Here is a 189383-nt window from a genome sequence, read left to right as displayed (position 1 = left end):
GTGGTAACAGAAAAAGATCCATATAGTATCTAAACTAATACTATACGGATCTTCAATTCAAGCTCATATCAACCCTTATCAACAGGATTTGACAAAGAGCCAACTTATCATACCATAGAAACGGTATGCTTTTTTACAATAAGCTTGACCAGATCAAAAAGCGGCCAAGCCTGTTCCTCCTAGAATTAGGATCCTGGCTTCGCCGCTTTTTTTCTCACACACTAATTATATTATCTATTCTTGACTACGTTTTATCAAGTCCGCTGCGTTTTGTTTAGCAGCTTCAGTGACATTGTTGCCAGCCATCATTTGAGCGATCGCTGTAATGGCTTCTTCGGTCGTTAAAGGACCCACTTGCGTAAAGGTTGCCCCATCTTTGACTTCCTTAGCCACCAAATAACGATTATCGCCAGCTGCAGCCACTTGGGGCGAGTGCGTGATGGCAATAACTTGTTTATTTTTACCAATGTTGTGCATCTTTTTGCCAATAGCAGCTGACACCCGTCCGGAAACACCAGTATCAATTTCATCAAAAATCATCGTTCCCACTGGTTCAACCTCACTGAAAATTGCCTTGAGGGCTAAAATCAGGCGTGATTGTTCACCACCGGAGACAATTTTGACTAGGGGCATCAGCGCTTCGCCAGGGTTTGGCGCAATCAAAAAACTTACCTCGTCACACCCTTTTTCGGTAAAGGTTTCAGTTTGGTCGATAGCAATACTAAAACGCGCCTTTTCCATATAAAGATCAGCCAGTTCAACTTTAATCTTAGCTTCCAAATCGCTCGCAACTTTTTCGCGAATTTGGTGCAGCTCGCTAACTTCTTTGGTCAATTTGCTTTCTAGCTTTGCTAGTTCTTTTTGCAATTCATCTTCATCAAGACCGCCAGTTTCAAATTGATCCAATTCACGGTCAACTTTGGCATAAAAATCAAATACCTCTGGCAGACTAGGGCCATATTTCTTTTTTAAGGAATTTAAGGTATCCAGCCGACTGGTAACAAATTGGTAGCGTTCCTCATCAAAATCAAAGGCATCCATTAAATTTGATAATTCGCTACGCGCATCTGTCAAGGCATAGATCCCATCATTGACAGCTTTAGCAAAATCCTTAAATTTATTTCCATATTCTGCCAAAGTTTGGGCGGAATTTTGCGCATCATCAAGCAAAGCACCAATTCCATGTTCATCGTCATCATAGAGCTGCATGAAATAGTTTGCAGTATCCGCAATCTTTTGGTAATTGCTCAGTTCGTTGAATTCTTCTTCAAGCTCGTCATCCTCATGGGGATCAGTCAAATCAGCTGCAGCCAGCTCATCATGTTGAAATTGCAAAATATCGTGCTTTTGAGCTAGCTCCTGCGCATTTTGCCGCAAGGAACGCAGCCGTTTAGAAATTGCAAGCCAGTCTTGGTAATCTGCTTGATAGGTCTTTAAGTGTTCTGCTAGGGCTAATCCGGCATAATTATCAACCAGATCAATTTGCCGGTCAGGATCCATGAGGATCTGGTGGTTATTTTGTCCATGAATATCTACCAAATAACGTCCAAGATCGCGCAAGACATTGATGGTGGTGAGCTGGCCATTGATGCGGACGACGCTGCGCCCTTTTACAGCCAATTCTCGGCTAATAACTAACTGATGATCATCATAAGGAAGCCCATAATCTTCACACAGCTTGCTTACTTGTGCTTCTTGCGTCTCAAGTTCAAACAAGCCAGTAATAACTGCCTTTTTTTCACCGGTCCGGATCATTTCTTTTTGACTCCGTCCCCCCAATAAGAGGGAAACGGCATCAATAATAATTGACTTACCAGCACCGGTTTCTCCAATTAAAACCGTCATCCGATCCTGAAAACGGACTTTAAGCGTTTTAATTATGGCAAAATTTTGAATATCAAGTTCAACCAGCATTCTGCTACCTCAACCTTTACAATTCACTAACAGCCCGCGCTACAACTTCTGCTGGATCTCCATCCCAGAGGCACTGTCCGCCTGAAGCTTCATTTTTGCCTAAATGAATTAAAAATTCAACATTCCCCTTGCCACCTTTAATCGGGGAATAGTCAACTCCTAAAACATTAAAGCCGATCTTCATCGCTTCGGTCATCGTGTGCTGGATAACTTGCCGATGAACTTCATGATCATGAACAATCCCATGTTTGCCGACATTTTCCGGACCAGCCTCAAACTGGGGCTTGATCAAACAAACCGCATCGCATTGATCCTTCAAAATGGCATACATTGGCGGCAAGATGAGGTCCAAGGAAATAAAGGAAACATCCGTCATGGCAAAATCAGGCAAGCCTTGGTCAAAATCGCTTGGCTTGCTGTAGCGGAAATTCTGCTTTTCCATTACCACCACGCGGGGATCATCTCTAAGCTGCCAGGCTAGCTGATTATAGCCAACATCCAGGGCATAGACCAAGCTAGCCCCATTTTGCAAAGCCACATCGGTAAAGCCGCCAGTTGAAGCACCGATATCAAGACAGATTTTATTTTTGAGCTTAATATCAAAAACTTTCAAGGCCTTTTCCAGTTTAAAGCCACCCCGAGAGACGTATTTTTTTCCATCATCTTTGACGTAAAATACCTCATCAGGGGGAAACTTGGTGCCGCTCTTATCAATCCGTTGATGATTGTGGTCTGACACCAAACCAGCCATAATCGCACGTTGTGCTTGGGTTCGGGAATTGAAAATCCCCTGTTTGGTTAAAATCACATCTGCACGTTCTTTTGCCATTAAAGCACCTTCTGATAAATTTCTAAAAAGCCGGCTAATACTGGATCAGAAAAGTCCGTCAAATCCGCTTTAGCCTGGTCAATAAGTTGCTGCAACGCTTTGCGGCTGGCCTCAACGCCCAATGAAGTCAAAGTATTATTTTTTCCTTCCGCTTCATCTTTGTGCGTGGCTTTCCCAGCTTCTTCACTGGATTCAACCACATCAACCAAATCATCATAAATTTGGTAGGCACGACCAAAAGCATGAGCAAAATCAAGCAAATTTGGCTTAGCTTGGGCATCTGCTTGCCCATAAATCGCACCCATTTCAACACTGGCCAGAATCAAGCAGCCCGTTTTCAGCCATTCCATTCGATTTAAATAGTTATCGTCATTTTTAACCGCCGCATTATTGGTCGCATCAATATCTAAATACTGGCCACCAGCCATGCCGTTCGGGCCGATTGCTTGGGCCATAACGGCCGTCATCTCAACATTCTGGCTGCCTTTAGCAATCCACTCGATTCCTAATGGCAACAGGGCATCGCCGGCTAAAATAGCTTGGGCTTCACCCCATTTTTTGTGGCTGGTTAATTTTCCCCGGCGATAATCATCATTATCCATTGCCGGCAGATCATCGTGAATCAAACTATAGGTATGAATCAACTCAATTCCGCAAGCAGTTCTAAGAGCTGATTCATCAATTTCTTTGCCTAAAGTCTCTAGCACTGCTAAAAACAGCAGCGGACGCAATCTTTTGCCGCCAGCCATAACTGAATAAGCCATGATCTGGCCAAAATCGTGATCAGCGATTTCAGTCGCTAATTTATCAGCTAAAAAGCGATCAATTTGGGGCGTCCATTTTTTTCTAAAAGCCGAAAACTCCATCATTATGCCTCTGGTGAACCGCTGTTGGTTGGATCAATCGGTGTTTCGTTACCATCTTTGTCGATCAATTTAGCCACCGTTTCTTCGGCTGCGGTTAATTGCTTGTCTAAGTCTCTAGAAAGCTTAACGCCTGCTTTAAATTGATCAAGGGCATCTGCCAAAGGAACATTGCCGCTTTCCAAGTTGTTAACGATTTTTTCTAAACTTGCTAATTCTTGTTCAAAATTATTTTTCTCTTCTGCCATCTTGATTCCTCCTGATTTCATTTACTACCACTTCAGCTTCGCCGTCTTTAAAGTGCAGAATCAATTTCATTCCCTGGCTTAAGTCGGAACTTGAAGCTATCATCCGGTCATGCTCATCCGTAGTATAAGCAAAACCGCGATCCAAGGTTTTCTGCGGACTGATATCAGCTAAGCGCTGCTTAGCCTTCTCATAATCGTTCCGTTTGTCGGCTAGGTAATGCTGCATTTGGTCAGTCAACATTTTACTTAAATAGGCCCGTTTTTCTAGGTAGCTAGCAACTCGCTTTTCAGGGCTGTTGCCTATTAATTTTTGCAAAGCCAGCTTATAACTAGCCCGACTTTGCTTTAGCTCGTTATCGATAACCCGCGATAAACGATTTTTTAGCAAATCAAGTTTTTGGCTTTGCTGATCATACAGTCTAGTTGGCTCACGCAAGACTACCGAATTAGCAATGCGGTCCAAATATTGTCGCCGAACTCGAATGGCATTCTGCATAGCTGCCAAAAGCCGACTTGCCAGCTGATTCAGATTGGCCAACTCCTCTGGCAGGTTCGGCGTTGCGTATTCAGCTGCTGCCGTTGGCGTGGCGGCCCGCTGATCGGCAACCAAATCGCACAAGGTAGTATCAGTCTCATGTCCGACCGAAGAAATTACCGGAATCGACATCGCATAAACTTGTCGAACTACCTTTTCTTCGTTGAAGGGCCATAAATCTTCAAGCGACCCACCGCCACGACCGATAATCATGACATCATACCGGTCTTGATTGGCCTCAATTTGCTGCATGGCACTAACCAAGGAATCAGCTGCCTTGTCGCCTTGTACCACTGCTGGAAAAATATCGATTTCAGCGTGCGGAAAACGCCGATTGGCAGTAATCATAATATCGTGAACTACGGCTCCAGATGGCGAGGTAACTACTGCAATTCGATCCGGAAAATGCGGCAAGGGCTTTTTATGGGCTTGATCAAACAAGCCTTCCTTTGCCAATTTTTCCTGCAGCTGTCTTAACTGTTCATATAACGCCCCTAAGCCGGCTGGCTCCATGGTTTGAACCACAAAGTTCATGGCCCCGCCAGCTTCATAGATATTTACATAACCGGAAACATAGACTTTCATGCCTTCTTCGGGTTTGAATTTAATTTTTTCAAAAGAGCTTCGGAACATGATACAGTCAATTTTGGCCTTCTCATCTTTAAGGGAAAAATACTGATGAGCGTTGCGCCGCAGGCGAAAGTTGGAAATTTCGCCTTGCAGATAAACCTTGCGCAAGTATGGATCCTGTTTAAACTTTTGACCTAAGTAATAATTTAAGTCGCTGACCGTTAAATATTTACTAGCGTCCATACTGCCTCCTTGTCAATTTGATGACCCCCTCCATCAAAAATTCAACTGTTATTGGGCCAATTCCGCCCGGAACCGGCGTAATCATCTTTACCAGCGGTGAAACTTCATCAAAGGCAACATCCCCGACAAGCTTGCCGTCTACTCGGTTGATCCCCACATCAATGACCACCGCACCCGGCTTAATCATATCTTTAGTGACAAAACCAGCTTGCCCCACTGCCGATACTAGGATATCGGCGGTTTTAGTTAATCTTGCTAAATTTTGAGTTTTAGAGTGCAAAATTGACACCGTCGCATTTTCTTCCAGCATTAAGGCAGCTAACGGTTTGCCTACAATGTTGCTGCGGCCAATAATCACACAATTTTTCCCCGTCAATTCAACGCCATAATGCTTCAGTAAAGCAATTATTCCGGCTGCGGTCGCTGGTTCAACAAAATGGCTCCCTTGCCACAACCGTCCAACATTAGTGGAAGTTAGACCATCAACGTCTTTTTCTGGATCAATTCGGTCAAGGACTTTCTCCGGATCCAAGTGTTTCGGCATGGGCAATTGCACCATGATGCCGTTAATTTCCGGATCCTGATTTAAGCGATCGATTAGCGCAAAGACTTCAGCTTCAGTGGTGCTACTCGGCAACTGAAAAATATCCTGCTGAATTCCTAATTTTTCTGCTTTGCGTTTTTTAGTTCTGACGTATACCGCACTAGCTGGATCGTCCCCAATATTGATAACGCAAAAATGGGGAAAAATTCCCTTTTCTTTTAATTGGTCAATTTCAGCTTGCAGATGTTGACCGTGAAATTTTGCAAATTCTTTTCCATTCAATAATTCCGTCAAAAAAGTCACCTACTAATAAAAATAGCCGGCAGCTTGCCGGCTATTTGCTAATCTTCAACAAAGTTTGCAAGCACGCCATTCACAAATGGTTTCTCTTTAGGATCCGCAAACTCATCGCATAAATTCAAAGCCTCGTTCACAGCTGATTTAGGTTCAATAACTGAGCTGTATTTAATTTCATACAAGGCTACTTCTAAAATTGCAACAGTGATCTGGTTAACCCGATTCAAGCGCCAGCCTTTTTTTAATTTACTCGAAAGATCTTGCTCGAGTTCCATGCGTTTAGCAATCACTCCGGCAATCAATTCTTTGCTGTAAGCTGACAAAGTTTTTAAATCTAGGGCCTTAACCGTATTAGCTTCAACCTCTTCAACCGTCAGTTCAGGCGTTTGGTTTGCACTGTAAATGGCTTGCATAGCCACCTTTCGACTTTCGTGCTGATTCATTAATCTTCCTTATCCTCCGGAAACAGTTCTTCAGTAGCATCTGACTCAGTTAATTCTTCCGGAAAAACTAAACCGACAACATGGACATTGATGTCCGCCAATTCTAAATCGGTCATTTGAACCATTTGGCGCTTCAATGACTTTTGCAAGGCAGCAGCAACACTAGGGACATTTACGCCGCTGTTCAGATAAACGTAAACATCGGCAATTAAGTCGCCATTATCATCTAAGCTGACGCTGACGCCTTTGCCACGGTCTTCTCGGCCCAAAACCTTGCTTAAACTAGATTTTAAGTTGCCACGCATGGCAGCTACGCCATCAACTTTTTCAGCCGCAATAGCCAGAATAACTTCTAAAACCTTAGGATCAATTTGAATCGCTTCTTGCGTTTCGTCACCGCTAAGAAGAATCTTTGAATTATCTGCCATCTGCTTTTACCTCTAAAAACTATTTGTTAGCCCGTGAAACATAAGTACCATCACTAGTGTTGATGGTCAAAACATCCCCAGCCTTAATGAAGAATGGAACGTTGACTACCAAACCAGTTTCCATCGTTGCTGGCTTACCGCCACCACTAGAAGTATCACCCTTGATACCAGGTTCAGTTTCGGCAACTTCCAAATCGACTGTATTTGGCAATTCTACCCCTAAAGTTTCACCTTCATGAGAAATAACCGAAACTACCATATTTTCTTTCAAGAATTTTGATTCATATTCCACTTGTTCATTTGGAATTTCAAGTTGTTCATACGTTTCGGTATCCATGAACACATAATTGCTGCCATCATTGTACAAGTATTGCATCTTCTTGGTTTGGATGTCAGCAGTTTCAACCTTGGCAGTTGACCGGAAAGTAATTTCTTGCACGGCACCATTGCGTAAGCTCTTCAGCTTGGAACGAACAAAGGCACTACCCTTTCCCGGCTTAACGTGTTGGAATTCCACAATGCGCCAAATATCGTTATTGTACTGAATTGTCAGGCCATTGTGAAATTCATTAACAGAAATCATTGTCATAAGTAATTTTCCCTCATTTCTACATTATTATCTTACCAATCTTAGCCTCTTTTTGCTATGAAAACATTAATTAGAGTTCGAGTAATTCTGCTTTGGGCAAAGTTGATAAAGTTTCAGGAGTTTGATCGTGAACCAAAATGTCATCTTCAATCCGCACGCCGCCAACTTCTGGCAGATAAATTCCAGGTTCAACCGTGTGGACCATATTGTTAACCAGAGTTTGTTTGGCAAAAGGCAAAGCAGGTTGGCACAGCTCATGAATTTCTAGACCAATCCCGTGTCCAATGCCATGACCAAAAAATTCGCCATAACCTTTTTCGGTAATATAGCTTCTGGCTGCCTGGTCTACCATTTTTCCCGTGTTTCCTACAACTGCACTGGCAATTCCGCGTCGTTGGGCTTCTAGGACGATGTCATAGATCTCACGCTGTTTGGCATTGGCTTTTCCGACACAGACAGTTCTGGTAATATCGGCGCAATATCCATGGTAAAAACTACCAAAGTCGATTACTACCAAATCCCCTTCAGCAATTTCTTTATCTGAAGCTACGCCATGAGCCCAGCTAGAACGATAACCTGAAGCAACAATGGTATCAAAATCCGGCCCATCGCCGCCATTTGCTTTAAACAAGTAGTCTAATTTAGCAGCTACAGTCCGTTCCTTAACTCCTGGCTTAAGAAGCGGCAGGATGCCCCGATAGCTTTCCATGGAAATATTAATCGCCTGGCGAAGCGCGTTAAGTTCTAACTCATCCTTCACGTTGCGAACCCGTTCGACCAATTCTTCACACATAACAAACTCAACTTGGGGATTAAGCTTGACCAGATTTTGATAGTCGATTGCCGAGATAAATTCGCCTTCTACCAAAACGCGCTTGGGCCGCAGTTCTTGCAAAACGGCTGTGATTTCGGGCAAATCGCCCCGCTTTTTCATAACTACCTGCAGTTCGCCGGGAGCTTGAGCTTTAATTTGACCAGCAAAACGCGAATCTGACAGCAAAACCCGTTCTCCTTTAGCGGTCAAAAGCAGCTGCGCTTCCTCGCCAGTGAAGTTAGTTAAGTAACGATAATTTGCCTGATTGAAAATTAGCAAGGCATCTGCACCCTGCTCCTTAATTAAGGCAGTTACTTGGGCAATTCTACGATTTAATAAACTGAGCAATTTTTGTGTTTCCATGAGGACACCCCTTTCTCTTTTTAATCATTATACAAGATTTTGGACTAAAAAAAGCGAGCCGCAATAGCTGCCCGCTTAATTAATGTCTTTTTATTCAGCTTCGTCTACTGGGTAAACGGAAACTTGCTTCTTGTTCTTGCCAAGACGTTCGAACTTAACAACACCATTTGCCAATGCAAACAAAGTGTCGTCACCACCGATACCAACATTCTTACCTGGGTGGATCTTAGTACCGCGTTGACGGTAAATGATCGTACCTGCGTGGATTTCTTGGCCATCAGCAGCCTTAGCGCCTAAACGACGACCAGCTGAGTTACGACCGTTGGCAGTTGAACCGCCCCCCTTGTGGTGGGCAAGTAACTTAAGACCTAAAATGTTCATATTATTCACCTCGTTAATCTCTAATTATGCTTCGATACTTTCAACAGTAACCTTAGTGTAAGGTTGACGGTGACCATACTTAGAGTGAGAGTGCTTCTTAGGCTTGTACTTGAAAGTTACAACCTTCTTTTCCTTGCCTTGCTTTTCAACTTTAGCAGTGACCTTAGCACCATCAACTAATGGCGTACCAACCTTAACGTCTGAGCCATCAGCTACAAGGATCACTTGGTCAAAAGTAACAGTTTCGCCAGCTTCAACATCAAGCTTTTCAACGTATAAGCTGTCGCCCTTGGCAACTTTGTATTGCTTGCCGCCGGTCTTAATAATTGCGTACATTTGTACACCTCCGAAAAAAATACTTAGACTCGCCAATTGAGGTGCTGCCATTTAGCAGACTTGGGACCTCAAAACGTGCGGTTGCAGATGTGAGGTTTCACAAATACAACTCCTATATTCTACTACCTCCAAAGGCGCTTGACAATGCTTAAATCTGATCTTCTTAAGCTTTTATATAATCAATGCTCTGCGTTCCTTCATATGCCGGCAAGCCTTTTTCTGCCCGATAAAGTGCCCGTTCAAAGCTCTGATAGCCCTTGCTCGAACTAACCGCAAACTTAACGCCGTATTTGCTGGCAAATTCGTTAATATTCCAAGTCGCATCATGAGCCGCAAAGGCCGTAACCAAAATCACCAAGTCGAGCCGCTTAATTTGGTTTTCCATGAGTTTGCGTTTGCCTTCAAAGGCATCAATTGGGATCGGAATACCATGATACCTGGTCACGATACTTTCTAAAAATGACTCGTTTTGATGATCGCCAATCGCAATTCCGACTCTTTGGTAATGCAGATCCAAATCCAATTTTTCTAAAGAATCATTTGTTTCAGTTCTGACTTTCTTAACCTTCTTGGTTTGCGGCCTCTTAGGCTGTTCTGTTTCATAGATCCATCTTACCCGCACCGCATCAGCTGGCTGCTTTTTCAGCCGAATGTCACCGGTGTACCAAGCCAAATCGACAATTGAGCCGTCTTCAAGGGGAACTAAACCGCCCTGATAGTAACTTTCATCCAGCCAAACAGTTGTCGACTTGCCCCTAATTTTTAGGTGTTCGCCGCGAATATTTCGAGTTACTGAAAAACTCTTGCCATTTTTCTGCACAACGCCATAATCAAAGGTTTCTATTGGATCATAATCCCGCGTGCGCAATTTCTTAAAACCAACAATCCGCAAAACTTCGGCTTCATAGTGACTATCAGCAAGCGGCAAGGCTTCGACGACATCGCCGCTTTTTAAATTCAAAGAGTGGATTTGTGCCTCTTTAATGTTAAAAACCACATCCCCGTTTTCATTGACCAAATCGCATCCCGTCAATAAACGAATCACCGTATAGCGTTTCCCCTTGCGATAATCACGTTTGGTTGCTTTCGGTTTAACAGCTTCTTCAAAGATTTTTCGGTTGACTGCTGACTCCGTCGGCTGCGAAGCCTTAATGGCCTGTTCTAAACTACTGAGCAAGTCGCCATATTGTTTGCCTACTCCGGGGACAAAAGTTAAGCGATGAATTGCTTGAACCGCTTTTTCTTGATGGTTGCGGTCGCCTGGCTGGCGAATTAAGCCGGCCGTTGACTTTAGCAGTTGCCTGACATAAGTTTTTTCAGCTTCATTATGGTTTTTTACCGGCTTTTTAGTTGGAGTTTGACTAGGCTTACTTTCCTTATCGCCTTCAGCCATTTGAATAATTGCTTTGATCGCCGCCAAACTATTAGTCAAGCTTTGGTCATCACCAGCGGTCTTATTTAGAATGGTTTTTAAATTATTGCGGTAATCTAGCATTCCATCATCCTTTCACAAAATAAAAAGACGGGTAAATCCCGTCAATCAATGGCTATTTGCGCCATTCTCCGCCTTGGGCTAATTGGTGTGAACCAAGCTGATTGATAATTACGTTGATGTGTTCCTTAGGGGCACCAGTATCTTGATGCACAACTTCAGTTACATCCTTTACTAATTGCGTCAGTTGTTCGTCGCTGCGACCTTCCAATAGTTGAATAGTTACAAATGGCATGTTAATTCCTCCAATCATAAGTCTATAAAATCATTTTACAACTTCTTGTTCAGCAATGGCTACAGGCTTATAATTAAATCGTTTTCATAGTATAAAAAACAGAATTGTGAGGTAACTATTATGGCTGAACCAAAATGGTTAAAAGACATGAATCGTGATGAATACTTAAAGGAAGACTTCGATGCTACCGGTCATTCGCGGTACACCGTCGACGGGATCGACAAAAACGACCCTGATTGGTTGGATAAGGCTGCTAAAAAGGTTCACGCTGCAGAAGGTGATGATTATGTTAAATTGGACAGCGGCTTGCTCACCGTTAACCAAATTAACTGGATGCTGCGGAACACCTTTGGCGAATTGACCTTCGTTGATGACAACAACCAATTCCTGTGGTACAACCGTCCACAAGACCCTAACTACAAGATGAAGGCCAAGCGTGTGCCAGCCCAAGTTGGCGACACAATGGCAGCAATTCACCCAGACGTTCGCGACGTAATTCCTAACGCTAAGAAAGTGGTACATGCTTTGCGGACTAAGGAAGGCGGCCACGATGACGTTTATATGCCAGTGCCAACCGGTAACTTAAAAGAATTGGTATTGCACTACTACAAGCGGGTTGAAGATGAAGATGGCAACTACATGGGAATTTATGAATGGGTTCAAGATTTATACCCATTTGTAAAATACTTCTGTGAAACTACCGGACAAAAGTTAGTGGTTGATCCAGATGCCCAAACAGGTGCTACCTACCGGCGTAATTCTGATCCTGAAGCACAAACTGGTGCATCAACCAAGGCTGAAGCCGAAAAAGTGGAAAAGGCAGCTGAACCAGCTCCAAAGCCGGCTGCTGACACTACTTCAAGTGCTTCTCACCATGAATAATCAGCATAACTAGCGATTTTAAAATTAATCCGAAAAAAGGTTTGACAAGGGCCCCAGAAATTCCATATAATAGTTTTGTTCTGTTTTGGAACTGGTCTGGTAGCTCAGCTGGATAGAGCAACAGTCTTCTAAACTGTGGGTCCTGAGTTCGAATCTCAGCCGGATCATATCAAAAAGACGTCATCATTTGATGACGTCTTTTATTTTGCTTCGCAACCGACAATGTGATCGTTAATCAAACCAATTGCTTCTAAATAAGAATAGACTGTTACCGGTCCTACAAATTTAAAGCCCAACTGCTTTAACTTTTTAGACAAGTCGATACTAATTTGCGTTTTATTGGGCAACTCCTTGAAAGTCTTTGGGTAATTTACAATTATGCCCTTTGTTGCTTCTTGCAAAATCGTTCCTAATTTTTGACCATTTTGATGCAATTTGCACATTGCTTGCGCATCAGCAACGGCTGCCTCAATTTTCCTGCGATTGCGAATAATTCCTGGATCAGCCATCAAAGAAGCAATTTTGGCTTGATCATAATTTGCTACGACTTGATAATCAAATCCAGCAAAGGCTTTGCGAAAGTTTTCGCGTTTATGCAAAATCGTTTTCCATGACAAGCCGCTTTGAAAACTTTCTAAAACCAACATTTCATATAAGTATTGTTCAGCTAAATTCAGCTTCCCCCACTCTTGATCGTGGTACTCCTGGTAAAGTGGATCATTAGGCAGATCTGGCCAATCGCAGCGTTTCATTTAAGCCTCTTTCAAATCAAAATATGCTTCTAGGTAATCAGCTAAGCCGTCATGCTCATTATCAAACCGAGTTACATCATTTGCTCGCTCTTTCAGTTCAGCTCTACCGTTAGCCATCGCCACTCCGCGACCCGCAAAATCCAGCATTTCAAAATCATTTACTTCATCCCCAAAAGCCAGGATGCGCTCTTTAGGAATGCCATAGTAGTCAGCAATCCGAGCCAAGCCCAGGGCTTTATGCGCTTTGGTCTCGATCAATTGCATAATTTGACTATCTCCGCCCCAAACGCGAAATTCTAATTCGCCGCTAGTGACTTCGGAAATTGCGGCAGCTAACTGGTCTTGTTTGGAAATATCAGCTACGCCTACGCTTAGTGATATTGGCGCTACTTGCAAGTTTTCCCGATTCAAGATTTCTTGCGGGCGCAAGCGATCAGGCAAAAACGGCGAAAATTCACGGCATGGTCTATCTGCCCACATATGCCGCTTGCTTTCTGCCAAAATAAATTCCAAACCTAGACGCTGACGCTGGGCCAATAAATGAAAGACAATTTCTGGATCAATCCGCAAAGCATATTCTTCCCGCCACTTATGGTGCGGAATATGAGTTAGCGCCCCATTAAAGTTCACCATCGGAGTGCTGAGCGTGAGTTGATCATAGTAATTAACCGCACGGGTATAAGGACGACCGGTAACGATTACCACATAATGGCCCTCTTGATTCAAGGCTTGGATTACTCGTTTGGTCTTTGGGCTGATTTCTCCCTGGTCATTCAAAGTTGTGCCATCTAAGTCTAAAGCAATTAAATGTGGCAGCATTAACTTTTCCTCCTCAATTTTTAGTCTGTAGAGTTTAAATATACCGCATTTAGCTAGCTATTCCAAAATATAATTTCAATGCCACTTAGTATAGTACGGACAATGCATGGTTTGCGGCACCTGGTTCCACTTTACCGGATAACCGGCACCGTGCTTGCAGAAAACCGAATCGGGCGTGTTGTCTAAGTCTCCTTCGGCATCATAGCCATTATTGGCAACTTCACAGGGACGATTTCCACCTGGCAAGAGCTGCAAAACTCCTTGACCAGAAGTGTAGCTGCGGACCTTAATGCCATATTCGCGCATCTGACTTACTGGCGCATGACCAGTAATCATGGCCAAATTGCCTTTTTGCGTCAATTGACTGTCGCCGCCCATCCGATCAATATCTGACAAAGCATGGCCAACTTGCTCTTGCGGCAAAGTTAGGACGAATTTGTACCAAGGTTCAAGCACTTGAGCGTGGCCTGCTGCTTGCGCCATCATTAAGCCTTGTCGAACCGCTCGCCAGGCAGCTTGGCGCATATCGCCACCAACAGTGTGGACCTGACTGCTTTTTCCGCCAACCAAGCTGATCCGCACATCGGTCAAAGGCATCCCTAAAACGACGCCCTTATGCTTTTTAGCAGCAAGACTGGTCATTATCTGGTGCTGCATGTTTTTGTCTAATACTTCCAAGCTGCATTTATTAGCATATTCGATCCCGCTCCCCGCTGGTAAGGGCTCTAGTAAAAGGTGAACTTCTGCGTAGTGGCGCAAAGGCTCAAAATGGCCGACTCCTTCTATCGGCTTAGTAATAGTTTCATGGTAGAGTATTTGGCCTTCACTAAACTCAACATGCAAATTAAACCGATCCTGCAGTTTAGCTTTTAAAACTTCCACTTGCAGTTCGCCCATCACGGAAACCCGGATTTCTTGCAAAGTTTCAGAAAAGGCAACTTGCAAAAGCGGATCTTCATCAGCTAATTCGTTAAATGCTGTCAAGGCTTCATGCAATTTACTAGGAGCAACAAGAACGGCATACGATAAACTCGGCTGCAGAACCGGGGTCGGCAGATTTTTTTCTTTTCCAAGTCCCTGTCCGACATAGCTAGCAGTTAACCCGGTCAAGGCGGCTACGCCCTGTTTTAATTCGGAGGCAGTTTGGAACTTGCCTCCTTGATATAAGCGAATTTGATTGATCTTCTCACCGGTTGGTAAGACTGTTTTCGGCCGCAATTCTCCACCAGTTAGTTTTACCCAGGTTAAGCGTTCATGTTGATCGTGAGAAATCTTAAAGACCCGAGCCCCAAAATCAGCAGCAAGTTTAGGTTCGATTGTCCATTTAGCCAAACCAGCCAGTAAATCGGCTGTTCCTAAGAGTTTCAAAGCACTGCCAAAGTAGACCGGAAAAACTTTCCGCTCCAAAATTAAATTTTGCAAATCTTCATCAGCCAGCTGACCGTCCGTCAAATATTTTTCCAGTACCGCATCATCTTGCATAGCTGCGTTTTCAATATCGATCTCATCAGAAAAGTTAGTGCAGCCCTCAGACCAAGTCGTTTGCAGGTTTTCCAGAATTTGCGCGCGACTTGGAGTCGGCAGGTCCATCTTATTGACAAAAATAAAAACGGGAACCTGATATTTTGCCAGCAAATCCCAGAGTGCAGTGGGATAACCGGCTAAGGGGTCACTTGCGCTGATCAACAAAACAGCATAATCAAGCACCGATAAACTGGCTTCCATTTGGCTAGCAAAATCGAGGTGGCCGGGAGTATCAATCAGCTGGTAGTGCGCATCGGCCGTTGCTAGCTCTGCTTGATGACTGAAGATCGTCACGCCGCGCGCTTTTTCTAAATTATCCGGGTCAAGCAAGCTAGTCTTTTGATCAACGCGTCCTAGCTGCCGAACGGCTCCGGTTTGATAGAGCCAGGCTTCAGCTAAACTAGTCTTGCCCGAATCAACTTGCGCAATCAAACCGATAGTTAAATGCTTCATGCTTTTGCTCCTAAATCATGACTTTTTCAGCCATAAAATTTATCACTAACTATTTTATAGCAAATACTGGCAAAAAAATAAAACTCCAGTAATCAACTGGAGTTTTTCGCTATTCAAATCGAGCAACTTCATCTAAGCTCAACCGCGAGCAGTATCGGCCATGGCCTTTAGCTTTGCCCATCGAAACAATCAAAACCGGCTTATAACGCTTTTCATCCAAATCAAACAGTTTAGCAGCTGGTTCCTTCTTGAATCCGTCCATTGGGTTGGTGTCATAACCATGGGCTCTGGCCACCAGCATCAACGCCATCTCTACCAAACCACAATCATGCATAATCCATTCTTCCTTTGTCTCTTCACTAAGAGTTGGGAAGTACGATTGCGCAAATTTAGTCAAGAATTCCTGATTTTCTTTTGGAAAGCCACCCATTTCATATGTAGCTTCGTTTATCTTTGCTGCTTGTTCATAAAACTTACGATCGCCAAAAACCATGACAATGCTTGAAGCTGTTTTTACTTTCAAATGATTTGCAGGACCAACAATCTTATCGAGTTTGGCTTTACCTTCATCTGAATCAACAACTACAAATCGCCAAGGCTGCATGTTAAGCGATGAAGGTGCAGTTGTAGCAGCTTCCAAAATATCACGCATTTCATCTCTAGAAATTTTTACATTGGGATCATATTCTGGACAAGAATGACGGGCAAGCAAAATTTTACCAAAATCGTTAGTCTTAAACTTTTTTGCTAAGTCTAAAAGTTCCCGTTCTCTTGCATCAGCTTTTTCATTCTTTTTTGGCTGATTTAAATTAACATCATCAGTTGACATCTTTGAAGTCTTCAAAGCAGCTTCTGCAGCAGTTTCTGCATCCATCTTTTTTTCTGACATAATTAGCTCCTTTCGTTCACTTGAACGATAAAAATCAAAAAAATAAGTTGTACTATTATCCTTAGTCAAAAGCTCTAAAAAGCGCTTTCAACAAGACTCATTATATACTGTTTTGAATTATTTTCAATAGTTGTTACATTTAGCTTATCGATTTCGGGGCTACTTAGTCCCTAAATATTCCCGCTTTTTGCCACTCTAATTGTTATAATTAATTCAATCGAACTAATTGGAGATGAATTTATGAAGCAATCTCAACCCGAAAAAATTATCCATACAGCAAGACAGCTTTTTGCTAAATACGGCTACGCTGCCGTTTCAACCCATCAGATCGCTAAGGTAGCAAAGGTTTCCCAGAGTCAAATTCGCTACTACTTTTCAACCAAAAGTGGACTGCTGTCAGCAGTAATTGACAATTACGCTCAGGATTTTCTCCCAAAATTAAAGCTAGAACTTCATCGAGCAGCAAGTAAGCAAGAAAAAATTCAAGCAATTGTTGCTATCTTTATTAACAACTTGCAGGCCGATCGCGACAACTTCACATTAATGTATGAGTTAGTGCAAATGGCTTTTAGCCAACATCAGCCAGAGATTACGGAATTTTTAAATCAGTGTACCCAGATTGTTAATGATGAGATTTTTCACGAAAAAGTTCCAGCAATGGCCAAACAGTTAACCGGATCGCTGATGGGAACCAGTGCTTGGCTTTTAACAATGCCTGATTGGTACAATCATTTGGATTGGCTTACTGAAGTTGGGGCTAAATATTATAGTTAAGTCCAGCAAGTCATTGTACAATTATCTTAACGACCTATTAGAAAGGACTTTGCAATGATAAAATTTTATGGTTATAAACGTTGTTCCACTTCAAAAAAAGCCCGCAAATGGTTTGACGACCATGATCTCGCCTATGATTATCAAGATCTAGTTGAACAACCGCCTACCAAGGATGAGCTAAAGCGCTGGATTTCCGCCCATCAGGATCGGGGTTTGCGCTATTTCTTTAATACCAGCGGCATGCATTATCGTGAGCAGAATATTAAAGAAAAGATTCCAACCATGACAATTGATGAAGCTAGCGACTTGTTATCCCAAGATGGCAAACTGATAAAACGTCCTTTAGTGGTTGATGGCGATAAATTAACCTGCGGGTTCAAACCTGATATTTACGAAGAAGTTTGGCAGAAAAAATAAAGGAGTGCGCAAATGAAGTACAACCAATATGCTTACCAAAAAACCAGCCTGGACCAAGCTAAAAAAGAGCTGGCCAGCATCAACTTTTTGCCCCAAAACTGGCAGACTTTGCCATTTGGCGAATTATTTGCGGCGTTAGTTGAAAATTCAGTGGCTGAAGCTAAGACTCCCGCTGCTAAAATTGCAAAATTAGCAGAATTTGCAGTTGATCCCCAAACCAGCTTAAAGGACTTTTTGCAAACAGACCCCACTCGGTTAACAAGCGAACAATTCTATGATGTAGCCCTGCAGCTACTGGGCTACCACCCATTTTATGATTATGACTTAGCTGCACCAATTAAGTTCATGAACAAACAGGCTTTGCCAACTGTTCAATCCATCGACAATTCAGATCAGCTGGTGCAGGCTTTTTATCAACTCTTGAATACTCGTGCCAAGAATGGTCAAACCTTAATTGATAATCTGGCTGGCAAAGGCTACTTCACCCAATTCTGGGGTAAGCATGAATTTATGTTTTTCAATGGCAAAAGTTTGCCGGTTTTTGACACCAGCAAAGTAATTCGCGAAGTAGTTTATGTGGCTAGTGATTTAGATACTGATGAAGATGGGCAAAGCGACTTAATGCAGGTTACCATTTTCCGCCCGGCTGAAACCAACTCAGGTCTAAAGGTCCCTGCTCTCTACACAGCTTGTCCATATTTTGGCGGAATTATCGACAATGCTAAAGAAAACCATTCAGTTGACGAAAACTTAACTGATGCTACCGCCTGGACCAACCCGCCGTATGTTGCCAAACCCCAAGTTCCTGCTCCTAAACCGGGAACTGAAAATGCTGAACCAACCGAAGAAGCAGTTCACAAGGCAACCTACCCATTAAACGAATATCTTTTGGCGCGCGGTTTTGCTTCAGTCTTTGCCGGAGCAATTGGGACGCGGGGCAGCGATGGTTTAAGAATCACCGGATCGCCAGAAGAAACCCAAGCTGCAAAAGAAGTTATCGAATGGCTTCACGGCGATCGGATTGCCTACACTGACCGCACTCGTCAACACGAAACCAAGGCCTTCTGGTGCAACCGCAACATCGGCATGACTGGTCGGTCATATTTAGGAACCTTGCAAATTGCCGTAGCCACTACTGGCGTGGCCGGACTCAAGACGGTAGTTTCAGAAGCTGCGATTTCTTCTTGGTATGACTATTATCGTGAACACGGCTTAGTCATTGCTCCTGGGGAATGCCAAGGGGAAGATATGGATAAATTGGCCGAAACCTGTCAATCCAATTTGTGGGATGCCGGCGACCGCATTAAGATTTATCCAAAGTACGCCGCTGAACAAAAACTGCTGCAAACTTGGCAAGATCGTCAGACTGGCCAATATAGCGACTTCTGGGAAGCGCGCAACTATCGCCACCACACTGACGGCATCAAATGTTCTTGGATCAGCGTTCACGGCCTCAATGACTGGAATGTTAAGCCAAAGAATGTCTACAAGATTTGGCAAAAAGTTAAGAACTTGCCAATCAAGCACCACCTCTTCTTGCACCAGGGACCGCACTACAACATGAACAATTTGGTATCAATTGATTTCACCGATTTGATGAACTTATGGTTCTGTCATGAACTATTAGAAGTAGATAATCAAGTTGATGAACTGATGCCGCCGGTTTTAATCCAAGATAATCTTCATGCCGACAAGTGGCATACTGAAGCGGACTGGTCAGACGATTTGGGGCAAAAAGTTGTCTACTACCCTAACGATGATGGCAGCTTAGCCAAAGATGGCAACGGCAAGGCTAAATTAAGTTTCGAAGATGTTGGCGGCAGCGACTTTAAAGCAGCCAAAATCAGCGACTTAGACTGGGAATACAAGTTCATTGCAGGTGATGAAAAATGGGCCAAGCCAAGTCTGCGCTTTGAAAGTGAAGAATTCATCCACCCGGTAACTTTGGTTGGACGACCAGAAATTCATGTTCGCGTTAGCGGCAGCTTGCCTAAGGGGCAATTGTCAGTGGCTTTAGTTGAAAAAGCTGACCGCAAGCGTCTAACCCCAACACCTAAATTCTTGATGCGGGGCGGCCAAGAACTTGCTTATCGCTTTGGCACCGATACCTTGCAGGAATTTGTACCAGATAAAGAAACCAAAGCTAAACTGATTACCAAAGCTCATATGAACTTGCAAAACTATCAAGATATGAAGCGGCCAAGCAAGATCGAAGCTAATGAGTTTTATGATTTGACCTTTAAATTGCAGCCAACCTACTACACCATGCCAGTTGGCAGCAAGCTGGTTTTGATCATCTATTCAACCGACCAGGGAATGACTAAACGGCCGCTTGAACATGAAACCTACACCATTGATTTGGCAAATACTGAATTAACTTTCAGTCAGAAATAAGCAGCAAAAAAGCTCTCCATTTGGAGAGCTTTTCGTTTGCTTAGAAAATAGTTGTCAAAACTGCACCTAATACAATCAGAACCAGGCCGATTGCCGTGTAAATCATGCCTTGCTTGCTCTTGCGTTCATGTAAGAACAGCATCCCGCCTAAAGTCGAAATGACCACTGAAAGCTGCGAGATGACAAAGGCCATATTTACGCCGTTAGCCTTCATCGAAAGGTTGTAAAATAGTGCTCCGAAGGCCCAAGCCATGCCTGGCAAGGCAAATTTGTAACTGATGGCTTCTTTTAAGGCGGAACCTTGTTTAGTTACTAAAACATAGATCAAACCAGCCACAAACATGCCAACTGTTTGACCAACAATAATTGAATAGCCATTGGCTTGAATGCTCTTAGGAATGGTACTTGAAGCAATGTAGCCTAATGAAGTCAAAAGCAAAATCGTCAGCGTGGCCGTTTGATTGCTCTTGCTTCCTTCGCTGGTGCCTTCATCGGTTTTACTGGTTGCTAAAACTCCGATAATCAAGCAGGCGATTCCCAAGAAGCCCCAGATTTTAGCTGAAGTACTTGCCCATTCGCCAAAAATCAAAACACCAATCAAGCTAACGCCAATTAATTGTGCTCCGGTTGAAATTGGCATGGTTTCAGAAACGCCAATCTTGGCATATGAAATAAATTGCCCTGCTTGACCAATCACCCAGCAGGCACCTGCCATAAAGGCCACCCAAAAAGTTTCCCACGACATTGGGGGATGTGCTACTGCCAAGGTTCCCAAACCTAACACTAAAGCACCAGTTACCGTCCCGATAATCTGGTTGTAAACGTTGCCGCCTTTAATCTTACCAACAATCAGGGGCATGATTCCCCAACAGATTGCTGGCAAAAATAAAATCAGAATATTCATATGTACTTTTATCTCCCGAATAAAAACTGTGATAAGTCATTCTATCAGTTTTCCCCGAGAAAATGCAAGCACTTTTATAAAACGCTTTACTTTTTACCCAATGGCACCTTCCATCTGGAAACTGATCAAACGGTTAAGTTCAACCGCATATTCCATCGGGAGTTGCTTGGTAAATGGCTCAACAAAGCCCATGATAATCATCTCGGTCGCCTTGCGTTCGGGGATGCCGCGACTTTCCAAATAGTACAGCTGCTCATCAGAAATCTTGGAAACAGTGGCTTCATGTTCCATCGCAACATTAGAATTTTCAATGGCATTAGTTGGGATCGTATCGGAACTTGATTGATCGTCCATAATGATGGTGTCACATTCAACATGGGACTTGGACCCGCTAGAATTTTTGCCAAAATTGACGGTCCCGCGATAGTCAGTCGACCCGCCACCCTTGGCAATTGACTTAGAGACAATTGAACTTGAAGTATTAGGAGCATTGTGCAGCATCCGGCAACCTGAATCTTGGTGTACCCCGTGGTGAGCGACGGCAATCGACAGCATGGTTCCGCGAGCACCCTCACCATTCAAATAAACAGCTGGATACTTCATCGTAACTTTTGCCCCTAAGTTGCCGTCAACCCATTCCATGGTGGCATTTTTGCCAGCAGCTGCCCGTTTGGTTTCCAAACTATACACGTTATCCGACCAGTTTTGAATCGTCGTGTAGCGCGTGTAGGCATTGTCTAACACATTTACTTCAACAACAGCGGCATGCAGCGAATCTGATGAATAAGTTGGAGCAGTACAGCCTTCAACATAATCAAGGCTTGCTCCTTCGTCCACAATGATCAGGGTCCGTTCAAATTGCCCTGAATTTTCACTGTTTAAGCGGAAATATGCTTGAATTGGCGTGGTTACTTTAACGCCTTTAGGAACATAAATGAAACTGCCGCCCGACCAGACCGCGCCATTTAAGGCCGCAAATTTGTTGGAATGCGGATCAACAATCTTGCCAAAGTATTTTTTAAAGAGCTCCGGATACTTTTGTAAAGCCGTATCAGTATCGGTAAAGATAATGCCTTGCTTATCAAACTCCTGTTTCATATTGTGGTAGACCATTTCCGATTCGTACTGTGCTCCGGAGCCAGCCAAATATTTCCGCTCGGCTTCAGGCACGCCCAAGCGGTCAAAGGTCTCCTTAATTTCAGCGGGCACCTCATCCCAATCACGATATTTTTTCTTGGTAAATTTTTGGTAGTAAAGCATCTCATCCAATTTCAGATCAGCTAAACTTGGACCGTAGCTGGGCATGGGCATTTGTTGATAAATCTCGTAAGACTTCAAGCGATAATCCAGCATCCATTGCGGTTCATTTTTTTCTTTGGAAATTGCCCGAATGACTGCCTCTGATAATCCGCGTCCGGTTGAAAATTCCGGATCAATATCATCGTGGAAACCGAACTGGTAATCCTCATCTTTGACTATATCTTCTGCTTTAGTCATTTGGATGTCCTTTCATTTTGATAATTGCTTCATCTAGCGCCCACCAGCTAATCGTGGCACATTTGATGCGCGCCGGAAACTGCATGACCGTGGTCATAATTGCACTGTCGCCAAGTAAAGCAATGCTTTTTTGGTCAGCTTCTTGGCCGGTTGCTAAGTTGGAAAAAGCTTTAGCCATCGCCAGACATTGCGCCGTGGTTTTGCCAATTACCGCCTCGGTCAACAAACTAGCCGAGGCCTGGCTGATGGTACAGCCGCTTCCCGTAAAGCTGGCAGCAGTAATTTTGTCTTGGTCAATTTGTAAAAATAATTTGATGGTATCGCCGCAGCTAGGATTATGGACAGTGCTAGCAGCATTATAATCGCTTAATTCCCCTTTATGACGAGGATGGGCGGCATGATCCAAAACCACGGCTTGATACAAACTTCGCATATCAGCAAGACTCATTGAAAAACTCCTGTGTCTGTTTAATCGCCTCTAATAACCGATCACAATCTGCCTGATCATTATATATGTAGAAACTGGCTCTAATGCTGGCCGGGATTCCTAACTCCTGCATCAGCGGCAGGGCGCAATGGTGGCCTGCCCGAACTTCAACGCCAAATTGATCAAACAGCGTGGCGGCATCATGGGGATGAATGCCAGCCAAATTGAAGCTGACAACTCCCAGCTTTTGCCCTTGACCATAAATTTTTACGCCTGGGTTGGCAGCAAGTTTTGGCAGCAGATAATTCATTAGTTCTTGGTTATGCTGTTCAATATTTTTAAAACCGATTTTGTTTAAATAATCAATTGCATATCCAAGACCAATTGCACCAACGGTATTGGGAGTACCAGCTTCAAATTTTTCCGGCACGGCTTCCCAAGTAGCTTGTCCGTGATCAAGATAATTGATCATGCCGCCACCAAAGTGAGCTGGCGGCATTTGCTCCAAAAGTGCTTTTTTGCCGTATAAAACGCCGATGCCCGTCGGACCGAGCATTTTATGACCAGAAAAAGCATAAAAATCACAGTCCATCTGGCGCACATCAATTCTTTCATGAGGAATTGCTTGCGCACCGTCGATCACGCAAATTGCCCCGACTTGGTGGGCCATGCTAATTAACTCAGCAACTGGATTTTCGCTGCCTAAAACGTTGGAAACCTGTGCTAAAGCCAGCAATTTAGTTTTTTCATTAAATAAACTCTTGGCTTGAATGAGGTCCAACTCTTCTTGGTCATTTAACTTAATTAGCCGCAATTTGGCACCAACAGCTTGGGCTAACTGCTGCCATGGCAGGAAGTTGGAATGGTGCTCGCTCACGGCTAGCACAATTTCATCACCTTGGTGGATGTTTTCCCTTCCCCAAGATTCAGCGACTAAATTAAGACTGGCAGTTGCTCCTGAAGTAAAAATCACTTCGGCTGGATCCGCATTGATAAATTTAGCCACCTTGCTTCGAGCATGCTCATAGGCATTAGTGGTCTCTAGGCCAAGGGAATTCACGCTGCGGTGAACGCTGGAATAACTCTGGGCGTAAAAGGTCTGCAGTTTTTCACCAATTGCTTGCGGCATGGGCGTAGTAGCAGCACTGTCTAAGTAACACAGCCGCTGGCCGTTTACCGACCGTCTCAGCAAGGGAAAATCAGACTTCGCTAAAGCGTTGACGCTGCCCATGGATCAGCTTCCTTTCTAGGATTGTCAGCATCCGATCACGCACCATGCCCTTTGGCATCCCGCTTAAAACCGCATCGAGAAAGCCATGAATTACCATTCTCTCAGCCTTGGGATATGGGATTCCGCGACTCATTAAGTAATTCATTTGCACCGGATCAACAGGACCGACGCTGGCGGCATGGGCGGCAACCACGTCATTTTCGTCAATCAACAAAAGCGGATTGGCATCCCCGTGAGCATTGTCGGACATCATCAAAACGCGATTCTTTTGGTCAGCCTTGGAGCCTGAGGCGCCATGCACAATTTGCCCGATTCCGTTAAAAATCAACTTAGAGTTATCAAGCAAAACTCCCCTTTGATTAATCAAACCGGTAGTATGGCGGCCGCGGTTGATAACCAAATTGTTAACGGCCATTTGTTCATCCCCGGCAGTAACGGCAATGGCTTTAGAATAACCATAACTCCCTTGTCCAACTAATTCTGAGCAGACATCGCCGATGCTGTCAGCATCATTCATAAAGGCACAATTCCACTCAAGATGGCTGTCAGCATCTAAGTTAGCCCGCCGGTTAAAGTACAAAGTGGTATTTTTGCCAACTTCATCCAAAGATGAAAATTCAATATGACTGTTAGGCCCAGCTACAACTTCCGCAACCAAATTGGCTATTTGGGGCTGCTCGCCGATGGTTGACAAGTGCTGCACAAATTTCAAGGAGCTATTTGCCCCAGCAATTAGCAACAAATGGTGCAGCCACGGCTGTTTGCGCGTTGCATCCCCGACCAGTTCAACTTCAATTGGTTCAGCCAATTCCATCTTAGCTGGGACATAAATCACTAATCCTGCTTCACAAAAAGCAGCATGATAGCTTAAAAGTTTATTTTCATCCGGTTTAATGACCTGGGTCATATAATATTTTTCGATCAGGTCGGGATGCTCTTTTAACGCCGTCTTTAAATCACAAACTATTAAACCAGCCTGGAGCAATTTTTCCGGGACCTGAATTAAAATTGTGCTTTTACCAAACTGCACAATTTTGATTTGCTGCGGATCGGTCTTTAACAAAGCTTGATCAAGCAGACCGCTGTCGCTGGCCAAGGGCTGAGTTTCATCAAAGAGCGTCCAATCTTGATAATGGAACCGCTGGATATATGGCAATTTGCCAGTTTCATAAGCAGCTAAGGCTGCTTGGCGGCGTTTTTCCCAAAAATCGACTTCTGTATTAACCATCACGCCACCTAGTTTTCATCAACTAATTCAATATCAAGGCCCAGTTCATCTCTTAAACCGGCATAGCCTTCATCTTCCAGCTTTTTGGCAAGGTCTGGACCGCCATCCTTAACTACCTTGCCGCCCATCATGACATGAACCACATCAGGGACAATGTAATCCAATAGCCGCTGGTAGTGGGTAATCATTAAAGCGCCAAAATTGTCGCCGCGCATGGCATTAACCCCGCGCGCAACCACTCTTAAGGCATCGATATCAAGACCGGAGTCAATTTCATCCAAAATGCCAAAGCTCGGTTTGATCATCAGCATTTGCAGAATTTCGTTCCGCTTCTTTTCACCGCCAGAAAAGCCTTCATTAAGATAGCGTTCGGTCATCGACTGCTTCATGTCCAATAAATCCATATTCTTGTCCAGCTCTTGCAAAAATTCCCGAATTGGCACGGGATTGTCCTTCGGCCGGCGGGCATTAATGGCAGCACGCAAGAATTCGGTGTTGGTTACCCCAGGCACTTCGGCCGGATATTGCATGGCTAAAAACAACCCCTTGCGCGCCCGTTCATCTACCGGCATGCCAACAATATTCTCACCGTTCAGCAAGATTTGCCCACTCGTTACGTGATATCTAGGATTGCCCATAATCGTTTCTGACAGGGTTGACTTCCCTGTCCCGTTGGGCCCCATGATGGCGTGGATTTCACCGGTTTTAACCGTCAAATTAACGCCTTTTAAAATTTCTTTGCTTATCTTTTTTTCTTGGTCTACGACTTCAACGTGCAGATCTTTAACTTCTAAAACTGCCATGATAGTCCTTTCTGTTTTACTCACCAATGACTTGAGTTCATTGTAGCAAATAAAAACGCTTCCCAAATTAGTTAATTTGCGAAGCGTTAATTTTTCTTAACTTAGGCTAAACTTTCAGTTGCAAATGAACGGTTTTCTAAGGCCTTTAGTAAGGCTTCAGCCGTATCTAAAGCAGTCAACAAAGGAATATTTTGCTGAATAGCCATTTGTCTGATAATGAAGCCATCAGAATTCTTTTCAACATCATGGCCCATGGTATTGATTACCAAATCAATCTTTTCATTGCGCAGGACATGCAAAATATTGTGGTCTCCCTGATCGTGCACCTTGCCTACGGCTTCAACATAGAGGCCGTTGTCCTTCAGATATTCAGCCGTGCCTTTGGTAGCAAACAGGCGGTAGCCGATCCGGGCAAAACGCTTGGCGATTGGCAAGATGGTTGCCTTGTCCCGATCTTCAATAGTTAACAAGACATTGCCGTTTTCAGGCAGGTGCATGTTGCAGCCTTCAAAAGCCTTGTATAAAGCTTTGGCAAAGGTGTGGTCGCTGCCCATCACTTCACCAGTTGATTTCATTTCTGGCCCCAAATAACTGTCGACGTCCGCCAGCTTGCTAAAGCTGAAGACTGGGGCTTTGACTGAGATCATTTCCGGCTCAGGGGCTAAACCATCGCTAAAGCCTTGTGAAGTCAAGCTTTCACCCATGATTACCCGAGTAGCAACCTGGGCCATTTCGATTCCCGTAATCTTTGACAAGAATGGAACCGTCCGGCTGGCCCGCGGGTTAACTTCAATGACATAAACATCCCCGTTGCGCACAATAAACTGAATGTTCATAATGCCGTGGCAGTTCAGCTTCAAAGCTAATTTGCGCGTCACCTCGGTAATTTTTTCCTTGACTTCATCAGAGAAGGTTTGTGGCGGATAAACGGCCATGGAGTCACCAGAGTGAACTCCGGCATGTTCAATGTGTTCCATAATTCCTGGCAAAAGCACCGTTTCGCCATCGCAAATTGCGTCAACATCACATTCCCGGCCGTCCAAATAGTCGTCAACCAAAATCGGGTGGTCGCTGGCAATGGCTACGTGGTCATGGAGGTACTCTTCTAGTTCATCCCGGTTATAAACAATTTCCATGGCTTTGCCGCCGAGGACATAACTTGGGCGAACCAAGACAGGATAACCTAATTCTTCAGCAGCTGCTACAACTCCGTCATGGGTCGTGGCGGTCAAGCCTTTAGGCTGCTTCAAACCAAGCTCTTTGATGATTTGGTCAAACAGTTCCCGGTCTTCTGCCCGGTCAAGGTCTTTGACGCTGGTTCCTAAAATCTTGATGCCGTGGTCAGTCAAGCCTTGCGCCAGGTTAATTGAAGTTTGGCCACCAAATTGGACAATGACGCCTTCTGGCTGTTCCAAGTCGCAAATATTTAAAACATCTTCCAAAGTTAACGGTTCAAAGTACAGCTTGTCAGAGATCGAAAAGTCGGTTGAAACTGTTTCGGGGTTAGAGTTGACGACGATGGCTTCATAACCCATCTTCTGTAAAGCCTTAACACAGTGAACCGTAGCATAGTCAAATTCAACCCCTTGACCAATCCGAATCGGGCCAGAACCAATTACTAAGACAGATTTTTTGCTGTCTTTGGCACTTTCATTTTCAGATTCATAGCTTGAGTAGTAGTAAGGCGTTGAAGAAGCAAATTCGGCTGCACAGGTATCAACCATCTTGTAGACAGGTACGATGCCATTTTCTTTGCGCAAATTGCGGACTTGATCAAAGTCTTGCTGCCACAAATTGGCAATGGTTTGATCACTGAAGCCGTATCGTTTGGCTAGGCGCAAAACATCTGGATCTGAAGGGTTAGCGGCAATTTCGCCTTCCATTTCGACCATATGCTTAACGATATCCAAGAAGTAGAAGTTGATCTTGGTCAATTCATGCAAGTCTTCCATGCTGTAGCCGCGTCTAAAGGCTTCGGCCAAGTAGAACAAGCGGTCATCTTGCGCCTTGACCAATTTTTGTTCAAGCTTGGCGTCGCTAGCTTGGTGCGCTTCTTCAGAGAAAAGATCTTTTTCATCAATTTCCAGTGACCGGACAGCTTTTTGAAAGGCTTCTTCAGCTGTTCTCCCGATCGCCATAACTTCCCCGGTTGCTTTCATCTGCGTTCCCAATTTTCGGTCAGCTTTGGCAAATTTGTCAAATGGCCAGCGTGGGATCTTGCAGACAACATAGTCTAGAGCTGGTTCAAATTCCGCAAAAGTGGTTCCAGTTACGGGGTTCTTGATTTCGTCCAGCGTCAAGCCAACAGCAATTTTCGCAGCCATCTTGGCAATTGGATAGCCCGTTGCCTTACTTGCTAAAGCTGATGACCGGGAAACCCGCGGATTAACTTCGATGACATCATAGTTAAAGCTGTTAGGATCAAGGGCTAGCTGAACGTTGCAGCCACCTTCAATCTTCAAAGCCCGAATCAAGTTCAGAGCACAATCGCGCAGTCTTTCATATTCTTTATCAGACAATGTTTGGTTTGGCGAAAAGACGATCGAATCGCCAGTGTGGATCCCCACGGGATCGAAGTTTTCCATACAGCAGACAATCATGGCATTGTCGTCATGGTCGCGCATTACTTCAAATTCGATTTCTTTATAGCCGGCGATCGATTTTTCAATCAAACATTCAGTAACTGGTGAAAGCTCCAAACCATTTTTGGCAATTCTAGCTAATTCTTCGCGATTGTTGCAGATGCCGCCGCCGGTACCGCCCATGGTAAAGGCAGGCCGCACAATGATCGGATAGCCGATTTCTTCACCAAAGTCCAAGGCATCTTCGACAGTATTAACCGTCTTAGAAGGGGCAACCGGTTCGCCTAAACGTTGACATAATTCCTTGAATTGTTCCCGGTCTTCGGCTTCTTCGATGGATTGCAATTTGGTACCTAAAAGTTCAATGTGCAATTCATCCAAAATTCCGCTCTTAGCTAAAGCTAAGGCCATGTTTAACCCTACTTGACCGCCCAAAGTCGGCAGAATCGCATCTGGATATTCTTGGCGAATAATCCGGGAAATCGACTCAACTGTTAAGGGTTCAAGATAAACCTTATCAGCGATGGTGGTATCAGTCATGATGGTGGCAGGATTGGAATTTACCAGCACAACTTCATACCCTTCTTCTCTTAAGGCCAAACATGCCTGGGTCCCTGAATAGTCAAATTCGGCAGCTTGACCAATAATGATTGGGCCTGATCCAATCACCATAATTTTGTGAATATCAGTTCTTTTAGGCATGACGTTGGTCCTTTCTTTCATCAATCATATGCATAAAGTCATCAAACAGGGAAACTTCATCGTGTGGTCCCGGAGTTGCATCTGGGTGGAACTGGACTGAAAATGCTGGATAGCGGCGATGACGCAACCCTTCAACCGTTCCGTCATTGACTTCAACGTGGGTAACCATTAACTCATCTTTTGGCACGCTGTCGGGATCGACCGCATAACCGTGGTTTTGCGAAGTAAAGCCAATGTTGCCCGTCGCAATTTCTCTAACTGGGTGGTTGAAACCGCGGTGGCCAAACTTCATCTTGTAGGTCTTGGCCCCGTTAGCTAAGGCAAATACTTGGTGGCCCATGCAGATGCCAAATACCGGCACATGTTTTTCAACTTCGCGGACCATTTTAGCAGCTTCGGTCAATTCCATTGGGTCGCCAGGTCCATTTGATAACAGGACGCCATCTGGATCCAAGCCTAAAATTTCTTCAGCGGTTGCAGTATATGGCAAAACAATGGCATTGCAGTCACGTTCAGCCAGTTCGCGCAAAATACTGTGCTTAATGCCAAAATCAACAACTACAATATTGCGTTTAGAACCAGGAACCGGATAGGAGTTTTTGGTTGAAACCCGCTTAACAATGCCGGCCGTGATATTAGTCCGGCTTAAATCGCTGGCAATTTGTTCAGCTGCTTGTTTTGAATCAGTGATGGCACCTCTTAAAGTTCCGTGTTCCCGTAATTTTTTAACCAGCTCACGAGTATCAATCCCGCTTAAGCCCGGAACATCGATCCGCTTTAAAAAGTCAGGCAAAGTTTGCTGCATCCGCCAATTGTCGGGGCGGCGCGCTACTTCATGACAAATTACGCCTTTAATGCCAGGTTCAAGTGATTCCAAGTCCGCTAAGGTAACTCCATAATTACCGATCAAGGGATTAGTGAAAACCAATATCTGATCGGCATATGATTGGTCGGTGATAGCTTCTTGATAACCAGTCATCCCCGTGGTGAAAACTACTTCACCAGTTGTTTCGCGGTCAGAACCAAAGCCCTCACCGGCATAAATTGAACCATCTTCCAAAATCAAGTAGCGCATCTTAATTGCCCCTTTCGTAAACTTTTTGTCCGCTGACCAAGGTCATCCAAGTTGAGCCGTAGACCTCTTGTCCAGTAAATGGCGTATTGACGCCCTTAGATAGATAATCGCTTTCTTTAAGCGTTACGGGATGGTCTAAGTCAAAGATTGCTAAATCAGCTTCAGCTCCAGGCTTGATTTGACCGCAGTTTTCCAAGCCAAAGTTTTCAGCTGGCATAATGGTAAGCCAATCCAATAAATCTTCCAAAGCAAAGATGCCCGGTTTGACAAACTTGGTGTACAGCATGCTGAAGCAGGTTTCGCTGCCTGTAATCCCAAAGGCTGCATCCCGCATGTCGCCAGTTTTTTCCTTTTTAGCATGAGGTGCATGGTCGGTGGCAATCATATCGATTGTTCCGTCTAGCAAACCTTCAACTAAGGCATCAACATCACTCCTTGACCGCAAAGGCGGATTCATCTTGTAGTAAGGATCATTGCCAGGAATTTGGCTGTCACTCAGCAATAAGTGGTGCGGTGCTGCTTCACAAGTCACATTGATCCCGCGAGCCTTAGCCATTCTAACCAAGTCGACGCTGGTTCTGGTTGAAACATGGCAAATGTGATAATGCACTCCGGTCTTTTCAGCCAGCAACAAGTCACGCGCAATTTGGGTCGTTTCGGCTAACTCGCTAATCCCTGGCAGATCAAGCTCGGTAGCTTTTGGTCCCTCATTAATGACGCCGTGATTGAATAAGCTGTCGTCTTGGCAGTGGCTGGCGACAATTAAATCATTGTCTGCTGCCTTTTGCATGGCTAAATACATGGTCCGGGCATTTTGTACGCCGTGACCGTCGTTAGAAAGGGCAACTGCCCCTGCTTTCTTCAAGCCCTTATAGTCCAGGATCTCATCACTGGTTTCGCCGGCGGTAATTGGCGCATATTGCAAAACATGAATGATGCCTTTTTCCCGGTTAGCTTTGACCATTTGCTGCATTAATTCTGGCGTGTCTGGCGTAGGAATGACGTTGGGCATGGCTAAGGTCGTAGTAAAACCGCCCCGGGCTCCAGCTCTTGAACCAGTAGCAATATCTTCCTTATATGTTTGCCCTGGTTCGCGGTAGTGGACATGCACATCAACCAAGCCAGGCGTTACTAATTTTCCTTCAGCGTCAATTACTTGCTCAGCTTCAAAGCCAGTCCCGATTGCCTTAATTTTGTTGTTGTCAATTAAAATATCGGTTTTGGTCAAGTTTCCGTCTAAGTAAACTAGGCCGTTTTTGATCAAAAGCATTACTTCAGCCCTCCTAACTTGCGTCCGCGCAATACTGCTTCCAGCATCGCCATTCTCATAAAGACGCCATTTTGCATTTGCCGGAAGAACATGCTCTTTTTGCTTTCAACCAAGTCGCCGGCTAATTCAACGTCGTGGTTGATCGGACCTGGGTGCATGATAATGGCATCATCCTTCATCCGGTTGTAGCGTTCATGGTTAATACCATATTTTTCATGGTAACGCTGAGCATTGAAAGCTGCCTCGTGGCGATCGCCTTCATGGCGTTCATGCTGCACCCTGAGCAGCATCATGACATCCATCTTGTCAACCAGTTCATCAAGCGGCAGGTACTTGCCGTAGCGGTCGTATTCCTTGGAATACCAGAATTCCGGACCTGAGAAGTAAACTTCGGCGCCTAAGCGCGTCAACAATTCCATGTTGGACTTGGCCACGCGGGAATTGGTGATGTCGCCGACAATTGCTACCTTTAGCCCTTTGAAATGGCCAAAGTGTTCATGAATCGTCATCATATCCAGCATGCATTGTGATGGGTGCTGCCCGCTGCCGTCACCAGCGTTTACGACCCCAATATTTAAGTGCTGAGCTGGTTTTAAGTTGATTAATTGGTCATAGTAATTGTTTTGCCGGTGGCGGATGACTTCGATGTCAACGCCAACGGCGTTCATAATTAAGGAAGTGTCATATAAGGTTTCGCCCTTGTTGACGCTTGAGTGAGCAGGATCAAACGGAATGACGGTCAAGCCTAATTTCCGTTCGGCCATTTCAAAGCTGGTATGAGTCCGGCTTGAATCTTCAAAGAACATGTTGGCTGCATATACCGGATGGGTTAATTTTTCAGGAGCTCCACCCTGCTTAAAATATTCAGCCCGTTCAATCAAGGCGGTAACTTCTGCTTCCGTTAAATTTTCAACACTGACAAAATGCGGTAATTTGACTAACTGCAAATCTTCCATTGTCCTACTCTTTCTGCAAAAAAAGAGCCCGAAGCAGATACTCCGGGCTCAGGTTAAACTGCGGCTGCCACAAAACAGCCGCCAACCCTTTTCGGCCCTCTCTGGAGTCAATTAAAATGGTTGTCTTTTATAATGATTTCAATTCAACGCGATCTTGACCATCAAGTTCAGCTACCTGAACGGCAACTTGTTCATCACTTGAGGTTGGAATGTTTTTACCGACAAAATCGGCACGGATCGGCAATTCACGATGTCCGCGGTCAACCAGGATCGCAACACTGATTGAAGCGGGACGGCCATTATCAACTAAGGCATCCATCGCTGCACGAATGGTCCGGCCGGTGTAAATGACATCATCAACCAGCACCACGTGCTTGCCTTCAACGTCAACACCAACTTCACCATTATTGACCACTGGATCTTGCTTCAAACGCGCATCGTGACGATCATCCCGGTAAAGGGTGATATCCAATTCACCCATCGGAACATCGGCCCCTTCGAGCTTTTTAATGCGGTCATGAATCCGCTGAGCCAAGTAAACGCCACGCGTCTTAATGCCAACCAGAACTAAATTATCAGTCCCCTTGTTGTTTTCAATAATTTCATAAGTGATTCGCGTCAGCGCCCGCTTCATGCCGGCAGCATCCCAAATTTCTTTTGCCATAGTAACCTCCATGAAAAAGCTCCTAGTCCGGGTAGACTAGGAGCAGTGTTAAAGTCAAACTTTAGGTTGCCTTGCTAGCCTCACGGGACTAATTTTAAAGGTCATTGATCATCTACAAGAGTATGAAAAATCTAGGCTCTTGTCAAGGAAAAACACTAATTAAATTTCAGTTGTCCAACTAAGTCGTTAATGTCGCTTACTCCCATCTCATCAAGGACTCGTGGAAGTTCTGCCGCAATATGCGGGATCGCCAAACTATCCTTGAAGTGGGCAGTCCCAACCGCTACGGCACTGGCACCAGCCAACATGAACTTAGCTACGTCTTCAGCGGTAGCAATTCCGCCCATGCCAATAATCGGAAGCTTAACTGCCTGGTAAACCTGGTTAACCATGCGCAAAGCTACCGGTTGCACGCTTTGACCCGATAAACCGCCATAATTATTGCCTAAGACAGGCCGGCAGGTCTTTAAGTCGATCTCCAGGCCTAATATCGTGTTGATTAGCGACACCCCATCAGCCCCGCCATTTTCGGCAGCTTTGGCAATCACCGCAATATCGGTCACGTTGGGGGTTAACTTAACGTAAATCGGAACCTGGCCACTAGCTGCTTTCACCTTGCTGGTTAAGTTTTCAACCACTTCTGGGTCAGTTCCAAAGTGCATCCCGCCATTAGCCACATTCGGGCAGGAAACATTGATTTCTAGGGCACTTACCGCACCAGAATTAGCTAATTTACCAGCCACTTCCACATAGTCGGCAACGCTTGAGCCACCTACACTGGCAACGATTGGCAAATCTGGATACTTGGCCTTGAATGGCAAAATTTTATCGGCAACTACGCTGTCGACGCCTGGATTAGTCAAGCCGACTGAATTCAAAACCCCATCTTCCAAAACTTTGATCTGAGGTTGCGGATTACCGGTCCGGCTGCTGACTGTGGCAGTCTTCATCACCATGGCACCCATTTGATTCAAATCAAACTTGGTGCTGGCTGGCGTATCGCCAAAACCAAAAGTGCCGCTAGCCGGCATCAAAGGGTTCTTCATCGTTAAACCAGGGATCTTAACAGCTATCTTTGTCATATTGTTCCTCCAAAAATGAACGCTCACTGACATTCTTTATTTTTCTCAAACCAAATTTAGCACAATTTCTATTCCAGAAACAAGTGGGAAATTGAGTTTGCAATTTCTCGTAGATGATGCTAGAATCATGGTAAATCAACTTTAAACGGTACAGAGAGACCGCAAGTTAACTGAACATTTTAACTTTGCCTGAGCAAGTCTATGCTTGCTGCCTCTTTGCAGCCGGTATAGGCTTTTTTTCATGCGGAGGAAAAATAATGCGACCAGTATTCGTAGCACTAGATACAGCTAATCCGACACGCCTCAACCAGCTGGTAGGTCAATTGGGAGATCCTCAAGAAGTTTACCTGAAACTGGGGATGGAAATTTTTTATGGTTTAGGAGCTGAGCCTGTCAGAGAACTTAGTCAAAAAGGTTACAAGATATTTTTAGACTTAAAACTGCACGATATTCCCAACACGGTTTATAACGCAGCCAAGCAGATTGCTAAATTAGGAATTGACTATACGACAGTTCACGCTTTAGGCGGCAGCAAGATGATTGAAGCTGCTAAAGCAGGATTAATTGAAGGCAACCCAGCCGGCCACAATCTTCCTAAACTGTTAGCCGTGACTGAATTAACGTCAATTTCAGACCAAGTTTTAGCTGAAGAGCAAAACTGCCGCTTGCCGATGAAAGAGCAAGTAGTCAGCCTAGCTAAAACGGCGAAAGCTGCCGGGGCAGATGGCGTAATTTGCTCGCCGCTAGAAGTTCAAGCCTTGCGGGCCAAGGTGGGCGAAGATTTTCTCTATGTTACTCCCGGTATTCGGCCTAAGACTAGTGCCAGCGACGACCAAAGCCGGATTGCCACGCCTAGCCAAGCTAAAGAATTTGGCTCAAGTGCCCTCGTGGTCGGCCGGCCAATTACTTTAGCCAGTGATCCTCAAGCAGCCTATGAAGCAATAAAAAAGGAGTTTAACTAATGCATACCCAAGCAATCATCGACGAATTGATCAAGGAAAAAATCATTACTATTTCACCAGATAAGCCTTTTACTTATGCTAGTGGCATGAAGTCACCCATCTACACTGATTTGCGGCTAACTATTTCCTACCCGGAACTCTGGGATATGATTACTAGTGACCTGGCAGCCTTAATTAAGGAACGTTTCCCAGAAGCAACGGTCATCGGCGGGGTTGCTACGGCAGGCATTCCGCATGCTGCTTTAGTTGCTTCGAAACTTAAGCTGCCAATGATTTATGTGCGGCCAAAGCCAAAAGATCATGGCAAGGGGCGGCAAATTGAAGGCCGCTTCACCAAGCAAGACAAAATCGTTTTGCTTGATGACCTGATCACCACTGGCGGTTCAGTGCTTGAAGCCGTTCGGGCAACCCAAAAAGAAGGTGGCCAGGTAATCGGGGTAAGTTCAATCTTTACCTATTATTTACCTGATGCTAAGGCCAACTTTGCCAAAAGCGAAGTTGCATATGCCCCCCTGCTTTCCTACCCGGAACTTTTGAAGGCGGAAAAAGCTGGTGGCCATTTATCAAGTGAACAATATGATTTATTGAAACACTGGCATGAGGATCCTTGGGCATGGGGTAAATAATTTTAACAGCTGTGTATTAATAATGACTAACAACTTCTTTTATTGTTAGTCATTATTTTTTATTTAAAAATGCTAATATAATGGGCATCTGATCTTCGTTGATTCTTCTTGCTTTTTTCATATTTTAGACACAAATATATCTTTGATCATTCACACATTTTTCCTAATATTCCTAATGGATTAGTTATTCTATAGGAGTATTGATATGCAAATAGTAAAGAAGATCACGACCTCAGCGGTCATTATTTTAACTGGCAGCCTCTTATTTGGCTGCAGCAATGATGATAATTCTTCATCGAGTTCCCAAACTTCGACTAATAGCACTAGCTATGTCAAAAGTACCGCTAAAAGCGCAAGTCAAAATAATCAACTTGGTAAAAAGTGGAATATTAACAAGCTGATTTCAGATAAAGGGTCCAATGTTAAAACCCTAAATTATTCAGATCTAAACATTTCTAGCGTAGCTGACATCTATAACACCTCAAACCAGCAAGCGATCGCTAAGAAACTGGCGAGTTTAAAATCAGAAAAAAATTATTCATTTAAAAACCCCTTGGTTGTGTCTGACCCGTATCTAACCAATACTACTGGGCTCTACCTCTACTTTAAGACAGATAAGGCCGTTAAAATTTCATACACGGTCAAGGCTAAGGGTTATGCCTCATATTCAAATACGCTTTACAACCCGAATGGGACTTACGCCAAGACGCATGAATATCAACTAATTGGGGCGGTAGCCGGGGTTAAGAACACGATTACGCTAACTGCCACAACCAAGAGTGGCAAGAAGACGACCACCACCTTTACCTACACGCCTAACAAGCTGCAATCAACTGTTGCCAATACCTATAAGGTAAAAACTTATGCAAGTAAGCAAAAGCTTTCAAACGGTTTGTTTGCGGTGATGGGCAATCAAGCTTCAAGCACCATCCGGTCGACTTACTATATCGACAATAACGGCGTTATCCGTGGCGAAGTACCAATCATTGGCTACAACTCAATGCGGTTGAACTTCACTAGCGATCAGCAAATGTATTTAGGTATCAGTCGGGGCGGTTTCGCCAAGATAAACCGTTTAGGTCAAGTCACCCAAGTCATCAATACCGAAAAGCAAGGTTATGATGTCCATCATGACTACGTTTTAGATAGTGACGGCAATATTTGGTCTTTGGCAAGCAAGATCAACAATAAAGAGAATGGCAAATATTACGTTGAAGATCAAATCATTAAGATTAATACCAAGACTGGCAAGATCGTTAAGAAAATCAATATGAGAACCTTGTTGCCGAAGCTCTTCTCCACTGCCACCGGTCTTGATAAACACACTTATAACAAGGGTAAACATGACATTGTCCACTTGAACACGATCCAAGTATATAATGGCAACAGCATTATAGTTTCATCTAGAGAAACTTCCACTATTATTAAAATCAATGGTGTCAACGCAACGCCAAAGATTGACTACATGATTTCTAACCAGAGTCAATGGTCACAAATTGGCTACACTAACCTGCTGCTCAAGCAAACTGGCGGCAACTATCTCAACACCGCTGGGCAACACTCGGTAACCATCGAACGCAGTTCTAAACTGAAGAGTGGCCAATATTACCTCTACATGTTTAATAACAACTACGGTTTGCGTGATTCTTTGACCAGCTTTAAGTGGACTAATTACACTTCAGGCGACAAGAATAATAATTCAATCAACGGCAATTATTCGCTTTACTACAAGTACTTGGTTGATGAAAACAAGGGAACCTACAAGCTGGTTAAGTGGTTCAGAGTTCCAAAATCTAACTTTGTCAGCGATGTCGAAAATATGGCTAACACCATTGTGGTAGCATCCGGACAAGAGAACCAAATCTTGGAATACACAACTAACGGCAAAAAGATCCGTACTTGGACCTTCCGCGGCAAGAGCGCTTTAACTTACCGGACCTACAAATACAGTTTCAAGGGTTACTACTTTAAATAACCAACAAAACACCACGATTATACATGACCGTGGTGTTTTTGTTATGAGCAGGTTGTAGTAAAACTTAATTCTATTTGCAATGATCAGAAGCTTTTCGCTATGCTTATTTGGTAAAGAATGGAGCGAAGATAATTGAAAAAGCACTACCGTCCGATTGCCGTGATCGTATTAATAACCGGGATATTGCTCACCGGAGTTTGGGCTTATCGTCATCGTCAAACTTTAAAACCAGAACTAATCTGGAAAACCACTCCTGTAACCAACCAGACCAAAATTCAAAAGCTGAATTACCAAGGGTTGAAGGTATCTACTACTAGCGCAGTTTTTAATTTAAAAACGCAAAACGCAATTGATCAGCGTTTGACCAAATTGAAAAAAGCTAAAACTTATACCCTCGCTTCCCCACTTTTGATTGCCAATCCATATAAGACTAATACTTCAGGTTTATATGTCTATTTCAAGACCTCACTGCCAACCAAGGTTACCTACCGCGTCAGAGCTAAAGGCTATGAGGATTATAGCGGAACGCTTTATAGCAAAAACGGCTACCAGCGAATTCATGAAAATGAACTAATCGGGGCCGTTGCCGGAGTAAAAAATAAGATCACCTTAACCACTACCGATAAAAGTGGCAATCAGCACTCAACTACTTTTGAGTATATTGCACCCAAGCTAGCAAAAACTGACTATAACAGCTACCGCTTAGTTTATGGCCCCAGTTCCGAGAAACCATCTCAAGGTTTATTTGCCATGATAGGCGACAAGGCTTCAAAAACTCGCAGATCAACCTATTTAATTGATAATAGCGGAACTATAAGAGCTGAATTTCCCATTGAGTCTTATAACTCAATGAGATTAAACTTCCGCAAACATCACATGTATTACGCTATTAGCAGCGGCAAAATCGCCGTGATGAATCATGTAGGCCAAATCACAGCGATCATTAATACTAAAAAGCAAGGCTATGAATTGCATCACGATTATATTATCCAAGGAAATCACCTCTGGGCCTTAGCTACCAGTATCAAAGCTAAGACAAAGGCCAAACGGGTTGAGGATCAGATTATCAAGATCAACATCAAAACTGGTAAAATCACTAAGGTCATTGATCTGAAACAAATCCTGCCGCAACTCTACCGCCAAGCAACTGGCTTAGAAAAACATAGTGCTAACCGCGGTCTGCACGACCCTGTGCACCTGAATACCATCCAGGCCAGCAAAAATTCATTAGTTGTGAGCTCTCGTGAAACTTCGACCATCATGAAACTTGGCAATGTTTCTGGCAAAGTCAAAATTGATTACTTTATTTCAGATAAGAGCGTTTGGCAAGGCGTGGGCAATTATTCAAAATATCTGCTTAAACAAAAAGGCAGTTTTTTAAATAGTGCTGGTCAGCATACGGTCATGATTGAGCACAGTGCCAAACTTAAACACGGTCAATACTACTTGTACATGTTCAATAATAACTATGCTATGATGGATTCTCGCCCTAACTTCAACTGGTCAGCCTACACAGAAATGGATAGGAACAATAATACGGTTAAAGGCAACTACTCCTTGTACTACAAATACCTTGTTGATGAGAACAATAGAACTTACAAACTCATCAAGGAATTCCGGGTTCCTAAGTCAAACTATGTTGCTAGTGCTCAAGATTATCACGGAAAAATAATTATTGATTCTGGCCTTGGTGGCGTCTTTAGTGAATATGACAAAAATGGTAAAGTTATCAGATCGTACTACTATCGTGGCAGCGATCGGCAAACCTACCGGACAATAAAATACGATTTTCAAAATTTCTTTTAACAAGAAAAGCTTCTGCATCTGCAGAAGCTTTTAGTTTATTTTTAGAACAATCCGGTTATTTTACCATCATCAGAAATCGTCATGTTTTCAGCTGCCGGATGTTTAGATAAGCCCGGCATGGTCATGATTGAACCAGATAAAGCAACAATGAAACCGGCGCCTAATTTTGGCACCAATTCACGAATATGGAAGTCAAAATTGCTTGGAGCACCCAATTTAGTTTGATCATCGGAGAAAGAATATTGGGTCTTGGCAATACATACTGGCAAATTGCCCCAACCAGCTTCTTCGAATTGCTTCAATTGCTTGCTGGCCTTTGAACTAAAGACCACATCTTTAGCACCGTAAATCTTAGTAGCAATGGTCGTCAACTTGTTTTCTAAGCTGTCATTGTAATCGTAAAGAGGCGAGAAAGTGAATGGCTGTTCAGTCAGACGGACAACTTCGGCAGCTAATTCCAGTGCACCGTCGCCGCCTTTGGCCCATTCATCTGCCAAAATAGCCTTCACGCCGTATTTGGCAACGCCATCGGCAATTGCTTGATTTTCGGCATCAGTTGAGCTGAAGTGGTTGATCGCAACAACTACGGGCAAGTTGTACCGCTGCAGGTTTTGAATGTGCCGTTCCAAGTTTGGCAAACCGGCTTTAACGGCGTCAACGTCTTCATCATTCAGCTTATCCTTAGCCACTCCGGCATTGTGCTTTAGGGCCCGAGCGGTAGCAACTAAGACCACTGCATCAGGGGTCTTGCCCAAAACCGGCCGCTTAATGTCTAAGAACTTTTCTGCTCCCAAGTCAGCACCAAAGCCGGCTTCCGTAACTGTATAATCAGACAAATCCATGGCCGTTTGGGTGGCTAAGACCGAGTTGCAGCCATGAGCAATATTAGCAAATGGTCCACCATGAACAACGGCAGGCGTCCCGCCTAAACTTTGGACTAGGTTTGGCTTTAAGGCATCCTTTAGCAAGATGGCAATCGCATCAGTAAAGCCTAAATCATCTACGGTGACTGGTTTCTTTTCAAACGAATAGCCTACAATGATGCGCCCGATCCGTTCCTTTAAGTCATGTAAATCACGTGATAAACATAGAATCGCCATTAATTCTGAAGCAGCCGTAATGTCAAACCCCGTCTCCCGCGGAATGCCTTGCATGATTCCGCCAAGGCCGGTGTTAATCTTGCGCAGTGCCCGGTCATTGACATCGTCGCAGCGTTTCCAAATAATCCGCCTTGGATCAAGTCTTGCCTTATTTTCACGCATGATATAGTTGTCGATCAAAGCAGCCAGCGTATTATTGGCACTGGTTAAAGCATGCAGGTCGCCGGTAAAGTGCAAATTAATGTCTTCCATCGGGGCAACTTGGGCTAAACCACCACCAGTAGCTCCCCCTTTGATCCCAAAAACCGGTCCCATGGAAGGTTCACGCATGGCAATCGTAGTTTGGTGGCCAAGCTTGTTCATGGCATCCCCTAAGCCGATTAAAACCGTCGTTTTACCTTCACCAGCTGGCGTCGGATTAACAGCAGTAACCAGTACCAGCTTGCCCTTTTTGCCAGCAGGCTTATGAGCTAGCGGCAAGTTAATCTTAGCTTTATAGTGACCGTATGGTTCTATTTCATCAGCGGAAAGTCCGAGCTTTTCGGCAATTTTTTCGATTGGTTGCAAGGTTGCAGCGTCAGCAATTTCAATATCTGTCGGCATTGGCAAATCCTTTCTAATTAGCAATGGCTAATAAAAACGTGGTTAAGTCCTGTTCCAATTATAACTTTAATCAGTCTGATAACAAACCGCTTAGTGCTCAGCTAAGGCTTTTTTTCCAATATCGTGCCGGTAAAAAACATGATCGCTGGAAACGCCTTTGAGGTAGTTATAAACTGCTTGATAGGCTTTAGGCAAGCTATCTTGGCTGCTGATCACCATCAAAATACGCCCACCGGCAGCGGTTAAATTGCCAGTTTGGCCGGCTACATTAGCATAATCAATAAAGATATTTGGATCAGCTGGCAATCCGGGCAATTTAAACCCCGATTTCGGATTTTGCGGATAGCCTTTAGCGCATAAAACGACGCCCAAAATTGCTTGTTTGTTTTCTTTAACTTCGGGTAAAGCCTGGTTTCTTACCGCACAATCACAAATTTCTGCAAAATCGCTAGCCAAACGCGGCAAAACGACTTGGGTTTCGGGATCGCCCAAACGGACATTATATTCGATGACTTTTGGCCCGTCATTAGTCAGCATCAACCCGATGTAAAGAATGCCGTGATAGTTGTAGTTGCCGCTAGCTAAGCCTGCTACGGTTGGCTTCACCACTTCCTCAACCATCCGCTGGTAGTCGATTTTCGCTAATTGCGGTACGGGACTGTACGAACCCATTCCGCCGGTATTAGGACCCCGGTCGCCATCATAGGCCCGTTTGTGGTCCTGGGCCATCGGCAAAATGCGCAATTTTGTCCAGAAACCACCACAAACATGGAATATTCCGGCCCGGTCAAGAATTCTTCCAAGACGACTGCCTGGCTAAACTTAAATAACTTTGCCAGGGCGTCCTCTGCCTCTTGCTGGTCTTGGGCAATAATTACGCCCTTGCCGCCCGCTAAACCATCAGCTTTAACGACTAGCGGAAAGCCGAAATCTGCGATTCCTGCTTTGGCCGCAGCTTCACTAGTAAAAGTTTCAAACCTGGCAGTAGGAACGTGATATTTCCGCATAAAGCGCAGCGCATAGTCCTTGGAACCTTCCAATTGGGCAGCTCGCTGATTGGGACCAAAAATTAATTGACCGGCCGCCTGAAATTTATCAACAATCCCGGCACACAAGGCGTCTTCTGGCCCCACGAAAGTCCAGTCAATTTGCTTTTCAACCGCAAACTTCAGCAATTGCTCAAAGTCTAGTTCATCAATCGGAACTGTTTTAACATTAATTTCTGCCATGCCGGGATTACCCGGTGCACAATAAACTTCAGCTACCCGCGGACTAGCCAGCAATTGCTTGGCAATCGCAAATTCGCGGCCGCCACGCCCAATTACCAATAAACGCAAATTTTGCTTCATTCTGCTTGCTCCTAGTGTCTAAAGTGCCGAATACCGGTAAAGACCATGGCAATGCCGTATTTATCGGCCATCTTGATTGAATCTTCATCCCTGATTGAACCGCCAGGCTGCACAATCGCCTTAATGCCGGCCTCGCCAGCAGCTTGTACACAGTCATCAAAGGGGAAGAAGGCATCAGATGCCAAAACTGCTCGCTCATCGATCGGATCAGCATGCTTGATGGCAATTTTGGCTGAGTCAATGCGGTTGGGTTGCCCGGCACCGACTCCTAAAGTACGTTCATTATTGGCAACTACGATAGCATTGGACTTGGTGTGTTTGACGGCCTTCCAAGCAAACAACATGGTTTCCAATTGTTCGGCAGTAGGCGTAGTTTTGGTTACAACTTGCCAAGTGGTTGGGTCTTCTGCTAAAACATCTTGTTCTTGGGCCAAAATTCCTCCCATGACTGACACGGTTTCTAAGCGCGGAGCTTCATTTTCATGGTCAAAGTCCAGTTCCAGCAGCCGAATGTTCTTCTTTTTTGCCAACACTTCTAAAGCATCAGGGTCAAAACCTGGAGCAATGACAATTTCTAGAAAAATCTTGTGCATTTTTTCAGCCGTGGCCAAATCAACTGGCCGATTTAAGGCAATTACCCCGCCAAAAATCGAAACCGAATCAGCTTCATAGGCGCGGTCCCAAGCTTCTTCCAGCGTCTTGCCGCGGCCAATGCCGCAAGGGTTCATATGTTTCATGGCAACGACAGTTGGCTGGTCTTGGAATTCCCGAATCGCTCTTAGCGCCTCGTCAGCATCTTTGATGTTGTTATAGGACAGCTTTTTGCCATGCAATTGCTTGGCCGCTAAAATTGAGAAAGCCTTTGGCAAAGCATCCCGATACAGCCAAGCTGCCTGGTGGGAATTTTCGCCATAACGCATTTTTTCATCCAAATCATAAGTCAGGGTTAATTTTTCAGGGTCTTCGACACCCACCTGCTTGGTTAAATATTGCGAAATCAAGCTGTCGTAGCTGGCCGTCAAGCGAAAAGCTTTAGCTGCTAATTGAAAACGCGTTTCTTGGCTGACTTCACCCGCACTAAGTTCTTTGATCACTTGGTCGTAATCAGCCTTATCAGTAACTACCGTAACATCTTGGTAGTTCTTGGAAGCTGCTCGCAGCAAGGATGGACCACCAATATCAATATTTTCAATTGCTTCAGCAAGTTCAACTCCCGGCTTCATGATTGTTTCTTTAAATGGGTACAAGTTGACGCAAACCAGATCAATTGGCGTAATGTGGTGTTCTTTAAGCGTTGCCAAATGTTCTGGATTGCTGCGCTTAGCTAAGAGGCCAGCATGGATATAGGGATTAAGCGTTTTTACCCGGCCATCCAAAATTTCGGGAAAACCAGTAACCTCTTCAACACTAATCGTGTTAATTCCCGCTTCATCAAGGACACGCTTGGTGCCGCCGGTTGAAACAATTTCAAACCCCAAAGAAACTAATTTTTGAACAAATGGTACTAAATTTTCTTTATCACTGACGCTGATTAAAGCTCGTTTCATTTTTGCTTTTCCTTTGCTAATTCTGCTGCTAAAACTTGACTAACTGCTTTGGGAAACAATCGATGTTCCGTCTCATGCACCCGCTCAGTAAGCGTTTCTAAGGTGTCATCGGGATTAATGACGACTTTTTCTTGAGCAATGACCGGACCATGATCTAATTCTTGGTCGATAAAATGGACGGTTACCCCAGTATATTTTTCGCCTGCCCGATAGGCCCGTTCAATTGAATCAAGCCCTGGGTATTTGGGCAATAAAGCCGGATGCAAGTTGATAATTTTTTCAGGATAGGCTGCTAAAATTGCCGGTCCAACGATTCGTAAATATCCTGCTAAGAGGATAAAATCGACCTGATATTTTTTTAAAAGCTTCAGCAACCTCTGCTCATACGCTTCCTTGCTGCCACATTCTTTAACTGTAAAACATTCCGCCGGAACGCCTAACCGCTTAGCGCGGGCTAAAACCGGCGCGTCGTGGTGATTGGCAAACAAAAGCACTTCTTGGCCAGGAATGTTGCCAGCTTGAAAGGCTTTAGTCAAAGCTTCAAAATTGGTCCCATTGCCCGAGGCTAAAATTGCTACTCGTAAAGCCATGCTAATCCTCCTCAAAGACCAAACGCTGGTCACCTGACTGTTGAACCACGCACCCAACTTTATAGTAGTCTTCACCTTGTTCAGCCAGCTTCTGACTAAGCTCGGCCACTTGATCAGGACTGACGGCCAGGACCAAGCCAATCCCCATATTGAAAGTTCCCAAGCAATCTTGCTGGCTTAAGTTTCCCAGCTTTTGCAAATACTTGAAAATCGGGGTCACCGGCCAAGAACCAAGGCGAATTTGGGCAGCTAAGCCGCTAGGCAAAATTCGGGGAAGATTTTCAATCAAGCCGCCGCCAGTAATATGGGCGATTCCATGAACCAGCCCCGCCCTAACTAGTGGCAAAACGGACTTGACATAAATGCGGGTTGGCTTGAGCAGACTTTCGCCGACGGTTTCGCCCCCTAAAATCGCTGGCTTGGCGTCTAAGTCAATTTGATGATCTTTAAACAAAATCTGTCTCACTAAGCTAAAGCCATTTGAGTGAACGCCGCTTGATGGCAGCGCAATTAGCACATCCCCTGCTTGCACCATTTCTGGTTTGAGCAGCTGCGCTTTTTCGCCAACCCCGGTAGTAAAGCCGGCGAGGTCATATTCATCCGGGGCATACATATCAGGCATTTCGGCCGTTTCACCGCCGATTAAAGCACAGCCAGCTTGTCGGCAGCCTGCGGCGACGCCCGCCACTACTTGACTGAGCAAGGCTGGGTCATTGTGGCCGGTCGCAATGTAATCTAGGAAAAACAAGGGTTCAGCCCCCATTGCCAAGACATCGTTAACGCACATGGCCACACAATCGATCCCGATGGTGTCATGTTGCCCCAGCATTTTAGCCAAAATTAGTTTAGTTCCGACGCCATCAGTCCCTGAAACCAAGACGGGATGTTGATAACCCAATTTTTCCAGGTCAAACATGCCGCCAAAACTGCCAATTCCGCCCATCACGCCGCTGCGCTTGGTGCTGGCCACTGAATTTTGAATGCGTTTAACCAGTTCATATCCTGCGTTCACGTCAACGCCGGCTTCTTGGTAGCGATTCATTTTTTACCTTCCTCTCTAGCTGTTTGGGCCTTAAGCGAAGCCAAATACCCAGCCTCATAATCATCAAGTTTAGTTGGATACTTTCCGTTAAAATAGGCAACAGTTAAGCCGCCATTCGGAGCATCCCCCTTATCAGGCAGGTCAATCGCCTTAATTAAACTCGCAACGCTGAGGTAGGATAAGCTATCTGCTCCAATTAGCTCCTTGATTTCGTCAACCGAATAGCGGGCAGCGATCAATTCAGATCTAGTGGAAATATCAATGCCGTAGAAACAAGGGAAACGAAAAGCCGGACTGGCAATGCGAACATGAACTTCACTGGCGCCAGCTTGCTTGAGCATTTTGACAATTTGCTTACTGGTCGTTCCGCGAACAATCGAATCATCCACCACGACCACGCGTTTGCCTTTGACCACGCCGCGGACGGCCGAAAGCTTGAGCTTAACGCCTCGCTCCCGCAAGGCTTGATTAGGCTGGATAAAAGTCCTAGCAACATATTGGTTTTTTACCAAACCCATTTCATAAGGCAAGCCGATTTCTTCTGCATAACCGCTGGCGGCTGACAAAGAAGAATTAGGCACCCCGATGACAATATCTGCTTGGGCGGGTGCTTCTTGAGCTAATAAGCGGCCCATGTTTTTTCGGGCAGTATGGACATTGACGCCATGAATAATCGAATCTGGCCGCGCAAAATAAATAAATTCCATCGAACAAACGGCCAGTTGCGTGTTAGTCGTAAAATGATCGATTTTCATGCCCTGCTGGTCAATAATAATTAATTCGCCTGGTTGAACGTCCCGGACAAATTTTGCCTCAACAATATCTAAAGCTGCTGATTCACTAGCTACGACATAGGCCCCATTAGCCATCCTGCCGATGCATAAGGGTCTAATACCGTTGGGATCCAAGGCAGCAATCAGTTTATCCTTGGTTAAAAGCAAAAAAGCAAAACCGCCATGAACCTGATTCAGACTTTTTTTCAAAGCTGGGATCAAACCCAGGTGCTTATTTTGCCGCAGCAAGTGCATCAAAATTTCTGAATCAGAAGTTGATTGGAAAACAGCACCTGCTTCTTCAAGCTGCCGTCTTAAGCTAACCGCATTTACCAGATTGCCGTTATGGGCCAAGGCAATTTCGCCATCATAAAAATGAAATAAAAATGGTTGGACATTGGCAATTGAATTGTTGCCGGTAGTGGAATAGCGAACATGGCCAATCGCCCGGTCGCCCACCAATTTATCCAAATCTGCTTCATCTGCAAAAACTTTGGAAAGCAGTCCCCGGTCGCGGTGCTGGTAAAGCTTTTTGCCATCACTGGAAACGATACCGGCACCTTCTTGCCCGCGATGCTGCAAATTATGTAATCCTAAATAAGTAATTTGGCTGGCTTCTTGGGCACCAAAGACGCCAAAAACGCCGCACTCTTCGTTTAAGCTTTTGACTTCATTAGGCATGGGATTGCTTCTTTCCAGATTTTCTCTAAATCGTTCATATTTTGGTTTAATACTTGATCGTCTGTTGTAATTTCTAAACGGTGACTGTTAGTAACTTCTCCCAGCAGCCGAGCCTGCGGAACTTGCTTAGTAAAGGAAGCAGCCTTTTCTTTAGCAACAGTAACCAAAAAGCTGCCTGCGGGTTCGCTGAAGAGTTGACTGATTGGACCAGGCACTTGCAGCTTTAGCCCAAAACCAGTTCCGAATAACATTTCACTAGCAGCAGTCGCCAAACCACCCTCGCTAAGATCGTGGCAGCTAGCCACCAGCCCAGTTTGTTCCGCCTTAAGCAGCTGCTCCATGGTGCGGTGCAATTTAGCTAAATCAAGTTGGTCTAAGGCGCCGCTAATTTTGCCAGTCAACAGTTTTTGCAATTCTGACCCCGCAAAGTTATCAGTCAAATCCCCGACCAAGTAAACATAATCGCCCAGATTTTGCGGTTTCATCGGAATGGTGTGGTCATAGTTTTTAATTAAACCAACCATGCCAATCATTGGGGATGGGTAAATTGCTTGGCCATCATTTTCGTTGTATAGGGAAACGTTGCCGGAAACAACCGGCGTTGCTAAAACCTCACAAGCTTTGGCAATCCCCATCACTGAATGATGGAGTTCCCAATAGATTTCTGGATCATTCGGATCGCCATAATTCAAGCAGTCGGTAATCGCCAAGGGGGTCGCCCCGCTAGCCACAATGTTGGCTGCGGCTTCAACGACTGAACGCTGACCGCCAATTTCTGGATCAAGATAAACGTAGCGACTGGCTGTATCAGCACACATGGCAATTGCCTTATGGCTGCCGCGAACTCTCAAGACGCCGCTATCGCTTCCTGGCTTAACCAAAGTGTTAGTCCGCACCTGCGAATCATATTGGCGGGTAATATAGGTTTTATCTGCTAAAGTAGGCTGAGCCAACAATTGGCGCAAAATTGCTCCGGCATCCTTAACTACTGGCTCCCACTTAGCAGCCGGCTGGTTTAAACGGGCCGGCTTTTTTTCTTCACCAGGCTGTTCCAAAACATCGCTGGTTAAACTGGTCACTGGCAGATCACAGACAACTTGACCATCATGATGCAGAATATAGCGCGGCTGGTCAATAATCTTGCCAATCACCGCACAATGCAGCTGATAACGATCAAAAATTTCTTTAACATCAGCTTCATGTCCGGCCTTGACACAAATAACCATCCGCTCTTGCGATTCACTCAGCATGATTTCATAAGCAGACATCCCGCCTTCTCTTTGCGGAACTAGGTCAAGATTAAGCTCCATGCCGGCGCCGCCTTCAGTTGCCATTTCAGCAGTCGATGAAACCAGGCCTGCAGCTCCCATATCTTGGATGCCGACAATCCATTCCCGGTGGTTTTGAATCAATTCCAAACAAGCTTCCAGCAGCAGCTTTTCCATAAAGGGATCGCCAACTTGCACAGCTGAACGTTGGGTTTCATGTTCTTTTGAAAAATCAGCTGAGGCAAAGGTGGCACCATGAATCCCGTCCCGGCCCGTGTCGGCTCCGACGTACATCACGCTGTTGCCTACGCCGCTCGCATTGCCCTGTTCTAGATACTTGGTTTCCATCAAGCCGACGCACATGGCATTCAAGAGGATATTGCCTTGATAACAAGCATCAAAAAAGGTTTCGCCGCCGAGGTTGGGAATTCCCATACAGTTGCCATAGTCGCCCACGCCTTTAACAGTTTCGGCTAATTTATAGCGCATCACCGGGTCAGCCTTAATTTCGCCAAAGTGTTCTGAATCAAGGATTGCTACCGGACGTGCCCCCATACTGAAGACATCCCGCAAAATTCCGCCGACGCCAGTAGCCGCCCCTTGGTATGGTTCAACGGTAGTTGGGTGATTGTGACTTTCGGCCTTAAAAACTACTGCCTGACCATCATCAATATCAACTACCCCAGCTCCTTCACCGGGCCCTTGAATAACTCGTTCGCCTTTAGTAGGAAATAGACGCAAAACCGGCTTCGACTTTTTGTAAGAACAATGTTCTGACCACATCGCCGAAAAGAGCCCGACTTCAGTGTAATTAGGCAGGCGGTGGAGCAACTTTTGACTGATGTAGTCATACTCTTTTTCACTCAAACTCCAATCCAAGTAAGGCTTGCGTTCTTTGATTTCTTCGGGCGTCATCGCTTGCTTCATGCTTGTACCTGCTTTTCTACCATTGACTGGAATAAGCCTAACCCATCGGCTGAACCAAGAATTGCTTCTACAGCCCGCTCTGGGTGCGGCATCATACCTAAAACATTGCCTTCTTCGTTGCAAATGCCAGCAATGTCATTAACTGAACCATTAGGATTATTAACGTAGCGAAAAACAATTTGCTGCTTTCGTTCTAATTCATCCAATAAAGTCTGATCAGCATAATAGCAGCCTTCGCCATGAGCTATTGGAATTGCCAACCGTTGATTGACCTGATATTTATGCGTAAAGGGCGTTTGATCGTTAGCCACTAACAAAGTGCTGGTTTCCGCTACAAATTGCTGACTCTCGTTTTGCTTGAGGGCACCTGGCAAGAGGCCGATTTCTGTCAAAATTTGAAAGCCATTGCAAACTCCCAAGACTAATTTGCCAGCTGCAGCCATCTTTTTAACTGCCGGAATAATCGGTGCAAATCTCGCGATTGCTCCAGCTCTAAGGTAGTCGCCATAAGAAAACCCGCCCGGCAGCATCACCGCATCATAGCCGGCTAGGCTTTCAGCGCGGTAAGAAACGTAGTCTACCTCAACTCCCAAAACGGTATGCAAGGCTTCATACATGTCAATGTCACAATTTGAGCCTGGGAAGACAATTACTGCAAATTTCATTCAGCTTCCTCCAACACTTCATAGCGGTAGGTTTCCATGTTTACATTTACGAGCAGTTTTTCCGCAATCTCTTTGACGCTGGCATCTAAGTTGGCAGCTGGCAGGGTCAAGTCAAAAAATTTTCCGACAGTAACCTGACTAACTTCTTGGTGGCCCAAAGCCGTTTGAATCGTGTCAAGGATCGTTGCTCCTTGTGGATCAAATACTGATGGCTTGTAAGTTACATAAATCCGAACGCGTGACATTAGGCTTCCTCCACGTTTTCTAACCGCTTTAAAACTTCTTCATAAACAGTAGTTAAATCGCCAAGATCCCGCCGATAAACATCTTTATCCAAGTGATCCTTAGTCTTTTTATCCCATAAACGGCAATTATCAGGTGAAAATTCATCAGCTAACACAATTTGTCCATCATGGGTTTTGCCAAATTCAAGTTTGAAGTCGACTAACTGCATCCCGGCGCGATCAAATAAGTCAGATAAGAGCTGGTTAACTTGGCGGGAAATCTTCCAGATGGTTTCATGTTCCTCATGATTTAAAATTCCCAAAGCAATTGCATCGCTTTCGTTCATTAAAGGATCATCCAACTCATCGCTCTTGAAAAATAGTTCTTCAACCGGCGTTGGGAAAACCTTGCCTTCCCCTAAGCCGTAACGCGTTGAAAAGTGGCCGGCTGCAACATTCCGCGTAACCACTTCTAATGGGAACATGTCGCACTTTTTGACAAGACTTTCACGCTCGGAAATGCTCTTGATTAAGTGGTTTGGTACACCGTTTTGGCCAAGGTACTTAAAGATTAAGGTTGAAATGGTGTGATTCAACTCAGCTTTGTGAGCAAAATGATCTTTCTTGGCCCCATTGCCTGCAGTTGCAATATCGGTATATTCAACCCGTAAAACCTCGGGATCAGCGGTTGCCCACATCTTTTTTACCTTACCGGTGTACAATAACTTGTCCATGATTCGCTCCTTTTTAAAATACGAACAATTATAGCACTATCTATTTATATAATTCATATTTAAATGATAACGGGCTAGAACAATCTTGTCAACCGTTCTTCAGATAGTTCGTTTTTTCGACAAATAAAAAGTATTGCTTTAGGCTTTACGCCAATTCAAAGCAATACTTTTCATTTTTAGCAAATACAAACAAAAATCAGTTTCAAGTTAAAAATACGAACATTACTAATTATGCCAAATATGGCTAGCAGAAATTTCGTCTAGGGTTTGGTCAAGGTCCTTGGTTAAAATAGTCACATGACCCATTTTTCGATTGTGGCGACATTCAGCCTTGCCATAATCATGAAAGTGCCAATTTGGATACTTGGCAATCGCCTCCTGCACGCCTTTAACATGTTGGCCTAAGACATTCACCATCACGACCGGTGAGAGCAAGCTGATCTTGGGCAGAGGCCAATTGCAGATGGCCCGATTATGAATGGCAAACTGGCTAAAATTGCAGGCTTCGATTGAATAGTGCCCTGAATTATGCGGTCTTGGCGCCAACTCATTGACCAAAATCTCTCCGTTTGGCATCACAAACAACTCCACGCCCAGAATTCCGCAAAGGTCAATCGCTTCTGCAATTCTTTTGGCAATTGCTTGCGCTTTTTGACAGGTTTCAGGAGCCAGGCGAGCCGGCACGATGCTTAAGTGGAGGATTTCGTCGGCATTATAGTTTTCACTAACCGGGAAGACGCTAATTTCGCCTGCTTGGTTGCGGGCGACCATCACGCTGGCTTCCACTTGATAGTTAGCCCAACCTTCCAGGATGCAATCGCCGCAGGCCAGAATTTCCGCAACCTTAGCTTGCTGCAAGTCCTGCGATTCTTTAAGCACAACCTGACCATGGCCATCATAGCCGCCTTCACAAGTTTTCAGCACCGCCGGCAAATGGATTTGCGCTACGGCTTGCTGCAGGTCTTGCTGGTTTTTAACCGGCAAATATGGAACAGTTTGGCAGCCTGCCTGATGCAAGAAATTCTTTTCCCGCATCCGATGCTTGGTAACATACAGCAAATTAGTTCCTTGCGGCAGCAAAGTTTCGCTGCTGACCGACTCAAGGGCCGTTAGATCAACGTTTTCAAATTCATAAGTCAAAACGTCGCTGGCCTTTGCCAATTGCTGCAAAGCAGCTTGATCACTGTATTCGGCAACGATTTGCCGGTCAGCAGCCTGGCCGGCTGGACAGGCAGGCGTAGGATCCAAAACGATGGTTTTCATGCCGGCGTATTTTGCTGCTAGGGCCATCATTTGACCAAGTTGACCGCCGCCAATAATCCCAATAGTCGATCCGGGTTTAATAAAGTTTTTTCTAGTCAAGGCGAGCACTGCTTTCAGCCGCTTGATCGTGCATTTCCTGGCGATAGTTCTTCAGGGCATCGCGCAATTCCGGACGGCTAATTCCTAGAATTTCCACCGCTAATAAGGCGGCGTTAGCTGCTCCAGCGTTGCCAATTGCCGTGGTGGCTACCGGGATGCCAGTAGGCATTTGCACAATCGACAATAAAGAATCCATTCCACCCAAAGCCTTGGTTTGTCCTGGTACCCCGATCACCGGAATAACCGTATTAGCTGCGGTCATCCCTGGTAAATGTGCGGCCATTCCGGCCCCTGCAATAATTACTTTTAGACCGCGCTGTTCGGCCGCTTGCGCATAGGCAAACATTTCTTGGGGCATGCGATGAGCTGAAATAACCTTTTTCTCGTAATCAATTTGGAATTTTTCCAAAATTGCTGCAGCTTGTTTCATCATTGGCCAGTCACTTTGGCTGCCCATGATTAGACCTACATCAGGCATTATTCTCTCCTTTTTAATTTACGAACAATTATTACCTTACACTGTAGAATTGTATCAGTTTTATTAAGTATTTCAACCAAACAGCCATTGTTTATAATTTATTTTGGTAATTTTGTGAACTTTGCTAATATATTCTCGCTATCTTTGTGGAAAATTATTATCACTATATTTTGTAGCTAGCACTTAATAAGCACTATATATTGTGTTAGAATATAAAACAGTTTTTTAAAACTGAAAGGAAGCAATCAGCGAATGACCAAGAAAGGTTTATTATTAGTCAACCTGGGAACGCCACAGGCGCCAACTCCCAGTGCCTTTAAAACTTATTTGAAGAAATTTTTAAGTGATCAGCGCGTAATTCGCATGAATCCCCTAATTTGGCAACCGATTTTGCGCGGGATGATCTTGCCTCGCCGGGCTGCTCGCTCAGCCCAAAAGTATCAAAAAATTTGGGATTCTCAAAAAGGATCGCCCTTGCTTTATTACACCAAGGAGCAAGCTCTAGCTGTACAAGCAAAACTTCCAGAATATACGGTGCGCTATGCGATGTCTTACAGCACTCCCAGCATCCCGGCCGCTTTAAGCGAGTTTGAACATTCACAAGTGCAGGATTTGACGGTAATCCCCTTATATCCTCACTATTCAACAACCACGGTTGCCTCGGTGCAAGACAGTATTCATCGTTTTTATTTATCTCGCCAAGTAGCTCCCAATTTGCATTTGGTCAGTGATTACTGTGATTATCCGCCCTATATCGAAGCCTTAGCTAAGCTTTTGCAGCGCGACCTAACTAAATACCAGCCAGATTGTCTGGTCTTTTCCTACCACGGGATCCCTCAGAGCTACTCGGATAGCGGCGATCCATATATTTTTCGCTGCCACAAAACCACCCAAGCTTTAGTTGCAAAATTAAAAATCACGCTCCCTTACTTTGAAAGCTATCAGTCGCGCTTTGGCCCTAATGAATGGATCAAACCAGCTACTGATGAAACGATCAAAAGCCTGCCAGCTAAAGGCTATAAAAACGTCCTGGTTCTTGCACCTAGTTTTGTATCGGATTGCTTGGAAACTTTACTAGAACTCAATGAAGAAAATCGCCATTACTTTATGGCAGCTGGCGGGAGCAGCTATCACGTCGTTTCTTGTTTAAATGATGATCCCGACTGGATCTCGGCACTGAGCAAATTAACTTTATCAATGCAATAAAAAAGACGCCTTTTGGCGCCTTTTGCTATCTGGTCCTGTTAATAGTGTGATTGAGTTCTTGACAGCTTGGAACGAAATTGCAGCTGTCATAACGAGTTATTGCTATTTGAAGGTTTTCCGTAACCGGATAAATTAGAAATCTATAATGTGCTTGAACCAATAGCAAGTACATTCTATTTTATTAAGCTTGGGTTATCAATGCGACACATGATTATTTACTAATTCCTTATCTTTGTTGCAAAAACTTTATATTTTACCTATTGCATATATTTAACTTGGTAAATGCAAACTAATTGTGCCTAATATTTGGTGATCGTTAAGAATCCTTCAAGAATATTAATATTAAGTACTTTTGTCTCGTTTTACTGTATTATGAATACTATAGATAATTTATATTGATTTGAAAGGAAGTGTTGACTTGCACTCAGTAATTAAACGCAATCCCTGGTTTCGGAGTTTGCTTTTCCTAATAGGATTGGAACTGATTGCCCTAGCCATCAATTTCTTTTATGCACCAATTGAAATTGCGGCGGGTGGAACGACTGGACTGGCGATTTTGGCAGAAGCCGCTTTCGGCATTAATCGTTCCCTAGCAGTCTTTATTTTGAATGGCTTAATGGTGGGCCTAGCGTGGGCCTTTTTAGGCAAAAAAACCGTCCAAAATATTGCCCTGGGCAGTCTTCTCTTGCCAGTACTGCTGGCCCTGACGCCCTCATTTGCCCTTACCAATAACAAACTGCTGGCAGTAATCTACGGCGGGGCCCTCATGGGAGCGGGCGTAGCCCTCTTGTACCGCATTAATGCCTCTCCCGGCGGCACGACCGTTCCACCATTAATCTTTAAAAAATATTTCTATCTCAATAAAGCCATTGGCTTACTCATTGTTGATTTAATTGTGATCAGTTTGAACCTCTTGGTTGATGGCATGGAGGCCTTTTTACTAGCGGCCTTTTCACAGGTCATTACTACCATCGTCATGCGTTATGCCGAGTCTGGTTGGGACCACAAGTACCAAGTCCAAATCATGAGCAATCAATATCTCCAAGAAATCAAGGAGATGCTCATGGCTGAATATTCAAGCCTGACTTTATACGATGTAATCGGCGGCTACACCAATAGTTCGCGGCAGCAAATATTATTGGTCGTCGATACCCAGGATTACGGCCCGTTAATTAGAAAAATTCATCAAATTGATCCCGATGCCTTTATTATCTCAAGCAACGTAATGAAAGTTCATGGCGGACGCTGGGGTCTATAAGATTTTCATAGCAAAAAATTATAATAAGTAGTATATTGTTAGTAAAATTTAATTTAACGATAAGGAGATTTGCTATGAGTCACGAATTAACTTGGCAGGAAATTCAAAAGTTTCAAGACCAATTCAATCAAAATCCGCAAAATCAGGTTATTGCCCGGGCTGCTTCCCGTAGCGGCATCTATGAAGCTTCTTTCAATGACCGGGTGGCTGGTCGCTTAACTCGCGTTTTTTCTACCGAATTGCCAACGGATCAAGTTACCAACCAAAAACAATCCGGTCGTTGTTGGGAGTTTGCTAGTCTGAACGTCTTGCGCCACTATTTTGGCAAAAAGTATCAAGCTAAGAATTTCACTTTTTCACAAACCTACAATTATTTTTGGGATAAAATCGAGCGCGCTAATATTTTCTACGATGCCATGATTCGGTTGGCTGATCGACCAATTGACGATCGCGAAGTCGCTAGTTACCTTAATTTTGCTGGGACTGATGGTGGTCAATGGGCGATGGCAATTGCCTTAGTTAAAAAATATGGGCTAGTTCCCAGCTATGCGATGCCAGAAAGTTTTAACGCTGAAAATTCTCAGGCCCTAGGTGAAGTTTTACAATTAAAAGAAAAAAAGGATGCCTTGGTTCTGCGGCACTTAGCGCAAACTGGGCAAACGGCCGAGTTGGCCCAAGCTCGTGAGCAATTTTTAAGCGAGGTTTATCATATTGTTGCCACGGCTTTAGGCGAGCCGCCTCATAAATTTGATTTAGAATTTCGTGATGATCAAGGGAAATACCACCTGGAGAAAGATCTTACCCCGCAAACTTTCTTCCAAAAGTATCTGGGTGATTTTAACGCTGATGATTATGTGACTCTAGCCAACTATCCCGACCATGAATATGGGAAACTCTATCACGTTCCCCTAGAAGATAATATTGTGGGCATGAAGCCAATTTTATTTTTAAATGTGCCAATGGACTTTTTAACCCAAGCGGCTGTTAACCAACTCAAGGCTGGCGACAGCGTCATGTTTGGCAACGATGTCTTGCGACAAATGGATCGCAAAACCGGCTACTTAGATCCCGAGCTTTACCAAATGGACCAACTGCTAAATGTTGATTTGAACCTCAGTAAAAAAGATCGCCTAATTTTAGGTGAAGGTCGAGCAACCCATGCCATGACTTTGGTGGGGGTTGACGAAGACCATGGCCAGGTGCGGCAGTGGAAAGTCGAAAATTCTTGGGGCAAGGACCGAGGCGAAAAAGGTTACTTTGTCATGAGCCAGGATTGGTTTGAAAAGTACGTTTACCACGTGGTAGTTAAAAAAGAATATCTGACAGCTGATCAAGTAGCCCTAGCAGAAGGCAGCTGGGTCGATGTTAGTCCGTGGGATTCAATGAATTAAAAAAAGCTTGCAGGCAATGCCTGTAAGCTTTTTTAGCTAGCATTTAAAATTCCACTATCACAACACAATTGCCAAATGACTTTCCCTGGACGGGTAACGTGATGCTTGTTGCCAAGCTCAAAATTTCCAAAACAGCGCAAAACCCCATTGTCGCAGCTGGCATTATAGCCTTGTTCACTCCGAATTGAGTCTTTGACCAGCAGCATGCCATTTTTAACGGTCAAACTAGCTTTTTGGGCAATTAAACTATGACTAACGCGAATGATGCCATCATCCACTTGGGCTTGTATTTTTTCGGTTTGCAGGCCAATCAAGCTAACCACTCCAGCTCCCAGTTCAATCCTGCTCGTACAACAAGTAAAGCCGTTTGCCACAATTGCTCCCAATTTACAGGTTAAGTTGAGATAGGTGCCAATCGGCAAAGAGACCAGTAAATGGGGCGGTTCATTAATGACTCTTAAAGTCATCGCATCGTCGGCCAGTTCTAAATCATGCACTTGTTTGATTTTAAGACTGTCATTAGTTTGGGAAATTTCAAAATCCGTTCTCGCTGCACCGGCACCAAATCTGACGCCAGGCAGACCGTTTACTAACTTGACTCGGACCTTTCCAAGGGAAAATTCTGCTTTCATGTTTTTCTCCTGTAGTATATGAGGCTTATATTAAATATATTACTACAGAATTTTTATTAAATAAAGCAATTATCATATTTTTAATATTTATGAAATATTAACTAAACCATGTTCACAGGTAATATACCAATGCGGCCGTCCCTTGCGGATTAACTGACTATTAATTTGGCTTTGCAATTGATTATAGGCCCGGATCAAGCCATCACCAATTTTGACCGTATAACCCTGCCCTGCTTCAATGCTGCTTTTAATGGCAATTCCGCCATTCTGGGCAGAAATAGCAGCATGATGTGCTACCTTTACTTTGCGCAATTTTACCTCGCCGCGATCCGAATGGAGCTGCAAACGATCGATTCGGCTACATTGAACCCAAATATCCCCTTCCGTCAAATTCACTGCTAATTCTCTAGCGATTAAATCACTAACTAAGAGGTTGCCGCCCAAATTAGACAAACTAATTTCAGCACGGTGAGGCACCGTCAAGTAAATTCTGGGATAATATCCTCGCGCTAGGCGAATATCTCGCCGCTGTTTAACAACCAAGTCAGTAGCGGACTGGCTGATTTCAAAATAATTCGGAGCCAAATGACCAAACTGCATCCCCAGCGGCCCGTTGTGAATGGTCAGCTCCACGTTTCTAAGTTCTAATAAAACTTTCATAAGCCAGTCCTTTCTCAGTTTTCTGCTTCTATAAGCAAGACGTTATACTTCTATTGTAGACTGATTTACTAGGCTTTTAAAGAGCTTATGAAAGCACTTTAATTTACCTGCAAAAAAAAACGTCAAGTTACTTAAACCTTGACGTTTTTTATAAGAAACAAGTAATAAATACCAATATAATCTGAGGTTAGGTCACTCACTAGGTAAACCGCCCCAGTTGCATTATAGCAATCCTTGTAACCGATTTCAATAATTAGTTGTCACGTTCAGGAGCCTTGCCTAATTGAGCTTGAATCATCCATAAACGCTTTTCAATATTAGTCTTGTGCTCAATTAGCATATCTTGAGTACTAAAGTCTTTTTCGTCATCAGTGATTTCAATGCCTTTTTGGTAGAGATCTGCCAAGTATCGATAATCTTGTGACAAGACCGTAAATCTTTCGGTGATTGAGCGATCCCAAGTACTTGGAGTTGATTCAATCTTGGTATGTTTAACCACATCTTCTAAGGTAGCATATGGTGACCCATCAATTGCAATTAATCTTTCAGCAATCTCGTCACGTTGTTCGTTCAAATCGTCCATCCAAGAATCCAACAAAGGATGCAGGGTTAAAAAGCCAGTTCCCCGCATGTACCAGTGGGTTTGACGAACGACCATCTGCATTTGACCTAAATCTGCAACAAGTTGATTAAGCAATTCTTTTGTCTTTGGATACTTCATAAAATTACCTCTTTAATCAAAATACAACTTTGCTTTACGACTATATCTTAGAAGTATTCTAATTTAGACACAAGTTTTTTGCTTACAACTTTTCTCTAGCTGCTTCTAAAATTTTTAAGGCCGTGAGACTTTCGCTAAATAGCCTTTCTGCTTCAGCAACCTGCTTCTGATCAATGATTTGGATAAAATCTAAAAACTCGTTAACCATTCGATGATCATATTCATTATAGTTATAACTAGTCGATGATTGGTCTCTCAAATCCAGTCGGTATTGGGGCAAAGTATTAATTGCCCCTTTAATGACCAAGCTTCCAGCTTCGCCCTCAATCACGCTTTCGCATCTAGCATTAGAATCTTTAGCAGCAATTAAACTGACTAGCTTATCGTCATACTCTAACATGGTAATTCCCGAGGTATCCGTCCCAAATTGATGATTGGCAAAATGAGTAACTTTGTTTGGCTCGCCAAACAGGGCCCCCGCCAGATGGATGGGATAAATGCCTAAATCCATCAGGGCTCCACCACCTTTGGCTGGATCAAAAACCGGCAGCATCTCACCCGCTAGTAAAGCCGGATATCTAGAAGAATATTGCGTGTAGTTTAAATTTACAATATGAATCGGTCCCAGCTTTGGCAAATCTTGCTTGAGGTGGACAAAATTAGGTAAATGAATGTTAGTAATAGCCTCTAGCAAAATTACCCCAGCTTGCTTAGCGGCTTGGTGTAATTTTTGAGCTTCAAGAACGGTATAAACTAGCGGCTTTTCACAAATTACATTTTTCTTGGCCTGGATAGCAGCCAGGGCAATTTCAAAATGCAAACTATTGGGAACGGCCACATAAACAGTGTCTACGCCATCATCTTGCAGTAGTTTACGGTAATCATCATAGGCTCGCTGAATGCCATATTGCTGGGCTAGTGCCTGCCCAACGGCCTTGCTTCTTTTGGTGGTGGCAATCGCAGCTAAACTTAAATTTGGCAATACATTGGTAATCGTCAAAAAGTCTTTGACAATTTTCCCGCTGCCGACAATTCCTAATCTCATCAGCCTACTCCTTGATCTTCAAAATCTGATCCAAATCTTCTCTGACGGCCTGGTAATCATTAAATTTATGTTCAGCCGCTTTTCCCAGGCCAATTCCAATTGCTACTGCCTCATCTTCACCGATATCCATAATCTTGCGGATGCTTTCTGGAAAGCGTACGAACTCATAAGCCTCCATGCTATCAAGTCCTGCTTCTTGAGCCAGCAGCATGATTGTTTGGGCGAAAGCACCTAAATCAAACATTGACCAATTGGGAGACTCTTTGGGAATGGTTAAATATAAAATTGCCGGTGCATGATAGAGTTCGTGCTGCATCTCAGCCCATGCGTCTGCTGCTTGGTTACCAATAAAAGCTGCCCGGTTTTCGGTATGCAGGGCCATATGCCTTCTTGGATATGGCGCCCATTCTTCCCGGTGCCAAGTTGGCCAATCTGAATCAGCTTCACCATTTTGACTATTTGCCAGATGAACCTGGCGAATTTTCTTGAGGGTTGCGCCAGTTGCCAGATAAACTTTCCAAGGCTGAGAATCAACCCAAGACGGCGTTTGCCGGGCCTTATCAATAATTTCAGTAATAGTATTTAGGGGAACTGCCTCATCCTTAAATACCCGAACCGAATGCCGATTTTTAACTGCTTCAGAAACTTCCATACGTCTAGCCTCTTTCTTACTTTTTACAAGCTCTTCTTCCCCTATTCTAGCAAAAAAAGGCGTTTTATAACGCCTTTTTATGATTTTTTAGTAAAACTACGGCAATCCAACTAGAAATTAAAGCTGGCAAAATAAACAGAACCAAGATGGACGGATCCAGTAAATTGCTGGCATTAATCTTGGTGATTTTTTTAATCGCGTCTGAGCCTAACTCTGAAAAAGCAACTTGATATACCGTCACATAGATCAAAGTCCACTGAATGTAATATTCAATAACTGTTAAGGTCGCAATCTGAATCTCATGCAGCCGATCCAAGAACCGTAAAAAATAATATAAAATAATTCCTGCCAAAATTAGGATCAAAGCCAACCATAAAAATTGACCGCCTAATTTCAGATTCAAAGTAACCCCAAAAGTTAAGATATCAATGAGATATAGCAAAACCACACACAGCGTGCTGACCACAATCATGATCAACAACAGCAACAAGGCTTTGACAAAAACTCGTTTATTTTCGACCTTCACTAAAGCGAATAATATTAAAAGGAATAAGCCCAGCGCAACTATTCGGACAATTTCAAACCAAGTCATCTTAGATATTGATAATCCATAAGTAAATCAGGAAAATAATGGCCAAAACATACATCGCCAGCGAAACATCTTTGCCGCGCTTGGAGGCCAGCATCGTAATTGGGTAGGCAATCATGCCTAGAGCCAGACCATCAGAAATTGAATATGTCAGGGGCATCCCCAGTACGATCAAAAAGCTTGGCAAAGCTACTTCAAATTTGTTCCAGTCGATTTTAGCCAAATTGCCAGCCATATAAACGCCAACGATAATTAAGGCTGGTGCCGTAACGGTTGTCGGGATAACTTGCAACAAGGGACTAAAGAACATTGAAATTAAGAATAAAATACCAACAAAGCAAGCAGTCAGACCGGTCCGGCCACCCATAGCAATTCCTGAACTAGATTCGACTACCGTTCCAAGTGGGGAAACTCCGGCGATCGAACTTACAATCATCCCCGTTGAGTCAGCTGCTAGCGCCCGGCCAATTCTAGGGATATTGCCATCTTCATCAGTTAAACCGGCTTGCTGCGTCATTCCGATTAAAGTACCAGCCGTATCAAAGAAAGTTACTAGCAAGAAGGTAATTACCACAATCCATAATTGCACGGAATTAACGTCTTTGATGTGCACCAGGGCTTGCCCAAATGAAGCATTGATGCTTGGCGGAGTTGAGACGATTTGTTGCGGCAAGGCGATTTGACCGATGGCGATGCCAAAAATAGCCGTCAGCACCATCCCAATAAAAATTGACCCGGGAACCCCAAGACAAATCAAAATAACGGTAATCACTAAACCAAATAAGGCAATCCACATGCTGGGATTATGGAAGGATCCCAGTCCCACTAGGGATGATTCTGAATTAACAATGATCTTGCCGTTTTGCAAGCCAATAAACGCAATAAATATTCCAATCCCGCTGGAGATGGCATATTTTAAATCTTGTGGAATTGCATTGATGACAATTTCACGTAATTTAAAAACCGTAATCAGCACAAACAGGATGGAAGCAATCAAAACTGCGGCCAGGGCTGTTTGCCAAGGAATTTTCATGCTTTGACAAACCGTATAGGCAAAAAACGAGGCACTACCTAAAGTTGGCGCCAGAGCAATGGGATAATTCGCCATTAACCCCATCAAAAAACAACCGATTGCTGATGCAATGACCAATGCGGTAAAAACCGTACCCTTTTGCATGCCGCTAGCTGATAAAATATTTGGTACCACGAAAAGCATGTATGACAAACTCACAAAAGTCGTCAAAGCAGCCACAAATTCCCGCTTAACACTGGTTCCAGCCTGATCGAGCTTAAAAATTCGATTCAGAGTTTCCACATTACTCGCTCCTTTTTGATAAAACTTCTTTTCATTTTACCATAAAACCAACTGCTAATGCTGGTTGATCGCATCATTCAAGGATTTATGCCAAATCAAGTAAACTACTAGGGCCAGCGGAATGATTGCTAAATCGACCCAATAAAAATCATTGATCGGCAGCAACGCCGCACTTTCCCCGCCAATCATTGGTCCTAAGGCCATTCCAATATCAAGGCCCAAGTAAAAAGTACTGCTGGCCAGGCCTTGTTCATTGATTGGCGTTAGCAGCAAGGCGGTTGATTGCAAAACAGAATAGATTAAACCATAGCCTACCGCCATGCCGGCAGCTGCGAGGAACATTTGCCAATTATTTTTCATAATCGCAAGCATCGTAATGTAAAAGCCGGTGCTCAAAAGACTGATCCAAAACCAAATGCCAAACCGCACTGTATCAAACAAACGCTTCAACCCCGTTCTAATCAACAAGAGCACAATGGCATAAAGCAAGAAGTAATCGCCAACTGCCACCCCGCGATGAGCTTCTTCGGTATAAGTAACAATATCAGCCTGCGTAGTAAAATATGGGATCGCAAATAAAGCCGTCAAAATTGCTACTGGCAAGGCCTTAGGCGAAATTATTTTTAACTCCCTTAGGCGCATTTTGTTGGTCCTTTTGGCGGGCAAGGCATGATCAGAAACAAATTGGATCACTAAGACCATTAAAATACTAGCTGCTAAAGCAATCATGATGGCTTTGCGATAGCCAATCTGATGGTAAACGTTGATCGCAATCGCTGGTGCAAGCGCCATTGCCAAGGCGTTCATTAATCCATAAAAGCCCAGCGCCTCGCCAACGTGTTCTCTAGGAACCAAGAAGGCTAACCAAGTGGTCATGCAGACGGTGCATAAGACATAGCCACTCCCATTGATTAAGCGAAAAAGCAGCAGCAATTGACTATTGGGCGTAAGCACGTAGCCCAAGATCCCAAGCACAATCAATAGTCCCCCAATAAAAGATAAGCGATATTTTGAAAGATAATCGGTTAAATTGCCTGCAATTGGTCGCAAAAACATGGCAGCAATACTCATAATTCCTACGATTAAACCAGCAAAAGCACTGCTGGCACCAAGTGAGCGAGCATAACCATTGATCAGCGGATTCACAAACATCGTGCCAAACATAAAGAAAAATGAAGCTGCCATTACCAAGATGACATCTTTAGAATAGACACTGGACTGTTTTTTTGTCATTATTTACTACCTCACGCGATTCTTCCTAAAACCTTGTTCTATTGTAGTACAAAATAAAAAAGCGCGATCAGCTGATCACGCTTTTAGTTTTAATTTGCTTAATTTAGTAGCCCATGTACTTGCTGCGTTCCCAGTCAGATACGCTTTGAGTATATTGTGACCATTCAAGTTCCTTGGATTCAATAAAGCTTGCACTTAAGTGTTCGCCCAAGGCGTCCTTGATTACGTCATCAGCCTTAAAGGCCTTGATAGCGTTGTGCAAAGTTGATGGCAATGGCTTGATTCCAAGTTCAGCCCGCTTTGCTTCAGGCATTTCAAAAACATTAGAAGTAATTGGAGCCATTGGTTCTTCACCACGCTTGATGCCTTCAAGACCTGCATTCAAGGCTGCTGCTAACAACAAGTATGGGTTAGCAGTTGGGTCAGCTGAACGCATTTCCAAACGCGTCGTAACTTCATCAGCATCAGGAATCCGAACCAATGGTGAACGGTTCTTCCGAGCCCATGAAATATATACTGGTGCTTCGTATCCTGGGATCAAACGCTTGTATGAATTAACAGTTGGGTTGCCAATTGCCGTAATTGCACGAGCATGCGTTAAAATCCCGTTTAAGAAGTAACGTGCATCTGCTGACAGGTGATATTCGTTATTTGCATCGTAGAATGCATTCTTGCCGTTCTTCATTAATGACATGTTAGTGTGCATCCCGTTACCAGCCTTACCTTCAAGCGGCTTTGGCATAAAGGTTGCAAACAACCCATGCTTTCTAGCAGTCTCGCGAACAATCATCTTGAAAGTTTGGACACGGTCAGCAGTGGTTAAAGCATCATCAAACTTAAAGTCAATTTCTTGTTGACCTTCACCAACTTCGTGGTGAGCAGCTTCAACTTCAAAACCAATTGATTCCAAAGTTTCTACAATATCACGACGGCAACGCGCACCTTCGTCATCAGAAGTCATATCAAAGTATGAAGCATGGTCAGGAACCTTGGTTGTCCAGTCGCCATCTTCGCCCAACTTGAACAAGTGGAATTCAGCTTCAAAACCAATATTGAAAGCTTCAAAGCCCATGTCAGTCATCTTCTTCAAGACGCGCTTCAAGTTGTTTCTTGGGTCACCTTCAAATGGTTCGCCATTAGTCTTATGAACTGAACAAGTCAAGCGGCCAATTCTTGCACCGGTTTCATCAACCCATGGCAAGACCATCCAGGTTGAAAGATCAGGATAAAGAACCATGTCACTTTCTTCGATCCGAACGAAGCCATCAATTGAAGACCCATCAAACCGAATTTCGTTGTCAAGGACCTTGTCCAATTGACTCTTAGGTACTTCGACGTTCTTCAAAGTACCATTAACATCAGTAAAGGCTAAGCGCAAAAAGCGAACGTTCTTGGCTTCTACTTCTTTACGAATACTATCAGCAGTAATTTCTTTACTCATAATTGAATCACCTATAAAAACTCAAACATCTAAGAATTGGTATAGTCCCGGTGAACCCTCGTAACTGAGTTCTAGAACTGTCTAATACAATAGCAGACCAATTTAGCCTTGTCAAATTGGTATAGCGAAAAAAAGCAAGTTTTTTACAAATCTTTACCAAACAAAAAAGATCGGCAGCGCTTCCACTGCCGACCAGTCGCAATTCTTGAAATCCAAATCTTTTTTTAAAAAAGATTTGCTTCTGTTCAGTATATTTTGCTATTAATTATTAATTTTGCAGCCATTCTGCCACTTCGCTTAAAATTTTTTCTTCACAGGCAGGATCCTGCAATGGATCAAACCATTTAACCGGCAAAGAATTATTAAAATAGGTCAGTTGTCGCTTTGCATACCGGCGAGACGCCGTTTTGAGCTTGGTTACGCAAGAGTCTAAATCTGCGGTTCCGGCAAAATATGGGAAGAACTCTTTATAACCGATCGCTTGTCTTACTTGGTGCAAACTTTGCCGATTGTGATAAACAAACTCGGCTTCTTGCAACAGTCCCTGATCCATCATTTGGTCTACTCGCTGATTAATCCGTTCATATAAAATTTCCCGTTCGGTCTTAAGACCAATCAGCAAATAATCATACCGAGGTTTAATTTCCGCCTGCTGCTCGGAAAATTTTTTCCCAGTCCGATCGATCACGCTCAAAGCCCGCATGACGCGACGGGAGTTTTGGACGGGTATTTTTTTAGCAGCAGCAGGATCTTGCTGGGCTAAACAATCCCAAAGCTTGGTCGGTCCATATTTTGTTAGATATTCTTCCCACTTAGCTTCAGTTCCAGTTGGCACTTCCTGCTGCTCACCTAATTGAAGATCAGTGACCAGGGCCCGCACGTATAACCCAGTCCCGCCCACCAGCATGGGCAAATGGTGCTCTTGGCCAATTTTAGCAATGGCCTTGGTCGCATCATCAACAAACATCTTGACAGAGTATTCATCAAAAATAGACTGCGTATCAACCAAATAGTGCTTTACCTGCTTTTGCTCTGCTGGCGTGGCCTTGGCAGTGCCGATGCTTACCTCCCGATAAACCTGCATCGAGTCACCGGAAACAATCTGAGCATCGAGTTTTTGGGCAAGTTTAATTGCTAAAGCCGTTTTCCCAATGGCGGTTGGTCCGACAATTCCTAAAAGTTTTTGCATTGTTTTCCTCAAATAAAAAGCACGCTCATCTCCTGAGCGTGCCATCGTTTTAATACTTTGCCTTCTTGGTCCGGCCATCCCAATTTTCAAAACCGTCTTTTAAGTAAAACAGGTGACCATAGCCTTTTTTCTTTAAAAACCGGGCTGCCCGCAGAGTGATCGTTAGAGAATCGGAATATAAATAAACCGGCAAATCAGGGCGCAATTCTTGATACTTATAGCGTAAAGTTTGATAAGGAAAACTCCGAGCACCATCAATATGCTTACGCTTAAACGGTGCTTCTTCACGCAAATCGACAATCTGCGCCTTTCTCATACCCTCTTTAAAACCTTCGTTGTCAAGTTCGCCGCCGACGCTTTTGGCCATAATTTTAGTATAGAGCCAGTAAATAACCATGGCTGCTATAATGATGATCAAAATGACATCGACGATAATTAAGAATGATGACATGCTCCAAATATTCCCTTCGATATAGTTTACTTAAAATATAATAACGCTAATTCACATTCTTGACTAGATTTTCCCGTCAGACTTTTCCTCAAGATCATGCTCATGTCGCAATACTAATTTTGCGCGCAAATAATCATGTTGGTCCATCACGCCTGCTTTATAAATATTATCTAGCTCGATTTCCATCATATCGATATCCCAAATTCGTTTTCCGAGGTGAACTAGGATTCCGTATTTTTCCAGCAGCTGTTGCACATCATATAGCGTCCGAAGCTTCATTAGAAATTAATCCTCATTCCTAATCTTAAAGTCACGATTACATATACCACTATGCCGATTGCTGACAAAATTTTAAAAGTGCGCCGATATAAGCCGTGATATTGCGTAGTAATGAGACTCATCAGGCAAAAGCCCGTAATAAAGCCGCCAACGTGACCCCAAATATCAATTTCACTAATGAATAAATCGATCACGATGTTTAAAACCGCTAGCGACAAGGCTTGGCGACCTGCATAACCTGTAGCCAGCCGGCGGTCACTAGTAAACAGCAAGGTCGTCAGTGCCCCTAATAGACCAAACAGAGCCGTCGAAGCTCCTGCACTTAGGGCCAAATCTGACCCAAAGGCAAAGCTCATTAAGTTTCCGCCGATCCCTGACAGCAGATACAAGGCAAGAAACCGCCATGACCCCATAAAAGGTTCCATCATTCGTCCCAAATATAAAATGATGATCGCATTTGAGGCAATGTGCAGAATCCCAATATGCAAAAATTGCGCAGTAAAGAGCCGCCAAAATTGATGCTTGATTGCTACTAATGGGTTATACATGGCCCCCATTTTGTATAAAACGGTCGTATTTTCGGAGCCACCCATGAAGGTTTCTACTAAAAAAACCACAAACAATACCACCAAGATGGCATTGGTCATATTGAAATAATCTTTTCGTCGAATTGAAGTCATTTAATCACCTATGATTTCTTCAGTTGTGACCAGATAATTAATTGGCATATCAAATGCTTCAACTGGCCACACAGGCTTTTGGTAAATCATTTTAGAATTAGCTAAGACCAGGCTTTTTACTTGATGCTTAGCCAAAAAGCGATCATAATAGCCGCCACCAAAACCAAGCCGATAGTGGCTTGTGCAGTCATAAGCCAAACCCGGAACAACCAGCACATCCAAATCATTTTCAATTTGTGCCTGGGGATCAGCAACTTCGCTAACGCCAAATTTTGAGACTTTTAGTTTTGTATTATAGTTGTAGGCTAAAAAGTCCATGGTCCGATCAGAATTTGCCCGAGCCAAAAAGACTTCCTTGCCCTGATCCCATAAAGAGGCAATTAACCTGGAAGTATCAACTTCAAAATTCAAACTTGAAGTCACGCCGATCTTTTCTGCGCCTTCAAGCAAGTCGGAATTAAGCAAGCGCTCCAGCAAAAGCTGATCCTCGCGCTTTTTTTCAGCTGTTTCGGCATAAGCTTGCAGTTTAGCAATTTGCTGCTTGCGTAATTCTTTTTTCTCCATCAGTTCCACTCCCTTTAACAAAAAAAGCAGGCTAGACTCGCCTGCAATTTTGGTTCATTACTTAGTTTCACGGTGAAGCGTTACCTGTCTTTCAACTGGGCAATACTTCTTCAAAGCTAAACGTTCCGGATGCTTACGCTTGTTCTTCTTTGATAAGTAACTTCTGTCGCCACATTCGGTGCATTCCAAAATGATGTTATCTGCCATTTCTTTCACCACCTAGTATAAATATTCTGACTTTTACAAGTCTATCATTTTTCTGTGATTAATGCTAGGACTCTTTGCTATTTATTCGGATAAAGTTTGAAATACTTCTGAACCATCGCTTTCGCCATTTGCAAAGTGTACGTCCCTTCTTTTTCAGGATCTAGTCCTGGGAAAATAATCGCAATCGCTAATTTAGCATTATTGGATGGCGCGTAACCCACAAAGGTCGCATTAATCAACTCGATGTTGTAACTCTTATTTGGTTTCTTCGGATTGTAGTAGTAAACCTGCGCCGTACCAGTTTTACCAGAAATTGAAGGCGAAACGCTCTTTAAAGTATGAGCAGTTCCCCAAGCATTGGTTCCGTGAACTACGCGGTAGAACCCTGTACGAACGACGTTAAGTTCGGAACTAGTCCAAGGAATCCGTTGTTGCACATTTGGCTTTTTATTCCAGGTAATCTTAACTTTATTGCCTTTATCCGTGGTTTTGCCAACCGATTGCACAACATATGGCTGCATGCGGTAGCCGCCATTGGCAATGGTTGAAACATATTGCACCATTTGAATCAAAGTATAAGCATCATAGTTACCATAGGCCAAGTCAAGCACGGAACCAGAAAGAATATTGCCGCTCGAATTGTAAGAGTCCCCTTCAATTCCGGAAACTTCTCCTGGCAAGTCGATACCAGTCTTTTGTCCTAAACCAAACATGGCAAAGTTGCGCCGCAAGGTTTGGAAGGCGGTCTTAGGCATGTAAATGTAAGTGTGCGCTTCATATTGCGCCTTTACCCATTTCAAGGCTAGCCGCATCATGTAAATGTTTGATGAAACTTCCAAAGCTGTTTCAGCATCCAAGGATGAGAAGGTCCCTTTTGGATAAATTGACTTCTTGACGGCTGAACCTGGCAGGTAAATTGGCGTATCCGATAAAGTGTTATTAGTTGGCGTGATTACCTTATTGATCAAACCACCACTAACCATTGCCCCTTTAACGGCAGAACCCATTACGAAGGATTGGTTAATTACGCCTAGCGGATTAGCTGTCAATTTTCCGGTTGAAGTGTCCCGGCTAAGACCGGCCATGGCATAGACCGCACCGGTATTAGGGTTCATTGCCACCGCATAAGCCCCATTTGAATAATTTGCCGCACCAGCACTAATCGCCTTTTGGTAAACACTCTTTAAAGCCGATTGAACTTCTTGCTGATATTTGGCATCGATCGTTAAGACCAAACTTGCCCCTGACTCACCCTTGTAAACAGTCTTAGATTGTTTGATCGTGCCGTCACTCTTGGTTGTAACGGTGCTTTCTGATTTTGTCCCCTTTAGCAAGGATTCATACTCTTTTTCCAAATAGGAAGTCCCAACTCGGTCATTCCGCGAATAGCCTTGAGCTAAGTAGTACTTAAGCGAATCACTTGGCAAACCGCTCTTTTCAGTTGAAACGGTCCCAATAATTCCTTGGATTGACGTCCCATTTGGATACGTCCGTTGCCAGTCGGTCCCAATGCTGACCCCTGGCAAGTCTGACAAGTGCTCACCAACCAGAGCAACTTCTTTACTGGTCAAGCCTTTATTCTTAATGTAAATCGTTGACAAACTGTAGGCACCGGAAATTTTATTGTAAATTACAGCAGCCGTCTGTTCCTTAGTGGTTAGTTTAATATTTTCTTTTTCAACTTGGGCCACTAAGTAATTATTTACCTTCGATGAGCTTAGTTCATTTCCATCCGAATCGTATTTTTTGCTCTTAGGAAGCTTCTTATATTCGGCACTTTCGTTGGCTGAATTGGCCAAATAATAATCAGCAATCATCCGTTTAGTCAGACTTTTGCCACTAAGTTTTATATAATTACTTAAGGCATTCGAAATTTTATAGATGTCTGAGCTACTGGTGGATGAACCCTTGGTATAGGTGATAGCATTAGTAGCCTTATTGCCAACCAGCACCCGCCCATGGGAGTCATACATCACGCCCCGCGGTACTTGACCGGAAACCTTATTCGTGTCGGTTGACTTAACCTCAGATTTAAACTGAGCCCCATAGCCCAGTTGCAAATAAGCTAACTGTGCTATTAACATAGAAAATAAAATAAAGATGACGCCAAGAATGATTCTCATTCTCAACGGTGTTGAAGCGGCAGCCTTAGAGCCGGTTCCGCTGTTTTTTCTGAAATATTTCACAACAATCGTCCCTTACTAAACTTGATTGTATTGTATCAAAAAGCAGATTCCAATTCTATCTTGATAGAAAGGCTTAGAATTTTTTTAATCGTATGAACCAACATTCAAAATATCAAAAATACTTGTTTTACTTGTTGTCCTTGTTTGTCCCAGCCGCTATTTTTGCTGGCTATTTTCTCATGCATCACAATAATGTCATGACCGTGGACCTTGGTCAACAGTACGTGGATTTCTTAGCTTTTTTCCGAGCTAAGCTTTTTTCAAATCCTTTAGAACTAATCTATACTTTTCAAAATGGTTTAGGCAACTCATTTATTGGTACCATGACTTATTACCTGATGAGTCCGTTTAATTTGATTTTGTTTTTATTCCCGCAAAAAATGCTGCCCCAAGCAATTTTAGCAGTCATTACTGCCAAAGTCGCCTTTAGTGGCCTAACAAGCTTTTATTACTGGAATAATAAATATCACAATCAGTTTGCAGCCCTAGCTGCTAGTTGTGCTTACGCAATCAGCGGCTATGTAGTAGCCAACTACCTAAACCTCATGTGGTTAGACAGCGTGGTCTTTTTGCCCCTATTAATTAGGGCAATTGATCAATTGATGGCCGGGAAGAAAAACCATTTAATTTTAATAACCTGGGCCTTGTGGGTAACTAATTTCTACACCGGCTATATGGCTTTGTTATTTGGCTTCTTGTATTTTCTCACCCAACAATTCGCCCAAACTTGGAGCTGGCCACAATTTCGGGCCTATCTCTTAAAAAGCTTTTATGGCAGCATGCTGGCAGCTTTTGTTTTAATTCCTTCGGTTATCGAACTGCTGCAAGGAAAAGCTTCAAGCAATACCAAGTGGACCTTTGGCTGGCAATTCATGCCGTTTAAAGCCTTTTTAAAATTAATCGATGGGGCCTACAATTACCATGAAATGGAGGCTGGCTGGCCCAACATTTACCTAACCGTTCCCCTGTTTTTAATGGCCTTAGCCTATTTCTTTAACCAAGCACAAGCTGCTCGCCAACGACTGGCAAATGGGCTGCTGCTTTTATTCATGTTCTGCTCATTATGGTTTACCCCCTTGGTGCTTATTTGGCACATGGGCCAGTTCCCCGTTTGGTACCCAGCTCGCTTTAGTTTTGTCGTAGTCTTTTGGCTGCTGGAATTAGCAGTCAATTTCCTAGCCACCAGTCGTAATTTTAAGTTATGGCAATTTTACATAATTGCGGCCTGTGCCTTTATTTTAGTCAGCTATTGGGCAGCAAGTGCCAAATCGGTAGCGTTTATCAACCAAAACGCGATGCTCTTAGCCAGCATTTGTGCCGTCCTGGCGCTTTTCTTCCTGCTCTTTTTTAAAGAACGAAAGTATGGCTTGGCTTTACTTTACGTCTTAGTTGCTACAGAAGCCGGCTTTAACCTGGTTTGGTCTTTTGACCACATCTCTTTCCAACAAAATAGTGCCTACACTAATTTCACGGAAAATATGCAAAAAGCGACGAATTACGTAAATCAGCGGGATAAGACCTTCTTCCGTTTCGATAAAACCTTTTTCAGAAGCGATGATGATAGCTTTTCCGACAATTACAACGGAATTGCCAACTTTAACTCCATCACCAATCAGCAAACCTTAAACTTGATGAAACAGTTGGGATACTACCATAACAGCAACTCCTACACTAACCATGGCGGCACGCCGATCACCGATGCTATCTTGGGCGTTAAATATTATGCTATCCCTAATTCCAACCGAAGCGGCGTTAAGACGAGCCAGCTGATGAATTATGATAATCGCAATTATCGGATCGATGTTAACAGCAATAAGATTATTAATACCCAAAAACAACTTGTGCTTTACCAAGCAGCCAGCTTGCCTTTGACCTTTATCAGCAATACCAGCAACCAGGTGGCATTTAAGGAGAATTCGCCAATTGTCAACCAGACCAACCTGCTGGGCAATATCTTAGGCAAAAAATTGACGCTTTTCCACTCTTTGGCTTGGCCGACCAAGGTTCAGACGCAAAACGCCAGCAAGTGGCCTGGAAGCTGGCTGCAATATGACAGGAAAAACAGCAAAAATGAGGCCTCGGTCAGCTTCACTTTTACTCCTCAAGACAATGACAGCTATTATCTTGAACTGCCTAGCGGCATGAATAATAATTCCGTGGGCGTTTACCTAAATGGGGTAAAACTTGACAATACAACGCGCGATGACCAATATCAATTGATCAATTTAGCCCGGATGGCCAAAGGGCAAAAATTAACGCTAAAACTAACTTTCAATTCCAATAGCCTGAATTTGAATCAAGCCGTCTTGTGGCATTTCAACCAACAAGATTTACAAAAAATGCTGCAGCGCTTCAATCAAAAACAGCCAACTACCAAGCAAACTGGTGCTTTAAGTCTAAAAACCAGTACTTTTACCACCAGCAAGGCGACCAAATTAAAATCGACTATTCCTTATAGTTCATTCTGGCAGGTCTATGATAATGGCAAACGGCTGACTACTCACTTATTTGCCAAAGCATTTATTTCGGTGAACTTGTCTGCCGGCCGGCACCGAATAACTTATGTCTACGTGCCTTGGCACTTGATTGGCGGAATTTTGATCAGCTTGCTTACTGGCTTGTGGCTTTTGCTTGCTCGCAAATTGTTTAGCGGTAACAAAGAGAAAAAGCCTAGACCAGCCGGCAATAGTTAGCTAAAATTAAAAGCGGTTAAAAACAATTTTATTAACAAAAGTAAATGAAGGGAGTATTTGAATTGACTCTTAAATATCTTATTGGTGTAGATGCGGGCGGTACCCACTCAACTGCCATTGCCTATGATATGGCTGGCAAGGAACTAGGTCGAGCTGAAGGTGGCCCTGGTCAAATTAACGCAGATTATGAAGGTGGCATCAACAACATTGCAGCTGTTGTCAATGAATTATTAGACAAAATTGATGGCGACTGCATGCGCGTCTTAGCCGGAATTGCTGGCTTATCCGTAGTGGGCAATGCGCCAGAAGTCGCAGCCACAATTTCATCACGCATCAACAACTTGCCAACTCGCGCAATTACCGACTCACTCTTAGCACTTTACAGTGGTCTTGAAGGCGATGACGGTGCTTTGGTAATCGCAGGAACTGGTTCGGTATATAACGGTTTGCAAGATGGTCACCTGATTGCTGTCGGTGGCTACGGCAACATTTTAGGCGATGAAGGTTCTGGCTACGCCATTGCACGGGCTGCCATGCAAAGTGCCCTGTTAAGCTGGGATAAGCGTGAAGAAAACGGCTTAATCCCAATGTTCACTGAATTGCTGAAGGTAGAAACCATGGGTGACTGCCCAGCTAAATTCTATCGCATGAACAATTCAGAAGTAGCCGGGATGGCTGTGCACGTTGCCAAATTAGCTGATGCTGGCGACAAGGATGCCGCCCAAGTGATTTCTGAGCAAGCACATTTATTGGCTCGGGATATTTTAATTGGCTTAGACCGGTATGAAGATCCAAAACCAATGAAGATCGCCTTGACTGGTTCTGTTTTGGCTAACAATGCCACGATGCGGGGCTTGATTGAAGATGAAGTCAAGAGCAAGTACCCTGAAGCAACCTTCTCAGTTTCAAACGGTGAAAATGCTCGCGGCGTCATCTTTGACAAGTCTAAGGACTACCGCTACTTCACTAACCACGAAGATCGTTAAAAAACGAATTTCTAAAATAACAAACCCCTCAATTAGGACAAAACCTAATTAAGGGGTTTTTGTTTAGGCAAATTTTTAATCAGCGTACTTTTCTAAGTTATGCTTGATTTTTTCAGCTGAACCAGCCAACTTTTCGCGTTCGCTGCTAGTTAATTGCAGCTTCAGGACCTCTTCAATCCCATCTGATCCAATAATGGCAGGATAACCAACATAGGTCTTATATTCCGGCAAATAAACCGAAACCGGTTCGTACATCCGAGCATTAGTAAAGACAGCTTGGACTAATTTGACCGCACAAGTCGCAATGGCATACGAAGTATAGCCCTTGCCGCGTGCAACCTTAAAGGAATTTTTGTTTGGCTGATCAGATAACTCTTGTTGGGTTTGCTCATCAAATAATTGGGCAGCAATCCGATTGTTAACCCGTAAAGTTGACCAAGCCGTAAATTGACTCGAGCCATGTTCACCAAGCACCCAACCTTCAACATTTTTAGGATTTTCATGCAGCTTTTCGCCTACAATCCGTTGCATGCGGGCTGTGTCCAAAAAGGTCCCAGTTCCAAAAACTTGATCTTTCGATAGACCAGTAACCTTTTGTAATACAGCGCTGACTGCATCACAAGGATTAGAAATATTGATCAAAATACCATTGAAGCCACTAGCTTTAATCTTTGCCCCGACTTCTTTGGCATTCTTCATATTAATTGGCAATTCAGCAAAGCGGTCACCACTTTCAACCGAAGCCTTAATATCGCCAAACGCAGTCACGATAATATCAGCATCCCTTAGATCATCCCACTTGCCAAATTTCAATTTGACATAGTAGTCGTTACGGGCTAAGGTGTCGCTTAAGTCATTATATTCCGCTTCTGCTTTGGCCTCGTTTTTATCTAGTAAAACCAATTCATCAACATAACCATGAGTGAATAAGTCAAAAGCAACGGTTGCCCCAACATGACCCATTCCAATAATTCCTACTTTACGCATAATAATTTCCCTTCCTGAAAAAATAAGAGCCGGAAAACTTGTTCCGACTCTTATTATAGCAACTTATTCAGCTTTGACATCGTTAATAACAACATCAAACTTGCCACCAGGGGTTGAAATAGAAACGGTTTCCCCTTTCTTGTGACCAATTAAAGCCTTGGCAATTGGTGAATCGTTAGAAATCTTCCCGCTCAATGGGTCTGATTCATCACTTCCGACAATTGTGTATGATTCAGAATCACTTTCACCAACCTCAGTAAAGGTAATTGTCTTGCCAATTGAGACTTCATTTGGATCAACACTATCGGCATCAACCACGTCGGCGTATTTTAACATTTCTTCGACTTGCTTGATCCGATCTTCCAAGTGGCTTTGTTCATCTTTAGCAGCGTCATATTCAGAGTTTTCTGATAAGTCGCCAAATGAACGTGCTACTTTAATCCGGTTAATAACTTCCGGACGCTTAACTAATTTAAGTTCCTTTAATTCTGCTTCCAGCTTCTTTTTGCCTTCAGCAGTCATTGGATATGTTTTCTCAGCCATATTTTCGCTCCTACGAATCAAAATTTCTATGCACTGATCAATAATATTGATTTAGCTGCTGAATGTCAACCACTAACGAATGTTTGCGCCTAGTTTTGCAATTAAAGCCTCTGAAATTGTTTCCATTGCCTTGCTTACGACGCTGTCAGTCAAAGTATCGTGGTCATTTCTGAAAGTTAAATTATATGCCAAACTCTTCTTGCCGCTTTCAATATGTTCACCTTGGTAAACATCAATTACCTGTAATTTAGTCAGGTACTTGCCGGCATTTTCGCGGATGACCTTTTCCACATCTTCGTTGGTGAGATTGTCACTGACCAAAATTGACAAGTCCCGCTCAATGGCTGGGAATTTAGGAGCCGGTACAGCCTTGGTGCCTTGGGTTTGATATTTGCTTAAAACGTCTAAGTCAAGCTCGTAGGCGTAAATTTCATGTCCACGCAGAGTTTTATCTAAGAAGGTCAAAGATGGGGCGATCATGCCGATCATGCCTAAATATTCACCATCGAGGTAAATACCGGCCGTTCTGGTTAAATGCATCCCGCTAATTGCTTCAGCCCGATAAGAAACTCCCTTAATTCCTAAGCTAATGAACAATTCTTCCAATTGACCTTTGACAAAGTAGAAATCAACTTCGCGGTCCTCATGTTGCCAATTGTCAGCATAAACATGACCAGAGTAAAGGGCAGCTAAATGTTCATGTTCATGGAACTCCCCACCCTCGCGGTCGTAAGTCCGGCCTTGTTCAAAGAGGAAGAGCTCATTTTCTTTGCGCGCAAAGTTGTAGCTGGCAGCATCAAGCAAACCTTCAAGCAAGTTTTGGCGCATGACTGACCGACTTGAATTAAGCGGCATCTTGATCTTGGCATCGGCTTTTGCTTCCTTGACAAAAGCATGTGCCTTTTCTGGCGAGGTCAGCGAGTAGGAGATTGCTTCCATCAAGCCTTGTCCTTGAACAATAGACTTGACCCGGCGCAATTTGGTTTCAGCTTCGCTGTAGCCGCCGTGAGTTTCAGCCAAAAGCGGTTGGGTTGACTTAATATTGTCATAACCATACAAACGACCTACTTCTTCAACTAGGTCTGCTGGAATTGCCAGATCCCATCTTCTGGCTGGAACATTAACCGTTAATTCGTCGCCGGCAAAGTTGCTCTCAAAGTTCAAGCGATCGAAAATCCGCTTCATTTCGTCAGCGCTGATTTCCGTACCCAGAACCTTGTTAATGTAACTGACAGTGGTTTTAATTACTGTCGGTTCTTTTTGCTGGTCAGCAGCCTTTAAAATGCCTTGAGCAACCGTTGCTCCTGCCTCATTGCGTAAAAGCAATGCTGCCATATTTTCGGCTTTTTCCAAATTGTCCCAGTTGACGCCTTTTTCAAACCGGCTAGAAGCTTCCGTCCGGTTAGCATGGCGCAAGGCAGCTTTCCGGATTAAAGTTGGATCAAAGACCCCAACTTCCAGGTAGACATCCGTGGTATCAGGTTGAATTTCCGAGTTTAATCCGCCCATTACTCCGGCTAAGGCAACTGGTTTAGTGCCATCAGTGATCACGATGTCTTGGGCATCTAATTCAATCTTCTTATCGCTCAACAGGGTGAATTTTTCACCCTTTTCAGCTAAGCGAACGCCAATTTGATGGTCTTTAAAAGTTCGAGCATCATAGGCATGCATTGGCAAGCCGGTTAACAGCATGACGTAGTTAGTAATATCAACGACGTTGTTAATTGGCCGAATACCAGCATTCCACAAACGAGTTTGCATCCACAAAGGACTTGGCTTGACCGTAATGCCGCTAAATTTGCGCAAGTAGTACTTAGGAGCTAGCTTTTGGTCAATTTCAGCACTGAAGCTATCTGTCCATGCAGCGCCGTCTTCTTTTAAAACAACTGGTTCGATTTTAACCGGCTTATCAACAATGGCACCTACTTCATAAGCTGCACCTTCCATTGACAAAGTATCGGCGCGGTTTGGCGTGATATCAAAGTCGAAGATGTAATCATCCATGCCTAAAGCTTCATAAACATCTTCGCCTGGCTTAACATCAGCATCTGCTGGGAAAACATAGATGCCATCAACAAATTCGCTCGGAACAACGCTTTCGTTAAAACCGATTTCCTGCAAGCCACAGATCATGCCGTTTGACTCAATCCCGCGGATCTTGCCCCGCTTGATCTTGTGTCCGCCGGCAATCCGGGCTCCATGCAAGGCCACGATTACCTTTTCACCAGCAGCAACGTTTGGCGCACCGCAGACAATTTGCAATTTTTCATCTTGACCAGCGTCAACTAAAGTCTTGTGCAAGTGGGTACCTTCAATTGCTACACATTCTTCAACATAACCAACGACTAATTTTTTCAGTCCGGCCATTGGGTGGGCAACATCAGCAATTTCAACCCCGGTGCGGGTAATCTTTTCAGCTAAGTCGTTAACATCTAAATCGTCGATATCAACGAATTCTTTTAACCAGTTATATGAAACAAGCATTATTTATCCTCCTTGCGGAATTGTCCTAAAAAGCGGACATCGTTGGTGTAGAAATCACGGATGTCGTCAACGCCGTACTTCAAAATTGCAAACCGGTCAAGACCGACACCAAAGGCAAAACCGCCATAAACAGATGAATCAACCCCGGCATTTTCCAAGACGTTCGGGTGAACCATCCCGGCACCTAAAACTTCAATCCAACCAGTATATTTGCAAATCGGACAACCCTTGCCGTCACAGTTGAAACAAGAAACGTCCATTTCAACTGATGGTTCAGTGAATGGGAAGTAGCTTGGACGCAAACGCGTTGCTCGGTCGGCACCAAAGACGTGCTTGGCGATCATTTCAAGCGTTCCCTTTAAATCGCCCATCGTCACATGTTTGTCTACGACTAAGCCTTCCATTTGCATAAATTGGTGAGAGTGGGTTGCATCATCATCATCACGCCGATAAACCTTACCAGGTCCAACCATCTTTAACGGACCTTTTGCAAAATCATGCTTTTCCAAAACCCGTGCCTGGTCACCGGAAGTTTGGGAACGGAGCAGGTTTTCGCTGTCAATGTAAAAAGTTTCCTGCATGTCACGGGCCGGGTGGTCCTTAGGCAAGTTCATCATTTCGAAGACATAGTGGTCAGTTTCAATTTCTGGCCCTTGCACAACTTGGTAACCCATGCCAATGAACAAGGCTTCCAAATCATCCAAAATCAAATAAATTGGGTGTTTTGAACCAACATGGCCCCGCTTGCCTGGCAGGGTAACGTCAATGCGTTCTTCTTCAAGCTTTTTTTGGGCCAAAGCTTTAAGAATTTCTTCTTTGGTGCCGTCTAACTGTTCATTGAACAGGTCACGCAATTCGTTCACCCGTTGACCAACTTCGCGGCGTTTGTCGGGGGCTACTTCTTTCATTGAGTGCAAAATCTTAGTCAGTTCGCCTTTTTTACCAACTAACTCAACGCGTACTTCGTTAAGCTTCTTTTCATCAGTTGCCTCTTTGATTTTGGCTAAGCCATCTTTACGAAGCTCTACCAGCTTATCAAATAAGTCCATAGTTACTTTCCCTTTCCAAAACAAAAAAGCTTCATCCCAAATAGGGACGAAGCTTCGCGGTACCACCCTAGTTCAGCCTATCCAGCTGCACTTTAAGATTCCTATAACGGCGGATACCGGAATTGATTAGATCCTACTCACAAGATGAAATTCACTGCTGACTTTGGAGCGGCTTTCAGTCATCTGGCTGCTCTCCCTGGACTCAATCATCACAGCTACTAGTCTTGGTCTTCGTAATTACTTATTAGGATACGTCAAAGGGCCAAAGGTTTCAAGCCTTTATATCCCCAGCAATAATAATTATTTCCACAATAATTCATCCCCGTAACGCTTGGTCAAATATTCCTGCATTAATTTCATCATTTTCTTCGGCGCTGGTGCCAGCATTTGGGTTTTGTTGGCTACCAAAGCAATATGCCGTTCATATTTACGGTCAAAATCAAACACGTTAACGTCGCCTTTAATTTTGTTCAAGGCCAATTTTGGCAAAACTCCTAAACCTAAATTTGATTCTACCATGGCTAAAATTGACTGGTCGTCAATTGAGAAAGTCAATGAATTCTGGGTAACTTGATAGTCATCCAACACCTTTTTCGTATCACGATCATAGTCAATCTGCTGCAAAATAAAGTTCTTGCCCGAAATATCTGCTTGCGTAATGGATTTTCTATTTTTAGGTTCAAAATCCTTTGGCGTGATGCAGTAGATTGGATCATTGATCAAAGGGATTACTTTCAGATTTTGGGTAACCGGCAAAGCCGTAAAGCCCAGGTCGATGGCCCCAATTCGGGCTTTTTCGGCGATTTCATTAAATGTTCCCTGCACTATCGTTACCTTGATTTTAGGATAGCGACTCTTAAAATTTCTAATTATTTCGGGCAACCAGTTAATGCAAATACTAGAAAAGGCCCCAATTCTGACTACTCCGGAATTCAAGCCGCGAATGTTATTGGCCTCCTGTTCCAAATTGTGCTCTAAGTTTAAGATTTCTTGCACATAAGGCAAAATTGCGGCCCCATCTTGGGTCAATTCAACGCCTGAACGATTTCTTCGCAAGAGCGGAAAACCTAAATTCTGTTCTAATTGGTTAATCGAGTGGCTGACCGCACTAGGGGTCACTTTTAATTCTTTAGCAGCTTGATAAAAAGTCCCACGCTCGACTACTTTGGCAAAAACCAGGTAATTAAAATGTGCCATGATCTGCTTCCTTTGTTGTTTAGTTGAATAATTTTCACTTTTAATTGAAAATGTTGAGTTTTACTTAATTATGAATTCATTCTAACATACTAGACATAGAGTAAATGAAAAACGAGGCACAAAGATGCAGAAAACAACTGAGAAAAAAGATACAGATTTAAATGACATTATGACCATGGCCGACAATCCTGAAGTAATTGCCTTTTCCGGCGGACTGCCAGATCCCGCCCTTTTCCCAGAAAAAGCCCTAGCCCAGGCCTATCAAAAAGCTATTAGTCAAGATCGGGGAGTTTTTCAATATCATTCAGCACAAGGAAATTTGCAGCTACGTCAGCAACTGGCAAACCGTTGCCAGAAGGATGGCCAAATTAATGCCCAAGCTGAAAACGTATTGATCACGCAAGGCGGCCAGCAAGCCATCACCTTAATTGCTGAAATGGTTCTTTCAAAGGGATGCGGAATCGCCGTTGAATCGCCTACTTACTTGGGAGCGCTCAATGTCTTTGACCAATATCAGCCTAACTATTATCAAATTCCGCTAGATGAAAACGGCATGGAGATTGACAAATTAGCTGAACAATTAGAACTTCACCCTGAGATTAAATTGATCTATACGGTTCCGGACTTTCAAAATCCTACCGGCACCAGCATGAGCCTTACCCGGCGCAAGCAACTAGCAGACCTAGCCGCCAAATACCAAGTATATGTGCTGGAAGACAGTCCTTATCGCGACTTGACCTACACCGGAAGCCAGCTGCCAACAATTAAGAGTTTCGATCAAACGGGTCATGTCATCTTTATTTCGAGTTTTTCCAAAATTCTCTCCCCGGCGCTCAGAACCGGTTGGGTCATCGCTGCGAGCGACGTTATTGGTAAACTTACTGAATTAAAGGCAGCGAGCGACTTATGCTCACCAGAAATAACGCAACGTTCAATCTGTTGCTATTTGACGGATAATTCTTTGGATCAACACATTGCGCAGCTTTGCCAAAACTATCAAAAAAAGCAAAAGGTAATGCTAGGAGCGATTAAGGACTACTTCCCATCCTGGGCTAAAGCAACTAGTCCGAAGGGCGGATTCTTTATTTGGGTGGAACTGCCAGAGAAGCTTGATGCTGGAAAGCTCTTAATTGAGTCAGTCTTGCCCAAGTATCAAGTATGCTATGTTCCAGCAAGTGCAGTTTATGCCGGTGCTTCAAAGAAAAATGGCTTCCGCTTAAGCTACGTCGGCAATTCTCCAGACAAAATAGTTGAAGGAATTAAACGCTTAGGGACATGCCTAAAACATGTCTAGACCTTTTTAACGCAAAAGAAAAACTTCGAAAGCAAGTTGTACTTGAATTCGAAGTTTTTTTATTATGAAGTTTTAGATAAATATCTTGGACCTAAACCCATTTGTCAGCCCAAGTATGAACTTGGTCAAAAACCGGTTTCAAATCCGCTCCTTTTGGCGTCAAACCATAAGAAATAATTCCCGTCTCTTGGTCTACTTCGCGCTTGACAATGCCTTCGTCTTCCAGCTCACGCAAGCGAGCAACCAAAACGCGATCGGAACAGGCAGAAATACATTTTGCCAATTCTTTAAAACGCATATAATGAGTGTCACATAAGGAACTGATAATCAGGCCATTCCATTTCTTGCCAATTATTTGAAAGGCATTAATAAAATGATCGCATAATTCGTAATCTTCCTTACAGCCACTGGTTTTTGCAGCTTCAGCCATTAGCTTCCCTCCTCTTCTTAATAAACTCCAGCTATTCTTGGTTTTACTTACATTATAGCTTTATTTACTTACTAAATACAAGTAATAAAACCTAAGCAAAGTGATAAATCATGATCCCGGCAGCCACGGCAGCATTCAAAGATTCAGCTTGCCCATAAATTGGAATGTACAATTTTTCATCACTTAATTGTGCAATTTGGGGACTAACGCCATGCGCTTCGTTGCCGATGACGAGGCCCAGACCAGCTACTGGTTCAAACTCCTCCAGCTTTTTAGCATTGCGATCAAGCATGCTGGCATAAACCGGAAGGTTGCTGTTTTGCAGCTCGGCAATGGTTTCTGGTAAGTCCCTAACTAGTAAATCTATATGAAACTGACTCCCTTGCATGGACCGCTGTACTTTAGGATTATACAAATCAACGCTTTCAGGCGACAGCACCACTCCATTAAAGCCAGCTGCATCTGCCGTTCGAATAATGGTTCCAACGTTACCAGGATCGCTTAAATTATCCAGCAACACCCACTTGCCATAATTAAACGAAAAACTTTTTGGCTGGCTGATTTTTAAGACCATGAAGATGCCTTGGGGAGTCTTGGCAGCCGTCAAATGCCGACAAATTGCTTGATTAATTTGGATTGCCCGATTATCTAGCGCAAAACCAATTTCTTCAGCCTTGGCTAAAGCTTCGCTGGTTCCCAATAAATATTGGTAATTTAAATGCGCCTTGTAGGCTTCAGAAACTAGGTGAAATCCTTCAATCAGGTAGGATTGACTGGTCTCGCGTCCTTTTTTGCGTAAAAGTTTGGCAATTTGTTTAATAGTTTGATTATTAACTGAACTAATTTGTTGCATTTTTTAAAATCCTCGTAAATTCTCTGCTAATTTAGTTTAGCAGATTTTTCATGCTAAAATTAAGAGTAATGGACTTTTTTCAAGGAGGGATTTTAATGACAACGGTTAAGTTGACGATTTATGGGATTGTGCAAGGCGTAGGTTTTCGCTGGAGTGCAATGAACCTAGCCCAGCAAATTGGTTTAAATGGAACAGCCCAGAATAATCCAGATTCTACGGTAACAGTTTGCCTTCAAGGCAGCGACAGCGATATTGCTCGTTTTATCATGGAATTGCCTCATAAAATTTCCCCTTTTGCCAAAATTGACAAGATTGAAAAAGAAGTTCTGCCAAAAGTGGAAAAGATGCATGGTTTTCATGTATTATATTAACCATATACTTAAATATAGACTTTAGGAGAAAAGAGAAATAGGTTTAATGAAGAAAATTCGCAAATATTTGTTAGCCGGCTCTACTTTAGGCATTTTAGCCTTGGTGCTTTCTGCTTGTTCTAGCTCCAAGAGCGGACAAGCGACCAAGCCAGGTGGTATCTACGGCTTTTTCTACCAATACATTGGTTTGCCTTTGCAGCACATAATGCTGCAGATGGCCCATGCCTTGGGCAGCAATGGTGCTGGTTGGGCAATTATTATTATGACTTTTGTGGTGCGACTGGTCTTAATGCCGTTAATGCTTTACCAACAAAAGAAGAGTATTGAACAACAAGAAAAAACTGCTCGCTTGCAGCCACAGATGACCCTGTTGCAAAAAGCCATGAAGCACGAGAATATTACCCAAGAGCAGCAATTTACTCTAACTGGGTGGCAGAGAGATATTTACAAGAAAAACAACCTGTCAATGACTGGCGGAATAGGCTGTTTGCCTTTGTTAATCCAATTCCCAATCCTAATTGGAATTTACGATGCGGTTTACTACTCAAAGGCCTTATCGGCTGCAACATTTTATGGCATCCCGCTTAGCAAGCGTTCCATTGTCTTAGCGATTGTTGCTACCTTGTTGACGGTAGTTCAAACCTGGATTTCAACCATCGGGATTCCTGAACAACAGAAAAAGACGATGCAGACGATGTTATGGATGAACCCGTTAATGACTTTGTTCTTCAGTATTTCATTTCCAAGTTCAATTGCCCTCTACTGGGCTGCGGGTAATTTAGTTCTGTTAGTACAACAATTAGTGATCACCTTTATGCTTCAACCAAAGGTAAAGGCTAACGTAGAACAAGAGTTACAAGACACGCCAATTGTGGAAGTGGTAACCCAAGAAAAGATCGATCAATTGTTTAACCAAGCTGCTAAGAGCGCTAAGAATACTAAAAATACGCAATTGCACAATGACTTGCGCAACCGCAATAAAGGAAAACAACATCGAAAGTAAAATAAAAAGGACCTCAAAGGTCCTTTTTTTGTTTACTTATTTGACTGGAGTTTTTCTGCCTTTTGGGCCTTTAACTCGGCTAATTCCGCAATTTCCTTGGTACTTAATAGCGGAAATTCGAGTTTAAACTGGCTTCCCTGACCTTCAGCCGACTCTACGCTAATTTTACCGTTATACGATTTGACCAATTTTTGCGCAATCGACAGGCCAAGGCCATTACCGCCCTTTTCGCGGGTACGCGCTTTATCAACTCGGTAAAAGCGGTTAAAGATCTTCTTTTGATCTTCTTCAGAAATCCCCTCACCAAAGTCTTGCACCATGATCATGACCATTTTACCAGAAACGCCAGCAGAAATATTGATTTGCTTACGATTCGTAGAATACTTGATGCCGTTATCAATCAAGATAACCAGCAATTGTTCTAAGTGGCCGTGATTAATCTGAATCTGGGCGTCTTCTGGCAAATCTTCCATATCAAGCTGCAGTTTGAAATCTTGATGAACCAGCTGCATATCACTGACCTCGCGACGTAAAACCTCCGTCACATTGGTCACTTCGTATGGATAGTTAACATTGATTTGTTCGGCTCGGGTCAAATCAAGCATTTCTTGAATCAAGTGTTTCATCCGATCTGCTTCTTGCAGGGAGGCTGAGATCGATTCTGCTAAAATCTCGGGATCATCCTTGCCCCAACGCTCAAGCATGTTTAAATGGCCCTCAATAACGGCAACAGGCGTCCTCAGCTCATGAGACACATCAGAGACAAATTCTTTTTGTTGATCAATATATCGCTGCATTCGATCCAACATCTGATTAAAGCTAAGGGCAAGATCCTCTAGTTCGTCATTACGATGAAGTTCCCTAATTCTGACATCACTATCAGGATCCTTATTAACCTTCCGAGCAACCCGAGAAATCTCTTTAATTGGCTTGACCACGCCACTGACTAATAGGTATGAAATGGCAGTGAAGGATATAATCGCAATAATCGAAATGATAATCATCCACCGCAAAACTTGACTCATGAGCTTATTGTATTCAGACATGGTATTTTGAACAACAATATAACCAGTTGTTTTTCCAGTCCTGGTGGAACGAACGCGTGAATAAGTCATCAGATAAACCTTATTTTTTCGTCGCACCTCAACAGATTTGCTCTCACCTTTTGGCTGACTTAACTTAGGTGTCGCGGAGCCGTTGGCAAAAACCACTTCATTATGACGGTTATAAACCACGATGCTTAAATCAGGGTTGGAAAAAGATGATACCAAATCATCTGAAAAAACTGAATTGCTTGATTTACCATTGCTGTAGATTGTCGGACCGCCATTTAACAATCTTTTAGTACTTGGCGATAAGGAAGTAACAACATTTGAAACCGTAAGTTCTTGATTGATGCCTTCCAAGTTGCCGTTCAAGATCGTGACGGCATTATCATTGATATCATGCTGTTCAGTAATGCTCTGTTTGGAAACAGTAGTATAAATTACAATTGAGAAAATGACAAAAGAGACCACAATCGTCATTGTCACAACCAACATCCACTTGGCAATTAATGATGATTTTTTGGTCTCTTTAGTCTCAGCCTTGGCAGCCGTTTTTTGCTTATCTTTCATTAGTCTTCATCTCTGACCATGTAGCCAGTGCCCCGAACTGTCTTAATATAAGAAGGTCTACCTGGAATATCAATCTTATTGCGCAGGTAACGAACATAAACTTCAACAACGTTGGTTTCAATGTTTGATTCTGGACCCCAGATCTTGTTTAACAATTGATCGCGGCTAACTACATTATTCTTGTTTTCAATCAAGGTCATCAACAAGTTATATTCCCGCTTGGTTAAATCAACGGTCTTACCATCACCGCGGTGAACGATCCGGTTAGCAGTTTCAATCGTCAAATCCTTAAACCGTACAACTTTTTGTTGGCCGGAAGGACCTTGTTGAGCCTTCTTTTCAATATCAACCCGACGCAAGACTGCCCGAAGTCTAGCCAACAACTCTTCAATGGCGAACGGTTTAACAATATAATCGTCTGCTCCGTGGTCCAAACCTGAAACTCGGTCAATCACTGAATCACGGGCCGTCATCATAATAATTGGCGTAGTCTTAGCTTGACGAACCCGACGAGCAATTTCTAGTCCGTTTAAATCCGGTAACATTAAATCAAGCAAGATTGCATCGAAGTTTTCATTTAACGCATCTTCGAGCCCCTTGCGCCCATTGTTTTCTACCACTACTTGATAATTTTCGTGCTTTAACTCAAGTTCTACGAAGCGCGCTAAATTCTTTTCGTCTTCAATAATCAAAATCTTTGCCATTAGTTACATCCTCATCAATATTAACGTTATCAATATTCCTTATTAGGAATGAATTTGTTTTTTAATTTTATTCTACTTGAAAAAAGCTGGTTTTACAAGGATTAAAAAGCAATTAACTTAATCATCGCCCTGGTCCTCATTTTTTAGGAGGTCCTTTAGCTTAGCAAAAGCTGGATTTGGCTTATGTTCTTGTTCGGACTCAAATTCAGCTTCCGAGATAACCTCCCAGCCTTGACCAGCTGGGAAGATATTTTTGCTTTTTTCTTCTGGGGTCAAACCCGTGGTTGGAATGTGCAAGAGAATGTTATCTTCTACTGCTTCTTGCAGATCAATCTGACCATCGGGGATTTGCACAATAAAGTCGACTTCTTCTGCTTCCTCCGCACTCGCCTTGCGATCAAGATAATTTTCAGTAAATGTAAAATCTTCGTGAATTGCCACGGGAGCCAAGCTTCGACTTGATGGAACAACCAAATCGGCTGATACATGATAGTTTGCAACTACAAATGGTTCTTGGTAAAAGGCATCAACCTCTACCTGAGCCGATTTTAAGTCCAATAAGAGCTCATGTCCCCGCTCCAAAAATTCCGGCCGTACGGCCAAGTCATGGTCTAGATGAACTAATGGCTGTTTGCTGTTTTTGATGCTATCAAAACTAATTGTAAACATTTTATACCTCAATTGGACGATGACCAAAGTTTTGATCATGTTTCATAAATTGTTCGAATAACCGGTCTGTCTTTACGTCTAAAGCCAAAGAGCCGGTTGACGCGTTCTTCCGATCAACTTTACTGATAATTGGAATTTGGCTCTGTTTACGCAGCTTTTTTAAATACTTGCGTCCGATTTTGCTATAGCCTAAAAGCAGCAAGGACTCATCATCAAAGCTCGCCCTAATTGCCTCATCCGTAACATTCAAAAGGGTAAATAAACATAAGCGGCGCAAACGAGCGTATGTATAGCGCTTGGACTTAATATGCCGCAAAAATTCAGTAAAATCTTCTGCTTGATGAATTTCGGCCTTCATCTTATATTCAAGGCCTTCGCTCATTTGATAAATTCTTTGTAAATCCGCAATGTCAGCCGATTCTAACCGATACTTCAACAAAGGAAATAACAAATTCCAATTTGGATAGCGGTCCTGCTTGATCAAGGCTTCCGCTTCAGCTTTTGGCATAAATAAATCTAATTCGCTGGTATCTTCACCATGCAGCAATAAATTTCGAATTGCACTGGCACTTTGAACAGCATCGTTTCGGTCCAAAATACTATCATGACCTGCCCCCACCCGATTTACCGGTTTCAAATCGAGAGGAGAACCCAGGTAATAATTCGCAACTGCATACGCTAAACCTAAAATAGCGTTAGGCTGACTAACTTCGTAGCCGACCTCCCGCGCTACCATTTGGTTATACTGGGTCGAATAGGTTTGGGAATAATCCTTGAAATCAAGGTGATTTTGCGGAATTTCTGCAATCTTTTGCCCAATATAATCAAAGTCTAGATTAGCGTCCTCAACGCCAAAAACCAGTTCCTTGGCCCCTAAGCGATCCAATTTATCCACCGCTCCCAAGGCAAACATATCGGCTGCCTGGACTGCCGTAGAAAAAGGCAGCTGCAAAACCAAATCGGCGCCCGAACTCAAAGCAGCCTTGGCTCGTAGCCATTTGTCAGTAATAGCCATTTCTCCGCGTTGGACATAATTGCCTGACATTAAGACAATTATGGGATCGTCTTTAGCAATTAAGCGGGCTTGATTTAGCAAAAATTCGTGTCCGCTATGAAATGGATTATATTCAGCAATTATGCCAACAACTGCCATTGTTAATCTTCCTTTACTTCCAGCTGTTTTCCATCTGCCCAAAGTTTCTCAAGATTATAGAACTGACGGGCTTCTTCAGTAAAGATATTGATAACCACATCGCCCATGTCGATCAAAAGCCAATTTGAATCACGGGTTCCTTCAATGCGATAGTCAGTGTATTCATGTTCATGGCATGCTTCAACAATTGAATTAGCGATCGCATGCAATTGCCGGTTTGAGCCTGCCGTTGTAATGACATAGTAATCGGCTAAAATACTAATGCCGCGCATATCATATGCTTCTGTGTCTTCGCCATGGCGATCTGAAATCGCCTTAAGGGCCATCTCTAAAACTTCGTTACTCTTCATATTGCTCCTATTTCTATTTTTTATTCGGCAGCCCAAACATTGTAGGCTGCAATTGTTTTGGGATAAATCCGGGCACGTTTGGCAATTAAAAACTCTAATGTATGACTTAACTCATAAGCTACGCCCTGATCTAAGTTAGCAAAGCTCACTTTGCGGGCTTCTTCAACGCCGGGAAAACTCCGACCAGGTTCAATGAAATCAGCCACAAAGACTATTTTATCCAAGGTCGTCATTTCCGTATCGGCCGTAGTATGCCGGCGAATTGCTTGCAAAATTTCGGGATCCGTAATCTTTAAATCACGTTCAATGAAGTAAACGCCAACGATGCCATGCCAAATTGCCCGATTCCAGTTTAATAAATCTGGATCAAAATTTTCGCTTTTAATTACCGCTTCAAATTCACTGTTATCAACCTGTTTAGCATAATCGTGAATAAAACCAGCCAAGGCCGCCTTATCTTCATCATAACCATTCAGCTGTGCTAATTTTCTAGCAGTCTGACTAACCCCAATGCAGTGCTCGAACCTTGCAGCATCCATCATGCTTTTTTCTTTGGCAATCAATTCAGCACTAGACAATGGCGAGTACGTTTTTGACAAGCTAAAATCAGTCAAGATAAAGCCCCTTTTCCTTGATATATTGGCGCACTGGTTCAGGTACTAAATACCTGATGGAAGTTCCCATGGCTACTGATTGGCGAATTTCCGTTGATGATAAACGAATATCGGGAGCATCAACCCAAATCATCGGAAACATTGGACTTTGAGGATATCCCGGTCTTCTAATTCCCACCAAGGTCGCCAATTTTGCAATCTCTTTTGGTTCCTTCCACTTGTGAAAACTATTTACCTGATCGCTGCCCATAATTAGATAGTAGGTGTTTTGTGGCGCTTTTTCGTGTAAATACCGAAGGGTGTCAACCGTATAAGACACTCCGCCACGGAAAATCTCAATTAATTTTACGCGCAAGCGCGGATTATCACGAGTTGCCAAATCCAGCATGGTTGCCCGATCCTTAGCCGATGTTAAAGGTGCATCTTTATGAGGAGGAATATTATCCGGAATAAACCATACTTCATCAAGACGCAGCTTTGTTAATGCTTGTTCTGCAGCCACTAAGTGGGCAATATGAACAGGATTAAAAGTCCCACCCATAATACCAATTTGGCGACCTGCCCGTTTGCTTTCAATTTCTGGTTCAAACTCTACTTTTGGTTCTTGTGCAGATACTTTAGCCATAATCTTACCTCTAAATTAATGCTCGTCTGATCCCTAGACCAATTTGATCAGGAGTATAAGCTTTCACCACGCACCCTGCTGGCACCGTCACAAAACCGATCCCGCCAAATAGCAAGTCGCTCTTAGTATCAGGTGAAAATTCCTGTCCGCTCAGAGCTGGTAAATTTTCATCGCCTCTTGGCGGAACCAGCAATTCACCCACATGCTTTTCATAAAACGCATCCGCATTAGCTGTCTTGGTACGGTGAAGGTACAAGCCCCGAGCAGCGTAAACCGTAAAGCTGGTTGAAGGCCCAGCCAAGTAATCGATTCTCCCTAGGCCCCCTAAAAATAGGGTGTTGCCTGGAAGCAATTGGTAAGTTGCCGGCTTCAAAGGCTTTTTAGGCGAGATCAAGTCGAGATCTTTAACGTTTAAATGAGAAGCCAATTGGTTTGCACTCAAAATCCCCGGGGTATCCACTAAATAGTGACCATTATCTAGGGGTATCTCTATTTTATCAAGAGTTGTCCCCGGAAAACGACTAGTGGTAATTAAGTCCTGAATATCACCCATTTGATCGATGATCGCATTAATCAAAGTTGATTTGCCTACATTAGTTGTGCCCACAAAATAGACGTCACGATCTTTGCTGGCTTGATTCAAATAGTCAATTAGTTCAGGCAGATTTAATTTTTTGGCTGCCGAAATTAGGAAAATATCCTTTGGATACAAACCTACTCGATTAGCTTCTTGACGCATCCAATCCTTGATTTTGCTTTGTTTGGTATTTTTGGGAAATAGGTCGAATTTATTCCCCACCAAAATAAAGTCATTATCGCCCACAAAGCGCTTTAATGAGCTCAAGAGCGAATTGCTAAAGTCAAACAAGTCAACTACATTGACTACCAAGGCTTTTTGTTGGCTCAAACTATTTAGCAAAGCCAAGAAGTCGTCATTGTTTTGTTCAACCGGCATAATCTCATTATAGTGCCGCAAACGAAAACAGCGTTGGCAGTAGACATCGCTAGCTTCGTTTTCCCTAGCTTTTGTTAAAGCACTGCTAGGCAAATAGCCGGATTTTTTAGGGTCTTGATCCTGTAAAACGGCACCGCAACCGATACAAATTAATTCATCATTCATTATTGTGCCTTAATCTCCTTGGAAAAGCTTATCCGTTTCCGTATATTTAAGAAAAAGAAAATAATCCGTTCAAAAAAACGATTAATCCGGGTATTCCACTTGTCAGTTGCCACCAATGGTTTAACTAAGACAGTATTCACGCCGGATTTATTCCCTGCTACCATATCAGTAATCAATTGGTCACCAACGTATAAGACGCGGTTTAAATCATAACCGCTCTTCAAGGCTTCGTTTTTAATCGCAAATGGCAGGGGCTTTTTAGCCTTGGCAACAAAAGGAATACCATATGGATCTAAGACCTTGCCAACGCGTTCAGCATTATTATTAGAAATAACCACCAACTTAATGCCCTGAGATTGCAAACGTTTATTCAAATGGTCCATTTGTTTAGCAGTTTCAAATTGATTCCATGCCAATAAAGTATTATCTAAATCAGTATATACTGCTTGAATTCGGTGATCCTGGAGCCATTGATCATCCAGATGGTAAATCGTATCAATTGTATACTTAGGTCTAAAAAGCATGCAGCCAATCCCTTCAATCATTTTATTTAATATTAATATAGCAGAAACGCCTAGGAGCGTAAAATAATAACCCACAAAACTGAACCCTGGTCCGTTTTGTGGGTTATTCAGACCCGATCACATAGACCGCATCTGCACTTTTAAACTATTTTAGTTTAAGGCCTTCTTAGCAGTTTCTGCTAACTTAGCAAAAGTTTCTGCATCGTTGTAAGCAATGTCAGCTAACATCTTGCGGTTCATGTCAACACCAGCCAACTTCAAACCGTGCATCAACTTGCTGTATGACAAACCGTTTTGACGAGCAGCTGCGTTAATCCGAGCGATCCATAACTTTCTAAATTCGCTCTTACGCTTCTTCCGGTCACGGAATGCGTACTTGTATGATACAAATAATTGCGTGCTTGCAGCTTTGAATTGCAAGTGCTTAGCACCGCGGTAACCCTTAGCAAGTTTTAATACCTTCTTACGACGTGCGCGTGTTACAGTTCCACCCTTAACTCTTGGCATCTGAAATTCCTCCTAATATCGTTGTCTAGTTAGTTAATTAACGCATTTGGGAAAGCATCTGTTTGATGCGCTTCAAGTCGCTGCGTGAAACCATAGCAGCTTTTCTCAAATGACGACGTTGCTTCTTAGTCTTACCGTGGAAACGGTGACCAGTAAAAGCGTGGTGACGCTTCAAACCGCCGTTAGCAGTTCTCTTAAAACGCTTTGCAGAAGCGCGGTGGGTTTTCATCTTTGGCATGGTTAAATTCCTCCAATTAACTAATTCTTCTTTTTGTCTTTATCACTCTTAGGAGCAAGCATTAAAAACATGGACCGGCCTTCCATCTTAGGCTTGCTAATTACAGTAGCAATGTCTGAGGTAGCATCGGCCATTTTTTCCAATACTTGTTGTCCTAATTCCTTATGAGTGATTGCTCGACCTCTGAAACGAATTGACACACGAACTTTAGCCCCTTCTTTAGTAAGGAACTTTTGAACATGTTTCAACTTGGTGTCAAAGTCGTTGCCTTCAATCGTTGGACTTAAGCGAATTTCTTTGACGCTTACAGTCTTAGAATTCTTACGAGATTCCTTTTGTTTCTTTTGTTGTTCAAAACGGTACTTCCCGTAGTCCATGATTCGGGCAACCGGTGGCTTGGCATTAGGCGAAATAAGCACTAAGTCTAAATCAGCTTTTCCAGCTTCAAGCAGGGCTTGTTGCTTACTCATCACGCCAACTTGCTGACCATCTTCATTAATTAAACGAACTTCGCGGGCGCGAATTTGATCGTTTAAAATTAAATTCCTTGCTATGACTGTTCACCTCCGTGTTAATTTGAGGACAAGAAAAGCGCGGGCATCAAAACCCGCGCTTAATCAACAGAAAATATCGATTAGCCCAGAGGTTGTCTAACTTAGGCGAGAAGCGCGAGCTTCTTCTTGTTCTCAACTAGATAAAAATTATACTCGTTAACTATTTTTTCGTCAAGCCTATTTTTACTTTTCACGCGAGTATGACTTAACGTCATCAGTCAACTCTACTAAGAATTGACCAAATGGCATTGCTTCTGAGTTTTCTTGGCCATACTTACGAACATTAACTTGGCCTGACTTCATTTCGTCATCACCCAAAACTAAAGTGTATGGTACTTTTTGAGTTTGAGCTTCCCGAATCTTATAGCCAAGTTTTTCATTTCTAAAGTCAACTTCAGCTCTAAAGCCTTGCTTAACCAATTCTTCCTTAACCTTCTTAGCGTAGTCGCCGTGAGCATCCAAGTTAACCGGAATAATGTTAACTTGTTCTGGTGCCAGCCAAGTTGGGAAAGCACCCTTGTAAATTTCAGTTAAGTAAGCGATGAATCTTTCCATGGTACCAACAATACCACGGTGAATCATAACTGGACGGTGTTCTTGACCATCTTCACCAACATAAGTTAAGCCAAAGCGTTCTGGCAACATAAAGTCAAGTTGGATGGTTGACATGGTTTCATCATTGCCTAAAGCCGTCTTGGTTTGGATATCAAGCTTAGGACCGTAAAAGGCTGCTTCACCTTCAGCTTCAACGTAGTCAAGACCTAAATCGTCCATCGCACCCTTCAGCATGCTTTGACTTCTTTCCCACATTTCATCATTGGCAAAGTACTTGTCCGTGTTCTTAGGATCACGGTAAGACAATCTGAAGTAGTAGTCAGTGATATCAAAGTCCTTGTAGACATCCATGATCAGCTTCAAAATCTTGGCAAATTCTTCTTGTACTTGGTCCAAAGCAACAAAAGTGTGACCGTCATTTAAAGTCATTTCACGCACACGTTGCAAACCTGACAAGGCACCTGACTTTTCGTAACGGTGCATCATCCCTAATTCGGCAATCCGAATTGGCAATTCCCGGTATGAACGGATGTGGTGCTTGTAAATTTGAATGTGGCTTGGGCAGTTCATTGGCCGCAATTCCAGCATTTCGCCGTCACCCATATCCATTGGTGGGAACATGTCGTCACGGTAGTGTTGCCAGTGACCAGAAGTCTTGTAGGCATCTAGGTTCATTAAAACTGGCGTATAAACGTGTTGGTAACCGTCACCAACTTCTTTGTCGATAATATAGCGTTCAATTACCCGGCGAATCGTTGCACCCTTTGGCATCCAGTATGGCAATCCGGCACCAACCTTTGGGTCGACGAAGAAGAGGTCAAGGTCGCGACCGATCGTTCTGTGGTCGCGTTCCTTAATTTCTGCCCGGCGCTTCAAGTCAGCTTCCAAATCCTTTTCCTTAAAGAATGCCGTACCAAAGATTCTTTGCAGCATTGGGTTGGATGACTTGCCTTGCCAATATGCACCGGCTACCGATAACAATTTGAAGTGTTTAATCTTACCTGTGTTAGCAACCAAAGCCTTGAAGCCAAAGTCAACAAAATCGCCTAATTTATAAGCATCAACTGGATCAGCTTCCTGCTTGAGCAAGTCCAACTTAAATGGATCATCCTTGAAGATTTCTGCTAATTCGCTCTTAGCCAATTGTACATGTTCAATTGCTTGCCCAGCTTTAATCGCCTTGCCCATGGCTTTTTCTAATTCAGGCAATTCTGAAACTGAAATTTGAGTTTCATCTTTGTCAGTGTCAACGTAAAAACCGTCATCTTGGGCGCTGCTAGTACCAAAACGCAGCCCGGCAAAGTGCTTGTGAGCTACAGCTTCAAAAACGAAAGCTGCAGAATCCCGCAGAACAGCTAAACCTTCAGCATCCTTATCGGTAATAATGGCAACTTCGCAGTCTTGGTCCAAGACAAAATCAAGCGGCTTAATTTCACCATCTACTTTGCCAGCTACAGCAGCTTTTGCTAATGATGAGGCAATTGATTTTGCCAAATCAGCTACTGATAAAGCTGATTCAAAATCCTTTTTTGAACCATCAGGCAAACTAATTGAAAAACTCATGTTAACCTCCAAATAATTTGAAAAATAAAAAAGCCCAGTACTACCAAACGATAGTACTGGGACGTTAATTAGCGTGGTTCCACCCAAAATTCAGACTAGGACGTCACTAGTCTCTCTACGGATCGATAACGGGATCCGGCCAAGAAAAAAATTTTAGGTTGATCAGGAGTGGGGCGCCAACCCGTGTCGGACTTCCAGAACTAGGTCCAACTCTCTGAGGAGGGGGCGTCATGTTCCTGATCTATGAATATTATTATAGAACTTCCTTTCACAGATGCAAGGTTTTCAGTTAAAAAATTAGCGTCTTCGGCGATTCTTGCCACCGACGGTGATTTCTTTAGCTAAATAGCGCACCCGTTCCATGATCCGCGCACCTTTTACCCGGTCATCCACGTCGCGGACTTGCGCAAAATGCCGCTCTAATTCTTCCATCGATAAATTCGAGGAAAAGAAAGTAGGCAAATCATTGTCCATCCGGTGCTGCAGAATTACTCCCAAGACATCATCTCGTGACCATTGACTTAGCGTCTCCGCCCCGATATCGTCTAGGATCAACAAATCACAAGTGCTCACGCGGTTGATTTCTTGGCTTAAACTATTGTCGCTAAAGTGGTCGGATAAACCAGCAATAAAAGTGGGCACGTGCAGGAAAATTACTTTCTTGCCTAGTCCGGCATAGCCATTAGCTAAACCCGCTAGAATGTAAGTCTTGCCCACGCCATAAGCGCCGCTGAGGTAAATTCCCTGCGGATGATCTCCTGCTTTAACTTTAGCCAAAAAATCACCCATTGCTCCTAAGGCTGCGATTCGGCTTTCGGTTTGGTCAATTTCATCAAGTTCAACATCCCTTAATTGTTTAGGCAAATCAATTAAAGTCACGTTTTTGCGTTTTTGAGCAGCATCTTCTTTAGCTTGCTGCTGACGCGTTTTTTTGTAGCGAACCGAAATCACGCCGTCGTTCATAAATAATTCGGGTTCATAACCAGCCAGCACCTTATCAGGATGACGACGCTGATTATAGAATTCGTACAAAACCGCCAAACTAGTTTTTTGTGCTTCTGGGGGAATTTCATCTTTATGAGCAGCCAAAAAATGTCGAATCTCTGGATCAGACTTCACCTCTTGCCAAAGTTGATCAACATTTCCTAAATCTTTGTCCTTTAAGACGCGCTTCAAAATGTCGCTGATTTTTTCCATCAAATCACCTACTTAGTTTTTTTCCGGCTAAATTCTTTAAAGATCTGATTCATTTTCTCTAAATCGACCTTAGTTTCTTGCTTAACCGGCTGCTTGGACCAATCTGTCCCTTCAATTACCTTCATTGGACGCTTGCGCGTATGCAGGTGGGCCATTTGCTCATTTCGCTTGTGCATGTACAAAAGAGCATCAACTGGACTAACTACTTGATTTTGCATCCAATCATTGGCCGTCTTTTCCACTAAGTTGCGATTCAAAGTTGAATTATCCATATCAACCAGCGCAGTGTGCAGCAAAAGATTAATCAGATTGTCGGCCATGCCCCATTGATCTTTTAAATCTTTGATAATGTAGCGCTCATTGGTCAAAACCTTGCCGCCCTTTTGTGCTCTTAGATGCTCTAAATAACGCATTGGCGCATAGCGATTTACTTCAACTAAGATTGCCCGGTCGGCTTCAGTCAGCCCTTTAACCTTGGCCAAGGCTGACTTTTGGGCCGCGCTTAAGCCGGCTTTTTCTTCAGGCTGCTTAAAATAGGCCTGCGTTCTTTGATCATTATGGACGCCGCGCCAATTTGCCAATAAGTCGCGTTTCACTGCCTGCATATCAATATGGTGTCCGCCTTTAAGCGTTGGCAATAATTCTTCCACCATTTCCGCTTCCGATAGGCCGTACAAATTCATCAAACTCGCCAGTTCAAACTTGTACTGCTTTAAATCATTTGGCGAGATTTGATTGCGATCAAACAAATCGGCCATCAGCTGCCAATCAACCTGATCCTGGTCAGCAACATTAGCTGGGGCTAGTTTTGCATCTTGATTGTCAATTGCTGCCTGCTGCACCTCATCCGAAGGCGTAATCGCTTCGGCTTCTGGCAAGGTGAACACTTCAAAAAAGCTCGCTGAAACCTCTTGATCAGTTTCAATTTTGCGCTGCTGACTCTTGGTGATTTGGGCGAATTCTTGGCTTAAAGTTTGAAAAGTTAAATCGCCAACTTTCTCGCGCAGCAAGCTGCTAAGCAAACTGGTCGCAAAAAATTCGCTGCTTGAAGGCACTTTTTGCAGACGAAAAACCAACAATTCCATGTGGATATTCTTGCTTAAAAAAGTGCGCACTAAACCTGTGGCCTCTAACTTGTGTAAAGCCGAAAACAGCTGCTCTAAACTACAATCCAACATTTCTTGTAGCTGATAGAGGGTATTGGTTTGGGCTAATAACTGGTCATAGCTATAATTCTGAATTAAAGTCTGGTACAGACTGACCGCCATTGCTCCGACAAGCGGCTGATAAAGTTTTGTCAAGACTTTCAAATCGCTAGGAAAAAGCGGCACCGTATTAGCTATGAAGTAATGCTTTTTCGGATCTGAGGTCTCATACATCACTACTTGTCCTCTCCTTTGTCGGCCTTTTCATTTTCGCGTTTGGCCATCATATCTTCCATCGTCTTCATGAAACTGGACATATCCTTGAATTCACGATAAATCGAAGCAAAACGAATATAGGCAACATCATCCAGTTCGGCCAAATCATCCATAACAAATTGTCCAATTTTCTTGGAAGAAATCTCGCTGACCCCTTCTTTACGGACTTTATTTTCAACGTCGTCCACCAATTTCTCAAACTGATCACTGGTAATCGGGCGTTTTTGGCCAGCCGCCACTACTCCATGCATAATCTTTTTGCGACTGAATGGTTCGCGCGTCCCATCATTTTTAATAACTAATAATGGCGTTGCTTCCACCCGCTCAAAAGTAGTAAAACGGTAACCACAATTTTCACATTCCCGCCGGCGACGAATCGCGCGGTTCTCATCGCTGGGACGAGAGTCGATTACTCTTGATGAATTTTGATGACAGTTTGGACATTCCATAACTAGGCCTCGCTTTCTAAATCCTCAAGTAACTGCGCTAATTTGCGCTCTAGATCTTTTATTGTACCAGTATTTTCGATGACATAATCAGCTTTTGCCACTTTTTCTGCTAAAGGCATTTGACTGGCTATTCTGGCTTCAGCTTGACCTTGACTTAGCCCATCTCGCGCCATCAGCCGCTCTATTTGCAATTGATGCGGCAAGCTAATTACCAACACCTTGTCACATAAGCGCTGACTGCCTGTTTCCAGCATTAGTGGGGCATCATAGATAACGATTTTTTTGCCAGCAGCACGGTAAGCAGCTAGTTCTGAACGAATTTCCGCTAAGATTAAGGGATGCGTCAATTCATTCAGTTTAGCCAAGGCTTGCGGGTTGCTAAAGACCAAATGCCCCAACTTTTTTCGGTTAATGGTTTGGTCCGGGTTGAGATAGGCACTTCCAAAATGAGCCAGTATTGCCTGCCAGCTGCTTTGGCCCGGTTCCATTAAGCGGTGGGCGATTTGGTCACTGTCCACCACGGGCAGTTTTTGCGCTTTAAAGTACTGATCGGCTACTGACTTGCCTGTAGCAATGCCGCCAGTTAATCCTAAAATAAAGGTCATAGATATTCCTTCTGACAATGAGGGCAAAAAGTCGTCCCTCGCCCGTTTACTTTAATTTTGGCAAATTTATGGCCACAACGCGGACACTCCTCGCCGCTATGACCATAAACCTGCAGTTTTGCTTGAAAGCCACCGGCGTGACCGTTGGCGTCCAAATAGGAGTGCACCGTGGTTCCACCCAAAGAAATAGCTTCTTGTAAAATTTCCTGGATTTGTTTATGCAGTTTTTTTACGCGCGAAACAGGGATTTTATCCGCTAGACTCAGCGGATGAATTTTGGCCCGCCATAAAACCTCATCAACATAAATATTTCCCAGACCACTAACGACAGTCTGATCGAGGAGCGTATTCTTGATATTTTTATGCTTCTTGGCCAAGGCTCGCACAAAGCCAGCGGCCGTAAAGCCCGGCGTTAAGGCGTCAGGCCCCAATTTGCCAATTCCCGTGCTGCTTTTTTCGCTGCCAGTCGCTACTAGCTGCATGCGTCCAAATTTGCGCACATCGTTGTAGCGCAAGGCCGTTCCATCCGTGAAAATAAATTCTACATGGTCGTGCTTATCCTTAGCTTCTTGCGGAACTGTCAAGCGATACTTTCCCTCCATCCGCAAATGCGAGACCAAAGTTAAGTGGTTAGACAAGCGAAATTCTAAAAATTTAGCTTCCCGGTCAATTGTCTCAATTTGCTCTCCCTTTAAGGCTGCAATAAATTCCTCAGGCGGGTTTTCAACAATTTTGGGATACCACAAAACGACTTTTTTGATGGTTTTTCCTTTAATCAGCGGCAAAAGCGTTCGCCTTACCGTTTCAACTTCTGGTAATTCTGGCATTCTTTACCTACTTTGCATCATACCAAGTATGACCATATCCAATATCAGCAATTAGCGGAACATCCAGCTTAACCGCATTCTGCATTACTTCCGGCACCAGTTTTTTAATAGTTTCCAGTTCTTCTTTAGGAACATCAAGAATCAATTCGTCATGAACCTGGAGGACTAATTTTGACTTAAGCTGCCGCTTTTCCAGCTCTTTTTCCAAATTGATCATCGCAATTTTGATGATATCGGCAGCTGAGCCTTGAATTGGAGAATTGATGGCTGTTCTTTCCGCAAACGATCTAACGTTAAAGTTCTTGGCGTTGATATCTGGCAAATAGCGTCTGCGGTGCATGATAGTTTCGGCATAGCCCTTTTCGCGCGCAACTTTAACTGCCTTATCCATATAGGTCTTGATTTGCGGATATTGGTCAAAATAACTAGTAATAAATTCTTTGGCCTGCTTCCGCGTTATTCCTAAGTTTTTGGACAAGCCATAGTCTGAAATGCCATATACAATCCCAAAATTAACTGCCTTGGCATGGCGCCGCTGCAGAGGCGTAACTTCTTCGGGACTCTTTAAATGGAAAATCCGCATGGCAGTATGAGCGTGAATGTCATACCCGGTCTTGAATGCCTCTTGCATGTTTTCATCCCCAGAAACATGAGCTAAAACCCGCAGTTCAACTTGCGAATAGTCACAACTGAAGATATAGCCATCCTTTTCGCTGGCCACGAAAGCCTTGCGAATCTGCTTGCCCTCATCCGTTCTGGTTGGGATATTTTGCAAATTAGGATCAACGCTAGACAAGCGGCCGGTTGCTGTTTGCGTTTGCAGATAGCGACTGTGGATGCGCCCATCAGTTTGAATCGTATCTAACAGCCCCTTAACGTAAGTCGATTGAATCTTGGAAATCTGCCGATACTCTAAAATCATGTTGACAATCGGGCTAGCGTTTTTTAATTGGTCCAAAACTTCGACGCTGGTTGAATACCCTGTCTTGGTCTTTTTGATTACCGGCAAGTGTAATTTTTCAAACAGAATCTGACCTAATTGTTTCGGTGAATTTAAATTAAAGCGTTCGCCGGCAGCTTGGTAAATCGAATCTTCCAATTGCGTCAATTTGGCCGAAAATTCGCTTTGCAGCTGCACTAAACTGCCAGGAACAACCTTCATCCCGATAATTTCCATTTTGGCTAAAACGAAAGCCAGAGGTTGTTCAATCTCGTCAAACAAGGCATCTTGCTCATGTTCTTTGAGTTTGGCCAGGAGTTGCTGCTTTAATTCGCCAATAACTGAAACTTTGCCGGCTAAGTGATTGAACAGCACCTCATCTTCGGGCACTGCCATCTTTTTACCCTTGCCATAGACTTCGAGGTCGGTTTTTACTTGATAATTGTCATACAGGTGCGCAATTTCGCCTAAATCATCTGAGTTATTTTCATTATTAATCAGGTATGAAGCCAGCAGCATGTCATAAGCAAAATTCTGTGGCGTCACGCCTAACCGGTGCAAACCAACATAAGTGCGCTTAATATCAAAAACATTCTTAACTAAATCCCCTGTCAAAAAGTCGACCAGGGGTGCTTCAGTTAGCAAAGCAACATCTTTAGAAACATATATTTGACCATTGGTCTTGATCGCAAAACCTACAAAATCGGCCAAGTGGTAATTTTCGCCCAACATTTCCAGGTAAAAATCACTTTCACCAGCTGGCTTAAAGTCCGCCAGATTTTTTTCAGTGAGCTCAATATAACCATAATTAACCTTGACCTGGTCATCCTCGCCGCCAGTTGCTAAACCAGCTAAAAAGCTCTTCATCCCCAGCCGTTCGTATAATCGGCGCAATTTGACAGGATCGCCCGTCCCTAGCTTGAGGTCAGGAATTGCTAGTTCAACAGGTGAATGGCGCTCAATCGTGGCCAATTTTTTCCCAAGTTCAGCCTTATCCCGGTCGTTTTGCAGATTTTCCTTCAGCTTCGAAGCTTTCATGTCATCCAAATGATCATAAACCCCTTCTAGCGAACCGTATTTGGCAATTAGGCGACTAGCCGTCTTGGGACCAACTTTCGTAACGCCTGGATAATTATCCGAATTGTCACCCATTAAGGCCTTGACGTCAATAAATTGGGTTGGAGTTACGCCGTACTCTTCCATCATATGTTCTGGCGTGTAGGCTTCGGTTTCGCCAACCCCATTTTTGGTAATCAAAACAGTTGTGGAGTCTGAAGCTAATTGGGTTAAATCGCGATCCCCGGTGTAGATCGTAACTTCCATCCCAGCCTCTTCAGCCATTAACGACATTGTCCCCACAATGTCATCGGCTTCATAATCATTTAGCTGGTATTGCTTAATTCCCAAATCCGTCAAAAGTTCTTGAATGACGGGAATTTGTTCCAGCAACTCGCTTGGGGTTTTTTGTCTGCCCCCCTTGTAATCTTGATACATTCTCGTTCTAAAGGTAGTCTTGCCGGCATCAAAAGCCACCAAACAATAGTCTGGTTGAACTTGCTTGAGAATTGCATCTAACATGTTTTTGAAGGAATAGATTGCGTTCGTGTGCAAACCATCCGGACTAATAAACTTATCAAGTTGACGGTATAAGGCATAAAAACCTCTAAAAGCTAATGAATTACCGTCAATCAGCAGCATTTTTTCTTTGGCCATACTAATCTGCTATATAAAATGTGAACAAATATAATCACAAATTAGATTTGATTATATTCGAGAAAGAATTATATAGTTTTTCCTTTCTTAATTTTATTTACTACCGTCTACATTAGTATTCCCATATCCTAACAAGAGGGTAATGACATTGACTAACTCTGATAGCCTAAGGGTGTAGCCCACCCCGTTAATTTTTACTTTATGCTAAAGCTAAAAGATTCTGAACTGCATTTTCATCACGATCCATAACTGCACCACATGCATAACAAATATATTCATTATGTTTAGTATGATGCAGCTTGTTGCCATCAAGACCAACTTTATCTGCGCCAGTCTTGATAAAGCCGCATTGAGAACACCGTTGGGTGCTAGGATAGAATCGATCTGCCAATCGCAATTCTTTGCCATACCATTGGCATTTATAAGTTAAAACCTGTCTGAAATAACCAAACAACGACCGTTGTAAACCTTTAGACGCAACATGGCTCATCTGCATTTGTTTCACTGCTAAATCTTCAATCACGACTTTGTCATAATCAGTAACCAGCTTAGTGGTAAACTTTTGAATAATATCATGCTGAATGTTGGCAACACGCCGATAATCACGCTGTAACTTGGCTCTCGTCTTAGCGTAATTATTCGATTGAGTTGCTTTCTTTCCATTGACAGAGCGCTTTATAGCTAACTGACGTTGATAATGCATAATGCGTTTATAGAGCTTCTTTAAATGATCGGGTAGAGTATTAATTTTGCCTTCGGTATAGTTAAAATGACCAACGTTAATATCAACCGCTGTTTTATTGCTGGTTTTATCTTTGCTGGCTATTTCAACTTCTAACGGTAAACTAGCCCAGTATTTACCATTTTCACGAAATACTGAAACAACTTTTAGATCACCCTTTAATGATTTTGCACCAGCCATTTTTATGTCAGCCCAATCATTAACACCGTAGGGTTTATCCAATCTCAATTTGCCATTAATAATTTTGGCACGATCAGTTTTAAAGCCCTGCCTAGGTGCTTTCTTAGATTTAAAATGGGGTTTGCCCCAGTCTGGTTGAGCTTTATCAAAGAAATTCTTCCAAGCTTTACCCAAATCGGAAATTGCCAGTTGTAAGCACCGTGCTGAAAGCGCATATTGCCAGTCGGCTTTCTCTGCTACTAGAATATTACGTACTTTTCTTTCACTAGGACGCAGTTTTTTGTTGTCCATAATTAGAGATTCGTCATACATATCATTCCATAAAGCCAGCCCTTGGTTCCAACAATAGCGACGATAGTCGCATAGTTCATCGAGATGCTTTTTCATCATCTGATTCGGATATAGTCTTACCTTCTCCGTGCGTATCACTTGTTTCACCACCTTTCAAAGTCTTATCAGCTACTAGCTTACGTTTATATTTTCGCAAACCGTATAGACGGCAAGAGAATACATGAATAATACTTACTAAATCAACTACTAATTCTTGATTAAGACTTGTATCTGGGTTGTTTATAACTACGATTATTGTGCCGTGTTGTTGGCATAGCTGTTCAAACCAGTCATATCCGAAACGAACAAAACGATCCTTATAAGTCGTCCTTTTGCCCGTAGGTAGAAACCCTAGCATAGGCTACTGTTTTGCGATCCTGTACATTTTCGGACATCCCAATATATTGCAAGTATTGTTCTTCTGTATAATATCTTCGATTGGTTGGTGTTCGATGAGCTTTTAGAATTCCTTTATTATCCCAACGTTGGAGAGTTAGCACTGTAATCCCCCAATTTTTCAGTCATATCTTTTGGCTTTAATATTTTAGACATAATACTCGCCCCACATTCTTCTTTCCGCGAGTCTTAAATCACATTTGATTACATTTAACTATATTTTGATTAACTGTTATCTCCTCCTTTATATTCCTTAAGCTCTATTTTACCAGCAAAAAAGCCCCAGCTTCAAATAGCTGAGACTTCGTTTGGATGTTTATAGCAATTTTTCAAAAGCAGTTTCATATTTTTGAATATCGCCAGCGCCCATGAAAACAATCACGCTATTTTCATTGGACTTTAAATCAGCAATATTGTTCAAATCGATGACTTCCGAGCCAGGAATTTTAGCTGTCAAATCACTGGCTGAAATGTCCCCGCTATTTTCTCTAGCAGAGCCAAAAATTGGCGTAACGTAGGCTTTATCAACCGTCTTGAGCAGTTTTTCAAATTCTGGTGCAAATTGTTTGGTTCTTGAATAAGTATGAGGCTGGAAAACTACCACGACTTTACGATCAGGGTACTTCTGCCGGGCAGCTTGAATGGTTGCCTTCATTTCGGTTGGGTGGTGGGCGTAGTCGTCAATAATCTTGTAATCGCCAAAATCCTTTTCGCTAAAACGCCGCTTGGCCCCTTGGTAGGTCAACAGGCCCGCCCGCAGCTTGTCCATCGGAATATCTTCTTTGTAAGCAACTGCAATAACCGCAGTGGTATTTAAAATATTGTGGTCACCAAACAAGTGAATCGTAAATTCGCCTAATTCTTTTCCTTGTGCCCGCACGCTAAAAGTAGAGCCAGTCGTGGTCTTGTGGATGTCATGAGCGACAAAATCGTCATCTTCCTTAAAACCATAAGTGTATTTTGGAGCCTTGGTGGTAATAGCTTTAAGATGTGGATCATCGCCCCACACGAACAGGCCTTTGCTCGTTTGGTCGGCAGCTTGTTGGAAGGCCAAAGCATAATCATCTGGATCCTTAAAGTAATCTGGGTGATCAAAATCAACGTTGGTCATAATTTGATAGTCTGGATGGTAGGCCAGGAAGTGGCGCCGATATTCGTCAGCTTCATAAACAAAGAAGCGGGAATCTTTTACGCCTTTCCCCATCCCGTCACCGATCAAAAAGCTGGTTGGGGCAACTTCACCCAAAACATGTGCCAAAAGCCCAGTGGTTGAAGTCTTGCCATGAGATCCAGAAACGCCAATGCTGGTGTGTTGGGCAATAACTTCTTGTACCGTGTCTGGGTAACTTTGCCACTCAACGCCTTTAGCTAGGCAAGCTGCAACTTCAACATTTTCATTCTTAAAAGCATTGCCCTTAACAATAATTTGTCCCGACGTCTTGATATTATCAGCATTAAAGCTGGTGACTTTAATTCCAGCTGCTTCAAGCGGATCTTGGGTAAAAGTATGTTTTTCAATATCTGAACCGGCAACTTCAAAACCAAGATCATGTAAAATCAGGGCCAGGGATGCCATCCCCGTACCTTTAATCCCTATAAACCAATATTGTTTTGTTTTATCTAACATAATTGAATCTCCATAAATTAACCTGCTTTCAATGATACCATTTTCTGCAAGAAAAAAGACCTATCAATTGTGATAAGTCTTTTAAGATTTGCTGCTATTTTACAGGGTAATTACGCCACTAGCCAAAAGTTCATCGCATTTTGCCGGTTCAAATTCAGCCCCAACTTGGAATTCATCTGGAACTACCATGATTCCACGTTTTTGTGGTGCGTGAGCCAGACCCAATTCTCTAGCCGAACAAATCATTCCATAAGAATCAACGCCGCGCAATTCACCTGGCCAGATTTGTTGACCATTTGGCATTAAGGTTCCTGGCAAAGCTGCAACTACCTTTTGCCCAGCTGCAATGTTAGGTGCACCACACACAATTTGCACATCATGCCCTAAGCCGGCATCAATGGTGGTAACGTGCAAGTGGTCAGAATCTGGGTGCTTTTCACAGGTTTTAACGTAAGCGTAAACCAAAGTTGGCTTGCCATATGCTAATTTATCGTTAAAGCCAGCGGCAGCTAAAGCGTTGTTTAATTTTGCCAAATCGTCATCAGACAACTTTACTTGCCCATTTGGCAGCTTTTCATAATCGATTACTTGATCAACGTTAAAAAAGTTGAATCCGGTCAGCTTGCCCTGACTATCGGTAACCCGGGTAATATCGCCTTTTTCTTCATATTCGCTGCGACCTTCGCCTTGGTCCAAAATGACGATCAGGGTGTTGGGATAGCTGGTTTTATTAATGCTGGTAATCATATAATCTTGTCTCCTCTAACTAGTCAACTGAACGCAAGAAATCTTCAACTTCCTGTTTAGTCTTGCGATCACCATTAACTAGTCTACCAATTTCTTGGCCATCTTGGTAGACAACAAATGAAGGAATCCCCAAAATATTCATTTCTTTGGCAAGATCAATTGAACCGTCGCGGTCAATTTTGTAAAAAGTACTGTCCGCAAAATCTGCTTCAATTTGCGGTAAAAACGGATCAAGAAAACGGCAATCTGGGCACCAATCGGCTGAAAATTCTAAGACGGTGCGGCCGCTTTTGGTAATTTCTTCCAATTTGCTTTGATTCAATTCCTTAATCAATTCCATAAGTCTCACTCCTTAACTTACTTTTTGTTAGTGATAATTTTATTTTACTCAGCCTGGTCAAAAAAGCAAGAGCTTTGCTTAAAAATGTGCGTGCAAGGCATAAATGGGATTGCCCTTAGCAGCAAACTTATGTTCGTACTCAGTTTCAATGTTGTTAGCCACGATTTCTGGCGCTTCGTGATGCAAATCAACACTGACAAAGTCAAAATGCATCCCATAATTATTTAAGCTCATCAATGAATAGCTAAATAGCCCCGCGTTATCGGTTTTAAATTCAATGTGCCCGGTTTCCTTTAAAACATTTTGATAGGTCTGTAAAAATGATTTATAGGTCAGGCGCCGTTTTTCGTGTCTGGTCTTCGGCCAAGGATCGCTAAAGTTCAAATAAAGCACATCGGCAGCATGCTGCGGGAAAAAGCTGTCAAGCAAAGCCGCATCGCCCCGCAAGATCTGCAAATTATCCAGTCCTTCTGCTAATTTGGTGCGCAGGATAATCCCAGCTGCCGTAGTTTGTAATTCGACGGCAACGTAATTAATTTCGGGATGCTGCTTAGCCTTAGTGATGATGAAATTGCCTTTTCCAGAACCCACTTCAATTTCTAACGGCTGATCAGGTTTAGCAAACCGGCTATGCCAATCAATCGCCTTTCCTGGATCCGGATCTTGCAAGACGCTTTCAGGATGGTTATTAACCAATTCGACTGCCCAAGGTTTGTTTCTTAAACGCATAAATATTTTTACTCCATATCTTTAACTTTTAATGGCAAATATAGCCTTACCAGCAAGTTAACCCAGACTAGCAGCAAGAAGCTGTTAGCAGCTAACTTTAAATTAAGCGGTCCCATTACGAGCCAGCCCAGCACTATCAATAGCCATTGCAAATTCATAGCTAGATTCAGGACTTTGATTAAGTCCTTGCCTCGCCCTTTTTTACTGATGGGACTAACAACATACATCAGATTATCATCAAATTCATTTCCAAGTGGCAAAAGTTGATAGATTGTCAAAAAACTCACCAAGGCACATAGACCCAGGGTCCAAGTTCCTTCTCCCACCAGGACTGAAATTAGCCACGCAAACACCGTCATCCGTACAAACAAGTTAAGATAGTCAGGGTTGCGCAATAAGCTTCGCCGATATAAAAAGCTATTTGCATGTTCTTTGCCTAAAGTCTTCGGCAAGAGGAAATCCAAATACTTCCGCCGACGAATATTGATAGTTTTTTCTTGCACGTCGGTAAACATCGAAAAGATTGTGTAAATGACATTTTTTCGACTAATTTCCAAATCAACTGCACGATTCCAGTCAAAACCGCTCTTGGGCAATTTATAGGCAAAGGCAAAAAACAGGGCAACCACGGCATAAACGACTATGCCAAAGGAATAATAGCTAGACAGCAATAAGCCTGCCAAGTCGCATAAATGCCAGTCAGTATAGCTTTTTCCAAAGTATAGCTGGCCGCTCTCAAACCGCAAACGACCATATTTCGCAACCAGCATTACCAAAACTAGGGCTATATAATTCCAGCCCTTAAGCTGAACCTTTAAAAGCGCAAAGGGCCACATTATCCCGGCTGCTAGCAAGATTAAAAGCGTCGGCAATAACATTGAATAGCGTCGCATAATCTGCAAATAGCCCTTCATTGCCCGATCTTGCGGCAGCAAAAACTGCTTATCGGCTGCTTTCAAAAGCGTCGCTAGGCGGCCGGTTAAAGTAGGCAGCCATAAAACTATAGCCAAAGTCAACGGATAATACCAACGCTTGGGCGGCAAACTTTTTAAAGTCTGGGCATACCAATACATTAAAGCACCGAATAAGAAAATTAAGGCCAGGACAAAAAAGTCATTAAAAACCAGTCGCAAATATTTCAAAGACTGTTTGAAATTAGCGTTTAATCTTTGATGCGCCAGCTTATTCATGCTGCTCCTCCTGATACAGCATTTGGTATAAACGATCAAACGAGTCGCTGTCTTTTAGACCATAATGCTGTCTTATCTCACTTAAACTGCCAATGATTTCAATGGTGCCGCGATTCAAAACCGCATACTGCGATACCGCCTGTTGCGCATCTGCCAGAACATGAGTGGTCATTAGGACCATTTTGCCTTGGCTTAAGGCCTCTTTGATTAAATCCAGCAGGTTAGTTACCGCTAACGGATCCAAGCCGGTAAAGGGTTCGTCAATCACCAGCAATTGAGCATCAGCCAGAAAAGCGGAAACGATCATCACCTTTTGCTTCATCCCTTTGGAAAAATGAATTGGCAGCCAATCCAGCTTATCATCCAGACGAAACATTTTTAACAAGCGGCGAGCTCGTTCCCAAGCTGCTTCTGTCGGTAAATCATAGCTCAGCATAGTGAGTTCCAAATGCTCTTTTAGGGTTAGTTCGGGATATAAAATTGGCGTTTCTGGTATATAAGCAACTTGGCGTTTGAATTCAGTTGGCTGCTCGGCGAGCGATAAACCTGCTAGTTCAATTTTTCCAGCTTGGGGGCGCAGCAATCCTAAAATATGTTTAATCGTCGTTGACTTGCCGGCGCCATTAAGACCGATCAAGCCTAGTGCTTGGCCCTCTTCAATACTGAAATTTAAATTCTTAATGACTGGGATCCCGGTGTATCCGCCAGTAAGATTCGTAATTTTCAGGCTCATAACTTCCTCCTTCTACTGCTTTAAACTAATTTCTATGATAGCATGAAGATGATTGCAAACTAAAGTGACAAGATACGAGGTTTTTAATATGGAACAATTAAAAGACGACTGTCTATTTTGTAAAATTATTCGCGGTGAAATTCCAAGTTATAAAGTTTTTGAAAATGATGATGTTTTAGCCTTTCTGGATATCTCCCAAGTCAATCCTGGCCATGTCCTGATGGTTCCCAAAAAGCACCTAACCAATCTGTTTGATTATACCGCCCAAGATGCGCAACAATACTTGCAATATATCCCCATGCTGGCAAATGCGATCCTCAAGAGCGATGAGCGGTTTGAAGGGATGAATATTTCAACCAATAATGGTGAAGTAGCCGGTCAAGTGGTAATGCACTCCCATATTCACTTCATCCCCCGCTTTACTGGCGATGGGTTAAAACTATTTACCCGTAATAATGCGGATAAATATGATGAAGCCAAATATCAGGCTGTTTGTGACAAAATCAAGGCCAATCTTTAATTAAGGCAGGAAAAAGCAATGAAGCATTTTACTTTCGGATTAGGTATCGGTTTGGCGGCAGGGTTTGTCCTCTCATTGCTGCGCGATGAGGATGATAAGCGCCTTAAAGACCGAATTAAAGAAGAAGCAACGGGTTTTAAAGCAGAAGCCAGTGACTTATCCCGCGGCCTTAAAAACGCGCAAGCTGCAGCAAGCGATTTGCAAAAAGAGCTCCCAGCTGCCAGTGCCGCCATGGAAGAAGTTGCTGATGAAGTTGCTAACTTTAAGAAAACAACCGATTTTCCAACTAATAAAGACCAAATTGATCAATAACCAATCGAATTTTTTAAGCACTAAGAAAACGTAAAAAAAGCTTGAATTTTCTGTGAATATTAACCTATCCACAACAATCTAGCTTAATTTATGGTATATTAATTCTCGGTTACCAATTTTAGAATGTGGAGAGATTCAATTTATGAAGTTTAATTTCAAGAGAGTTGCTGCGGTTGCAGTGACTGCTGGTTTAGCTTTGACCTTAGCTGCTTGTTCAAATGACAGCAAGACTGTTGTTTCTTACAAGGGTGGTAAGATTACCCAACAGCAATACTACGATGAAATGAAGTCATCATCATCTGGTAAGTCAACTTTAGCCAACATGATCATCAGCAAGACTTTGGAACAACAATACGGTTCAAAGGTTTCGCAAAAGAAGGTTAACAAGGAATACAACACTTACAAGAAGCAATATGGCTCATCCTTCAGCTCAATCTTAAGTGCTAACGGTTTGACTACTAAGACTTTCAAGGAAAATCTTCGGACCAACATGCTTTCAGAAGCTGCTTTGAAGGATATTAAGAAAGTTTCTACCAAGCAAGAAAAGAAATGGTGGGCTTCATACCAACCAAAGATTACTGTTCAACATATCTTGGTTTCAAAGAAGTCAACAGCTGAAACGGTTATTAAGCAATTGAAGAAGGGTACTAGCTTCAAGACCTTAGCCAAGAAGTACTCAATTGATACTACCACCAAGAACAAGGCTGGTAAGTTAAGTGCTTTTGACTCAACTGACACCTCATTATCATCAGCCTTCAAGAAGGCTGCTTGGAAACTTGACGAAGGTGAATACACTACTACCCCAGTCAAGACTTCATCTGGTTATGAAGTAATCAAGGTGATCAACAAGACCAAGAAAGGTAGCTTCAAGGATCACAAGGCATTCATCGATAAGCAATTATATGCTGAAATGGCCCAAAGCACTTCAACTATGAAGAGCGTAATTGCAACTGTCCTTAAGCGGGCTAATGTTAAGATCAAGGATAACGACTTGAAGAACGTTTTGAGTTCATACATCTCAAGCTCATCTTCATCAAGCAACTAATCCTAACAAAAAAAGTCGGTTCAAACCGACTTTTTTTGTTGCTTAAATTTTAAAGATATTTAACTGCTGTCCCATAGGCAACCACTGATTGCATATCGTCAGCAATCGAACCCGAGTCAAAGCGCATCATTACGATTGCATCAGCTCCCTTGGCTTCAGCTTCTTTAATCATCCGGTCAATTGCTTCTTTTCTAGAAGTTTGCAGCATTTTAGTGTAGGCTTTTATTTCGCCACCAACGATGCTTTTTAAACCTGAAAGCATATCACTGGCAACGTTCCGAGATTGGGTAGTTACTCCAAAAACCTCACCTAAAACTTCAAATTCTTTTCCTGGAATATTATTAGTCGTGACAACTAACATAAGCGTCCTCCTTCATATAGGTAACATAGTTTGCTTAATTATACCTGCTATCTTTCTGGTTTCCTAGGCTCTTTGGAAAAAATTAAAAATCGACCAGTCAAATTTGACTGATCGATTAATTCGGCACAGCAACACACTGTACCTTATGCTGAGATAGATTTATTTTACAACTAGTAAGCTTAAATTACTAGCCGTAGTTACGAAAAAATAAATCATTTTCATTCTTAGAGTGAGCATTTACGAGTATAGCAAAAAAATTAGCCAAGTGCAAAAGCGGCCTTTTTTAAAATAACGATTCTTTTATAATTGATAAGTATTTAATTATAAATTACTATGCAGAAGCAGACACCTAATAAAATAATTGCTTGTTACGATCATAACTAAACGATTATTAACTATTATATTGCCCTTTCATTGAGCATTTTATTATGTTCCAGACATGCTTGATGCTATACTAAAAGTGCGGAGAGGAATAACACGTGGTCTAATCAAACCCAAGTGAGGGTGCATTCTATTTAACACTATTTCATTTTTCATCAGTAAAAGCAGTAAACACGTGCTGCCTCGGCCGCGCTTGGTTGATCTTGTTGATGCCATTGAGGTTAAGAAATAGGTTGAACATATAAACTCCTAACCAAAAACTCCTATTAATCCAAAGGAAATAGCACAATCCCCAAGCGCTTACCCTGAGGTGTCACCAACGCACCTTTTTTCCAAATTATAACAATACTCATGGTTACCCCTTTAATTCACCATGATACAACTACCTCTAGAATTTCTATTCACGCAACTACACTAGCACAACCGAAATTCTCCATATTCCCTAGCGAGCAGAAAACTTCGATTCTGCAGCAAATCATGGCAAAGGCAAGATCTACTCTTGATCCCATCAAATGATGGGGTCTTTTTTAGTGCAAAAAATTTTCCAGATATGGCCAAAAGATAATCAACCCAATAATTGCGCTGGCTAAAGCAGTTAGCGTAACGGCTCCAGCAGCAATATCTTTAGCTTTTTTGGCCTGAAGATCATACTTATCCCCTACTACTAGATCTACCACGGTCTCAATTGCCGTATTTACCAGTTCCATAATTAAGACACTAAAAATGGCTAAGATCAGCCACAGCCAGTCTTGAGCGGTAATTTTTAGCAGCCAACCTGCAACTAGGACTAGCAAAGCAGCTGACAAATGGATGCGAAAATTGCGCTCCTGCCTGATTGCGCCCCAAATTCCGGTCCATGCGACCTTGAAGGCGGAGCGTAAATTGGGATTTTTATATGGCTTCATTGTTTTTCCTCGTCCTACCAGCAAATTTTGCTAAGAGCACCCATACGATTAACATTACCACCAAGAGCAAATAAAATGCATGCTGGCTGCCAATTGTGGTGCTGTGAGCCCCTTTATTGCCAAACTGTTGCTGACTCAAACCCACAATCGCAGATGCCGTTGAGGTCCCCACAGAACCGGCAAATTGCTGGATTGTATTTAAAATTGCGTTTCCTTGAGCACTTTGAGCTTGTGGGAGCAGCGCCTGGGCATTCGCCATCAAATTGGCCAAATCCAGCCCCATTCCTCCCATATAAAACAAGTAAATCACTAGTAGTTCCCAATTTTCAAGGTCAGCAATCAAAATATTAAATAAAACTACTCCCAAAACCATTGAACTGATCCCTACCATGATGGGAATTCTCGCGCCATAACGATCATATAAATTGCCACCTAACGGGGCCATGATGCTTCCCAAAACTCCCGCCGGCAAAACCAATAAACCAGCCGTCAAGGCACTTGAACCGTTTACTAATTGAGCATAATTCGGCAACAGAAAGCCTAAACTGAGACTAGTCATCTGAATACCGAAGAAGGCTATACATAAGGCAGAAAAACTTTTATTTTTAAACAAACGTACGTTAATTAGCGGGTCTTCCATCTGCAAAGAACGTTTGACAAAAATCGTGCCGCTAAGCAGGCCAAATAAAATGCTTCCCAACACATTCAAAGAAACCAGCTGGCCGCTAGCTAGATTGCTAAAGCCCCAAACCAGGGCCATAAAAGTTAGGGCTAGGCTAATGGCACTGAGCGGATCAAGTTCAAAGGCCTGGAGCCGACCTGCCTGAGTAATTCCCCATAGCCCCAAAAGCAATGATCCAACTAAAATCGGCAACAAAATATAAAAGATCCAGCGCCAATTCAAATAACTAATTATCAGACCGCCAAAGGTGGGGCCAATTGCTGGCGCCACCCCAGTGATTAGATTGGCGATCCCCATCATGGTTCCAACTTTTGACTTGGGAACTTGTTCCATAATAATGTTAAACATTAACGGTAAGGCAATCCCGGTACCTATTCCTTGGATCATGCGCCCCAATAAGAGCAAACTGAAATTAGGAGCTAGGGCATCAAGCACTACACCAATAATAAAGCAGGAAATGGCCGTAAGAAAAAGCCGGCGCGTAGAAAAACTTCGCTTTAGGCTAGCCGAAAATGGAACAATTACCGCAATAATTAACAGATAGCTGGACGTCATCCATTGAACAGTACTGGTATTAACCTTAAACTCTTGCATCAGGGTTGGAAAAGCAATATTGATTGCCGTTTCCACAATTACGCCGCTAAATGACATTAAACCGGTAGCAACTACAGCGGCTAGAACTTTCTTGGGAACTTTCTCATTAGTCATTAAATTCGCCTCGCGAAATAATATATGATAAAACTTTTCTAGTTGCAGTCAATTCAGCGCTTGAAAATTTTGCCTCTAGCTGCGCTTCATCTTGCTTGATAAATTGCGCGATCGGCTCAGCTAATTTTTTGCCCTTGTCGGTCATAGTTAGTATTTTCATGCGTTTATCGTTAGGACTGGTTATTTGCTGCACTAGTCCCTGGTCAATCATCTTGCTGACTAAAATTGAAGTGGTTGAGCGTTTAATCCCTAAATCCGCCTCAATTTGGCGTTGGGTCGTTTGTCCACCATGATCATGCAGACAATCTAACATAATCATTTGCGACACTGACAGCCCGATTTGTTTGCCTACCGCAATAAATCCTTCGTCGGTCGCAAAAGCAGCTTTGCGTGCCAATTTTTTGATAGCTTCCATATTTCCTTCTTTCTATTTTGTTTGTCAACAAACATTATTATAGTTTTGTTTTAGCAAAAGTCAAAAAGGCCAAATCTTTTTATTAAAGAACATTTTGTAATCGAACACTAAACAATAATGATTAAGTTTATTAGTACACTATATAACGTGCACGTTTTCGGTAATCTTTAAATAACGCCTTAGATGTTTTTATTTAAAAATGCCCTTTAATTCTGCTTAGTCAAACATTTTTTTACCGCTCGTTCATTGCACATCAATTAGTTTCTTGATAATATAGTTCTGGGCCTCGTTGGCTCTTATTCTTTACATTACAAAGGGGCTGGCGCTTTTGCCGGCCTCTTTGGTTAAAGCATAAAATTTTCAATCCTTACGTGAAAAAACATACTTTCAAGTAAGTGACCTTCCTATTCAATAACTAATCCCAAAAAATAGGAATAACTAGTACTGCAGATCTCCTGCAGTACTTTTTTTATGGCGCAAAATAAAAAAACTGTCATGTTTCGCTTTCTCAAGCGAAACATAACAGTCTTATTTGCTTCTTACTCCAGCCATATTGTACGCCATTTTATTACAAATCACAATCTTAACCTAATTTAGGGCTTTGATCTAATGGCAAGTCCTTGATAGGCCGATAGTAACGGCGACCATTTTGACTATTAACAGGCTCGGTAAATTGACCCGGCTTAGTATTCTGTAAATTCTTGGTAATTGCATATACAGCAGCATCAAGATCATCAATTCGGTGCAGCAGCTCAGCTTCCAGAATTGCTGGCTGCTTAGGCGAACCATATTCCAACTGACCATGATGACTTAGCACTAGATGTCGCAACAATAATAGATCTTCACTCGTCAGATCCAACTGTAATTGTTGGGCAGCTAGCATTACCTGTTCATCGATCAATACTAAATGCCCAATTAAGTTTCCTTCACTAGTATAAGAAGTCACCGTTGGACCAGATAATTCCAAGACTTTGCCAAGATCGTGCAGGATGCAGCCCGCATACAAAAGGCTGCGATTAACCTGCGGATAATTGCCCGCAATTGCTCGGGCATCCTTTAACATCGTCAAAGTGTGCAAAGCCAGGCCGCCTTTAATTGCATGATGATTTGTCTTGCCAGCTGGATAGGTGTAAAAGCGCTCATGCCACTTTTTTAATAAAAAAGTTACCACTTGTTGCCAAACGACATTATCAATTCTTTTGACAAATCGCTGAATTTCGCCTTCCATTTCTTGCGGGGTTACGGGACTAGCGGCAGTAAATTCCGCTAAATCTCCCGCTTCCGTTGGTTTAATCGGCCTTATGCTAAACAGCTTGATTTGCAAGTGACCTTGATAATCTTCCAGCTTGCCATTCACTTGTGCCAAGGTTCCAGCTTTTAAGCGTTCAGCATCGAGCGGACTAGCATCCCAATAATTGCTGCGCACTTCTCCTGAGGCATCTCCTAACCGCAAGGCAAGATAGGATTGCCCCCGTTTGCCCTGACGCAATTGTGAATATTTTATCTGCAAAACCTGATCAAATTCTTCATTCTCGTTATAGTCAAACAAATGTTTTAGCATGCTAGGCCTCTTGATTTAAGTTGATAATTGGTGCTGGCAGCTGGTCTGCCAAAGCAGGTTGGGCGGTAAAAATGATGACCTGGTGTCTGGTCGATAGTTCAACCAGCAAGTCACTAATATATTTGGTACGCGTCTGATCGAAATTAACAAATGAATCATCGATCAAAATTGGCAGATTAATATCGCTAGTTAGCTGGTCAATAAAAGCCAATTTCAAGGCAAAGTACAGTTGTTCACTAGTTCCGCGTGACAAGTACTCAACATCCAGCTTTTGACCATCATTTCTAACCACCGTCAGCTTGCGCTCTAAAACAAGGTCGGTATATCTACCGCCAGTAAGCTTAGCGAGATAGATTTTGGCATTTTTGATCATTTTTGGAAAACGTTCATTTGAAGCAATATCCAAAAACCGGCCAAGCCAGGCAGCTGCAGTCAGGTCAGCCAAATATTGGCGACTGGCATCAGCTAAACCACTGATCGTGTTAGCCAAGTTTTGTTTTGCCCCAAAAACAGCCTTAGAATCAGCCAATTGCTGCAATTCTACCTGCTTTTCAGCAACAACTTGTCTTAATTGCTCAACTTGACTGACTAATTCTGCCTGCTTTTTGGAAAGCTGCTCGATCTTAAGCGGCAATTCTTCCGGTTTAATCTTGCTTAGCTCGTCAAGTTGGTCACGCAAGCTTTCCCGCAGGGTATCGATTTCAGTTTGCAGCTTAGTCTGGCGCAAAGTTTCTTGATAAAGTTCTTGATACTCGGCCAGGCTCTTGACGCCCGCCTTAGCAAACAACGTTTGTTCCTCAAGCTGAATTGTTTTAATGCGTTCCCGACCTGCATCAATTTGCTGATGCAGGTTTTGCTGTTCATTTTGTTCCTTGCGATTAGCTTCTAAGAAATGCTCAACCTTATTTAAAGTTGATAAGACCGCATCAAAGGCAATCGCCACTTGGTGACCGGTAATTACGGCAACCTCACTAGCCAATAAAGATAAATTGTTCAATAGTTCTTTTTGCGTATCTTTATTTTGCTGGCTAGCCAATTCGTTTTTGCGCCATAAGCGTAATTGATCCAGTAAATGTGGCAAATCAGCCTTTTCCGCAGCAAAGCCATAATTGGCTGTAAATTGTTGCCGAGCTGCTTTCAAAGTCGCCTGTTCTTGGTCAAACTTCCGCTGATTTTGCTTGTTTTGCTTGCTTTGCCAGATCCCTAAACCGACACTGATAATAATCCCGGCAAACAAGTATGGACTTACCGCAATTCCTAAAGCAACGCTAGCCACCAAAATTACGAGAGCAGCAAGATACAAACCTTTTTGCGCTTCCACTGGTTGGGGTTCCGCCTTAGCGGCTTCTTGGTAGTCAGCCTGCAGCTTTGTTAGTTCTTCATCATTAAGCTCGATTAACTTAGCCAAATCTGGGTTTAACTTAAGCAGCTGCGAACGTTCTTGGTCTAACCGAACTGCTTCTTGCTTAGCGGTCTTCAGCTGGGCCTGCCATTGCAAAAGCTCTGGTCTTTTTTGCAAAACGTGCTCAATCTTAGCCTCATCAAGTTCTTTTACCGGTTTGACCTTGCCTTCCAGCTCATTAATTTGATCCATTAAGCTGCGATATTCCCGCATTAAATTCTGCGCTTTTTCATAGCTGGCAGGATCAAAATCCAAATGTTTTACTTCTTGACTCAAAGTTTGCAAACGAGCGTAGGGCTGAGCGGACTTGGCCAAGGCTTGATTTTTAGTGAGGTCGGTTTGAACCTGATTTAGCTGCTCTTTCACTTGAGCTAGCTTTTGGTTTAGTTCAGCTTGAGTGGTTGCTTTTTCCTGATAAGCCACAAATTCTTGTTCGCTTTGAGCAAGTTTTTCGCGATCATTTTCGGCTGTGGCCATCATTTGGTTAATTGGCGGCTTGCGGCCATTTTTCTTAAAGGCATCGCCGGCAGCTTTAGCAAACCCGTCCCGCAATTCCAAGAGCTCGGCCGAATTAGCAGCTCCTAAATGGTAAATTTGTTCAAGCAAAGCTTTTTGACTTAAATTAGTCACCTGACCAAGCATGTCTTGGTTAAACATGTAGCTATCAGCATAGAAATCGCCGTCAATTCCCTTGATTTCTTCAAAGAAAACCGTTTCCGGTACTTCTTGGCCATTCAAGCGCACAGTTAAGATGCCGGCTTTAGGATCGCCCTTGCCCCAAAGACGGGTTAGTTCGAATTCCCCTTGATCACTGCCAAAAATCAAGCTGCCGCCCATGGGACTAGCGTGGTCTAGCGGTTCATAATTTTCAAAAAAGCTTGAAGCACTATTTTTTAAATGAAAACCAAACATTACCTGTTTAATAAACGCCGCCAGGGTTGACTTGCCTGCTTCATTGGCACCTAAAAAGACCGATAATTTAGGATCAGTCAGGTCAAAACTAGCCTGAGCAAATTGGCCAAAATGTTCGATCTTAATCTGTTTCAGTTTCATCGTCAATCCCCTTTAACTTTGCCATTACTTGTACTTTTGCTTGGTCAAAAACCGTTTGGATAAATGCTGGATCTTTTAGCAAATCAGCTGCTGCTGGATCTTTTTTGGCCCAATCTTGGGCCAGCCTGGTCAAATAATCAGCTGTTAATACTTCATCCTGTGCCTGTTCAAAAGCGGCTTGATCGGCAGCGTTGATGGCAATTTCTTGACTTATTTCAAAGCGAACATCTACCAGGAGGCATTTTGGCGGCAATTGCCGACTCAAAGCCTGCCAATAATCAGTATCCTGCAAAAGCTGCTTTTCTTCGGCAGTTAAATATTGGGCCCCGCGAAGCGTCAAACTAAAGTAAGTTGGCTTGTCTGCCGTCAACAAGCTAAGGATCTTTTCCTCAAGGCTCGCCTTGCCTAGTTCATGGTCTAAAAGCAGTTCTTTAGCTTCCCAATCAATCTGGCTGGTAGCCACAAAATCGATGGTGGTAATGCCATCAGGAGCTACTTGGCCAAGATACGCACCCTTGGGTCCAGTTTCTTTTATGTGGCGACCTTGAATGTTGCCAGGATAAACGACCCATGGTTCCTGACTTAAAATTTGTCGTTTATGAATGTGACCTAAAGCAAAATAATCATAGTTAAGATCTTGCAATTCGCTCATGGTAAAAGGCGCATACACATTTTGACTTGCTGCTTCCTGCATATGTGCCAGGCCGAATGTATATACGCCTGGAGTTTTTTCAGGGAACCGACTAACCAGATCTTCGGTAATGTGATTATTGAGGTAAGAAAAGCCAACCACGTCATAGGCAAAACCATCCTTAGTGGTAAATGAAGTCTTTTCAATTTCCTCGCCATCGCCCAGCAATTTAAAGTAGGGACTGGGCTTGACCAACAAATCGCTGGCCCGCATATGATCGTGATTGCCAAAAATCATCACGGTCTGAATCTGGTGCTCAGTCAGGCGAGCAATTTGCTGGGCAAAAAACAACTGGCTGCGCGGACTGGGCCGGCTTGAATCAAAAGTATCGCCAGCAATTAATACTAGATCGACTTGTTCATTCACGGCCAGATCAATTAATTTTTCAAAGGATTGATCACTAGCCTGGTATATTTGGTCAAAGGCCTTAGATGGCAAAAAAGATAGCCCAAGAAATGGACTATCTAAATGCGCATCAGCTAAATGCAAAAATTTCATCTATCTAATCTCGCTATATAAATCGTTAAGTGGCTTCATATAAGTCTTTTGGACATCTTGAAGCAACTGGTATAAAGCTGATTCAGCTTGCAATAAATTGACAATGTTTTTATCTTTAGTCACGCTTTGATTCAGCTTTTGATAAGCTTCTTGGTCTTCCTTGCTCAAATCTTGTCCGCTTTGTTGGGCTTGGGCAATTTTTGCTTGTAATTCATCCATTTGCTTAAACAATTGGCTGCTGGTAGCATCTGCCTTAATTGCGGCAATTGCTTCCTTAACCTTGGAAAATTCATCGGTCTTAGTCATATCAGCTGCTAATTGATTTGCTGAGTCGTAAATATTAATCATTAAACTTAGATTCCTCCTGATTTATTGGCCGAAAAAGCTCTTGACACTATTATACCATTCCTTAAGCGTGCTGCTAGCAGATCCCAGCCCACTCTCAATTTTTTCTTTTACTTGGTCACTCCAGCTCGAGCTTGTACCGTTTGACTTCACAATTGAATTAGCTGCCTTGACTTTGAACTGAGTTTGCTTGGTGTAAGGCAAGATGTTTTCCATTTCTGACTTATACAGGGCTGTGATCCCGGTTTCCGAAATTCCATGCATATAGTGATTCTTGTCGGTTTTATCAAAGCCAACCCAGGTTGCTACTACCACGTCAGGAGTGTAGCCAACAATCCATTGATCCTTGGTGCCATAACCATAAGAAACCTCCGTTGAGCCCGTTTTCCCAGCAACCGAGTAGCCGCTTGGCTGCGCAGAAACCGCCGTTCCGCTGGTAAAGACTCCTAACAACATTGAAGTCATTTCGTTAGCCGTACTCTTAGACATAATTCGATGATTGCCGGTTTTATTATTTTGCGCAATGACGTGACCGCTAGCATCAGTGATCTTGGTAATGGTATAGGAATTGTCAGGCAAATTGCCGGAATTAGCAAAAGCTGAGTAAGCCCGCGCCATCTGCAAAGGACTCACGCCAGTCGAAACCCCACCCAAAGCAAGGGCTAAGTTACGATCGCTTTTGGCCACATTGATGCCAAAATTCTTCAAACTGCTTACGCCTTTGGAAACCCCCAATTTATCAAGCAGCCACACAGCCGGAACGTTTTTGCTCAAGGCCACGGCTTCATACATCGGGATGGTATTTGAATAACTTTCATCAACATTATGAGGCTCGTAGTTATTTTTACCGAACTTCTGCAGCTTGTTGGATAATTTGGAATCATAATGGTAGCCGTTTTCCAAAGCCGGCGTATAAACTGCCAAAGGCTTAATGGAACTGCCGGGCTGCCGTTTCATCTGAGTTGCCCGGTTATAACCACGGAAAACATGACTCCCCCGTCCGCCAACCAGGGCCTTGATCGCACCGGTCTTAGGATCCATGGCCACGCTTGCTCCTTGAACTTTCGTCCCATCGCTAGCATTGGCTGGGAAGTTAGCACTATTTTTAAATGAATTCTGCATGGCCTTTTGGTAATTTTGATTTAAGGTAGTATAAATCTTCAAGCCCTTATCCATGACATCTTCTTCACTCAAGCCATAGCGATTGATTGCTTCATCGATCACCTGGTCAAAGTAGTAAGGATATTTATAGCCATCTTTATAGGTATATTTATTGGTTACCGTCAGGCCCTGACTCTCAGCCTTTTTGGCGGCGCTTGCTGAAAGTTTATGATTATCAACCATCAGCTCTAAAACCACATTTCTTCGTTTAATTGCATTTTCTTTGTGGTCAGCCGGGTTATAGTAGCTTGGATTCCGCAAAATTCCGGCCAAGGTCGCAGCTTCGCCAACAGTTAAATCTTTAGCATCTTTTCCGAAATAACGTTTGCTGGCATCCTGAACGCCCCAAACCCCATTACCAAAATAAGAGTTATTCAAGTACATGGTTAGGATGTCTTTTTTGCTATAGACATGGGTTAATTCAACCGCAAAGAAAAGTTCTTCAATTTTACGGGAAAGCGTCTGCTTTTGGGTTAACAAGGCATTTTTGGCCAATTGCTGAGTAATTGTTGAACCCCCACCAGTAATTTGGCCACCATGAATCACATAACTGACAGCGGCCCGCATAATCCCCTTGATGCTAAAGCCGTGATTCGTCCAGAAAGTACGGTCTTCAGTAGAAATAACCGCATTTTTGATATTTTTGGAAATTTTATTATAGCCAACATAACTCCCCTTCTGGGCATAGAGGCTTCCGGCCTTTTTGCCATTAGCATCATAAATAATCGTCGTGGTCGACAGTGATGCCTTAAGATTGGAGATATTGGATGTCTTAACCTTAATTGTGAAATAGGTACAAGTACCCAAGGTCATAAGCAGAACCAATAAAATCAACCAGCGACCGAAAAAGAATCTCCGATCGAGTCGTTTAAAAAATTCCTTAGCTCCGCGTTTTGATTGAGTTGAGTGCATTTTTCTCTCCTTTGGATGAAAATATTTTAGCACAAACTCAAACCTTTGCCCTAAAGCAGGCTTGATTTAACAAAATATTTACGCTCTTAATTAATCTCTGCCTGTAATTGCAGTCCTTGAAATGTTTCAATCAAGCTTTTTAGCAAGGGATCACAGTGCTTTTGGGCAACAGCAATAAAAAATTTGATCGTCAAGAGCTCTTCAGCTAGCGGCAGCAAATTTATCGGCGTCTCGCGGACTCGCCTTAAAATACTGGCAGAAGAAATCGTCAATCCCAAGCCCTTGGTGGCCAATTCAGCAGCAGTAATAACGCTTTGGCTTTCTAAAATAACATGCGGCTTGATCCGGTACTTTTGCAGAAGGCCATTAATTTGGTGGCGAATGGCTGACCCATTTTTGCTTAAAACCAGCTTTTCTTGTAATAAAACCGCCGGATCATAGGTATTTTCCGGCAAAATAAAGCGACCAGGTTGAAAATAGGGAGAATTTTGGGGAATGACAATATAGTATCGTTCCCCACCATTAGTAAAAGTTTGAATGCCGCTGGCCACAGTTTCCGGAGTTTGCCCCAAATAGCAATCTGCCTCGTTGTTGAGCAGCATGCTTTCGCTTTTTCGCGGCAAGGCTTCTAAAATCTCGACATCGCATTCCGGGTGAGCCTTCAAGAATGGCGGCAATAAGGCTGGGAGCAAATATGACCCTAAGCTTTCTAAGACGGTAATGCGCAAGACGCGGCGTTCAGGATTGGTATAAGGTGCCAAAAGACGTTCCAGCTGCTGATGAGCCAAAGACTGCCGTTCCAAGTATTGGTAGTAGATTCGACCAGCCGGCGTTAGGGTAAACGGAACCTGACTGCGCTCAAGCAATTGACTGCCGAGACTTTTCTCCAAACGTTTTATGGTCTGCGTCAAATATGGCTGAGAAATGTATAATTCCCTCGCCGCTTTAGTAAAGGAACTATGTTTAAGCAAGACGTCAAAATAATGCAAAATTGTATCCGGATCGTGCATATGAACCTCCATAACATTTTTATTATAGGGTACTAAATAGAAAACTATTTCACAAGGAAAAAGATAAAGGATAAAATCAAGTTATCAAACCTTGTAAGCGAATACACTGATGGAAAGGATTTTTACGATGAAAGCAGGAATATATTCAGTTAAAGCAAAAGGCCATGGATCTTCATTAATGCCAATGAAGGTCACCGTATCCCAAGATCGCATTGAAAAAATTGCGGTCGATGCTAGCGGCGAAACAGCTGGGATTGCCGGTAAGGTTTTTGCCGAAATCCCCCAAACGATTATTGATCATCAAACTTTAAATGTCGATGCAATTTCTGGGGCCACGATTTCCAGCCACGGTCTAATTAACGGCGTTGCTGAAGCGATCGACTTGGCCGGCGGCAACAGCAGCGAATGGAAAAAGCGGCCAAAACCCGCCAAAGAGCAATCCCATAACCGCGAAATTACTACTGATGTAGTGATCGTGGGAGCTGGTGGTGCCGGATTAGCCGCAGCGGCCCACAGCTTGGAACTTGGCCGCAAGGTGACCGTTTTAGAAAAATTTCCGCAAATTGGCGGCAACACGACTAGAGCTGGCGGTCCGATGAACGCCGCTGAACCAGACTGGCAAAAGCAATTTAAAGCCCTGCCCGGTGAAAAAGAGACCTTGAAGGCATTGGCCGATACGCCAATTAACCAGATCGACGCTGAATATCAGGACGATTTTAAAAAGCTGCGCGAGCAAATTAACGCTTATCTTGAAGCTGATAGGAATTACCTGTTTGACTCGACCCTGCTGCATGAAATTCAAACTTACTTGGGCGGAAAACGAACAGATTTAAAGGGCCATGAAATTCACGGTAATTATGCGCTGGTGCATAAATTAGTTACTAACGTGCTTGATTCAGTTAACTGGTTGAAAAAACTTGGCGTCAAATTTGATGATGCTGAAGTCACCATGCCAGTTGGCGCAATTTGGCGCCGGGGCCACAAGCCAGTTGAACCAATGGGCTATGCTTACATTAGCGTTCTGGGCGAATGGGTAAAAAACCATGGCGGTGAAATTTTAACTGACACCAGAGTTAAACATTTAATTATTGAGGATGGCCAAGTTTGTGGCGTTAAGGCCGAAACAACAGATGGCTCCTTAATCACGGTCCATGCTGCCAGCGTCATCTTGACTTCTGGCGGTTTTGGGGCCAACACCAAGATGGTTCAAAAGTACAATACCTACTGGGAAAAGATCGACGACGATATTGCTACGAGTAATTCCCCTGCCATAACTGGCGATGGCATTGGTTTAGGTCAAGAAGCTGGCGCTGCTTTAGTGGGGATGGGCTTCATTCAACTAATGCCGGTTTCAGATCCGGTTAACGGCGAATTATTCACCGGTTTGCAAACTCCGCCTGAAAACTACATCATGGTCAACCAAGCCGGCAAACGTTTTGTCAATGAATATGCCGAACGGGATATTTTGGCGCGCGCGGCTATTAAAAACGGTGGACTATTCTACTTAATTGCCGACGATAAGATTAAAGAAACAGCCTACAACACGACGCAAGAATCACTGGACCAGCAAGTTAAAGCCGGCACGCTTTACCGCGACGACACCCTAGCTGGCTTAGCCCAACAATTAGGCATGGACCCAGCCGTCCTTGAAGAGACCATCAAGAAATATAATTCTTATGTCGATGCCGGCCATGACCCAGAGTTTGGCAAGAGCGTCTTCAACTTGAAGTGTGAAGTCGCACCATTTTATGCTACTCCGCGCCGGCCAGCTATCCACCACACCATGGGCGGGTTAAAGATTGATCCCCAAGCCCATGTCATCAATACTGACGGTCAAATTATTAAAGGACTTTATGCAGCTGGTGAAGTTGCTGGAGGTCTTCACGCCGGCAACCGCTTAGGCGGCAATTCCTTAGCTGACATCTTTACCTTTGGTCGCATTGCTGCGCAAACTGCCGAAAAGGAAGCTCCCCAAGTTGATGCAGCCAGCTCGGCAAGCCTTCATGAATAAGGCAATTAATTAACGAAAACGACTAGGTCCATACCTAGTCGTTTTTTTCTCGAAATAAGATATAATTAAATTATGTTTAAAATAGAAAGGACCTTGATATGAAAAAATTTATGGCTGTCCGCGGCGGCAGCGGCGATCTTACGCAACCCGATTTAAACGCTCGGGTGCAAGACAACTTGTATCTTGCCGTAAACTCAAAATGGCAAAGCCAAGCCGAAATTCCGGCAGACCGTAGCGAAACTGGAGTAAATACGGAATTAGATATGAAAATTGAAAAGCGGATGATGAACGACTTGGATCAATTAAGCCAAGCTGATTCATTGCCGGCAATTCCAAACTTGGATAAAGGACTCAAACTTTACCAGCTGGCCAAAGACTTCCAAAAGCGTGACCAAGATGGGGCTGAACCAATTAAAGCTGATCTAGCAAAGCTGGATGCAGTTAAAGATTACGCCGAATTGAATCAAAATGCGGCTGACTTAGATCAACTATTTGGTCTGCCCTTTGGCTTTGACGTTGATGCAGACATGAAAAATACGAAGGTTAACGTCCTAGAATTCGCCGGTCCTGGCACCTTCTTGCCTGATACCACCTCTTATCAACAAACTGATGCAGCTGATTTATTGGCAATTTTACAAAAGCAGAGCGTCAGCATGCTCACCATGGCAGGGATGGATGAGCAAAAAGCCCGTCAATACGTTGAACAGGGCTTAGCCTTTGACCAAAAGCTAGCCAAAGTCGTTAAGTCAACTGAAGAGTGGTCCGACTACCCGGCTATGTACAATCCCTATTCAATGTCCGACTTCTTAGCTAAGACCAATTCCTTCCAAGTTAAGGAATTTTTGACTAAGCTTTTGCCGGTTTTGCCAGACAAAGTCATTGTGGCTGAACCAAGATTCCTTGATCATTTCACTGAATTAATTAATGCCGATAACTTTGCTGAAATTAAAGGCTGGATGGTCATTAAATTTATTAATGGCGTAAGCAGCTCCTTGTCACAAGCCTTCCGGGAAGCCGCTTTTCCATTTAGCCAAGCGCTGTCTGGTCAAGGCGAACTGACCCCGCAAAAACGCCACGCCTACTACACTGCTAATGCTTCCTTCTCCGAAATTTTCGGTATCTATTACGGCAAGAAATATTTTGGAGCTGACGCTAAGGCGGATGTAACTGACATGATCCACAAGATGATCAAGGTTTATGAGGAACGGATCAGTAATAACAGTTGGTTGTCTGACGCCACCAAGAAAAAGGCAATTGTTAAATTGCAAGCTTTAGTTTTAAAGATCGGTTATCCGGAAAAGCCAGAAAAAATCTATGATCTGTTAACGGTTGACGCTGATAAGAGTCTTTATGAAAATAAAAAGGCTATCGGCAAAGTTGTCAGTGCTTATAACTATGCTAAGCTGACCAAACCAGTGGATCCAAATGTTTGGCTAATGCCAGGCAACATGAACAATGCCTGCTACGATCCGCAAAGAAACGACATCACCTTCCCAGCCGGAATTCTGCAAGCACCATTTTATGACCTGCACCAGTCTCGGGGACAGAATTATGGCGGTATCGGAGCAACCATCGCCCATGAAATTTCCCACGCTTTTGACAACAACGGCGCCAAGTTTGATGAGCACGGCAACATGGTTAACTGGTGGAGCGACGCTGATTTTGCGGAATTTAACAAACGCACCCAAGCAGCCATTGATATTTATGACGGCCTCTCCTATGGCCCAAGCAAGTTAAACGGCAAACAAGTTGTGGCCGAAAATATTGCTGACCTGGGCGGTTTGACTTGTGCAATTCAAGCCAACAAATTAGATCAAGGCAATATGCAGGAACTATTTGAAAATTATGCTCGCTCTTGGGCCCAAAAGCAGCGCCCTGAAGCGATTAAGACGGAAATTGCCGTTGATGTCCACGCCCCGCAACCGACGCGAGTTAATATTCCTAGCCAATGCCAAGATGAATTTTACGAAGCGTTTGACGTTAAACCAACTGACGGCATGTGGCTAGATCCAGCTAAACGCGTGCAAATCTGGTAATTTGAAAAATATGCTACAATAAAGGTCCTTGGCAGGGGCAAAAAAGGCAAGTTGAGCAATAAGCTCAGCCTGCCTTTTTTCTTTATTCGCTTTAGTTATCTGCGTCATCACCGTCTTGTTCATTCAAGAAAGCAGTCAATTCTTCATTCAGTTCATACTGATCTTCATTACAGCTCAAGTACAAATCAATTGGATAATCTGCATGCGCATCAAACCAGGTAAAGATCGCTTGGATCATGGTCATCAGCCCTACCCGCTGGTCTTCATCAGGCCATGGCATCTCAGGAAACGGCAAGGCAGCTGTATGCAAACCAGCTTCATAAACTTGATCCAGCTGATCATTAATCCAATTTTCAAAAAGACTTTGGTCACGTTCTACCTGCACCAAGGGCGCCAAGTCCATTTCCACTGCCAATTCATCCATGGATTCATAAATATAAGTCAAGGTCGAATAAAGCGGTTCATCCCCCAAGATCTTGTCCTTCACTTCGGCAACTTCAATTGGGAAGGCTTCGTCATCTTCAGGATTGATCATATATCCAGTTGTCTCATTTTCGGTACTTTGGACTAATTCTTTGGTACCCAAAACTGCTATCAAATTGTCTGCGTCTTCTGGGTGAGTTGTCAGGGCAATAAAATCTCCCATATCATCCGGAACCGGCGCCAGCAAAAAGGTCAAACTCTCTTCGCTATTGTCTTCATCTTCAGCTGCGTAAGCATAAATATCTTCTCCCTTTTGAGCTAAACGCGCAAAAGCGTTAAAAACCGGAACTGGTGAAGATGGAGCCTTAGCTGCATTAAAGTTATGAATGGCACTTTCCAATAAGTGCAGATCGTGTCGATGTTCGTCTTCAGTAATTTTCATAGTAATCAAGCTTTCAATCAAATAACATAAATTATCTTAGTTAATAAAATTTTACCATGTAACAGCACTTTATTGGGTCATTCTTGTTCGAAGTTATGATAATTATTACCCTCGCATAACTTTTCGTCCGGTGGTTGATTTAGCCTGCTTCTTCCCTGATAATAGTTACGGAAGAAATATACGATGTCCGGAGGGAAGATACATTTTGAAGAAACCTATCAAAATAAGTTTGGGGATTTTAGGAATAATTTTATTAGCCTTAGTTCTAGTTGTCGGCGGATATGTCATTTATATGCAAAATAGCTATTATCGCATCCCTGACCACCAAAAACTAACGGTGAAAAATAATCAATCTGGAGAATTGCAAGTTGGCAAAAAGTACACGGCTGCCACTTACAATGTGGGTTTTGGTGCTTACAATCAAAAATTCAGCTTTTTCATGGATACCGGTGAATTGAAAAATGGCACCAAGACGCGCGGCAAACACGGAACTGCTTTTAGCAAACAAGCCGTCTTAACGGCGACTAATGGTGCCTTATCCACCATGCAAAAGACCAAGGCCGACTTTATGCTGTTTCAAGAAATTGACACCAACTCCACTAGAAGCTACCACGTTAACCAAGTAGCCATGGCCGAAAAGAAATTCCGGCAAGATGGCAGCGTTTTTGCCAATAATTTCCACTCGGCCTTCTTGTTTTGGCCTTTAACCGATCCTCATGGTTCAGTACAATCTGGCCTGCTCACCTTAAGCCGCTACCATATCAAGTCAAGCGTGCGGCGGTCCTACCCGGTTACCCATAGTTTTATCGGAAAATTTACGGATTTGGATCGGTGTTTCTCGTTGACGCGTATTCCCGTAAAAAACGGCAAGCAATTGATTTTGATCAATTCTCATATGTCAGCCTATGACAAGGGCGGAGAATCAAAGAAGAAACAGCTAAAGCTGTTAAATTCGGTAATGAAGCATGAATATCAGAAAGGCAATTACGTAATTGTCGGTGGGGACTTCAACCATGCCTTGGGTAAAAAGTACCTGACTCACTTTAAGACAGCTGAAAAGGTACCTTCTACCGTGGCCGTTTTGACCAACAAGGAATTAAAGAGTTCTGGCATGCATATTGTTGAAGCAGATAATGCCAATAGCGTTGCCACTAACCGGTCAGATGATTTTCCCTACAAGAAGAATTACAACTACACTACCGTGATCGATGGTTACCTAGTTTCGCCGAACGTAGCAGCAACAGCTCATGTTATCAACACGGAATTTAGATATTCTGACCACAACCCCGTAAAATTAACTTTCACTTTGAAGTAAAAAAAAGCGCCTGATGCTAGAGGCATCTAGGCGTTTTTAAATAATAGCCATGGAAAATAAAACTTATCATTTTCAACTCAACTATCCTGCTGACTATGCGCCAGCCAGCGTCGATCAAGTCCTGCGGAAATTGCTGATCCCGCGTAAATGGCGCCATTATCTGCGAATTGAGAAGCAAGTCCAAATCAATGGTCAATACCGCAACTTTAACGAATTGGTTCAGCCAGGCGATCTGATCGACTTAACCTTGACTCATGTTAGCAGCAACCAGCAAACCTATGCCAAAAGCAAGCACAAACCAGTCATCATTTACGAGGACCAGGATCTATTAATAATCGATAAACCAAGCGGCCAGAAGACTCATCCCAACCTTTTTGAAACTGATACAGCCCTTAATGATTGCGCGTTTTATCTTGATGCTAATCCCTTTATCGTTCACCGTCTGGACATGCTTACCAATGGCCTTTTGTTAGTAGCCAAAAATCCCGCTGTCGTTCCAATTTTAAACCGGCAATTAACCAGCAAGACTTTTCACCGAGATTATTACGCCTGGGTTAAAGCAGGAAGTTTGCCAGACCATGGCACGATTGACTTACCGATTGGGCAAGACCCAAATGATCAAAGAAAGCGGCGGGTTGATCCAGCGGGCAGACCAGCAATTACGCACTACCAACTGCTTTCAAGCAAAAATGGCTTGGCCAAATACCAGATTAGTCTTGAGACTGGCCGAACCCACCAAATTAGAGTTCATCTAGCAGCCATGGGTGCCCCAATTATTGGTGACCCCTTATATAATCCTGACTGCCAGCCTGGGGAAAAGCTGCGGCTGACCGCGTATCAGATGGAATTTGTTAAGCCCTATACCTTTAATCGGCTACATTTCCAGCTGCCAAATTAAGTCTTGGGATCGCTAAACTATCTAAAATGTATTGATCATGTTCAACCAGCAATAAACTAGGTTGAACATTTTTTATTAGTTTAATAAGCTGATCTTGATTCTCAATATCAAGATAATTGCTCGGCTCATCCCACAGATACAATTCTGCAGGCTCTAAAAGACTTTTAGCCAGCCACACCTTACGCAGTTGCCCACTGGAAAGCTGGTCAAGTCGCTCGGTGAAAACTGCTCGCTCAACCCCTAACTTGCGCAGCAAGTTCAAGTATTGACTGCGATCCAATTTGTGTTTTGTGATAAACTCTTCTAAACTCACAGCTTCAGGCGTGATAATTTGCGGCAGATATGAAACTTTTACCCCGCTAGCCACGCCCTCACCCAGCGCAATGCGTTTGAGCAATTGCGACTTGCCGCAGCCATTGGGACCGACAATCGCCAAGCGTTCACCTTGGTTCAACTCAAATTTGGGATTTTCAGAGCTTAATAATAGTTTCCGATGACTTGCCTGATAATGCATCGTCAAATCAGCCGGAAGCGCAACCGGTTTTATTAATGCTGATTTGTCAGCAAGTTTTTCTGCCATTCGTTTCTGGGCACTAATAGCACGCTTCATTACTTTGCTGGCTTTATGACTTACAAAGCCTTTATCGATTTTCTCGCCTGGCTGGCTACGGCGTTTGCCTTTTTCGGCCTGACCTGCCCACTGCTGTTTATGTTCCTTATCAGCAGCCAAGTGCTTTATTTCACGCTGCAGCTTTTGCTGTTCATTGCTTGCAGCCTGATCCTGCAAATCTCGTTCATGGCGGTAGGTCGAATAATTACCATGAGACAACCAGATTTGCCGTTGATCAATGGCTAGGACATGATCGCTTACTTGATCAATAAAATCCCGGTCATGACTGGTAATAATATATCCCTTTTTCTGTTTAAGATATTCTGCGATTTGTTTCCGGCTTGCTTGATCCAAGTGGTTAGTTGGTTCATCTAATAGCGAAAAGCGCTCATCAATGAAACAAAGTGCCAGCAAAACCTTTGTCTGCTCACCACCACTTAGCTGGTTAAAAGGACGCCAAATAATGTCTTCTGAAACATGAAGCAATGACAATTCTCGTTTAAGTTTCCACTCTTCAAACACAAATTGCTCTTGTAAAGAATAAATCAGCAATTGCTCTTGATCCTTAATATTTTGCGGGAAATAGGCAAAGTCTTGATCACTATGAATCTGTCCTAAGTAATCTTCTTGGCCTAAGAGCAGTTTAAATAAAGTAGTTTTTCCACTGCCGTTTCTCCCAACCAAGGCTAATTTCCAACTCGTATCCAGGGTCAATGAAACATCTTTAAAAATTGGATCAAAGCCATCATAAGCAAAAGTTAGCTGTTTTATTTTGATCGCTCCCATAAAAACCTCCAGTCTAGCCTGCAGTCATCACTGGCGATTTTCAGGGCATGAAAAAGAGCGCCAATGCGGCTAATTTCTGACTGCAAGCTAAAAACAACTGCCATCAGTTGATGACATCCTACGTTTTCAGCTATTAGTTCAGAAATTAGTTACGCATCCGCGCTCACTCCTTTAGACTTAATTAACAAATTGAGTTTACCGCGAATATTTGAATTGCGTCAAGTATTTTTATACCCTACTTGGAAGATCCACCTTTGCTTTGGCCATCACATGTCCCTTAGCAGCATGGAGGAATTCATTCAGCCAATAGCCGTTTTTCAGCGGTAAATCACCATCTAAAGCGTAGACTGTTAACGTATAAACATGATCCTTGTCAGGTGGCTGCGGTCCAACATAACCTTCAGTTATTTGCGGATCACCATTTACTAATCCTCCCGCATTGCTATTTTTGCCTTGGACAAATTCCCCGCGCATACTGCGACTGGCATCAGCCGGAAGAGTTGCAAACGTTGCCGGAATATTAGCTGCCAACCAGTGTATCCAGGTAAAACCACAAACTGGAGTTGAGTCAAAATCGATAAAGACTAAGGCAAAAGTCTTAGCATCAGTCGGGGCATCCTTAATTTCGATCGGAAAAGATCTTACTGGATGGCCAGCAAGCATCTCAGTACTATATTTGCCAAATTCATCAGGTAAATAGCCATCTTCTAGTGGTACATGTATTTCCATAACTTAGCCTTCTTTCTAGCTATAAGTTTATTATAGTCCTGAGGCAGCCTTAATTAGGCATGTTTGGTTCTAGTATTTTTCAGGTGATCAAGCACGACGACAACTATCAGGAGAACGATTAGGCAAATCCCCAAGACCTGCACACCAGTGTTGAAATTCAGTTGGGGATTCTTAATGGTTTTCCCAAATGCTCCCGTCACCGTGAGCGTTGAGAATAAGTACGTTGTGGGCAACCACTGGGCCCAAGGTTTCATTGGCGTTACTACAAAGGGAAGGATCGGCAAAGCTACTGTAAACAGCAAACTGGTAAATAAAGCGGACATCTTGTTTTTCAGCCAGTAAGTAATTAATTGTACGCCCAAAGTAAGGTTGATTAAGAACAGCAGCTGCAGGATCAATGATTTCATGATCACCGTGGCAGCCGGAATAAATTTAATTTGACTCTGAGAATTATTGCCATAGGTCCGGATTGGATAAGTTAAAGTGCCAATCCCAGAAGCGCTACTGGCTACGAAGAAAATCACCAAATAAATTAAGGCAAGCAGGAAAATGCTGATAAATAAACCTGAAACCACTTGGGAAAGGTTTGCTCCTAATTTATTTTCCGCTGGAAATAAGCTCTCCAGGTCGATTTGGTCTTTGAAACGCTGACTGAAACTTTCAACCAGAATAAAGGTGATAATAAAAATTACTAGGACAGGCAAAAAGAACGAGGTAAGGTCAATCATAAAAGTCCAGGCATGCGTGGGAAAATCCTCACCCTCATCTGCTAGTTGATGAGAAAGCAAATATTGATAGTACTGCTGTTTAGCTTGATCTTCAGTAATTAAATAAGCATTACCTTGGGGATTTTTAGTCGCTATTTTGGTGTCGGACTTTAAAGATTTAATTTCAAACTTGTAAGCTTCAGAATACTTGCCCTTTTTCACTTCTTGCAAGAGTTGCTCGATCTTAGCTAGCTTTTGCTGGTCTTGAATTATGGCTTTTTTATAAGCTTTAGCATCCTTTTGGCTAGTTTTTTCCTGTTTTAAAAACCGTTGCTCTTGCTTGATGCTTTTGACTAATTCGCTGCGATCATTTTTCAAATCAGCTGAAATTGATCGAGTGTCCGTCGTATTACTATTTTCATAAAAGACACAAAGTACAACTACCAGCACAAAGCAAACCAATCCCCAGGTCAGTTTGCTCTTCATTGCCCGTTTAAAATAAAAACTTATGTAGCTCATTTTTTACTCTCTACCAATATTTCCCATCTTATCAAGCACAAAAGCGAAAACTAATAACACAAGGGCAACCACGCTCAACATCAAGACGCCATGGTTAAAGGTTAACTGGGCATTATTTAGTTGGCTTCCAAAATTTCCCGTGACCGTTAATGTAGAAAATAAATAAGTTGTCGGTAACCACTGTGCCCAAGATGCCATTGGAACAATTAAGAAGGGTAAAATCGGCAGCGCAACTGTAATTAATAAGCTAGTAAAAAGAGCAGCGAAGTTGTTTTTCAGCAAACGCACGATCAATTGCACTCCTTGGGTAAGGCTGATCAAAAATAGCAATTGTAGAATTAGCGACTTCGCGAGCACGGTACCAGCAGCAACATATTGACTCCGACTAGCATGATTATTGACATAAGTTCGAATTGGATAGTCAAAGCTGCCAAAACTGCCGGTTACACCCGTGATCAAGATAATGACCAGGTAAAATCCCGCTAGTAGCGCGAATGTTAAAACTAATCCCGCTAATAGTTGTGAAATATTGGCCCCAAACCTACTTACCGCAGGAAACATCCCCTCAATATCAATACGCTCCTTGAAACGCCGACTGAAATTTTCAACTAGGATAAAGGTAAGCGTGAAGCTTAAGATAATTGGCAAAATATACTGGGAAAAGTCAATCAAAAATGTCCATGATTGAACTGGTGAATCTTCACCTTGATCGGCTAAATTATGTTGCATTAAATACCTATAATATATGATTTTGGCTTTTCCGGAAATAATTATATCCGCATTAGCTTTTTCATCCTGTTTTGCTTCCTGCATATCATTTTTCAAGGATTTAATTTCATATTGATATGGCTTAGTATAATTCTGGTCTTTCAGGTCCCGCAAAAGCGACCTGACCTCTTTTTCCTGCTTTTGACTCTCGCGCAGTTCTGCTGTCAATCTTCGCGCTTTTTCACTGCCTTTTTTTGCGGACCGTAGGGATTGCTTATCAACATAAATAGTCTTGAACAAACTTTTTTGCTGATACTGTAATTGACTTTGCAACGAATTTTGATCTCCCTCATTACTGTTTTGGTACAAGCTATAAAATGAAATAAGCAATACAAAAAAGAACAAGCCCCAGGTCAATCTGCTTTTAAAAGCTCGTTTAAGATAAAAAATAATATACCCCATTTTTACTCCTCAATAATTTGCTTATTCTCAAGCTTCAATGAAACATCAGCAATTTGGCTTAAATCTTCTTTGTAGTGAGAGGTAATTATTATTGTCTTGCCTTGTGCTTTAAATTTTCGAATTTTATCAAATAAAATTTTTCTTGAGGCTTCATCCAGTCCATTACTTATCTCATCCATCAAAAGATATTTGGCATCGCTAATTTCGTACAAGCCAATTAAGGTTTTCTGCTTCATGCCCAAAGAATAAGTTCCAATTGGTTTGTTTGCGTAGCTTTGCATCTCCCAGTCAGAAATGACCTGCTCGATATTTTGCTTAGAGTTCCACTGGCCGGCGATTAATTTAAAGTAGTCTCTAGCGGAAACCTCTTTGGAAAACCATTCAGAGCTTTCCCAGAAAAAAAGTTGATCGCGGCATTTGACCAATGGCTTTCCGTCAAAAGATATTTTCCCACTTTTCACTTTTCTTAATGATGCGATGCTTCTCAATAAGGTCGTCTTTCCCCCACCATTGACTGCTCGTAAAGAATATACTTTTCCATCTTCAAATGTATAAGTAAAATTCTGCAAGAGCGTTTCTGCTGTAGCTAGCGATAGATTCTCAATTTTTAACAAATTTTCTTCCCCTTAAATAACATTTAGCTCCATAAAAGTTCACAATTACTGATTATATATATGCTGATTAAAAAATCAACTGACGATTGATTTTAGCTTCATGGCGTAATGTAAGGCAACAAAAAAAGCAACCGCCTGAGCGATTGCTTTTATAAGTTAATCAGAAATTATTCTTCGTTCAATGAAGATCTGTCAAAGGCAGCTGACTTAACTTGGTTGTCGATTGAAGGAGTACCCATCCATGAGATCATTTCCTTCATAGCGTCAGTGATTGCTTCAGTACCTGGGAGCAACAACTTACGTGGGTCGTAACCCTTGTGGTCCTTGTCTTGGTCTGAACCAGCTTCGATGTACTTACGAGTAGCACCTTGGAATGCCAATTGGAATTCAGTGTTGATGTTGATCTTAGCAATACCTAAGCTGATTGCCTTTTCAACTTGTTCACGAGGAATACCTGAACCACCGTGAAGTACAAGTGGAGTTTCAGGAACAGCTTCAGCAATTTCTTGCAAACGTTGGAAGTTCAAGCCAGTCCAACCTGCTGGGTAAACACCGTGGATGTTGCCGATACCACAAGCAAGCTTGTCAACACCAGCAGCAACGAAAGTCTTAGCGTCTTCAACAGAAGCTAATTCGCCGCCTTCAGCACCTTGGTTTTCACCGATCTTACCAATTTCAGCTTCAACTGAAATACCGCGTTCGTGAGCCATCTTGATGATTTCCTTAGTCTTAGCTAAGTTTTCTTCAGTTGGCAACTTGTGGCCGTCGAACATAACACTTGAGTAACCAAGCTTGATACATTCAACAGCTGAGTCGTAGTCACCGTGGTCCAAGTTAAGGATAACTGGTACTGAAATGTTCATTGAGTCCATCATGTCAGATACCAAGTCCTTAACCAACTTGTAGCCGCCCATGTACTTAGCAGCACCAGTTGAAACTTGAATCAAAAGTGGAGTTCTGGTTTCTTCAGCACCTTGCAAAAGAGCCTTAGTCCATTCCAAGTTGTTAGTGTTGTAAGCACCTACAGCGTAGTGGTTACGACGAGCTTGCTTGAAGATTTCATTACCATTGTCAAAATAAGCCATTCAAAAATACCTCCTAAAAAACTTACAGTCTTATTGTACCCTTTAGTGATCTATTCCACAATATTTGCGCCTCATGTAAGCGCTTTGTTCTACATTTCTTTAGGTGCATTGACTCCTAATAACCGCAGAGCTTCAGTTAACACAGTTGATACAGCTTCAACTAATGCCAGCCGCGCAGGCAATTGTTCATCATCCGTTAAAATTTTCACGTTTGCGTAGTATTTATTGAACTTCTTAGCCAATGCCAAAGAGTATTTAGCAACTACTGAAGGTTCAAACTTCTCTTCAGCACGGGCAATAATGCGTGGGAAGTCAGCCAAATCCTTAGCTGTTTGGAAAGCCCATTCGTCGTCTAAGTTAATGTCAGCTAGTGATGCTTCTTTACCCAGTGCTTTAGCCTTGCGCAAAACAGATTGGGCACGAGCATTAGTATATTGCACGTATGGACCCGTGTCACCTTCAAAGCGCACAACTTCTTCCAAGTCAAAGTCGAAGTTGTCAAGTCGGTCGTTCTTCAAGTCATGGAAAATAACCGCACCGACACCAACGTCATGAGCAACTTCATCCTTATTTGCCAAGCTAGGATTCTTAGCATCGATTTGGGCCCGCGCTAATTTTACGGCGTCCTTCAAAACTTGGTCTAAGAAAACAACATTACCTTTACGAGTCGATAATTTCTTGCCGTTTTGGGTAATCAAGCCAAATGGTACGTGGTAAATGTCATCTGACCAGTCATAACCCATCTTCTTTAAAACAGCCTTCAATTGCTTAAAGTGTTCAGTTTGTTCATTACCAACCACATAAAGCATTTTAACGAAGTTGTATTCCTTCATCCGCCATTCAGCTGCGGCCAAATCCCGCGTCAGGTAAATACTGGTACCATCACTCTTCAAGATCATTGCCGGATTTTCATCTTGGCCAAGTTCAACCACTTGAGCTCCGCGTGATTCAACCAGCAAATTCTTATCCTTCAATTCTTCAACAACAGCATCCATCTTGTCATTGTAGAAAGCTTCACCATTGTAAGAATCAAATTCTACGCCTAATTCTTGGTAAATCCGCTTGAATTCTTTCAAAGAAACTTCTCTGAACCATTGCCATAGTTCAACAGCTTCTTGATCGCCGTCTTCAAGCTTCTTAAACCAAGCACGTCCTTCATCTTCTAATTCAGGATGGTCTTCAGCTTCTTGGTGGAATTTAACGTAGTATTGGAACAAGTAATGAATTGGATCGCGCTTAACATCAGCTTCATTACCCCATTTCTTGTACGCGGTGATCAGCTTGCCAAATTGGGTACCATAGTCGCCTAGGTAATTGATTTTAACTGGCGTGTAGCCAACTTTTTCAAAAATTTTAGCAATCGAGTTGCCGATTACCGTTGAACGCAAGTGACCCATTGACATTGGCTTGGCAATGTTAGGACTAGACATGTCGATCGGCACGTTCCCCTTGCCCAATTCTTGATCACCATAGTGTTGCCCTTGCTTCAAAACTGCTTGCAAAGTTTGCGCAATTAATAAATTGTGATCAATTGTAAAGTTGACATATGGACCAACTGCAACAATTTTGGCAAAAGCCTCATCACTAATGCTTTCTGCAATTTCTCCCGCAATTGCTGCCGGGTTCTTCTTAAACTGTTTTGCTAAAACAAAGCAAGGAAAGGCATAATCACCCATCTTAGCGTTTTTTGGTCGTTCAATCAGACCAAACACTTGATCTGCTGGTAAGTTGGTTTGAGCCACAATCAAATCAGCTGCTTTTTGTTTAAAATCCATGCTGCTCCCTTTCATCGACAAAAAAAGTCTCTTTCCCAAAAGTAAAGAAAGAGACGAGTATTTTTACCCGCGGTACCACTCTAATTGATGATGTCATCCGCTTTAATTATTTACTTGCTTAATGGTCAGCCACGCCTTCACTAATCTTTTGGCCTGCCTCACACTCTGTACAGACTCGCTGTCGCAAAAAAATTAGTTACTACTGCTGAGCTACGTACAAGATTATATACGGTAAAGGGAAAAAGTACAAGCAAAATTAAGCTTTTGCGGCTGCCTTTTTACCTATATCAAGTCCCGACCGTTTATACAGCCAAGTACAAATGAGGGCTGGAAGCAAGAAGCCGAGCAAAATCAAACTTCCATGGCCAATCGTTGCGTACGGTTCAGGCCAGGTAGCAACGATCTTCATTGGTGACAGCCATGGGGAAAGACTAATCGTTAGCAGTCCAATCAATGCCAGCTGCCAAGTGATCTTTTCTCCCCGATCGCGATGAACCCGGTAGGCATAGATCAGCATCCCGACAGTAAAGGCTGCTTCAACTACCCAAGCCCAAGCATGGTAGGTGCCCCACATGCCCATTCCCCAGTGACCTTTTGAGAACGGATACCAGGCCATATCATGATTATGCAGAGGCAGGTCACAGACAAAGTGGAGAAAAGCAGTTATGGCCGCGACCCAGCCAATCTTTTTATTTTTTTTGTAAATATAATAGCAAATCAACCCCCATAGCCAGCTCCAAAAGAGCGCAGCTAAGAATGAGTGATCCCAATCAATAAAAGTCAAATTGAAAAACAAGTATGGTGAAGCTTTTAAATTAGGCGTAACTTTGTCAAACCCCGCTAAAATAAAAGCACCATCAAGGATATCCAACACTCCGGTGCCCAAAAAGATCGGTGCGGCCGGCACGTCTGGATTTTTAGCTTTGATTACTGTAGCAACGGCAAAATGTCCAAAATACATTGAAATTACTTCCTCCTGTAAATTTATAAATGTATTTTAGTAGAACAATCTTACCTTTAACACTACACAAAAGCTAAATGTGTTCAGTCTTAAATGGTTTTTCGCAAAAAACCCATTATTTGAATAACTACGGTTTCAAAGGACTGGGGATTGACTTTTTCCGGCTCCTTTAACCAATATTCATATCCGCCAATCACTCCTGAAGCAGCAAAAGCGGCAATCAAGTTGAAATTAGCTGAATGACTTTTATCTGCATACCTTTTACGAAAGTGCAATTCAATAGCATTTTTCCATTTATCAATAAAGCTATTATTTGGCTGTAGAAGTAAAAAAGCAGTGAAAAATCTCTGTTCTTTTTGAATATATTCAAATACTTTTTCAAAAAATGGCGCCAGCTCCATGTGGTAGATATCACCTTCGCTCATTTCTTGAGCACAATTTTTGATTGAATCGATCAGATAGTTTTCAATATCATCTTTCAACTCATCGAGGTTTTGGTAATAACTGTAAAAAGTTGTACGTGCAACTGGAACACGGTTGCATAACTCTTTTATAGTAATTTTATAGCTAGGCTTTTCCTCGTATAAATCAATATATGTTTCCCAAATTGCGCGTTTTGTTGTGGTCATTTTTGCTCCTATAAAAAGAGGTTGGACAAGTCCAACCTCAATAGTATTATCTATTTCTAATGTAAACCGGTGTTCCAGTTGGCAAATGCTTGTAGAACCAGTAGGCATCTTTAACCGTCAACCGAATGCAGCCATGTGAAGCTGGCATCTTGCCCAACTTGCGGGCTTCAGTCATATTAAAGGTGTTAGACCAATAATAAGTAGTAGTTGAGTGGAAGAGATAGACGCCGTGGCCCTTCCATGAAACGTAGTACTTAGCATAATCGAACCGACTGCCGCGTTCACGTTGTACCCGATAGTTGCCAGTAGGCGTTAAACTCTTACCATTGACAAACCGGCCAGCAGACGAGTACATCGTGTAGATAACTTTTTTGCCTGACCGCACATAAACCCGATTGCCTAACAGTGACACCCGAATGTTTAAATGCTTAACCTTGCGCAAATTTGGATACTTCTTCTTTTCAGAATACTTGTTCCAATAGTTTGACCGCCGCATATCTCTAGGGTCAGCGTAAGGTTGGTACTTTGTCTTGTGACGTTTTACAGTCTTTTTTGATTTTTTGCTAGTTTTCTTTGACTTCTTACTGGTCTTTTTACTAGTCTTTTTGCTGCTTTTCTTTGACTTTTTACTGGTCTTTTTAGTAGCCTTCTTGCTGCTCTTCTTTGACTTTTTACTGGTCTTTTTAGTAGCCTTCTTGCTGCTCTTCTTTGACTTTTTACTGGTCTTTTTAGTAGCCTTTTTGCTAGTCTTCTTGCTAGTTTTCTTCGACTTTTTCGACTTCTTTACAACCTTTTTCTTGGTGGTCTTCTTAGTCTTTTTAGTCTTAGACTTGTTATCAGTCTTCTTGGAACTGCTGCTGGCAGCTGAACTAGTTGAACTAGAACTTGTCGAGCTTGAAGAAACAGCGCTGCTTGAAGAAACGTCGCTGCTTGTTGCATCAGTGTTCGTTGTTACGCTGCTAGAATTCACTGATTGCGTCGCTTGATTATCTTCCGCAGCTTTAACTTGTACTCCACTACCAATCAGCAGTATTAGTGCTGCCAAAAAACCTGCAAAATTTTTTCGCTTCATTTTTTTGTCCCCTCTTTTTCTGTAACAAGAGTGTAACATAAATCGGCGATTTTTTACAAAGAAATTACAGCTTTTCTGCTACTTTTTTCATGAGCCTAGGCAATAAGGCAGAAATTTGCGTTGGTCTGACGACATAATGATCCTGACCAATCAAATCGCCAGCCCAGGAATGGATATAAACTGCTGCCAAAACGCTGTTTACTTTTCCACCGAATTGCGCGCAAAAGCCACCAATTATACCGGCCAGAGTATCGCCCGTGCCTCCGGTTGCCATCCCCGGATTGCCTAAAGGGTTGGTATAAATATTGCCATCAGTATCAAATACCTTGGTATGATTGGATTTCAAAACCAAAACCCCTTTGCTGCCAGGTACTAGCGCCCTTAATGCAGCCAGATTGGCACTGTCTGTCTGGAAAGGAATTCGCAGCTGACTTAATCGCTGCCATTCCATTTGATGGGGTGTCATAATAATCAACTTGGACCTGGTTGGCATTAATTCTTTATTTTTGGCAATAAGGTCAAGCGCACTGGCATCTAAAATCACGGTTTGCTCGCCCGTTAAATTTACCTTTAACAGCTGCAATAGCTTAATTGCTTGGTCGCTCTGACCTAATCCAGGACCGCACACAATGACATCAACCTGACCGATCATGGCCCCTAAATTCCGATCGCGCCAGTCAATAAACATGGCTTCAGGCAAGCGCGCATGCAAGGCACCTAAATTAATTGAGTGCGTTGCTACGCAAACCAACCCACTGCCACTATTAATGGCTGCTTCAGCGGCCATGATAATTGCGCCGCCATATTGATCAGATCCGCCAATCAGCAATACCCTGCCATAGTCGCCTTTGTGAGTATCGCTTTGGCGCGGATGAATAACTGAACTTAAGAGTTCTGGACTTATCTCAGGCATGATTATTTACCAAAAATTGTCCGCCAAATTTTCACGAAGAAATTGACTTCGTTATCATTTTGGAGGGAGGCGACTTTAACCTTCATTCCATTTGGCGAATTTAGTGAAATCAGCTTGGTTGAACCTGACTTAAAGTTAGCGGTTGTCACAGTCTTGCCCTTAGTTAATGGAGCGTTAACCGTTTTTCTAGTCAAACTAGCTGACAAAGATTTACCGTCGACAGGATCCCATAGCGTAGTTGTTTGCTTTACTCCAACATTGGCAGTCGTGTCTTCACCATACGGAACTTTGACGGTCATCAACTTGGAATTAGCGGTCAAATTAACTGACTTATAATTTGCATAAATCCAGGTTAAGAGCTTGTCGGTTTGTTTAAATCTTGAAGCATCAGAAGCACTCTTATGTTGTGCTCCCATCACGACCGTAATAATTCGACCACCATTTTTCTTAACCGTACCGATAAAACAAGCACCGGCAGCATCGGTGGTTCCAGTCTTCAAACCATCAACTGGATATCTACTGTCATATGACGACAGTCCCTTCAACATCCAGTTAAAATTGGTCATTTGAGTCTTGGTAGAGCCATCAACAAAGGTCTTTTTAGCAATTTTAGTGGTATTTAGGACTTCAGGGTAATCGTCAATTAAATGCATCCCAATAATTGCCATATCCTTAGCTGACAGGTGGTTTTCGGCATTTTTAGCAGCACCCGGATAGGCATCAGTACCTAAATAACTGTTAGGCAGCCCATTTACATTGTAAATTTCCGCATCAGTGATGCCCCACTTTTTAACTAAGGCCCGCATCTTCTTAACAAAGGTAACTTGATTGCCGCTAATTGCTTTTGCCAGCATCATCGCTGCGCCATTAGCGGATTCAATTAAAGTGGCTTCATACAATTGTTTAACCGTGTATGAATGGCCTGAATACAAGGGAACATTCGAATATTCCGAATTATTAGCCACCTTCACAATTTGGCTGGTTGGCTTAACTTTGGTTGACCAAGAGATCTTTCCTTGTTTAATGGCTTGCAAGGTTAAATATACAGTGATTAGCTTAGTCATCGAAGCAATTGGTAAAGCCTTATTGGCATTTTTGGCATATAGAACTTGGCCAGTCGAAGCATCGATCGCTAAGGCCGATTTTACGTTTAAACTTAAATCAGATGATTTATAGTTACTAATACTAGTCTCGTTTGCCGAGGCAGCTTGTACGCCCGATAGGGGTGCAACGGTGGCCAGCATCAAAAAGGCAAGTAAACTAACTAGTAATTTCTTTATTTTTGACAATTCTGCTATTCCTCTCTATAATCCAAAAAAATTCATTTCATGGGTTCCATTTTACCAAATTTTTGTTATTATAGATGATGTACTTGTAATAGATTTGTTTAAGATTTGCCCGCTTGGCGGAATTGGCAGACGCGCAGCGTTCAGGTCGCTGTTCTGGCAACAGAGTGAAGGTTCGAATCCTTTAGCGGGCATAAAGATGTTTTTTCCACAATTCAATAAGTTCAAAAGCGTTGATATATCAACGTTTTTATTTTTGTCAAAATGCTAAAAAAGTATTTAAAACAAATTTTGCGGAAAAAGTGCGGAAAAAATAATTCAAGTCTTGGTTTCTAAGTCTGGTATCGTTCGTGGATACTAGTAAAAGCACCTAAGAAGCGTTTTGAGCAAATTTGCTCTTTGTTAGGGGGAGTAAACCACCATAATTTCTTTTTCAAGGTCGACTCCTTCTTAGATTTAGCTAACCCCTTAGCGAGATGCTTCCATCCCCACCTTTGTAGTGTTAACTACGCTTCTATCCAAATTATCACCGCTGACCCATCAAGCTGTATAAGTAAGCCATGGATAGGTGTTGATTTTCATGTTAGGGATGCCCTTGGTTTAAAGAATTTTAAGAAGCTTATAAGCTAGCACAAAATAATCATCTCTTTCCATTGTCTCTATCCTCCCAGAATTTACGACTTTTAGCCATATCTTGTTCTCTCTTTTTTCGAGCTTTTTCGAATACTTCGGGTGGTATTTTTGAAATTAGCTCATGTAAGTTTTCAAGAGTGATAGGTATTCGTTCATCCTTCTTTTCTTTCATCTTCAACCACCTCAATGAATTGTCTGCCATCTTTTTCATACATATCAGTTACTATGAACTTCGTATGTCTATTGAACAATACGTCATTTTCACCATCAAGAGTATAGTTTCTTAAATTCCTACCTGAATGGCCTTTTAATGACAATTCTAATACGCTCTTCTAAGTGAGCGCATTGATTGGATGATTCGTTTTCTTTAGTAATTTCATCATTACCGGTCTTTGCTTTATTGATATCTTCACCATTGATATTCATAACGGCTCTGATCTGATCTTCATCAAGTCCAAGTTCTTTTAGTTGATCTCGTTTCATAATGTTTACCTATCCTTTCACACGTTTTTACGAGTTCGCCTCTCACAAGGCATAAAAAATAAGCAGTTTTACGACTTACTTGGGTCAAAACTATTAAATTAGGTGAAACATGAAATGAGCACAAATCCACACAATTACTACAGGTATGCCAATAGCCATTGCTAGTCTTAATATAATTGCTAATATGACTAAAATCCCTGCTAAGACGGTATCAATCCTATATTTCCACCTAAGCTTTCTAAGTGTCTTTTCAAGGTCTTGTTCTTTCTTCATATTTCACCTCATAAAAAAGAGAACCGCATTTAAACGATTCTCTTTAGTATCATATTAATTTATTGTAACTATTCTAGCCTCTACCATAAGCAAAACTCATTTCATTAGGATTTTTTTGAGTGTTACTTACAATAAATTTTTCAACAAAGCCTTTTGGATATATATACTTCAAAGAGTCTTTAAAGCCATCTATTTTTACATTCCAAGTTTTCTTGTCGATAGTAGCAGTAGCAGTTTCAACATCAGATTCCAGCTTTAACCTTCTTTGTTTAGCATTATCATCAATAACTTTACAATATAAAAACATCATGACTTGTTTCGCCTCTTTCTATATTCTAATAAAGCCTTTTGGTAATTATATGTTTCATTAGCTTTCCTATGAGCGTCTTCATAAAACATCCCTAAATCATCCATATAATGAGCTTCTAACGCTTCATGTTTTAACATGATTATATCATGTTCTAGCGTCTCATTCAGTAATAATCTTTGCAAGCTTTGAGCCATATCATAATCAGGATAAAAATGTTGGATCTTTCTCCCACCATTTATTGCCCTTAAAGAATATTTACTATCTAAAATATGTCCCAATGCAGAACTAACTACTAAGGTACTCAACTTAGTACTTTTAACAATCTTATTAGTAATATTATCTCTATCGGAATTTCTCAATTCTTGATAATATCTTTTAGCATGTTCATCCATCCTTATTCTACCGTTCGGCATTGATTCATTTAAAGCCCCACTTGGTAGTGCTCTAAACAATTTCATACTTAATTGAGGTAGATTTTGCATTTTCTTCCACTCACTGAAAGATAAAGAGTTAGAGTTTTGACTTGAATCCTTATTTTTCATCCAATGGCCTTTACCATCTTTACCCCTATACCATCTACTTTGAACATCTGGTAAATCTTTTATGTAAGGCACCGTAGTACACCTACAGTAGGGATGAATCAACGGATAATTAAGCCCTTCAACCTTATCTTTGACATAAAAAATACGCTCATCTAAGTGAGCGCATTGATCACATGTATGACTTTCTAACGTTGCTAGGTATTGATACTGCTCTATGTCGGAATCTTTGTAAAACTGTGCTGTAGCTTGTTCTGCTGCATGTCCCATTTCAGTGATAACCAGCCTATGAAGCTGCTTATTAGCAATATCATTCATACGCTGCCGCATCATGGTTTCAACTTTGCGATATTAATAGCCCAGTGGTGTTGCTCTTTGTGGTCATAAAAAAAGATGAGCCTATTGCTCACCTTCTATCACTATTGAAAATCAACTAAGTCACCGATCGGATATCTGGTAGTAGTTATTTCCTTTTCAGCTGCCTCATTGTGTTTTCCTATGGCAATTGCCATCACTGGAATGTATTGCTGTGGATCAAGTCCTGCAGTAATTGCAGCATGTTTGGCATCATAACCAGCCATAGCATTGGTATCATAGCCATGTTCCCGAGCAACTAGCATAAATTGCATTGCTGCTAAAGAAGTGTCAACCATTGCATCGGCTACAAGCATCGTCCGATCTGCTTTTTCGTACAGTGGCATAAAAGTACTTAGAGCTGCTTCCATAGCTTCCTTTGTAACTTTTTGATCATTGTACATGCTATGCCACAACTCACTATATTTTTTATAAGCCAAAGTATTGCCAAAGAATAGAACAATAGCCGAGCTATCATCAATTTGAGGGTAATTAAACTTCATGAAGTATTGACGGAGTTTAGCCCTTCCTTCTGAGCTATCTACTACCACAAATTTCCAGGCCTGTAAGTTGCAAGCTGAAGGAGCAGTAATACTTTCATTGAGCATTTCTAGCATTTCTTCGTGACTAATTTTTATCTTTGGATCAAAGCGTCTGACGGAATGCCGATTAACTAAGATATCATGGAAATCATTATTTACAATAGACATAATTAGCCTCCTATAATTGTTACCGCTTACACACTCTATTATATTTTATAGTGAGTCTTTTTGATATCTGTCGCTTCAAATATTTTTATACTTTTTGGGGGAGTTAAGCTCACTTGTCTCTTAGATTGAGAACACACCTCCGGGAGGCCAGGCGCTGGACCTGAAATGATAAAATATAGGAAAAGAAAGGATGAGAAGAATGGAATTTCATTTTGAAAATAATCAATTGCAGTTATTGTATGGTGAAAAAATCGCTGGCTATATTCAGCTGGCCGATTTACCAAAAGATGAAGGAAAGGTAATTTTAAAGACTTTTGTTGACCAAGACTTTCGGGGAGAAGGTTTAGCAGGAGATTTAATGGATCAGCTTTTACAATTAGCGGAAAAGAATAATTGGAAGTTAAAGAGCCAATGTTCTTATGCGACACATTATTTTGAAAATCATCCCGAGTATGAAAACTATCTTATTTATTAGGAAACTTCTAAAAAATGCGCAGCTCACTAAGATGTGAACTACGCATTTTTTGTTATAACTTATTTTTTAGTTTTGTCCTTCTTACGTCTAAAGCCAAAGAAACCAGCAATTGTGGCAAGTATGGTTGTAAACCACCCTACCTTAACAGTAGCGGAATTATCTCCTTGACCTGTTTGTGGCAGCTTTTCATTTTGGTGATCAACATGATCAGCTTGCGTTTGATGATCAACATTTTGAGCTTCGTTTTGAAGCTTACCTTCCGATGCTACCTTGCTGTTAGCAGGCTCTTCAACTTCTTGGTTTTCGATAAGGATTCCAATATTTTTCTTGTGTGGTTGTGGTCCATCGGATTCACTTGTCGAAGTTGAACCACTAGTTGAGGTAGATTCAGATCCACTCTCTGAAGTAGAGCTTGATTCGGACTTGCTCTCTGAAGTAGATCCTGATTCGGAGGTACTCTCTGAGATAGATCCCGATTCGGATGTGCTTTCTGATGTTGAGCCTGACTCGGATTCACTCTCGGAGGTAGATCCTGATTCGGATGCGCTCTCTGAAGTTGAGCCTGACTCAGATTTACTCTCTGAGGTAGATTCCGATTCGGATGTACTCTCTGAGGTAGATCCTGATTCGGATGTGCTTTCTGAAGTTGATTCAGACTCGGATTTACTCTCTGAGGTAGATTCTGATTCTGATGTGCTTTCTGATGTTGAGCCTGACTCGGATTCACTCTCGGAGGTAGATCCTGATTCGGATGTGCTTTCTGAAGTTGATTCAGACTCGGATGCACTTTCTGAAATAGATTGTGATTCGGACTTACTCTCTGAGGTTGATTCAGACTCGGATGCACTCTCTGAAATGGATTGCGATTCTGATTCGCTTTCTGAGGTAGATTCTGATTCTGATACACTCTCGGAGATCGATTGCGATTCGGATGTGCTTTCTGAAGTTGATCCTGACTCGGATTCACTCTCGGAGATGGATTGTGATTCGGATGTGCTTTCTGAGGTAGATTCTGATTCTGATGCACTCTCTGAAGTTGATCCTGATTCGGATGTACTTTCTGAAGTTGAGCTTGACTCGGATTTACTCTCTGAGGTAGATCCTGATTCGGATATACTTTCTGAAGTTGATTCTGATTCTGACTTACTCTCTGAAGATGATTCAGACTCGGATGCACTTTCTGAAATAGATTGTGATTCTGATTTACTTTCTGAGATTGATTGCGATTCTGACTCACTCTCCGAGATTGATTGTGATCCGGACTCGCTTTCGGAGATGGATTGTGATTCGGATGTGCTTTCTGAAGTTGATTCTGATTCTGACTTACTCTCTGAAGTTGATTCAGACTCAGATGCACTCTCGGAAATCGATTGCGATTCTGATTTACTTTCTGAGATTGATTGTGACTCGGATTCACTTTCTGAAATAGATTGTGATTCTGATACACTCTCGGAAATGGATTCAGATACGGATTCGCTCTCTGAAATGGATTGCGATTCGGACCCACTCTTGGAGACTGATTGTGATTCGGATGTGCTCTCTGAAGTTGATTCAGACTCGGATGCACTCTCAGAAATTGATTGCGATTCTGATGTACTTTCTGAAGCTGATTCAGACTCGGATTTACTCTCTGAGTTTGATTGTGATTCTGATTCGCTTTCTGAAGTAGATTGTGATTCGGATTCGCTCTCTGAAATGGATTGCGATTCTGACTTACTCTCTGAAGTTGATTCAGACTCTGATTTACTCTCTGAGTTTGATTGTGATTTTGATTCGCTTTCGGAGATTGATTGTGATTGTGATTTTGACTCGCTCTCAGAGATCGATTGTGACTCGGACCCTGATGCACTCTCGGAGATCGATTGCGACTCAGATTCTGATTCACTCTCTGAAATAGATTGTGATTCAGACTCTGATTTACTCTCGGAAATGGATTGCGACTCTGATTCTGACTCGCTCTCAGAAATAGATTGTGATTCAGATTCACTCTCGGAGATCGATTGTGACTCGGATGCTGATTCACTTTCAGAAATAGATTGTGATTGTGATTCTGATGCGCTTTCTGAAATCGATTGTGATTCTGATTCACTTTCTGAGATCGATTGCGATTCTGATTCGGACTGGCTCTCAGAAATCGATTGTGACTCGGACTCTGATTCACTTTCTGAAATCGATTGTGATTCTGATTCGGACTGGCTCTCAGAAATCGATTGTGACTCGGACTCTGATTCACTTTCTGAAATCGATTGTGATTCTGATTCGGACTCGCTCTCAGAAATTGATTGTGATTCGGACTCTGATGCACTCTCAGAAATTGATTGTGACTCGGACTCGCTCTCTGAAATAGATTGCGACTCGGATGCACTCTCGGAAATAGATTGTGACTCGGATGCGGATTCACTTTCTGAAATAGATTGTGATTCGGACTCAGATGCACTCTCAGAGATCGATTGCGACTCGGACTTGGATTCACTCTCTGAGGTCGATTGTGATTCCGATGCACTCTCTGAAATCGATTGTGATTCGGACTCCGATGCACTTTCTGAGATCGATTGCGACTTAGACTTGGATTCGCTCTCCGAGACTGATTCTGATTCAGACTTAGATGCACTTTCTGAGATCGATTCTGATTCAGACTTGGATTCGCTCTCTGAGGTCGATTGCGACTCTGACTCACTTTCTGAAACAGACTCTGACTCTGATGTGCTTACGGAGACCGACTCTGATACTTCTATCGAACTCGAATTTGAATTATTCGAAGATTCAGATGTATCATTCGACGCCGAATCAGATTCTTTTTCCCCTCCAGACACCGAACCACTCTTTGAGTTCGATTCAGACACGGATTCACTCGCTGAAATCGATTCCGACACAGATACACTTTCTGAAACCGATTCAGACCCACTCACGCTCGCTGCCTCACTCGATGAGTTAGACTGGTTGGTTGAGTCATCATCCATACTGTTAGAGCTGCTGGTTGAATTGGAAGTTTTAGCAGTTTTTTCGGTCAAATTAACTGAATCATTATTGGCCAAGGTACTATTAGTAGCTTCCGTAGTAGCTGCTGCATGGGCAGTATAAGTTGGAGTGGCAACCCCCGCAGCACCACCCAAAGCCGCAACTGCTGCAGCTAATCCTTTTACTACACCAATACGATGAGTATCCAATTCTGCCTGCTCATCACGAGTTTGCTTTTTAGCTTCCTTCTCCCGAATTTTTTTATTCTGCAATAAGTCCTTATTGCTTTTATCCCTTTTAGTCATTATTACCGTGCTCCATTCAAAAAATAACGGTCTCGCGTTAAAGTAATTATACACTACAAAGGTTTATATTTTGCAAACTAAAGCACTTCTTAACTATTTGAATAAAAAATATTTCAAGGTTTAAATAACGGCTAAGCAAAATAAAAAGACTGCAAAAGTTTCCAGTCTTCTGCAATCTATTTTTTCAAAAATTGTCTATAAGATTCAGGTAATACTCGATCAGCTGCACGCCATTGGGCCTGCAATCGAGCTTCTAATTCATCAGCATTAGATATCATGTTTTGTAAATCTGATATCATTTTTTGATAATTATTATTTGAATAACAATTCTCCTCTGCCACAAATCGCTTATTATGTATCGTCGAATCAAAGGTTAGGATTAACATATTTTGGATAAAAGCAATTCTAACCGCATCTAATATTTCGTTATAGTGATTGATGTCTAAGTAGTAATCCGCCCAATCTACTAATTTTAGCAATTCTTGGTCTTGAATATCTGGGTATAACCTGACGTTTTCATATCGGTCCAACTTTAATAATTTGTCGGACATCTCGGTTATTGCTCCAACTGCAAATTTCATTTCCGGTAAAGCTGCAACCAGCTCTTCAAGGTGTTCGATTTGATCAGAATTTGTCAAAATTAACGCATGTGCTCGGCCTCGATTTAGCCGAATAAACGGATAGGCAAATCCTAAATAATGGAAATTGGCCTTCGGATCCATTTTAGTCAAGGTTTGATAAACATTTTTACTTTGGACCATGATTTCATATGGACCATCGGGATTGGCAATGAGCGACCGCATATTGCCCGGAATCCCCTCGGGAACATTTTCCTGCCAAAAAAGTCGCCGCAGCTTAACGCGTTTGCCAAGAAAATTAACAACGAAAAACGGCGCGCCCAGAGAATTAAAGTTTACTTGATCCAAATCATAATTAGCATGTTCCAAATAATATGCCGTTAATTTATTCCAGTTAGCGAAAATTTTAACTTGGCCAGAAGGAAAGTTCACTGAAACTGCACCTGTTACATGGTTTTCAACTAATACTTCTTGCTGCTGGTCTGTAAAATAGCTGGTAAAAATTGGCCTTGAATTTTGGTTGCAAGTCGTTTGGGCAAATTTCCAACCCCACTGATTATATTGATCAATTACCCGTACCTTGCCATTGGGACCCAACCACTTTACGGTTTTCACCAATCGACTATTATCGCCTGGTTGAGCAAATTCAATTTTGGCTTTTAAATTTTCATGATCATAGATTTCACCAAATCTAGCATTGCCCTTGATTTCCCAAAAATGTGGAACTTCAACTTCATTAAAATATCGTGGTTTGCCAGAAAAATTGCTGCCGGCAAGTTTTAAAAAATATTGCACTGGTGAGTCAATAAACGTCGGCAAAAAGCCATCATCATGAATAACTACAGCTGGAGTTGGCAACTTTGCTAGTTTAAAAGACATTTGCAAGTCGCGACTCCACTGTGTATAGCGATCATATAGATTTATCATGCTTCTGAATTCCTTCTAGTAACCCCTGCCACTTTTTAGCAACCTGTGCTTGGGTAAATTGTTGGGCGAGCTGATAAGAAGCCTGATGTTGCTGCTGCAAATCACCTCTTAAGGCTTGGATAATACCATTTGCCAAATTTTGAATCGTCACATCTGCCTCTTCTCCCCGGCGGTATGGCACTAAGACCCCATTTTTTCCATTTTGGATAAAGGTAGGATTGCCATAAGGGACATCTAAGCCCACCATCGCTAGGCCTGAGCCGATGGCTTCAAGCAAGGATAAGCCAAAGCCTTCACTCGTTGAGGCTGAAACGTAGAGTTCGTAATCTTGGTAAACTTCCGTGAGATCTCGGTGTCCCTGCAAGCTTATGTAGCTCTCGGCACTAAGATCCTTAATTAATTGGCTCAGATGCGTTCGTTCCCCTCCTTCGCCATAAATATCAAAGCGAATTTGCGGAAAAGTAGCGTGAACTTTGACAACTGCTTGAATTAACCAATCAAGATGTTTCTCACTGGCTAAGCGAGAAGCAGTGATAAGACTATATGGACGCCGGTTTTCCGCATAGCGTATTTTTGCCAAATTACCTACTGGCACAACATAAATTGGCGGCACATAGTGTTGAAATTGCTGAAATTGCTCCGCTAGTTTGGCTTTTTGCTGGGCGGTTGCAACGACGAAAAAGTCAAAATCGCGTGCATGGGTAAAATCATATTCATAGTAATTATTCCACAAAATATGATCTCGACTAGGTTGATTAACTGCATAGTGTTCAGCATGCACTACGCAGCCCACCTTGCTAGCCCCCTTAGTCTCTAAAATAAGTTGGGCTACGTCAGCATCCCGATCTAAAATCACCACATCATCGGCTGAAAGGTGCAAATTTTTTATAAACCGTTGCAACAATTCCGTTTTTGTCAGAACTTGATCTGAAAATTTGAAACAAATATTATTGCCATCAATCAGTTCATCAAACGCTGTCGTCCCATCTTGATTAAAAAACCGCCGCAGATATAGTTGGGCACGCTTATTTTGCGGAACATAATATTCGCTGTAGACCCGACCACTCGTGAAAAAATCTTTGCGCACTAAAACATGCCGGTTCACAAATTCAGCTCGTTCAACGACTTGGGGATCATCCCGCTTTAAATAGGCTTCAACCCAATTGCCCGGGCTAAATTCAAAACGAATTTCGGTTTGGCTTTTGGGGATTTTGGTGGCAGAACTAGTAAAACTAGCCATTAATTTTTCCAAGCGATAGCTGCCCGCTGCTAAAGGAAAATCAGTAAAACTCTGATACAGCCAAATGATTTCTTGATCCAAAAATCCCAAATTTCGGGTTAAATTGATGATATTTTCGTTACGGATGAAATCAGTAAAAATAAACTTGGCTTCTGTTTTGAGTTGGCGAAAAATTTTTGCACGGTAGGCCTGCGCATATTCAACCCCACTGCTTGCCCAACCAATTCCAGCATTAAAATTATAAATTGTCATAATTTACCCAAACTTGTAACTAACGATACTAGTATCCCTAAAACTACACTTAACAAAATTATCAAGGCTAGCCAAAAAAGCCACCGATCTGAATGCTTCTTAAAATATTTCTTATCGCTGACTTTATTTAGGCGCCGTTTAATATCTGCAGTTAACGGATCCTTGTCTTCGGCCATTACAAACCTCCTTATTAATTAAAATAAATTTGCTTATCGCCATTTGGGGCAAGCTGAACTGTGCTTAAGAGTAAGAATCTGGTTACTTTTCGATTTAATTCGACCTGCATTTTTTGAAAGGCGGCTAAGGCTTCTTCATGATATTCATATAAAGGATTGCGCTGGGCAGTTTGCCGACTGGATACCACTAAACGCAATTGTTCTAAGGTATCAACTTCATCTAGCCAGCTTTCATCAATTGCCTTTAAAATAGCATAGCGATAAAAATTATCTAGTTCCTCCTTGCTGCCAAGCTCTTGGGCTTTGGTTGCCAATTCCTTGTTTGCAATTTGGTTAAGATAGGCAACGACGGCTGACTCGCTCTTAAGATCAACCGCAGTTGGTCGATCATAGTAGCGATAAGTTAGTTCATTTAAAATGTAGCGCTGCAGTTTTTCAGCAGTCATTGGTTGATTTGCTTGATAAAACCGCCGAAATTCAGCATTTAGCAATTGAGCAATATCTAAGTGCTGATCCCAATTATGGAGAAGCTGGCTCCGCTCACGGTAAACTAATTCGCGCTGCATTTTTACGCTTTCGTCCATTTCCAAAATACGGCTGCGCTCGTTTTCAGCTTGTTGATCGCTAGTTTCCTGCACATGCCGCAAGGCCAAATGCAGCCGCCAACCATGGAGCTCGCGAGGAGACGAAAAGTTTTGGTCACGCAAGTATTCGAATTTTTGCCTTAACCACCGCGGACCAAATCTTTGCACTACTTCATCTTCTAATGACTTAAAAAACTGACTGCTGCCCGGATCTCCTTGACGACCAGCTCGGCCCCGCAATTGCTGATCAATTCGTTTGCTAGGCATTTGACCCATGATTAGGACTGCTAAACCGCCTAACTCAGCTACTCCTGGGCCTAGTTTAATATCTGTTCCTCGTCCTGCCATCTTAGTTGCGACCGTCACGGCGTTTTTCTGCCCTGCCTCTTTAATAATGGCCGCCTCTTTGACTTCACTTTTGGCATTTAATAAATTATGCGGGATACCTGCTTGGAGCAATAATTCCGAAAAGATTTCAGAAATTTCCACTGAATTCGAGATGACTAAGACTGGCTGCCCAGTTTGATGCAACTCTTTAGTGCGATCTAAGCAGGCCAATAACTTCTCGGTCAAGGTCGGGAAAACCCGATCAGGCAAATCTTGCCTAATCGATTTTTTGTTAGTTGGAATCTGGATCACATTGCAATAATAAGTTTCAATAAATTCTTGCTCACCGGCTTTAGCAGTCGCCGTCATGCCCGCTAAATGCGCGAATTGGCGAAATAAATTTTGATAGGTGATGGACGCTAGCGGTCGCTGATCTTGACTTAGTGGAACCTGTTCTTTCATTTCAATTGCCTGGTGCAAGCCAGCCTGCAGCCGCATCCCTGGCAGCATTCGCCCATTTGAGCGATCTAACAAGATAATTTTTTGGTTAGGAGATACCACATAGTCGCGGTCGCGCTTTAACAATTCATGAGCTCGCAAACTCAAGGTCAGCCGCCGGACCAATTCATGATGCTCACCATCATATAGCTGATTTTCATCAAAAAACTGCTCAACCGCTTGAATCCCGCGACTGGTAAGCCAAACATTATTTTCTTCATCATCTAAGCGAAAATCACGATTAGCTTCCAGCATGGTAACTACTTCATCGCTTGGGCCAATGTAGTGGGAATTAATCCTAGTTCCCCCGGCAATTACCAATGGCGTGGTCGCCATATCGAGTAAAACAGCATCAGCTTCATCAACGATGCAGTACGAGAAACGGCGCATAAATTGGTTGCTAGGACTGACTGCCAAGTTATCAAGCAAATAATCAAAACCATAGACCGAACTGGTAGTATACAAAATATCTGCTTGATACCGCTCGCGCTTTTCGCTCGGCGACAATTCGGCCTGATTGGCGGGGGCAAAGCCCAGTGCCACTTTTAACCCCAGCCATTCATAAACTTGGCCCATTTCCTTTTCATCCCGTTCAGCCAGATATTCATTAGGCGTCACCAACATTGCGCCTTGGCCAGTCAAGCCCCACAAATATAAGGGCATGGTTGCCGTCAGCGTCTTGCCTTCTCCGGTTTTCATTTCTGCAATGGCCCCAAAATAAAGTGCTAGTGCTCCCAAGACCTGAACATCGTATGGAAATAAGCCTAAGATTCTGCGATCAGCTTCACGCACCAAACTAAAAGCTTCAGGCAAAAGGTCAGATAACTTGGCACCCTGGGCTAACCGCGCTTTTAATTGCGGAGTATAGTTTTTTAACGCTTGGTCGCTTAAGGCCCGCATTTTAGGAGCTAATTCATTAATTTTTCTTAGCCATGGCTTGAGCTCCGCCAGACGTACATGATTAAAGACTGACGCCATCTTCTTTGCCTTTCTAATTTAAGTTTTGCTTAACAACCTCTAGTCTTAGAGCTTGTTCTTCCTGATAAGTCCGTGGGGCTTCGGGGGCATTAGCAGCAGCAATATCAATGCGATGAAACCGAAAACTAGTAACGCCAGCATTGACTAATTCTACTGCATAAAAATCCGCCTCTTCAGGAAAGACAAATTCGCCTTGCTTCTGCCGCATCACTTTTCGAGCTACTATATGACCATCAAAATTAAAAAATAAGAGTCGCACCAACAGCCCTGCTGGTTGGTCCATTTCTGCGATTAGTTTTATTTGATACTTCTTGCCTGGAGTTAACAAAGGCAGATCTGGCACTAAGCGGCCATTAGAATAATCATATGATAAGTCCCAACGAGCAACTACCACCCCTGCCGGCATCCAGGGATTATGGAATTCAAGATCATCCTTGGCCCAGCGAGTTATTTGACTGCCGTTAACATAGGTATGAGCTAACGGAGAAACGCTGCTGCCATAATAGAGGTACCCTTTCATCACCCGATCTCTTTGGGCAACGGGGATGGTTTTTAGATTGCCCGGAGAATTAACCTGTAAAAAAATACTAAACATGCTATTCACCAAATGTTTGCATCAATTCATGAAACTGGTGTTTAAACCAGCTAGAAACAGGGCCCATTTGTTCTGTGTGATAGCCGTTAAAGCCGCGACTAATTAAATACGGAAAAACGGGTTGCTGTTCTAAACACTCAATTAAGCTTTGGTAGGCCGCTTGATCATAATCATCCTGTTTCATATAAGCAACCATAAATTTGCTTTTTGAAAGATCAACCGTCTGAAAGCGGCGCAGGATGATTTGATCAAATTTCTTTATTACATCGTCAGTTACTTGATCAGCTCCTAGATAGCGCTGATACAAGCGCAATAAATCAAGCGAAGTAGGAAAAGCATTAAACCGCTGCTTTTCACTCAAAGCCATCTGACCCAAGTTGATTATGGGTTTGCCGAGAATAAAGGCCGCTGGTTTGAAAAAACTGCCATAATACAAGGCTCCGGTTGTCCCCATCGAAAGGCCTGAAAAGACCACCTGATCATCTTTGAATCCTAGCCAAGCTAGGGCTTTTTTAATACGGTCGATCAGCGCGTCTTGAGTAGCTTGGTCCTCTAAATAAAAAGCTCCCCCATCTAGGCGGGTATCGGTAATCAACATGAAGGGATGCTGCAAGTCACGCATCATATTATAGGCTTCAAATCCTTCCAAGGTACGGTAACCGGAAAAATAAATATTTAGGGGTGGCCGCAAATTTCCCGGATTGAAATAAACCATCACTTCGCCCCGATCGGGATTTAATATCCGCTCTCCACCAGGTAAAAAATAACCCCAGCCTTGGCGACTCCAGCGCGAATGCAAGGTACCGATGGTTAATTCACCTGCACCTTTGACCTCGTAGCTAATGCAAACATGGCCATTAACTGCTTTAATCGGTACTTCCAGCACTTCGTCTAATTCAGTTTCGTCAAAAGTATGTTGATAAATAACCTCATGACCAAAATATTTAAATTCGTAAATAGTGATCCTGAGATGAACCCCGGGTCCTTTGATAAATTCTGGCCATAAATGTATGGGCTTGTCTTGCCAAAAACTATAAGTAAAGCTTCCCAAAGGACGATAAGCAGGGCCAAAATCTCCTGCTAACTTTACTGCATAGCTTCCATGATAATGCAGCGGACCCTGATACCAATTATTGATAACAAAATTTTGAATATCCATCCTGATACCAGATTGACCATCGAATAAATGTAATTTAAGCCATTCACATGCTTGGTCTGGCGAAAGCAGCTTGATTTGTTTAACTTGCTTTTGCCGAAAAAAATTTCCCCCGCCTGCTGTCTGAGGCCTTACCTGTTCAAAGGCCACAACGCGATAAGCATCAACATGGTCTTGCAAGACTTTCCATTCATCATCCGCAACCAAGCTGGTTAACAAGACGCCGCTTAAAGAGGCGAGCTCAGGATGCAGCGCAAAAAAATGTTGAAGTTTGCCAGGTTCTGCCTGATAAAACTGGTCAACTCCTGCAGCTGGCAAAGGCCACTTTTGGGAACTAATGATTAAAAAACGGCTCAACTCAAATCACCCCTTAGGCTTGTTTACGGTTTCTAAAATCTTTGCCACAATCTCTGGACCGGTATATTTTTTGATCATTTGCGTTGCAAAAACTAGGGCCTCGTTCCAATGCTTTAGCCCGTCCAAATAATATGTCAAGGCAGCCTGTAAATCGGTTATTTGGCTGATAATTAAACCATTTTGGTGATCCAGCACGTATTGTGACGGCACCCTTAGAATTTGTGGCAGTCCGCTGCTAATGCCCGCCAACTGCAAAAACAAATCCGGCTCAGCAGCAAGATTCACAATCACCCGAACCGCTTGCAAAAGTTGAATCAATTGCTTTTCAGAACTAAGCGAGACAAATTTCAGCCGACGAACAGTTTGCTTTTCCGCATCATCAGCCAAATTTCGGTTGGGGTTGGGACGGTCAAAAGTGTAACGGTTTTTAAAGTTTTGCTCGTCCTGGAACTCCTGCAAAATCTGGCTAATCGTAATTTTCAACTCATATCCCTGGTATGACCCAATCGTCAGTTCAACTAAATGATTGTTTTCCATAGTCAAAAGAATTTCCCGCAGGGCCGCTTTTAAGTCCGGAGCCGCTAAATCATCTGCCAAAAAGAAAATTTGCAGGCTTGCTTCTTGGTTGCTGGCACCTAAATTAAGTCGCGCATCGAATGGCGGCAATTCTAACAAACGCTCCACACCGCTATTATGCAATAACTGATAATTATGATCAGAATCGGCCAAAACTAAGGCTGCCTCTTGTGCTAAAGGACTATTAGCGGTGATTTTTTCACGATTATAAAAATAAGACAAAATTAATTGCTGCGGATTGATCTGACTGGCAAAGTCTAAATTATCTGCCTGCGCCGCCACTACCACTAAATCTTCTGGCTGCAGCTTGCTGTCGAAAAATTTTTTCACCCCTGCCTGAACTATCGCGCCGAGGTTAGGAAATTGATCTTGGCTAAAACCCAAAGCCGCAGGATCGGCGAGCGTAATTCGACCAGCTGCATCTTGAGAAAATTGGACGGAACCGTTGATGTCGAGATAATCCTGCTGCATAATTTTCCCAGCTTGATAATAGCTGATGCGCGACAGAAAGCCCCGGTCATCAAAATCTAGTCTTTTGACTAAATTCTGCTCATCATCGTACCGGTCAATCCCCAACAAATTTCCTTCCAATCCTTGTTCAACACGGGCATACAAAACTGGCCCGCGATAAATCAGCAGTTCATTAGGTCCATAAACCAAAGCTGCATCACTTGGCCAGTTAAAGTCACGCGGATCAAGCACCACTTGTGGCAAAGAGCGAGGAATCTGCTGCAAATAATCGAAAATATTAAAAGTCTGAATAGTACTTAATCTTTGGCGAAAAGCAAAATGGCGATAATTCGGAAAATAAGTTGGAACGACTAATTCCACGGCTTGCCCAGCCTGTGCGAACATCCGTACCTGATTTACCGTATCATCGAACTCAATCTTTTTATGAGAATACCATAATGGCTCCTCGGCTTCCCAATTACTTTTCGAGCCGGACCAAGCTGGTAAAAAGTAAATTATTGGTCTCACTCCCTTTTAAAAAGTTCCTGATAATAATTGCCGATTAACAAAGTGTTAATTTGATCGACTAAAATCAGCAAAAATGAAGAAATCAGCAAAAAGTACCCCGGCAGCAATAAAAGTTTTAGTCTTTCAGGGTTGCCAATTCCCCAAAATAAAGGAAAACCAGCCACAATCGTCAAGTAGATGCCACCCAAAAGGGCAAAATAAAAAACTTTTTGGCGCAAAAGCTCCTCGGTTGCTCCTCCCGGCTCGTAGCCAGGAATGTAATCGCCGCTTTTTTGCAAAATCTCAGCCTGCTTTGTCGGATCAACATTCAAGTAGGCAAATAAAAATGACAACGCAAACAAGGTCAAACAATAAAAGCTTACCCCTAAACCAGCCTTTAACGAGAAATTGGCAATGAGCCATTGCAGCACTCGACTTTGTGACCAAAAATAGGCGAAAAAGCGAAAAAGGTAAATTGGCAAGTTCATCACTGCCATCGCAAACATAACCGGCAATCCTCCAGCTGGTGCCAGCTTGATGGGCAAATATGACTTCCCTAAATATTCTTCCGTCATGTTGATTCGCTTAATTGGGAGGCGCACCTCTCCACGATCTAACAGCAAATTCAGCACAATAAATAATAAATAAAAGAATAAAATTAATAAAAATAAGCCCAGTTTATTTAAATTGGTCCGAGAAGTGCCCATTAGCGGTCCGAGAATGGTCCGCATGGTTGCACTAACTATGTTAACCATTACCAATAAGTAAAAATCGCCCAGCCCCAATTTAGCATTCATATTGCAGAGCCACATAATTAAAAAAGCGCCTGCCACCAAAATGCACATATTCAACAAGCGGGCTCGCAACAGATGCTGCCGCTCCAAGGGCAAATCCATGACGGTTACAAAACCTTGTATAACAGCAATTAAAAGCGTGGTAAAGCGTTGGTATAAATTGAGCGTTCTTTGTGGAACCTTCTCAAACTTATGGGTTTGGCCAAGAAAACTAAAAATAATCAAAGCGGCCATCCAAGGACCGATTCCCAAACTAAAAATTGATAGTCGCCCTAAATCGCCACCAGTGATAATACTAAACTCGGTGTAGACACGTGTTCGGTGCCAACTATTTTGGAGCAGGTATGGCAAGGGAATTGCTTTGCCAAGCATAAAAATAAAAATAATTAGCATTGACCATGCCATCCGCCGGATTAAGATATGTTTGGCCAACCAAGTCCGCATTGTTCCACCTCTTTTTTATGATCATCTGCTGGTACATTGATTTTATCATTTCTTATTTTACACGATATTAATCCTCAACTTTAATTATAAACATTAACTATTTGGTTAAGAAAACAAAAAGAACAAGCCTTGGGCTTGTTCTTTGATGACCAGCATTAGTCGTCTTGCTGTTCAGCGGCGTCCCACAGCTTCTTAGCTGCAGGTACGGCTGAGAGATTGGTCATGTCATTTTTATCCATTATTACTAAATTGTTGGGGCCTTGAGCCAGATCCTTGAAGGAAGAAATGCTCTGGTCCTTAAAGTAATTTTCACCGGCTTCATTTAAGGCTTCTTGCAGCTTCTTAATGCGATAGTTTTCAGCATCAGCTTCCAGCTTAACCGCTTCGGCCTTCGCCTGGGCAGTCTTAACCAAGGCTTCATTCTTAGCTTTGGTAGTTAGCTCAATGTGCCGGGCTTCCCCCTCTGCCTTGGCAATGGCGGCAGTTTTTTCACGGTCAGCCGTTAGCTGCTTATCCATGGCTCGTTGAATTTCCTTGCTTGGCAATAATTCATCGACATTAACCCGAATTACGCGAATCCCATAAACATCCGTCAAATCACCAATGGCATCGGCTAATTGGCTATTGATTTTACTGGTTGATCCTAAGGCTTCATTCAATTCCATGCGGCCAATAATATCTCTTAAATGTCCCCGAATTAACTGAACCATTGATTCAACCGAATCCGTATTGTTGTAAAAGTATTTATAAGAATCCGTCACCTGATAGTTCAAAGTTAAACTGGTCGTTATTTCCGCATTATCCTTAGTGATAATCGAATATTTGCTAATTTCCAGCGGCTGCAAGGCCAAGGATACCTTTCGCAGGCGCTGAAAGCCAGGAATAATATATGTCAGACCAGCATTAGTCGTCCGCGAGTATTTTCCCAGAGTTTCGATTAAACCTTCATAATTCTGACGCACAATTCTAAACCCTGTAGTCAAAATTATTAAAACAATAATTATGAAAATAATCATTTTTCTCCTCCTTAATTACATCATTATACCCCGCTTAATTTTTCTTAGCTATCAATTTGTGGTTCAAAGACGTGAGTTAACAAATACCAATTGGCTAGCCAAAATAGGCCTAAAAAGACAAACCAAACCCACCCTGCCAGAAGCATAGAATCACTTAATCTAAATACTATTTCGATCAGGGAAAAGATGATTAGGCCAGCGATCAAGATAATCAAGATTAAGGAGGTCCAAAGATTTTCCTTAATCGGCAAATAGTTATACAGCAAATGCTGCAACTCCGCTGCTAGACCAACGATTAAATAGATGGCAACCACTAGCCAAGTAAGGTCAATTAGCCAGCTCTGCCAATCAGCCAAAATCAAATGGAAAGTTCCTGCATAATTATTAGCAGCTTGACTCCAGCCTAAAACTTTTGCACTAAGAAAGACCAGGCCCCAGGTCAGAAACTGCAAAATAAAGATTACAGCACAACTTACAACCCCAGTAAGCAGGTTAAGGTTAAGCAGCCTAGTTTCACTGATTGGCACCAGGCGAATTGTTTGACTAGACAAACTTCTAACTAATTGCCAACTACTTAGGCCGGTATAGATCAAATCCACAAAAATGCTAGTTTGAAAAAAGAGATAAGTCGCAGCTACTCGATAATTGGGAGAAAATTCAAACAATAAACTGCCAGTATATCTTGTTGGTTTTAGGATTAGAAAATAGGACATCCCAATTAGACAAGCAACAAGTTGCAATAAATAAATGACTATTGCCAACCGACATTTTTCCTTTAAAAGATACTTAAACATTTTTTCCTCAACTAATTATTTAGACTTGCCTCGCTAACGTTGTGATACAGCCAGTAATCGCCAAAGCTCGTGATCGCTAAAGCGACAAGTTGGATCAGCAGAACCTCACTCATGCTATTAGGCGACTTCAGCACCTGGGTGAAAAACAGCCAGAACAGCCACATTCCCAAGCCAGCAACTAATATGCTAATTAGCAATTTTACTAACCAATTTCCATAGTAGCCCACCGTCATAAATATTTGTTGCCGCAAAATGATAAAAATATCAAATACCGACACGGCTAACAGGAAAAACAGCGTCAACATCAGAATAAAGCCAAAGAATTCGGGCCAGTCGGGATTGGCCAAGAGCCAAGAAAAGCTGGCCTTAACCCCGCTTGGATCAAGCAAGTAGGCTACGCCCCCGAGTACTGCCATTAATATTATCTGAACTAGCAATAATAGCCAGAACCCCATTAACGTGGCAAGCAGATTTAGCCAGTATTTACGCCAATCGGAAAAGGCTACCAAGTTATAGGTTGAGCTAAAAATAAAATGGTAATTATCAATTAAAACCCAGATCCCAAACCCTAACCACAACCATGGCATCATTTGCGTCCAAGCGACTAGGAGCTGATCTTTTACGGACACATTCCAAGGAATCCACCAATCAATCAAGCTCCAGAGAAATTTATTACGGATCAAATCAAGAATAATGGCGGCCCCTAAACCAAACAAGAGTACGAAACCAAGATGCTGCAGTCGCTTTTTCAAGAATAGGATAAAAAGTTTCATATTATCACCTAATCAATTCGAGGTTCATTTAAATACCTCAAGCTTGCAATTCCGCCGATTACCAGCAAGATACCGAGCAGCAAATAAACCGTTGGCATCAAAAACAGGTGATAATCTGGAGCAACGCTTAGCTTGGCCGGATCTAAATTAAATAATTTAAAAGCGACTACAAAAAAGCGGTTAAACAATACATAGGTTAAGATCCAGGCAATGATGGAGATCGCCTGCCCCCAAAAACTGCCTTTACGAAACGGCAACAGATCACGTAAAGCTGGTACTAATAAGCTTGGAAGGACCAGCAAGGCATATGAAGCTAGCGCAATCACAAAGGCGTAGAAAATAACTATCAGAATATAGAGGAGCAAATTGATTAAATCAGCTTGCGATAGGTGCCAACTCGTCGTTATGGTAATGTTGTCTCTGAAAATTTCGGCGACGTCACCATTTCCGAGGACCGGCAGCAAAAGCAAAAGCCCTGCCCCCAAACTCATCAGTAATAAGTAAAGACATTGCGTCCAGCTGCTGAAAAGATGCGCAAGATACATTTTAGTATCAGAAATTGGGATGAGCCGATTAGTTGGCCGGCCGAAGTCTCTAATATCGCGCACGATTAAATAGAAATAAAAAATAAAGACGGTAAAAAAGGTAAATATCGCCAGCATCCCCAAGATGCAGGCAAAAACATCTAAATTCACTTTCCACTGATTGATCGCAAAACCACTTATTACTGAAAGCGCCAATTCGGTGATGAAAGCAACGTAGGTTGACCGTACCCGCCCCAGCAAACAAGCGCGATATAAAGCTTTAAAACTAGTCATCTTATTCCTCCTCATCATATTGCGCTTCGTAAAATTCTTCGATCGTTTTACCTTGTTCGCGAATCGCATCAGCACTTTGATGGGTTAGCACCGTATGATTCTTGATGATTACCACCTCATCAAGCAATTGGGCAATTTCATTTACAAAATGATCTGAGATTAAGATGGTGCATCTTCTTCTTTCCACAGCAGAATCGAATTAATAATCTTCTTTCTGGCCATCGCATCGATACCTGAAAAAGGTTCATCCAACAAATATAGCTTAGCGCGGCGAGAAAAAGTTAAGGCAATAATTAATTTTTCTTTGGTTCCGCGGGATAATTGCCCTAAACGCAAATTTAAATCCAAATTCATAAAAGTTCGGAGTTGGTCAAATTCTTCCTCGTCGAAGTCTGGGTAGATATTGCGATAAAAATCAACTATGCTGCTGAGCTTGGTGGTGCTGCCAAAACCGCTGAGTTTATCGGTAAAGGACAAGTTAGCCTTACGTTTGGCTGGATCGCTTTCGCCTTGAACGGTCACCTCACCCCGATAATTTTTCGCTAAACCGGCAATTACCCGCATTAAGCTGGTTTTTCCGGCACCATTTTCACCTAACAGAGCGATAATTTTTCCACTTTCGAGCGTTAAATTAACATCTTTCAAAATATATTTTTGATTTTTTCGATACGTTAGATCTTTAATTTCGACCACGTTAGTCATTATCGTGTTCCTCCAAGTATTCTGTCAAAGCCTGAACCAGCTTATCCCGTTCTAAGCCGTACTTTCGCATATTTTCGACAAACTGAGCAAGTTCTTCATCCATAGTCTGTTTGCGCATTTGAGCAAGCAAGGTTTCGTCTTTAGTCACAAAGTTTCCTTCACCCCGCTTGGTATAAAGAATTCCATGAGAATTCATTTCCTGCAGCGCCCTTTGAACCGTATTGACGTTTACTGTTAACTTTACTGCTAATTGTCGTACAGACGGCAGCTTCTGTCCTGCCTGCAAATTTCCTTGGATGATTTCCCGATATAGATATTGCTCAATCTGCACATAAATCGGAATATTATCCTTAAAGTCCATAAGTCAACCTCTTTGGTGTATTAGTTAATTAAGACACTATTATGATATGGTATTTTAGGCTTTTCGTCAACGCAAATAAAAAACCGTTAGGACACATCCTAACGGTTCTAGATAAATAGGGCTTTATAATTTTCCACCATAGACTGGGAAGTAGCTTGCATCGCCATAATCTTTGTCAACAATTTTTTCCAAACTTGCCATATCTGCAGGCGAGATTTCAAAAGCTAAGTCAGCATTTTGTTTCATATGTTCTGGATTAGCAGTTTTTGGCAAAATTACCATTCCCAATTGCCAGTCATAGCGCAAACATAATTGGGCTGGACTAACCCCATATTTGGCAGCCATTTGCTTAATTTGCGGTTGGTTTAAGACTGCTCCATGTCCGACCGGTGAATAAGCTTCAACGGTAATATTATGGCTCTTGCAATAATCAATTAATTTCAATGGCGTATTTCCAATATGCGCCAAAATTTGATTTACGGCAGGAACAGTGCTGCTATGGCTCAAAATATTTTCCAAATCGGCTTCTAGGAAATTTGAAACGCCAATTGCCCGGACCTTGCCCGCTTTAAGAGCATCTTCCATGGCACTCCAAGCTGCTAAATTGCCTTCAAAATAGCGATTGGTTGATTGGTTTACCTCAGCCCAAGGTTGCGGACTGTGGATAATTAACAAATCAAGGTAATCAAGTCCTAAGCGTGATAAAGAATCATCAATCGATTCCTTGACTGAGTCATAGTCTTTGTGTTCAGCTGCAACTTTGGTAGTCACAAAAACGTCTTCGCGCTTCACACCCGCTTTTCGAATGCCTTCGCCTACACCCTTTTCATTGCCGTAAGCCTGGGCCGTATCAATGTGACGATAACCTAATGCTAAAGCTTCGCTAACGGCCTGCTTGGCTGCTTCATCATCTAACAGCCAGGTTCCTAGAGCCATTTGGGGAATTTTCACGCCATTATTCAAGCTTAATGTTTGATCTAAGATCATGTGTTTACCTAGTTTCATTAGTCTAATTTATCATATTCTTCATCAGCAACTGGACTCAGCCATTCGGTTGAACCCTTGCCGACCATAATGGCCAAATGTTGGAACCAAGAGTCTTTAGCTGCTCCGTGCCAGTGTTCAGTATTGGGATCAACAATAACTACATCACCCGGTTTTAATTCGCGTGCTGGTTGTCCTTTTTCTTGATACCAACCGCGACCTGAAACTGCGATCAAGATTTGTACAATATCATGCTTGTGCCAGTTGTTGCGGCATCCCGGTTCAAAGGTAACGTTTGAAACATTGGCTGCAGCTTTTTGACTTGAAGCTAATGGGTTTAAATAAGAATTACCGATAAAATATTGGGCATAAGCATCGTTGGCTTGTCCAAAACCGAAGGGGCTATTTTTTACATCTTTTTCGTTTGCCATAATAAAAATCCTTTCTGCTCAACCTTTATGTTTTGTTAAATACAGTTTATGGCAAAAAAGCAAAAATTAGAAATACTTATTTTAGCTATGATGCAATAACTATTAATTATACTGAAAGTCCTTTCTTTCACACCCGATTTATTATATGATAGACCTGTAAGCTGAAGTACAGCTCAAACAATCTTATCTAACACAAAAAGGATTCGGTAAACCGAATCCTTTTTGGTTTAAATACGCAATTTTATGCGTAGGCTAGTTACTCGGCTGCCTCCGATCACTTCTGCTAAACCTGATTTTAAAGCTAAATAGCCATAAACCAAACATCCAGCAGCTACGCCTAAAACCAAATCGATGACGGCGCTGATTCGCCGATCTGGAGATAAGAACATGCCAGCAACATGTTCTACCAAGAACACAACGACAAACATGATCACGCTAAAGGCCAAGATACCAATGACTCTTCGCGACATTCGCCCTAAATTGTAATGATATTTAATGTGCAAGTGTTTTAAAGAAAAGGCAATCGTAAAGAACATGGCGATATTAGTAGCAACCAAGGGGCCAAAGATTTTGAACAACCTGATCAGTGGATACTGAATCAGAAGCTTAATCACCAGTCCAATCACCAAATATTTGATGGCTAAGCCATTTTCAGAAAGTCCTTGTTGCATTGCCAGCAAAACCGTAAATAAACCTAGGCTAATCGCAGTAAACGATGACAATTGCAGCACCGCTACCCCTAATTTATCTGGACCATAAAAAACGGTATACAGTGGCCGAGCAATTGCAGCCATCCCAAAACTAGCCGGGATCATTACGACAAAGAATAACTCTAATGTATTCTCTAGTTGTCTTGCAATGTCATGCCATTCACGGCGAGCATGAGCCGCTGACAATAGCGGAATGGCAGTCACTGACATCGCAGTAGCTAAAGAAACCACGATCATGATTAACTTGTTGGCATTTAGGCCAAACAAGGCATACCAAGATTCGATTTGATCATAGCTAGCGTGGATGAAACTAGCAATCATCGCATGGAAAGTATATTGATCAACTAATTGATAAAGCGTAATCCCAGAATCGATTAGGATAAACGGAATTGACTGTTCAACAATTTCTCGGAATAAAGCTGAAGTTGAAACTTGCAAGTCATCATCTGATGTCGCAATTAGCTGATCTACTTGCCGTTTTTGGCGCAGGTAAAAGAAAGCCAACAGCAAGATGCCAAAAATCGCACCAATAAAGGCCGCAAAGTTGGATTGGATTACGGCATTTAAGTAATTGCCGTGTTGAACCTGCATAATCACGTAGGCTGTCACCAACATCCAAATTACGCGTGCCAACTGTTCGACAAATTGCGACATGGCACTGGGCATCATATTGCTATAGCCTTGGAAATAGCCGCGCATAATTGACATGATTGGAATAATTGCAACGGCACAAGCTAAAGCCCGTAAAACTGGAACTTGGCGCTGGTCACCGGCTGCAAAAACTGGTGCACAGAAATACATAATGGCCGCACAAACCAAACCAAAGATGCCCATTAGAAGCAAGCCGTGCTTAAACAGCCGCTGGCCAACCCGATACTCATTCAGGGCATTGTATTTGGCAATTTGTTTAGCAATTGCCCCTGGAATACCTGCAGTTGAAATGATCAAGAATAAGCTGTAAATATTGTAACTTTTGGCCGTTAATGCATTGGCAATATTGCCATAATGCCCCATCCAAGCGTACCAAGGGATAATATAGATCGCACCCAAAACACGCGAAAGGATTGAGCCAAAGGTCATCCAAGCCGACCCCTTTAGCAGCTTAGATTGGGAGTCGGTAGTTTTTGAACGATCGTTTTGCATAAATCTTCCTGTCTTCACAAAAGTTTTTAATTACATACTATACACTTTATCAAAGGTCGTTTAAAACTTATTTTTAAAACTTAAGACTTATTTAGCAACAATATTGACGATTTTGTTCGGAACTACGATAACTTTCTTGATTTCTTTGCCAGCCGTAAAGCGTTGAACATTGCTATCTGCTAAGGCAGTTTGTTCAACTTTATCTTTAGGCGCATCTTTTGGCATTTCAAGTTTGGCACGTAATTTACCATTTACTTGCACCATAATATGAACAGTGCTTTCAACTAACTTGGCTGGGTCATATTTTGGCCATTCGGCGAAGGTAATTGATTCATTGTGACCAAATACTTGCCAAATTTCTTCCATCATATGCGGTGCCACTGGCGCTAACAATTTTACAAAGCCTTCTGCATATTCCCGTGGGATCTGTTGGGCTTTTTGGGCCGCGTTAACAAAGACCATCATTTGTGAAATAGCCGTGTTAAAGTGGAGGTTCTCAAAGTCTTCCGTCACTTTCTTGACAGTTTCGTTGTAGACTTTATCCAATTTGCCATCATTTTCGTCAGTAATTTTTTCAGCTGGGATCGCCTTTAAATCGAGGTCATTGACGAACAGCCGCCATACCCGGTCTAAGAACTTCTTGGTGGAAGCAGGACCATTGTCATCCCAGTCAATTGATGCATCTAGCGGGCCCATAAACATTTCGTAAGTTCTTAAAGAATCGGCACCGTATTCATCAATCACATCATCTGGGTTAACCACATTGCCACGTGATTTCGACATCTTGTCGTGATCTTTTAAAATCAAACCTTGGTTAAACAAACGTTGGAATGGTTCTTTGGTTGGGACAACTCCCAGATCATACAAAACCTTGTGCCAGAAACGAGCATATAGAAGGTGGCGAACCGCATGTTCCGCCCCACCGATATATAAGTCAACCGGCAGCCATTGTTTCAGCAAATCATAGTCAGCCAGCTTTTTATCATTATGCGGATCAACATAGCGCAAGTAGTACCAAGATGAACCTGCCCAGTTAGGCATGGTATTGGTTTCACGCTTGCCTTTGCGGCCATTTTCATCAACTACGTTTACCCAATCAGTCAAGTTAGCTAACGGGCTTTCTGGCGTACCGGAAGGCTTAATATCAGTTGCATGTGGCAGACGCAATGGCAATTCATCTTCTGGAACCAGCGTTGTTTCGCCATCTTCCCAGTGAATTACCGGAATTGGTTCGCCCCAGTAGCGCTGACGAGAAAAGGCCCAGTCACGCAGCTTGTAGTTAACTTTCTGGCCGCCAACGCCGTGATCGCTTAACCATTCGATCATCTTATTTTTGGCATCTGCAATATTCAAGCCGTTTAAAAAGTCAGAGTTAATATGCGGACCATCGCCAGCATAGGCTTCCTTATCTAAGTCGCCGCCTTCAATTACCGGGATCATTGGCAAATTGAATTTCTTGGCAAACTCCCAGTCACGTTGGTCCCCAGCCGGAACTGCCATCACGGCACCGGTTCCGTAAGAGGCCAAAACGTAGTCGCTAATCCAAATTGGAACTTCCTTGCCGTTAACCGGGTTAATGGCATAAGCTCCGGTAAAGACCCCGGTCTTATCCTTGTTCAAGTCAGTCCGTTCCAAATCAGACTTGGATTCAATTGACTTCACGTAAGCTTCAACTTCAGCTTTTTGACTATCGGTCGTAATTGCTGCAACCAGTTCACTTTCCGGTGCTAACACGCAATAAGTACAGCCAAACAAAGTGTCAGGCCGCGTGGTAAAGATTTCGAAAGTCTCTGGCCGATCCTTTACCTTGAATTTAACCTGGGCACCCACTGAGCGACCAATCCAATTACGCTGCATTTCCTTAACAGGTTCAGGCCAATCCAAATCATCCAAATCTTCCAATAAACGATCAGCATAAGCGGTAATCTTTAACACCCATTGCCGCATATTCCGGCGATAAACCGGGAAGCCGCCCCGCTCCGTCTTGCCTTCAACCACATCTTCGTTAGCTACCACAGTACCCAGGTCAGGCGACCAGTTAACTGGAATTTCTGCTTCATAAGCCAGGCCTTTTTTATACATTTGTTCAAAAACCCATTGGGTCCACTTGTAGTAGTTAGGATCTGAGGTCCGAATTTCACGATCCCAGTCATATGAAAAGCCCAAAGTATTCAATTGCCGCTTAAAATTAGCAATGTTTTCATCAGTTACCACGGCTGGATCTTGGCCGGTCTTTAAAGCATATTGCTCAGTTGGCAAACCAAACGCATCCCAACCCATTGGGTGGAGCACATTATAGCCTTGTGCCCGCTTCATTCTTGCGACAATATCCGTTGCCGTGTAGCCTTCTGGGTGACCAACGTGCAAACCCTTGCCTGATGGGAATGGGAACATATCCAAAGCGTAATAGTTTTTCTTATTGGGATCAGTTCCCGTTTTAAAAGTTTTATGCTCAGCCCAGTATTTTTGCCATTTCTTTTCGACCACTTTGTGGTTGTACATATTTTCTGCTCCTTAGAATTAAAAACGTCCTATGACTAACATCATAGGACGAATCATCGCGGTACCACCTAAGTTTCGCACAACTGTGCGACCCTCAACAGTTCCATAACGCGGATGACCAAACGACAGGTTTTGCTTCAGGCTCAGTTCACAAGTACTTTTGACAGCTTTACACCAACCAGCTGTTCTCTAAAACAAAAGTTTTCTTGCTACTAGTTCCTGACCTTTATTTTCTCTATAATAATGACTATAATTTACCACAAATGCTAAAAATTACAAGAGGAGAATTCTTTTGAGAGAACAATTTGCACATCCAATAAAAGATACCCTGGTCCCAGGAGTGGTCTTTGCCGTAATCTTTACCGTTTGGGCACTTTTAGTCAGTTCCAATAGTGCCATCATTCATTCTTTCGACAGTGCCGTGATCGGGGTGGTTTATAACAATAATGCAACCTTAATTCAATTTACCAGTATTTTTACCAATATTGGCAACACAAGCAGCGTGATCGCCGAAACCGTAGTCGTCTTTGTGGTCTTGCTCTGGCGCAAGCACAAACAAGAAGCCTATTTTTTAGCCGGAACCATGATTTGTGCTAATGGCTATAATTGGGTCTTAAAACACTTAGTCCAGCGGGCCCGTCCCACCGTACACCACTTAGTTCATGCGGACGGCTACAGTTTCCCATCAGGCCACTCAGTTGGTTCGGCAACTTTATTCGGCTGCTTGATCATCATCACTTGCATCCTAGTTCAACGCCGGTCCATCAAAATCATCCTTAACACCATTTGGTTTATTTTTCCTTTGGTAATTGGTTATACGCGCATCTTCTTGCATGTCCACTATCCAAGCGATGTTTTAGGCGGCTGGCTTGAAGGGATTACGTTTGTCCTGCTCGGCTACAGTGTGCTTTACCATGTATACTACGAACCGCGCATCAATAATGCCCGTATTTCTGAATAAACTCAAGACCTGCTTTGCAGGTCTTTTTTGATGGGCAAAAAAAGATCGGACATCCATCCGATCTCTGAGCTATTTTTTACAAACATTTTGAACAAGTAATTGGTCTACATTCTTTACATATCTTTACAAACTGTCTTTAGCGTTTTCCGTTTCTAGGCTCCGTTTAACCAATTCCACCACTTGGCCTAAAGTCTTAGGATCAGCATAAACGCTTATTTCTACCTTAAACTCATCTTCCAACCGATTAAGCAAATCAAAAACTGCTAAACTATCCAATCCCAAATTTTCATTCAGCAGCATTTCTGGTTTCAGATCAGCCGGTTTAAGAGGCAGCATTGCTCCCCGCAATTCCACTATCTCGTTGGCTACTAGTTGAAAAATCTCCCTATTAGTCATCTAGCGCCCCCTCCATCTTGAAAAAAGTCCGCTGACCAAACATAGTTAAGACCCTGCCTAGACCGTGCTCAACACTTTTTACTTCTTCTCCGTCCATTTCATCAACCAAACTCTTTAAGACTTGAACTTGAAAGGCCCGATAGGCTCTAAACAACGTCCTCCCCCGACGCGTCAATTTAATCCGAACCACGCGCCGATCGTAGTCATCCCGCATTCGCAAGGCATAGCCCTTTTTAACGAGCCGATCCACGGTTACGGTTAAAGTCCCCGGAGTCAAGTGCAACTCATCAGCTAGTCTGCGAGCAGTGGATTGTTGTAATTCCGCCACTTTATCAACTGTGCGCAATTCCTTTAAAGTCAAATCACTAAATTGACTTTGCTTTAAAGCTTGTTCTTCAATCCACGGCAATTCATCGCAAAAAACACTAAAAGAATGATATAAGTGTTCTCTTTCTAATTCCATAGTAATTCCTCTATTTTAATAATTGCTCAGTGTCAATTATTATCAATTGGTTTATATTTTATACTGTTAACTTCAACAACAAATTATATTTAAAGTCTAAATAATGAATATATGCATGTCAAAAGTTATATTTATTAAGTGTTTTATTTTTCTTAATTTTCTGCCTTGCTAAGTATTCTATTATTAGCAGTAATTTTATTTTTAAGCACAAAAAGACATTTCCTTTAAAGAATGTCGGCCTTTGTTATAATATTCTTTTTTCTATTCAAGCATAGCTAAAACCCGATCTAAGCCTGCAATTACCGCATCTAGCTCTTTAGTATCCAGTCCTTCAGTAAAGGCCTGAACATAAGCAGCTTGAAAATGCTTATATTCATGGATCACATTTTTCCCCGAAGGACTCAGCTCGTTTTTAACGATTCGCCGATCTTGCGGGTCAAGCGTGCGATTCAGGTAACCCTTGCGCGCTAACCGTTCAATGGCAACCGTTAAAGTCCCAGGGGTTGTGCCAATCGCAGCAGCAAGACTTCTCGACGTACGATATAAATTACTGTCAAGTGCCACTAATAATTGAAGTTCTTTCACAGTTAGGTTATTAAAATCGCTTGCCTTCAAAAACTTTCTCGTAGCATGACTTAAGCCTAATGAAGCGGCCGCTACTTTTAATTCAATTGTTTCAGTTTTTGATTGTCTACTTGCTCTTGGCATTTTTCCATCCCCTCCGTCAAACAATTAATAAGCAAACAGTTATGCCCCACATATTTCATTTGCTCAAATTGTTCAACCTAATATAATACCTATCATTTATCCAACGAAAATAAATAATCACTTAACTTTTTGAATTATTTTTGTTGGTTTTAGCTTTGGTCAACTCCATTTCATTCTCCAGCAGCTTGATTCCTCGACGTAAACATCGCTTGCAAACTGCCATTTCCTCCGGAGTAAAATCATTCGTGATATGTTTAACGGCTCCCAGCCGATATTCCAGTGATAGTTGGGCTACCGCCTCACCTTTTTTAGTCAAATCTAGTCGCGAAACTCTTCGATCTTGCGGGTCTTTTTTACGAGTTATATACCCTTTTTCCACTAAATGATCAGCTGTCGCCGTAAACGAACCCGGGGTCAACCGTAGTTCATAAGCTACGCTTTGAGCTGTTTGGTGCGGAGTTTGTGAAAGCAAGGTCAATGCTCGCAGCTCCTTCACCGTTAAATCATTATATGGACTATTTCGGAGTTCGTATCCTTCACACCATAGTAATCTCTCATACAAATCGAGCACTAGCTCGGCCATTTCTTCTGCCATCTAAGTTCTTCTCACTTCCAAAAAACGCCCAAACGGCGGACTTCACATTTCGTAAACCTACGTTTTTAGTTTAGCCCGAAAGTTTTTCACTGTCAAAGATAAACTCTCAATTATTTATATGTTGCTTAGTAAAATTAACGACTCACCAGAATACTTTTATCACCTCACCAGAATATAACTTGCATATCTTTCCTTGTTCAGTTTCTAACATAAGTGATCCATCAGCATTGATATCACGTACAATTCCACTTACTCTACCGTGGTTTAAGTCAAATGTGACGACTTTTGCAAGAAGAATCGAATATTTACGATAATCGGCGATAACTTCACTATTCGAATTACATTTACAAATAGTCAATAATTTGTTTATCAAACTAATCAGTAATTGATTATTATTAATAGTATTGCCTGTCAGGGCTCCGGCCTTTTTTTGTATATCGGAAGGAAAAAGCTGAGTTGAAATATTAAGGCCAATTCCAATAAGAATTGCCTTATCAAGCTGCTCACATAAGATCCCCCCAACCTTCTTGTTATGGAGATAAAGATCATTGACCCACTTATAGCCGACAGGCAAATTGGGAAAATGCTCAACAATTGCTTTACGGCAGGCAACTGCAGCCTTAATTGTCAATAAATCTTGATTGGCGAGATAGTTTTTAGGCAAGATTAAGGTTAAATAGATTCCAGTAGCCGCTGGTGAATAGAATTTTCGCCCTTGTTTGCCATAACCATGGCTTTGCTCGTCGGCAGCAAAAATGACCGGCTGGACCAGGTCATGGTCTTGACAATATTGGCGTGCTATGTCCTGCGTTGAAGAAACACATTTAAAAGCAAAAATGGCCGCTTCATCCCCCAAAGCAGCCATTAATTCTTCTTGGTTTAAATTCATTAGATCAAATGAACTCCTTTATCAACGTAAATGACATCCCCAGTGATCCCTTGGGCTAAATCACTAACCAAAAAAGCACAAGCGCCGCCAATTTCATCTAAAGTTACTCCCTGACCATCAACTGATCGACTAGCGGATTCATCTAAGAGGGATTTATGACCTTTAATTCCCGTAACAGATAATGTTTTTACCGCTCCTGCGCTAATTGCATTAACCCGTACGCCGCTTGCGCCCAAATCACGAGCGAGATAACGCATGGTACTTTCCAGGGCAGCTTTGGCAATCCCCATAACATTGTAATTGGGAATTGCTCGTTCGCTTCCAAAATAAGTCATCGTGACAATACTTGCACTTGGCGTCAGCAAATCCAGTTCCGAGGCTTTTTTGGCGACTGCTAGCAAGCTGTAAGCCGAAATATCCTGAGCTAAATGATAACCTGACCGGGTAACGTTGGTAATTTTGCCGCCTAGTTCATCACTCTTAGCAAAGGCAAGCGAATGCACTATTCCATCGACTTGTCCAAAATTCTCCTTGATGGTCCGGAATGCTCGGTCAATGCTGTCATCGCTAGCCACGTCGCATTGAATCATGCGATCACTTGCATCAGGCCCAACCAGTTTCTCTAAAAATTTCAAAGTCCGATCACGATTGTAAGTATAAATAATTCGGGCACCCTGCTCAGCCATCACTTTAGCGCATCCCCAAGCGATGGAACGCCGATTGGCAACTCCCATGATCACAATGGTTTTTCCAGTTAATAAAGCCATTACTCTTCCTTTCTTAATATTGACGAAAGCGTTGTTTTCTTTTAGCTAGCAGTTCTGCTGGCGTTAAAGCTGCTAATTCCTTCAATTGTTGACAAATAACTGTTTTAACAGTTTCGGCCGTTTGGTTATGGTTAGCAGATTCGGGAATGATTTCTTCTATCACCTGGTATTTTTTCAAAGATTCCGGAGTAATCTGCATAATTTCAGCCGCCTGGGCTGCCTTAGAGCTATCACGGTACATAATAGAGGCAAATCCTTCAGGCGATAATACCGAATAGGTACTATTGGTCAACATCAGCACCCGATCGCCACAAGCCAAGGCCAAGGCGCCACCACTGCCCCCTTCACCAAAAATTACCGTAATGATTGGTACGGGCAGATTGCCTAGCTGCAGCAAGTTTTGCGCAATTGCCGCCCCTTGGCCCTGCTCTTCAGCTTCTTGACCAGGGTAGGCACCAGCAGTATTGACAAAAATAATAATTGGCCGGTGAAATTTAGCCGCCTGCTTGGCTAAGCGCAGGCTTTTGCGATAGCCCCCAGGAGTCGGACAGCCAAAATGGCGGGCAATTCGTTCTTGGGCACTATGCCCGCGATCTGTCGAAATGACCGTCACCGCCTTGTTATTCAGTGTGGCCAAACCGCCAATAATGGCCGGATCATCGCTGCCCAGACGGTCGCCATGCAGTTCAATAAAATCTGGAAAAATTTGCGCAATTAATTCCCGACCGGTAATTTTATCATCGCTGCGGGCTTTTTTGACGATTTCCATCGCTTTAGTCATTTGGTCCACCCACCTTAATCAATTTCGCAAGGAGCGCTTTTTCATCCTTGCGTTCAACGATTTTATCAATAAATCCGTGACTTAAAACTGTTTCTGCATCCTGCAAGTCTTGCGGAATTTTAGTGTGCATGGTTTGTTCAATTACTCTGCGACCAGCAAAACCTACCATCGCATGCGGTTCTGCCAAAATAATATCCCCATCCATGGCAAAACTGGCAGTGACTCCACCAGTCGTGGGATCAGTTAAAACGGTTAGATATAGCAGGCCTAGCTGACTGTGCTCATAAATCGCATTGCTAATCTTTTGCATCTGCATTAAAGACAGAATTCCTTCTTGCATCCGGGCTCCGCCACTCGCGGTAAAAAGAACCACTGGCAAGCGATTTTGACTGGCGTCTTCAAATAAGCGGGTAATTTTTTCACCAGTCACTGTGCCCAGCGACCCCATGATGACAGTGGGATCCATGATGCCTAGATTAAAAGTGACATCTCCGATTTGGGCCCGACCGGTTAAAACCGCATCATTTAAGTGCGCCGCTTTTTCCATTTTTTCCAACTTCTCAACGTAATTTGGAAAGTGCAAGGGATTATTCGTATGCAGGTCCTGATCAAATTCTGCAAAGTCATCTACCAGCCACTTCAGTCTTTGTCTGGCTGAAATCCGCATCCCCGCCCCACAATTGGGACAATTGCCATAATCGTCAATCTGTGCTTTAGCAAGCAGTTGATGGCATTTAGGGCAACGAACCCAGAGTCCTTCGGGGACTTTGCTATCAGCAGCCTTATCTGCCTTGATTCGTCGCTCAGTCAGCGTATTTTTCTGTTGGTAGAGTTTCATCGTGTTCCTCCTTCCAACTTGGCAAAAAGCTATCTTCTAGATAAGTTGTCGTGTATTTTTCGCTGGCAAAAACCGGATCATGCAGCAAATCCTGGTGAAATTGCTGATTCGTCTCCACCCCGGATATTACTAGTTCATCGAGCAAACGCTGCATTTTAATAATCGCTTCATGCCGATCATTGCCGTGAGCCACTAATTTCGCAATCATTGAATCATAGAAAGGCGAAATCTTCATCCCTTGGTAGAGCGCCGTATCCATTCTCATTCCCAGATTGCCAACTGGTAAATACAAGTAATCGATCGTTCCAATCGAAGGCATAAAATTATGAGCTGGATCCTCAGCATTAATGCGGCATTCAATAGCGGCACCATGCGGAAGAAGGTCTGCTTGCTGGAAAGGCAAGGCTTCACCAGCGGCGACCTTGATCTGCGCCTTCACTAAATCAACCCCCGTAACCATTTCGGTAATGGTATGTTCTACCTGAATTCGGGTATTCATCTCCATAAAATAGAAATGATGTTGCTGATCCATCAAAAATTCAATCGTCCCCGTATTGCGATAATCAACCGCATTAGCAGCTTTGGTGGCAATTTCTCCTAATTTTGCCCGTTCAGCCGGTGTAATCAACTGACACGGACTTTCTTCGAGAACTTTTTGCCGATTACGCTGCAAGGAACAATCCCGCTCAGGAAAGTAAACACAATGACCTTGGTTATCACGAAAAATCTGCATTTCAATATGTTTGCAATTCTCCATGATTTTTTCTAGATACATCCGATCATCGCCAAACGAAACCCGGGCTTCATTTTGGGCTTCGGTAAAAGCACTTGCTACTTCCGAGCGACGCTCAATGCGGCGAATGCCTTTACCCCCGCCTCCAGCAGCTGCTTTAAGCAAGACAGGATAACCAATCCTTTCAGCCTCTTGTTCTGCTGCTTGCGGATTTTGGATAAAATCATTTGATCCCGGAATAACGGGTACGCCGCTTTTAATCATCTGTTCGCGAGCATGCTCTTTATTGCCCATTAGGTTAATCGTTTCAGGCTTGGGGCCAATCCAGACTAGACCGCAAGCCTGACACATTTGGGCAAAGTCCGCATTTTCTGATAAAAAGCCGAAGCCGGGATGAATGGCTTCGGCACCCGTGCCGACGGCTGCCGACAGGATATTTTTGATATTTAAATAGGAATCTTGAGGTTTCGGTCCACCAACGCAAACCGCTTCATCGGCTAATTGCACATGGAGACTCTCGCGATCAGCGGTTGAATAAATAGCTACTGACTTTATGCCTAATTCTCGTAAAGACCGAATAATTCGAACCGCAATTTCACCCCGGTTAGCAACCAATATTTTGCTAAACATTTTCCTCACCTAACCAATCATAAAAGTTAATTTGGCTGTGCAGGCCTTTTTGCCATCTACCGTGGCAATCCCGGTACCCATGCCAATGTGGCCACGAATTTTATCCAAATGAACCGCCAATTTCAGCACATCCCCTGGCCGGACAACGTGGCGAAATTGAGCTTCTTCGATCCCGCCAAAATAAGCAGTTTTGCCTTTAAAATCAGGCATTGACAACAAGGCAACCGCTCCTGTTTGCGCTAGTGACTCCACTATTAAAGCCCCTGGCAAGACCGGATTGTTGGGAAAATGTCCTTGAAAAACTTCTTCATGGATCGTAACGTTTCTGGTCGCAACGGCTTTTTCACCGGGAACCAATTCATCAATGCGGTCGATTAACAACATCGGGTATCGATGGGGGATTATTTTTTGAATTTCTGTTGCATCAAGCATCTTATTCTTCTTTCAATTCCAATAAAGGTTGACCAACCTCAACCAAATCGCCATCTTCAACTTTAACGGCAGCTACAACGCCGGCTTTATCGGCTTTCACTTCAGTCATCATTTTCATTGCTTCAATGATACAAATCGTCTGCCCCTTCTTTACGCGATCGCCTGGTTGAACATAAGGCGGCTGGCCTGGCTTTGATTGCAGATAGACGGTACCAACTAGCGGGGCATCGATCGTTATTTTTGGTTCAGCTGGCAGCGCAGTATTTTGCTGATCTTGTTTCTCATCAGGCTTAACTTCTGCAGCTGTTTTGGCAGCTGACGGCACTACTGTTTGATTTTTACTTAAACGAAGATGCAGATCTCCTTGATCTAATTCCAATTCACGCAGATCTGAATCTTCAAATTCATGCATTAATTTTTTGATTTCTTCAATAGTCAACTTAGTTATGCCACTTTCTAAATGCTAAAACGGCATTATGTCCACCAAAGCCGAATGAATTGCTCAAAGCGTATTCTACCTGGGTATTCTGCGTTGCTTTATCAACCAAATTAATTGAACATTCCGGATCTTGATCAAAGCAGCCCACGTTCCGAGGCAGCTTGCCTTGATTAAGACTGGCAACAGTTATTACCGCTTCAATCGCTCCAGCTGCTCCCAATAAGTGCCCCGTCATTCCTTTGGTTGAACTTACTAATACTTTTGCACCAAAAAGCTGACTTATGGCTTGGGCTTCACCGCTGTCATTAGCATGGGTTGCCGTACCATGGGCATTAATGTAGCCAACTTGCTCAGGTTTAATTTGAGCTTCTTCAACGGCTTGGGCCATCGCCCGCTTTGCCCCTGCACCGGTTGGATCGGGGGACGTAATGTGGTAGGCATCACAAGTTGCCCCATAACCAACGATTTCGCCTAAAATTTGAGCACCTCTTGCCTGAGCGTGTTCCAAACTTTCCAGCACTAATGTGCCGGCTCCTTCTCCTAGGACAAAGCCATTGCGGTTTTGGTCAAAGGGCAACGATGCTCGCTTAGGATCCGCCGTAGTTGACAAAGCAGTTAAAGCAGCAAAGCCGGAAATTCCAATTTCGTTAACACTGGCTTCCGCCCCGCCACTAATCATCACTTGGGCGCGGCCGGCTTTAATTTGCCGATAGGCTTCACCAATCGCATTAGTAGCTGAAGCACAAGCCGTGGTGATTGAAGTACAAATATTTTTGGCCTGCAAACGAATTGCAATGTTGCCCGCTGCCATGTTGGAAATCGCCATTGGCACAAACAACGGTTTAACGCGCTTAGGGCCTTTTTCATGCATCTTAATCACTTGTTCCTGGATGGTAGTCAAGCCGCCAATGCCTGAACCATAGATGACTCCCATTTCTTCACTAGTGGTATTTTCTGGGTTAATTCCAGCCATCTCCGCAGCTTCAACGGCAGTTTGGACAGCGTATTGCGAATATAAGTCCATGCGCCGCGCTGCTTTTTTGCCAACCACCAGGCTGGGATCAAAGTCATCAACTTCTCCAGCCACGGTAATTCCGGTTTGACTTGCATCAAATTTGCTAATTGCTTTAATTCCAACCTTACCGGCAAAGGTATTTGCAATGAATGCCTTCACACCGTTGCCATTGGGACTTACTGCCCCCATTCCTGTAATTACAACTCTAGTCATTCAGACCTCCTACATGCACATGCCGCCATCAACGACAATGGTTTGCCCTGTCACATAATCACTCTCAGCCAAAAAAAGGGCTGCCTGGGCAACATCGCGCCCCTGGCCAAAATGACCTAAAGGAATCCGAGCGGCGAGCTCTTTTTTGGTCTTTTCACTCAATCGATTAGTCATATCGCTAACGATCATTCCCGGGGCAATAGCATTGGCTCGGATATTCCGCAGTGCTGCTTCTCTGGCTAAACTCTTAGTAAAAGCAATCAATCCGCCCTTAGCAGCAGCGTAGTTAGCTTGTCCGACATTGCCCATTAAGCCAACGACACTGGCCATATTTATGATGCAGCCGCTTTTTTGCTTATACATCTTTTTCAACAATTGACTAGTCAGCACAATCGGGCCATTGAGGTCAACATTGACCACATCAGTGAGGTCGGCTGCTTTCATGCCAATTAGCAGCTTATCGCGATTAATGCCCGCATTATTGACCAAAACATCAATTCGACCATAAGCATCCCAAGCTTTTTGGGCAAAGTCCGACAAACTTGCCAAATCTCCCAAGTCAGCTGGAATAAACTGATAGTCAACGTGCATTTCCTGCAATTTAGCTGCTAAATCAGCTGGCAGCTGACTGCGTCCGTTCAAGACTAGGCGACAACCTTTTTGGGCAAAAGCCAAAGCGATTTCTCGCCCGATTCCTCGGCTTGAACCGGTAATTAATACTACTTTATTGCTTAAATCCATCTGCCTGCTCCTTGATAAAAGCCTGATAATCCGCTAAGTTGCTAATGTTGAACCGTTTTAACTGACGATTAGTTTGCTTGGCAAAAGTTGATAAGGTCTTGCCCGGGCCGATTTCTAGCGTTGCCGTGAGGCCACCATGCTCATTAAGATAGGCCAGATCTGCCCCAAAATGGGTAGGACTGGCTACTTGCTGAGCCAGAACGGTTTTGACGCTGGCTAGGTCAAAGGGTTTGACGGTGGTATTAGAAATTACTGGTACCAGACTGTTTTTAAATTCAACTTTTTCCAGGCGCTTGGCTAGTTTAGCCTTGCTATTATTCATAAAACGCGTATGGAAAGCCCCACGAACATGCAAAGGAACAACCTTCTTGGCAGCTTTTGCAGCCCTAATTTTGCTGATTGCTGCTTCAACTGCTTCGGCTCTTCCGCCAATCACCACTTGTGCCGGAGAATTATAATTAGCAACTACCGCACCGGTTTCCCTTACAATCTGAGAAACTTTTGTTAAGTCAGGCAAAACTAGCGCAGCCATTTTCCCGGGAAATTCTTCACAGTCGGTTTGCATATACTGACCGCGATCGGCTACTAATTTAAAGCCAGTAGCCTCATCCAGCATCCCGGATGCAATTAAGGCGGCATATTCACCAAGCGACAAACCCATCATGCCCGCAAGCGACAAATTGGGACAATCCCGCTCAAGCATTTTATAAATGCCTACGCTAACTGCCACTAGTGCTGGCTGCACGTAGTTGGTTTGGTCTAGCTCGCCATTTTCACTGGCCATGATTTTGACTATATCTAAGCCAGTAGCCTGATGAGCCGTTTCAATCACCTGGCTAAAAGTTGGGTCAGCCAAAAAGTCTAACCCCATGCCAGGCTTTTGCGCACCCTGGCCGGCAAATAGAATTCCAAACTTCATTATTTTTCCTTAGCTGCCAATTGCTCGCTGACAAAATCAACTACGGCACCGACAGTTTCTAAGCTTTCATCGGTATCAAGTTCAATATCCAATTTATCTTCAAGCGTGTTAATGATTTCGAACAAGTCCAAACTGTCAGCTTCAAGGTCATCCTTAATGTTAGTTTGAAGTGTGATCTTTTCTGGATCTACATCCAATTCTTCAACAGTCGCATCTTTTACAATGTTAAAAATTTCGTCTTTAGCCATAATTTTTCCTCGTATTTCTATTTTTAAATCGTTAATTATTCTGCTTAAAATTTCACTAGGCAGCAGCCAACTGAAAGACCGCCACCATATCCGCACATCATCACCGTTTGCCCCGGCTTGATTAGCCCATCTGCCAAACAGTCGGCTAACAAAATGCCCTCGCTAGCTGCCGCAGTATTCCCAACGGTTTGAATATTCATGGGGAACTTTGCTAGTGGCAGGTCTAACCGTTTAGCAACTTGTTCGATAATGCGACGATTCGCTTGGTGCAATAAGAACCAGTCAATTTGGGCTAACTCTATGCCTGCCTCTTCAGCAGTCGCAGCTATGAGCTGGGGAACCTGGTGGGTAGCAAAGTGATAAACTTTGCGTCCATCCATGGTAAACGGACTATGCTGCAAAACCGTTTGCGGAAATTTACCCGCGGGGTTGGCCCCAGCGACAATTGCCTGCGCACTTTCGCCAAAACTAGTCAAAGTTTGAGCTAAAAAATGTGCGTCCTGGCTTGCTTCTAACAAGACGCCGCCAGCACCATCACCAAACAACACCGCGGTTGACCGGTCCTGCCAATCTAGCAATTTAGATAAAACTTCAGCACCAATCACTAACGCCGTCTTTTTTTGCAGCGTTAGCATGAGTGATCTGGCAGCCGTAAGGGCATATACAAAACCTGAACAAGCCGCCGACAGATCAAAACAAACCGCATTAACGGCTCCAATTTGCGCCTGCACCAAATTGCTGACGCTTGGGGTTTGGCTATCAGGTGACATTGTCGCTACCACCAGCAAGTCAAGCTCGCTAGCCGCTAGGCCAGCTTGCCTTAATAATTTAGTAGCCACCTTTGAAGCCAGGTCACTAGTATTTTCACCAGTCGAAAGATGGCGCTGCCGAATACCAGTACGGGTACGAATCCATTCGTCCGAAGTATCCATGATTTGGGTCAGGTGGTCATTAGTGACGATGCGCTCGGGCAAGGCCTTGGCGCAAGCCGTAATCTTTACATCTTTCACGCCGCCTGCCTCAGATCTTTTCATCCCGCTCAGCGACGATGAAGGTTAATTCGGCACTTGTTACCTTTTTCCCATCAACCGTAGCTACTGCGTCAACGATGCCCATGCGCGAACGAACCTTAACCAGCTCAACTTGTAATTTCAGCTGATCTCCGGGACGGACAACGCGTCTGAACTTACCATGCTTAATTGTGCCTAGGTAAGCTGTCTTTTTATAAAATTCTGGTGAGCGCAATATCAAAACGGAAGCCGCTTGTGCTAGGGCCTCAATAATTAAAACCCCTGGCATAACCGGATTTCCCGGGAAATGACCACGAAAAAAGTTTTCGTTGATCGTTACATTCTTGGTTGCTGTGATACTCTTTCCAGGCTCTAATTTATCCACATAATCAATATAGGCTATTGGATAACGATTAGGAATTAAATCCAGAACCTCTTGTGCTGTCATCACTACCAAGTTCTTCACCTACTTCCTTTCACATCAAATACAAATATTCGATGTTTTTGATTGTATAGCTCGAAAACTCGTAAGTCAATGAAATTTGCTGAATTTTATCGTATATGTATAGATATAGGTACGGTCAAAAGCCTTGTGCCCCATGCTCTGAAGCAAAAAAAGCGACTACCGTTAAATAACAGTAATCGCTTATTTTATCAATGTATTATTGTTGTATTTTCCTAATGTATATTTTGTTTCTTAGCTTGAACTTTAAAACCAGCTAACAAGCCAAAGGATAGCAAAACTAGTAGAATTCCCACTACATATACACTCTTTAAAGCTCCAAATAAGACCTGCCGCAGACTAGGAATTAATTCTGCCGGCAGCGTTGCAGCTTTTTGGGCTGAAACGATCTTATTCATCATGCCGCTATTTAAATTAGGATGCTGGCTTAAACCGTGGCTTACCATAAGGTTGAACACTATTCCGTAAAAGGAAACAAGAATAGTTTGCCCCAAATACTTCATCAAGGTATTGAAAGAAGTAGCCACGCCAATTTCATCCGAGGGTACCATCAATTGCGATTCCACCAGCGATTGCATGGTAATTGTCCCAAAGGCCAAGCCCGTAAACGGGCCGACTAAAAAGAATACCCAAAAAGGCGTCTTAAAGGGCATGATTACTAGAGCGATTTCTGCTGCTAGCAACAAACAGAGCATCCCTTTAATGGTGCCCTTAGTGCCCCACTTGCCAACCATCCAAGTACAGGTGAAGGAACCCAAAATCCAGAATAAGGAACTTGGCGTAACTACAAATCCGGCAATCGAAGCACTGGTACCATTAATTCCCTGCATCCAGGTAGGCAGATAGAATTCAAAGCCAATAACTAGACCAAAGACCAATAAATTAATTAAATTGAGAATCAAAAAATTACGATTCTTTAATAACTGCAGCGATAAAATTGGATCCTGTGCCCGCTTTTCAGCTTGATAGAAGCCAAAGCCTGACAGCAGCATAACCAGCATTAAGACGCCCAGCAACAACCAATTGGCCTCTTCCAGCTGCTGGAAAAAGAGCATCATGCTCAATAAAAAGATGACCAGCGTCGTTGTTCCCGCTAAGTCCAAACGGCCACTTTGAGCATGTTTATTTTCCTTAAGGCAGAACAAGACCAAAAGGAAAGCTATAATACCTAACGGTACGTTTATTTCAAAGACCCAGTGCCAAGAAAGCTGCTGGACAATAAAGCCACCTAATAACGGAGCAATGACTGAAGCCACGCCCCAGAAACTGGAGTTAATCCCCAGCATGCGGGCACGTTTGGCTGGTGGATACATATCAGCAATCACCGTGATCGCCACGGTCTGCACGGCACCTGAACCCAGACCCTGAATTACCCGAAAGAATATCAACTCCAACATACTGGTTGATAAGCCACATAAGGCTGAACCAACGACAAACAAACCAATGCCAAACAAAAAAACCGGCTTACGTCCAAGACTATCAGCCAGTTTTCCATAAATGGGAGTGGAAACCGCCGTCATCAGCAAGAAAATCGACACCACCCAGTTCATCATCTCGAGACCATTCAGATCACTGACGATGGTGGGCATGGCAGTTGACACAATCGTGCCTTCGATTGCGGTCATGAATGTCGTTAGAAAAATTGCAAGCGTGACTAATGGCACGTTTGTTTTCTTCATAGCTACCCCATTCCTCTTATTTATCTATCCTTTATTTTTGATGAGTTTGCACGAATTTTTGCAAGGCTTCGACCCGATCAGTGTGTTCCCAAGGCAAATCTACGTCAGTTCGACCAAAATGACCGTAGGCGGCCGTTTGTTCATAAATCGGCCGACGCAAGTCCAGCATTTTAATGATGCCAGCTGGTCGCAAGTCAAAACTAGCTCGTACTGCTTCAGTCAGTAGTTCATCGCTGACTTTACCTGTTCCATTTGTATCTACTCGAATGGAAACCGGGTGAGCAACGCCAATTGCATAAGCAAGTTGCACTTCGCAGCGATAAGCCAAACCAGCAGCGACGATATTTTTGGCAACATACCGAGCAGCATAAGAAGCTGACCGGTCTACCTTAGTTGCATCTTTGCCAGAAAATGCGCCACCGCCATGACGAGCGTATCCGCCATAAGTATCCACAATGATTTTTCTACCAGTCAAGCCAGCATCGCCCTTAGGCCCACCAATCACAAAACGGCCTGAAGGATTAATCAAGTATTTTGTTTCAGCATCCAAGAACTTGCTTGGAATGACTTCTTTAATTACTTGATTGATCATTGCATCTTCGATCGTTTCATTAGTTACTTCTGCATCAGTTTGGGTTGAAATTACCACCGTATCAATCCGTTTAGGCTTGTCATTTTCATCATATTCAACCGTTACCTGCGCCTTAGCATCTGGTCTAAGCCAAGTTAACTCGCCGCTTTTACGCAGATCGCTTACCCGCTTCATCAGCTTATGGGCAAGTGAAATTGGCAGCGGCATTAATTCTGGAGTTTCTTTAATCGCAAAGCCAAACATCAATCCCTGATCACCAGCCCCAATTTGGTCAAGCTGGTCATTGTCATCCTTGCCCCGAACTTCCAAGGCATGGTCAACACCTTCAGCAATGTCTGGCGATTGCTCATCAATATTAACCAAAACGGCACAATTATCTGCATCGAAGCCTAGTTCTGGCCGATCGTAACCAATTCGGCGGATCGTATCACGAACTACGCCTTGGACGTCAACGTAGGCTGTGGTTGAGATTTCTCCAAAGACCAGGACCATCCCCGTGGTTACGGAAGTTTCACACGCAACGTGAGCGTATGGATCCTTAGCCAAAATTGCATCTAAAATTGCATCGGAGATTTGGTCAGCAACCTTGTCTGGGTGCCCTTCAGATACTGATTCAGAAGTAAAAAGTTTCTTTTCCATATGTCCCCCTATATAGACTTAGCTATTCGGTTACAAGGCATCTTCACCACGAGGGTGAATCCTTTCAGGACTTGAACCGATCTTATGATATAAAAAGTTCGTTCTAGATTATAAAAAAAGAAACTACCGGAAACCCGGCAGTTTCTAGAACGATGGAGGATACAGGGCTCGAACCTGTGACCTCCTGCTTGTAAGGCAGATGCTCTCCCAGCTGAGCTAATCCTCCAAATGACCCGTACGGGATTTGAACCCATGTTACGGCCGTGAAAGGGCCGTGTCTTAACCACTTGACCAACGGGTCGTTCTCAAAACAGGACATTTATAAGTATACCTGTTCTGAGTAAAAATGCAAGGATTATTTTGAATTATTTTTCAAAAAGCTTAGCTAAGTTTTGGTAGTTCTTGTACATCCAGTCATAATAAGATACCCCGTTCGGCATCGTTTCGCGGACATCAATCACTTTTACCTTGTTTGCCTTAGCAATTTTCAACATATTATTAACAGTTGAACTAGAAGCCTGCGTGTTGTTAACAAATAAACTAAAACCGCCATGCTTTAATTTGTTTTGGACCGTGTGAATCGTTTTAGCACTTGGGTCGGTTTCATTTTCAATCGCATTTTCAAATTCTGTATCGCCAATCTTGAATCCAGCTGCTGTTAAAGCATAGTCAAAGACAGGTTCAGAAACAAAGACAGGCTTTTCTTTGCTTCCGTTGATGGTTTTAGCTAAAGCTTGAATTTTGGCAATCTTGGCTAAGTAAGCAGCACCTTGCTTTTTAAAGTAAGATGCGTGCTTGGGCGCTATTTTAGAAGCCTTTTTTACTAAATAATCAACATATTCTTTTGGCATCTTTAAGTCATACCAAATGTGCGGATTATCGCTGCTCTTCTTTCCCATGATTTGTTCACCGACTTTGACAGCCTTTTTTCCGTTGGATTCGGCTAAATGATTCATCCAATTGTCATAGCCCATTCCATTAGCAATCACAATATCAGCACCGCTGACAATTTTGGCTGAGCTGGTCGTAGGTTCAAAATCATGCGGATCAGTATCCCCGTTAGAAATTACTGGTTTAGCCGTACCATACTTGCCAAGAACTTGTTTGGCAATATCCGCATAAACATTGGTTGAGGTAACAACCGTCACTTTCTTATCGCTTCCGGCGTTATTTCCCTTTGAACAAGCTGTTAAACCAAGGGCAAACATCGCTGTCAGCACCAGTAATAAGGTCTTTAATTTCTTCATGGATTATTATTCCTTCCCCATATTATTAATTTACAGTAATAATGATATCCATTCAGAGCATCATGGAAAAGACTGCGCGCCGTCCTCGCCGCTATCCCTAAAAACAAATATCATATTAGAATGCCACTTTTATTCAGATATTGCAAGAATATTTTTGTAAAAAGCCTAATATCCTTATTTTATCAAGAAGCTGCGCAAATTGTGGCAAAGAAAAAACCTCAAAGTCAAATTTAACTTGAACTTTGAGGTTAAAACTTATCTTATGATGCATAACGCTTTGACAAATATGAAGCCAGCTTCGACAAGGCAAAACAGATGATGAAGTACATCACCGCAATTATCAAATACATTGGAATCATGTAAGTCGAATTCTGGCTGTAGATGATCTGCGCCCGATACAATAATTCCGGCAGCAGGATGATCGTGGCCAGCGACGTGTCCTTGACCAGCGATACGAACTGCGACAGCAGCGCCGGTATCATGTTGTGCACCGCCTGCGGCACGATGATGTGGTACATGGCCTGCACGTACGTCATCCCGTTGCTTCGTGCACCTTCCATCTGTCCGTAGTCGATCGATTCGATCCCGGCGCGCACGATCTCGCTGATCATCGCGCTTTCG

General features: G+C 42.9%; 182 protein-coding genes, 4 tRNA genes, 4 pseudogenes, 1 riboswitch and 3 other annotated features. Of the genes and pseudogenes, 28 read left to right on the top strand and 162 right to left on the bottom strand.

Going from position 1 to position 189383, the window contains the following annotated elements; genetic code table 11:
- Positions 1–234: 234 nt before the first annotated feature.
- The 14 genes from recN to thmT form a co-directional block, all read right to left on the bottom strand.
- A complete protein-coding gene (gene recN, locus KI210_RS03235) occupies positions 235–1914 on the bottom strand; it encodes a DNA repair protein RecN (RefSeq protein ID WP_212780453.1) in 1680 nt (559 codons plus the stop codon).
- Between the two features lie 16 nt (positions 1915–1930).
- Complete coding sequence (locus tag KI210_RS03230; RefSeq protein WP_212780452.1) at positions 1931–2743, bottom strand: TlyA family RNA methyltransferase; 813 nt, start codon at positions 2741–2743, stop codon at positions 1931–1933.
- On the bottom strand, positions 2743–3612 hold the full coding sequence (locus KI210_RS03225; RefSeq protein WP_212780451.1) for a polyprenyl synthetase family protein: 870 nt from the start codon (positions 3610–3612) through the stop codon (positions 2743–2745). Before KI210_RS03225 ends, KI210_RS03230 begins: the two co-directional genes overlap by 1 nt.
- Positions 3612–3854: an exodeoxyribonuclease VII small subunit gene (locus KI210_RS03220; protein WP_212780450.1), complete on the bottom strand. Its 243-nt coding sequence runs from the start codon at positions 3852–3854 to the stop codon at positions 3612–3614. Before KI210_RS03220 ends, KI210_RS03225 begins: the two co-directional genes overlap by 1 nt.
- Complete coding sequence (xseA, locus tag KI210_RS03215) at positions 3835–5202, bottom strand: exodeoxyribonuclease VII large subunit (RefSeq protein WP_212780449.1); 1368 nt, start codon at positions 5200–5202, stop codon at positions 3835–3837. The genes KI210_RS03220 and xseA overlap by 20 nt, the downstream gene beginning before the upstream one ends.
- Positions 5192–6040 carry a tetrahydrofolate dehydrogenase/cyclohydrolase catalytic domain-containing protein gene (locus KI210_RS03210; protein WP_212780448.1) on the bottom strand — a complete coding sequence of 283 codons (849 nt, stop codon included), beginning with the start codon at positions 6038–6040 and terminating at the stop codon, positions 5192–5194. Before KI210_RS03210 ends, xseA begins: the two co-directional genes overlap by 11 nt.
- Positions 6041–6087: 47 nt before the next feature.
- Positions 6088–6486 (bottom strand): transcription antitermination factor NusB, encoded by a 399-nt coding sequence (gene nusB / locus KI210_RS03205; protein ID WP_212780447.1) that lies wholly within the window; start codon positions 6484–6486, stop codon positions 6088–6090.
- Positions 6486–6914, bottom strand: coding sequence for an Asp23/Gls24 family envelope stress response protein (locus tag KI210_RS03200; RefSeq protein WP_212780446.1), 429 nt, complete (start codon positions 6912–6914; stop codon positions 6486–6488). The genes nusB and KI210_RS03200 overlap by 1 nt, the downstream gene beginning before the upstream one ends.
- Before the next feature lie 19 nt (positions 6915–6933).
- Positions 6934–7503, bottom strand: coding sequence for an elongation factor P (gene efp / locus KI210_RS03195; protein ID WP_212780445.1), 570 nt, complete (start codon positions 7501–7503; stop codon positions 6934–6936).
- A 70-nt stretch (positions 7504–7573) separates the two neighbouring features.
- Positions 7574–8680, bottom strand: coding sequence for a M24 family metallopeptidase (locus tag KI210_RS03190; protein WP_212780444.1), 1107 nt, complete (start codon positions 8678–8680; stop codon positions 7574–7576).
- Between the two features lie 90 nt (positions 8681–8770).
- Complete coding sequence (gene rpmA, locus KI210_RS03185; protein ID WP_212780443.1) at positions 8771–9061, bottom strand: 50S ribosomal protein L27; 291 nt, start codon at positions 9059–9061, stop codon at positions 8771–8773.
- A 24-nt stretch (positions 9062–9085) separates the two neighbouring features.
- Entirely contained in the window at positions 9086–9397 is a 312-nt protein-coding gene (gene rplU, locus KI210_RS03180) for a 50S ribosomal protein L21 (RefSeq protein ID WP_212780442.1), read from the bottom strand.
- Positions 9398–9412: 15 nt separating this feature from the next.
- Positions 9413–9490, bottom strand: a sequence feature (ribosomal protein L21 leader region).
- Between the two features lie 70 nt (positions 9491–9560).
- Positions 9561–10892: a DUF2325 domain-containing protein gene (locus KI210_RS03175; protein WP_212780441.1), complete on the bottom strand. Its 1332-nt coding sequence runs from the start codon at positions 10890–10892 to the stop codon at positions 9561–9563.
- A gap of 52 nt (positions 10893–10944) precedes the next feature.
- A complete protein-coding gene (gene thmT / locus KI210_RS03170) occupies positions 10945–11124 on the bottom strand; it encodes a 2-hydroxymuconate tautomerase (RefSeq protein ID WP_212780440.1) in 180 nt (59 codons plus the stop codon).
- A 120-nt stretch (positions 11125–11244) separates the two neighbouring features.
- On the opposite strand from thmT, the gene KI210_RS03165 reads away from it, so the two are divergent.
- Together KI210_RS03165 and KI210_RS03160 are read left to right on the top strand one after the other, a co-directional pair.
- Positions 11245–12006 carry a PAS domain-containing protein gene (locus tag KI210_RS03165; protein WP_212780439.1) on the top strand — a complete coding sequence of 254 codons (762 nt, stop codon included), beginning with the start codon at positions 11245–11247 and terminating at the stop codon, positions 12004–12006.
- A gap of 93 nt (positions 12007–12099) precedes the next feature.
- Positions 12100–12173, top strand: a tRNA-Arg gene (locus KI210_RS03160).
- Positions 12174–12206: 33 nt separating this feature from the next.
- Here the strand turns inward: KI210_RS03160 and KI210_RS03155 are convergent.
- The 4 genes from KI210_RS03155 to KI210_RS03140 form a co-directional block, all read right to left on the bottom strand.
- Positions 12207–12758, bottom strand: a complete 552-nt coding sequence (locus KI210_RS03155) for a DNA-3-methyladenine glycosylase I (protein ID WP_212780438.1) — start codon at positions 12756–12758, stop codon at positions 12207–12209.
- Entirely contained in the window at positions 12759–13577 is an 819-nt protein-coding gene (locus KI210_RS03150; protein WP_212780437.1) for a Cof-type HAD-IIB family hydrolase, read from the bottom strand.
- A 75-nt stretch (positions 13578–13652) separates the two neighbouring features.
- Positions 13653–15554: a GTP-binding protein gene (locus KI210_RS03145; RefSeq protein ID WP_212780436.1), complete on the bottom strand. Its 1902-nt coding sequence runs from the start codon at positions 15552–15554 to the stop codon at positions 13653–13655.
- A 109-nt stretch (positions 15555–15663) separates the two neighbouring features.
- On the bottom strand, positions 15664–16443 hold the full coding sequence (locus tag KI210_RS03140) for a nitroreductase family protein (protein ID WP_246487310.1): 780 nt from the start codon (positions 16441–16443) through the stop codon (positions 15664–15666).
- Between the two features lie 240 nt (positions 16444–16683).
- Between KI210_RS03140 and KI210_RS03135 the strand changes: the two genes are divergently transcribed.
- From KI210_RS03135 to KI210_RS03125, 3 genes are read left to right on the top strand one after another with little or no spacing between them, the layout of a single operon-like run.
- Positions 16684–17217 carry a TetR/AcrR family transcriptional regulator gene (locus tag KI210_RS03135; RefSeq protein ID WP_212780435.1) on the top strand — a complete coding sequence of 178 codons (534 nt, stop codon included), beginning with the start codon at positions 16684–16686 and terminating at the stop codon, positions 17215–17217.
- Between the two features lie 54 nt (positions 17218–17271).
- A complete protein-coding gene (locus tag KI210_RS03130) occupies positions 17272–17634 on the top strand; it encodes an arsenate reductase family protein (protein ID WP_212780434.1) in 363 nt (120 codons plus the stop codon).
- 12 nt (positions 17635–17646) lie between these two features.
- Positions 17647–20028, top strand: a complete 2382-nt coding sequence (locus KI210_RS03125; RefSeq protein ID WP_212780433.1) for a Xaa-Pro dipeptidyl-peptidase — start codon at positions 17647–17649, stop codon at positions 20026–20028.
- Between the two features lie 40 nt (positions 20029–20068).
- Here KI210_RS03125 and KI210_RS03120 read toward each other — a convergent pair whose 3' ends face one another.
- From KI210_RS03120 to KI210_RS03065, 12 genes are all read right to left on the bottom strand, one after another.
- Positions 20069–20932: a GRP family sugar transporter gene (locus KI210_RS03120; RefSeq protein ID WP_212780432.1), complete on the bottom strand. Its 864-nt coding sequence runs from the start codon at positions 20930–20932 to the stop codon at positions 20069–20071.
- A 93-nt stretch (positions 20933–21025) separates the two neighbouring features.
- The gene (sufB, locus tag KI210_RS03115) at positions 21026–22429 is read right to left on the bottom strand and encodes a Fe-S cluster assembly protein SufB (protein WP_212780431.1); all 1404 of its coding nucleotides are present in this window, start codon (positions 22427–22429) and stop codon (positions 21026–21028) included.
- Positions 22422–22877, bottom strand: a complete 456-nt coding sequence (gene sufU / locus KI210_RS03110) for a Fe-S cluster assembly sulfur transfer protein SufU (protein ID WP_212780430.1) — start codon at positions 22875–22877, stop codon at positions 22422–22424. Before sufU ends, sufB begins: the two co-directional genes overlap by 8 nt.
- Positions 22864–24087: an aminotransferase class V-fold PLP-dependent enzyme gene (locus KI210_RS03105; protein ID WP_212780429.1), complete on the bottom strand. Its 1224-nt coding sequence runs from the start codon at positions 24085–24087 to the stop codon at positions 22864–22866. Before KI210_RS03105 ends, sufU begins: the two co-directional genes overlap by 14 nt.
- Positions 24056–25315, bottom strand: coding sequence for a Fe-S cluster assembly protein SufD (gene sufD, locus KI210_RS03100; RefSeq protein ID WP_212780428.1), 1260 nt, complete (start codon positions 25313–25315; stop codon positions 24056–24058). Before sufD ends, KI210_RS03105 begins: the two co-directional genes overlap by 32 nt.
- 8 nt (positions 25316–25323) lie before the next feature.
- Positions 25324–26118, bottom strand: coding sequence for a Fe-S cluster assembly ATPase SufC (sufC, locus tag KI210_RS03095; protein ID WP_212780427.1), 795 nt, complete (start codon positions 26116–26118; stop codon positions 25324–25326).
- Positions 26119–26219: 101 nt separating this feature from the next.
- Positions 26220–29402 (bottom strand): carbamoyl-phosphate synthase large subunit, encoded by a 3183-nt coding sequence (gene carB, locus KI210_RS03090; protein ID WP_212780426.1) that lies wholly within the window; start codon positions 29400–29402, stop codon positions 26220–26222.
- A complete protein-coding gene (carA, locus tag KI210_RS03085) occupies positions 29395–30477 on the bottom strand; it encodes a glutamine-hydrolyzing carbamoyl-phosphate synthase small subunit (RefSeq protein WP_212780425.1) in 1083 nt (360 codons plus the stop codon). Before carA ends, carB begins: the two co-directional genes overlap by 8 nt.
- Position 30478: 1 nt before the next feature.
- Positions 30479–31747 (bottom strand): dihydroorotase, encoded by a 1269-nt coding sequence (gene pyrC, locus KI210_RS03080; protein WP_212780424.1) that lies wholly within the window; start codon positions 31745–31747, stop codon positions 30479–30481.
- A complete protein-coding gene (locus KI210_RS03075; protein ID WP_212780423.1) occupies positions 31747–32703 on the bottom strand; it encodes an aspartate carbamoyltransferase catalytic subunit in 957 nt (318 codons plus the stop codon). The genes pyrC and KI210_RS03075 overlap by 1 nt, the downstream gene beginning before the upstream one ends.
- Before the next feature lie 127 nt (positions 32704–32830).
- Positions 32831–33367 (bottom strand): bifunctional pyr operon transcriptional regulator/uracil phosphoribosyltransferase PyrR, encoded by a 537-nt coding sequence (gene pyrR / locus KI210_RS03070; protein ID WP_212780422.1) that lies wholly within the window; start codon positions 33365–33367, stop codon positions 32831–32833.
- 155 nt (positions 33368–33522) lie between these two features.
- Positions 33523–34449 (bottom strand): dihydroorotate dehydrogenase, encoded by a 927-nt coding sequence (locus KI210_RS03065; protein WP_212780421.1) that lies wholly within the window; start codon positions 34447–34449, stop codon positions 33523–33525.
- 254 nt (positions 34450–34703) lie between these two features.
- On the opposite strand from KI210_RS03065, the gene pyrF reads away from it, so the two are divergent.
- From pyrF to KI210_RS03045, 4 genes are all read left to right on the top strand, one after another.
- Positions 34704–35411, top strand: a complete 708-nt coding sequence (pyrF, locus tag KI210_RS03060) for an orotidine-5'-phosphate decarboxylase (RefSeq protein WP_212780462.1) — start codon at positions 34704–34706, stop codon at positions 35409–35411.
- A complete protein-coding gene (gene pyrE / locus KI210_RS03055; protein WP_212780420.1) occupies positions 35411–36037 on the top strand; it encodes an orotate phosphoribosyltransferase in 627 nt (208 codons plus the stop codon). Before pyrF ends, pyrE begins: the two co-directional genes overlap by 1 nt.
- Positions 36038–36242: 205 nt before the next feature.
- Positions 36243–38012 (top strand): aryl-sulfate sulfotransferase, encoded by a 1770-nt coding sequence (locus KI210_RS03050; RefSeq protein WP_212780419.1) that lies wholly within the window; start codon positions 36243–36245, stop codon positions 38010–38012.
- 132 nt (positions 38013–38144) lie between these two features.
- A complete protein-coding gene (locus tag KI210_RS03045; RefSeq protein ID WP_212780418.1) occupies positions 38145–39818 on the top strand; it encodes an aryl-sulfate sulfotransferase in 1674 nt (557 codons plus the stop codon).
- 41 nt (positions 39819–39859) lie between these two features.
- Here the strand turns inward: KI210_RS03045 and KI210_RS03040 are convergent, their stop codons facing one another.
- From KI210_RS03040 to purE, 12 genes and pseudogenes are all read right to left on the bottom strand, one after another.
- A complete protein-coding gene (locus KI210_RS03040) occupies positions 39860–41521 on the bottom strand; it encodes a formate--tetrahydrofolate ligase (RefSeq protein ID WP_212780417.1) in 1662 nt (553 codons plus the stop codon).
- Positions 41522–41611: 90 nt separating this feature from the next.
- Positions 41612–42870 (bottom strand): annotated as a pseudogene (gene purD / locus KI210_RS03035) (phosphoribosylamine--glycine ligase).
- 11 nt (positions 42871–42881) lie between these two features.
- The gene (purH, locus tag KI210_RS03030) at positions 42882–44417 is read right to left on the bottom strand and encodes a bifunctional phosphoribosylaminoimidazolecarboxamide formyltransferase/IMP cyclohydrolase (protein ID WP_212780416.1); all 1536 of its coding nucleotides are present in this window, start codon (positions 44415–44417) and stop codon (positions 42882–42884) included.
- Positions 44414–45007, bottom strand: a complete 594-nt coding sequence (gene purN / locus KI210_RS03025; RefSeq protein WP_212780415.1) for a phosphoribosylglycinamide formyltransferase — start codon at positions 45005–45007, stop codon at positions 44414–44416. Before purN ends, purH begins: the two co-directional genes overlap by 4 nt.
- 1 nt (position 45008) lies before the next feature.
- Complete coding sequence (gene purM, locus KI210_RS03020) at positions 45009–46049, bottom strand: phosphoribosylformylglycinamidine cyclo-ligase (protein ID WP_212780414.1); 1041 nt, start codon at positions 46047–46049, stop codon at positions 45009–45011.
- Positions 46046–47503 (bottom strand): amidophosphoribosyltransferase, encoded by a 1458-nt coding sequence (gene purF / locus KI210_RS03015; RefSeq protein ID WP_212780413.1) that lies wholly within the window; start codon positions 47501–47503, stop codon positions 46046–46048. Before purF ends, purM begins: the two co-directional genes overlap by 4 nt.
- On the bottom strand, positions 47479–49698 hold the full coding sequence (gene purL / locus KI210_RS03010; RefSeq protein ID WP_212780412.1) for a phosphoribosylformylglycinamidine synthase subunit PurL: 2220 nt from the start codon (positions 49696–49698) through the stop codon (positions 47479–47481). The genes purF and purL overlap by 25 nt, the downstream gene beginning before the upstream one ends.
- On the bottom strand, positions 49695–50363 hold the full coding sequence (gene purQ, locus KI210_RS03005) for a phosphoribosylformylglycinamidine synthase subunit PurQ (protein WP_212780411.1): 669 nt from the start codon (positions 50361–50363) through the stop codon (positions 49695–49697). Before purQ ends, purL begins: the two co-directional genes overlap by 4 nt.
- The gene (purS, locus tag KI210_RS03000; RefSeq protein WP_212780410.1) at positions 50360–50608 is read right to left on the bottom strand and encodes a phosphoribosylformylglycinamidine synthase subunit PurS; all 249 of its coding nucleotides are present in this window, start codon (positions 50606–50608) and stop codon (positions 50360–50362) included. The genes purQ and purS overlap by 4 nt, the downstream gene beginning before the upstream one ends.
- Positions 50608–51321, bottom strand: coding sequence for a phosphoribosylaminoimidazolesuccinocarboxamide synthase (gene purC, locus KI210_RS02995; RefSeq protein ID WP_212780409.1), 714 nt, complete (start codon positions 51319–51321; stop codon positions 50608–50610). Before purC ends, purS begins: the two co-directional genes overlap by 1 nt.
- A 225-nt stretch (positions 51322–51546) precedes the next feature.
- Positions 51547–52683, bottom strand: coding sequence for a 5-(carboxyamino)imidazole ribonucleotide synthase (purK, locus tag KI210_RS02990; protein ID WP_246487309.1), 1137 nt, complete (start codon positions 52681–52683; stop codon positions 51547–51549).
- Positions 52676–53161 (bottom strand): 5-(carboxyamino)imidazole ribonucleotide mutase, encoded by a 486-nt coding sequence (gene purE, locus KI210_RS02985; protein WP_212780408.1) that lies wholly within the window; start codon positions 53159–53161, stop codon positions 52676–52678. Before purE ends, purK begins: the two co-directional genes overlap by 8 nt.
- A gap of 252 nt (positions 53162–53413) precedes the next feature.
- Here purE and hemH point away from each other — a divergent pair, with 252 nt between their 5' ends.
- From hemH to KI210_RS02970, 3 genes are all read left to right on the top strand, one after another.
- On the top strand, positions 53414–54367 hold the full coding sequence (gene hemH / locus KI210_RS02980) for a ferrochelatase (protein WP_212780407.1): 954 nt from the start codon (positions 53414–53416) through the stop codon (positions 54365–54367).
- A gap of 418 nt (positions 54368–54785) precedes the next feature.
- Positions 54786–55625, top strand: coding sequence for a YitT family protein (locus KI210_RS02975; protein ID WP_212780406.1), 840 nt, complete (start codon positions 54786–54788; stop codon positions 55623–55625).
- A gap of 74 nt (positions 55626–55699) precedes the next feature.
- Entirely contained in the window at positions 55700–57016 is a 1317-nt protein-coding gene (locus tag KI210_RS02970; RefSeq protein WP_212780405.1) for a C1 family peptidase, read from the top strand.
- A gap of 32 nt (positions 57017–57048) precedes the next feature.
- Here KI210_RS02970 and KI210_RS02965 read toward each other — a convergent pair whose 3' ends face one another.
- The 16 genes from KI210_RS02965 to KI210_RS02890 all read right to left on the bottom strand — a co-directional run bounded on the left by KI210_RS02965 (position 57049) and on the right by KI210_RS02890 (position 70860).
- The gene (locus KI210_RS02965) at positions 57049–57648 is read right to left on the bottom strand and encodes a DUF4097 family beta strand repeat-containing protein (RefSeq protein ID WP_212780404.1); all 600 of its coding nucleotides are present in this window, start codon (positions 57646–57648) and stop codon (positions 57049–57051) included.
- Positions 57649–57735: 87 nt separating this feature from the next.
- Complete coding sequence (locus KI210_RS02960) at positions 57736–58308, bottom strand: DUF4097 family beta strand repeat-containing protein (RefSeq protein ID WP_212780403.1); 573 nt, start codon at positions 58306–58308, stop codon at positions 57736–57738.
- Between the two features lie 253 nt (positions 58309–58561).
- Positions 58562–59029 carry a Dps family protein gene (locus KI210_RS02955; RefSeq protein ID WP_212780402.1) on the bottom strand — a complete coding sequence of 156 codons (468 nt, stop codon included), beginning with the start codon at positions 59027–59029 and terminating at the stop codon, positions 58562–58564.
- Between the two features lie 82 nt (positions 59030–59111).
- Complete coding sequence (locus KI210_RS02950; protein WP_212780401.1) at positions 59112–60074, bottom strand: Gfo/Idh/MocA family protein; 963 nt, start codon at positions 60072–60074, stop codon at positions 59112–59114.
- A gap of 4 nt (positions 60075–60078) precedes the next feature.
- A complete protein-coding gene (locus KI210_RS02945) occupies positions 60079–60726 on the bottom strand; it encodes a nitroreductase (RefSeq protein ID WP_212780400.1) in 648 nt (215 codons plus the stop codon).
- 64 nt (positions 60727–60790) lie between these two features.
- The gene (locus KI210_RS02940; RefSeq protein ID WP_212780399.1) at positions 60791–61318 is read right to left on the bottom strand and encodes an SA1002 family membrane protein; all 528 of its coding nucleotides are present in this window, start codon (positions 61316–61318) and stop codon (positions 60791–60793) included.
- Position 61319: 1 nt separating this feature from the next.
- A complete protein-coding gene (locus KI210_RS02935; protein WP_212780398.1) occupies positions 61320–62630 on the bottom strand; it encodes an NCS2 family permease in 1311 nt (436 codons plus the stop codon).
- Positions 62631–62684: 54 nt separating this feature from the next.
- Positions 62685–63863, bottom strand: a complete 1179-nt coding sequence (locus KI210_RS02930) for an MFS transporter (protein ID WP_212780397.1) — start codon at positions 63861–63863, stop codon at positions 62685–62687.
- A gap of 103 nt (positions 63864–63966) precedes the next feature.
- Positions 63967–65304 carry a type I glutamate--ammonia ligase gene (gene glnA / locus KI210_RS02925; protein ID WP_212780396.1) on the bottom strand — a complete coding sequence of 446 codons (1338 nt, stop codon included), beginning with the start codon at positions 65302–65304 and terminating at the stop codon, positions 63967–63969.
- Between the two features lie 268 nt (positions 65305–65572).
- Complete coding sequence (gene miaA / locus KI210_RS02920; RefSeq protein WP_212780395.1) at positions 65573–66493, bottom strand: tRNA (adenosine(37)-N6)-dimethylallyltransferase MiaA; 921 nt, start codon at positions 66491–66493, stop codon at positions 65573–65575.
- Between the two features lie 49 nt (positions 66494–66542).
- The gene (locus tag KI210_RS02915; RefSeq protein WP_212780394.1) at positions 66543–66944 is read right to left on the bottom strand and encodes a rhodanese-like domain-containing protein; all 402 of its coding nucleotides are present in this window, start codon (positions 66942–66944) and stop codon (positions 66543–66545) included.
- 63 nt (positions 66945–67007) lie between these two features.
- A complete protein-coding gene (locus KI210_RS02910) occupies positions 67008–67223 on the bottom strand; it encodes a YqgQ family protein (protein ID WP_212780393.1) in 216 nt (71 codons plus the stop codon).
- Positions 67223–67903, bottom strand: a complete 681-nt coding sequence (locus tag KI210_RS02905; RefSeq protein WP_212780392.1) for a rhomboid family protein — start codon at positions 67901–67903, stop codon at positions 67223–67225. The genes KI210_RS02910 and KI210_RS02905 overlap by 1 nt, the downstream gene beginning before the upstream one ends.
- On the bottom strand, positions 67904–68467 hold the full coding sequence (locus KI210_RS02900; protein ID WP_212780391.1) for a 5-formyltetrahydrofolate cyclo-ligase: 564 nt from the start codon (positions 68465–68467) through the stop codon (positions 67904–67906).
- Positions 68468–68524: 57 nt separating this feature from the next.
- Complete coding sequence (gene rpmG / locus KI210_RS02895) at positions 68525–68674, bottom strand: 50S ribosomal protein L33 (protein ID WP_212780390.1); 150 nt, start codon at positions 68672–68674, stop codon at positions 68525–68527.
- A gap of 77 nt (positions 68675–68751) precedes the next feature.
- Positions 68752–70860 carry a peptidoglycan D,D-transpeptidase FtsI family protein gene (locus tag KI210_RS02890; RefSeq protein ID WP_212780389.1) on the bottom strand — a complete coding sequence of 703 codons (2109 nt, stop codon included), beginning with the start codon at positions 70858–70860 and terminating at the stop codon, positions 68752–68754.
- A 92-nt stretch (positions 70861–70952) separates the two neighbouring features.
- Between KI210_RS02890 and KI210_RS02885 the strand changes: the two genes are divergently transcribed.
- Positions 70953–73553: a YfhO family protein gene (locus tag KI210_RS02885; RefSeq protein WP_212780388.1), complete on the top strand. Its 2601-nt coding sequence runs from the start codon at positions 70953–70955 to the stop codon at positions 73551–73553.
- Positions 73554–73615: 62 nt separating this feature from the next.
- Positions 73616–74539 (top strand): N-acetylglucosamine kinase, encoded by a 924-nt coding sequence (locus KI210_RS02880; RefSeq protein ID WP_212780387.1) that lies wholly within the window; start codon positions 73616–73618, stop codon positions 74537–74539.
- Positions 74540–74614: 75 nt separating this feature from the next.
- On the opposite strand, the gene KI210_RS02875 is transcribed toward KI210_RS02880, so the two are convergent.
- The 5 genes from KI210_RS02875 to KI210_RS02855 all read right to left on the bottom strand — a co-directional run bounded on the left by KI210_RS02875 (position 74615) and on the right by KI210_RS02855 (position 80799).
- Positions 74615–75526: an L-lactate dehydrogenase gene (locus tag KI210_RS02875; protein ID WP_212780386.1), complete on the bottom strand. Its 912-nt coding sequence runs from the start codon at positions 75524–75526 to the stop codon at positions 74615–74617.
- 63 nt (positions 75527–75589) lie between these two features.
- Positions 75590–76069, bottom strand: coding sequence for a transcription elongation factor GreA (gene greA / locus KI210_RS02870; protein WP_212780385.1), 480 nt, complete (start codon positions 76067–76069; stop codon positions 75590–75592).
- A 72-nt stretch (positions 76070–76141) separates the two neighbouring features.
- Positions 76142–78553 carry a phenylalanine--tRNA ligase subunit beta gene (gene pheT, locus KI210_RS02865; protein ID WP_212780384.1) on the bottom strand — a complete coding sequence of 804 codons (2412 nt, stop codon included), beginning with the start codon at positions 78551–78553 and terminating at the stop codon, positions 76142–76144.
- A complete protein-coding gene (gene pheS / locus KI210_RS02860) occupies positions 78553–79602 on the bottom strand; it encodes a phenylalanine--tRNA ligase subunit alpha (RefSeq protein WP_212780383.1) in 1050 nt (349 codons plus the stop codon). The genes pheT and pheS overlap by 1 nt, the downstream gene beginning before the upstream one ends.
- 300 nt (positions 79603–79902) lie before the next feature.
- A complete protein-coding gene (locus tag KI210_RS02855; RefSeq protein ID WP_212780382.1) occupies positions 79903–80799 on the bottom strand; it encodes a LysR family transcriptional regulator in 897 nt (298 codons plus the stop codon).
- A gap of 124 nt (positions 80800–80923) precedes the next feature.
- Between KI210_RS02855 and KI210_RS02850 the strand changes: the two genes are divergently transcribed.
- A complete protein-coding gene (locus KI210_RS02850; RefSeq protein WP_212780381.1) occupies positions 80924–82093 on the top strand; it encodes an aminotransferase-like domain-containing protein in 1170 nt (389 codons plus the stop codon).
- Positions 82094–82184: 91 nt separating this feature from the next.
- On the opposite strand, the gene KI210_RS02845 is transcribed toward KI210_RS02850, so the two are convergent.
- Positions 82185–82523, bottom strand: a complete 339-nt coding sequence (locus KI210_RS02845; protein ID WP_212780380.1) for a winged helix-turn-helix transcriptional regulator — start codon at positions 82521–82523, stop codon at positions 82185–82187.
- 91 nt (positions 82524–82614) lie between these two features.
- Positions 82615–83376, bottom strand: coding sequence for a TrmH family RNA methyltransferase (locus KI210_RS02840; RefSeq protein ID WP_212780379.1), 762 nt, complete (start codon positions 83374–83376; stop codon positions 82615–82617).
- Between the two features lie 95 nt (positions 83377–83471).
- Here KI210_RS02840 and KI210_RS02835 point away from each other — a divergent pair, with 95 nt between their 5' ends.
- Both KI210_RS02835 and yidC read left to right on the top strand, forming a co-directional pair.
- Positions 83472–83747: an acylphosphatase gene (locus KI210_RS02835; RefSeq protein ID WP_212780378.1), complete on the top strand. Its 276-nt coding sequence runs from the start codon at positions 83472–83474 to the stop codon at positions 83745–83747.
- 46 nt (positions 83748–83793) lie between these two features.
- Complete coding sequence (gene yidC / locus KI210_RS02830; RefSeq protein ID WP_212780377.1) at positions 83794–84750, top strand: membrane protein insertase YidC; 957 nt, start codon at positions 83794–83796, stop codon at positions 84748–84750.
- A gap of 32 nt (positions 84751–84782) precedes the next feature.
- On the opposite strand, the gene KI210_RS02825 is transcribed toward yidC, so the two are convergent.
- The 27 genes and pseudogenes from KI210_RS02825 to KI210_RS02695 all read right to left on the bottom strand — a co-directional run bounded on the left by KI210_RS02825 (position 84783) and on the right by KI210_RS02695 (position 109708).
- Positions 84783–86366: a HAMP domain-containing sensor histidine kinase gene (locus tag KI210_RS02825; RefSeq protein WP_212780376.1), complete on the bottom strand. Its 1584-nt coding sequence runs from the start codon at positions 86364–86366 to the stop codon at positions 84783–84785.
- Positions 86366–87070: a response regulator transcription factor gene (locus KI210_RS02820; RefSeq protein WP_212780375.1), complete on the bottom strand. Its 705-nt coding sequence runs from the start codon at positions 87068–87070 to the stop codon at positions 86366–86368. The genes KI210_RS02825 and KI210_RS02820 overlap by 1 nt, the downstream gene beginning before the upstream one ends.
- 117 nt (positions 87071–87187) lie before the next feature.
- Positions 87188–87739, bottom strand: a complete 552-nt coding sequence (locus KI210_RS02815) for a YceD family protein (protein ID WP_212780374.1) — start codon at positions 87737–87739, stop codon at positions 87188–87190.
- 1 nt (position 87740) lies between these two features.
- Positions 87741–88892, bottom strand: a complete 1152-nt coding sequence (locus KI210_RS02810) for a nucleotidyltransferase (RefSeq protein ID WP_212780373.1) — start codon at positions 88890–88892, stop codon at positions 87741–87743.
- Between the two features lie 2 nt (positions 88893–88894).
- Positions 88895–89242 (bottom strand): ribosome silencing factor, encoded by a 348-nt coding sequence (gene rsfS / locus KI210_RS02805; RefSeq protein WP_212780372.1) that lies wholly within the window; start codon positions 89240–89242, stop codon positions 88895–88897.
- Between the two features lie 20 nt (positions 89243–89262).
- A complete protein-coding gene (gene yqeK / locus KI210_RS02800; protein WP_246487308.1) occupies positions 89263–89856 on the bottom strand; it encodes a bis(5'-nucleosyl)-tetraphosphatase (symmetrical) YqeK in 594 nt (197 codons plus the stop codon).
- A complete protein-coding gene (locus KI210_RS02795) occupies positions 89849–90481 on the bottom strand; it encodes a nicotinate-nucleotide adenylyltransferase (RefSeq protein WP_212780371.1) in 633 nt (210 codons plus the stop codon). Before KI210_RS02795 ends, yqeK begins: the two co-directional genes overlap by 8 nt.
- Before the next feature lie 10 nt (positions 90482–90491).
- Positions 90492–91601 carry a ribosome biogenesis GTPase YqeH gene (gene yqeH, locus KI210_RS02790; protein ID WP_212780370.1) on the bottom strand — a complete coding sequence of 370 codons (1110 nt, stop codon included), beginning with the start codon at positions 91599–91601 and terminating at the stop codon, positions 90492–90494.
- A complete protein-coding gene (locus tag KI210_RS02785) occupies positions 91601–92125 on the bottom strand; it encodes a YqeG family HAD IIIA-type phosphatase (protein WP_212780369.1) in 525 nt (174 codons plus the stop codon). The genes yqeH and KI210_RS02785 overlap by 1 nt, the downstream gene beginning before the upstream one ends.
- Positions 92126–92275: 150 nt before the next feature.
- Positions 92276–92632 carry a 50S ribosomal protein L20 gene (rplT, locus tag KI210_RS02780; RefSeq protein ID WP_212780368.1) on the bottom strand — a complete coding sequence of 119 codons (357 nt, stop codon included), beginning with the start codon at positions 92630–92632 and terminating at the stop codon, positions 92276–92278.
- Positions 92633–92669: 37 nt separating this feature from the next.
- Entirely contained in the window at positions 92670–92870 is a 201-nt protein-coding gene (gene rpmI, locus KI210_RS02775) for a 50S ribosomal protein L35 (protein WP_212780367.1), read from the bottom strand.
- Positions 92871–92890: 20 nt separating this feature from the next.
- Positions 92891–93424: a translation initiation factor IF-3 gene (infC, locus tag KI210_RS02770; RefSeq protein WP_212780459.1), complete on the bottom strand. Its 534-nt coding sequence runs from the start codon at positions 93422–93424 to the stop codon at positions 92891–92893.
- A 25-nt stretch (positions 93425–93449) separates the two neighbouring features.
- Positions 93450–93558: a sequence feature (ribosomal protein L20 leader region), on the bottom strand.
- A gap of 49 nt (positions 93559–93607) precedes the next feature.
- Positions 93608–95542 (bottom strand): threonine--tRNA ligase, encoded by a 1935-nt coding sequence (gene thrS, locus KI210_RS02765; RefSeq protein WP_212780366.1) that lies wholly within the window; start codon positions 95540–95542, stop codon positions 93608–93610.
- Positions 95543–95839: 297 nt separating this feature from the next.
- Positions 95840–96739, bottom strand: coding sequence for a primosomal protein DnaI (gene dnaI / locus KI210_RS02760; protein WP_212780365.1), 900 nt, complete (start codon positions 96737–96739; stop codon positions 95840–95842).
- A gap of 8 nt (positions 96740–96747) precedes the next feature.
- A complete protein-coding gene (locus tag KI210_RS02755; RefSeq protein ID WP_212780364.1) occupies positions 96748–98118 on the bottom strand; it encodes a DnaD domain protein in 1371 nt (456 codons plus the stop codon).
- A gap of 2 nt (positions 98119–98120) precedes the next feature.
- Complete coding sequence (nrdR, locus tag KI210_RS02750; RefSeq protein WP_212780363.1) at positions 98121–98609, bottom strand: transcriptional regulator NrdR; 489 nt, start codon at positions 98607–98609, stop codon at positions 98121–98123.
- A gap of 2 nt (positions 98610–98611) precedes the next feature.
- A complete protein-coding gene (gene coaE / locus KI210_RS02745) occupies positions 98612–99214 on the bottom strand; it encodes a dephospho-CoA kinase (RefSeq protein ID WP_212780362.1) in 603 nt (200 codons plus the stop codon).
- A complete protein-coding gene (mutM, locus tag KI210_RS02740; protein ID WP_212780361.1) occupies positions 99211–100041 on the bottom strand; it encodes a DNA-formamidopyrimidine glycosylase in 831 nt (276 codons plus the stop codon). Before mutM ends, coaE begins: the two co-directional genes overlap by 4 nt.
- Positions 100042–100048: 7 nt before the next feature.
- Complete coding sequence (gene polA, locus KI210_RS02735) at positions 100049–102694, bottom strand: DNA polymerase I (RefSeq protein ID WP_212780360.1); 2646 nt, start codon at positions 102692–102694, stop codon at positions 100049–100051.
- Between the two features lie 199 nt (positions 102695–102893).
- A complete protein-coding gene (locus KI210_RS02730) occupies positions 102894–104003 on the bottom strand; it encodes an RNA-guided endonuclease InsQ/TnpB family protein (RefSeq protein WP_246487311.1) in 1110 nt (369 codons plus the stop codon).
- A pseudogene (locus KI210_RS02725) lies at positions 103984–104498 on the bottom strand (MerR family transcriptional regulator). Before KI210_RS02725 ends, KI210_RS02730 begins: the two are co-directional and overlap by 20 nt.
- A gap of 160 nt (positions 104499–104658) precedes the next feature.
- Positions 104659–105969: a UDP-N-acetylmuramate--L-alanine ligase gene (murC, locus tag KI210_RS02720; protein ID WP_212780359.1), complete on the bottom strand. Its 1311-nt coding sequence runs from the start codon at positions 105967–105969 to the stop codon at positions 104659–104661.
- 99 nt (positions 105970–106068) lie between these two features.
- Positions 106069–106716, bottom strand: a complete 648-nt coding sequence (gene ytpR / locus KI210_RS02715; RefSeq protein WP_212780358.1) for a YtpR family tRNA-binding protein — start codon at positions 106714–106716, stop codon at positions 106069–106071.
- 19 nt (positions 106717–106735) lie between these two features.
- Positions 106736–107056 (bottom strand): thioredoxin family protein, encoded by a 321-nt coding sequence (locus KI210_RS02710; protein WP_212780357.1) that lies wholly within the window; start codon positions 107054–107056, stop codon positions 106736–106738.
- Between the two features lie 78 nt (positions 107057–107134).
- Positions 107135–107785, bottom strand: coding sequence for a tRNA (guanosine(46)-N7)-methyltransferase TrmB (gene trmB / locus KI210_RS02705; RefSeq protein ID WP_212780356.1), 651 nt, complete (start codon positions 107783–107785; stop codon positions 107135–107137).
- 8 nt (positions 107786–107793) lie between these two features.
- Positions 107794–108975, bottom strand: coding sequence for an ABC transporter permease (locus KI210_RS02700; protein WP_212780355.1), 1182 nt, complete (start codon positions 108973–108975; stop codon positions 107794–107796).
- Entirely contained in the window at positions 108968–109708 is a 741-nt protein-coding gene (locus KI210_RS02695) for an ABC transporter ATP-binding protein (RefSeq protein ID WP_212780354.1), read from the bottom strand. Before KI210_RS02695 ends, KI210_RS02700 begins: the two co-directional genes overlap by 8 nt.
- Before the next feature lie 88 nt (positions 109709–109796).
- On the opposite strand from KI210_RS02695, the gene KI210_RS02690 reads away from it, so the two are divergent.
- The 3 genes from KI210_RS02690 (at position 109797) to KI210_RS02680 (ending at position 111585) form a co-directional block, all read left to right on the top strand.
- Positions 109797–110228: an HIT family protein gene (locus KI210_RS02690; protein ID WP_212780353.1), complete on the top strand. Its 432-nt coding sequence runs from the start codon at positions 109797–109799 to the stop codon at positions 110226–110228.
- 18 nt (positions 110229–110246) lie between these two features.
- Complete coding sequence (locus tag KI210_RS02685) at positions 110247–110540, top strand: hypothetical protein (protein ID WP_212780352.1); 294 nt, start codon at positions 110247–110249, stop codon at positions 110538–110540.
- Positions 110541–110682: 142 nt separating this feature from the next.
- Positions 110683–111585, top strand: coding sequence for a peptidylprolyl isomerase PrsA (locus tag KI210_RS02680; protein ID WP_212780351.1), 903 nt, complete (start codon positions 110683–110685; stop codon positions 111583–111585).
- Between the two features lie 49 nt (positions 111586–111634).
- On the opposite strand, the gene KI210_RS02675 is transcribed toward KI210_RS02680, so the two are convergent.
- The 10 genes from KI210_RS02675 to KI210_RS02630 all read right to left on the bottom strand — a co-directional run bounded on the left by KI210_RS02675 (position 111635) and on the right by KI210_RS02630 (position 123670).
- Positions 111635–111946, bottom strand: coding sequence for a heavy metal-binding domain-containing protein (locus KI210_RS02675; RefSeq protein WP_212780350.1), 312 nt, complete (start codon positions 111944–111946; stop codon positions 111635–111637).
- 908 nt (positions 111947–112854) lie between these two features.
- Positions 112855–113232: a diacylglycerol kinase family protein gene (locus KI210_RS02670; protein WP_212780349.1), complete on the bottom strand. Its 378-nt coding sequence runs from the start codon at positions 113230–113232 to the stop codon at positions 112855–112857.
- A complete protein-coding gene (locus KI210_RS02665; protein ID WP_212780348.1) occupies positions 113219–114622 on the bottom strand; it encodes an MDR family MFS transporter in 1404 nt (467 codons plus the stop codon). Before KI210_RS02665 ends, KI210_RS02670 begins: the two co-directional genes overlap by 14 nt.
- A complete protein-coding gene (locus KI210_RS02660) occupies positions 114615–115037 on the bottom strand; it encodes a MarR family winged helix-turn-helix transcriptional regulator (protein WP_212780347.1) in 423 nt (140 codons plus the stop codon). The genes KI210_RS02665 and KI210_RS02660 overlap by 8 nt, the downstream gene beginning before the upstream one ends.
- Positions 115038–115620: 583 nt before the next feature.
- Entirely contained in the window at positions 115621–116598 is a 978-nt protein-coding gene (locus tag KI210_RS02655; protein WP_212780346.1) for a 3'-5' exoribonuclease YhaM family protein, read from the bottom strand.
- A gap of 1 nt (position 116599) precedes the next feature.
- On the bottom strand, positions 116600–119053 hold the full coding sequence (locus KI210_RS02650) for an AAA family ATPase (protein WP_212780345.1): 2454 nt from the start codon (positions 119051–119053) through the stop codon (positions 116600–116602).
- Entirely contained in the window at positions 119034–120242 is a 1209-nt protein-coding gene (locus KI210_RS02645; protein WP_212780344.1) for a metallophosphoesterase family protein, read from the bottom strand. The genes KI210_RS02650 and KI210_RS02645 overlap by 20 nt, the downstream gene beginning before the upstream one ends.
- A complete protein-coding gene (locus tag KI210_RS02640; protein WP_212780343.1) occupies positions 120243–120590 on the bottom strand; it encodes a YlbF/YmcA family competence regulator in 348 nt (115 codons plus the stop codon).
- A gap of 21 nt (positions 120591–120611) precedes the next feature.
- Positions 120612–122660, bottom strand: a complete 2049-nt coding sequence (locus KI210_RS02635) for a PBP1A family penicillin-binding protein (protein ID WP_212780342.1) — start codon at positions 122658–122660, stop codon at positions 120612–120614.
- A gap of 86 nt (positions 122661–122746) precedes the next feature.
- Positions 122747–123670, bottom strand: coding sequence for a LysR family transcriptional regulator (locus KI210_RS02630; protein ID WP_212780341.1), 924 nt, complete (start codon positions 123668–123670; stop codon positions 122747–122749).
- 127 nt (positions 123671–123797) lie between these two features.
- Here KI210_RS02630 and KI210_RS02625 point away from each other — a divergent pair, with 127 nt between their 5' ends.
- Together KI210_RS02625 and KI210_RS02620 are read left to right on the top strand one after the other, a co-directional pair.
- Positions 123798–125681, top strand: a complete 1884-nt coding sequence (locus KI210_RS02625; protein ID WP_212780340.1) for a flavocytochrome c — start codon at positions 123798–123800, stop codon at positions 125679–125681.
- A gap of 98 nt (positions 125682–125779) precedes the next feature.
- Entirely contained in the window at positions 125780–127717 is a 1938-nt protein-coding gene (locus KI210_RS02620; protein WP_212780339.1) for a M13 family metallopeptidase, read from the top strand.
- 91 nt (positions 127718–127808) lie between these two features.
- Here KI210_RS02620 and KI210_RS02615 read toward each other — a convergent pair whose 3' ends face one another.
- Entirely contained in the window at positions 127809–128582 is a 774-nt protein-coding gene (locus KI210_RS02615; protein WP_212780338.1) for a hypothetical protein, read from the bottom strand.
- A gap of 205 nt (positions 128583–128787) precedes the next feature.
- On the opposite strand from KI210_RS02615, the gene KI210_RS02610 reads away from it, so the two are divergent.
- Together KI210_RS02610 and KI210_RS02605 are read left to right on the top strand one after the other, a co-directional pair.
- The gene (locus KI210_RS02610; protein ID WP_212780337.1) at positions 128788–129897 is read left to right on the top strand and encodes an endonuclease/exonuclease/phosphatase family protein; all 1110 of its coding nucleotides are present in this window, start codon (positions 128788–128790) and stop codon (positions 129895–129897) included.
- A 49-nt stretch (positions 129898–129946) separates the two neighbouring features.
- The gene (locus KI210_RS02605) at positions 129947–130795 is read left to right on the top strand and encodes an RluA family pseudouridine synthase (RefSeq protein ID WP_212780336.1); all 849 of its coding nucleotides are present in this window, start codon (positions 129947–129949) and stop codon (positions 130793–130795) included.
- On the opposite strand, the gene abc-f is transcribed toward KI210_RS02605, so the two are convergent.
- From abc-f to KI210_RS02545, 12 genes are all read right to left on the bottom strand, one after another.
- On the bottom strand, positions 130764–132191 hold the full coding sequence (gene abc-f, locus KI210_RS02600; RefSeq protein ID WP_212780335.1) for a ribosomal protection-like ABC-F family protein: 1428 nt from the start codon (positions 132189–132191) through the stop codon (positions 130764–130766). The genes KI210_RS02605 and abc-f overlap by 32 nt on opposite strands.
- Before the next feature lie 228 nt (positions 132192–132419).
- Positions 132420–132920 (bottom strand): YbhB/YbcL family Raf kinase inhibitor-like protein, encoded by a 501-nt coding sequence (locus KI210_RS02595; protein ID WP_212780334.1) that lies wholly within the window; start codon positions 132918–132920, stop codon positions 132420–132422.
- A gap of 53 nt (positions 132921–132973) precedes the next feature.
- Positions 132974–134146, bottom strand: a complete 1173-nt coding sequence (locus KI210_RS02590; RefSeq protein ID WP_212780333.1) for a hypothetical protein — start codon at positions 134144–134146, stop codon at positions 132974–132976.
- Positions 134147–134149: 3 nt separating this feature from the next.
- The gene (locus KI210_RS02585) at positions 134150–135082 is read right to left on the bottom strand and encodes a hypothetical protein (protein ID WP_212780332.1); all 933 of its coding nucleotides are present in this window, start codon (positions 135080–135082) and stop codon (positions 134150–134152) included.
- A 236-nt stretch (positions 135083–135318) separates the two neighbouring features.
- On the bottom strand, positions 135319–135930 hold the full coding sequence (locus KI210_RS02580) for an ATP-binding cassette domain-containing protein (protein ID WP_212780331.1): 612 nt from the start codon (positions 135928–135930) through the stop codon (positions 135319–135321).
- Between the two features lie 167 nt (positions 135931–136097).
- Positions 136098–137015 carry a class II fructose-bisphosphate aldolase gene (locus tag KI210_RS02575; protein WP_212780330.1) on the bottom strand — a complete coding sequence of 306 codons (918 nt, stop codon included), beginning with the start codon at positions 137013–137015 and terminating at the stop codon, positions 136098–136100.
- Positions 137016–137104: 89 nt separating this feature from the next.
- The gene (argS, locus tag KI210_RS02570; protein ID WP_212780329.1) at positions 137105–138790 is read right to left on the bottom strand and encodes an arginine--tRNA ligase; all 1686 of its coding nucleotides are present in this window, start codon (positions 138788–138790) and stop codon (positions 137105–137107) included.
- Between the two features lie 256 nt (positions 138791–139046).
- Entirely contained in the window at positions 139047–139751 is a 705-nt protein-coding gene (locus KI210_RS02565; protein WP_212780328.1) for a hypothetical protein, read from the bottom strand.
- Positions 139752–139840: 89 nt separating this feature from the next.
- Positions 139841–140380 (bottom strand): TetR/AcrR family transcriptional regulator, encoded by a 540-nt coding sequence (locus KI210_RS02560; protein WP_212780327.1) that lies wholly within the window; start codon positions 140378–140380, stop codon positions 139841–139843.
- A 46-nt stretch (positions 140381–140426) separates the two neighbouring features.
- A complete protein-coding gene (locus KI210_RS09050) occupies positions 140427–141452 on the bottom strand; it encodes a L,D-transpeptidase (protein WP_246487307.1) in 1026 nt (341 codons plus the stop codon).
- Positions 141453–141516: 64 nt separating this feature from the next.
- Positions 141517–142365 (bottom strand): NAD(P)H-hydrate dehydratase, encoded by an 849-nt coding sequence (locus KI210_RS02550; RefSeq protein WP_212780326.1) that lies wholly within the window; start codon positions 142363–142365, stop codon positions 141517–141519.
- A 2-nt stretch (positions 142366–142367) separates the two neighbouring features.
- Positions 142368–143609 carry a serine hydrolase gene (locus tag KI210_RS02545; protein WP_212780456.1) on the bottom strand — a complete coding sequence of 414 codons (1242 nt, stop codon included), beginning with the start codon at positions 143607–143609 and terminating at the stop codon, positions 142368–142370.
- A 152-nt stretch (positions 143610–143761) separates the two neighbouring features.
- Between KI210_RS02545 and KI210_RS02540 the strand changes: the two genes are divergently transcribed.
- A tRNA-Leu gene (locus KI210_RS02540) sits at positions 143762–143845 on the top strand.
- A 446-nt stretch (positions 143846–144291) separates the two neighbouring features.
- On the opposite strand, the gene KI210_RS02535 is transcribed toward KI210_RS02540, so the two are convergent.
- The 6 genes from KI210_RS02535 to KI210_RS02510 all read right to left on the bottom strand — a co-directional run bounded on the left by KI210_RS02535 (position 144292) and on the right by KI210_RS02510 (position 146953).
- Positions 144292–144456, bottom strand: coding sequence for a hypothetical protein (locus KI210_RS02535; protein WP_212780325.1), 165 nt, complete (start codon positions 144454–144456; stop codon positions 144292–144294).
- A 119-nt stretch (positions 144457–144575) separates the two neighbouring features.
- Positions 144576–144767: a hypothetical protein gene (locus KI210_RS02530; RefSeq protein ID WP_212780324.1), complete on the bottom strand. Its 192-nt coding sequence runs from the start codon at positions 144765–144767 to the stop codon at positions 144576–144578.
- 93 nt (positions 144768–144860) lie between these two features.
- Entirely contained in the window at positions 144861–145040 is a 180-nt protein-coding gene (locus tag KI210_RS02525; RefSeq protein ID WP_212780323.1) for a hypothetical protein, read from the bottom strand.
- Between the two features lie 73 nt (positions 145041–145113).
- Positions 145114–145350: a hypothetical protein gene (locus tag KI210_RS02520; RefSeq protein ID WP_212780322.1), complete on the bottom strand. Its 237-nt coding sequence runs from the start codon at positions 145348–145350 to the stop codon at positions 145114–145116.
- Positions 145347–146207, bottom strand: a complete 861-nt coding sequence (locus tag KI210_RS09045; protein ID WP_246487306.1) for a minor capsid protein — start codon at positions 146205–146207, stop codon at positions 145347–145349. Before KI210_RS09045 ends, KI210_RS02520 begins: the two co-directional genes overlap by 4 nt.
- A gap of 101 nt (positions 146208–146308) precedes the next feature.
- Positions 146309–146953, bottom strand: coding sequence for a nitroreductase family protein (locus KI210_RS02510; RefSeq protein WP_212780321.1), 645 nt, complete (start codon positions 146951–146953; stop codon positions 146309–146311).
- Between the two features lie 190 nt (positions 146954–147143).
- Here KI210_RS02510 and KI210_RS02505 point away from each other — a divergent pair, with 190 nt between their 5' ends.
- Both KI210_RS02505 and KI210_RS02500 read left to right on the top strand, forming a co-directional pair.
- A complete protein-coding gene (locus KI210_RS02505; RefSeq protein WP_308778552.1) occupies positions 147144–147428 on the top strand; it encodes a GNAT family N-acetyltransferase in 285 nt (94 codons plus the stop codon).
- 327 nt (positions 147429–147755) lie between these two features.
- Positions 147756–150509, top strand: a complete 2754-nt coding sequence (locus KI210_RS02500) for a hypothetical protein (RefSeq protein WP_212780319.1) — start codon at positions 147756–147758, stop codon at positions 150507–150509.
- Between the two features lie 358 nt (positions 150510–150867).
- On the opposite strand, the gene gtfB is transcribed toward KI210_RS02500, so the two are convergent.
- From gtfB to leuS, 18 genes and pseudogenes are all read right to left on the bottom strand, one after another.
- A complete protein-coding gene (gtfB, locus tag KI210_RS02495; RefSeq protein ID WP_212780318.1) occupies positions 150868–152196 on the bottom strand; it encodes an accessory Sec system glycosylation chaperone GtfB in 1329 nt (442 codons plus the stop codon).
- Complete coding sequence (gene gtfA / locus KI210_RS02490; RefSeq protein WP_212780317.1) at positions 152180–153688, bottom strand: accessory Sec system glycosyltransferase GtfA; 1509 nt, start codon at positions 153686–153688, stop codon at positions 152180–152182. Before gtfA ends, gtfB begins: the two co-directional genes overlap by 17 nt.
- Positions 153685–153864, bottom strand: coding sequence for a hypothetical protein (locus KI210_RS02485; RefSeq protein WP_212780316.1), 180 nt, complete (start codon positions 153862–153864; stop codon positions 153685–153687). Before KI210_RS02485 ends, gtfA begins: the two co-directional genes overlap by 4 nt.
- A 14-nt stretch (positions 153865–153878) precedes the next feature.
- Entirely contained in the window at positions 153879–156251 is a 2373-nt protein-coding gene (secA2, locus tag KI210_RS02480; protein ID WP_212780315.1) for an accessory Sec system translocase SecA2, read from the bottom strand.
- Between the two features lie 13 nt (positions 156252–156264).
- The gene (asp3, locus tag KI210_RS02475) at positions 156265–156846 is read right to left on the bottom strand and encodes an accessory Sec system protein Asp3 (RefSeq protein ID WP_212780314.1); all 582 of its coding nucleotides are present in this window, start codon (positions 156844–156846) and stop codon (positions 156265–156267) included.
- 1 nt (position 156847) lies between these two features.
- Positions 156848–158359: an accessory Sec system protein Asp2 gene (gene asp2 / locus KI210_RS02470; protein WP_212780313.1), complete on the bottom strand. Its 1512-nt coding sequence runs from the start codon at positions 158357–158359 to the stop codon at positions 156848–156850.
- A 6-nt stretch (positions 158360–158365) separates the two neighbouring features.
- Entirely contained in the window at positions 158366–159913 is a 1548-nt protein-coding gene (gene asp1, locus KI210_RS02465; RefSeq protein ID WP_212780312.1) for an accessory Sec system protein Asp1, read from the bottom strand.
- Positions 159910–161130, bottom strand: coding sequence for an accessory Sec system protein translocase subunit SecY2 (secY2, locus tag KI210_RS02460; protein ID WP_212780311.1), 1221 nt, complete (start codon positions 161128–161130; stop codon positions 159910–159912). The genes asp1 and secY2 overlap by 4 nt, the downstream gene beginning before the upstream one ends.
- A gap of 155 nt (positions 161131–161285) precedes the next feature.
- Positions 161286–162146 carry an SPFH domain-containing protein gene (locus KI210_RS02455; RefSeq protein ID WP_212780310.1) on the bottom strand — a complete coding sequence of 287 codons (861 nt, stop codon included), beginning with the start codon at positions 162144–162146 and terminating at the stop codon, positions 161286–161288.
- 44 nt (positions 162147–162190) lie between these two features.
- Positions 162191–162940, bottom strand: coding sequence for a hypothetical protein (locus tag KI210_RS02450; protein ID WP_212780309.1), 750 nt, complete (start codon positions 162938–162940; stop codon positions 162191–162193).
- A gap of 11 nt (positions 162941–162951) precedes the next feature.
- Positions 162952–163713 (bottom strand): hypothetical protein, encoded by a 762-nt coding sequence (locus tag KI210_RS02445; protein WP_212780308.1) that lies wholly within the window; start codon positions 163711–163713, stop codon positions 162952–162954.
- Between the two features lie 8 nt (positions 163714–163721).
- A complete protein-coding gene (locus KI210_RS02440) occupies positions 163722–164531 on the bottom strand; it encodes a hypothetical protein (RefSeq protein WP_212780307.1) in 810 nt (269 codons plus the stop codon).
- Between the two features lies 1 nt (position 164532).
- Positions 164533–165233: pseudogene (locus KI210_RS02435) on the bottom strand (ABC transporter ATP-binding protein).
- The gene (locus KI210_RS02430; protein ID WP_212780306.1) at positions 165226–165594 is read right to left on the bottom strand and encodes a GntR family transcriptional regulator; all 369 of its coding nucleotides are present in this window, start codon (positions 165592–165594) and stop codon (positions 165226–165228) included. The pseudogene KI210_RS02435 and the gene KI210_RS02430 overlap by 8 nt, the downstream one beginning before the upstream one ends.
- Before the next feature lie 123 nt (positions 165595–165717).
- A complete protein-coding gene (locus KI210_RS02425) occupies positions 165718–166581 on the bottom strand; it encodes an aldo/keto reductase (protein WP_212780455.1) in 864 nt (287 codons plus the stop codon).
- A 17-nt stretch (positions 166582–166598) separates the two neighbouring features.
- Entirely contained in the window at positions 166599–167009 is a 411-nt protein-coding gene (locus KI210_RS02420) for a cupin domain-containing protein (protein WP_212780305.1), read from the bottom strand.
- A 227-nt stretch (positions 167010–167236) separates the two neighbouring features.
- A complete protein-coding gene (locus tag KI210_RS02415) occupies positions 167237–168862 on the bottom strand; it encodes a putative polysaccharide biosynthesis protein (RefSeq protein WP_212780304.1) in 1626 nt (541 codons plus the stop codon).
- Between the two features lie 87 nt (positions 168863–168949).
- Positions 168950–171364 (bottom strand): leucine--tRNA ligase, encoded by a 2415-nt coding sequence (leuS, locus tag KI210_RS02410; RefSeq protein ID WP_212780303.1) that lies wholly within the window; start codon positions 171362–171364, stop codon positions 168950–168952.
- A 41-nt stretch (positions 171365–171405) separates the two neighbouring features.
- Positions 171406–171594 (bottom strand) — a binding site (T-box leader).
- Between the two features lie 62 nt (positions 171595–171656).
- On the opposite strand from leuS, the gene KI210_RS02405 reads away from it, so the two are divergent.
- Positions 171657–172325, top strand: coding sequence for a phosphatase PAP2 family protein (locus KI210_RS02405; RefSeq protein WP_212780302.1), 669 nt, complete (start codon positions 171657–171659; stop codon positions 172323–172325).
- 123 nt (positions 172326–172448) lie between these two features.
- Here KI210_RS02405 and KI210_RS02400 read toward each other — a convergent pair whose 3' ends face one another.
- From KI210_RS02400 to KI210_RS02290, 23 genes and pseudogenes are all read right to left on the bottom strand, one after another.
- A complete protein-coding gene (locus KI210_RS02400; RefSeq protein ID WP_212780301.1) occupies positions 172449–172721 on the bottom strand; it encodes an acyl carrier protein in 273 nt (90 codons plus the stop codon).
- Positions 172714–173184 carry a MarR family winged helix-turn-helix transcriptional regulator gene (locus tag KI210_RS02395; protein WP_212780300.1) on the bottom strand — a complete coding sequence of 157 codons (471 nt, stop codon included), beginning with the start codon at positions 173182–173184 and terminating at the stop codon, positions 172714–172716. The genes KI210_RS02400 and KI210_RS02395 overlap by 8 nt, the downstream gene beginning before the upstream one ends.
- Before the next feature lie 261 nt (positions 173185–173445).
- Positions 173446–173892 carry a MarR family winged helix-turn-helix transcriptional regulator gene (locus KI210_RS02390; protein ID WP_212780299.1) on the bottom strand — a complete coding sequence of 149 codons (447 nt, stop codon included), beginning with the start codon at positions 173890–173892 and terminating at the stop codon, positions 173446–173448.
- A 121-nt stretch (positions 173893–174013) separates the two neighbouring features.
- On the bottom strand, positions 174014–174487 hold the full coding sequence (locus KI210_RS02385) for a MarR family winged helix-turn-helix transcriptional regulator (RefSeq protein WP_212780298.1): 474 nt from the start codon (positions 174485–174487) through the stop codon (positions 174014–174016).
- A gap of 142 nt (positions 174488–174629) precedes the next feature.
- Entirely contained in the window at positions 174630–175376 is a 747-nt protein-coding gene (locus tag KI210_RS02380; protein ID WP_212780297.1) for a biotin--[acetyl-CoA-carboxylase] ligase, read from the bottom strand.
- A complete protein-coding gene (gene fabI, locus KI210_RS02375; protein WP_212780296.1) occupies positions 175376–176143 on the bottom strand; it encodes an enoyl-ACP reductase FabI in 768 nt (255 codons plus the stop codon). Before fabI ends, KI210_RS02380 begins: the two co-directional genes overlap by 1 nt.
- A 13-nt stretch (positions 176144–176156) precedes the next feature.
- The gene (gene accA, locus KI210_RS02370) at positions 176157–176924 is read right to left on the bottom strand and encodes a carboxyltransferase subunit alpha (RefSeq protein ID WP_212780295.1); all 768 of its coding nucleotides are present in this window, start codon (positions 176922–176924) and stop codon (positions 176157–176159) included.
- Complete coding sequence (locus KI210_RS02365; RefSeq protein WP_212780294.1) at positions 176917–177762, bottom strand: acetyl-CoA carboxylase carboxyltransferase subunit beta; 846 nt, start codon at positions 177760–177762, stop codon at positions 176917–176919. Before KI210_RS02365 ends, accA begins: the two co-directional genes overlap by 8 nt.
- A complete protein-coding gene (locus KI210_RS02360; protein ID WP_212780293.1) occupies positions 177728–179125 on the bottom strand; it encodes an acetyl-CoA carboxylase biotin carboxylase subunit in 1398 nt (465 codons plus the stop codon). Before KI210_RS02360 ends, KI210_RS02365 begins: the two co-directional genes overlap by 35 nt.
- A 9-nt stretch (positions 179126–179134) precedes the next feature.
- Positions 179135–179557 carry a 3-hydroxyacyl-ACP dehydratase FabZ gene (fabZ, locus tag KI210_RS02355; protein WP_212780292.1) on the bottom strand — a complete coding sequence of 141 codons (423 nt, stop codon included), beginning with the start codon at positions 179555–179557 and terminating at the stop codon, positions 179135–179137.
- A 1-nt stretch (position 179558) separates the two neighbouring features.
- Positions 179559–179996: an acetyl-CoA carboxylase biotin carboxyl carrier protein gene (gene accB / locus KI210_RS02350; RefSeq protein ID WP_212780291.1), complete on the bottom strand. Its 438-nt coding sequence runs from the start codon at positions 179994–179996 to the stop codon at positions 179559–179561.
- A gap of 1 nt (position 179997) precedes the next feature.
- Positions 179998–181224: a beta-ketoacyl-ACP synthase II gene (gene fabF, locus KI210_RS02345; protein ID WP_212780290.1), complete on the bottom strand. Its 1227-nt coding sequence runs from the start codon at positions 181222–181224 to the stop codon at positions 179998–180000.
- Positions 181225–181233: 9 nt separating this feature from the next.
- On the bottom strand, positions 181234–181965 hold the full coding sequence (locus tag KI210_RS02340) for a 3-oxoacyl-ACP reductase family protein (protein ID WP_212780289.1): 732 nt from the start codon (positions 181963–181965) through the stop codon (positions 181234–181236).
- Positions 181949–182884, bottom strand: coding sequence for an ACP S-malonyltransferase (locus tag KI210_RS02335; RefSeq protein ID WP_212780288.1), 936 nt, complete (start codon positions 182882–182884; stop codon positions 181949–181951). Before KI210_RS02335 ends, KI210_RS02340 begins: the two co-directional genes overlap by 17 nt.
- Entirely contained in the window at positions 182884–183132 is a 249-nt protein-coding gene (locus tag KI210_RS02330; RefSeq protein WP_212780287.1) for an acyl carrier protein, read from the bottom strand. The genes KI210_RS02335 and KI210_RS02330 overlap by 1 nt, the downstream gene beginning before the upstream one ends.
- A gap of 44 nt (positions 183133–183176) precedes the next feature.
- Positions 183177–184142: a beta-ketoacyl-ACP synthase III gene (locus KI210_RS02325; protein WP_371870177.1), complete on the bottom strand. Its 966-nt coding sequence runs from the start codon at positions 184140–184142 to the stop codon at positions 183177–183179.
- Positions 184143–184152: 10 nt separating this feature from the next.
- Complete coding sequence (fabZ, locus tag KI210_RS02320) at positions 184153–184599, bottom strand: 3-hydroxyacyl-ACP dehydratase FabZ (protein ID WP_212780454.1); 447 nt, start codon at positions 184597–184599, stop codon at positions 184153–184155.
- A gap of 221 nt (positions 184600–184820) precedes the next feature.
- Positions 184821–186284: an MDR family MFS transporter gene (locus tag KI210_RS02315; protein ID WP_212780285.1), complete on the bottom strand. Its 1464-nt coding sequence runs from the start codon at positions 186282–186284 to the stop codon at positions 184821–184823.
- A 31-nt stretch (positions 186285–186315) separates the two neighbouring features.
- Complete coding sequence (gene metK / locus KI210_RS02310) at positions 186316–187515, bottom strand: methionine adenosyltransferase (RefSeq protein WP_212780284.1); 1200 nt, start codon at positions 187513–187515, stop codon at positions 186316–186318.
- Positions 187513–187597: riboswitch (SMK box riboswitch) on the bottom strand. Its footprint overlaps the gene before it by 3 nt.
- Positions 187598–187668: 71 nt before the next feature.
- A tRNA-Val gene (locus KI210_RS02305) sits at positions 187669–187741 on the bottom strand.
- A gap of 3 nt (positions 187742–187744) precedes the next feature.
- A tRNA-Glu gene (locus KI210_RS02300) sits at positions 187745–187816 on the bottom strand.
- A gap of 64 nt (positions 187817–187880) precedes the next feature.
- Entirely contained in the window at positions 187881–188762 is an 882-nt protein-coding gene (locus tag KI210_RS02295) for a metal ABC transporter solute-binding protein, Zn/Mn family (protein WP_212780283.1), read from the bottom strand.
- Positions 188763–189022: 260 nt separating this feature from the next.
- Positions 189023–189383 (bottom strand): annotated as a pseudogene (locus KI210_RS02290) (amino acid ABC transporter permease); the annotation flags it as partial.

This window comes from Lactobacillus corticis (genome assembly GCF_018327645.1).
In the GTDB taxonomy this organism is placed as follows: Bacteria; Bacillota; Bacilli; order Lactobacillales; family Lactobacillaceae; genus Lactobacillus; species Lactobacillus corticis.
The sequence above is the reverse complement of the archived record's forward strand: the minus strand, read 5'-3'. Positions and strand labels throughout refer to the sequence as shown.

Bases quoted from the DNA above. Each gene is read 5' to 3' on its own strand.
- recN (WP_212780453.1), bottom strand. From the start codon at position 1,914: ATGCTGGTTGAACTTGATATTCAAAATTTTGCCATAATTAAAACGCTT.
- KI210_RS03230 (WP_212780452.1), bottom strand. From the start codon at position 2,743: ATGGCAAAAGAACGTGCAGATGTGATTTTAACCAAACAGGGGATTTTC.
- KI210_RS03225 (WP_212780451.1), bottom strand. From the start codon at position 3,612: ATGATGGAGTTTTCGGCTTTTAGAAAAAAATGGACGCCCCAAATTGAT.
- KI210_RS03220 (WP_212780450.1), bottom strand. From the start codon at position 3,854: ATGGCAGAAGAGAAAAATAATTTTGAACAAGAATTAGCAAGTTTAGAA.
- xseA (WP_212780449.1), bottom strand. From the start codon at position 5,202: ATGGACGCTAGTAAATATTTAACGGTCAGCGACTTAAATTATTACTTA.
- nusB (WP_212780447.1), bottom strand. From the start codon at position 6,486: ATGAATCAGCACGAAAGTCGAAAGGTGGCTATGCAAGCCATTTACAGT.
- KI210_RS03200 (WP_212780446.1), bottom strand. From the start codon at position 6,914: ATGGCAGATAATTCAAAGATTCTTCTTAGCGGTGACGAAACGCAAGAA.
- efp (WP_212780445.1), bottom strand. From the start codon at position 7,503: ATGACAATGATTTCTGTTAATGAATTTCACAATGGCCTGACAATTCAG.
- KI210_RS03190 (WP_212780444.1), bottom strand. From the start codon at position 8,680: ATGGAAACACAAAAATTGCTCAGTTTATTAAATCGTAGAATTGCCCAA.
- rpmA (WP_212780443.1), bottom strand. From the start codon at position 9,061: ATGAACATTTTAGGTCTTAAGTTACTTGCCCACCACAAGGGGGGCGGT.
- rplU (WP_212780442.1), bottom strand. From the start codon at position 9,397: ATGTACGCAATTATTAAGACCGGCGGCAAGCAATACAAAGTTGCCAAG.
- KI210_RS03175 (WP_212780441.1), bottom strand. From the start codon at position 10,892: ATGCTAGATTACCGCAATAATTTAAAAACCATTCTAAATAAGACCGCT.
- thmT (WP_212780440.1), bottom strand. From the start codon at position 11,124: ATGCCATTTGTAACTATTCAACTATTGGAAGGTCGCAGCGACGAACAA.
- KI210_RS03165 (WP_212780439.1), top strand. From the start codon at position 11,245: ATGGCTGAACCAAAATGGTTAAAAGACATGAATCGTGATGAATACTTA.
- KI210_RS03155 (WP_212780438.1), bottom strand. From the start codon at position 12,758: ATGAAACGCTGCGATTGGCCAGATCTGCCTAATGATCCACTTTACCAG.
- KI210_RS03150 (WP_212780437.1), bottom strand. From the start codon at position 13,577: ATGCTGCCACATTTAATTGCTTTAGACTTAGATGGCACAACTTTGAAT.
- KI210_RS03145 (WP_212780436.1), bottom strand. From the start codon at position 15,554: ATGAAGCATTTAACTATCGGTTTGATTGCGCAAGTTGATTCGGGCAAG.
- KI210_RS03140 (WP_246487310.1), bottom strand. From the start codon at position 16,443: ATGTCAGAAAAAAAGATGGATGCAGAAACTGCTGCAGAAGCTGCTTTG.
- KI210_RS03135 (WP_212780435.1), top strand. From the start codon at position 16,684: ATGAAGCAATCTCAACCCGAAAAAATTATCCATACAGCAAGACAGCTT.
- KI210_RS03130 (WP_212780434.1), top strand. From the start codon at position 17,272: ATGATAAAATTTTATGGTTATAAACGTTGTTCCACTTCAAAAAAAGCC.
- KI210_RS03125 (WP_212780433.1), top strand. From the start codon at position 17,647: ATGAAGTACAACCAATATGCTTACCAAAAAACCAGCCTGGACCAAGCT.
- KI210_RS03120 (WP_212780432.1), bottom strand. From the start codon at position 20,932: ATGAATATTCTGATTTTATTTTTGCCAGCAATCTGTTGGGGAATCATG.
- sufB (WP_212780431.1), bottom strand. From the start codon at position 22,429: ATGACTAAAGCAGAAGATATAGTCAAAGATGAGGATTACCAGTTCGGT.
- sufU (WP_212780430.1), bottom strand. From the start codon at position 22,877: ATGAGTCTTGCTGATATGCGAAGTTTGTATCAAGCCGTGGTTTTGGAT.
- KI210_RS03105 (WP_212780429.1), bottom strand. From the start codon at position 24,087: ATGGGCAGCGTCAACGCTTTAGCGAAGTCTGATTTTCCCTTGCTGAGA.
- sufD (WP_212780428.1), bottom strand. From the start codon at position 25,315: ATGGTTAATACAGAAGTCGATTTTTGGGAAAAACGCCGCCAAGCAGCC.
- sufC (WP_212780427.1), bottom strand. From the start codon at position 26,118: ATGGCAGTTTTAGAAGTTAAAGATCTGCACGTTGAAGTCGTAGACCAA.
- carB (WP_212780426.1), bottom strand. From the start codon at position 29,402: ATGCCTAAAAGAACTGATATTCACAAAATTATGGTGATTGGATCAGGC.
- carA (WP_212780425.1), bottom strand. From the start codon at position 30,477: ATGCGCTACTTGATTTTGGAAGATGGTTCAATTTATGCCGGTGAGGGC.
- pyrC (WP_212780424.1), bottom strand. From the start codon at position 31,747: ATGCTTTTGATCAAAAACGGCCTAGTTTACTTAGACGGAAACTTGACC.
- KI210_RS03075 (WP_212780423.1), bottom strand. From the start codon at position 32,703: ATGGAAGATTTGCAGTTAGTCAAATTACCGCATTTTGTCAGTGTTGAA.
- pyrR (WP_212780422.1), bottom strand. From the start codon at position 33,367: ATGGCAAAAGAAATTTGGGATGCTGCCGGCATGAAGCGGGCGCTGACG.
- KI210_RS03065 (WP_212780421.1), bottom strand. From the start codon at position 34,449: ATGACAAAGATAGCTGTTAAGATCCCTGGTTTAACGATGAAGAACCCT.
- pyrE (WP_212780420.1), top strand. From the start codon at position 35,411: ATGCATACCCAAGCAATCATCGACGAATTGATCAAGGAAAAAATCATT.
- KI210_RS03050 (WP_212780419.1), top strand. From the start codon at position 36,243: ATGCAAATAGTAAAGAAGATCACGACCTCAGCGGTCATTATTTTAACT.
- KI210_RS03040 (WP_212780417.1), bottom strand. From the start codon at position 41,521: ATGCCGACAGATATTGAAATTGCTGACGCTGCAACCTTGCAACCAATC.
- purH (WP_212780416.1), bottom strand. From the start codon at position 44,417: ATGAAACGAGCTTTAATCAGCGTCAGTGATAAAGAAAATTTAGTACCA.
- purN (WP_212780415.1), bottom strand. From the start codon at position 45,007: ATGGCTTTACGAGTAGCAATTTTAGCCTCGGGCAATGGGACCAATTTT.
- purM (WP_212780414.1), bottom strand. From the start codon at position 46,049: ATGAATCGCTACCAAGAAGCCGGCGTTGACGTGAACGCAGGATATGAA.
- purF (WP_212780413.1), bottom strand. From the start codon at position 47,503: ATGCCTAATGAAGTCAAAAGCTTAAACGAAGAGTGCGGCGTTTTTGGC.
- purL (WP_212780412.1), bottom strand. From the start codon at position 49,698: ATGAAGCAAGCGATGACGCCCGAAGAAATCAAAGAACGCAAGCCTTAC.
- purQ (WP_212780411.1), bottom strand. From the start codon at position 50,363: ATGAAATTTGCAGTAATTGTCTTCCCAGGCTCAAATTGTGACATTGAC.
- purS (WP_212780410.1), bottom strand. From the start codon at position 50,608: ATGTCACGCGTTCGGATTTATGTAACTTACAAGCCATCAGTATTTGAT.
- purC (WP_212780409.1), bottom strand. From the start codon at position 51,321: ATGGACAAGTTATTGTACACCGGTAAGGTAAAAAAGATGTGGGCAACC.
- purE (WP_212780408.1), bottom strand. From the start codon at position 53,161: ATGCCTGATGTAGGTCTAATCATGGGCAGCCAAAGTGACTGGCCAATG.
- hemH (WP_212780407.1), top strand. From the start codon at position 53,414: ATGACCAAGAAAGGTTTATTATTAGTCAACCTGGGAACGCCACAGGCG.
- KI210_RS02970 (WP_212780405.1), top strand. From the start codon at position 55,700: ATGAGTCACGAATTAACTTGGCAGGAAATTCAAAAGTTTCAAGACCAA.
- KI210_RS02965 (WP_212780404.1), bottom strand. From the start codon at position 57,648: ATGAAAGCAGAATTTTCCCTTGGAAAGGTCCGAGTCAAGTTAGTAAAC.
- KI210_RS02960 (WP_212780403.1), bottom strand. From the start codon at position 58,308: ATGAAAGTTTTATTAGAACTTAGAAACGTGGAGCTGACCATTCACAAC.
- KI210_RS02955 (WP_212780402.1), bottom strand. From the start codon at position 59,029: ATGAAGTATCCAAAGACAAAAGAATTGCTTAATCAACTTGTTGCAGAT.
- KI210_RS02950 (WP_212780401.1), bottom strand. From the start codon at position 60,074: ATGAGATTAGGAATTGTCGGCAGCGGGAAAATTGTCAAAGACTTTTTG.
- KI210_RS02945 (WP_212780400.1), bottom strand. From the start codon at position 60,726: ATGGAAGTTTCTGAAGCAGTTAAAAATCGGCATTCGGTTCGGGTATTT.
- KI210_RS02940 (WP_212780399.1), bottom strand. From the start codon at position 61,318: ATGACTTGGTTTGAAATTGTCCGAATAGTTGCGCTGGGCTTATTCCTT.
- KI210_RS02930 (WP_212780397.1), bottom strand. From the start codon at position 63,863: ATGACAAAAAAACAGTCCAGTGTCTATTCTAAAGATGTCATCTTGGTA.
- glnA (WP_212780396.1), bottom strand. From the start codon at position 65,304: ATGAGTAAAGAAATTACTGCTGATAGTATTCGTAAAGAAGTAGAAGCC.
- miaA (WP_212780395.1), bottom strand. From the start codon at position 66,493: ATGCAAAAACTTTTAGGAATTGTCGGACCAACCGCCATTGGGAAAACG.
- KI210_RS02915 (WP_212780394.1), bottom strand. From the start codon at position 66,944: ATGTCATCATTCTTAATTATCGTCGATGTCATTTTGATCATCATTATA.
- KI210_RS02910 (WP_212780393.1), bottom strand. From the start codon at position 67,223: ATGAAGCTTCGGACGCTATATGATGTGCAACAGCTGCTGGAAAAATAC.
- KI210_RS02905 (WP_212780392.1), bottom strand. From the start codon at position 67,903: ATGACTTCAATTCGACGAAAAGATTATTTCAATATGACCAATGCCATC.
- KI210_RS02900 (WP_212780391.1), bottom strand. From the start codon at position 68,467: ATGGAGAAAAAAGAATTACGCAAGCAGCAAATTGCTAAACTGCAAGCT.
- rpmG (WP_212780390.1), bottom strand. From the start codon at position 68,674: ATGGCAGATAACATCATTTTGGAATGCACCGAATGTGGCGACAGAAGT.
- KI210_RS02885 (WP_212780388.1), top strand. From the start codon at position 70,953: ATGAACCAACATTCAAAATATCAAAAATACTTGTTTTACTTGTTGTCC.
- KI210_RS02875 (WP_212780386.1), bottom strand. From the start codon at position 75,526: ATGCGTAAAGTAGGAATTATTGGAATGGGTCATGTTGGGGCAACCGTT.
- greA (WP_212780385.1), bottom strand. From the start codon at position 76,069: ATGGCTGAGAAAACATATCCAATGACTGCTGAAGGCAAAAAGAAGCTG.
- pheT (WP_212780384.1), bottom strand. From the start codon at position 78,553: ATGCTTGTTTCATATAACTGGTTAAAAGAATTCGTTGATATCGACGAT.
- pheS (WP_212780383.1), bottom strand. From the start codon at position 79,602: ATGGACTTATTTGATAAGCTGGTAGAGCTTCGTAAAGATGGCTTAGCC.
- KI210_RS02855 (WP_212780382.1), bottom strand. From the start codon at position 80,799: ATGGCACATTTTAATTACCTGGTTTTTGCCAAAGTAGTCGAGCGTGGG.
- KI210_RS02850 (WP_212780381.1), top strand. From the start codon at position 80,924: ATGCAGAAAACAACTGAGAAAAAAGATACAGATTTAAATGACATTATG.
- KI210_RS02845 (WP_212780380.1), bottom strand. From the start codon at position 82,523: ATGGCTGAAGCTGCAAAAACCAGTGGCTGTAAGGAAGATTACGAATTA.
- KI210_RS02840 (WP_212780379.1), bottom strand. From the start codon at position 83,376: ATGCAACAAATTAGTTCAGTTAATAATCAAACTATTAAACAAATTGCC.
- KI210_RS02835 (WP_212780378.1), top strand. From the start codon at position 83,472: ATGACAACGGTTAAGTTGACGATTTATGGGATTGTGCAAGGCGTAGGT.
- yidC (WP_212780377.1), top strand. From the start codon at position 83,794: ATGAAGAAAATTCGCAAATATTTGTTAGCCGGCTCTACTTTAGGCATT.
- KI210_RS02825 (WP_212780376.1), bottom strand. From the start codon at position 86,366: ATGAAAGATAAGCAAAAAACGGCTGCCAAGGCTGAGACTAAAGAGACC.
- KI210_RS02820 (WP_212780375.1), bottom strand. From the start codon at position 87,070: ATGGCAAAGATTTTGATTATTGAAGACGAAAAGAATTTAGCGCGCTTC.
- KI210_RS02815 (WP_212780374.1), bottom strand. From the start codon at position 87,739: ATGTTTACAATTAGTTTTGATAGCATCAAAAACAGCAAACAGCCATTA.
- KI210_RS02810 (WP_212780373.1), bottom strand. From the start codon at position 88,892: ATGGCAGTTGTTGGCATAATTGCTGAATATAATCCATTTCATAGCGGA.
- rsfS (WP_212780372.1), bottom strand. From the start codon at position 89,242: ATGAAGAGTAACGAAGTTTTAGAGATGGCCCTTAAGGCGATTTCAGAT.
- KI210_RS02795 (WP_212780371.1), bottom strand. From the start codon at position 90,481: ATGGCTAAAGTATCTGCACAAGAACCAAAAGTAGAGTTTGAACCAGAA.
- yqeH (WP_212780370.1), bottom strand. From the start codon at position 91,601: ATGAATGATGAATTAATTTGTATCGGTTGCGGTGCCGTTTTACAGGAT.
- KI210_RS02785 (WP_212780369.1), bottom strand. From the start codon at position 92,125: ATGCTTTTTAGACCTAAGTATACAATTGATACGATTTACCATCTGGAT.
- rplT (WP_212780368.1), bottom strand. From the start codon at position 92,632: ATGCCAAGAGTTAAGGGTGGAACTGTAACACGCGCACGTCGTAAGAAG.
- rpmI (WP_212780367.1), bottom strand. From the start codon at position 92,870: ATGCCAAAGATGAAAACCCACCGCGCTTCTGCAAAGCGTTTTAAGAGA.
- thrS (WP_212780366.1), bottom strand. From the start codon at position 95,542: ATGAGTTTTTCAATTAGTTTGCCTGATGGTTCAAAAAAGGATTTTGAA.
- dnaI (WP_212780365.1), bottom strand. From the start codon at position 96,739: ATGGAAAAAATCAGCGACATTTTGAAGCGCGTCTTAAAGGACAAAGAT.
- KI210_RS02755 (WP_212780364.1), bottom strand. From the start codon at position 98,118: ATGTATGAGACCTCAGATCCGAAAAAGCATTACTTCATAGCTAATACG.
- nrdR (WP_212780363.1), bottom strand. From the start codon at position 98,609: ATGGAATGTCCAAACTGTCATCAAAATTCATCAAGAGTAATCGACTCT.
- coaE (WP_212780362.1), bottom strand. From the start codon at position 99,214: ATGACCTTTATTTTAGGATTAACTGGCGGCATTGCTACAGGCAAGTCA.
- mutM (WP_212780361.1), bottom strand. From the start codon at position 100,041: ATGCCAGAATTACCAGAAGTTGAAACGGTAAGGCGAACGCTTTTGCCG.
- polA (WP_212780360.1), bottom strand. From the start codon at position 102,694: ATGGCCAAAGAAAAAATGCTGCTGATTGACGGTAATTCATTAGCTTTT.
- KI210_RS02730 (WP_246487311.1), bottom strand. From the start codon at position 104,003: ATGAAAAAGCATCTCGATGAACTATGCGACTATCGTCGCTATTGTTGG.
- murC (WP_212780359.1), bottom strand. From the start codon at position 105,969: ATGTTAGATAAAACAAAACAATATTGGTTTATAGGGATTAAAGGTACG.
- ytpR (WP_212780358.1), bottom strand. From the start codon at position 106,716: ATGATTACCAGCATTAATAAAACCAGCTATCCCAACACCCTGATCGTC.
- KI210_RS02710 (WP_212780357.1), bottom strand. From the start codon at position 107,056: ATGGAATTGATTAAGGAATTGAATCAAAGCAAATTGGAAGAAATTACC.
- trmB (WP_212780356.1), bottom strand. From the start codon at position 107,785: ATGCGTTTAAGAAACAAACCTTGGGCAGTCGAATTGGTTAATAACCAT.
- KI210_RS02700 (WP_212780355.1), bottom strand. From the start codon at position 108,975: ATGAATAAGCTGGCGCATCAAAGATTAAACGCTAATTTCAAACAGTCT.
- KI210_RS02695 (WP_212780354.1), bottom strand. From the start codon at position 109,708: ATGAGCCTGAAAATTACGAATCTTACTGGCGGATACACCGGGATCCCA.
- KI210_RS02690 (WP_212780353.1), top strand. From the start codon at position 109,797: ATGGAACAATTAAAAGACGACTGTCTATTTTGTAAAATTATTCGCGGT.
- KI210_RS02685 (WP_212780352.1), top strand. From the start codon at position 110,247: ATGAAGCATTTTACTTTCGGATTAGGTATCGGTTTGGCGGCAGGGTTT.
- KI210_RS02680 (WP_212780351.1), top strand. From the start codon at position 110,683: ATGAAGTTTAATTTCAAGAGAGTTGCTGCGGTTGCAGTGACTGCTGGT.
- KI210_RS02675 (WP_212780350.1), bottom strand. From the start codon at position 111,946: ATGTTAGTTGTCACGACTAATAATATTCCAGGAAAAGAATTTGAAGTT.
- KI210_RS02670 (WP_212780349.1), bottom strand. From the start codon at position 113,232: ATGAAGCCATATAAAAATCCCAATTTACGCTCCGCCTTCAAGGTCGCA.
- KI210_RS02665 (WP_212780348.1), bottom strand. From the start codon at position 114,622: ATGACTAATGAGAAAGTTCCCAAGAAAGTTCTAGCCGCTGTAGTTGCT.
- KI210_RS02660 (WP_212780347.1), bottom strand. From the start codon at position 115,037: ATGGAAGCTATCAAAAAATTGGCACGCAAAGCTGCTTTTGCGACCGAC.
- KI210_RS02655 (WP_212780346.1), bottom strand. From the start codon at position 116,598: ATGCTAAAACATTTGTTTGACTATAACGAGAATGAAGAATTTGATCAG.
- KI210_RS02650 (WP_212780345.1), bottom strand. From the start codon at position 119,053: ATGAAACTGAAACAGATTAAGATCGAACATTTTGGCCAATTTGCTCAG.
- KI210_RS02645 (WP_212780344.1), bottom strand. From the start codon at position 120,242: ATGAAATTTTTGCATTTAGCTGATGCGCATTTAGATAGTCCATTTCTT.
- KI210_RS02640 (WP_212780343.1), bottom strand. From the start codon at position 120,590: ATGATTAATATTTACGACTCAGCAAATCAATTAGCAGCTGATATGACT.
- KI210_RS02635 (WP_212780342.1), bottom strand. From the start codon at position 122,660: ATGCACTCAACTCAATCAAAACGCGGAGCTAAGGAATTTTTTAAACGA.
- KI210_RS02630 (WP_212780341.1), bottom strand. From the start codon at position 123,670: ATGCACGATCCGGATACAATTTTGCATTATTTTGACGTCTTGCTTAAA.
- KI210_RS02625 (WP_212780340.1), top strand. From the start codon at position 123,798: ATGAAAGCAGGAATATATTCAGTTAAAGCAAAAGGCCATGGATCTTCA.
- KI210_RS02620 (WP_212780339.1), top strand. From the start codon at position 125,780: ATGAAAAAATTTATGGCTGTCCGCGGCGGCAGCGGCGATCTTACGCAA.
- KI210_RS02615 (WP_212780338.1), bottom strand. From the start codon at position 128,582: ATGAAAATTACTGAAGACGAACATCGACACGATCTGCACTTATTGGAA.
- KI210_RS02605 (WP_212780336.1), top strand. From the start codon at position 129,947: ATGGAAAATAAAACTTATCATTTTCAACTCAACTATCCTGCTGACTAT.
- abc-f (WP_212780335.1), bottom strand. From the start codon at position 132,191: ATGGGAGCGATCAAAATAAAACAGCTAACTTTTGCTTATGATGGCTTT.
- KI210_RS02595 (WP_212780334.1), bottom strand. From the start codon at position 132,920: ATGGAAATACATGTACCACTAGAAGATGGCTATTTACCTGATGAATTT.
- KI210_RS02590 (WP_212780333.1), bottom strand. From the start codon at position 134,146: ATGAGCTACATAAGTTTTTATTTTAAACGGGCAATGAAGAGCAAACTG.
- KI210_RS02575 (WP_212780330.1), bottom strand. From the start codon at position 137,015: ATGGCTTATTTTGACAATGGTAATGAAATCTTCAAGCAAGCTCGTCGT.
- argS (WP_212780329.1), bottom strand. From the start codon at position 138,790: ATGGATTTTAAACAAAAAGCAGCTGATTTGATTGTGGCTCAAACCAAC.
- KI210_RS02565 (WP_212780328.1), bottom strand. From the start codon at position 139,751: ATGTATTTTGGACATTTTGCCGTTGCTACAGTAATCAAAGCTAAAAAT.
- KI210_RS02560 (WP_212780327.1), bottom strand. From the start codon at position 140,380: ATGACCACAACAAAACGCGCAATTTGGGAAACATATATTGATTTATAC.
- KI210_RS09050 (WP_246487307.1), bottom strand. From the start codon at position 141,452: ATGAAGCGAAAAAATTTTGCAGGTTTTTTGGCAGCACTAATACTGCTG.
- KI210_RS02550 (WP_212780326.1), bottom strand. From the start codon at position 142,365: ATGCCTGAGATAAGTCCAGAACTCTTAAGTTCAGTTATTCATCCGCGC.
- KI210_RS02545 (WP_212780456.1), bottom strand. From the start codon at position 143,609: ATGCTGGCCACCGTTGCACCCCTATCGGGCGTACAAGCTGCCTCGGCA.
- KI210_RS02535 (WP_212780325.1), bottom strand. From the start codon at position 144,456: ATGAAAGAAAAGAAGGATGAACGAATACCTATCACTCTTGAAAACTTA.
- KI210_RS02530 (WP_212780324.1), bottom strand. From the start codon at position 144,767: ATGAAACGAGATCAACTAAAAGAACTTGGACTTGATGAAGATCAGATC.
- KI210_RS02525 (WP_212780323.1), bottom strand. From the start codon at position 145,040: ATGAAGAAAGAACAAGACCTTGAAAAGACACTTAGAAAGCTTAGGTGG.
- KI210_RS02520 (WP_212780322.1), bottom strand. From the start codon at position 145,350: ATGATGTTTTTATATTGTAAAGTTATTGATGATAATGCTAAACAAAGA.
- KI210_RS09045 (WP_246487306.1), bottom strand. From the start codon at position 146,207: ATGAATGATATTGCTAATAAGCAGCTTCATAGGCTGGTTATCACTGAA.
- KI210_RS02510 (WP_212780321.1), bottom strand. From the start codon at position 146,953: ATGTCTATTGTAAATAATGATTTCCATGATATCTTAGTTAATCGGCAT.
- KI210_RS02505 (WP_308778552.1), top strand. From the start codon at position 147,144: ATGAGAAGAATGGAATTTCATTTTGAAAATAATCAATTGCAGTTATTG.
- gtfB (WP_212780318.1), bottom strand. From the start codon at position 152,196: ATGATAAATCTATATGATCGCTATACACAGTGGAGTCGCGACTTGCAA.
- gtfA (WP_212780317.1), bottom strand. From the start codon at position 153,688: ATGACAATTTATAATTTTAATGCTGGAATTGGTTGGGCAAGCAGTGGG.
- KI210_RS02485 (WP_212780316.1), bottom strand. From the start codon at position 153,864: ATGGCCGAAGACAAGGATCCGTTAACTGCAGATATTAAACGGCGCCTA.
- secA2 (WP_212780315.1), bottom strand. From the start codon at position 156,251: ATGGCGTCAGTCTTTAATCATGTACGTCTGGCGGAGCTCAAGCCATGG.
- asp3 (WP_212780314.1), bottom strand. From the start codon at position 156,846: ATGTTTAGTATTTTTTTACAGGTTAATTCTCCGGGCAATCTAAAAACC.
- secY2 (WP_212780311.1), bottom strand. From the start codon at position 161,130: ATGCGGACTTGGTTGGCCAAACATATCTTAATCCGGCGGATGGCATGG.
- KI210_RS02455 (WP_212780310.1), bottom strand. From the start codon at position 162,146: ATGATTATTTTCATAATTATTGTTTTAATAATTTTGACTACAGGGTTT.
- KI210_RS02450 (WP_212780309.1), bottom strand. From the start codon at position 162,940: ATGTTTAAGTATCTTTTAAAGGAAAAATGTCGGTTGGCAATAGTCATT.
- KI210_RS02445 (WP_212780308.1), bottom strand. From the start codon at position 163,713: ATGAAACTTTTTATCCTATTCTTGAAAAAGCGACTGCAGCATCTTGGT.
- KI210_RS02440 (WP_212780307.1), bottom strand. From the start codon at position 164,531: ATGACTAGTTTTAAAGCTTTATATCGCGCTTGTTTGCTGGGGCGGGTA.
- KI210_RS02430 (WP_212780306.1), bottom strand. From the start codon at position 165,594: ATGGACTTTAAGGATAATATTCCGATTTATGTGCAGATTGAGCAATAT.
- KI210_RS02425 (WP_212780455.1), bottom strand. From the start codon at position 166,581: ATGATCTTAGATCAAACATTAAGCTTGAATAATGGCGTGAAAATTCCC.
- KI210_RS02420 (WP_212780305.1), bottom strand. From the start codon at position 167,009: ATGGCAAACGAAAAAGATGTAAAAAATAGCCCCTTCGGTTTTGGACAA.
- KI210_RS02415 (WP_212780304.1), bottom strand. From the start codon at position 168,862: ATGCAAAACGATCGTTCAAAAACTACCGACTCCCAATCTAAGCTGCTA.
- leuS (WP_212780303.1), bottom strand. From the start codon at position 171,364: ATGTACAACCACAAAGTGGTCGAAAAGAAATGGCAAAAATACTGGGCT.
- KI210_RS02400 (WP_212780301.1), bottom strand. From the start codon at position 172,721: ATGACTAATAGGGAGATTTTTCAACTAGTAGCCAACGAGATAGTGGAA.
- KI210_RS02395 (WP_212780300.1), bottom strand. From the start codon at position 173,184: ATGGAATTAGAAAGAGAACACTTATATCATTCTTTTAGTGTTTTTTGC.
- KI210_RS02390 (WP_212780299.1), bottom strand. From the start codon at position 173,892: ATGCCAAGAGCAAGTAGACAATCAAAAACTGAAACAATTGAATTAAAA.
- KI210_RS02385 (WP_212780298.1), bottom strand. From the start codon at position 174,487: ATGGCAGAAGAAATGGCCGAGCTAGTGCTCGATTTGTATGAGAGATTA.
- KI210_RS02380 (WP_212780297.1), bottom strand. From the start codon at position 175,376: ATGAATTTAAACCAAGAAGAATTAATGGCTGCTTTGGGGGATGAAGCG.
- fabI (WP_212780296.1), bottom strand. From the start codon at position 176,143: ATGGCTTTATTAACTGGAAAAACCATTGTGATCATGGGAGTTGCCAAT.
- accA (WP_212780295.1), bottom strand. From the start codon at position 176,924: ATGACTAAAGCGATGGAAATCGTCAAAAAAGCCCGCAGCGATGATAAA.
- KI210_RS02365 (WP_212780294.1), bottom strand. From the start codon at position 177,762: ATGAAACTCTACCAACAGAAAAATACGCTGACTGAGCGACGAATCAAG.
- KI210_RS02360 (WP_212780293.1), bottom strand. From the start codon at position 179,125: ATGTTTAGCAAAATATTGGTTGCTAACCGGGGTGAAATTGCGGTTCGA.
- fabZ (WP_212780292.1), bottom strand. From the start codon at position 179,557: ATGCTTGATGCAACAGAAATTCAAAAAATAATCCCCCATCGATACCCG.
- fabF (WP_212780290.1), bottom strand. From the start codon at position 181,224: ATGACTAGAGTTGTAATTACAGGAATGGGGGCAGTAAGTCCCAATGGC.
- KI210_RS02340 (WP_212780289.1), bottom strand. From the start codon at position 181,965: ATGGATTTAAGCAATAAAGTAGTATTAATTACCGGTTCAAGCCGAGGA.
- KI210_RS02335 (WP_212780288.1), bottom strand. From the start codon at position 182,884: ATGAAGTTTGGAATTCTATTTGCCGGCCAGGGTGCGCAAAAGCCTGGC.
- KI210_RS02330 (WP_212780287.1), bottom strand. From the start codon at position 183,132: ATGGCTAAAGACGAAATTTTTAACATTGTAAAAGATGCGACTGTTGAA.
- KI210_RS02315 (WP_212780285.1), bottom strand. From the start codon at position 186,284: ATGAAGAAAACAAACGTGCCATTAGTCACGCTTGCAATTTTTCTAACG.
- metK (WP_212780284.1), bottom strand. From the start codon at position 187,515: ATGGAAAAGAAACTTTTTACTTCTGAATCAGTATCTGAAGGGCACCCA.
- KI210_RS02295 (WP_212780283.1), bottom strand. From the start codon at position 188,762: ATGAAGAAATTAAAGACCTTATTACTGGTGCTGACAGCGATGTTTGCC.